Consider the following 227,944-nt stretch of genomic DNA (forward strand, 5'->3'; position numbering starts at 1 on the left):
CAATGGCACCAAGCAGACGAGCTTCATGATGATGAGTCTGCACAGCGGCGGTATGGGTGCGCGTTCGAGCTGCGACGGTTTGTCGGCGACGCCGTTTCCGAGCGGTGTGAAAAACATTCCCGTCGAAGTGACCGAGGCAATCACGCCGCTCGTGATCTGGAAAAAGGAACTCCGTCAGGATTCGGGCGGCGTCGGCAAATTCCGCGGTGGCCTGGGCCAGACCATGGTGGTCGGCAGCCGCGAGGACGCGCCGTTCGCCATTCTCGCCACCTTCGATCGCATTCATAACGCGCCACGCGGACGTTCGGGCGGCAGCGGCGGCGCGAACGGCATCCTGCGCCTGGAATCGGGCGAGCTTCTCAAACCGAAGGGGCGTCAGGTGATTCCGGCCGGCGCGCGTGTCGTGCTCGACATGCCGGGCGGCGGCGGCTTCGGCAAACCGGAAGAGCGGCCGCTCGAATTGATCGAAGCGGACCTGCAGCGCTATCTGATCAGCTGGGAAGCGGCCGTTGCTGCTTATGGCGTCTCCCGCGACGCGAATGGCAAGCTCGTGCGCGCCGTCTGACTCTCAAAGGAACCTGAACGCTATGCGTCTCTGCCAATACGACACGCCGGATTCACCGTGCATTCACGTTGGTGCGCATCTTACGAGTGGATTGATCGTCGATGTCGCGAGACTGATTGACCAGCCGTTGAAATCGATGATCGAGTTCATCGAGCTTGCCAACAACGGTGATATCGATCTCCATCTGCTGCGCGCGAAACTGGGAAAGCTCGACGAAAAGGAAGCGCTGAAACTGGGGGCACTCACGCTGGACAAGTTGCATCTCCGCGCACCCGTCACGGAACCGCCCAAGTTCTTCGCGATCGCGATCAACGGTCGCTCGAATTGGGAACGCTCGATCAAACCGGAGAATCCGCGCCCGCAATACTTCATCAAGCTGCGCACCTGCATCACCGGTCCGTTCGATCCGATCGAGCTGCCCGACATCGGCTGTGTCGGACCGGAAGTGGAACTTGCACTGATCATCGGAAAAGGGGGCAAGGACATCGCTGCCGCCGACGCGTCCAGGCACATCTTCGGCTACACGGTGCACAACGATCTGACCGCGCATCACCTGCGCGCGACGTCCGAGTGGATCCGTCTGCGCCGCAAGGACGGCAGCGAGGAGCAATTGACCTATCCTGGCCGCTGGAAAAATTTCGATACGTTTTCTCCGATGGGGCCGTTCCTCGTTACGCCGGACGAAGTGCCCGACCCGCACGCACTCGCAATGGACGCGCATCTGAACGGCGAACTCGTGCAGCAGGGACATTCGTCCGATGTCGTGTACCGGATTCCGGAGCTGATCGAATATCTGTCGGCCGCGCACACGCTCGAAACGGGCGACATCGTCTCGATCGGCACGGTGCCCGCAGTCGAGCCATGGAAGATGGCGACCATCGATCTGCGCAAGTACGGCGGCACGATCGACGTGTCGATCGAAGGTGTCGGGCGATTGAGCAACCCGATTCGGGCGGTTTAACGGGAAGGGTACAGTGAACATGTCGAACGCATTTACACGTTCCGCCGCGCTGTCGCGCATCAGTCCGTCCGCGACGATCGCGATCACGCAGAAGGCGCGAGATCTTCGCGCGGCGGGACGCAAGGACATCCTGTCGCTGTCGATCGGCGAGCCGGACTTCGATACGCCCGGCCACGTGTGCGAAGCAGCGCGCGCCGCGATTGCCGCGGGCAGCACACGCTATCCGCCGGTGTCAGGCGTGCCGGTGCTGAAGGAAGCAGTCGCCGCGAAGTTCGCGCGCGATAACGGCTTGCATTACACGGTGAATCAGATCGTCGTGAGCGCGGGCGCGAAACAGGTGATCGCCAATGCGATGCTCGCGACGCTGAATGCTGGCGACGAAGTGCTGATTCCTGCGCCGTACTGGGTGTCTTATCCGCAGCTCACGCAGTTGTGCGGGGCGACGCCGGTGTTCGTGCCGACGTCGGCCGCTGACGGTTTTCTGCCGCAACCCGAAGCGCTCGATGCCGCAATCACGCCTAAAACGCGCTGGCTGATCCTGAACTCGCCGAACAATCCGTCGGGTGCGGTGCTCGATCGCGCATCGATCACCGCGCTCGGCGAGGTGTTGCGCCGCCATCCGCATGTGTGGATTCTCACCGACGACATCTACGAGCATCTTATCTACACCGACGATCCGTACACGACGATGGCGCAGGTTTGTCCCGATCTCGCCGATCGCACGCTGACGGTCAACGGCGTGTCGAAGGCCTATGCGATGACTGGTTGGCGTATTGGGTTCGCGGGTGGCCCGGCGCCACTGATCAAGGCGATGGAGCTCGTGCAAAGCCAACTGACGGGAGGCGCTTCGTCGATCGCGCAGTTCGCTGCGGCCGCGGCGCTGGACGGACCGCAGGATTTCGTCTCGGAATCTCGCACGTCGTTCCGTACGCGGCGCGACAAGTTGATCGACGCATTGCGGGCGATTCCGGGAATCGAATGTGCGACACCCGACGGCGCGTTCTATGCATTTCCGTCGTGCACGGCATTTTTGGGGCGCTCGACGGCGAGCGGCACGGTCCTGCACACTGACGAAGACTTCGTGCGCGAACTGTTGGAAACAGCGGGCGTCGCGGCCGTGCACGGTTCGGCATTCGGCAGTCCCGGCCAGTTCCGCGTGTCGTACGCCGCGTCGCAGGACGTGCTCGGAGAAGCGTGCCGCCGACTTCAACAGTTCTGCGCCAGCCTCCGATGAAACCGCTTCCCGATACGATTCACGATGCCGTTTCGTACGATGCGTCGCCCGACGATTCTTCGGACACATCGGGCGATGCGATGGCGTTGCGTCCGTACTGGGCCGACGCGCGTCCGCACGACGCGACCTTCGATGCGCGCGCGCCGTTGCCTAAGAAGTGCGATGTCGTGATCGTCGGCGCGGGGTTGACGGGCATTGAAGCAGCGCGGGTGCTTGCTGAAGCGGGCCGCGATGTGCTCGCGCTCGATTCGGGCCGCCCGGGCGCAGGCGCGAGTACGCGCAACGGCGGTCAGATCGGGCGCAATTTCAAGCACGCGTTCGGTGAATTGTGCGACACGCTCGGCGAAGCGAAGGCGATCGGCTATTTCGGCGAACTGCGTGCGGCCTACGACGCCCTCGCGGCGCTCGGCGAGCAAGCGGGCGACGCGATCGGCTGGCGCAAATGCAGCCGCGTAATCGGTGCGATGAGCGGTGCCCATCTCACGCGCCTCACCCGCGAATACGAGCGACGCGCGCGGCTGCTCGGTGAAGAGATCGACGTACTCGATCGCACTCGCATTGCCGATGAACTTGGCTCGCCGCTCTATCTCGGTGGCGTGCGCGTGATCGAAAATGGTGCGATTCATCCAGGCCTGTACACCGAGTTCATGTTGCAACGCGCGATCTCGGCAGGCGCGCGCGTCGTTGGTCATACTCCCGTCACGCGGATGGAACGTACGCGCAATGGCTTCGACGTGCACGCCGCGCGTAGCGTGATTTCCTGTCGCGACGTCCTGATCGCCACGAACGGCTACACCGACGTTTGCAAGTGCGACGCGCTCGACTGGTTCCAGCAGCGACTCGCACCGATCAATTCGTACATGATCGCGACCGAACCGCTCGACGACGCGACGTGGCATGACGTGCTTCCGCAACGTCGCACATATCACGACAATCGCCGCCGCTCGCATTTCATGACGTTTTCGCCCGACGGCGCTCGTTTGCTGTTCGGCGGACGCACCGGCAACGACCCTTCGATGTCGCGACGCACGCTCGCCGCACTCGCCGACGACCTGCGCTTCATTTTTCCAAAGCTCGCCGACGTGCGCATCACGCATGGGTGGACGGGCCGTTGCGCCGGTACACGCGATCTGTTCCCGCACGTCGGCGTGAATCCGCAAGGCATGCACTACGCGCTCGGCTACTGTTTTTCCGGCAACGCAATGGGACCGTATCTCGCGCGCAAGGCGGTCGCACGCATTCTTGATCGGCACGACGAAGCGCAAACGCTGTTCGACAGCACGAGCTTTCCGGCGTTGCCATTACTTGCACGCAATCGCTGGACGATGCCTGTGTTGCTGAACTACTACGCTTGGGCCGACCGGCCGAAAGGATTGGCTCGCGCGATCTAGCGTGAACTCTGTTTCGAGAGGTATTGCAATGAACGTCAACACCGCATACCGGCAAAGCCGCATCGCGAGCTGGACGCTGCAGATCGGTGTCGTGGCCGTGCTGATCGCGTTGATTGGCTGGTCGATGGTGACAGCGTGGCAGCGAATGCACGCGCAAGGCATCGCGTACGGTTTTGGTGTGCTCGGTCGCACGACCGGCTGGCAGATCAGTTCGCCTTTCCTCGATCAAACCGCCGACGATCCGTACTGGTGGACGCTGGTTGTCGCGTTCGTCAATACGCTTGGCGCGAGCGTGATGAGCATCATGTTCGCGTGCTTCATCGGCGTGGTGATCGGCATCGGACTGCTCGCGCCGAATCGAGTCGTCGCGCAGATGTTTCGCACGTACGTCGAGATTTTCCGCAATGTGCCGCTCGTGTTGCAGGCGCTGTTCTGGTACGCGACGCTTACGACCTTGCCCGCGCCGCGCGCCAATCCACCATCGCTGTTCGAGATGTTTTACGTCTCGAATCAGGGGCTCTTCTTACCATCGATCGAACTCAAGGAAAGTCGTTTCGCCTGGGCCTGGATCGTCGTTCTCGTTGCGTTGTGTGCTTGTTTCATGTGGCGGCGGGCGTCGACCCGAAGACGTTTGTTAGCAACAAATGCAATGGTGGTAAGCACCCTCGCGCTCGCCATATTCACGGTCGCTCTGCTGAGCGCCGGGTCGATCACCGTAGACGTGCCGCGAATGACCGGCTTCAGTTTTCGCGGTGGCTGGAACGTACCGCTCGAACTGATTGCATTGGTGCTCTCAACCGTGCTGTTTTCCGCCGCCTATATCGGTGAAATCGTGCGCGGTGGTTTGCAGTCCGTACCGCGCGGGATGATCGAAGCGGCGCAGGCGCTCGGGCTCCCCGCGCGTACGGTATTCGGTGCGGTGCGCTTTCCGATCGCATTGCGATCGATGGTGCCGGCGCTCGGCAACATCTTCCTGTTCATCGTGAAAGCGACGGCGATCGGTAGTGCGATCGGTTATGCGGACGTGTATTCGGTGTCGGTCGTTAGCATCAGTCAGACCGGTCAGGCGGTCGAGTTTCTGGTCGCGATGATGGTCATGTACTTCGTGCTGAATTATTCGCTGACGATCGTGATGAACGCGCTGAATCGCGCAATCTCCTTCAAGGGGAATCGTTAATGAACAGGATCGACTCGTTTTCGCTTTCGGGCAACATGGCTTCGTCCGCGAACGGCGGGCCGCCATCAATGAAGAGGGCGTCGCTCCAGCCCGGTGATCTCATACTCTCGACCGTCGGCACGCTCGTATTCGCTTTCGTGCTGTGGCGCGTGTTGTCGTGGGCTGTCGTGCATGGCGTATTCGGCATGACACCACAAAGCTGCAACGACGCAACCGGCGCGTGTTGGTCGGTGATTCGCGCGCGCTGGCGCATCATCCTGTTCGGCCTCTATCCGATCGACGAGCAGTGGCGCTCCGCGCTTGCATCGGTTATTGCGATCGGCACGCTCGCGCTCGCGTGCGTGCCGCGCATGTGGAGCGCTGCGCGGATGATGCCGATCCTGCTAGGCGGATACGCGCTGTTTCTGCTGATTATCCACGGTGGCGTGTTCGGTCTAGACGTCGTGCCGTCGTCGCGCTGGGGCGGTCTCACGCTCACGCTTTTTATCTATATCACGGTGATCTCTTTCGGCTTGCCGATATCAATCGGACTCGCGTTGCTGCGTCAAAGCCGTTATCCGGTGTTCCGTCACCTGACCGCGTTCGTCGTCGACGTCACGCGCTCGCTGCCGCTGCTGACGATTCTTTTCTCCGCAACCGTGATCATTCCGCTGATGCTGCCGCACGTATTACAGGGCGACAAGCTCGTGCGATCGCTGGTCGGCTTCACGTTCTTCTTCGCGTGCTATCAGTCGGAGATCGTGCGCGGCGGGTTGCAGGCAGTCGGACGAGGACAGGTGGAAGCATCGCAGGCGCTCGGCATGAGCTACTGGAGCACGACGGCGCTGATCACATTGCCGCAGGCCTTTCGCATCGCGATGCCCGCGACGATCAACCAGTTCGTGATCACGTTCAAGGAAACGTCGCTCGTGATTATCGTCGGCCTGTTTGATCTGATGGCGTCTGCGCAGGCGGCGTATCACAGCGGCGAGTGGAGTGCGTATCACACCGAGGTCTACGTGTTCGTCGCGCTGATCTATTTCATCGGATCGTTCAGCTTGTCGAGGTACGGAAAGTACGTCGAGCGGCATTTTCAAACTCCTCGCTAGAAAGGCGCTTTCATGTCCCAAGTCAATACATTGCCGCCAGCCTGTCCGGATGGTAACGAGGCGGTTGTCCAGTTGCGCGGCGTTAACAAGTGGTACGGCCGTTTTCACGTGTTGCAGAACGTCGATCTCTCCGTGCGCTGCGGCGAACGCATCGTGATCTGCGGGCCATCCGGTTCCGGGAAATCGACGATGATTCGCTGCATCAACGCGCTCGAAGAACATCAGGAAGGGGCGATCGTCGTAAATGGCGTCGAGCTTTCGGGGGCGACGAAAAGCATCGAGAAAGTGCGGCGCGAAGTTGGCATGGTATTCCAGAGCTTCAATCTGTTTCCGCACATGTCCGTGCTCGAAAACTGCATGCTCGCGCCGGTGCGCACGCGTCGTCTGACGAAAGCACAAGCCCGCGAGCGTGCGATGCATTATCTCGAACGCGTGAAGATTCCACATCAGGCGAGCAAGTATCCGGGGCAATTGTCGGGCGGACAGCAGCAGCGTGTCGCGATCGCGCGCGCGCTATGCATGAACCCGAAAGTGATGCTCTTCGACGAGCCGACTTCGGCGCTCGATCCCGAGATGATCAAGGAAGTGCTCGACACGATGGTCACCCTTGCCGAGGAGGGAATGACGATGCTGTGCGTTACCCACGAGATGAACTTCGCTCGTCGCGTCGCGGACCGGATCATCTTCATGGACGCTGGCGCGATCGTCGAGGATCAGCCGCCCGAATCCTTCTTCTCGAATCCGCTTCACGAACGTACCCGGGACTTTCTCGGGCAACTGATGCATTGATTTTTAAAAGGAATTTCACCATGAGCGACATTCAACGCTTCGACTTCCGAAAACGCATTCACATGAGCGTCGTCCACGGCGGTACCGTTTATCTGACCGGACAGGTCGGCACGGCGAACCGGCCGGCCGCGGAACAGATGCAAGAGATTCTGGAAAAGGTCGAAATGCTGCTCGCGCAGGCTGGCAGCAGCAAGTCGCGCATTCTGAACACGACGCTGATTCTTGCCGACGTTGCCGACTACGACGCGGTTAATGAAGTATGGGACGCGTGGGTTGACAAGGACAACGCACCGTCGCGCTCAACCTTGCAGGCGCAGCTCGCGTCGAAGGGGCTGCTGGTCGAGCTTATCGTGATTGCGGCGGCGTAATCGGGCGAGGGGCTCGTTTCCATAGGAGATATCCGATGAAAAAGCAGTTCATCGTGCCGCAGGGCATACATGCAACGCCGACATATTCATACGCGGTGAAGGCGGATAACACGGTCTATCTCGCGGGCCACGTCGGCCGCGACGCGCAAGGCAAGGTCGTCGAGGGCGGGATCGAGGCGCAAACCGTACAAGCATTCGAGAATCTGAAACGCACGCTCGACGCAGCCGGCGCGACGCTGGCCGACATCGTCAAGCTGACGATTCACATTACCGATATCGAAGCGATGGCGACCGTACGCGATGTGCGTGCGCGCTATCTGAAACCACCGATGCCGGCGAGCACGGCGGTCGAGGTCGCGAAACTTGCACCCGGTGTGCTGATCGAGATCGACGGCACGGCCGTGATCGACGACGCATGATGTCCGCGCAACCGACCGTACCGCGGATTTTCTATTCTCCGGAAGCGTGCTCGCTCGCTGCGCACATCGCGCTCGAAGAAACGGGTGAGGCATTCGAGCCGGTGCGCATTGCGCTGGCCGATGGCGAGCAGCGCTCGGCCGGCTATCTCGCGATCAACCCGAAAGGGCGTGTACCCACCGTGGTCGACAATGGGTTCGTCGTGACGGAGTTGCCTGCGGTGCTGCTGTATATCGCGCGGCGGTTTCCGCACGCGAAGTTATGGCCCGACGATCCGCAAGGCGAGGCGCGTTGCGCCGAATGGGTCGCATGGTGTGCGTCGGGTTTGCATGAAACGTTCGGCCATTTGCGGCGTCCCGAGCGTTTCGCCGATAGCGATGCAGCCCGCCGTGAAGTCGCGGACAAGGGGCGTGTGTCGTCGCGTGCCGTGTGGGAGATGGTGGAACGGAAGCTCGCGGCGTCGAGCGATCCATGGGCTGCCGGTTCGCGCTATTCGGTCGCCGACGGATGTCTGCTCACGTTCTGGATATGGGGTCGCGCGAAGACGCTTCGGTACGACATGCACCGCGACTTCCCTGCATGGACGGCGCTTGCGGAACGTGTCGCGCGACGTGATGCGGTACAACGCGCACTAGAACGCGAAGGCCTACTGCCACCCTGATTTTCGTGACCTTATTGGATCGTTGTCCGAATGAAGGTGTGGTTTTCCAAAAAAGAGGGAACAGCGCTGTTTGCCGGTGCAGACTGCGCTTTCTTTGTCTGCAGCAAACGAAAGCAAAACGGAGATGGAGATGAAGAGTGGATTGAAGGTACTATGCGGCGCCGTAACGCTCGCATCAGGAGTGGTTGCGACGGGTGTGCATGCGCAGACCGTCGTGAAGATCGGGAGTGCTGCACCTCTAACGGGCGGCATGGCGCACGTTGGCAAGGACAACGAGAACGGCGCGCGTCTCGCGATCGAAGAGATCAACGCGCAAGGACTGGTGATCGGCGGACAGAAGATCACGCTGCAGCTTGACGCTCAGGACGATGGGGGTGATCCGCGCCAGGCGACCCAGGTAGCGCAGAAACTTGTCGACGACAAGGTTGTGGCGGTCGTCGGGCATCTGAATTCGGGTACTACCATTCCCGCGTCGAAGATATACAGCGACGCCGGCATCGTGCAGATTTCGCCGTCGGCGACGAACCCCGCATACACGCAACAAGGATTCAGGACAACGTACCGGATGGTTGGAACCGATGCGCAGCAAGGTCCCGCGCTGGCGAAATATGCGGCGGGGCCGTTGAAGGTGAAGACGCTCGCGGTCGTTGATGATTCGACCGCATACGGCCAGGGCCTCGCAGACCAATTCCAGAAGGCAGCCGAAGCGCTCGGCATAAAAGTACTGTCGCATGACGCGACCAACGACAAGGCCATCGATTTCCGTGCGATCCTGACCAAGATCAAAGGGGAGAATCCCGACGCGATCATGGTCGGTGGCATGGATCCGACCGGCGGTCCGTTCGCACGTCAGGCCCGGCAACTCGGCCTACGCGCAAGAATTCTCGGTGGCGATGGCATGTGCACGGAAAAAATGCCGTCGCTTGCTGGTGATGCAGCCGGCAATGTCGTGTGTTCGGAAGCCGGTAAGGCGCTCGAGAAAATGCCGCAAGGTGCCGCGTTTGCTGTGAAGTATGAAAAGCGTTTCGGCGAGCCTATCCAGATCTACGCGCCGTTCTCGTACGACGCGGTCTATATTGTCGTCGACGCTATGAAGCGTGCGAATTCGTGTGACCCCGCGAAGATCCTCGCTGCGATGCCGGGCACAAATTTCGGCGGTGTCACGGGGCAAACAAGCTTTGACGCTCACGGCGATCTCTCGCACGGCGTCATCACTCTCTACACTTACAAGAACGGGAAGAAGACAATTCTCGATATGGTGACGCTATGACTACTTCCGGTTCGTGGATTGAAATCGAAGCGCACGATGGCGGGTTGTTCCAGGGATATCTCGCACTGCCGCCCGCGAAGCGCGGCCCGGGGCTGCTCGTGCTGCAGGAGATCTTTGGTGTGAACGCGCATATTCGTGGCGTTGCCGAGCAATACGCGGCGCAAGGTTTCGTCGTGCTTGCGCCGGACATGTTCTGGCGGATCGCGCCGCGTATGGAGATCGGCTATCACGGAGAGGATCGCGTGCGCGCGAATCGTCTGTACGACGAGCAGCTTGACAAGACGTTGGCGCTTGCCGACGTCGGCGCGGCGGCTGAGCGTTTGCGCGCGCTGCCCGAAGTGACCGGCAAAGTCGGAGCGGTCGGATTCTGCTTCGGTGGCTGGCTGACTTTCGCGGCTGCCGTTGAGCGGATGATTGACATCGGCGTGTCGTATTACGGGGGCGGCATCCAGCATCAGCTCGAAGACTGCGAGCGTATCGTCGCACCGATGCAGTTCCATTTCGGCGAAAGCGATGAGCACGTGCCGATTTCACTTGCCGATGCGCTGCGAGAGCGTTTTGCAGGACGCGATGGAGAGGTGCATACCTACGCAGGTGCGGATCATGGCTTTAACTGCTGGGAACGCGAAACGTATAATCCGGGCGCGGCCGAACTTGCTCATGAGCGCGCGTTGCAGTTTCTGCGTAAACACCGCTGAGATATTCGCATCTTGCGAATGAGTCCATCTCCAGACGGTGATCATTTCTTTTCTTAGACTGGTCACTGGCTTCTCCAACCTGGATAGAGCAACGACAGCGACATCGTGTCATCTTATTACCAGGGGTTCTGAGCGGCGGTCGTCCGATGCTATCGAGGGACGACCCGGAGATGGCGGCATGGCGTTCCTCCTGACAATGCTCTCGGGTAACGGCGAGGAAGGTTCGTGGTTCGTGGTGCGCGGATGGGCGATGCCATAGTCCGGAACTGCGTGCGGTTGGATCTATGCTGCGCATGACGTGTCAATTCAGTGTTACGCCATCCTGAAGAAGACAGATGCAGCAGACTGCTGCGACGAATTGCCGAATCGCGAATGGTTCCGCAGCCGGGCCGAGGCCGAGGTACTCATCGAACGCTGACGACAGTTCTACAACGAGCGTCGGCCCCATAGTGCTCATCGCTATCAATCTCCTGCCACGGTCCGTCGAGCGTGGCAGGATTCCGATAATATCGACGCGAGACGCGCTGCCCGATTGGTCACAAAATTCCGTCCCAGGTCAACTGCGCGCGTGCAGGCCGTCGATCACAGCGTCGCACCGTATAAATGGTGCGCATCGGTCAATGCATCGGCGACGAGTTGCAAGCCGTCCCGGCATTGCTCCCGGTCCTGCGGCCCACCCAGGCAGATGCGGATCGCGGCCGGCGGGTTACCGTCCGTCGAGAACGCAGCGCTTGCCACGGCAGCGACGCCCTGACTCCGCAGATGCTGGGCCAGCTCGGACGCGCTCCACAAGCTCTCGTGCGGAATCGGCAGCCAGAGATGGAAACCGTCGGGATGCGCATCGAACGGCCACGCGCCGAGAACCCGAGCGGCAATCGCCTGGCGGGCATGGGCCTCCGATCGGATCGCTGTCAACATCTCGCTCGCCGTTCCGTCGTTGATCCATTCGGTGGATAGCAGCATCGTGAACGGACTCGGCATTACCGTCGTGGCGCGCAGCGCGCCGGCGATACGCTGCGCCTCGCGCGCCGTCGGCGCCAGTAGGTAGGCGATACGCAGCCCGGCGCCGAGATTCTTTGACATGCCTGTCACGTAGTAGGTCAGTTCCGGTGCAAGCAACGCCAGTGGAGGCGGTGCGCTCCGCGGTAGCATCGCGTAGGCGTCGTCCTCAATGATGGGTACGTTGTAGCGCATCGCGACATCTGCCAGTGCTTCACGGCGTCTGTACGGTATCGTGACCGTGCTCGGGTTCTGAAGGGTGGGGTTGCAATAAAGCGCAGCAGGCCGTCCGGTTCTGCAAAGCGATTCGAATGCATGAGGCAACGGCCCGTCGTCGTCACGTGGCAGCGGCTGCAACTGCACGCCCAATTGCGATGCAATCGCCTTGATGCCGGGGTAGGCGAGCGCGTCCAGGCAGATAGTATCGCCGCGGCGTGCCAGTCGAGAGATGAGCGCGACGAGGGCGCTGTGGATTCCCGGGCAGACAAGCACGGCATCGCCGCTGCAGCCGGGAAGTCGATTCGCCAGCCACATGCGGCCGGCGGCGCGATCTGCGGGCGTGCCGCCGAAATCCTGATATCGCATCAATTGATACGGATCGGCCGCGTTGAGCAAGGCGGCTGCCGATTCCTGCAGCCGCCTGGCCATCTCGGGCGGCTCCGGCGGCATGTTCATCGACATCTCGACGCTGCTCCCACCCGACAGCGGGATTGTACGGGTCGGGCCGCGCACGAACGTACCGCTTCCTGCCCGCGTATCGAGCAAGCCGCGTCTGCGGGCTTCCGCATAGGCGCGTGCCACCGTCGTGTAGTTCAGGCTCAGCGCACCGGCGAGATCGCGCAGTCCGGGCAGGCGATCGCGCGGTTTCAGGCGGCCCGCCGCCAGATCTTCCTCGATGAGATCGGGGATCAGCAGATACGCCGGTTTCCTGCTTGCCGACAGTCGCTTCGACCAATGATGGATTGCGTCATCCATACCTGTTTCCATTTGATGATTCATCAAAACGTTAGCATGGCGGATTATTCGAAAATATTTATATCGCCAGTCTGAAGCGGGCTGATTGCATTGATCGCATCGTGTATCGGATTGATGCACCGATGCACGCTCGACGGGCACGCATTCATGCCAGGTGCATCAGTCAGGTGCGCGCCATCGCCCGGACAGGCCGGTCCCTATCCGAACCGCATTCGGTCACGCAAGGATCGGACCGGCTGCAACGGCATTTATCGACTGAATGATTGGATAGTGATTGCATCAGGTCTGCGCCTGGTTGGCATATGCGTTGCGTTAATGAGATCGCCCGGACTCGAAAGCGTTCGGGACCATCACTCAACGCATTTTCAAACGGAGCGTGCCATGCCTGCAGTGAATCAGCCTCTGCACAAGAAGGGAGATTTCCTCGTCGACTACGAGGAGAAGGTGTTCGAAGACGTCAAGGCGGAACCGGGCGAGAAGGCGCTCGTGACGTTCCACACGGTCGCGTTCGAGGGATCGATCGGCTTCGTGAACCTCCTGCAGGCGACGCGCCTGCAACGCAAGGGGTTCGAGACGTCGGTGCTGCTCTACGGCCCCGGCGTGACGCTCGGTCTGCAGCGCGGGTTTCCGACGCTCGGCGACGAGGCGTTTCCCGGTCACCTGAACTTCAACAAGCAACTCGTCAAGTTCATGGAAGAGGGCGGGAAGGTCTACGCGTGCCGCTTTGCTCTGCAAGCACTTTACGGCCATGGCGAAGCGTCGCTGATCGAGGGTATTCGGCCGATCAATCCGCTCGACGTGCTGGATATCCAGTTGCTTCACCGCAAGGAGAACGCGCTGGTCATCCATACCTGGACCGTTTGATCGAATGACGGGTGCCATCATGTCCGACAAACGCATCGTCCGGGCGGCAGCCGTCCAGATCGCTCCCGATCTGGAACGGGCCGGCGGTACGCTCGACAAAGTCTGCGCGGCGATCGACGAGGCCGCCGGCAAGGGCGTCCAGCTGATCGTTTTCCCCGAAACATTCGTGCCGTACTACCCGTACTTCTCGTTTGTGCGGTCGCCGGTCGCATCCGGCGCCGATCACATGCGGCTCTACGAGCAGGCCGTGGTGGTGCCTGGTCCCGTGACGCATGCGGTCGCCGAGCGCGCGCGCCTGCACGGGATGGTCGTCGTGCTCGGCGTGAACGAGCGCGACCACGGCAGCCTGTACAACACGCAGTTGATCTTCGACGTCGACGGACGCCTCGTGGTGAAGCGCCGCAAGATTACGCCGACGTTTCACGAGCGGATGATCTGGGGGCAGGGCGACGCGGCCGGACTCAAGGTTGCGCAGACCGGTGTCGGACGGGTCGGTGCGCTCGCATGCTGGGAGCACTACAACCCGCTCGCCCGTTATGCGCTGATGACGCAGCACGAGGAAATTCATTGCAGTCAGTTCCCCGGTTCGCTGGTGGGCCCGATCTTCGCGGAACAAATCGAGGTCACGATCCGCCACCACGCGCTGGAGTCGGGCTGCTTTGTCGTCAATGCGACCGGCTGGCTGACGGACGCGCAGATCGCGTCGGTTACGAGCGATCCGACGCTGCAGAAGGCCCTGCGGGGCGGCTGCAATACCGCGATCGTGTCCCCGGAGGGCCAGCATCTGGCCGAGCCGTTGCGCTCGGGAGAAGGGATGGTGATCGCCGATCTGGACATGTCGCTGATCACCAAGCGCAAGCGAATGATGGATTCGGTCGGCCACTATGCGCGACCGGAACTGCTGAGCCTTGCCATCAACGATCGGCCGGCGACGACGGTGACCCCGATGGGGATCAGCGGGTCGGCCGCACGCGACTTCGAGGGAAACTGCCATGAGCGCGAACGCGAAACCGTCGGTGCAGAGCCGGCAATTGATGACTGAATTGCAATCGGTCGGACTGCGTCTCGCGGATCCGCGCGCCGGCGCCGCGAGCCGGCGCGGCGGCGCCGGGCCGTCCGATCACAAGGCCGTGACGGTCGACGGCGTGACCATCATGGTGCCCGTGCACACGAGCACCGCGTGGGAATCGCCGTTCGTCGCGGGGGAGCCCGATGCGGCCGGTGTCAGCCTGCTGTCGCGCGGCACGATCCCGATTGCGAGCATCAGTTTTCCGTCGAACCCGCGATTCTATGCGTTGCAGACCCTCGAGGGCGTGCCGTACTCGCACATCGCGACCCTGCACGGCGCCGATGTGCTTGCGACTACGGTGTTGCAGACTTGCATTCGCTACGAGAGCCGGCGCAAGACCTGCCAGTTCTGCTCGATCGGCCAGTCACTCGCGGCCGGCCGGACGATCGCGCGCAAGACGCCTGAACAGCTCGCCGAGGTCGCGCGTGCGGCGGTCCTGCTCGACGGCGTCAAGCACATGGTGTTGACCACCGGTACGCCGCCGACGCCGGATCGTGGCGCCCGCGTGCTGTGCGAAAGCGCGTTCGCGATCAAGGCGGCCGTCGATCTGCCGATCCAGGCGCAATGCGAACCGCCCGACGACGACGGCTGGTTCGGCCGGATGAAGGCAAGCGGGATCGATACGCTGGGCATGCATCTGGAAGCCGTGACGCCGGCCGTGCGCGAACGGATCATGCCGGGTAAGGCGAGCGTGCCGTTATCCCGGTATATGGCGGCATTCCGTGCGGCCGTTGCCGTGTTCGGCCGCGGACAGGTCAGCACCTACATCCTCGCCGGGCTGGGGGACAGCGAGGATGCGATTCTGGACATGTCGAACGAACTGATCGGCCTGGGCGTGTATCCGTTTGTCGTGCCGTTCGTTCCGATCAGCGGCACGCCGCTGGAGAGCCATCCCGCGCCGTCGCCGGACTTCATGCGGGCGGTGCTCGCGCCGCTCGGCGCCATGTTGCGCGACGCCGGCATGCGTTCCGCCGACATCAAGGCCGGGTGCGGAAAGTGCGGCGCGTGCTCGTCGCTGTCGACCTATGAGGCGTGACCATGTACTGCGCAGAGATGGGACTGGCCGACAGCCGCGACACGTACCGGCCTTCCGAATACCGGATCAAATGGGCGGAGCTTCCCTGGGAAATCGACGAAGCGTACAAGCTGCGCCGGGCCGTATTCTGCATCGAGCAGGGGATCTTCGTCGGCGACGATCGCGACGATATCGATCGCCACGCGCAATTGCTGGTCGCGGTGAGCTGCTGCGCGGGGTTGCCGGAGCAGGTGGTCGGCACGGTACGGATTCATGAAACCGTGCCCGGAACCTGGATGGGTTCGCGGCTCGCGGTGCATCCCGCGTTTCGCCGGCAGGGCAGGATCGGCTCGATGCTGATCGCGCTGGCCGTCAGCAGTGCGCATGCCAAAGGGTGCCGGACCTTCGTCGCACACGTGCAATCGCAGAACGTGCCGTTGTTTCGTCGGCTTCACTGGGATGCGCTCGGCGAGGAAACGTTGTTTGGCCGCTCCCATCAACTGATGCAAGCGCAACTGGCGCACTATCCGCCGTGCGGCACGCCGTTCGCCGGATTCGTCGTGCGCTCGGAGGTACAGCAATGAGCATCGAAAAGCGTGTCGCAATGCTTCGCGCAAGCCGCGGCTTCCAGCACAAGCACGATATCTCCGGCGTGGCCGCGTCGCTGGCGGCGGCATCGCCGAACGGTGAACGGGATCTCGCGCAGGCTGTGGCACTCGGCGACGACTGCGCCGCGATCGTGGACGCGGACGGCTACCTGTTGTTCGCGATTGAAGGCATGGTCGGCGATTTCGTCGAGTCGATGCCGTGGTTTGCCGGGTACAGCGGCGTGATGGCGAATGTCAGCGACATCTATGCGATGGGCGGGCGACCGATCGCCGTTGTCGATGCGTTGTGGAGCGACGGGATCGACGCCGCGCAGCCGGTGCTCGCCGGGATGGCCGCGGCTGCGTCGGCATATGGCGTACCGATCGTCGGCGGCCACAGCAACATGCGCGGCGCACAGGGGCAACTGGCGGTATCGATCCTGGGCCGGGCCCGCGCGCTGCTGTCGAGCTTCAGCGCACGGCCGGGCGATCGCCTGATGATGGCGGTCGACCTGCGCGGCGCATTCGAGGAGCCGTATCCGTTCTGGAATGCGTCGGTCGGTGCGCCGCCGGCCCGGCTGCGCGCGGATCTCGAGATCCTGCCGGCGCTGGCCGAAACCGGGCTATGCGATGCCGCGAAGGATATCTCGATGGCGGGCGTGCTCGGCACGGCGCTGATGCTCGTCGAATGCTCGCGCGTCGGTGCGCGGATCGCGCTCGACGCGATCCCGCGTCCTCCAGGTGTCGACTTCGATCGCTGGCTGACAGCCTTTCCGAGCTACGGGTTCCTGATGGCGGTGCGGCCGGCGCATGCCGACACGGTCATGGAGCGCTTCGCCACGCGCGGGCTCGCGTGCGCGGTGATTGGCGATATCGATGCCACGCGCGAGGTCGTCGTCGAGGAGGCGCGTGAAACGGCGGTGCTGTGGGATTTCCGGATCGCCCCGTTCATTGCCGGTGCAAGCGGAGGTGCCCGATGAGTCGCGATGCATTGCGCATAGCGCTGCTTACCCACTCGGTCAATCCACGCGGCGGTGTCGTGCATACACTCGAACTGGCCAGCGCGTTGCACGAAGCGGGAAGCGACGTCACCGTGTTTGCGCCGGCAGCGCCGGGGGAGGCGATGTTCCGCGATGTCCCGTGCCGCGTCGTTCTGGCCCGCGTCGATGTCCGTCCGCGCAGCATCGCCGAAATGGTGGCCGGCCGGATTGCCGCGGTCGGGAACACGTTGCTGCAGCACGACCTCGGCCGGTTCGACATCCTGCATGCGCAGGACAGCATTACGGGGAATGCGCTGGCCGAGCTGAAGCAGGCAGGGGCGATAGACGGATTCGTGCGGACCGTGCATCACCTCGATGTATTCGACGACCCGCAGCTCGAAAGCTGGCAGGAACGAGCGTGGCGAGCGGCGGACCAGGTGCTGTGCGTGAGCGCCGTCTGGGCGGCCACGATGCGCGAATCGTTCGGGATCCGGGCGAGCGTGGTGTCCAACGGCGTCGACGTCGCCCGGTTCGGTCATGTAGACCATGGCGGCATGCAGGCGGTGCGGAGCCGGTTCGGCTTGCACGACGGGCCCGTCGTCCTGGCGATCGGCGGGATCGAGGCGCGGAAAAACGCCATCGCGTTGCTCGACGCGTTCGCACGGCTGCGCAGCACGATGCCCGATGCACGGCTCGTGATCGGCGGCGGTGCCAGCCTGCTGGACCACGACGCGTACGCGCGCCGCTTCGTCGCGCGTGCCGCCGCGCTCAGACTCGGTATCGGCGTTGGCGAGCCTGTCGTGACCACGGGGCCGCTCGACGACACGACGCTGGTCGCGCTGATGCACTGCGCCGATGTGGTGTCGATGGTATCGACCCGTGAGGGATTTGGTCTGGTCGTGCTCGAGGGGCTCGCATGCGGAAAACCCGTCGTCGTATCTCGCATCGAGCCTTTTACCAAGTATCTGGACGAGCATACGTGCGTATGGGCCGATCCCGGCGACGTCGATTCGATCGCCGACGCGTTGCACGATGCGCTGTCGGGACGACGTTCTCCCGATTTCGCGCATGCGGTCCCCGCACTGCTGAACCGTTTCACATGGGAAGCGAGCGCGCGCAAGCATCTGGACATCTACCGGGACAGGCTGGCGCAGCGTGCGCAAGTCGTGTCCATCGAATGAGGAAGAATCATGCCGGTCATGCATTTTCGGGTCCGTTGGCCCGACCAGTCGGAATCCAACTGCTATTCGCCTTCGACCGTGGTGTCGGAATTCTTTACACCTGGCACGCAATACGCGCTCGACGATTTCGTCGAACGCGCACGCCGCGCACTGGGTATCGCGTCCGATCGCGTACGCGAGAAATACGGGTTTGCGTGCTCGGCCGCCATGGACGAACTGGCACGGATCGAGGCGCGCGCGGAACGATTTTCGCTGCACGGTGATGCGACCGTGACCGTCATCGAACTCATCTGAGGCGCTCGGCGCACGATCTACTTGCTGTCATCACCACACATTCAGGAATGCATGATGTCAACCGAACCCATTGTTTCTTCGACCCTTCCGGACGTCGATTCCCATCTCGGCGTAGCCGTCATCGGTGGCGGCCAGGCGGGATTGTCGGTCAGCTACTACCTGAAGCAGGCCGGCATCGATCATCTCGTCTTCGAAAAGGAGACCGTGACACACACGTGGCGCAAGCAGCGTTGGGACGCGTTCTGTCTCGTGACGCCGAACTGGCAGTGTGCGCTGCCGGGCTACCCGTATCGTGGTGCCGATCCGCACGGCTTCATGACGAAGGACGAGATCGTCGACTATCTTGACGGATTCATCCGGAGCGTCGAAGCTCCGGTGCTCGAACATACCGGTGTCGAGCGTGTGACGCGCGACGCGGACGGACGCTATCGCATCGCGACGTCGCGTGGCGCATACACGGCGGACCAGGTCGTCGTGGCGTCGGGCGGCTACCATCGGCCGATCGTGCCGCGGATGGCCGAGCGGTTTCCGGCATCGATCGTGCAGATCCAGTCGTCGGCGTACCGGAATCCTGCCGCATTGCCGGATGGACCGGTGCTCGTGGTCGGATCGGGGCAGTCGGGTGCGCAGATCGCGGAAGATCTTCATCTCGCCGGGCGGAAGGTGTACCTCGCGGTGGGCGATGCGCCCCGCTGTGCCCGCTTTTACCGAGGCCGGGATGTCGTCGACTGGCTTGCCGACATGCAGTACTACGATATGCCGGTCGATGCGCATCCGCTGCGTGAAGGCGTCCGTGACAACACCAACCACTATGTGACCGGCCGCGACGGCGGTCGCGACATCGATCTGCGCCGCTTTGCCGCCGAAGGGATGGAACTGTATGGCAGGCTCGAGGACTTCGTCGACGGGCGATTGCAATTCTCCGCAGATCTAGCGGCTCAACTCGACAGCGCCGACGATACGTACAACCGGATCAATGCCGGCATCGATGCCTACATCGAGAAGAATGGGATAACGGCGCCACCTGCCACACGCTATGAACCCGTGTGGCGGCCGTCCGGCGATCGCACGGCGCTTAATCTGGCGGCTAGCGGCATCATGTCGGTCATCTGGTGCATTGGCTTCACCCCCGATTTCAGCTGGCTCGACGCGCCCGTATTCAACGGTCGCGGCTATCCCGCGCACCAGCGCGGCGTGACGCCGGTTCCGGGGCTGTACTTCGTCGGGTTGCCCTGGCTTCATACATGGGGTTCGGGACGGTTTTCCGGAATCGCGCGCGATGCCGCCCACATCGTCGAGCACGTCGAGGTTGCCCGGACGGCCGCACGACGCTCGGCAGAGAGCCTGCCCGCCTGACACGATGCAATCGGCCATCCATCGCTTTCGGACGGGCATGCAGCAACTCGTGCACACGGGGCTCGCGGAAAACCGGCTGCTCAAGGCGTGCGGGCAGCGTCACCGGGACGTGCTGGCCGCGCATGCCGATCGCGGCGCTCCCGAGTTTTTCAACGACGCGGGGAGGCGTGGCTATCCATCGTGCGTCGCGGTACGGGGCGACATGGATTCGCGTCACGTGATTCGCGAGAACGAGATGTTTGAGCTCCATCTCGTGCTGCAACCGGTCGAGCCGATTCGCCATTTCAGCGAACAGCGGATCCGGACGTGGCGGAACGAAGCACTGTCGAAGATAGGCGCGAAGTTCTTGGCGATGTACGAAGTCGACGTAAAGGGAGGGGGCGACCGAGCATCGCACCTGAGAAGCTGATGCGGGCGATGCTGTAGCAGATTCTGTACAGCATCGGCTGCGATGCAGAAACTGGTCGAACGTATATCGTATAACCTGCTGTTCCAGCGGTTCGTAATCCTGTCAATAGAGAATGCGTTGTGGAACCACTCGGTGTTCAGCAAGAACCGGGGCGGCTACTGGAGTTCGACACGGTGATGGATCTGTTCAACGCGACGTTGCCACCGAGATGTTGCGGGATGTCGCGCGACCAGATCGACGCATCACGATCGGGGCCGACAAGGGTTACGACACGCGCGGGCTCAGCAAGGCTTGACGGGACGCGAACGTAACGCTGCATGTGGCGCGGAATACAAATCGCAGCGGCGGCAGCGCGATCGACAAACGTACGACGCGGCATTTGGGTTACGCGCTGAGCCAGCACAAACGAAATGTATCGGGCAGTGCTTCGGCTGGAGTAAGACGATAGCTCGCTACGACAGGTCATGGTTCGTGGTCTCGAGAACGTGGACCAACTGCTGCCCCTGACGATGGCAGCCTATAACTTGACGCGGTTGAGATCGTTGGCCGCGTTGCGCCCGCAGAGCGCTTTAGGTATCGGAGTGGGCGCCGGGAAGTCCACGACGTTGATCTATTCGTATTGAAATCGGGCGAATGAGTCGAAATCGAACGCTTCGCGGCGATCGCCGCGAACGGTGGAAGGGAAAATACGTCCGCCCGGACAGGAATTTAACGACCTGCTAGCGAGATGTCCCATGATGAATTTCGGGCCCGTTTAGTAACGACTGCGTCTCTTCCGACGGCGCCGCGACGAGCATACCTTCAAAGGTGTCCACCAAGTTCGATATGGCAAAATCCGGAGCCCAAAGCCGCCCGAGTTCACCGCTGTCCCGGCTTGCCTCCCACGCGGCCAGCGCGGCATTCCCGTAGATTCCGACGAGCGAAAGCCGATGATCGACGAGCGCGTGATCGATACCCAATAGCAGGTCTCGCAGCAGAGCGTTGCAGCGCTGATAGCCGACGTTCCATTTGTTCCCCAGCGCCTCGCGGAGGAACGCACGATTGTTCAACTGCAAGTTGGCGATCATGCGAATGTAGGTTGCCTGACCAGTTCGATTAGCGAGTTCGAGCATCGGAAAGAGCAGCGCCCCCAATACCGCGCGCACACTCAGCGCGCCTTCCGCCTCCAGCCTATCTACCCGCGCTTGACGGTCCTCGTCGATAAGGCGCGCGCCGTCCACGATCAGTTCGCGCGCGAGCTCGAGTTTGTTCCCGAAGTAGTAGCGCAGCGAGGCGCTGTTGCGCTGACCTGCTGCGGAAATGATGTCCTGCACGGACACCCCATCCAGCCCGCGTAGCGCGAACAACCGCTGCGCTTCCTCTTTCAGGCGTGTACGGGTCTCGGCGCCGTCTGATCTAAGGGGTTTTCCTGATGTCATCATTACTTTACCGTGTCGAGTTAATTAACTAAACTGTATTAACTAACCTGGATGGAGAAAATTTACCATGAAAGTCGTAGTTGTTGGAGGCGGCATCGGGGGCCTCACCACGGCGCTGGCCTTGCTGCATCATGGGATCGAGCCAATTGTACTGGAGCGTGCTCCGCAGTTGACCGAGGTCGGAGCAGGCGTGCAGATTGCCGCCAACGGCACGATCGTGCTGCGGGAACTGGGGCTCGAACCGGCTGTAGCGAGCGTCGCGACGGTGCCGGCCGGCTTTGACTATCTTGAGTTGTCGACGGGGCGGCGTCTTTACTATGCCCCGCTCGGCAAGGAGGCCGAGGCGCGCTACGGGGCTCTGCTCTACAACATTCATCGAGCCGATCTGATCGATCTGCTGGCGAAGGCGTTGCCGCCCGGCGTGGTGCGGCTTGGCGCGGAGTGTGAATCGGTCTCGCAGGACGAGAAGAGTGCCTGGGTCACGCTGAAGAACGGCGAGGTGATTCGCGGTGACGTTGTGATCGGAGCGGATGGTATTCATTCGGCCGTGCGTACGGCGCTGCGTGGGCCGGAGGAGAAGCAGTTCGCCAATATCCTCATGTGGCGGTCGCTGATCCCGGCCGACCGGCTCGAAGGGCTGAACCTCCCGGTGGCGGGCAACAACTGGTTTGGCATTGGCCGTAATATCGTTTCCTACTGGGTTCGCAAGGATCTCTACAGCATTCTCGCGTCGGTACCGGCAACTGAGGTGAGCCGTGAGTCGTGGACGCAGTCGGGCGATGTCGAGCAGCTGCGGCGCTCGTTCGAGGACTGCGAGCCGACGGTGCAGAAGATGCTGGCGCAGGTGGACGATGCATTCATCACGGGCATGTACCATCGCGATCCGATCGAAAGCTGGACTGCGGGCCGCATCGCGCTGCTCGGCGACGCTGCGCATGCGATGGTGCCGTATCTTGCGCAAGGTGCTTGCCAGTCGATCGAAGACGCGTGGGTGCTCGCGACCTGTCTCAAGGGCCACGGCCCGGATGGCGTGCAGGAGGGGCTTCTCGAATACGAACAGCGCCGCCAGCCGCGCACGAAGCGCATCCAGGCTGGAGCGCGCTACGTGGTCGATTGGGCGCACGAGCCCGACGCGGCACGCGTGCGTCAGCGCAACGGCCGGCTGAAGGGGCTGTCGCGCATCGATCCGCTGGGCGAGATTTCGTGGTCATTCGCCTGGGGGCATGACATCATCGCGGCGGCCAAGTTGCCGCAGGGCGAGGTGGTGGGCCTGAGCGCGGCGCGCGAAGGCAAGCGCATGAAGCGCACCGAAAGTCAGCGCGCGTTCGATCTCTGGAAAGGCGTGTTCACACCCGACGATGTGGCGCGCGGCGATCGCGGCCAGCATGCCGCTTACGAGCGGTTCCTGCTGGGGCAATTCCCCGCACCGGAAAGCACACAGGTAAAGGAAGTCGATCTCGATGGTGTGCGCTCGCTTCGCGTGGCAGCCGAAGGCGCGGGGCATAAAGTTACGGTACTGCACTTTCACGGCGGTGGCTATGTGCTTGGTTCTGCTAATAGTTCAGTGGAATACGCAAGCCGCCTTTCGCATGCGCTGAACGGCCCGTGCTACACGGTGGACTATCGTCTCGCACCCGAGCATCCGTACCCGGCGGCCATCGACGATGCATTCAGTGCCTACCGTGCCTTGCTCGCCACGGGCGTTGATCCCGCTACGCTCTTCCTGAGCGGCGAGTCTTCCGGCGGCGGACTCGCGCTGGCGCTGGCGGCCGCGTTGCGCCGCGCTGGACTGCCGTTACCGGCCGGCGTGGTCGCCATTTGCCCGATGACGGATCTCACGCTGAGCGGTCCCTCCGTGCAGGCGAATTCGGGCGATGATCCTGCCGCGAATCGCGAGACGCTGACCAATCTCGTCGCAGGCTACTTCCAGGGCCACGAGCCGACCGATCCGATGGTGTCTCCGCTATTCGCCGATCTTGCAGACCTTCCGCCTGTCTATCTTGCAGCCGTACATGGCGAAGTGCTTGAAAGCGATACGACGCGCTTTGCAGAGCGTGCGAAAGCCGCTGGTGCAGATGTGACGCTGAAGATGGTGGACGACTCCGTTCACGTATTCACACTGTTTCCATTCCTGCCGGAGACGGCCGAGACGCTCCGCGCGATCGGCCAGTGGAGCCGCAATCTGAAGCAGTAAAGAAAGACCTCCGCGCACAGCGCGGAGGTCTCCCGTTTCAAAGTGCAACGCTTAAAGTATGAGCGTCGCGTTTCGTGTCTGGAGTTTTCATGACGGCAACATCATTGCGTCAACTCACTGTGCCACAGACTTCGCTATATACGAATCTCGAAGTTTGCGCGAATCGTCATCCTGGGAAAGTCGCCATCAATTATTACGGTTCTCTTCTGAGCTATGCGCGCTTGCGCGACGAAGTGGATGCGATGGCGGGATTTCTGCAACAGCATTGCGGAATCGGTCGGGGCGCGCGCGTCGTACTCTTTATGCAGAACAGTCCACAGTTCGTCATTGCGTTCTATGCGGTTCTACGTGCGGATGCGGTCGTCGTACCCGTCAATCCAATGAACAGGACTACAGAGTTACAACACATCTTTGAGGACAGTGGTGCGCGCGCGGCGCTTGTTGGCGAAGAACTCATACAGTACGTGCAACCGCTTATGGAGCGTCATGTCGATCATGTCGTTACGGCGCGCTATGCGGATTATTTGGATACCCAGTCGGATCTGCCTTTACCCGATATCCTCACGGCTTCCCAGCAACAGCAAGATGTGCAGTTCTGCGAAAGCGATGAAAGGATCACGCGCTGGTCCGATGCGCTATCACATGCGTACGTTGCGCGGCAGCTCGAAGCGGGGCCCGCGGACCTTGCGGTGATTCCGTACACATCTGGCACGACGGGGCTTCCGAAGGGATGCATTCATACACACCGTAGCGTGATGCATTCGACAGTCTCTTGTGGCGCCTGGCCGGATCTGCATGGCGAGAGTGTGATGCTGTGCTCCGTGCCGTTTTTCCATGTGACCGGGATGCAGAACTGCATGAACATGCCGATCTTTATCGGCGCGACGATGGTTGTCATGACCCGCTGGGACGCAAGATGCGCAGCTTCCCTGATCGAACGCTATCGCGTGAACACATGGGTCACGGTGCCGACTATGGTGCTCGATCTGCTGAGTCTTGCGAACATTGAGAGCTTCGACCTCAGCGCGATCACGTACCTGAGCGGAGGTGGTGCGGCCATGCCGCAGGCCGTTGCGCGGGAGATCGAGAAGCGCTGGGGCATCGCCTACGTGGAAGGCTACGGACTCACCGAGACGATGGCGGCAACGCACATCAATCCGCGTATGCGGAGCAAACCCCAATGCATGGGCGTTCCCATTTTCAACACGTCCGCCCTTGTCGTCGATCCGGACTCGCTTCGGCCTCTTGGTCAAGGCGAGGTCGGAGAGATCCTCGTAAGCGGGCCACAGATGTTCGACGGGTACTGGAACGCGGCCCACGCGTCAATCGACGCGTTCGCCTCGATCGACGGACGACGCTATCTGCGCACGGGGGATCTCGGATACGTTGATAGCGAGGGCTACTTCTTCCTCGTTGACCGGCTCAAGCGCATGATCAATGCGTCTGGATACAAAGTGTGGCCAGCTGAGGTCGAGGCAACGCTGTTCGAACATCCTGCAGTACAGGAAGCGTGCGTAATCGCGGCTCACGATGCGCGCCGAGGGGAAACCGTAAAGGCGGTGATTGTTTTGCGCAGCGGCGCATTTGCGACTCAAGACGAAATTGTCGCTTGGGCGAAAGAGCACATGGCGACGTACAAAGTTCCGCGCGTAATTGAGTTTGCAGACAGTTTGCCTCGCACGGCTAGTGGAAAGGTTCAGTGGCGCGTGTTGCAGGATGCAGAAAATCGGCGATAAAAATTACCGGCCATATCAAGATTAAATCAGAAAGGTTTATGGCAATTGAGGTGCGCCGGAAAATATAACGTATCCGATGATTTGGTGATTCCATCTTGGACTGCACATCGGAAGTTGGCGAGCAGCTAGGCAGAGTGATCGAGAGCACTCCAGGATATATCTGCATTCGTGCGTCGCGAAACAAAATGCTGTCTCGAAAATTGGTGCTATCGGGCCGTCGAATTAATTCGTGGTGAAACATAAACACAAGATTGGAGACTTGAAATGAGAAAGGTAAGGAGACTGTTCGACAAGGCTGTTCGGGTGGGGGGCAGCCGGACGGGACGGAAAGCGAGCTTGCGAACGGCGGGATTGCTGGGAGGTATCATTCCCGCTGCGATGTTGTGTTCCATTCCCGCGGCTGCGCAATCGTCCGTGACCCTCTACGGCCTGGTAGATGCCGGCGTTCGCTATACGACAAAAGCCAACCCGGCAGGAGACTCTCAGTTCCAGATGCTGAGCGGCGCGAGCGAGAGCCACTTCGGCATTAAGGGCACGGAAGACATCGGTGGTGGGACGAAGATCATCTTCAACTTGGAGAATCGCTTCTTTCCGAATTCCGGGAAAATGGATCCGGCCTATCCGCTCTTCAATACGGCATTTGTCGGCCTGCAGTCGACCACCTTCGGCAAGCTGACGATGGGGCGCCAGTTAAATCCGTTGGCGGACGCTGCGATGAGTTCATTCATATCGAACCGCTGGTTGCCAACGTTCTACCAATTCCGGCCCGAAGTCCTGATGGCTCAGGGCGTATGGACGAGCAACATGATCAAGTACGCGGCGCGATATCGGGACCTGACTACCGAGGTTTCGTACTCGTTCGGCGGCCAGGCAGGCCAGTTCGGTGCTGGTAGCCAGATCGGTGCGTCCATTCTATATCTGCCTTCTGCTCCGATAACCCTTTCCGCCGCGTACCTCGACTCCCGCGATGCAGCGAATACTTCCGCGCACCTGAAGACGTGGGCGGCAGGTGGCTCATACACTTTCGCCTCGACGACTGTAAATGCGGGCTGGATGGTCAACCGGCAGGACTCCGGCTTTGTCGGTAACTTTCCTAATGGCCCGTTTTCAGAATCCGAATTGACCGCGCTGAAATTCAATACGTTCAGTGTGCGAAAGATGTTCTTTGGCGGCGTGACGCAGCAGATTGGCGCCGCAATGCATTTGTCTGCCAACGTATGGCGCACGATCCAGACCGGGAAGTCACAGTCCGGGAACGGCAACGCAACGCAATTCCAACTGTTTGCGGACTATAACTGGTCCAAGCGCACGGATACTTACGTCGAGGTGGATTATTCGCTATACCGAGGTGGCATGATCGGGGCGCAGTTCCAAGGAGTCAACGCACTGAGTGCGGCTTACGGTAGCACGCAACTTGGCGTGACAGCAGGCTTGCGACATCTGTTCTAGCTTGACCTGCCCCGGGAATCTTCGGGCCAGTGACAACTTGGGAGAATGGCCTCCTGGCCGCTCAAGAATTCCTGGGCGCAAGCGAGTCTTGGTGTTTCGGAGGCAATTCCCCAGCAGCAGTGATCCGTTGGCGATGAAGCGCAAGCAATACTCGCTGGAGCAAGGCGTCACAGCGCTGAAACAGGTCGAACAGGATCCGCCACTGGTAGATCCTGTTCGACGATTCCTGAGTTGGATCTACGATTTTCAGTTTCCAGACTCGGCGCCGCAAAACTGAAGAAGTTCAATGAAATTCCCCTCGGGGTCTTGCACATAGGCGAAACGAACACCGGGTCGACCGGCATCTCTTGGCGTAGATACCGCAATAGCCCCAGCTGCGACCACCATCTCGAACGCTCGCTCAAGATCGCTCACCGTTAGTGCCCAGGAAAAGTACCCCTGACGACGAGCAACCTCACTCAATCCAACACGCGGTGATGCGATTGACTCTGCGTATTCGACGAGTTCGATTTCCACGCCAGCGGGGTTGCGGAGGATGAGCAAGCGAGTCTGCATCTCGGGAATTTCGATGCGAGCGAGTTCCTCGGCAAAGCCCAGTGCCGATGCATAAAAGTCTCGCTGCCGGTCAAGATCGCCGACGGATAGCGCAATATGTTTGAATTGAAAATCCGTCATTTCTCTATGGCCTGACTCGCTGATCGATGCCAGCCATCATGACCAGCGGGAATGATTAGTTCGGCTCCGCGCGAGGTCTGCTCAACGTGCGGTATAGCCCCCGTCCACAGGAAGCGCCGTTCCTGTGACGAAGCTTGACTTGTCGGAGCAAAGCCAAACGACTGCTTCAGCCATTTCGTCTGGTTGAGCAATACGGCCAAGCGGGTGTGCGGCAATGCGCGCTGCCATCACTTCGGGCGATCGACCGGTCGCAACAAGCGGCGTTGCCACCAGTCCAGCAGCGATTGCGTTGACCCGGATGCCAACCGATCCGTAATCAAGCGCAGCCGTCTTGGTCAGTCCAATGACGCCATGCTTGGCTGCGGTATAGCCCGAGAAGCCCGGCACGCCAACCAAACCCGCACCGGATGCCAGATTGACGATAGAGCCAAAGCCCTGACGTGCCATCTGTTCGAGTTCATATTTCATGGACAAGAATGTGCCGCGCAAATCGATGGCAACGATCCGGTCGAACGTCTCGGTTGCATAGTTCGCTGTGGAACGAAGATCCTCTCCGCCACTCACGCCAGCACTGTTTACTCCAAAATCAAGACGTCCGGCATCGCCGATCGCAACGGCCACCGCATTGCGGACTGAATCTTCGTCGGAAACGTCGCAGACAACTGCCCGTGCATTACCGCCTGACGCTTCAATCATCGCAACAACTTCATTGAGCGTTTCCACGGTTCGACCTGCAACCGTAACCGTGCATCCTCGTTCGGCCAACATGATCGCCGAAGCACGCCCAATTCCGGTGCCGCCGCCTGTTACGAGCGCTGTTTTACCAGTAAATTCTTTCGTCATAACCTGCTCATCAAAATTCTAGCTGAATCATTTTTTTGACCGAAATTTGCCGCGATTAGATTGATTTTCGGAATAAACAGCATAGGCCGCCACGATTCGTCCTCCTGGCGGCTACGGGTTCTCTTCGCTGTAGTCGAATAGGCGTCGCGCTTTCATCTCTATTTCTCCGTGAATAGCGAGGTAGAGAGGTAGCACGACGCCATCACATCGCGCCTGGCTTTAGAGGGAGATATTTGCGATTTCTTCGCTTCTGCGCCAAAGCTCCTCGGCCGCGTCCGGGTCAACCGCATAGGCTTCGACGCCGGTGCCGCGATTGGCACGATCTTCAGTCAGATCGCGGGAACCGCCCGCCGGCAGTACGGGAGTGATATCGGAATCGGCGCAGAACACTCCGCCTTTGCCGTCGAGTTGCGGACTGACCGCGCACCAGACGTGGGTAGCCGCCCCTTGGGGCACCGATTTCAGGTCACGGGCAAGATCAATGATCGGCCTGCCGTTCTCATCGACGAACCCGGTCTTTTTCAGCATTTCCACCCCGACATGCGTGCCGAGATTCGTTCCCGCGATCCCGCCTGGATGGAGTGCGAACGCACGAATACCATCCTCCTTGCCTCGCCGGTCGAGGCCAACCGCGAAGAGAATGTTGGCCGTCTTTGACTGACCATAGGCCTTGAAAGCATCATAGTCACGACGCTCGAAATTGATGTCGTCAAAAACGACTGGCGAGAAGCGGTGTCCGGCGGACGAGACCGATACAACGCGCGCGCCGCCGGCCCGCTTGAGCGCGGGCCAGAGTCGCAGAGCCAGCCTAAAATGGCCGAGATGGTTGGTGGAAAACTGTAGCTCGTTGCCTTGCGCATCGCGTTTCAGCTCGGGCAGCGCCATGATGCCGGCGTTATTGATGAGCATATGAAGCGGCAGGCCTGTTTCGACGAAGTCGCGTGAGAAGTCGTCGATCGAGCGGGGATCGGTGAGATCCATCGACTGAACCTCTATGCCGCCGCCTACTTCGGCGATGGCTTTGCGTGCCCGCTCGATATCGCGTGCCGGAACGATGACTCGCGCGCCCGCCGAGGCGAGCGTGCGCGCAGCTTCAAGTCCGAGGCCCGAGTAGCCCCCCGTGACGATTGCCACCTTGCCGACAAGATTGATACCCCTAATGATGTCGGTGGTCGTGGACGCGCGGCTAAAACCTGAACCGATTGGTGCTTGGACTGTGCTCATTTCTATATCTCCTTTTCCTAAATCAGAGTGAGTTCGTGGTCATTTGATATTCAACTGTCTGTTGTTTTCATCTAAAAAGCCAAGTAGTGCGGCATTCGTTTGCTCCGCGGCCTCAAGTTGAGGCCAGTGACCAACGTTCGGCAGCTCGATAAATCCTCGTAGATCTGTAAGGACATGCCGCAGAACTTCTGGCGTAACGGGGTGTAGCTCGTTCAGGCCGTCCGCGTCGCCAACCAGAAAGAAAGATGGAATCTGAATCCTGCAGCCGGCGAAAGCCGGCGTCATACTGAGATAGGACTCAAGCGCACGGTAGTAGTTGAGTGGGCGGTGAAAGCCGTTACGCTCAAATTGACCGACCATGACGGTGAAATCGGCAGAATCAACGAAGCTCGGCAATCTGGATGGTGCTGGCCGAAGCAAGCCGCGGTTGATATCCATCGGATGCCAACGTCCTTCTTTCGGAGCCTCCGCAGACGTCCAGTAGAAGGCTGCTGGAAGCGTTTTTTTTGCATTAGTCCACTCGTTGTCGGCTTCCGGACGCATCTGCTGAAACATGTAGAAATCGCGCTGTCCATTTTTCCGCAAGTCGGCCAGAAAGTTTTCACCTCCAAATTCAAACGGCGGCACACTCATACCAAAGACAGCGCTGAATCGGTCGGGTCTTATCAGGGCTGCGGTCCACGCCGCGACTGCACCGAAATCATGGCCAACGAGTGTCGCCGTTTCGCAATTCAACGCGTCCAGAACGGCGACAAGGTCGCCTACGATATGAAACGCCGTATATTCGGATGCATCGTCTGGCCCAGAGCTTTCACCATACCCCCGGGTATCCAATGCGATCGCGCGATAGCCGGCATTAGAGACGGCATCCATTTGGCGACGCCAGCTACGCCATGTGTCAGGAAACCCGTGACAGAACAGCACTGCGGGACCCTCACCACACTCGACAACATGCAGCGATACGCCATGTGTGACGATATGGTGGTGCTTCATGTTTCCTCCTGTCAGTCACAGAGCCGAGGAAATAACGGCACGGTTCGGCCATCAACCGTCATGCCGGGGAAGGCCAGCATCGGCGCCAAGGTTTCGTTGTTCTCGGCCGGAAAATTTAGCTTCGGTTTAGAAACGGCACTGAGCTTGCCAAGCTGCTCGGCAGACAGGGTTACTTCGAGGGAATCGAGATTGGCTTTGAGCTGATCGAGTCGCCTGGCGCCAATCAGCGTGGACGTAACGCCGGCCTGAGCACGAACCCAGGCCAGCGCCACGGATGCGGGGCTGATGCCGAGTTCCGACGCAACTTCCACGACTGCTTCGATTACGTCGTAGTCTGTCTCGCTCGGAACACCGACCATGCTGGTGCGCGTGGTATCGACTTTGCCTTTGCCACCGCGTCGGAATTTCCCGCTGAGGAAGCCGCTCTTGAGCGGCGACCAAGGCATAACGCCCATCCCCATCGCCTGTGCCAGCGGAAATAATTCGCCCTCGCTCGTCCGCTCCAGCAGCGAATATTCGAGTTGGAGCGCGATGATCGGCGCCCATCCTCGGAACAGGGCAATCGTCTGCGCCTCGGCCGTTTTCCAGGCAGGGATGTCGGAAAAACCGACATAGCGAATCTTGCCGGCGGTGACGAGATCATCGAGGCCGCGCAGCGTTTCCTCGATCGGTGCCGTCCGATCCCAGTTGTGCAGCCAATAGATGTCGATGTAGTCGGTCTGGAGTCGGCTCAACGAGGCTTCGCATTGCTGGATGAGCGCCTTGCGGCCGGCTCCGCCGCCGTTCGGATCGCCGGGAAACAGATTGCAGTAGAACTTCGTGCTGAGCACGAGTTCGTCTCGTCGGACCTGTTTCTGTTTGAGATAGTCGCCGACAATCCGTTCCGAATGGCCGAAGGTGTAGACGTTGGCCGTGTCCACGAAGTTTCCACCGCGGCTTCGATACTCATCGAACATGGCGAACGATTCTTCGGGACTTGCCCCCCAGCCGAAATCTTCACCAAACGTCATGGTGCCTAGGCAATAAGGGCTAACGCGCAACCCGGAACGCCCGAGCGTGACATAGTGATTGAGAGGCATGGATTTTTCCTTTCCGGGTTGGAAAATTCAGTGGATGCGAGTGCTAGTGAGCTGTTCGCTTAGTTGTCTTACCTTGGCGCCGACCGATCGAAATTCCTTGGCGGTTTCAAGGCTTCCCCTCGAATAGCTTCCGGTCACGATGGCGCATGTGCCAGTAATGTCGATACCGCGAATGGCCTCCGCGGCGGTGGAAGTGACGCCGATGCCTGCGCTGACGGAGGATTGGAGGGGAGGCATGCAGGATCTCCAAAGACGAATTGCTTCTACGCATGGTAGGCTGTCAGCAATGTACGAAGAAGACGCGTCCGTTCAATTTTTATGCGCGAGAGTTCAATTTTGTTAGCTGACCCTCTATCAGATCTGCTGGATTTCCTTCAAGTACGGTGCGACTTGTCTGGGCGGGTTGTCGCTGGCGGCACTTGGGCACGCCGCTTCGCCAATCTGGACGCGATCAAATTCTGTGCAGTCACAGAGGGGAGTTGCTGGTATTCGATTGATGGCATGTCCGAACCGGCCGAAGTGGACACGGGCGATGTCTTGATTACCAACGGCACGCGTACTCTGACGCTGGCTAGCGCCGCTCCCCTGATTCATGGAGCGACGACCACGCCCATCGTTCGAGATAGCGACGATCAGTTTCAGCTTGGGCAAGGCTGCGATTTCTCCATGCTGGGCGGCACGGTACAAATCGATGCTGATCGTCAACCGTTACTCTTGAATGGCTTGCCGCCACTCATTCATGTGCGCGGAACCACGGACGAAGCCGAGCCGCTTTCTTGGTTGCTTAAACAACTGGTGATGGAAATGAAAGGCGGCCACCCCGGCAGAGCAATCGTAATAGCAGGGCTAACGCAACTATTATTCATTCAGACATTGCGAGTCTATTTGGCTCATGCGTCGATCGGTGATGGTGGCTGGCTGAAAGGCTTTGGCGACCAACGGTTAGCCATTGTTCTTAGCAGCATTCATAGCGAACCGTCCCGTAACTGGGGCCTAGAGGAACTTGCAAAAAAGGCCGGGATGTCGAGAACATCACTTGCAGTTCGATTCCGCGAAATAATGGGGGTTCCGCCTCTCGCTTATTTGACCCAATGGCGAATGTATCTGGCGAGGCGCGAACTTCGAGCGGGCGCTTCGATTTCCGAGGCTGCGGCGACAGTCGGGTATTCTTCCGAAAGTGCCTTCAGCAGCGCGTTCAAGCGCGTGATGGCTGTTGCGCCGGGCCGGTACAGGCGAGCCACGCAAGGAGAAGACGAGGTGCCGCAAGCTAATAGCAAGGCAGACACGCTTAAATTTTAAAAGATTCGGCGATCATTGACAAAGAGGGGGCGGAGCCGAACATCTAACCAAATCATCCGTTATTCATTACATTAACTAGGTAGGCTTACGCTGGCAGTTTGAAATAATCATGCTATCCATTGCGGTCGATGTCGATAGGATCACTTGGACCTTCAGGCCGGTATTCTCTATTAAACGGAAAATGGATTAATTTCATGGGACAACTTACGACACAGGCATCACCAGGGCTTCGCGAATGGGAGTCAGTCGTGCGTTATGGTGCATTCGGATCAGGGCAGTCAGTCCACCAGCGATGACTGGCAGTCATTCCTGAGGGCTCACCATATGGTGCCGAGCATGGGTCGTCGCGGCCATTGCCACGATAACGCCGTTGCCGAAAGCTTCTTCAGCGCGTTGAAGAAGGAGCGAATCAAGCGGCGTATCTACCCGAACAGGGCTACTGCCGCCCGGGACGTATCGATTACATCGAGATGTTCTACAACTCGATTCGCCGGCATGGTTCCGCCGGTGACCTGTCACCTGTGGAGTTGCGGCGCTACGCGCTAAACGGCTCGTGAGTGTCTATGTAATTCTGGCCGGTCCAGTTAGCCGCCGAGGCAGGATGTTAATAGGGTGTCGGGTAGCGGCTCTTCGACGACTGGATTCCATGCTAGACTTCCCGAACGGAGATGGCATTCCTCCCACCCAACCGCCGCGCAAGCCGGCTAATGATGCCTACGTGATCCTGGGTTCAGGGCGTCGTGGGCTCCTTCGAGCGTTCTGCTCCCCAGGTTTGAATCGTTTTCGGATCTGGGTCATGGCATCTTCTTTCAGCATCGACGTTTCCGCGCGCCGCCTGCCGAAGTACAGGCGTCGCGGCGGTACGGTCGATACTGGCCATGCGTCCGTTGGTCCGGCTGACGGAGCACCTCTCACATGGAAGTCCAAGTCTCTATCGCTCATGTAACGGCCGACGAGGTGCTTGATTCGCGCGGCAACCCCACTGTAGAGGCAACGGTGATTCTAAGCGACGGATCTCGTGCCAGCGCGACGGTGCCTTCCGGCGCGTCGACGGGGCAGGCCGAGGCGCGGGAGTTACGCGATTGCGATACATCGCGATATGGTGGAAGAGGCGTTCAACAGGTTGTGCGGAACGTCTGCGGACCGGTCGCGAACGTATTGCGCGGCATCGTCGCCGACGATCAGTGGCGCATTGACGCCATGCTGGCGGGGCTGGACGGAACGGAGTTCAAATCGAACCTCGGTGCGAATACGCTATTGGGCGTGTCGATCGCGTGCGCCAGAGTGGCGGCAAAGTCCTGCGGGCTCCCGCTTTTCCGCTATCTCGGGGGCGAGAGCGCGCATGTCTTGCCGGTACCCATGCTCAATATCCTGAACGGCGGCCTGCATGCCCGCGGCGGCCCGGATATCCAGGAGTTCATGATCGTACCGCTCGGCGCTCCGACAGTCAGGGAGGCGTTGCGGGCGGCGGTCGAGACTTACCATGCGTTGCGTGCAGTCCTGACCGACTGGAACGCGTCGACCAACTTGGGCGACGAAGGCGGTTACGTGCCCCGGCTTGCGTCCAACGAGTTCGCGCTGGACGCGATCACGACGGCGATCGAACGAGCGGGATACAAGCCGGGATACGACATCGCCCTGGCGCTCGATTTCGCTGCAAGTTCGCTTCGTCGCGATGGCGTATATCACTTGCCGCTCGACGGCCTCGCGCTCACGTCGGCCGACATGATCGACTACTGCAGCCGACTATTGGACCGCTATCCGATCGTCTCGATCGAAGATCCGTTGGCCGACGATGACTGGCACGGCTATCAGGCCTTGACGGCTCGCCTGGGTCATCGTGTTCAAATCGTCGGAGACGACCTGTTCGTCAGCAATCGTGCCTTTCTGTTGCGCGGCATGCGGGAGCACTGTTGCAACGGTGTGTTGATCAAACCCAACCAGGTCGGGACGATCACCGAGACGCTGGACACCGCGAGGATGGCGATCATGTCCGGATACGCAACGCCCGTTTCACATCGTTCGGGTGAAACCGAAGACACGAGCATTGCGGACCTGGCAGTTGCATTGAATTGCGGGCAGATCAAGGCTGGGGCGCCTGCCCGCGGCGAGCGCGTGGCGAAGTACAACCGGTTGCTGGAGATCGAACGAATGCTGGGGTCCCGTGCCGCTTATAGGGGAAAGGATGCGTTTCCGCGCTGGCGCGATGGCAGGCAGCGGGAGGCCGATGGTGTCGCGGATCTCGCCTGAGTTGCCGGCCGGCGTGCCGGAAGGGTCGGCCGCTGCCGGCATGGCGGGCGGTGAATCGATGCCGGGCGCCGTGCCGAGGCGGGAAACGCGGCGAACGTAACGTTGTCCGTAATGTGATGCCGACAGCCATGGACTCGATTTCAACCAGTGTGGCGCGAGCGGTTGCGTCTCATGTGCTTTATCTCGACGACTTGCTCGAACGAATCGCTACCCTTTGCAACGCGCCGAACGGCACGCGGCAGTACCCGCTTTATCGCGAGGATGTGTCGTGCGGGAGGCTGGAGTCGGCGCTTGCCGATGTCCGTCGATGCCGGGAGCTTGTCCATGAGTTCGACAGGCGTTGGAACGTCGGCCCGCACGAGCGCGAGGTGACGCTGTCGAAAGCCCTGATCGTCGAGTTGCAATTCCTCGATATCGCGCTGGACGAGATGGCCCCGGAGCGCCTCGCCGGATATGGACCGGTGACGGGAGATTGGCGAGGCGATTACGTTCGGCTGGTCGCGGACTGCAAGGCGGTTGTGGCCGGCATGCAAAGCGGCCTGCTGATGCGTGCGTGACTGGTCGAATCGATATCGTGCATGCTAGACTGCCCGGAACGGAGATGGCATTCCTCCGAAACCGCCGGTATCTCCGGCTGATGATGCCTACGGATTCCTGGTGCGGGAAGCCGTGGGTTCATTCTCCCAAGCGTCCTGCTGCCCGGATTTGAAATACGTTCGAATCTGCGGTTTTCATGCTTCATTCCTTACCTCAAGATCGAACGGCGTTGTCATCGCGTGCGTCGTGGCGTTCCCGCGTCGGGAAGCCGGTGCACGGATCGACGCCGTCGTCGCATTCGTTAAACGGGAGCATCCATGAAAGGCAGTCAGCTGACGGTATATGCGGCCAACCAGAGTCACCGGTACGAACACAAGACGATCGTCGAGTGGTTGCTTGACGAGACCGAGGCAGCCGGTATCCATGGCGCGACGGTGACGGAAGTCAGCGAGAGCGTCGATGCGCACGGCCGATATCATGCGGCGCGCTTTTTCGAACTGGTCGACCAGCCGATCGCGGTGACCGTCGCTGCCGAGGACGACAAGATCGATGCGCTGCTCGGGAGCCTGCGGAAATCGGGCGTTCGCCTGTTCTATACCCGCTGCCCGGTCGAATACGGCGTACTGGGCGACCAGTGAGGAGAATGCCATGGACTTCAACCTGATTCCCGCCGGAGCGGAGCCGCCGAAGGAAGTCAATGCGGTCATCGAGATTCCGGCACAGAGCTCGCCGGTGAAATACGAAGCGGACAAGCAGCTGGGGTTGCTGCGCGTCGACCGGATCATGAGCGCCGGGCTCCGGTATCCGCAGAACTACGGCTTCATTCCGCAAACGCTCGCGCGCGACGGCGACCCGCTCGACATCATCGTGATCGCGCCGTTCGAACTGGATCGGCTGGCGCTGGTCGCGTGCCGGCCGGTGGGGCTGCTCGACATGACCGACCAGGCGGGCCCGGACGAGAAGGTGATCGCGGTGCCGATCGACAGCGTGTGCCCGGCGACGTCGCATATCCGCACGCTCGAGGACGTCGGCACGTACCTGCTGAATCAGCTTCAGTTCTTCTTCGAACACTACAAGCTGCTCGAGCCCGGGAAGTGGGTGAAGTTCGAGGGATGGGGCGGCGTGGCGGAGGCCGAGCGCGCGATCGACGCGGCGATTCGCGCCTACGCCGCCGGCCATGACCGGCAGCATGTCTGAGCACGGGCTCGCGGGTCGCTTTCGCTCGCGGGCTCATCGATCGAGGGAGTCGTCATGACGGAATCAGTCCGAATCGCGGCGGTTGTCGCCGATGAAATCCTGGATTCACGCGGCAATCCGACGATCGCCGTTCGCGTCACGCTGACCGATGGCAGTGTCGGGGAAACGGCCGTGCCGTCCGGCGCATCGACGGGGGCGTACGAGGCGGTCGAGTTGCGCGACGGAGACCCGCAGCGGTATGGCGGGAAAGGCGTGCTCCGTGCGGTGCATCACGTCAATGCGTCGATCGCGCCGGCGCTCGCCGGCCACGACGCGTTCGCACAGCAGGACATCGATCGCACGCTGATCGAACTGGACGGGACGGCGTTCAAGAGCCGTCTCGGCGCCAATGCGGTGCTCGGCGCTTCGCTTGCATGCGCGCGGGCCGCCGCCGCGGCACGGAATATCCCGCTGTTCGAGTATCTGGGCGGCCCGCAGGCCAGCGTGTTGCCGGTACCGATGTTCAACGTGCTGAACGGCGGAAAGCACGCAGCGGACGGACCCGATATCCAGGAGTTCAAGCTCGTGCCGTTCGGGGCGCCGTCGTTTCGCGAGGCGCTGCGTTACGGCGTCGAGACCTATCACGCGCTGCGGGAGGTGCTCGCCGAAATGGGCGTGTCGACGAACGTCGGCGACGAGGGCGGATTCGCGCCGCGCCTGCCGTCCAACGCGGCCGCGATGGACGCGATCATGGTTGCGATCGAGCGTGCCGGATATCGGCCGGGCGAGCAGATCGCGATCGGGCTGGACCCGGCGGCGACGTCGTTCCACGTCGACGGCCGCTACGTGCTCGCCCGCGACGGCCTGAGCCTGTCGAGCGACGAGATGACCGCCTATTGGGAATCCTGGCTGAGCGCTTACCCGATCGTCTCGCTGGAAGACCCGCTGGCCGACAGCGACTGGGCGGGTTTCGCATCGTTGACTGCCAGGCTGGGTTCCGACGTCCAGATCGTCGGCGACGACATCTTCGTCACCAACGTCGAGTTCCTGCAGCGGGGCATCGACGAAGGATGCTGCAACAGCATCCTGATCAAGCCCAATCAGGTCGGGACGATCAGCGAGACACTGGCGACCGCGAGGCTGGCCTCGTCGGCCGGCTATACGTGCCTCGTGTCGCACCGGTCGGGCGAGACGCTCGACACGAGCATTGCCGATCTCGCGGTGGCGCTCGACTGCGGACAGATCAAGTCCGGTGCGCCGGCGCGCGGCGAGCGCGTGGCGAAATACAACCGTCTGCTGCAGATCGAGAAGGCGCTCGGATCGAAGGCGCGGTTCGCAGGCAAGCACGCCTTTCCTCGCGCGATCAAGTGGCAGTGCTGATCGTCTGACGCTCCGGAATCGGAAAACGATGCGATGTATTGCGTGAAATGCGGGCAGTCGACGAGCCGCCGGACGCCGGACGGCGACAGTCGCGAGCGCGATGTCTGCGACGGGTGCGGGTTCATTCATTACGAAAACCCGCGCAGCGTCGTCGGCACCGTGCCGCTGCTGGGCGAGCGCATCATTCTGTGCCGCCGGGCCATCGCCCCGCGGCGCGGCTACTGGACGCTGCCCGCCGGCTTTCTCGAGACCGGCGAGACGACCGAGGAGGGCGCGGCGCGCGAGACGCGCGAGGAAGCCGGCGTGGACGTGCAGGTCGGCGAGTTGTTTTCGGTCGTGAACGTCGTCCATGTCCACCACGTGTATCTGTTTTATCTCGGCATTGCACAATCGCATCGGCTGGTGCCGGGTATCGAGAGTCTCGACGCGCGGATCGTATCGGCATCCGAAGTACCGTGGGACGAGATCGCTTTCCCGGCCGTGACGTATACGCTGAAACGATTCTTCGCGGATCGGGATGCCGGCTGCATCGCGTCCGGTCGATTCAGGGTTCATTCGACCAGCCTGTCGACGTCGTTCGTCGACTGACGCATCGACTTGCCACGCAGGAGCCACCGGCCTAGACTTGAACCCAGGAGATGGCATTCCTCCCGACAACCGCCCTTCGGGGCTAATGATGCCTACAGGCCTGGGAACGGGCACTGTGGGCGGGCGCACGGATCACGCGCGCCTTACCTGTGTCTGGCCACGCTGGTGGCGCTTCCCGGTTCGTTATCCAGTCGCAATGCGTTCGCGCGGGGTTCGCCGCGCTCGCGAACGACGAGCGGAAGGGGCGACCATGGCTTTTCACAGCATCCTCTTCGAGACCCCCGAGGATGGACCGCCGCCGGTCCAGCCGGGCGAACCGGAATTCTTTCAAGACCTGAACCTGAATCAGTTCGTCAAGGACGCGACGACAGGATTCGAGGAGTACGATCTCGGGCCGTTCTTTTGCGTCGAACTGCATCGGGAGAGCGCGGTCGCCTATCGTCAGGCGGTCATGCGCGATCTCGACGACGACGACGTACTGCTCTGCGTCCAGGCATTCGCTGCCGCCATGCGCAAGGTGCGTGCGTGCGTCGGCGAAGCGGAGCGGCTCTACTACGTCCGACAGAAGCAGTGGTGGTTTCATGCGGCGACCGCCGTCTATTGCCAGGCCGTGAAGGTGTTTGCCGCAGGGCTGCTGGACGGGCGTCCGCGCTCGGGCGGGTTGACCGCCTTCAGCGCGTGGCTGGCCGACTACGTCGCATCCGACGCGTTCGCGATGCTCGAGCTGGATATCGATGCCGTTCGCACGGCGCTGGAATCGGTCCGCTACTGCTACCGTGTTCACGGCAACGCCGTCACCGTGTTCAACTTCGACGGCGAGAGCGACTACGGCGCCTATATTCTCGAGATCTTCGATCGATTCAAACAGGGCGCCGTCAAGGATCACAGCGTCGAATTCCGCGATTGGCCCGAGATGAATCATGTCGAGGCGCAGGTGCTGGACTGCGTCGCGGAACTGCAACCCGATCCGTTCGCGCGCTTGACCGCATTCCGGACACGCCACGAACACTTTCTCGACGAGACGATCGCGGCATTCGACCGGGAGATCGAGTTCTATCTCGCATTCCGCCGGTATATGCAGCCGTGCCGCGATGCGGGCCTGCCGTTCAGCTATCCGTCGGTATCCGCGACCAGCAAGACGATTCGCTGCGAGAGCACGTATGACATCGTGCTGGCGCACAAGCTCAGTGCCGACAAGATCGGCGTCGTCTGCAACGACCTCCGGCTCGACGGGCCGGAGCGTATCTTCGTCGTGTCCGGGCCGAACAACGGCGGCAAGACGACGTTCGCGCGGACGTTCGGGCAGTTGCACTATCTCGCGAAGCTGGGGCTTCCCGTGCCCGGCAAGCAAGCGCAGTTGTTTCTGTGCGATCGGATCTTCACGCATTTCGAGCGCGAGGAGAATACGCTGGACCTGCGCGGCAAGCTTCAGGACGACCTGATGCGCATCCATGCCATTCTCGCGAAAGCGACGTCGAAGAGCATCGTGCTGGTCAACGAGATCTTCAGTTCGACCACGCTGTCGGATTCGCTGTTCCTGTGCCGTCGAATCATCGGCGAGCTGATCGAGCGCGACAGCCTTGGCGTGTGCGTGACCTTCATCGAGGAGCTGGCGCGGCTCGGGCCGCAGACGGTCAGCATGGTCAGCGAGATCAGCGCGAACAATCCGTCGGCCCGCACGTTCCGGGTCCGGCGCCGGCCGGCCGACGGCCGCGCCTATGCCGTGTCGGTCGCCGAGCAATACGGACTCACCTACGAGCGCATCAAGGAGCGGCTTGCATCATGAAAGCACACCTGCTCAACGCATCGAACGACTTCCGGTGGGATCGGGAAACGTTCTGGAACGAAGAGACGCTGGTTCAGGATCTCGAACTCGACACGCTGTACCGCGCGATGGCGGCCGGCGACGAATATGTCTACGGCGTCGTCAGGAAGGTGCTGCCGGTCAGCCTCGTCGACCTCGACGAAGTCCTGTACCGGCAGGCGGTGCTGGGCGATTGCATCGAGCACGAGGAGGTCGTGCGCGCACTGTACGACCTGGCGGTCGAAGCGATCGAGCTCGAACGCAAGAACTTCTACTGGGGGCTTTCCGGCTCGGCCAGCAGCGTGTTGCATGGCGCGCGGAACATCGTCCAGGCGTATCTCGGCGTGCTCGGCCAGCTGCGGCGCATGGCAGACAGCCAGACCGGGCAATTCCGGTCCGAAGGATTCCGGCAATTCTTCTCGACCGTCCGCGACGCGCTGACCGACGATTACTTCGTCACGATCGCGCGTTGCCTGAAGGCGCTGAAATTCAACGATGGCGCGCTGATCAGCGCGCGGCCGGGGAAAGGCAACAAGGGGGAGCGCTATGTCCTGCGCAAGCCGCACGAGAAGGAATCGAACCTCGTCAGGCGATGGCTGGCCCCGCGCCCGCCGTCCCGCACGTTCCGCATCGCCGATCGGGACGAGAACGGCGCGCGTGCGCTGACCGATCTCGAAGCGCGGGGGATCAATCACGTGGCGAACGCCCTCGCGCAGTCGGCGGACCATATCAAGAGCTTCTTCCTGATGCTGCGCGCCGAGCTGGCGTTCTATCTCGGCTGCGTGAACCTGCGTACCGAACTGGTTCGTCGCGAAATCCCGATCTGCATGCCCGTTCCGCATACCGTCGGCGAACGCCGGCACCGGTTCGTTCAACTGCATGACGCCAGTCTGGCGCTGCGCATGGATCGACCGCCGGTCGCCAACGATGTCGACGCCAACGGGCGCGACCTGATCGTCGTCACGGGTGCGAATCAGGGCGGCAAATCGACGTTCCTCCGCAGCCTGGGCATCGCGCAGATCCTGTTGCAGGCCGGTGCGTTCGTCGCCGCGGATGCGTTCGAGGCGAATCTCGCATCGATGATCGTGACGCACTACAAGCGGGAGGAAGATGCGTCGATGCGCGGCGGCAAGTTCGACGAGGAGCTGCGCCGCATGAGCGTCGCCGTCGATCATCTGGCCGCGCATGCGATCTTCCTGTCGAACGAATCGTTTGCATCGACGAACGAGCGGGAGGGATCGGACATCGGGCGGCAGATCGTCGATGCGCTGCTGGAAAGCCGCGTAAAGATCGCGCTCGTCACGCATCTCTTTACGCTCGCCAGGGGACTGCACGACACCGAGACGGCCCCGGCGACGTTCCTGCGGGCCGAGCGCAGGGACGACGGCACGCGCACGTTCAGGCTGACCGAAGGCGAGCCGCTGCAAACGAGCTTCGGACAGGATCTGTATCGCCAGATTTTCGTCGAGCCTTCCGCCACCGTCGAGGAGCGCGCTTCGCAGTCGGAAACACCTTCGAGCGCATGACGTGACGTGACGCGCGCCGCGCTCGACATCCGTGCGTCCGCCGATCAGGTCGATGCGCGATCGCCCGGCGTGCCGTTCACCTCGAAGGACCGCAGACGGGAAATGTCGTCCCGCAATTGCTCGGCGGTCGATCGTGCGGGAATATCGCTTCCGTTTCGTACGCGTTGCAGTCGCGCAATCTGTTCGTCCAGCGTATTCACGAGCGCGGCGAGTTCGCTGCGTTTCCAGTCCGACAACACGTCGAGATGGGCCGCCAGCGAACGCTGCACGATCTGCACGGCGGCGCTCTCCGGAAGCAGCTTGCGCACCGACCGCTGAAATCCCCACCGACCGAACCAGCGGCCCATGGCGCGCGGAAACAGGGTGGTCGGCAGCGCGCGTTCCCACGTGAAGGCGGGGGCGGCACACGGCACCGGGATGGTCGGCAGGAGCCGCGGCAGGCCGAGCGATTCTGCCGCGCGATGCAGTGCGATGTCGGCGCAGGCGTGGAGGGACTCGACCATTCGCATGGCCGCGCCGGCAAGCGAGCGCGCATGCGCCTGCGCGGCGAGTTCGATCAGGCGCGTCGCATCGAAGGAGGCGTCGCGGGTTTCAGACCATAGCGCTGCCGCATTGTGTGCGATTTCGGCCAGCAGCGCCGCCATCGTGAGGCCGAGGCGCGGGCGGGCGTTGTCGATCGAATCGATCGCGACGGCGATCAGGTTGCGGCTGGCCGTCAGTTCGTCGATCGCTTCGCCTATTCGCGAGTCCGATTGGGCGGATGGCGACTGCCAAAGCAGCCGGATCTGCAGCGCATCGAGGATGTCGCGCCTCAGGGTGCAGAGCTGGCGAAGGCGCTGCGCCGCACGTTGTTCGCGGCACTGGGCGAGCGCGTCGGCCAGCGGCCCGTCGACCCACGCGCGCCGCCACGGCGGATCCTCTTCCCGGATGCTGACCAGGTAGACCGGGACTTCGAGATTCGTGCTTCGCCAGAGACCGGACACGACGTGGTCGTAGATGCGCCAGCGGTCGTCCGTATCGATGAGGTCGATTTTGGTGACGAGCACGATCACGCGGGCGCCGCGGCCGCTGAGCTCACGGACGAGCGTGGCTTCTCGCAGGGTGAGCGGCGCACTCGCCGAGATCAGGACGATCGCGATGTCGCACCAGGGAAGAGCCCAGGCGTCGGCGAGCAGGGCGTCCGACGTCTCCCCGTCGAGACCGGGCGTATCGATCAACGTGACGCCCTTCGCGAGCAGCGTCGACGGGGACTGAAGGGCGATCCGCGTGACGCCGCGATAGTTGTCCGCATTGAAATGCGCATCGACGAATTCCGCCACGCGCGCCCGATCGATGGCTTCCGGTTGTTCGGTCGCGAACGCGACCCATCCCCGCGTGGTTGCGCCATGACGGATCTCGACCGGTACGGCGGTCGTCGGGAGCGCCGCGACCGGTAGCAGGGCGTCGCCGAGCAGGCTATTGACGAGCGACGATTTTCCGGTGCTGACCGCGCCGAACAACCCGACGACGGCGTCCGCACACGCGTGGTGCCGCGCGAAATCGAGGGTGCGGCGATGCAGGTCGCCGAGGCCGTGCGAGACGGTCACGCGCTCCAGTTCGCGCAGAAGCGGATCCCGGTCATCCGGCGGGGCGGTCGACTGCGGTGCATGCGCGTCGTCGGCTGCCGCCGGCGCGCGAGGGGCTGCGTCGTCGGCATCGTCGGCCAGCGCAGACAGAAGCACCGAGAGCGACTGCATCATGTGATCGACGAGCCGGCAGGCGTCGTCTTCGAGGTCGTCCGACAGGGGTTGGGCGGTCGAGGCCGGAATACCGGTCTCGATGCGCGGGTCGAGTTGCGAGATCGCGACCATCGCTTCGCTGATGCGAAGCCGGCAACACGCGACCGCGCTTGCGGTCGGCGCCGACGGCGAGATGCCATGCCGGTCGGCGATCGTGCGCATCACCGCGCGAAGCTGGTCGAATTCCGCGACGAGGCGCTGATACTGGACCGGCACGCCGTCGGCGATTCGTGCGGGAAACGGCGACGCGCGCGACAGCGGGTCGAGATAGTGCAATGCATCGCTGACACAGGCGTCCACGCGCGAGAATGCGTCGGCGATCCGCTGCGTATAGGCGGGTGGAAAGGCGCCATGCTTGTCGTTCCGTGCCATGATCTTGTCGCCTCTTCTTCAATCGACGCCGAATGCCTGCGAGATGTCCTGCCAGCCGCTGCACCAGCCGATCGCGGCGACGAGCGCGCCCCGATCCTCGTCGGTGTCGGTATCCCGGCTGTCCCAGCGGAACGCATGTTCGAAGCGGCCGAGATGCGTGGCGATGTCGATGACGGTCTGACGATGCGCGCGAAGTTCGGGGCCGTGGTTGTGTGCGATCGATTCGATCAGATGGAGGCGGCAAAGCGACGGGTTGCCGGTGCCGGCGCAGCGGCCGCAGACATGGGGAACCCAGCCGGCGCGGTTTGCATCGGCGAATGCGCGCGCATTCGCGAGATCCCGGCCCTGGGCGAGGCGCTGCGCCGGCGCATTGCCCGGCGAGTCGGCGTGATAGCCCAGGCTGCACATGTGGCACGGCCCGCCCGGTTGCAGCCGCCGGCGCATGATCGCCGCCGGCGCGAATCCGTACCGGCCGCCGCCCAGTATGCGCACGGCGCGCGCCATCAATTCGGAGTACAGAATCGTGCTGCCGTGAATCAGGTGCGGCCGGAAGGCCGCTTCGACGGTGAAGAAACCCAGTGCGTGGCGCGGACACATTCCCCAGTGAGCATCGAGGCGCGAACGGACGTCCGCATCCATGATGCTGCCCTGGATGAACCACCACAGGAAGTCGACTTCTCCGTCCGAAAGCGGGCGGCTGCAAGACGGAGGGGGCGAAGCGCTTGAGGGAAGCACGTTATGCCGTCCAGGAGGCTGAAATGCGCATACACCTGGACAGAGGCATCGAAATGACCCTGCAGCCCCTGACCAGGAACCGTAGGCATCATCAGCCGCACCGATCGGGCGGCGGTTCGTGGAGGCATGCCATCTCCCGTAACGACATCTTCATTCTAATGAGTGCGCCGGGGGTTGGCAACGCGAGCCGCCGCCGCGCATCGATGATGCGAAAAGCGCTTACCGGGCGGTCTCCCTCGATGCGCGAAACGCCGCGATCGCACCGAGCAATTCGTCGTGCGCGTCGTTCACCGAGCTCCAATGCTCGAAGCGCGACCATCGGCCGGACTCGAACACCTTGTAGTTGACGAAGAAATGACGGAACTCGTGCAACACCAGGAGCGGGAGATCGTCGAGGGTCCGGATCTGCGCGCTGAGCGGGCAGACGCTGTCGACCGGCACCGCGATGATCTTCGCGTCGGGGCCGCGTTCGTTGGTCAGGTGCATCGTCCCGAGCGCGCGCGCTTCGACGACGGCGCCCGGCACGATCGGAAACGGGGCGACCACGAGCGCGTCGAGCGGCCGCCCGTCGGGTGCGAGCGTTTCAGGAACGAAACCGTAGTTGGCGGGATAGCGCATGCTGGTCATCATGAACGTTTCGACGCGCAGCCGGCCGGACCGGGGATCGGCCTCGTACTTGACCGGGTCGCCGAGCGCGGACATTTCGACGATCACGTTGAAGCTGGCAGGGACGTTATTGCCCGCGCCGATGTTGTCGTCATTCATCGCGGTTTCTCCGGCTAGCGACGCAGCGAAGCGATCAGGCGCGTCGGGAACAGCATCAGCCCCAGCGCATCGACGGCATGACGCACGACGACGTCGGCCGCTTCCAGCGCGTCGGCGGCGAGCCCTTCCGTGCCCAGCACGGCAATGCCGAGGGCGGCCTGTTCGAGCATCAATGCATCGTTACGGCCGTTGCCGATCGCCGCAACGCGGCCGGCGCCGAGGCGCACGACGTAGTCGCGCTTGGCTTCGGCCTGTGCGGCCGGGGGCAGGCAGACCACTTCGGCGCGGCAGCCGCGCATCTGCATGCGGGCGTCTCCGTAGGTATTGCCGGTCACGACGTGAACGTCGAGTCGTTCGGCAAGCTGGGCGATGCGCGGCGCGATGCCCTCCAGCAGCTTGCCGTCGACGGCAAGCGTTCCGTTGAAGTCGAGCACGAGATGCTCGAGATTCAGCACATGACAACCCGGGATGTCGATCGAGATCATCCGCTTCTCCTTGCGCACCGTGCGGGCGTGAAGCCGCGACGGCACATTGGCCGATTCAGCGAGTCGTCCGGGCCATGCGGAAAAGCGGGCGATGCAACAGCGTACCGATGGCCGGACAGCTGCAGGCATCATCAGCCGGGCAGGAAAGCGCGGCGGTTGGCGGAGAATGCCATCTCCGTAGATCGAACCAGTCTTTTAGACAATGTAGGCAATGCCGCGGCGGGACGCAATCGGGAGCGACGCGGCCTGCCGCTTCCGATTGCGTCCCGCCGGCGATTTAATGGGGGTTGATCATGTCGCCGCATGGTACTGCCCGATATTGCAATGCGGCGGCATCCGCAGGACATCCATGAACTAGAATGATTGGCAGGGCCCTGTGTCCATGAGTGCCGTCGCGCGCGCGACGGTGTGTTCTGGTGTCGTTTGACGGAGGCAGACATGAACGGCTACCAGCTTACTTTCTACACCGAACAGAATCGTCGGCACGGCCATCACACGATCACGGAGTGGTTGCTGCACGAGGCGAAGCATCTCGGCATTCACGGGGCCACGGTGATCAGCTGTGCAGAGGGAACCGGGCACGCCGGCGCGCATCATGCCGCGCACATGCTGCGGCTCGACGATCAGCCCGTACAGATCATCCTCGCGGTCACGGAAGACGAAGCCGACCGTCTGCTGGACGCGGTGAAGGCCGAGCACGTGCACGTGTTCTATACGCGCTCGCCGATCGAATTCGGTGTGCTCGGCGACGACGCCCCTGCAGCCGGGAAAAAGCGGTTTACGCTCTTCGGCCGTCGAATGCATTAGGGGCAGGTCCCCTTGCATGTATCGACGCGTTTCCTATACTCGGTACTGAACCAAGCGGAGATGGCATTCTCCCTGAACCGCCGCGCTGTCCTGCTCGGCTGATGATGCCTACCAGTCCCCGGGGTCCGGGGCCGGTAGGCATTCTTGGGCCGGCTCGCATTCACGAGCATCCCGGGCATATCGATGCCTGAATAAAGCGAACAAAAAAATGGGATGCCCCGGCGAGACGTCATGGCGTAGCTTCGTCAGTTTCCTTCCATGTTGCGCACCGCGACGGTCGAACCCGTCGCGCGGCATCGCCTGCGCGGGCGCTCGCCGCGATGGCGATGCCGCAGCCGAAGCGGGAGCGCGGTCGTGAGCGCGCGCGACATCCTGCTTCAGGTCGCGCAGGTCGTCACGGTCCTCGCGCTGTCGCCGCTGCTGCAGGGCGTGATCCTGCAATGGGAAGAGCGGCTCCAGCGCGGGCAGGGCCCCGGCATCTTCCAGCCGTACCGCGATCTGCGCAAGCTGTTCCGCAAGCAGCTGGTCGTTCCGCATACGGCGTCGTGGATCTACTGGTGCGCGCCCGTCGTCGCGTTCACGTGCATGCTGACGGTGCCGATCCTGATTCCCGTGCTGACCGACTTTCCGCTGCCGCTGTCCGACATGGGGGACATCCTGGGCGGCGGGCTGATCCTCACGCTCGGGTCGTTCGCGATCGTGCTGGCCGGCCTCGATTCCGGCAGCGCATACGGCGGGATCGGCGCGAGCCGCGCGGTGATGCTCGGCATCCTGGCCGAGCCGACGCTGATTCTCGTGCTGGTCGGCATCACGCTGCTCGCGAAGTCGATGCTGCCGTTCGTTGTCAATCACTTGCTGGTCCGGCAGCCGTCCGTCTACTGGAGCCCCGCGCATCTCTTTCTGGTTTTCGCGTTCTTCGTGCTGCTGCTCGTCGAGACGGATCGCCTGCCGATTCATTCCAGCACGCACATCGAGGTCTACATGATCGAGGAGGCACGCATCCTCGAGTATTCCGGCCCGCTGCTGGCGCTGCTCAAGTGGGCGTCGACGATGAAGCAGTTCATCCTCTACACGATCTTCTGCAATGTGCTGACCTTGCCCTGGGGGCTGTCCCAGCGCGGCACGGCGCTCGGCGCGCTGGGCGCGGCGGCGGGACTGTTCGCGAGAATGCTCGTCGTGGTGCTCGTTGTCGTGCTGGTCGAGACCGCGCAGTCCCGGCTGCGCTTCTTCCGCTATCAGGAGCCGCTCGCGGCGTCGTTCATGCTCGCGATCCTGGCGATCGCGGCCAACCAGCTACGGTGACGATCTCATGCTCCTCGCCCATCTCGACCCGCTCGCCGCATCGTTGTTCAGCCTGCTTGCGATCGGCAGCCTGCTGCTCGCGTTCGTCATGCTCGGTTCGAGATGGCTCAAGGACTACCTGCTCGCGTTCACCGCGGAATCGTGGCTGATCGCCGCGTTGTCGGGCGCGGTCGGCTATTACGGGAATTACCACGAGCTGTACCTCGTCGCGGTGTTGACCGCATTTTTCCGCGGACTGGTATTGCCGTACCTGATCTGGCGGATCATCGCGCGCCTGGCCGTCGAACGGGAGCTGCACGTGATCCTGCAGCCGAGCTCGTGCCTCGTTCTCGGCGCGCTGCTCGTGCTGTTTGCGTTCGTCGTGTCGAATCATCTCGGCAATGCGCTCGGCCTCGGCGGCACGGTGGTCGTGCTGGCGCTGACCGTGATGCTGTCGATGAAGCTGATCGGCTTCCTGATGCTGGCCGTCCGACAGGAGGCGATCAGCCAGGTGCTCGGGCTGCTGATTCTCGAGAACGGCATCTTCCTCGGCTCGCAGATCCTGGTGCCCGGCATGCCGCTGCTGATCGAACTGGTGCTGCTGTTCGACCTGCTGGTCATCGTCGTGAGCTTCGGGGTGCTCGTTCGCTACCTCGTCGCGCACGTGGGCAGCACGAGCAGCCGTGAACTCAGACGCCTCGTGGGGTGATCATGATCCAGTGCTGGCTCGTGGCAATCGCCGTCGCACCGCTGCTGGCCGCCGTTGCCGCCATGGCGGCGCGGCGCGGCCGCGTGGCGGAGTTCGCGAATCTGGCGGCGTCCGTCGTCTGCGCGGTCTGCGCGCTGTGGCTCGTCGCGCACGTGGCCGGGCCGCGCACGTTCCTGGCCGACTACGTGATCTTCGACGCGCTCGCGGCGTGGACGCTGGTCTGCACCTGCGCGGTCTACTGCCTCGCGTCCGTCTACGCAATCGGCTACATGCGGCTGCTCAAGGACGAGGCGGCGCGGCTGCCGGGCTTCTACGCGCTGTTCGCGCTGTTCGCCGCGACGATGATCTGCGGCCCGCTGATGAACAACGTCGGCGTCTACTGGATCGCGATCGAGCTGACGACGCTCGTCAGCACGTTTCTCGTCGGATTCGAGCATGGGCAGGAAGCGATCGAGGCGGCATGGAAATACATCATCGTCGTGTCGGCAGGCATCAGTCTCGCGCTGCTTGGCACCGTGCTGTTCTATTGGGCCGGCAGCCTCGTGCTCGGCCCGACCTACGACATGACGTGGACGGCCCTGCGCCACGCCGCGCCGAGGATGAGTCCGGCGCTGACGCAGACGGCGTTCCTGCTGGTGCTGGTCGGCTACGGCACGAAGGCGGGGCTCGCGCCGATGCATACGTGGCTTCCGGACGCGCATAGCGAAGGGCCGGCCCCCGTGTCGGCGATGCTCTCCGGTGCGTTGCTGAACACGGCGATGCTGGGTGTCGCGCGCTTCCTGACGGTCACCGACGCGTCGGGATCTTCGCGGCTGCCCCGCACCGTGCTGGTGGCGTTCGGCGTGTGCTCGCTGGTCGTCGCGGCGCTGTTCATCGTCCGGCAACAGGGCATCAAGCGGCTGATGGCGTACTCGAGCGTGGAGCACATGGGCGTGCTGGCGCTCGGATTCGGGTTCGGCGGCCCGCTGGCGATTGCCGCGGTGCTCTATCACATGCTCAATCATTCGCTGAACAAGTCGCTGATGTTCTTCGGCGCCGGCAACATGATGCGCATCTACGGCACGAAGAACATCGACGAAATCCGCGGCGTGTGGGCGCGCTTTCCCGTGACGGGCGCGCTGTGGCTGGCCGGCGCGGTGGCGATCACCGGGGCGCCGCCATTCGGGCTGTTCCTGAGCGAGGTGACGCTGATGCGCGCGGGCTTCGCGACGTCGCACGCGTGGGCCGTCATCGTGCTCCTCGTGCTGCTGATCGTCATCTTCATCGGCTTCCTGAACCACTTCCGCACGATGTATCTCGACCCGCGATCGACCGCAGATGCATCGGCCGACACGAGCGGGCCGGTCGCCGCGAGCGCGTGGATGACCGTGCCGATGTGGCTCGCGATCGTGCCCGTGTTCGTACTGGGCATCTGGTGGCCCGATACCTTGTGGCGCTTTTTTCAGACGGTCGCGGCCGACCTGGGCGGAGGCGCGCAATGAAGAACTGCGAAATCGCCACGCTGACGATCGACGAACTGCAGCCGGCCGCGCGGCAACTGCTCGCGAACGGCGGGAGAATGCAGGGCGTCTATGCGTGGTATCCGACGCCCCGGCAGCCCCGGCTTCGATATGTCGCGACGCGTCCCGGACACGAGACGTGCGTGGGCTGGTCGGTGGACGTCGGTGCCGATCCCGTGCCGAGCCTCGCGGCGATCTGCCCGCTGCTCGGCTGGCACGAGCGGGAGATCATGGAAATGAGCGGGATCGGGTTTTCCGGCCATCCGGAGCCCGAGCGGCTCGTGACTGCCCATCTGCCGGACCTGTCGACCGCGCCGCTTGCGCCGGCGGCCGCGAGTGCGGGCCGGGCCACTGTCGTGCTGGCCGCGCCCGGGTTGCCGGCCGTGTCGGGCAAGCATGTGCAGCTTCTGCCGTTCGGGCCCGTGCGTGCCGACGTGCTCGAATCCGCGCAGTTCATCTTCTACTACGTCGGCGAGGGGATTCTCTACTATCACCCGAACCTGTTTCTCAAGCATCGCGGGATCGAGAAGCAGTTCGAAGGCATGGCGTGCGGCGCGGCCACGCTGCTGGCCGAACGGGTGTCGGGCGTCGACAGCTTCGCGCAGGCGCTGGCGTATGTGCAGGCGGTGGAGGATGCGGCGGGATGCGACGTCCCCCGGCGGGCCGAGTGGTTCAGGGTCATCGCGGCCGAGCTTGAGCGCATCTACAATCATCTGCACTACCTCGGCCACCTGTGCCATACGACGACGCTCAAGGTCGGCGAATCTCAGGGGAAGCTGCTCGAAGAGCTGGCCAAGCAAATCAATGCACGGGCGTGCGGAAGCCGGTTCCTGCGCAACGTGCTCTGGCCGGGCGGGGTCCGGCGCGAACTCGACGTCTATGCGGTGGCGAAAGGGCTTGCGGGCCTGAAGCCGCAGATCGAAACCTACGTCGGCCTGATCGAGCGTACGACGAGCCACCTGGACCGGCTGATCTCGACCGCGCCGCTCAGCCAGAAGCTCGCGTTCGACCAGGGCGCGACAGGCCCGGTCGAACGCGCGTCCGGCGTCGATCGGGACCTGCGCCGGGATCACCCGTATGCGATGTACCGCACGCTGCGGCCGGCCATTGCGCTCGAGGCCGGCGGCGACGCCTGCGCGCGGATGCGCGTGCGCATCGCCGAACTGCGCGCGAGCATCGACCTCGTCGAGCGCGCGATCGACGGCGTGGCCCCGGACGGCCCGACGCTCGCGGCGTGTCGCGTGCCTGCTGCCGCAGAAGGGCTGGGATGGGCCGAATCGTCGCGCGGAACGGTCATGTACGCGGTTCACTTCGACGATGCCGGCTGCCTGTCGCGCGTGAAGATCAAGTCGCCGTCGTTTGCGAACTGGCGTGTCTTTCCGTCGACGGTGTATGACAGCAACATGATGGACTACGCGATCAACGAGGCCAGCTTCGGGCTCACGATCGCCGGATGTGCGCGTTAGCGCCGATCACTTTGCGGGAGGCATGCCTCTTATGTCGCTCTGGACCTGGTTCGGATTGAAGGAAGGCCGCGCAAGCACCGGCTGGCCATTGGCGGACGATGCGGACGGCCAGGACGGCGTGCTCGGCATGCCGCGTTTCGATCCGGCGAAGTGCGCGCCAGGGTGCGACGCGTGCACGCGCGCGTGCGAGACGCATGCGATTACGCTCGATCCGTCTCTGGCGGCGCCGGTCGTCGACTGGGGGCGCTGCATCGTGTGCCAGCGCTGCACGGAGGCGTGTCCCACTGGCGCTTTCATGCCTTCGGAAGACTGGGCCGTGGGTGTGCACGAGCGCGCGGACCTGAAGTGGGACGTCGCGATGAGCCAGCGTGTCGTCCGGGAGGTGGTCGACGGCACCCGGCGCGCGTTCGGCCGGAGCCTGCATATCCGTCACGTGGATGCCGGCTCGTGCAACGGTTGCGAATCGGAATTGCAGGCGCTCGACAACCCGTTCTACAACCTGCATCGGCTCGGCATCTTCTTCACGCCGTCGCCGCGTTTTGCGGACGTGCTGCTGGTCACGGGGCCGGTCACGAAGGCCATGCGCCAGCCGCTGCTGGAGACCTGGGAGGCGATGCCGTCGCCGCGCTGGGTCGTCGCGACGGGCACCTGCGCGGTGTCGGGCGGCATGACGGGCGGGAATTATGCGTGCGGCACCGGGCTGGACGACGTGCTGCCCGTCGACATCTATTTGCCCGGCTGCCCGCCCAATCCCGCGGCGCTGCTTCATGCGCTGTTGATGCTCGTCGGGCGGAGCAGGCAACGGATGCGGGGAGGCGAGATTGAACGCTAACGATCTGTTCGGCGTCGCGGTCGCGGCATGGGGGCTGGCGGCGCTCCTTTCGCCGGTACGGGCGCTGCTGCGCGGCGTGCGCGTGCTGCTCGGCGCGGGCTGCGCATTCGGCGTGCTGGCCTGCATCGTGGCGCTGCCCGACGGGACGGCGCCGGTGTCGCTTCATGTCGCGCTCGCCGGGCAGTGGACGCGCTTCGCGATGGATCCGGCGGGCGTCTGGTTGCTCGGCTTCGGCCTGGTGCCGGCGATGTTCGCGTGCTGGACCGGCTCCGCGCTCGGGAGCCGGTCCGGGCGCTGGCACGCCGGCGCCGCATTCAGCCTGCTCGGCGCGCTCGGCGTCGTCGGCATGCAGGACGGGATCTCGCTGCTCGTCGCATGGGAAACGATGAGCCTGGGCGGCGCGCTGATGCTGACCGGCGAGCGCGCGGAGCAGGACGAGGGGAAATCGGTGCTGCTGATGCTGGCGCTGCTCGAGGTCGGCGCGGTCGCCCTGATGTTCGCGATCGTCGTGCTCGGCAACGCGGCGGGCGGCGTCGGATACGACGGATTCCTCGCGCGCGCGGGCCTGACCGGCAACGTGGTCTCGTGGTTTGCCGGCGTCGCGTTGTTGATCGGGTTCGGGGCGAAGCTGGGTCTCGTGCCGTTTTACGAATGGTTCCCGCGCGCGTATTCGTCGGGCAGCGGCGCAACCGGCGCGCTGTTTTCCGGCGTTGTGCTGAATGCCGCGTATTTCGCGTTGAGTCGGTCGTGGAATAGCTGGCTCAACGTGGGCACCGACGGCGGGGCGGTGTTCGGCCTCGGCGTGATCGCGATCGCGGCCGGCGTGGCAAGCGCGATACTCGCCGTCCTGTTTGCGTTCCAGCAGGACGACTGGCGCGCGCTGCTCAGCTATTCGTCCGCGGAGAATGCGTCGGTTGCCGTGGTGATGCTCGGCGTCACGCAGCTGTTTCGCGCGGACGGGCTGCCGGCGCTGGCCGGCCTGGCATGGACCGTCGCGCTGCTTCATCTGGCCGGCCACGCGCTCGCGAAAGGCGCGCTGTTCCTGGCGGCGGATGGCGTATTCGCGGCATCCGGCAGCTTCGATATCGTGTCGCGCGGCTGGCTGCGACGAAGCGGCTTTCTGCTCGGCATCGGCGCGCTGTTCGCGGCGATGAGCCTCGCGTCGGTGCCGCCGCAGGCCGGCTTCGTCAGCGAATGGTATGTTTTCCAGTCGGTGTTCCAGGGGTTTCACCTGTCGTCGTTCATCGGCCGGCTGGTGCTCGTGCTGGCCGGTGCCGGCCTCGCGCTGGCCGCGGCGGTTGCGCTGGCAACCTTCGTGAAGGTGTTCGGCCTCGGTTTGCTCGGGCCGTCGGACGACGACCCCGGAAGGCGGGTGCCGACGGGCTGCGCGGTGTCGGTCGGCATCCTCGGAACAGGCGTGCTGGCCGTCGCTGTCGGTGCGCCGCTCTGGCTGAATGCGCTGGCCAGCGGCGCGCGGTCGCTGTTCGATGCGAACGCGCCGCAGGCGATGGTTTCGGGCTGGCTGCTGGTGCCGCTGACGGACACGTTCGCATTCATCTCGCCGTCGAAGCTCATCATCGTGATGCCGTTGCTGTCGCTGCTGCCGATCGCGCTGCTGTGGCTCACGAAGCGGGCGGCGGTGCGCCGCGCGCCGGTCTGGTTCGGCGGGATGACGTCGAATCCGCGCGACGCGATGACCACGGCGCTGACGTTTTCGAATGCGATGCGCACGTTCTACAGTTTCGTGTATCAGCCGACCGCGACGACGACACGCGAGCACGAGCAGCGCGAGTATTTCATCAAGCGGCTGGTGTTCTCCGCCGACGTTACCGACCTGTTCGAACGCCATCTGTTCGATCCGGCGATTCGTGCCGTCAGCTATTGCGCGGAAAAGCTCCGGGCGCTGCAGTCGGGCAATCTCAACTTCTACCTCGCGCTGATCGGTGCGCTGCTGGTCGCGATCCTTCTGTTGACGCTCGTTTAGCGTCGTCAACCCGATACGCATTCGCGCGCGTCGGTGGCGGGGCGCAGGATGCTACCGAGTGCGCCGCGCAGCCGCTGCTCGATGCGCGGCTCCGACGCATAGATGAACGCTTCGGCGAAATGCTTGAGGCAGACGCCTTCCACGGCAAGCGCGAGCGCGTCGTCGTGCTCGGCGCGCGACACGCCGCGAATCAGGCGGGCGATGCTTTTCCTTGCGGCGATTTCCTCCGCATCGCAGCCGGGACAGCTTTCCCGCGGCTGTGTTCCGTCGCGTTGCGCATCGCGCTCGTTCCGCGCGTCATGGCGCGAGTCGAACCAGCGCGCGTGCCTGCGCCGCCGGCGTTTGGGCGGGGGCGGCGCGGCCGGGTCCGCCATGGGCTTGCCGGGCAGCGCGACTTCGAAGTAGCGGGCAAGCGCCGCGTGCTGAAGCGCGCGGTCCGGTTGCCGGATGCACTGTAGAAGGTGGCGGTGGCAAGTCGGCAGCGCAATCCAGCCGGGCTGCCGGAGGCGGACGTTGTCGATCGCGGTGCCGAGCCATCGGCGTTGCGCGAGGGCGATGTCCTCGCATATCGGACATGCGCAGCGCGCCGCGTGCACGCTCATGCTGTTTGCGAGTTCGAGCGGATAAAGCTGGAGACACGCTTGCGCGATGCCTGCGTCCGGAAACGCGCCGGGACGATCGATCGCGCCGAGCACGCCGCGCGACCGGGCGCGCAGCAGGCGTTTGATCCGGCCGAGGAGCGGGGGCTCGACGCGCTGCTTCAGCGATTGCAGGTGGACGAAGCACACGGGCGGTGGCGAGAACGGCTTCTGCTGCTCGAGCTCGTGCTGTATCCGCGCCAGCACCCGCCCTTCGACACGATGGAAATACGCGCAGGCCGGGCAGCGGCCGCGCGCGCCGAACACGATGTCCTGTATCAGTTCGTCCTGGAGCGCGGTTCGATCGAGCAGGTCGCACAAAAGGCGTCCGGCATCGCGGATCGAGTCCTGTACCGCCGCAGCGGCCGGCCCATGCAGTTCCGTCGCCAGGGCTGCGTGCGCGCGGCAGAATCCCATGCCGAGTGCGAGGGTCTGCGCCAGCGCGATGCGCGCGCGGCCGTTGCGAAGCACGCGCCCGAAGTACTGCGTATCGGCGTCGCGAAGCTGCTCGCACACGACGCAGCGGCACGCGTCATTGCCGGGCGGGGGCGAGTGTTCGGCGGAGTCGGCCGGGCCGTGCACGGAACGCGGCGAGCGATCCGGCGATCCGGCGGGAGGAGACGGGTGGGAGCGAGCAGCATCATGCTTGATATGCATCACGGCGACGTCCGTTGCTGGGTTACGCGATCCGACGAAGCGGGACCCAACACGATGCCCGCACCCCGTCAGGGTCCGTAGGCATCATCAGCCGTGAGGCGGTTCAATGGAGAATGCCATCTCCTCGATGCAAGTCTAGCGCGGTGGCCTGCATCGCACCATGCATCGATTCCGACGCAACGCAATCAGCTGTGTGCGGGATCGGGATCGCGATTCGAGCGGACGGGTATTGACGGCCGGCAGTAGCCGCCTTCGAGCCCGCGCCTGGAAAAAACCCACTGCCACAGCTGAGTCTCGCGAGAACGGAACAGCCCCGCGCACGACAGCAGGTAGTAGCGCCACATCCGGTGGAAGCGCTCGCCGAGTCGCGGCTCGAAGCGCGGCCACGCCACGTCGAAGTTCGCGTGCCATGCCATCAGCGTCCTGTCGTAGTCGGCGCCGAAATTCTGCAGGTCTTCCGTCACGAACAGTCCACCGGCGGCATCGCCGATTTCAGCGAGCGCGGGCAATTCCCCGTTCGGGAAGATATAGCGGTCGATCCACGGATCCGGTGTCGTTCCGCGACGATTCTTCCCGATCGTATGGAGGAGAAACAGGCCGTCGTCCGTCAGGCAGCGATGGGCGACCTCCATGTAGGTCCGGTAGTTTTTCGAGCCGACATGCTCGAACATGCCGACGCTGGCGATCCTGTCGAAGCGTTCGTCAATGGCGCGATAGTCCTGCAGCCTGAATTCGAGCGGCAGCTTCCGGTATCGCTCGCTGGCCCACTGAGCCTGCTCTTTCGAGATCGTGACGCCCACGCATGTCACGCCATAATGTTCGGCGGCGAAACCCATCAGGCTGCCCCAGCCGCAGCCGATGTCGAGAAGCCGCATGCCGGGCGTCAATTGAAGCTTGCGGCATATCAGATCGAGCTTGTCTTCCTGGGCTTCGTCGAGCGTCCGGGCGCCGCCGGACCAGAACCCGCAGGTGTACGTCATTCTGCGGTCGAGCATCGCCGCATAGAAGTCGTTGCCGATGTCGTAGTGCCGCTCCCCGACTTGCCACGCACGGCGAATCGTTTGCCGATTCATGATCCGCGCATGCAACGCATGCAGGCCGAGGTGGACGGGATGAATCTTCTCGTCGAGTTTCGCCCTGAGTATCCTCGCGAAGAACTGGTCGAGATGGTCGCAGTCCCAGCGGCCATCCATATACGCTTCGCCCAGGCCGAGATTGCCGTGGGCGAGGATGTCGGTGGGTACGTCGTCGTCGTGGAGGCGAATGTCCCACGGACGGGCTCCGCCGATCTTGACATCGGCATGCGTGAGTAACGCTTCGATGAAGCGATACGCCTTGCTGTTGCGGTGCGAATCGGTTCGACCTTCCGAACGAGCTGTCGACATGACTCATCTCCTCTCATCGGCCTGTCGGGCTTTCCTGTAGCGTGAGCCGGGCGGAAGCGGTGACGGACCGATCGATGAAGTTCCAGGCTGGGCGCGCCGGTGCACGACGCGAGTCCTACCGTACTTGAAGACGCAACCAGAAATTCAAACATGCATGAAACGTCGTGGCCGTTCCGGCATGACGCATGATGCAGTTCGATAATGGCCTTTCGGATTTGCTCAGGCGACGGCAACCCGCGCTACGGCGCTGACGGTGGCGATACCCAGTATCGTCATGATCAGCGACGAGGAGACGTGGATGGCGATCTCGCCGGCAGCCCAGCCCAGTCGCCCTTCTTGCAGATGAGCAACGACTTCGGCGGAGAAGGTCGAGAAAGTCGACAGGCCGCCCATCAGGCCGGTGATGACGAACAACCGCCATTCGCTGGGGATCTCGGGGAGTCGCGAGAAGAACGCGATGGCTACGCCGATGACGTAGCCGGCGATGACGTTCGCTGCAAGCGTACCGAGCGGGAGCTCGGGGAACAGACCGTTGAGTCTCAGGCCGAGGACCCAGCGCAGCAAAGAACCCAACGCACCGCCGATCGCAACCGCAAGAACCGATTGAAACATATCGAATGCCCCATTTTTGATTAGACCTCGACGCACGCCGGAAGCAATGGCGCTCTCGTCTGCCGGGTTGTAGGCATCATCGGCTCATCAATCTTGAGCGGTTTTGGAGAATGCCATCTCCATGGCGAGAGTTTATCATCGGCCCTTGCAGCGTCAAGGGAGGCCGGACACTTGCAGTCGATGGCGGTGAATGCGCGGAAGCTTCGCCCGGGGCAAGTGGTGTGGATCGCGAGGTTTCACCGTTCCGTGTCGGGGCGTCGAGGACGCAAGGCTTGCGAGGTGCGGGGCCCGGCAGTATTCTTTGCATCAGGAGATGGCATTCTCCATAACCGCCGAAACACCGGCTGATGATGCCTACTGCGTTTGCGGATGTGACAACACCCTCAATCAACGACAGCAGGATCATCATGAACGCTACCCTCGTACGCTTCCTCCTTCGCCCGTTTCGACTTCTTTGGGCGCCGCACTTCCGATACAGCCTTCCAGTTCGTGGTGAGCGCCGGCTATGCCCCGTTTGCATCCGGGCGACCGAACGTCGTCGGGACAGCTCCGGCCGCGCGCCTTGGTAAGCCGCTCGGAGACGCATCCCCGCGAGAACGGCGCCGGGGCATTGCAATCATCGTCGTATTCCCAAGGTTTGCCGACCTGACGAGAGGAGGCAGCATGCCATTCGACATGAACGCGCATCCGTGCGATGCGGTTTCACTCGATTCGTTTGATTCACCTATTCCCGAGCCGGCTGGCGGAACGAGCGCCGATCGCCTCGATGCGGGGCCCGGTGGACGTCCGGCGGCGAAAGCCGACGGCGAGCTGGCGCGCTGCGAAGCGACGTTGCGACAACTCGGTTACGTCAACATATTTTCCTTTGCCACCGGCGAGTTCCTGATCGTTGCCCGTAATGGCGAACGCGTCCGCGGGAGTTCGCTCGGCGACGCGTTGCAGGAAATGTCGAATCGACTGGGATTGAAGGTCCGGTGACCCGGCGCAGCGTGCTTGCGCAAGGCGAGCGGGCGGGAGCGAGCATGGAGAGCAGCCGCGATGCCGGCCGGGACGATGAGCCGTCGCTTTTTCTGGTTCTGGTTCGGCACGGCGAGTCCGAATGGAACCGGGACGGTCGATTTACGGGATGGACGGACATCGACCTGACTATCGGGGGCGAAGGGCAGGCGCGCGAGGCCGGGCGAATGCTCGCACGCGACCGATGGCAGTTCGACCTTGCCTATACGTCGGTGCTCAAGCGGTCGATCCGGACACTGTGGCTCATGCTGGAGGAACTCGATCAATCGTGGGTTCCGGTCGTGCACGACTGGCGGTTGAACGAGCGCCACTATGGAAGCCTGACGGGCATGCGCAAGACGGAGGCCGTCGAGCGTTTCGGGGAGCAGGCCGTGCAGCATTGGCGACGCTCGTACCATGGGCGCCCGCCGCCGATGTCGGTGACGATGGACGATCGGCGCTATCGCCGATTGCCGCCCGGCGAGATCCCTCGTGCCGAGTCCCTGTGCGATACCGAACGTCGAGTCGCGGCTTTCTGGCGCGACACGCTCGCGCCAGCCATCGAATCGGGGTGCCGCGTCATCGTTTGCGGGCACGGGAACGGGCTGCGTGCGCTGGTCAAGATTCTGGACGCGTTGTCCGAGGCCGACGTCATGAGCCTGGATATACCGAACGGCATGCCGCTGGTTTATCGGTTCGACCTCGACATGACCGTGATCGACAGGTTCTATATCGAGGCGCCGGCGATGCGGGAGTCGAACATCCTTTGATTTTTCGCGAACGGCATCGGTTGCGAGAGGCTGGACGCGACGCGCGCTCGCGCATTCTTTGGGAGCATGGCCATGCGAATTGTTTTGACTCGCCACGGGCAAGTGGAAGGCATCGATCCACCGCGCTTTCGTGGCCGCGCCGAGCTGGAGCTCACGCCGCTTGGCTGGCGACAGGCGGCGTTGCTGGCCGATACCGTTGCGGCCCGTTTCAAGCCGGTTGCCGTCTATACGAGCCCGATGAAGCGGTGTCGGGACACGGGCCATGCGATCGCGACCGCATGCGCGGTTCCGGAGCACGTTCAACCCGGGATCGACGATTTCGACTATGGGGCGTGGCAGTGGAAGAGCCATGCGGATGCCCGCGCGCAGTTTCCCGACCAGTACGCGTTGTGGAAGACGGCGCCGCAGTGGATGCAGTTCCCGGGCGGAGAGTCGTTGCAGGCTGTCGCACTCCGAACGGCTGACGCGTTGCGCGAGCTGTTGGCCGCCCATGCCGACGAGACCGTCGTCCTGGTCGCCCACGATAGCATCAATCGGGTTCTTCTCCTACATGCGCTCGACATGCCGCTGTCCGCGTACTGGCGAGTGGCGCAGGATCCGTGCTGCCTGAACGTCATCGACATCGACCGGGCCGGAAGCGCGAAAATCCTTCAGATCAATGACACGGCGCATCTGGCACGTGAGGATTGAAACGGGGCTGCATCAAAGTCGAGCGCGCTAGCCGCCCTGCACAATGTCTGGCAGCCCGGTCGGGCCGGGGGGCAGTGCGGCAGGGCGCTCAACGACATTGCACCGCGGAAGATTTCTCGCGTACAATTTCGCGCTGGAGATGGCATTCCTCCTCATAACCGCTGGTCAGCCAGCTGATGATGCCTACGCGTTCCTGGGTACAGGAGGTCGTAGGCCGTCCGTATAGCGGCGTTCTGTCGCCCAGGTTTGATGTCCTGTCAAATCTGGTAAAAATGAAGCGAATCAAAACAATCGAGCAAGTGGCGATGGTGTCCTACCTTTGCCGATGGCTCGTCATTTCTTGCGGCATGGGCGCGTTGGCGGGTTCGGCGTCCGCGCTCTTTCTTGCCGCCCTCGATCTTGCAACCGAGACGCGCCTGGGTCATCCCTGGCTGCTCGCGCTGTTGCCCATTGCCGGTTTCGCGACCGGCTGGGTGTATCACCGCGTCGGGAAGTCCGTCGAAGGCGGGAACAATCTGTTGATCGACGAGATTCACGATCCGCAGAAGATCGTGCCGAAGCGCATGGCGCCGCTCGTTCTCATAGCAACGGTCGTCACGCATCTGTTCGGCGGATCGGCCGGGCGCGAAGGCACCGCCGTGCAGATGGGCGGCGCCATCGCGGATCAGATCACGCGTGCGCTGAAGCTCGATCGCGACGATCGGCGCATTCTGCTGATGGGCGGAATCGCGGCCGGTTTCTCGTCGGTATTCGGCACGCCGCTCGCAGGCGCCATTTTCGGGCTGGAAGTACTGGCGATCGGCCGAATCCGATACGACGCACTCCTGACTTGCGTGATCTCCAGCGTGGTCGCCGACGAAGCCTGCCGGATGTGGGGCATCCATCACACCGTCTACGCGATCCCGTTCGTGCCGCATCTGAATGCGCTGGGACTGGGCTCCGTGCTGATCGCCGGCGTGGCATTCGGTGTCGTCGGCATGTTGTTTGCCGACTCGACTCATGCACTGTCCGCATTCCTGAAGCGCAGGATCGGCTATGCGCCCATGCGTGCGTTCACCGGCGGCGTCATTGTCGTTGTCGCGGCAACCGTGCTGAACGTGCCACAGTATCTCGGACTGGGGATCCCGACCATCGAGGCGTCGTTTCATGGTTCGCTTCCGTTCTATGACTTCGCGGGCAAGTTCGGCTTTACCGTCGTGACGCTCGCATCCGGCTTCAAGGGCGGAGAGGTCACGCCGCTTTTCTATATCGGCGCGACCCTCGGGAATGCGTTGGGGCATGTGCTGGCGCTGCCTGTCCCGGTTCTCGCCGGCCTCGGGTTTGTCGCGGTGTTTGCCGGCGCGGCCAATACACCCATCGCGTCGACCGTCATGGCGATCGAATTGTTCGGCGCCGATATCGGGGTATATGCGGCGATCGCGTGCGTCGTCGCGTACCTGTTTTCCGGTCACACGGGTATTTATCGCGCACAGCGTGTCGACCATGCGAAGCACCCGCTCCTGCCGAACGGCATGCGGCTGGCCGACATTCCCGCGCTACGACGCGTCCGCCGCAGCGCGCCGGCGGTTTCACCCGAAGCATGACCGATCACTCTTTCTTGATAGCGCTGAAATGACCAAACTCACGGCACTTCGCTTGTATTTTCACCACTCCGCCAAAGCGCATCCGACACGCCTGTGGCATCGCATCTCGCGCCCGAGTCTTGCGCATCATCTCCTGCGTCATGCGAAACGCGCGGGCATCGAGCAGGCCGTTCTGCATCGCGTCCATGCCGGCTATCTCGGCGGCGATCGGCTTCACCACGGTCACGCCGAACATGTTCATCACAGGTTTCCTCACTGCATCGAACTGATCGATCGGGAGCACAAGCTGAGGGACTTCTGGCAAGCGCACGGGAGCGGTCTGCAAAACGTCAGGGCCATTTTCATGCCATGCGAAGCGGCAGGAAATCATGACCAGTCGTCGTTGATCGCATGAGACCGATACCGGCAGCGGCAGGGGGAACATGCCGCGCCCGGTCGATTCCAGACTGCATGGAGGGGCGCTTGAAAAAAGGAGTTGCAGTCCGCACCAAACTGCAAGCCGAGGCGATCGTGGCACTCATCGCAATCCTGGTTGCCGAGCTGCTGACGATGCTCGTCATGTCGATCATTCCGCGAAGCTATTCACCTTTGGAACTGGCGTCGCTTGCGGCTTTTGGCCTGGTCACCGCCGTCCTGTTTCTCGTCTGGTTCCGAGCCGACATAGCGCGCGCGTACAGGTACGCTGTCGAGCATGAATATCTCAAGTTCGCCGGTCAGCCACCGCGAATCGTCGCGATTCTCGATAGCTGTCCGCGACGCTGGATGGTCATGCTGCACATCAGGATGCATCCGGCTCTGGTGGGCGTGGAGTAGGGCATGGGCGCGCGGCCGACCGTTTCGGGCAAGGGGACGTCTGCGCGGCAGGCCATGCGCTTTGTCGTTCTCATCGGTATCCTGAGTTTCTTTGCGGACTGCACGTACGAGGGCGCGAGGGGGATACTCGGCCCGTTTCTCGCACAGGCCGGCGCAACCGCCACGATCATCGGCGTGGTCATGGGGCTCGGCGAGCTGCTCGGCTACGGCCTGCGCCTGGTGTCAGGCACGTTGGCCGATGCGTCGCGCCGGTTCTGGACCATCACGATCGTCGGTTATCTGTTGCAGATGTCGGTCGTGCCTGCGCTGGCCTTGACGCACACCTGGCAGCAGGCCGCGGTTCTCGTGGTGCTCGAGCGGGTCGGCAAGGCCATCAGGAACCCGCCGCGGGACGTCATGCTTTCCAATGCGGCTCGGCACGTGGGGGGATACGGTTGGGTATTCGGTGTACACGAGGCCTTCGACCAGTGTGGCGCGATGATCGGTCCGCTCGTCGTGGCTGCCATGATGGCGCGCGGCGGGAGCTATCGCGAGGCTTTCGCGGTGCTGGCGATCCCGGCGGCCTGCAACCTCGGTTTTCTGGCCGTTGCGAGAGTCGTTTTTCCTGGTTCCGGCGCGCCGGTTGCAGACGCAGCGGATGCGATCGCGACGACCGCCTTTCCGCGCCGCTTCTGGATCTATCTGGCGGGGGCGGGGCTGGTTGCGGCGGGCTTTGCCGACTACCCGCTGATTGCCTACCACTTTGCACGGCACGGGACGTTGCCCGTCAACTGGATTCCTGCGTTCTATGCCGTGGCGATGGGTGTGAGCGGCGGTGCGTCGCTCGTACTGGGACGGCTGTTCGATCGATATGGCATGCGCGTCCTGATCGGCTTGACGATGCTATGCGCGGCGTTTTCCCCTTGCGCATTTCTGGCCGATAACTTCGAGCTCGCGCTGGTTGGCGTGGTCCTTTGGGGAATGGGGATGGGGGTGCATGAATCCATCATCCCGGCTGCGGTTGCGCCGATGGTTTCCGCGGCGCGCAGGGCGTCGGCGTTCGGTCTCTTCACGTCGATATACGGCGTCTGCTGGTTCGTCGGCAGCGCGGCAATCGGCTGGCTGTACGATCGCTCGGTGACGTCCACGGTCGTCTTTTGCGTCGCGACGCAGTTGCTCGCGATCCCTTTCCTTGTCGGCGCGTCGAGCAAGGAACCGAAAGCCTGATCGTGGCCGACGGTCGTGCGTGGAAGGTTGTTGGAAGCGGACGCCGGCACTAGAATGAAACGCAGGGAGATGGCATCCTCCCAAACCGCCCGATCGGGCTGATGACGCCTGCATACACTGGAGTGCGTGCTGTAGCGCCGGCTCGTCAGCTTTCCGGCCGCCGTTCCGCGGCCGGGCCATTCCAGTCGAACCTGTACGAACGGCAAGCGAAGCCGCGACGGGTTGTCGCGCGCGTCCGTGGATCGGGAGGCAAGATGGCGGATGTCAGTGTCTTGTACGATGGGCCGGGTGTCGAGGTCGACAGCGGCGAGGCCATGCAACCGGATTGCTTCCGAGACCTGAACCTCGACCAGGTCGTGGCCGCCGTGATCGCCGGCAGGGAAGCCTATGATCTCGAGGCGTTCTTCTATCGGAACGCTCGGGACGAGCGGACGATCCGCTATCGTCAGGACGTGATGCGCGATCTGGAGCGGCCGGCCGTACTGGACCGCGTCAACCGATTTGCGCTGAACATGCGTAGCATGCGTGCCTGCCTGCAAAGCGCGGGGAAGCTGTTCCACACCTGGCAAAAGCGGCGCTGGCAACTCGAGGCCGCGCATCTCTACTGCGACGCCGTCCGGGCGCTCTCCGCCGATCTCGAAATTGTTGATCTCCGTTCAACGGGACTGCGACGCGTCCGTGACCACGTGCGCCACTATGTGTTGACGGATGCATTCCTGTTGCTTGCAACGAGTGAGGCACGCGTTCGCGCGCTGCTGGACCAGGTGCACTACACGATACATATCGACGGTGACAGCGTGGTCGTCAGTCGATACGACGGCGAACCCGACTACAGCGCCGACGTGCTGAGCGCCTTCGAGAAATTCAGGCAGCGCGAGTTGGTGGAGCGCCGCTTTCGCGCCGACGACTATCCCAGCATGAACCATGTGGAAGCGCAGATACTCGATTGCGTCGTCCGCCTGAATACCGACGCCTTCGACGCGCTCACTCGCTTCTGCGACGAGCATGCGTCATTCTTCGATTCCGCCGTGGTCGCGTTCGATCGCGAGGTTCAGTTCTACATTGCCTATCTCGAGCATATGCGGCGCATCACGGAGCAGGGTGTCACGTTCTGCTATCCGGTGGTGTCGGAAGACAACAAGACCGAATCGGTAGCAGGATCGTTCGACCTGGCGCTCGCCGAAAAGCTCAGGCGCGAAAGGCGTTCGATCGTATGCAACGACTACCGGCTGGAAGGCGCCGAACGCATCATGGTGGTCACGGGCCCGAATCAGGGCGGCAAGACGACCTTCGCCAGGATGTTCGGTCAGTTGCATTTCCTTGCCAGCCTCGGCTTGCCGGTGCCAGGCAGCCATGCGCGGCTCTTCCTGCAAGACCAGGTATATGCCCATTTCGAGCGGGAAGAGGACATGAAGAACCTGCGCGGCAAGCTTCATGACGATCTGCTGAGAATCAGGCGGATCCTGGACGAAGCGACGCCGCGCAGTGTGATCGTCATGAACGAGATATTCAGCTCGACGTCCCTCAAGGACGCGATCTTCCTCAGCAAGAAGGTCATGACGAAGATCATGTCGCTCGACGCGCTGGCCGTGTACGTCACATTCATAGAAGAACTGTCGCGGCTGAGCGGACAGACGCTCAGCATGTTGAGCGAAATAAATGCCGACGACGATACGTCGCGGACTTTCAGGATCCGTCGCCGGCCGGCCGACGGAAAGGCGTATGCCGTTTCGCTGGCACATAGATATCGGCTGACCTACGAGCAGATCGCGGAGCGGCTGGGCCTATGAAAGTCCATCTCATGTATCGCGAGGCGGACTTCCTCGTCGGGAAGGACCGCGATGCCTGCGCCGACGCGATTTTCCGCGATCTTGAATTGCGCACGCTTTGTTCCGCGATGTCGGACGGCGACGCGTATCTGTTCGACGTGGCGCAGGCGGCGCTCGGCAATCCGCTTGCGGATCAGGATGCCATCGGCTTTCGGCAGGACGTGCTGCGCGACTGTCTGTCCGGTCACACGGTGGTCCGATCGCTCTACGGCCATGCCGTCGAGGCTATCGAGCTCGGCAAGAAGAGCTATTTCGGTTTCTACTCGAAGTATCCATCGGCGATGCTCGGCAGTGCGCGCGAGTTGATGGAATCGTTCGTCGAGACGTTGCGAAAGATGCGCGAAATCGCCGACAGGCATTCGGCGGATTTCCGGTCGGCCGGGTTTGTCCGGTTCTTCGAGATGATCGAAGCCGAGCTGACGGACGACTACTTCGAGCTGGTCGCTCGACATCTGAAGACGCTGAAGTTCCGCAGGGGACTGCTGATCAGCGCTCGCCTCGGGCCGGGAAACAAGGGCCGGGCCTACACGCTCAGGAAGTCGGCCGATGACGATCTGGGTTTTACCCGGCGCATGTTCAGGCAACGTCGGGAATCGTATGGCTTCCAGATCCCGGAGCGCGACGAGGCCGGCGCACAGGCGCTGTCGGAACTGGAAGCAAAGGGCATGGATCTGGTTGCGCGCGCATTGAATCAATCGGCGGAGCACGTGCTCGACTTCTTCAACATGCTGCGTTGCGAGCTGGCGTTTTACATCGGGTGCATCAACCTGCACGACCAGTTGCTGGAGCGGGGGTATTCGATGTGCATGCCGGACGTGGCGCCGGCCGATACGCATCGTCTCGACGCCCGGGGATTGCGTGAGGTGTGCCTGGCGCTGCGGACCGGCCGCGATGTCGTTCCCAATGACCTGCACGCAAACGATCGCGACCTGGTGGTTGTCACGGGCGCAAACGAAGGCGGAAAGTCGACGTTCCTGCGCAGTATCGCGACGGCGCAGTTGATGATGCAGGCGGGGATGATGGTGCTCGCCGAACAATTCTCGTCCAGCGTTGCCGGACGCGTCTTCACGCATTTCAAACGCGAGGAGGACGAGTCGATGACGAGCGGGAAATTCGACGAGGAACTGCGCAGGATCAGCGCGATTATCGATCAGGTGGAGACGGGCAGCATCGTGTTTTTCAACGAATCCTTTGCCTCCACGAACGAGCGCGAGGGGGCGGAAGTTGCTGGGCAGATTGTCGGAGCACTGCTCGATAAGCGCGTCAGGGTGCTGTTCGTCACGCATATGTACGCGCTATCGAACGGGCTGTATGAATCGCGCGGCGCACGTGCATTATTTTTACGTGCGGAACGGACTGACGAGGGCGGTCGGACCTATCGCATCGTTGACGGCGAACCGCTTGATACAAGCTTTGGCGAGGACCTGTACCGGATTGTGTTTCCGAGCGGCTGACGCGAGGTTTGGGGTCTGCTCGAAACCTTGTGTTTGAAGCATACGCTGATAGCCAAGGAACCAGGTTCGTTCGCGATTCTTCGTAGCGTTGCCCGGCGACCGGCGCTGCTACGGGCTGGGCATCCGGGCAACGGTTCCTGTTCCCGCTGCCCGTACTGTCCTCGCGCTGCGGTCGGTGTATTCCGGTCAGTAGCTGCTGCGTGCGCGGCGGCGTGGGCGTGCTGCGGTGCAGAACGCGGTTCGCGACGCGACCCGGGACAAGAAGCGTGTTCTCGGTCTTGGACGATGGGACGCACTGTCCGGAGAGCGAGACGGACGGGCGCGAGGCTGATCGCCCACCCCCGAATCCCCCCGACCGGACGACAAACCTGAATTCGTCTGATAATGCGATCGGCGATCCACGCGAACGCGCCGCGCAATCTGCCGGCATTGCGCCGAACCGTTGCACCGGCAACCGGATGGCGGAATCCGTTCACGGCATCGCCCCGATCGGGTCGTCAGCCTTCACGATCGAGAAACGAAACGGCGTCAGGCCCCCCTGGTCGTTCGGAATGTGCCCGGCGCCGTTCAAATCCCCACCCGACGCCCGCGCGACGCGGCGCCGCAAACAGGAGGTGAACGATGATCACGCTGACCGTCAACGGTAGCGAACAGCATTTCGACGGCAATCCCGACATGCCGTTGCTCTGGTATCTGCGCGACGTGCTCGGCCACACGGGCACCAAGTTCGGCTGCGGGATGGCGCTGTGCGGCGCGTGCACGGTGCACCTCGACGGCGTGGCGATCCGCTCGTGCATCACGCCGGTCGCGGCCGCGTCCGGCAAGCGCGTGACGACGATCGAAGGATTGTCGACCGATCTCACCCATCCGGTGCAGCAAGCGTGGCAGGAACTGAACGTCGCGCAATGCGGCTACTGTCAGTCCGGCCAGATCATGCAGGCCGCGTCGCTGCTGAAAGCGAATCCTCATCCGAGCGACGCCGACATCGACGACGCGATGTCCGGCAACATCTGCCGCTGCGGCACCTATACGCGGATCCGCGCGGCGATCCGGCTGGCGGTGCGCCGTGGAGGTGCCGCATGAACGCGCCGGAACTCTCGGTTCACAACGAAAGCCGCCGCGCGTTGCTGCTCGGCTTCGCATCCGGCGGGCTGCTGCTCGCATTCGGCGTGCCGTCGCTCGCGCATGCGGCCGCGCCGGTTCAGCCGCCGGTCAGCCCGAATCCGCAGTACGGCGGCGCGGGCATGCCGCACGGATTGCGCGACGATCCGCACTTGTTCGTTGCGATCGCACCGGACGGCACGGTGACGGTGACCTGCATCCGCTCCGAGATGGGGCAGGGCGTGCGCACGAGCGTCGCGCTCGTGGTCGCCGATGAACTGGGTGCCGACTGGGCGCGCGTGAAGGTCGCGCAGGCAGTCGGCGACGAGCCGCGCTACGGCAATCAGAACACCGACGGTTCGCGCAGCCTGCGTCAGAGTTTCGCCGCGCTGCGCCGCGCGGGCGCGGCGGCGCGTGCGATGCTCGAGCAGGCTGCCGCGGCGACGTGGGGCGTCGACGCGCGTCAGGTGAAGGCGACGGTGCACGAGGTCGTCGATACGAAGAGCGGGCGCAAACTGGGTTTCGGCGAACTGGCCGCGAAAGCCGCCGCGCTGCCGGTGCCCGATCCGAAAATCGTGCCGTTGAAGGCACCGGCCGAATTCCGCTACATCGGCAAGGGCGAGACGGCATTGATCGACGGCCGCGACATCGTCGGCGGCCGCGCGCACTACGGCATCGACACGCGGCTCGACGGCATGCTGTACGCGGTCGTTGCGCGCCCGCCGGCGTATGGCGATACGGTTGCGTCGTTCGATGCGTCGGCCGCCGAGAAGCTGCCGGGCGTCGTCAAGGTCGTGCAGCTCGCGTCGACGCCGCTGCCGTCCGGCTTCCAGCCGCTCGGCGGCGTGGCCGTGGTCGCGCGCGACACGTGGACGGCCATTCAGGCGCGCGCGCAACTGAAGATCGACTGGAAGCGCGGCCCGAACGCGGGCTACGACTCGGCCGCATACCGCAAGACGCTCGAAGCGGCCGCCGCGCAGCCGGGCGACGTGATCCGCAACGACGGCGATGCCGCCACGGCGCTCGCGGGCGCTGCAAAACGGATACGCGCGACGTACTACATTCCGCATCTCGCCCACGCGACGATGGAGCCGCCGGCCGCCGTCGCGCGCGCGGCCGACGGGCGCTGCGAAGTGTGGACCTGCACGCAGGCGCCGCAGACCACACGCGACGAGATCGCGAAGGCGCTCGGCCTGTCGACCGAGCACGTGACGGTCAACGTGACGCTGCTCGGCGGCGGCTTCGGTCGCAAGTCGAAGCCGGACTACGTGGTGGAAGCGGCGTTGCTGTCGAAGGCGGCGGGCGCGCCGGTCAAGCTGACGTTCACGCGCGAGGACGATATCGCGCACGACTATTTCCATGCTGTGTCGCTGGAGGCGTTCGACGGCGGCCTCGATGCGGCGGGGAAGGTGGTCGCGTGGCAGCATCGCACGGTCGCGCCGTCGATCCAGTCGACGTTCAAGGCCGGCGTCGTGCACGAGCAGCCGGGCGAACTCGCGCAAGGCATCGCGGATCTGCCGTTTGCCATCCCGAACGTGCGGATCGAGAACCCGGCCGCGCAAGCGCATACGCGGATCGGCTGGTTTCGTTCGGTGTACAACATTCCGCACGCATTCGGGATTCAGAGCTTCGTATCGGAGCTCGCGCACGCGGCCGGTCGCGATCCGAAGGATTTTCTGCTCGAGCTGATCGGCCCCGCACGACGTTTCGAGCCGCACATCACGGTGAAGAACGTGAACTACGGCGAGGACCCGGCGCTGTATCCGGTCGACACCGGGCGGTTGCGGCGCGTGGTCGAGACGGTCGCGCGCGAAGCCGGCTGGGGACGCAAGTTGCCCAAAGGGCACGGGCTCGGGATCGCCGCGCACCGCAGCTTCGTGTCGTACACGGCGGCCGTGTGCGAAGTGCAGGTCGGCGCGGACGGCGCGATTGTCGTGCCGCGCGTCGACATCGCGATCGATTGCGGGCCGCAAGTCAACCCGGAACGCGTGCGCTCGCAGCTCGAAGGTGCGGTGGTGATGGGGCTCGGCCTCGCGCTGCATGGCGAGATCACGTTCAAGGACGGGCAGCCGGAGCAGAGCAATTTCAACGGCTTCCAGGTGCTCCGGATGAACGAGGCGCCGCGTGAAATACGCGTGCACCTGGTCGCGCCCGACGACTACGCCACGCCGCTCGGCGGCGTGGGCGAGCCGGGCCTGCCGCCGATCGCGCCGGCACTGACCAACGCGATCTTCGCGGCGACCGGCACGCGCATCCGCAGCCTGCCGGTCGCGGACCAGCTTTCGAAGTCGAAAGCGGGTTGAGGCGCGAGCGTGCGCCGGACGGCAACGGTCCGGCGCGCGCAACGGATTCCGGCGCTCGCGCGCGGCGCGCCGGTCGATGCGCGGGTTCACGCATTGTTGTTTTAGAACGACCGTGCTAAATTCCTGCCAGCACTTGCAGTCACCGACCCAATCATCCGGTTCCGGCAACCGGAGCCAACGGGGGCGCCGGCGCGCCGCCCGAGCGCGAAGCATGGGACCAGAGTAAGCGCTAAAGCGCCAACTCTGGTCGACAGGAGACAGACGTGATGGAGCATGTATCGATCGAGCGCACGCGGATCGACCGGGCGGCGCATGGGTGGCCGCTGGCGACGCGGGCGATGCGGGTTACGCGGAGGGCGTCGCGATGAGCCTGTTGATGTCGCGACGCGATCTCGCGTTCCTGCTGTACGACTGGCTCGATGCCGGCGCGCTCGCCGCGCTGCCGCGCTATGCGGAACACAGCCGCGAGACGTTCGATGCGGTGCTCGACACGAGCGAGCGAATCGCCGCCGACCTGTTCGCGCCGCATGCGGCGCGCGGCGATCGCGAGGAGCCGCGGTTCGACGGCGAGCGCGTGACCCTGATTCCCGAAGTCGCGCCGGCCGTGCGGGCCTTCGCGGATGCCGGCCTGATCGCGGCCGGCCAGGACGAAGCGTTCGGCGGGATGCGCTTGCCGAAGCTCGTCGAAGCCGCGTCGTTCCTGTTCTTCCAGGCCGCGAACATCGCGACCGCCGCGTATCCGTTTCTCACCGTCGCGAACGCGAACCTGCTGCTCGCGCACGGCAGCCCCGAGCAGATCGATGCGTTCGCGCGTCCCGAGCTGGAAGGGCGCTTCTTCGGCACGATGTGCCTGTCCGAACCGCAAGCCGGCTCGTCGCTGTCCGACATCGTCACGCGCGCGGATTTCGAATGCGACGCGCCGCTCGGCCCACGCTACCGGATCACCGGCAACAAGATGTGGATTTCCGGCGGCGAGCATGAACTGGCGGAGAACATCGTTCACCTCGTGCTCGCGAAGATTCCCGACGAGCACGGCAAACTGCAGCCCGGCACGCGCGGCATTTCGCTGTTCATCGTCCCGAAGTATCTGCCGGGCGACGACGGCGCCGCTCGTGGCGAGCACAACGACGTGGTGCTCGCCGGGTTGAACCACAAGATGGGTTATCGCGGCACGACCAACTGTCTGCTGAACTTCGGCGAAGGCACGCGCCATCGTCCGCAGGGGCGCGCCGGTGCGATCGGCTATCTGGTCGGCCAGCCGAATCACGGTCTCGCCTACATGTTCCACATGATGAACGAGGCGCGCATCGGCGTCGGCGCGGGCGCGGTGGCGCTCGGCTACACCGGCTACCTGCACGCGCTCGACTATGCGCGCAACCGGCCGCAGGGCCGTCCGCTCGGGCCGTCGGGCAAGGACGCGGCCGCGCCGCAGGCGCCGATCGTCGCGCATCCGGACGTGCGGCGCATGCTGCTCGCGCAGAAGGCGTACGTCGAGGGCGGGCTCGCGCTGATCCTGTACTGCGCGCGACTGGTCGACGAAGCGCGTGCACACGGCGATGCGGCCGTGCGTGCCGAGGCTGCGCAACTGCTCGACATCCTGACGCCGATCGCGAAAAGCTGGCCGTCGCAGTGGTGTCTTGCTGCCAACGATCTCGCGATCCAGGTGCATGGCGGCTACGGCTACACGCGCGACTATCCGGTCGAGCGGCTCTATCGCGACAATCGTCTCAACCCGATCCACGAAGGCACGCACGGCATCCAGGCGCTCGACCTGCTGGGCCGCAAGGTCGTGCAGGACGACGGGGCGCTGTTGCATGCGCTTGGCGCGCGCATCGGCACGACCGTCGAACGCGCGCGGGCAACGGGCGGCGAGATGCGGACGCATGCCGACGCGCTCGCGCAGCGCTGGGCGCGGCTCGTCGACGGCACGCGTGCATTGGCCGCGCTCGGCGATCCGCAGGTGCGGCTGGCGAACGCGAGCGTCTATCTCGAGGCGTTCGGTCATCTCGTCGTCGCGTGGCTGTGGCTCGACGTGACGCTTGTCGCGCACGGGCACGATGACGATTTCCACGACGGCAAGCGAGCGGCCGCACGCTATTTCTTTCGCTGGGAGCTGCCGAAGGTGGATGCGCAGCTCGATCTGCTGGCGAGTGTCGATACGACGACGCTCGACATGCGCGACGCGTGGTTCTGAGCGTCGCGATGCATGGATGACGGTGCCGCGATGCAGGCCGCTGTGTCCGCGTCGCGCGCCGATCGCGCGGGCGCGTCCCGCTGCCGTATCGATGCGCGGCTACGCCGCGCGAGGAGAGACGAGAACATGAAAGCCCTGTTGTGTAGCGCATTCGGCCCGATCGACCACCTGCGTATCGACGATGTCGCGATGCCCGAACCGGCCGCGGGCCAGGTGCGGATTCGCGTGAAGGCGGCGTCGCTGAATTTTCCCGATGCGCTGATCGTGCAGGGGCTGTATCAGGTGAAGCCGGCGCTGCCGTTTTCGCCCGGTGCGGAATTCGCGGGCGTGATCGACGCGGTCGGCGACGGTGTGAGCCAGTGGCGGCCCGGCGACGAAGTGGTTGCATTCACGGGCCACGGCGGCTTCGCCGAGCAATGCGTGGCCGACGTGCATCAGATCGCGGCACTGCCGCCGGGGATGACGTTCGAGCAGGGCGCGGCACTCGTGCTGGCTTACGGCACGTCGCTGCATGCGCTGCAGCAGCGTGCGCGCCTGCAGCAGGGCGAGACGCTGCTCGTGCTGGGCGCGGCGGGCGGCGTCGGGCTGGCCGCGATCGAGATCGCGAAGGCGCTGGGTGCGCGCGTGATCGCGGCCGCGTCGAGCGCGGAGAAACGCGCGCTGTGCCGCGAAGCCGGCGCCGACGACACGATCGACTATGCGACCGAAGACTTGCGGCGCCGCGTCGACGAACTGACCGGCGGACGCGGCGCGGATGTCGTCTACGACCCGGTCGGCGGCGCGTACAGCGAGGCGGCGCTGCGCGCGACCGCATGGCGCGGCCGGTTCCTCGTGGTCGGCTTTGCTGCCGGCGAGATTCCGAAGATCGCGCTGAACCTCGCACTGCTCAAGGAGCGCGACATTCTCGGCGTGTTCTGGGGCGACGCGGTGCGGCGCGACCCGGCGCAGCACGCGGCGAACATGCGGCAGCTCGCGCAATGGTTCGCGGCCGGCAAGGTACGGCCCGCGATCACCGAGCGCGTGCCGCTCGACGGCGCGGCCGACGCGATCGCGCGGATCGCGAACCGGCAGGTCAAGGGCAAGGTGGTGATCCTGCCGGACGCGTGATTCGCGCCGGATCAGGCGCGCGGCGGCACGCTGATGGCGTGCCGCCGTCATTCGATATTTTTTTGCGTGACGTTACCGGAGTCGTTGAGCATGCAACCCCCATCGCATCTGCAACCCGCTGTCGCGAAATCGCTCGATGCGTGGCACGCGATGATCGAACACAAGGACTTCGGCGCGCTGCACACGATCGTTCATCCGGACGCCGTGTTCCGCTCGCCGATGGCATTCAAGCCGTATGGGCCGGCGCCCGCGCTGCTGTTGGCGCTGCGCACGGTGATCACGATCCTCGAGAACTTCGAATACCACCGCCAGTTCGCCGCCGACGACGGCACGAGCGTCGTGCTCGAATTCAGCGCGACGGTCGGCGACAGGCGACTGAAGGGCATCGACATGATCCGCTTCGACGACGACGGCCGGATCGTCGAGTTCGAGGTGATGATTCGCCCGTTCAATGCGCTGCAGGCGCTTGGCGCCGAAATGGGCGCGCGGCTCGGGCAGCAGCTTCCGGCGTTCAAGGGCGGCGAGTGAGTGCCGGTTGCCGGCATGCGTTCATGCCGGCCCGTGCGCGTCAGTGATTTTTGATCCTGACGCTGTAGCCTGCGTCCTCGAACGCGACGACGAATTCCTCGGGGAACAGCCACGATTCGACCTTCACGTGCGACGTGGCGCGATCGATCTCGACCTTTGCGTCAGGGTCGACGCGCCAGATTTCATGTTCGACCGCGCGGGCGGTCTCGTCGTCGAGCGAGTGGTCCAGTACGAATTCCATGATCGGTTTCCTTTTGGGGCGGCGGCGATCGTGACAGCACGAACGGCCGGTTGATACGCGATGCCGATGAAGCCGCCGGGATCGGACAGCATGTGTTGAAGATACCCGCGATTGCACCGGATGATAAGCCGGCGCGCGCGTGACGGACTGTCGCCTGCCGGATGACGAATCCGGTGACGATGCGTGCGGACTACGAACGACCTGTCGGAGGGCGCCGGGTGTTCGTCGTGCAAACGGGTTCATGAAGCAAGCGCCGTTCCGCCAGGCCGAACCCGCGCCGCACGTCACGCATCGAGAGCCGCGATCGCATCGGCCGCGATCATCGCGAGGTGGTTCGCGGGCCGCGGGCGCCCGGTCGGCCGAAACACGGCTTCGCCCTGAACGATTGTGCGACCCGAATAAGCGCAGCGGCCGTCGCGCCGCGCGAGCGTACGCCGCCATTTCTGTTCGCCGTAGTGCAGACGGCCGCTTTCGACCCAGCGTACGAGCAGCGACCGGCATCGGCGGCACGCTCGGCGGGATCGCGATGCCCGCGCTGTCCGACCGGATCGGACGTCGGCCCGTGATGGTGCTGTCGGTGATCGGCGCATTCGTGTCGTTGTGGGCGTTCTCGCGCACGGGCGCCGATCCGGTCGCGCTGTTCGCGGGGCTGCTGGCGACGATCTTCTTCGTGTTCGCGATGATCACGCTGACGGTCGGCCCGATCAGCGCGGAAGCCGTGCCCGCGCAGTGGATGACCACCGCGTCAGGTCTCGTGATCGGCGTCGGCGAGATCTTCGGCGGCGGTATCGCGCCGTCGGTTGCAGGCTACGTCGCGAAGCATTTCGGCATCCAGTACATCATGCAGCTCGGCATGGGAGCGCTGGTGCCCGGCCTGATCGTCGCGCTGTCGCTGAAGGAAACCGCGCCGGCGCGACTCGCGCGCACGGTCGCGCTGGCGGATTCGTGAGCGTCGGCCGTTACTGCTGGTATGGCTGATACGGCCGCTGCGGCGGGCCGTAGCGATCGTCCGTGCGTGCGAAGGTCACGATCTCGACGCGGCGATCGGGCTGCAGGCACGCAACGAGACTGTCGTGCGACTGGTTGTCGCTGCACTGCGTGATCGGATCCTGCTCGCCGAGCCCGCGTGCGTCGATGCGATCGGCGGGGATGCCGTGCTGCACCAGCAGCGCTTTCACCGCGTTCGCGCGACGCTGCGACAGTTGCTGGTTGTACGAAGCCGAACCGAGCCGGTCCGTATAGCCGCGCACTTCGATGCGGGCGAAGCGCGATGCGCTCAGCTTTGCCGCGATGTTGCGGATGTCGGCGCGGCCGCCGGGCAGGATGTCGGCGAGGTCGCCGCGATCGAAGGCGAACAGCGCGTCGGCCGACACGCGCATCACCTGCGCGACGGGCGGGGCCGGCGGTGCGACCGCCATGCGCCGTTCGACTTCGGTCCAGTGGCCGGGCACCCATACGTAGCGGCCGTACTGCCAGGCCCAGTAGCCACGCTCCCACGCATAGCCGACGCGCGGCGCCGGCGCGGCTTCATAGACCGGCGCCGGCGGCGCCAGCACCATGACCTGCGCGGAAGCCGGCGCGATGTTGCCGAACCAGGCGGCGGCGAGTACGCCGCAGGCCGCGGCGGCGGTGGCGATGCGGCGGTGGTGGCCGGCGGCGGGGTGGAGAGCGGGCTGTTTCATGATGAGCGTCCGGCGTATCGAAGGTTGAACGGGTCGCATGCCAATGCGGGTACGAGCGGTGATCCAAGGCTAACGGGTTGGATCATGAAAAGCCTTTGCGGTGTGTAAGCAAACCTCGCGGACGGCAGGGACGGCAGACGGGCACATTCGTCGCGCGAACCAAGGCACGCGGTGCGGGTAGCGGCATGTCGACGCGTTCGGCGGGGTAACGATACGTAATGGCTCGCGCATGCCGGGCAGGTGCCGGCACATCGCGCATCGCTGCGAAATCACTCGTCGGGACGGTTGCGCCTGCATCGAGCCTGATGCAATCGTGAGCTATTGCAGCGGGTCAGCCGCGGACGGGCTTGACCATATTCAGGATAGGTGTGCTGGAGTACTGAGCGATCTGCTCGGATCTGATCGATCGTGCGATGCATCACGGCTGGATGCAGGCTGCTGCCGCCCGCGCGGCCGGCACGCCTGGTTGAAATCCGGATATCGTCTGACCTTTTCGCCGGGAGGCCGTACCGGGTGCGCCGGCCGGCCGCATGCGGCGAAGCGGCCAGACGATCGATACGACGTGACGAGAACCGGGATCAGACCGGTGCGACGCGAGCGGCGCTATCCGGCATCGGGTCGCGACGACGGGCGTTACCGCGTATGGGCCGCGCGGGGCGGCGGTGCGTCGCCCAGGAACGCCGGCAAGGTCCGCGCCGGCAGCGTGATCACGAAGCGCGCGCCACCCAGCGGCGAATCCTCGAGCCGCACGTCGCCGCCGTGCACGAGCGCGACGCGCCGCACGATCGCGAGGCCGAGACCGAACCCGCCCGTCTGACGGTCGCGGCTCGAATCGAGTCGCTGGAACGGTTCGAACACGCGTGCGCGATCGGCAACCGGAATGCCGGGGCCGTCGTCGTCGACGCTCAGGATCAGCGCACCGGACGCATCGCTCGCCGCGGACAGCCGCACCGTGCGCGACGCGTAGCGCGCGCCGTTGCGGATCAGGTTCAGCAGCGCGCGCGCGACGAGCTTCGGATCGCACACGTGGGCGGCAGGCGTGCCCGCGGTCGACACGTCGAGCACGAGGCCGCGATCGGCGACATCGTTCGCGACATTGCCGGCGACGCTGTCGATCAGTGCATCGACGACGACTTCCATCGGCGCGAGTTCGCTCGCGCCTTGTTCCAGCCGTCCGATCGTGAGCAACTCGGTGACGAGCTCGTCGAGCTCGCGCACGTCGCGTCGCAGTTCGTTGCGGCGCTCGCGCGTGCGGCCGTCCTCGTCCGTCTCGGCAAGCAGCGCGAGCCCGAATTCGAGGCGTGCGAGCGGCGTCTTCAGCTCGTGCGAGATCCCGTGCATCATCTCGCGCTGCTGTTTGATCGATGCCTCGATGCGCTGGGCCATGTCGTTGAACTGCTGCGACAGCTCGTAGATGTTCGACCGGCCCGACAGCTTCACGCGCGTGGACAGGTAGCCCGCGCCGAACGCGTGTGCGGCCTCCTGCAGCTTGCGCAGGTCGCGCCAGTGATACGAAATCCACAGCACGACCGCCAGCAGTGCGGCGAGCGCGAGCAGCAGGTACGCGTAGATCTTGATGTCGAGATCGAACGGCTGGATCGGGCGCGCGTGCAGCACGGAGCCGTCCGCGAGCGGCATGTAGTAATCCTTGCCGTCGTAGCTGATGGTGATCCTGCCGCCATCGAGGTCGCGCAGCGGCGCGCCGCTCAGTTGAGCGCGCGCGTCGGCCATCGTCATGAAGTCGAATCCATCGGTGCCGTGCATCGCGAGTTCGCGCAGCGCGAGCATCCGCTGCGCACCGGGATGGCGTTCCAGATAATCGTTCAGCACGAACGCGTAGGTCGTCAGCGAGTCGCGCTGCGCCTGCGCCGCGCGTTCGTAGAAAATCCGGTCGAACGAGATCTGAATGAACGCGATCGATACGGCGCCGCACAGGATCACGATGAGGTACAGCCTGATCAACGGGCGCAGCATTTATTCGTCCCACGCGGAAGGGCTGAACAGGTAGCCGCGTCCCCAGATCGTCTTGATCTTGTGCGGCTCCGACGATGCATCCTCGAAGCGGCGGCGCAGCTTCGAGATGCCCGAGTCGACCGAGCGGTCGAGCCCGTCGAATTCGATCCCGCGCAACTGCTTCAGGATGTCGTCGCGGCTCAGCACGGTGCCGGCCGCACGCGCGAGGATCAGCAGCAGGTTGAATTCGGCCGTCTTCAGGTCGACGGGTTCGCCGTGCCACGTGACTGTGCGGTTCGGCGGCGAGATCGTCAGTTCGCCGAACACGAGCGCTTCGGGCGCGGCGGCCGGCGTGTCGGCGACGGGCGGCTGCGCGCGGCGCAGCAGCGCGCGGGCGCGCGCCACCAGCACGCGCGGCTCGATCGGCTTCGTCACGTAGTCGTCGGCGCCGGTTTCGAGGCCCGCGACCTGGTCGTAGACGTCCGCGCGCGCTGTGAGGATCAGCACCGGCACGTTGGTGAACGCGCGAATGCGCCGGCACACTTCCATCCCGTCGAGATTCGGCAGCATCAGGTCGAGTATCACCAGCGCCGGCTGGTGCTCGCGCACGGCGGCGACGGCCAGGTCGCCGCGCCGCACGACCGTCACCGAGAATTCATAGCCGTCGAGGTACTCGCGCACGAGTTGCGCGAGACGGTCGTCGTCCTCGATCAGCAGCACACGGTATTTGAGCGGATTGTCGTTCATGGTCTCCTCGAAACGCGCGTCGTCCCACACCCGGGTCGCGGCACGCGAATTCTATCCGGCGCTCCGGCACCCGGGGCCGCGACACGACAATCGCGAACAATCCGACACAATTGAGCACAGATTCCCCGCAGATTCCGGACAGTTCGGGCGCACGGCGGCACCTAGACTTCGGGCTCCGTCACTTTCATCTGAATATTGTGCGCCCACCCCTTCGACGCTACCGCTATTGCATGCCGCTGGCCGGCCTGACCCTTGCCGCCGCCGCCCACGCGGAAAACCAGTATTCGCTCTCGCTCGGCGGCGGCGCCGCGCCGCGCTACGCGGGGAGCAACCAGTATCGCGGCGTCGTCGCGCCGTCGTTTTCGGCGAGGTTCGGCAACGGCTTCTTCATCGACAGCACGTCGGGCGCCGGCTACCGGCTGGACCTGCCGCACGGCGCGTTCGTGTCGGCGGCGGTGAACTACGATCCGGGCCGGGCGGACGAGAATCGCTTCGACCTGCCGGGGTCGGACTACCTGAAGGGGATGGGGCGGATTCCGGGCTCGGTGCTCGTCGGCGTGCGGGCAGGCGTGACGCTGTTCAACGCGGCCGAACTGAGCGTGACGGTCGACACGCCCGTCACGCACACGTCGCGCGGCGTGTCGGGGCACGTCGATCTTGCGGTGCCGGTGTTGAAGACCGCGCAGCACCAGATCATCGTGACGGGCAGCGTGCATGCCGGCACCGGACGCTATACGCAGACGTTCTACGGCGTGACCGATGCGCAGTCGATGACGAGCCGGTTCAGGCCGTATTCGACGAGCGGCGGGATCGACAGCGCGACGATGTCGGTTGCGTGGAACTGGGACGTGTCGCGGCACTGGTCGATACTCGCGACCGGCGGCGTGACGCGACTGCTCGGCCGCTACGGCGGCAGCCCGATCGTCCAGTCGCGCAGCAACTACTACGGTATCGCCGGCGCGACGTACAAGTTCTGAACGGGTTGCCGGGGTGCTTCGCTGCGGGCACGGATGCGCGCGGGGCGGTCACGCGCGATGTGTCGGCGCCGCGCCGTCGCTGCGAATCGCGTGCGGTAACATGCAGGCGAGCCCGGCGCGCCGAATCGACTCGTCCGCGCAACGCCGCACGCCGCTTTGCCGGCATCCGTGAGGAGACGGCCTGCGGTGTGCGGAACCGGTCACGCATGCAAGGCCCGGCCGCACACGCTTGCCGCACAGATTCCGCCGGGCTGCGACACGGAGAAGAATCGATGAAGAACACGATCGCGATGATCGTTGCACTCGTTGCGAGCGCAACATTTGCGGGATGTGCGGACATGAACACGACCCATGCCGATACGAACGCCGGACAGCCGGGCACCGCGCACGCGTGCAAGGCGGATGCCGCGCCGGACGACGCGCTGATCGGCAAGACCGAGGCCGATGCGGCCGCGCTGCTCGACGGTTGCCTGTGGCGCGTGCTCGAGCGCGACGGCAAGTCGTTGCCCAGCACGATGGATTATCGGCAGGAACGCCGCGATCTCGGCATTCGCGACGGGAAGGTGATCTGGGTGCGGCGCGGGTAACGGACGGCATTGTCGACGGCGCCGGACGGTGCCGCCGGGCGGTAGCGGGGCGACGACATGAACGCGCCGGAACTCGAGCCGACGCAGGCGAAGTGAACGTCGTCGCCGAACCAGTCCTGAACGGCGCGACGGTGGTCGTCCGGTAGTCTGCGCCGGCATGATGCATGCCGGTTGCGCCCGTTACTTCGAGATATACCAGAGCGCGTCGGTACTGACGCGTGCGGCCGGCGCTTTCGGCGTTGCAGCAGGCGTCGCAACCGGTGTGGCAACCGGTGTGGCAACCGGTGTGGCAACCGTCGGCGGCGTGCTCGACGTCACCGCGGTGGGCCACGTCGCCGGCGTAGTCGACGGCGTCGATGCCGTCGGGGTGTTCGCCGTGCTGGCGGTCGCTGTCGAACCCGACGTCGACGCCGTGTCGATATACCAGAGCGCATCGGACGACGCGGCGCGCTTGGCTGCGGCACCGGCGGCGTGTTTCGACGCGGGCGGCGTGGCAGCCGCGGCCGCCGCCGCGCCCGGACGCGGCGTTGCCGCACCTGCCTGCGTGGTCGCACCGGCCCCGCCGCGCTGCGCGCGCGCCTCGAACGGCCCGAGCTGGAAGATTAACGTTTGCGCGGGACGCGTCAAAACGGCATACGGGAATTGCAGCTCCCACGACATCAGTACGCGGCCCGACGACGTTTCGGTGAAGATCGCCGGCACGTGCTTCATGTCGCTGAACTGCACGTAGATCCGCGACCCGTCGTCGAACACCTGGGTCGGCTTGGCCTGGTCGGCGCCCGTGACGGTCCAGCCGAAGTTGTACGTGCCGGCCGGGCCGGCGGGCCCGCCTTGCGGCTGCGGCGGCGGGGCGGCCGGCGCGAGCGTGCGCGGCCGCGTGACCGCCGGCGCCGACACGCTCAGGCTCGCGAACGGGTTGTACGGCTGCACCTGTTGCGGCGGCGTAAAGGACGGTGGAAGGATGGGCATGGGAGTATCCGGCGAATCCGGCATGGTCCGGATTGCATCATAGACCTTGCGCGCATACGCGAGGCGCTTGTCGGGCGACGCGGCGTTGTACGCGCCGATCGCGTTCCAGTTCGCACCGAGCTGGCGAATGTTCTGCGACAGGATCCATGCGCCGACATACGCATTGGTGCACGCATCGAACAGGCTCTGCTGCGTGATGCCCTCACGCGCGAGGGTCGGCAGCCATGTGCTGTTGATCTGCATCAGGCCGATGTCGAGGGTGCCGTTCGTGTTGGTGTTGACGGCGCTCGGATTCATCCCCGATTCGACTTGCGCGATGCCGCGCAGCAGGCTCACGCTCACGTGCTGGAACGTGGCCGCGTCGTCGAGGCAGTCGGCGCGCGCGATGCCGTGCAGCGCGCACGACATCGCGATCGTCGCGGCGATCTTCGGCGTGGCGTGGCTGATCGAACGGGCAGTCTGACGCGGCATGGCAGGATGGGGCGGAATCCGGCCGCCCGGTGCAAGGAAATTACGCAGACGCGAAGTGTGCCATAGCGAGCAGGCAAATGGCTCGCATCACACTTTCCTTTGCATTTGGCGGCCATCTGGCGCGTGTTTTCAAGGCTGCCGGCATCGGTGCGGCCCGGTGCAACCGGTAAAAAGGACGTCTTGCCGGGCGCAAGTCGATCCACGCGATGGTCGTCACGAAGATGACGCCGTGCGTCAGTTTTGCCGTGAGCCCAGCCACGGGCGACGCGCATCGAGCGCCGAGGGCCTATCGATGCGCGGGCCGGAAACGACGACGGCGGCCGAAGCCGCCGTGTCGGTCGATCGTCGATCGGGTGCCGGCGGCCGTGCTGTGCGCAGCCGGCCGCCGTCGATCAGAAGCGGTGACGCAGCCCGAGGTTGACGAGGGTCTGCGAACTCGTGCCCGCATAGCCGTACGACCCGATCGACGCCTGGGCGGCCATCGACCCGCCGTTGCCGTCGCCCGTGCGGCCGCTCGCGTGCTGGTACGCGGCGGTCAGGTACACGTCGGTGCGCTTCGACAGGTTGTAGTCCGCGCCGGCCGACACCTGGTGATAGGTCGCCGACGTGTCGCCGCCCGAGCGCGTGTAGCTGTAGCCGACGCCCACGAGCAGCGCATTCGTCGCCTGGTAGTTCACGAAGCCTTGCCCGGTGTTGTAGTGCTCGTTCGAGTTGAACACGGAGCTCGCGTCGCGGCGGTATTGCGCGTTGCTGTAGCCGAGACCGAACGTGAACGGGCCGGCGACGTACTGGCCCGCGATCCGCGCGATGCCGATCGAGTGCGCGCTCGCATAGCCGCTGTTGATCGGGCCGTCGAACGTGCCGTCCGACGAGCTGTTCCAGCCGTCGCGGATCGTGTTCGATGCGGGGCTGTTGGTCGCGTGGAAGTAGCCGCCCGCGACGCTGAACGGCCCGTTGTTGTACGACACGGCGGCCGAATACGACTGCGCGGCGCTGGTGCTGCCGGCGATCCCGCCGAACGAATACATCGCCGAGAACTGCAGGCCCGAATACACGGCGGACGTGTACTTCACGGCGTTGTCGACGCGGAAGCTGTTGTCGTAGTTGTCGACGTCGCCCGCCGTCGCGAACACGCTGCCGAGATAGTTGTCGGCGGTGATGCCCTGCACGAGGTCGACGAGCGGATCGTACTGGCGGCCGAACGTGAGCGTGCCGTAACGGTCGCTCGTCAGGCCGACGAACGCCTGCCGGCCGAACAGGCGGCCGCCCTGGCCCAGTCGGCCGTTGCTCGGGTCGAAGCCGTTCTCGAGCTGGAACAGCGCCTTCAGCCCGCCGCCGAGATCCTCGGTGCCTTTCACGCCCCAGCGGCTGCCGGCGAGGTTGCCCGCGCTGCTGTTGCCCAGCATCCACGCGCTGTCCTTGCCCTGCGCATGATTCACGTACGTGATCGACGTGTCGATCACGCCGTACAGCGTGACGCTCGTCTGTGCATGCGCGGCGGGTATTGCCGCGAACGACGCGATCGAAAGCAGCGAGAGGGTCGTGCGTTTCATTTCATCTCCTTGCGTATTGATTTGCATCGGTCACCGGAATGCCTGGAGACTACAGAGCCGCACGCGAACGACAAAAATGAAATTCTCCAATGTGACCTAAAGCAGACAGATGCATTCTGCGGAATGGTCTATTGAGGGATTGACATTATTGATGAATATGCATCAATCGATTTGGCATTCGAGATTGCTGGATGGGCGTATTGCCGGATTCGTGATAATTCCGCACGATTTTCGGCCGAATTTCGGAGGCGCGGCATTCGCCGTCAATTGATCAATTGATTATTTAATGAATCGAATCGCGCGATACGGGGCCGGCATGTTATCGCGCGCGTCGCGCAAGTCACGCCGGCGTGGGCGAGCGGGTTCCGACAGCATCGCGGCTCGTCGATAGCGCGGGTTGCGTGCCCAGTTTTGTATATAATAATCATTCTCATTTACAGAATTGCCGCCTGCGCGCCCCGGAACCCGGCCATGTCCGCTGACAAGCTGTCCCTCCATCGAGAAATCGACGCCCTCTATGCCGGCCATCATGCGTGGCTGCGCGGCTGGCTGAGCCGGAAGCTCGGTTGCGCGCATCGCGCGGCCGATCTGGCGCACGACACCTTCGTGCGGCTGCTAGCTCGCGACGAGCCGATCGGCGCCGACGAGCCGCGCGCGTTCCTGACGACGGTCGCGCAGCGCGTGCTGTCGAATCACTGGCGGCGCGAGCAGATCGAGCGCGCGTATCTCGACGTGCTCGCGCAACGCCCCGAAGCGTATGCGCCGTCGCCGGAGGAGCGGGCGGTCGTACTCGAGACGCTCGTCGAGATCGACCGGTTGCTCGACGGGCTGCCGATCGCCGCGAAGCGCGCGTTCCTGCTCGCGCAGCTCGACGGGCTCACACAGGTGGAGATCGCGCGCGAACTCGGCGTGTCGCTCGCGACGGTGAAGCGTTATCTCGTGAAGGCCGGCACGCAGTGCTTCTTCGCGATGGCGGCCTGACCGATGGCCGCCCCAGGAGCGCCGGCAGTGCCGCCGCAGGTCGCGCGTCGCGCGGTCGAATGGTGGGTCGAGCGGCAGGCCGGCCGCACCGACGACACGTTCGCGCGCGCACTCGCGCGCTGGCGCGCCGAGGATCCGGCGCATGACGCGGCGTGGCGTCATATCGAAACGATGGAAGCGCGCATCGGCCGGCTCGCGGCCGGGCTCGACTCACAGGCCGCGCATGCGGCGCTGCTGCCGCGTCGCTCGGCGCGCCGTCGCGCGGCGGTGAAGGCGCTGGCCGTGCTGCTGTTCGCGGGCGGCGCCGCATGGATGGCCGATCCCGCGCGGCGCGCGGCGATCTGGCCGGCGGACCTGCGCACCGCGGTCGGCGAGCGGCGCACGGTGACGCTCGCGGATCGCACGGTCGTCGTGCTCGATACCGATACCGCGCTCGACGTGCACTTCGACGCCACGACCCGCCGCCTGCATCTGCTGCGCGGCACGATCATGGTGACGAGCGGCCACGACGATCGCACGCCGGCACGGCCGCTGGCGGTCGCGACCGCGCAAGGCGAGCTGCGGCCGCTGGGCACGCGCTTCGCGGTGCGGCAGCGCGACGGCGCGACGCGCATCGAGGTATTCGCGGGCGCCGTGCGCGTGCAGCCCGCCGACGCGACGGCCGGTACGCGCGTGATCGCGGCGGGCGAGGGCGCCGATTTCACGCGCGACGCGATCGGCGCGCCGGCGCCGCTCGATGCGTTTGCATCGGCATGGACGACCGGGATGCTCGTCGCGTCGCGCATGCGGCTCGCGGATCTCGTCGCCGAACTCGACCGCTACCGGCGCGGCACGCTGCGTTGCGATGCGGCCGTGGCCGACCTGCGCGTGTCGGGCACCTATCCGCTCGACGATTCCGCGCGCGTGCTCGATACGCTGAAGGCGACGTTGCCGATCGACGTCGAGTACGTGACGCGCTACTGGGCGACGGTCGTGCCGGCCCGTTCGTGAGCGCTTCACGCATTTTTTTCGTTTCCCTGAGCTGTTTCCGGATGTTCGCGTGACATGGGTAGTGAAAGCAGCACTGGCCCATCGTCCACCGACACCTCGATCATGGTTTCCATTCGTCTCACGCATCGGCGCCGCCCGGCGCCTGCCCGTCATCTGCCGTGCGCGCCGCGCGCGGCCGAACCTGCCACGCCGCGCCACCTGGCTCGCCGCCTGGCCGGTGCCGTCCTGTTGTCGGCGCTGTTGCCGCTGCCCGCGCTGGCGGACACCGATACCGACGCAGACACGGCGCCAGCCGCGCAACGCGCATCGCGCCGCGTGTTCGACATTCCGGCCGGCCCGCTCGAAGCGACGTTGAACCGGTTCGGCCGCGAGGCCGGCATCCTGCTCGCGTTTCCCGCCGAACTGGCCGCCGGCCGCACGAGCGGCGGCGTACATGGCCGGTTCGACATCGACGGCGCATTCGATCGCGTGCTGGCGGGCACGGGGCTCGTCGCGCTGCGCCAGCCGGGCGGCGGCTATACGCTGATGCGCGCGAACGGTTCGGGCGTGCCGGCCGCGGCAGCCGGCGCCGAGGCGGCCACCGAGCTGCCGGCCATCACGGTGCGCGACAGCGCGCTGCGCGCGCAAAGCTACCGGCCGCCGAAGGAAGCGGGCGTGCTGCGCACCGAGATTCCGCTGCTCGACACCGCGCAGGCCGTCAACGTGGTGCCGGCGCAGGTACTGCGCGACCAGCGCCCGCGCAACCTCGACGACGCGCTCGGCAACGTGAGCGGCATCACGCAGGGCAACACGCTCGCGGGCACGCAGGACACGATCATGAAGCGCGGCTTCGGCGACAACCGCGACGGCTCGATCATGCACAACGGGATGCCGATCGTGCAGGGGCGTTCGTTCAACGCGGCGGTCGATACCGTGGAGGTGCTGAAGGGGCCGACGTCGCTGCTGTACGGGCTGATGGATCCGGGCGGGGTGGTGAACGTCGTCGGCAAGCAGCCGCAGATGACGCGCTACAACGCGATCTCGCTCGGCGCGTCGACCTTCGGGCACGGCCGGAACGGCGGCAGCGCGACCTTCGACTCGACCGGCCGGATCGGCGATTCGCGGCTTGCGTACCGGCTGATCGTCGACCAGTCGAACGAGCAGTACTGGCGCAACTTCGGCGAATACCGGCAGACCTTCGTCGCGCCGTCGCTCGCGTGGTACGGCCGCGACACGCAGGTCGTCGTGTCCTACGAATACCGCAAGTTCCATTCGCCGTTCGATCGCGGCACCGCGCTCGATCCGCGCACCAACGCGCCGCTCGACATTCCGGCGCGCCGGCGCATCGACGAGCCGTTCAACAACATGGACGGCGAATCGCACCTCGCGCAACTGAGCGTCGATCACCAGTTCAACGCGGACTGGAGCGCGCATGTCGGCTACAGCTACAACCGCGAGACCTACGACGCGAACCAGCTGCGCACGACCGGCGTCGATCCGGTGACGGGCACGCTGTCGCGCAGCAACGACGCGACGCACGGCTCGCTCAGCACCGACAGCTACGGCATCGGCTACGTGAACGGCAAGCTGACGCTCGCGGGGATGCGTCACGACGTGCAACTCGGCGTCGACACCGAGTATCGCCGCATCTATCGCAAGGATCTGCTGCGCCAGGCCGTGAAGACGCCGTTCAGCTACATCGATCCGGTGTACGGGCTGCTGCCGCCGTCGAGCACGGTATCCGCGAGCGACAGCGACCAGACCGATACGCTGCACGTTACGTCGGTGTTCTTCCAGGACAGCATCCATCTGACCGACAAGTGGATCGTTTCCGGCGGGCTGCGCTACATCACGTACAACCAGGTCGCCGGGCGTGGCCGGCCGTTCAAGGCGAACACCGATCTCAGCGGCTCGAAGTGGCTGCCGCGCGCGGGCGTCGTCTACAAGTGGACCGATGCGTTCTCGCTGTACGGCAGCTATTCGCAGTCGCTGAAACCGTCGTCGTCGATCGCGCCGATGACGTCGGGCTACGTGATCGATGCCGCGACGCCGCCGGAGGAAGCGACCGCATGGGAAGTCGGCGGCAAGCTCGACCTGCCGGGCGGGATGACCGGCACGCTGGCGCTGTTCAACATCGACAAGAAGAACGTGCTCGTGTCGCAGTTCAACGACACGACGAAGCTGACCGACTGGCGCACGTCGGGCAAGGCGCGTTCGCGCGGCGTCGAGCTCGACCTGTCGGGCAGGATCGGCGAGCGCGTGAACGTGATCGCGAGCTATGCGTACATCGACGCGAAGACGGTCGAGGATCCGCAGTACGCGGGCAACCGGCTGTGGAACGTCGCGCGCCACACGGCGTCGCTCGCGGCCGTCTACGACGTCGGCACGCTGGCCGGCGGCGACGACCTGCGCATCGGCGCGGCCGCGCGCTACGTCGGCGCGCGGCCCGGCGATTCGGCGAACAGCTTCACGCTGCCGTCGTACGTGCTCGCCGATGCGTTCGCGACGTACGACACGCGGCTCGGCAAGCAGAAGCTGTCGTTCCAGCTGAACGTGAAGAACCTGTTCAACCGCACGTACTACCCGTCGAGCGCGAACCGCTATTTCGTCGCGGTCGGCGATGCGCGGCAGGTGTCGTTGCTGACCACGCTGCAGTTCTGAGCGGGCGTTCACGCTGACTCGCACAATTGCCGCGCGTCGCGCATCACGGCGCGCGGCTTCGGAGAACAACGAGATGAACCGGAACATGAACATGAAGACCGGCGCCGCGCGCGCCGTGGCCGCCGGCACGCGGCGTCGCGCATTGCGCTCGCTTGCCGGCGCGGCGCTCGCGTTGTGCGCGGGCCTGTCCCTGTCGGCAAGCGTCCCGGCCTTCGCCGCCGATGCCACCATTGCAGCGCCGGCCGTCACGCGCGTCGCGATGCTCGTGCAGTTGCACGGCCCGAACCTGAAGGTCGACGAACGGATCGGCCGGCATCTCGGCGAGCGCGGTTACGCGGTGCGCCTGATCGACGAGAGCGCGACGCCCGACGCGGCGCGCGATGCCGACCTCGTCGTGATCTCGTCGACGGTATCGTCGAAGAACGTGCGGCCCGGCTGGCGCACGCTCGACAAGCCGCTCGTCACGTGGGAGAACGACCTGCTCGACGATCTCGCGATGACGGGCAAGCGTCACGACGTCGATTTCGGCGAAACGGGCAAGGAACGCTATCTGTGGCTCGTCAACGCGCCGCATCCGGTCTCGGCCGGACTGCCGGCGGGCGCGGCCGACGTGTACGGCAAGCAGGCGCCGATGAGCTGGGGCAAGCCGGGGCTCGGCGCGATCACGATCGCGACCGTGTACGGGCAGCCGGACAAGGCCGCGATCTTCGCGTACGAGAAGGGCGCGACGATGGACTACGAAGCGCTCGCGCCGGCGCGCCGCGTGATGTTCTTCCTCGACAACGACACGTTCGCGAACCTGTCGCCGGCCGGCATCGCGTTGTTCGATGCGGCGATCGACTGGGCGGCGGGGCGGCGCTGACGGTGCGCGGCACGCGCTTGCGTGCACGGCCAGCGAAGACCAGCGTTGAATGCGAGAATGCGGCCTTCGACCGGCGCGCTTTGCGCCGCTTCTTCGCGCCGCTTTCCAGGGAATTCGTATGGACAGTCATATCGCTCCGGTGGAGCTGAAGAAAGCCTACCGCCTCCTCAACCACGGCCCGACCGTGCTCGTGTCGGCCCGCCACGACGGCGTCGACAACGTGATGGCCGCCGCGTGGGCATGCGCGCTCGATTTCCTGCCGCCGAAGCTCACCGTCGTGCTCGACAAGTCCGCGAAGACGCGCGAGCTCGTCGAGCGCAGCGGCACGTTCGTGATCCAGGTGCCGACGGCCGCGCAACTGAAGCTCACGCACGCGGTCGGCAGCCACAGCCTCGCCGAGCGGCCCGACAAGCTGCGTGAAGCGGGCGTCACGCTGTTCGACGTCGAGGGCCACGACCTGCCGTTCGTTGCCGGCTGCTCGGGCTGGCTCGCGTGCAGGCTGATTCCGGAGCCGCACAACCAGCAGACCTACGACCTGTTCATCGGCGAAGTGGTGGGGGCGTGGTCGGACACGCGCGTGTTCCGCGACGGCCACTGGTATTTCGAATCGGCCGATCCGGCATTGCGCAGCTTGCACTACATCGCGGGCGGCAATTTCTATGCGATCGGCGAATCGCTGCACGTCGATCCGGACCAGACGGATCTGCCGGACCCGCAGTAAGCGTCGCGGCAGTACCGTTCCGTCTCCGAAGCGCGCGGTTCACGCGCGCTTTTTCAATTCCGCCAGCATGACTTCCGCGAACGCCTGCGCGACGCGCGGCAGCGTGCGCCCGCGCTTCGCGACGAGCGCGATCGGCCGCACGAACGCCGGGTCGTCGATCGGCTTCACGACGAGGTCGGGTTCGGCCCGCACTTCGCGCGCGGTCGCCGGCAGGATCGTCACGCCGAGGCCGCCGCGCACCATCGCGACGGCCGTCATCATGTAGGTCGGCTCGCACGCGATGTCGGGCGTGCAGCCGGCCGCGTCCAGCGCGGCATCGACGACGCTGCGCACGCTCGTGCCCTGCGCGGTCAGCACGAGCGGCACGGCGGCGACGTCGGCGGTGCGCACGCGCCGCTTGCGCGCGAGCGGATGATCCTTCGGGCACACGGCGACGAGCTGGTCGGCGCCCGCATACAGCACGTCGAGCGATGCGTCGAACGCATCGCCGCCCGTCAACCCGAGATCGGCTCCCTCGTTGCGTACCAGCGCGGTGACGAGGCTCGCGACGCCGTCGCGGATCTCGAAGCCCGCGCGCGGCACGTCGCGCCGGAACGACTGGATCAGCTCCGGCAGCAGGCTCGACGCGAACGTCGGCAGGCAGGCGAGCCGCACCGTGCCGCTCGCGCCTTCGCCGAGCGCGCGCGCGTCGCGCAGCACGCGCTCCATGTCGTCGAGCGAGCGTTGCAGCAGCGGCAGCAGTTCGCGCCCGGTCTGCGTGAGCGCGACGCTGCGGCTGTTGCGGTCGAACAGCCGCGCGCCGACGATTTCCTCGAGCCGCCTGATCTGCACGGTCAGCGCCGGCTGCGACAGATGCAGCCGCGCGGCCGCGCGCGTGAAGTTGCCGGCGTGCGCGACGGTGACGAAGGCGCGGATGTCGCGAAGGTTCAGATCCATAACGATTCGTGATTACTGCGATCAAATCATTTCAATTGTGCTATCGCTGCGCCGACCTTACGCTCGTCTCCAACAAAAGACAAGGTAGGAGACACCGATGCTGCCGTTACTCGGGCTGGGCACGATCGTCGTGCTGCTGGCCGCGATTCTGTCCAGACGCATGTCGCCGCTCGTCGCGCTGATCGTCGTGCCGATCGCGGCGTCGCTCATCGGCGGCTTCGGGCTGCATACGAGCAAGTTCGTGATCGACGGGCTGAAGGGTCTCGCGCCCGTCGTCGGGATGTTCGTGTTCGCAATCCTTTATTTCGGGACGATCACCGACGCCGGCACGCTCGACCCGATCATCGACCGCATCCTGCGCGCGGTCGGCACGCGGCCCACGCGCATCGTGATGGGGACGACGCTGCTCGCGCTGCTGATTCACCTCGACGGCTCGGGCGCCGTCTGCTTTCTCGTGACGATTCCGGCGGTGCTGCCGCTGTACGACCGGCTGAAGATGGACCGCCGCGTGCTGGCCGCCGCCGTGTCGATGGCCGCGGGGATCAACTTCCTGCCGTGGACGGGGCCGATGATCCGCGCGTCGGCGTCGCTGCACCTGCCGGTGTCGGCGCTGTTCAATCCGCTGATTCCGGTGCAGGCGATCGGGCTCGCGTTCGTGTTCGGCGTCGCGTACTGGCTCGGGCGGCGCGAGGAGAAGCGGCTCGGCCTGTCGCGCAACGACGCGTCGATTCCGCTGCCGAAACGCGAGCTGACGCCCGACGAGCAGGCGCTGCGCCGCCCGCGCCTGTTCTGGTTCAACCTGGTGCTGACGCTCGTCGTGCTCGGCACGATGGTCGTGATGGGCGAGAAGATTCCGCCGGCGATCATGTTCATGGTCGGGCTGTGCGTCGCGCTGATGGTGAACTACCCGGACGTCGACATGCAGCGCAAGCGCATTGACGCGCATGCGCGGGCGGCGCTGATGATGGCCGGCATCCTGCTCGCGGCCGGCGTGTTTACCGGGATCATGCAGGGCAGCGGAATGCTGAAGGCGATGGCGCAGGCGGCGGTCGGCTTCGTGCCGCCGTCGATGGCGGGCCACATTCCGGTCGCGCTCGGTTTCGCGTCGATGCCGCTCAGCATGCTGTTCGATCCGGACTCGTTCTATTTCGGTGTGCTGCCGGTGATCGCCGAAGTGGCCGGCCAGCTCGGCGTGCCGGCCGTGCATGTCGGGCAGGCCGCGCTGCTTGGCCAGATGACGACCGGGTTTCCGGTCAGCCCGCTGACGCCCGCGACGTTCCTCGTCGTCGGCCTGTGCGGGATCGAGCTGGCCGAGCACCAGAAGTTCACGTTCCCGCTGCTGTTCGGCGCCTCGATCGTGATGACGATCGCGTGCGTCGTGCTGGGCATCTTTTGATTTTTGCCGGCGCGTGTGCGCCGGACGACGGTACGAACATGACAGCAAAGCCTTCACCTCAACCGTGCGTGCGCATCGGCGCGGGCGCCGGCTACTCGGGCGACCGGATCGAGCCCGCAATCGAACTGGCCGAACACGGTCGGCTCGACTACCTCGTCTTCGAATGCCTGGCCGAGCGCACGATCGCGATCGCGCAGCAGGCGCGCCGCAAGGACCCGGCGCTCGGCTACGACCCGCTGCTCGACGCGCGCATGCGCGCCGTGCTGCCGGTGGCCGTGACCAGGGGCGTGCGCATCGTGTCGAACATGGGCGCGGCGAATCCGCGCGCGGCGGCGCGGCGCACCGCGCAGATCGCGCAGTCGCTCGGCCTCGCGGGGCTGAAGGTCGCGGCGGTCGAGGGCGACGACGTGCTCGACGTCGTGCTGCGCGGCGCGTTCCGTTTCGAGGAGTCGGGCGACGAGGTTGCCGCGTATCGCGAGCGCATCGTGTCCGCGAACGCGTATCTCGGCGCGGCGCCGATCGTCGACGCGCTCGCGGCCGGCGCGGACATCGTGCTGACCGGGCGCGTCGCCGATCCGTCGCTGTTCGTCGCGCCGCTGATCCACGCGTTCGGATGGCGAATGGACGACTGGGACACGCTCGGACAGGCGACGGTCGTCGGCCATCTGCTCGAATGCGCGGGGCAGGTGACGGGCGGCTATTTCGCGGACCCCGGTTACAAGGACGTGCCGAATCTCGCGCGCCTCGGGTTTCCGATCGGCGAGGTCGAGGCCGACGGCTCGGTCACGATCACGAAGGTGCCGCACGCGGGCGGCCGCGTGAGCGCGGCGACCTGCAAGGAGCAGTTGCTGTACGAGATCCACGATCCGGCGCGCTACCTGCAGCCCGACGTGGTCGCGGATTTCACGCGGGTGGCCGTCGAGGAGGCGGCGGTCGACCGCGTACGCGTGACGGGCGGACGTGGCACGGCGCGCACCGACACGCTGAAGGTATCGGTCGCGTACGTCGACGGTCATATCGGTGAAGGGCAGATCTCGTACGGCGGGCCCGGTGCGCTGGCACGCGCGCGTCTCGCGCTCGAGATCGTGCGCGAACGGCTCGCGCTGACCGGCGTGGCCGCGACCGAATTGCGTTTCGACCTGATCGGCGTCGATTCGCTGTACGGCACGGCGACGCCTGCGGTGCGCGGCGAGCCGGCCGAGGTTCGCATCCGGGTGGCCGGCCGCGCGGAGAGTGCGGCGGAGGCCGCACGGATCGGCAACGAAGTCGAGACGCTTTATACGAACGGGCCGGCCGGCGGCGGCGGCGCGTTCAAGTCGACGCGCGAGGTGATCGCCGTCCAGTCGGTGCTGTTGCCGCGCGCGGCCGTGACGCCGTCGTTTTCATTCGTGGAGGCATGATGCAACTGCGTGAACTCGCGCATGCGCGCACTGGCGACAAGGGCAATACGCTGAACGTGTCGATCATCTGCCACGATCCGCGTCATTACGACCATCTGCGCGCGCATCTCGATGCGCAGGCCGTGAAGGCGTGGCTCGCGGGCATCGTGCATGGCGAGGTCGTGCGCCATGAGTTGCCGGCGCTCGCCGCCTTCAATTTCGTGCTGCGCGATGCGCTCGGCGGCGGCGTCACGCGTTCGCTCGCGCTCGATGCGCACGGCAAGTCGGTCAGCTCGGCGCTGCTGGCGATCGACGTGCCGGCGCCGGTGTGACGATGCGGCGCGGCCGTGCCGGCGTTCACGGAATCAACAGCTCACGCCGCCCGTCCGCGTGCTCGATGCGCTCGCCGCCGATGTGCAGGCGCTGGTCGGCGCGATAGTCATACACGGCGCGCGACGCGGCGACCTGCTCGAGATCGAGTTCGACCGTGTGGCGCGATTCGCCGTTGCCGGCTTCGAAAATCAGGTTTCCGAACGGATCGGCCGCGAGGCTGCCGCCCGCGAACACGACGTCGTGCGCGCTGCCGCCGACGCGGTTCGCGACGACCGCGAACACCTGGTTTTCCATCGCGCGCGCCGAGACCGACGTGCGGTGGACCTGGCGATACGGCTCCATGTTGCCGTCGGTGACGAGGATCAACTGCGCGCCGAGCGCCGCGAGCGCGCGGCCGCTTTCCGGGAATTCGCTGTCATAGCAGATCAGCAGGCCGATCCGCGCGCCGCGCCATTCGACGGTCGCGTAGCGGTCGCCGGGCAGGACGACGCCGCGCTCCGACACCCACAGATGCGTCTTGCGATAGTGCAGCGCGATGCCGTCCGGCGTGACGAACACGGTCGTGTTGTAGAAGCGCCCGCCGTCGTTCTCGATCAGCCCGACCACCACCGCGACGTCGCGCGCCCGCGCGGCCGCGATCACCGCGCCGACGCTCGGGCCGTCGAGCGGCTCGGCCACGCGCTCGAGCTCCGATGGATCGAGAAAGCCGGTGAGCTGCGCTTCCGGAAACATCACGATGTCGGTGCCGCTCGCGCAGGTCGCGATCGCTTCGAGCGTGCGTTGCAGGTTGTAGCGCGTGTCGCCGTCGCGGCCGGCGAGCTGGACGATGTCGAGCTTCAGTTTCATGGGCGGGTTCGGTAGCGGTGGTCCGTCGCGATGGCGGCGGAACGGATGGGAATGAGCGCCAGTATGCGCCGAACGCGCCGGGTTCCCCATCCCGACGACGCGTTAACCCGTCAGGGGTATTGATCTCTGCACCGGCCGCCGGTCGTGCGCCGGGGGCGCCCGGCTTCGCGATGTCCCGCTGCGGGGATCAACGGCAAGGTCGGGAAAAGCGCCGGCCCCTCTGCAAGGGCCGGCGAAGAGGTTCTGATGGACGAGGATAGTGCTATCAGAACCCAGGCCACCCTCTACCGCCCGTGTCGAACGGACGGACAGCATCGAACGACGCAAGGATAGAGAGGATGGCGGCGCTTGCACAGACGATGCATCCGATAGCGCGTATCGGCTGGACGGCGTGTGACGGGGCGGGCCGCTGCGGTCGCTGCGCCGAGCGTCACGTCCCGGCCTGCGCGTGCAGGAACAACGAGAACAGCTCCGACTGCGAATTGATGCCGAGCTTCGCGTAGATGTTGCGCCGGTGCACCTTGACCGTTTCGGCCGAAATCGCCAGCTTGTTGGCGACTTCCTTGTTCGAGCGGCCGCTCAGGATCAGCCGGATCACGTCGAGTTCGCGCGCGGTGAGCGGCGTGCCGAGCCGCGCCATCGCGTGCTCGAAGCCCCCGTGCACGGCGCTGCCGGCCCGGCGCGGCGCAGCGGGCTCGATGGGCTCGGCGGGTGCCGGTTCGAATGCGAGCCGTTGACGCATCAGGCCGGCGACCCACGGGCGGATCAGGTCGAGCAGCGCGACCTGCTCGGGGCTGAAGCGCCGCTTGCTGCCGAGCGACACGCACAGCGTGCGCGTGTCGTCGAGCACGACGTTGAACTGCACCTCGTCCTCGACGACGTTGTGCGTGAAATACAGCGTGTAGTACTCGGTATCGCGAAAACACTCGGGCGCGACGTCGGACAGCCGGAACAGGCCGCTTGTCGGGGCATCGCGGTTCGCGATGTAGAACGGATCGAGCTGGTACAGCCCCTGCACGTAGTCGCGAAAGAGCGGGTCGGGGCCGCCGCCTTCGTACGGACATTCGGCGAACACCTGCGGGCGGTCGTCGCCGAACATCAGCACGACCCAGCTGTCGATCGCGACGTATTCCTCGATCAGCCGGATCAGCGCGAGCCAGAAACCCGGCTGGTCGAGCGACTCGACGAGTCGGCCGACCGACCGGTGCCAGGCGACGTCCTGCAAGCTCAGGTTCATGCGTGTGTCCATGTCGGGCCGGACCGGCGCGCCGTGCGCTTGCGATGCCGCGCCGAGCGTGTACGCTACGGGCTCGCGGGCGGCACGGGCCGCGCGCATCGACCGGATCCTGGAATGAAGAACGAGATCGTAACGCCGGCCGGCGCGAATGGCGAGGCCGTGCGCGGCCGCCGGTTCGCGGCGCTCGTCGTGCGCGTCGCGCTGGCGGGTGTCGGGGTGGCCGCCGTGCACGCGGCTCTTGCGGCATCGCCCGCGTCGTGCGACGAACGGCTCACGCAACTGGTCGTGCCGGCGCTGCGGCACACCGCGTTCGAACGGCGGGCGATCCATGCCGAGCCCGCGGCGCTGACCGGTCAACCGGAAGGCGTGCAGGGCGTCCGGCTGTTCGTGACGCCCGACCATCCGGGCACGCCAAACCGCGACGCGACGATCGGCTGGGTCACGCTCGACACGCATGCGCTGCGCGCGCTCGACATCACGCGCGATCCTGAACAGCCGGACGTGCTGAAGATCGACCGGCACGCGCTGTCGCGCTACGTGTCGACGTGCGTCGCGCCGCCGGCCGCACCCGCCAATGCCGACGCGGCCACGCCCGGCGCCGTCGATTGCGACGCGCTGAACCGCCGCGCGCGGGCGCAGGGCGACTACGTGACGGGCAGCGACGCCGGGCGCGTCGTCACGGGCAAGGGCCGGCTGCCGTTCTTTTCCGCGCCGGACGACGCGTGCCGGATCGACGGCCTGTTCATCGTCGAGCACGATCACGTCGACGCGCGGGCCGAGTACGGCCGCTTCACGTCGGTCACGTATCTGAATCCGCGCACGCACGGCACGGCGGACGGTTGGGTGCGGAGCGCGCGGCTGAAACCCGACGGCACCGGCATCGCGCCGCGGCAACCCTGATCGCTCGCCCGCATCGACCTTTTCCCTCGAATCGAACGCCTTCATGAACGTCCAGAACCCGAAAACACGCGTCAGGCCATTCGCGGCCACGCTCGCCGTGCTGTCCGCGCTCGCGGTGTTCACTGCGCTCGCCGCGGTGTCGCCTGTCCATGCGGTCGAGCCGGTCCATCCCGAGCGTCAGCTGCAACAATTCATCCGCGACACGTACGGCACGTGGCGCGCCGATCGCAAGGGCTGGCAGTCGGACGCGGGCGACTTCATCCATGCGTCGTGCGGCTCGCTGCGCGTCGCGACGGCCGACGGCCCGCGCACGCTGCTCGCGATGTGCGGCGAGACCGAGGCGGCCGTCCAGCACGGGATGCCGGGCATGGATTCGGACGGCACGACGGGCACGATCGACCTGTACGTGCTGAAACCGACCGAGGACGGCGCCACGCTCGAGCCCGTCGTGAAGAAGACGGACATCGCGTCCGGCAAGGGCGGCGAGCCCGGCACCGTGCGCATCGAGCGGCTCGGTCCTCACCTGTTCGGCTTCGTGATCGCCGACGGCATCACGCTGCAGGGCTATACGCAGGCGAGCCGGTCGATCTGGCTGCCGCTCGGCAATGCGATCGTCGAAGCCGCGCCGCGCATCAACGAAACGATGGACAACAGCGGGTCGCTCGATTGCGGCAACGCGAAGTCGCATTGCGAGAGCCGCACGTTCGCGATCGTGCCGGACACGACGGGCACGACGGGCACGGGCGACGTCTATCCGCTGACGGTCACGGAGACGGGCGTGCGCGGCGGCAAGGATATCCATGCGCGCTACACGGTGAAGTTCGACGCGGCGCGCGGGCGTTACGGGGTGCCGAAGGCGCTGCGGGAAGGGTATTGAGCGGGGCGTGCACGCAATGGGCTGCAGGCGCTGCCCGCGGCACTCGCCCGCGCATCACACGTACAGATAGCGCACGAGGTGGAAGAACACCGGCGCGGCGAAGCAGATCGAGTCGACGCGATCGAGCATTCCGCCGTGGCCCGCGATCATCGAACCCCAGTCCTTGGTGCCGAGCGAGCGCTTCACGGCCGACAGCACGAGCCCGCCGACGAAGCCCGCGATCACGATCGCGAGCGAGATCCCGAACGCCGCGCCGAAGCTGAACGGCGTCACGCGATACAGCGATGCGCCGCACAGCGTCGCGAGCAGGCCGCCGCCGATGAAGCCCTCGACCGTCTTCGACGGCGACAGGCGCGGCGCGATCTTGCGCCGTCCGAACAGTTTGCCGACCACGTACTGCAGCACGTCGCTGATCTGCACGACGAACAGGAAGAAGAACAGCAGCAGCGCGTTCTGCCCGGCGTAGTGCGGGATGTCGAGGATCAGCACGGCCGGCGCGTGGCTCAGCCCGTACACGCACACCATCAGCGCCCAGTTGATCTTCGCGTTGCGGCTCAGGAATTCGCGCGTGTCCTGCGTGAGCGCCGACACCAGCGACATCGCGAAGAACAGGTGCACCGGCACGAAGATCGAGTACATCCCGTACCAGTTGATCCCGAGCAGCAGATACTGCACCGGAATCGCGATGAAGAATGCGATGAAGAGCGTCGTATGGTCGCTCGCGGTGGTCGGCGTGAGCGTGATGAATTCGCGTAGCGTCAGGTACGACAGCAGCGCGAACACCAGATAGGTGACGTTGTTGCCGAGGCCGATCGCGATGACCATGATCGCGATCATCGCCCACCACGCGCGGATGCGCTGATTCAGGTTGACGATCGTCGCGCTGGTGCCGCCGCTGCGCGCGCCGAGGATCGCGCCGATCAGGGTCGCGATCACCAGCACGCCGGTGACGCCCGCGACCAGTTCCCAGAAGAGCGTTCGCATGGGGATATCCGGAAAAAGAGGGGAGGAGGGCGCGCGTTCAGCCGGCCGGCCGCTGCGGCGGCGCGAGCGCGACGATCGCGTCGTGCATGCGGGCGAGGAAGGTCGGCTTGTCTTCGTCGGCACCGAGCGCGTCGTTCGCGCCGAAGTGCACCTTGCAGATCAGCGGCACGGGCCAGATCGCGCCCTTCGGCATGATGCGCTGCAGGTTCTCGAGATAGACGGGTGCCAGCGCAACGTTCGGAAACTCGGTCGCGAGATGGAACAGCCCGCTCTTGAACGGCTGCGGCAACACGTCGGCGCCGCGCGTGCCTTCCGGAAAGATGATGATCGAGTGCCCTTGCCGCAGCGCATCGCGCACCGGCTCCAGTGGGTCGCCGCCGTTTTCGCGGTGACGGTCGATCAGCACGACGTTCAGCAGCTTTTGTGCGATATGGCGCTTCAGATCGCTGCTGTCCCAGTAGTCGCGCGCCGCGACGGGCCGCACGACGGCGCGCACGTCGCGCGGCAGCGCGGCGAGGATCGCGAGCGTGTCGATGTGGCTCGTATGGTTCGAGAAGTAGATCTTCTGCGTCGGCGACGGCGGCGCCTGGTGCCAGATCGGATACGCGCCGGCGACGAGTCGCACGATGGACAGCAGGAAATCGCGCTGCCAGACGTTCAGGATGTTCATCGGCGCGGCGCCTCCTGCGTGCATGCCTGCGCGGCCGCGCAGGCGCGGCAGGCGGAATCCCGGAATGCCGGCGCGGCAGGATGCGCGCCGGACGGCCATTGTTTACGTTTTTTCAAATTCGTGGCTGCCTGTCGCAGGGCCGCGACGATCGGACGATTCGCGCGACGTTGCTTCGCGGCGAATGCGCCGGTCGACGGCGTGAAAATCGGCTGTTGCACGAGCGCCCGTCTGCAGTTCGAACGGATGACTGCGCTCACGGGCCAGCGGATTATCGCGAGTTTCCGCCGAAAACGCCAGATTGCCCGGCGCGGCACGGCCGGCGTGCGGCTTGACGCGTCGGGGCCGCTCGGCGACGATACGGCCACCTGTCGACAGCCGCCGCCGGCGGTTGCGCCGCCCGGGGCAGGGCGGTTGCAAACGTGTCCGGCGTGCAGAACCAATAAAACGATGAGCCTCTACGCACTCAAACCGAAATTCCAGAATCGTCTTCGTCCGTTCGCGGATTCGCTCGCCGAGCGCGGCGTCACCGCCAACCAGGTCACGCTGTTCGCGGCCGGCGGCTCGATCGTCGTCGGTGCGCTGGCCGGGCTCGGCGTGTTCGCGCGCGTGCTGTTCCTGCTGATTCCGGTCTGGCTGTTCGCACGGATGGCGCTGAACGCGATCGACGGCATGCTCGCGCGCGAACACGGACAGAAGAGCACGCTGGGCGCGTACCTGAACGAGCTCGGCGACATCGTGTCCGATATCGCGCTCGTGCTGCCGTTCCTCGCGATTCCCGCGTTCGCTCCGGCGGACGTCTGGCTGTTCGCGCTGATGGCGGTCATCGTCGAATGCGCGGGCCTGATCGGGCCGCTCGTCGGCGCGACGCGCCGCTACGACGGCCCGTTCGGCAAGAGCGACCGCGCGCTGGCTCTCGGCGCATTCGCGCTGTGGATCGGTCTCGGTTTGCCGGTCGGCAGCGTCGCCGCGTGGCTGTGGCGGCTGCTGATCGTGCTGTCGATCGTGACGGCGGTGCGGCGCGTGCGGGCCGGCATCGCCGAAGCGGGCGGCTGACGGCAGCAGGTTGGCCGGCACCGGAGGGCGGCGCCGCATGATTCGAATAACGAAACGAGAGAGAAACGCATGAGCGCACGCATGGCCCGCGAGGCCGACTTCATCACGCACGACGGCGAAACGCTGTTCTATCGTCACTGGCCCGCGACGGGCCCGCGCTGCCGCGGCGCGATCGTGCTGCTGCATCGCGGCCACGAACATTCGGCGCGCGTCGCGCACCTCGTCGACGAGCTCGACCTGCCGGATTTCGCTTTCTTCGCATGGGATGCGCGCGGCCACGGCCGCTCGCCCGGCGCGCGCGGCTACAGCCCGAGCGCGGCCGCATCGGTGCGCGACCTGCAGACCTTCGTCGAACATATCCGCGACACGCACGGCATCGCGATCGAAAACACGGCCGTGATCGGCCAGAGCGTCGGCGCGGTGCTCGCGGCCACCTGGGTGCACGATTACGCACCGCCGATCCGCTGCCTCGTCGTCGCATCGCCGGCATTCCACATCAAGCTGTACGTACCGTTCGCGCGGCCGGGGCTGCGGCTGATGCACAAGCTGCGCGGGCTCTTCTACGTGAACAGCTACGTGAAGCCGAAATTCCTCACGCACGACCCGGAACGGATCGCGAGCTATGCGGCCGATCCGCTGATCACGCGGCCGATCGCCGTGAACATGCTGCTCGACCTGCACGACACCGCGCGGCGGATCGTCGCCGATGCGGCCGCGATCACCGTGCCGACGCAGTTGCTGATCTCGGGCGCCGACTGGGTCGTGCATCGCGGCCCGCAGGACCGTTTCTTCGAGCGGCTCGGTGCCGCCCGAAAGGAGCGCATCGTGCTGCCGGGCTTCTATCACGACACGCTGGGCGAGCGCGATCGCGCGCAGGCGCTCGCGCCGCTGCGCACCTTCGTGCTGCGCGAGTTCGATACGCCGAGCCCGCGCGTGTCGCTCGCCGATGCCGACCGGCGCGGCGCGTTCCACGACGAATACGCGACGCTCGGCCGGCCGCCCGCGAACCCGTTCGCGCGTGCGTACTGGGCGATCACGCGGGCGGGGCTGAAGCTCGGCGGCGCGCTGTCCGACGGCATCGCGCTCGGGCTGCGGCTCGGCTTCGATTCGGGCTCGACGCTCGATTACGTGTACCGCAACCGCGCGCAGGGGCGGCTCGGCGTCGGCGCGCTGATCGACCGCACGTATCTCGATTCGCCGGGCTGGGTCGGCATCCGCCAGCGCAAGGTGCATCTGCAGGAGCTGATCGGCGCGGCGATCGGCCGGCTGCGCGGCCAGGGCGAGCCGGTGCGGATCGTCGACATCGCGGCCGGCCACGGGCGCTACGTGCTGGACGCGATCGCGACGGCTGCCGAGCGCGACGGCGCGGCGCCCGACGACATCACGCTGCGCGACTACAGCCCGCCGAACGTCGAGGCCGGACGCGTGCTGATCGCGCAGCGCGGCCTCGATCCGATCGCGCGTTTCGAGCGCGGCGACGCATTCGACGAAGCGTCGCTCGCAACACTTGAGCCGCGCCCGACGCTCGCGATCGTGTCCGGGCTGTATGAACTGTTCGGCGAGAACGCGCTGATCGAGCGCTCGCTGCGCGGGCTCGCGCACGCGGTGCCGCCCGGCGGCTATCTCGTCTATACCGGGCAGCCGTGGCATCCGCAGCTCGAATTCATCGCGCGGGCGCTGAACAACCACCGCGGCGACGCGACGTGGGTGATGCGCCGCCGGTCGCAGGCCGAGATGGACGAACTCGTCGCGCGCGCCGGGTTCCGCAAGCTCGACCAGCGGATCGACGAGATGGGCATTTTCACGGTGAGCCTCGCGCAGCGGGTCGACGCAGCATGAGCGCGCTCGGCGGCGGTGCGGGTGGCGCGGGCGGCGCGGGCAGCGGTCTGGCCGAGCCGGCGACCGGCCCGCGCGACGCGCCGCTCGCGCTGCGCGTCGGCTGGCTCGCGGCGATGGGCGCGGTGTTCTTCTCCACGTACGGCTTCGCGAACTGGCTCGCCGCGCACCGCGCCGCGGTGCCGACGTTCGCATTCGGCTGGGAGCATGCGATTCCGTTCGTGCCGTGGACCATCGTGCCGTACTGGTCGATCGATCTGCTGTACGCGCTGTCGTTCCTGTTCTGGACGCGACGCGACGATCTGCTCGATCACGTGAAGCGGCTGCTGACCGTGCAGCTCGTGTCGGTCGCGTGCTTCATCGCGTGGCCGTTGCGCTTCGGCTTCGAGCGGCCCGACGCGGGCGGTGTGGCCGGTGCGCTGTTCACGCTGCTGATGGGCTTCGACAAGCCGTACAACCAGGCGCCGTCGCTGCATATCGGGCTGCTCGTCGTGCTGTGGGCCGTCTACGCGAAGCATCTGCGCGGCACGGCCGCGCGCGCCGTGCTGCATCTGTGGTTCGCGGCGATCGGCGTGTCGGTGCTCACGACCTATCAGCATCATGCGATCGACGTGCCGACCGGCGCGGCCGTCGGCTGCTTCGCGCTGTTCCTGTTCCCGTTGCGCGATGCCGCGGGCCGTCTGCCAGGCGCGGAAGGCTCGCCGTCCGGCGCCGCTCGCGCGCTCGCGCGCCGCTATGCGCTCGGTGCGGCACTGGCCGCGCTCGTCGCGCTTTACTGCGTGTCGCATGCGCCGGGCTGGGCGCTGGCGGCGGGATGGGGCGCGCTGGCGCTCGCATGTGTCGCGTGGATCTACCGGCGCGGGGCGCCCGGTGCGTTCCAGAAGGACGACGCCGGCCGCTTCCCGGTGTTCATCCGCTGGCTGTTGGCGCCGACGATTGCGGGCGCGTTCGTCAATTCGCGGCTGTGGACGTTCCGGCAGCCGGCGCCGGTGCGGATCGACGAGCGCGTGTCGATCGGCCGTACGCCGACGACGCGCGACATGCGGCGCTACGGTTTCACCGCGCTCGTCGACCTCACGGCGGAGATGCCGCGCCGGGTCGTGGCCGACGCGTCGCTGGCGTACGCGACCGTGCCGCAACTCGACCTCGTCGCGCCGAGCGCGGCGCAGCTCGCGGCGGCCGTCGCGGCGCTCGAACGGCTGCATCGCGAAGGGCGCGACGTGCTGGTCTGCTGCGCGCTCGGCTACGGGCGCAGCGTGCTGTGTGCGGCCGCGTGGCTCGCGGCACGGCGCGGGTTCGGCGACGCGCGCGAAGCGCTTGCGGCGGTGCGCGCGGTGCGGCCGCATGCGGTCTGGTCGGACGACGGCGTGGCCGTGCTGCAGGACTGGATCGATCGCCGCCGCGTCACGGGAGGCGCGTGATGCGCGATCCGTCCGCACCCTTCAGGATTGCCGCTGCGCGCGGCGCGCTCGATGCGGGCGCGTGGGCGATCGCGGCCGCGCTGGCCGCGGCGGGCGCCGGCTGGTGGATCGCGTCGGGCTGGGCGCCGGCGACGATCGCGCGCGTGTTGCTGGCCGTGATCAGTACCGGGTCGGGGGTTGCCGCGCTGTGGTACGCGGTGCGCATCGAGATCGACCGGCGGCTGTTCGCCGCGCTGGCACGCGCGGCGTCGGGCGACGCGCCGGTCGACGACGGGCTGGCCGCGCTCGACCGTGCGCTCGCCGATCTCGGCTGGATCGACGAAGGGAAGGTCGGGCGGGCGCTGGACGCGCGCGTGCGCGGCGCGGTCGGGTTGTGCCGCGCCGGCGTGCTGGTCGCGATCGTGCAGTGGATCGTGGTCGGGATCGCGATCGCGCTGCCGCAAGTCGGTTAGCGGTGCAGGCACGGGGCGCGCGGCTGCGGCGCCGGGCCGCTATCCGCGTGTCGTGCGTCTGCGTCATCGGTCATGGGTCATGCGCGACCCGCGCGCGGCCCCCGCATCCGCTTCGCCTCGTACATCGCCTGGTCCGCATGCTCGATCAGCGCGTTCATGTCGGTGCCGTCGTCGGGCAGCAGCGCGGCGCCGACACTGACGCCGAGCGCAAGCGGACGTCCTTCGAATTCGAACGGTTCGCCGACCTGCTGCGCGAGCCGCACGCGCTGCGCGTCGACATCGTCGCGGCCGCCGACGTTCGGCAGGATTACCGCGAATTCGTCGCCGCCGACGCGCGCGACCGTGTCGGAGCGCCGCACGGCACCCAGCATCCGCGTGGCGATCTCGCGCAGCGCGGCGTCGCCCGCGCGGTGGCCGTAACCGTCGTTGATCGGCTTGAGCCCGTCCATGTCGATGTTGAGGATGCCGAGCCGGCCGTTCGCGCGCAGCGCGGTGTGCATCGACTGGCGCAGACGATCGTAGAACAGCGCGCGGTTCGGCAGGCCGGTGAGCGCGTCGTGGGTCGCGCGCAGATAGAGTTCGTTGGCCTCGTTGCGTGCCGCGTGGAACATCGCGGCGGCGATCAGCTCGGCCGTGAGCCGCAGCGCGCCGGCATCGGCGGCCGAGAACCCGTCGACGTCCGGCGACATCACCTTCAGCACGCCGACCGTCGTATCGGCGTGCATGAGCGGCATCACGAGCATCGAGCGCAGCCCGACGCGGCGGCACGCGTCGCGGTCGACGCGCGGGTCGGTTTCCGAATCCGTGCAGTGCAGCAATTCGCCGCGCGTCACGCACAGGCCCGACAGGCTGCCCGAGCGGCGCAACCGTAGCCCGAGCATCCCCGCGGCGGAGCCCGACGCGGCGCGGTACACCATGTCGTCGCCTTCGGCGAACTCGACCACCGCACCGCTCGCGCCCGTCAGGTGCGGCACCTGCTCCGTCACATAGGCCATCACGCTGCCGAGGTCGAGGCCGAGTTTCGCGATCTCCGTCTGCGTGGCGATGATGCGCAGCAGCGTGGCGGGGGACGGAGTGACGGTATCGACGAATTGATCCAAGTCAGTTTTCCATGAATAAAGGACGGCGCGATGCGTGCGCTTGCGGTAGCATACGCGCCGCTCACGCGGCAGCGCGTTTCGGGCAGCCCGCAACGGGCCGCCGGTGCCCCGCCAGCCCCGTCCGCGCCGGCAGTATGCCGGCCGGTCCGGCCGCCAGCAACGACGCAATTCTTGCCACTCATTCGTGGTGTTCAGTATTTCCGACCGGGCTGGTTTTTTTTCGCTTCGTCGTTGTGAATCGGGGCAAGTTTCGTCCTATTTTTGAGATAGTGTGACGAATGAGCGAGCGCCAGTGCCAGGCGCACCACGTAGAGCGAATCGGCAATCGAACAATTCGCCGCGTCGTTTCGATAAATGCATTCAGGCCAGACAATTGAGGGGAAGCAGTGGGGATCTGCATTCAGGGGCATGGCTGCTTTGCGCGCGCGGGTTGCGACGCGCTTGATGACCGGATGATCGAGACGATGGGGAGCGGCGCATGAAACTCGCCGCGTCGTTGTTCGTCCTGTCGGCCGCCACGTTTGGCGCGTTCCATGCGGCTGCGTTGTCGGCCGCGCCGATGCCGGCGGTGCCTGCCGCCGGGGCGTCTGCCGTCGCAGCGGATACACCGGTGCGCGTGGCCGCGCCGGCGGCGGCCGGTGCAGCCGGTGCGGCCAGTGCCGCGTCGACCGGCTTGCCGGCGACGACCGTGCATCTGCCGTTCGCGTCGCTCGGCGCATTCGATCCGTTGCGCCTGCGCGGCGCCGACGACGCGCGCACGATCAACGCCGGCGTGCGGCTCGATCGCGTGGTCACCGGCGCGCGGCTGCGCCTGACCTACGCATACTCGCCGTCGCTCGTGTTCCCGATGTCGCATCTGAAGGTGTCGGTGAACGGCGAGGTGGTCGCGACCGTGCCGTTCGACGCGCCGCACGCGGGCCGCACGGTCACCCAGGACATCCCGATCGATCCGCGCTACTTCTCCGATTTCAACCAGATCGGCCTGCGCCTGATCGCGCATTACACGCTCGATCATTGCGAGGATCCGTCGAACTCGGCGTTGTGGGCCGATGTGAGCCCGACGAGCGAACTGCTGCTCGACGAATCGCCGGTGCGTCTGCCGAACGATCTCGCGCTGCTGCCCGCGCCGTTTTTCGACCGGCGCGACAACGGGTTGTTGCGGCTGCCGTTCGTGCTGCCGGCGTCGCCCGACTCGGCGACGCTGCGCAGCGCCGGCGTGCTCGCGTCGTGGTTCGGCGCGCAGGCCGACTACCGGCAGGCGCGCTTCCCGGTCGGATCGACGCTGCCGGCCGACGACCAGGCGGTGGTGGTCGGCACGGCCGCGACGTTGCCGGCCGGCCTCGCGCTGCCGCCCGTCAACGGCCCGATGCTCGCCGTCGCCGACAACCCGGCCGCGCCGGGCCGCAAGCTGCTGGTGCTGACGGGCCGCACGGCGGCCGAAGTCGACGATGCGGTCGCGACGCTCGTGCTCGGCCGCGCGGCGCTGTCGGGGCCGTCGGCGACGGTCGCGCACGTCGATCTCGGCGCGCCGCGCAAGCCGTACGACGCGCCGCGCTGGCTGCCGGTGAACCGGCCGATCACGTTCCGCGAGCTCGTGTCGGACCCGCGCGACCTCGAAGTGCGCGGCACGACGCCCGACGCGATCCGCCTGAACCTGCGCGTGCCGGCCGATCTCCATTCGTGGAACGGCTCGGGCGTGCCGATTACGCTGCGTTACCGCTATACGGCGCCGACCGTGCAGGACGACTCGACGCTCGCCGTCGAGATCAACGATCAGCTCGTGAAGTCGTACCGGCTCGGGCCGGCCCATGCGGAAGATGCGCGCGGGCGCATGCAGCTGCCGCTGCTGTCGGTGCCGGAAGGGCGCGTGACGAGCGATGTCGACATCCCGGCGTTCCGCGTCGGCAGCGGCAACCAGCTGCAGTTCCGCTTCACGCTCGATTCGCAGAAGACGGGGCTTTGCTCGAGCTCCGCGAGCGAGCCGCAGCGCGCGGCGATCGATCCCGATTCGACGATCGACTTCTCGCACTTCGTCCATTACGCGCAATTGCCGAACCTCGCGTTCTTCGCGAACAGCGGCTTTCCGTTCACGCGCTTCGCCGACCTGTCGCAGACGGCCGTCGTGATACCGGAGCGCCCGTCGCCGCAGGAGCTCGAAGCCTATCTGACGATGCTCGGCCACATGGGGCAGTGGACGGGCTTCCCGGCGCTGCGCGTGCAGGTCGCGCGACCCGGCGACGTCGCCGCGCTGGCCGGCCGCAAGGATCTGCTCGTGATCGACGGCTCGCCCGCGTCGCCGCTGTTGTCGCAGTGGCGCGCGTCGCTGCCGCTCGCGATCGACGCGCAGGCCGGGGCGGGCGCGACGCGTGTCGCATTCTCGGTGAAGGAGCGCTGGCGCAACGGTGTCGGCCTGGCCGACGGCGGCGCGCACATCGAGCAGTCGGGCCCGCTCGCGGCGCTCGCCGGTTTCGAACTGCCGGGCAGCCACGGCCGCAGCGTCGTCGCGTTGACGGCGACGGACCAGTCGCACCTGGGCGATCTGCTCGACGTGTTCCAGAAACCCGGCCTCGTGTCGCAGCTGCAGGGCGACCTCGCGCTGGTGCGACCGGGGCAGGTCGACAGCCTGCGCGTCGGCGAACCGTACGTGGTCGGCTTCGTGCCGTGGTATGCACGCGTCTGGACGCAGGCGGCGCGGCACCCGGTCGTGCTCGGCGCGGTCGGCGTCGTCGCGGGGCTGCTGCTCGCGCTCGGCGTGTTCAGCGTGCTGCAGAGAATCGCCGCGCGTCGACGGGGGATGTAACGGATGGCGCGGGCAATCGCAAGGCGACGGGCCGCGCAGCCGGCGCGCCGCGTCGGCACGGCGTTCCTGCTGGCCGTCGCGGCCGCCTGCGCGTCCGGTGACGCGCGGGCGGCGCAAAGCGTCGCGGCCGACGCGCAATGCAGCGCGGCGTGGCCGCGCTGGGATGCGTTCAAGCGCGACTTCGTGTCGACCGACGGCCGCGTGATCGACGTCGGCTCGGCCGATTCGCGCACGGTATCGGAGGGGCAGGCGTATGGACTCTTCTTCGCGCTCGTCGCGAACGACCGGCGCGCGTTCGACACGATCCTCGCATGGACCGAGAACAACCTCGCGCAAGGCGACCTGAGCGCCCGCCTGCCGGCGTGGCTGTGGGGTCGCGCGCCGGACGGCACGTGGCGCGTGCTCGACGCGAACGCGGCGTCGGATGCCGACCTGTGGATCGCGTATACGCTCCTGGAAGCCGGGCGGCTGTGGCACGAGCGCAGCTACACCGCGCGCGGCGCGCTGCTGGCGAAGCGGGTGCTCGACGACGAGACGGCGAGCGTGCCGGGCCTCGGTCTCACGCTGCTGCCCGGGCCGGTCGGCTTCAGGCTGGCCGGCGGCCAGTACCGCGTGAACCCGAGCTATTCGCCGCCGCAAGTGATCCGCGGGCTTGCCGCGCGGCTGCCCGACGACCGCCGCTGGGCGGCGCTCGCGACCAGCACCGGGCGCGTGCTGCTCGACACCGCGCCGAAGGGTTTTTCGCCGGACTGGGCGCTGTATCGGCCGGGTACGGGCTTCGGGCCCGATCCGCAGACGCATGCGGAAAGCGCGTACAACGCGATCCGCGTGTACCTGTGGGCCGGCATGCTCGACCGCGCCGATCCGCTCGCCGCGCCGATGCTCGCGCGGTTCGCGCCGTTCGCCGATTACATCGCCGCCCATGGCGCGCCGCCCGAGAAGGTCGACACGACGACCGGCGCCGCGGGGCCGAACGACGGCAACGGCGGGTTCTCCGCGGCGGCCGTGCCGTTCCTCGACGCCCGCGGCCAGCATGCGCTCGCCGATGCGCAAGCCGCCCGGGTCGATACGCTCGCGCGCCAGACGGCGCCCGGCTACTACACGAGCGTGCTGACGCTGTTCGGCCTCGGCTGGCGCGACGGCCGCTACCGGTTCGACGCGGACGGTTCGCTCGAGGCGCGCTGGGAGGGCCGTTCATGCGCGGCCCGATGAAGCGCGCCGCGCCGTGCGTCGCCGGATCCGCATGGCTCGCGTTGTCGGTCTGCGTGGCCGCGCCGGCCGCGGCCGCCGTCGCGGTGGCGCCGAAAGCCGTTGCGCCGAATGCCGCACCGGCGCCGGTGCCGGCCACGGCCGGTCTAACCGACGCGCAGCGCGAGCTCGCGACCGCCCGCATGTGGGGCGTCAAGCATCGCGACGACCTCGCGCGCGATGCGGTGCACAAGGGGCTGCTGATCGCGCCGAACGATCCCGATCTGCTCGCGGAGCAGATGCGCGTGCTGTTGCGGCTCGGCGATGCGAAAGGCGCGCAGGCCGCGCTGGCGCGGCTGCAGGCGAATGCGCCGGGCGCGCCGGACACGCGGCGCGCGGCCGACGAGTACCGCGTCGCGACGAGCGGTCGTGGCGAGATGGCGCAGATCCGCCTGCTCGCGCGTAGCGGCCGCTCGGACGAAGCCGCGAAGCGCATCGTTGCGCTGTTTCCGAACGGTGCGCCGTCCGGCGCGCTCGGCGCCGAGTACTACCAGATCGTCGCGAATGCGCCGGGCGGGCGCGAGCCCGCGATCGCCGCGCTGCACCGTGCGGTCGCGGCCGACCCGCAGGACACCAGCGCGGCGCTGGCGCTTGCGCGGCTCCTGAACCAGCGCGACGACACGCGCGGGGAGGCGAACCGGATCGCGTGGTCGCTCGCGAAGCGCGCCGACGCCGACCACACCGAAGCGATGGCCGTGTGGCGGCACGTGCTGCAGTCCGCCGGCACCGATCCCGCCTATGCCGACGCATTGCATGCGTACCTCGCGCGGGTGCCGGACGACACCGAGTTTCGCGACCGCATCGCCGAACTCGACCGGCAGCGCGACGCACAGCGCCGGCTCGAACGCGATCCCGACTACATCGCGCAGCAGCGCGGGCTGCAGGCGCTCGCGCGCGGCGATCTGGCCGCGGCCGACCCGCTGCTCACGCGCGCCGCGCGGGCGCGCGCCGACGACGCGGATGCGGTGGGCGGCCTCGGCATGCTGCGTCTGCGCGAAGGCCGGCACGACGAAGCGCGTGCGCTGTTCGCGCGGGCGGCGACGCTCGCGACCGACCAGCGCGGCAAATGGCAGAGCCTCGCGCGCACTGCGCAGTTCTGGGGGCTGCTTGCGCAAGGCCGCGCGGCGGCGTCGGCAGGGCGTGCGCAGGATGCCGAGCAGGCGGCGCGCGCCGCGCTCGCGATGCGGCCCGACAGCCCGGACGCGAAGCTGCAGCTCGCCGATGCGCTGCTCGCGCAGCGCGACTGGGCGCGTGCGGAGCCGTTGCTGCGCGAATTGCTGGCCGCGCGCTCGCCGAGCCTGTCGGCCGTGCGCGGGACCGCGACGCTGTATGAAAACACCGGCCGCGCCGATCGCATCGGCCCGCTGCTCGATGCGCTGCAAGGCCGCGTGACGGGCCGCGACGATCGCCGCGCGCTCGACGGCCTGCGCGCCGATCTGCTCGCGAGCCAGGCGAAGGCACTGGCGGACAAGGGCGAACGCGGGCCGGCCGCGCAGCGCTACGAAGCGGCGGTGCGCGCGGCGCCCGACGCGGCGTGGACGCGCTTCGCGCTCGCGCGGCTCTACCGCGACATGGGGCTGCCGCAGCTCGGCCGCACGGTGATGGACGACGGGCTCGCGCAAGGCGACACGCCCGAGATGCGCTATGCGAGCGCGTTGTATCGCAATTCGATCGACGACATCGCCGGCGCACAGGCGGCGCTTGCCGGCGTCGACGACGCGCACCGCACGGACGGCATGCGTGCGCTCGCGCGCAAGCTCGACGCCGAAAGCGCGCTGGCCGACGCGCGCGGCGCGCTCGGTCGCGGCGATCGCGCGGCGTTCGCCGCGTCGCTCGCGCATGCGCAGGCGAGCGCGCCGGACGATCCCGACATGCTCGCCGCGATCGGCGCGCAGTGGATCGACGCGGGCGAACCCGGGCGCGGCGTTGCGCTGCTGCACGACTGGATCGTCGCGCATCCGCAGGAGGCCGATGTGGATGTGCGGCTGCGCTACGGCGACCTGCTCGGCGGCGCGGGGCGCGACGATGCGCTCGCCGCGTGGCTCGACACGCTGCGCCGCGAACCCGGGCTGACGCCCGCGCAGACCGCGCGGATCGAGGATCAGTCGCTGCGGCTGGTGCTGCGGCAGACCGACGACGCGATCGCGCAACAGGACGATGCGCGCGCCCGCACGCTGCTTTCCCGAGCGAGCCCGGCGGGCCGCGAGGACAAGCGCTACGCGCTCGAGCTGGCCGATCTCGAACGCGCGCAGGGGCACTACGATGCGGCGCGCGACGCGCTCGCGCCGGTCGTCGCGCGCACGCCGGACGATGCCGATACGCAGCTCGCGCTCGCGCGGATCGACGAGGACAGCGGCCATCGCGCGGCCGCGCTCGCACGCGTGCAGGCCGTGCTTGCCCGCACGCCGGACGACGACGTCGACACGCGGCTGTCGGTTGTACGGCGCCTGAACGCGCTGCGCCGCCCGGACGAAGCCGCGCAGGTGACCGACCGGCTGCAGGCCGCCTACCCGGCGCGCGCCGACGTGACGGTCGCGGCCGGGCGCGTGGCCGAAGCGCAGGGCCGCTACGACGATGCCGCGTCGCTGTACCGGCTGTCGCGGTCGCAGGAGCGCACGAGCGGCGTGAGCCCGGGCCGCGACGGCCGCACGCCCGCGCAGGCCGCGTTCGCGGATCTCGAACAGCGGCGCAACCCGGAGATCGAGACCGGCTGGCTGCCCGCGTACAAGTCCGGCGACGAAGGGATTTCCGCGTACCGCGCGCAGCAGGTGCCGGTCTACATGCAGATGCCGGTGCGTTACGACGGGCACGCGTTCCTGCAGCTCGATACCGTGCATCTGGACGCCGGCACGCTCGATACGAGCGACCCGAATGCGTATTCGCTGAAGACCTTCGGGACCTACGCGGCGCTCAAGGCGCTGAACGGGCTGCCGCCGCCGTTCCACCTGACCCGGTCGGCCGATGCGTTGATCGCGAACCCGCCGGGTGCGCTGCATCAGTCGATGACGGGCGTCGCGCTCGGCGCCGGTTATCGCACGGATGCATGGCGCGTCGATCTCGGCACGTCGCCGCTCGGCTTCCCGGTGCATTACCTGGTCGGCGGCGTGCGCTACCGCTTCGACGCGGGGCCGGCGAGCTTCACCGTGAACGCGTCGCGCCGGCCGGAAACGAGCAGCGTGCTGTCGTACGCGGGGATGCGCGACCCGTGGTCGGGCGCGGTATGGGGCGGCGTGCGTCGCGACGGCGTGAACCTGCGCGGGTCGGTCGACGTCGGCCGCGTGAACCTGTTCGCCGAACTCGGCGCGGGCGTGCTGTCCGGCAAAAACGTCGAGCGCAATGCGGAAGTCACGCTGCGCTCGGGCTTTACGGTGCCGGTGTACGAACGCGCGACGATGAAGGTCAGCACCGGGCTGGTCGGTAATGCGTGGCACTACGCGCAGAACCTGCGTTACTACACGTACGGACAGGGCGGCTATTACAGTCCGCAGCGCTACCTGTCGCTGGGCGTGCCGATCGAATGGGCAGGGCGGCGCGACGCGCTGTCGTGGGACCTGACCGTCACGGCCGGGATCTCGAACAGCTACGAGAAGGACTCGCTGTTCTATCCGACCTTCGCGGACCGGCGCGCCGATCAGGAAGCGGCCGGGATGGTCTATGCGGGCAGCTCGACGACCGGCGTGTCGTTCTCGTACGGCGTGAACGGCATCGTCGAGTATCGCGTGAATTCGCACCTGAGCGTCGGCGCACAACTGCACGTCGATCGTTCGCATGACTATGCGCCGAGCTCGGCGCTTGTTTACCTGCGCTACGCATTCGATGCGCGCGCCGAGCGCAACTGGCTCGTCACGCCGACGCCAGTGCAGCTTTATTCGGATTACTAGGGGAACGCGTGAATACCGAAATCGATGCGACTCGTCCCGCGCTCGGCGCCGCCGGCCTGCTGGGCCGCCTGCGCGCGCTGCTGCGCACGGGGCCGGCCGGCGGTCGCGCCGGCCCGCTGAGCCGGCTCGCGATCGACGGGCTGCCCGATGCATGGACGCCGCTGGAAGCGGGCGGCCTGTATGCCGTTTATGCGGCCGCCGGCACGCCGGCCTGCGACGCGCTCGTCTGGGAAAGCGCGCGGCAGTCGCGCACGCGCGACGTGACGGTGGTGCTCGCACGGGACGCCGCGCGCGTCGCCGCACAGATGCAGGCGCGCGGTTTCGCGGGCGGCGCGCATCCGGCCGGCTGGCCGCGCAACCTGAACGTGCTGGCGATGCCGCCGGCCATCGCGCCGGCAGACGGCGACGCCGCGATGGAACCGGACGCGTCGCGCCGCGCGGCGCCCGGGCCGTTCGCGCGGCTCACCGGCGGCTTGCGCGCGATGAAGCGCTACGGTTTTCGTGCGCGCTCGGTGTATTTCATCGAAGGCGCGCAGCGCTGGTTCAGCTGGGACGATCCGGCCGCGCTCGCGGAAGAGGGGCACGCGCTCGCCGACTGGTGCCGCACGCACCGGATCGCGCTCGTGTTGCTGCTCGATCCGGAGATCGCCCGCACCGGTGCCGATTCGACCACCGACGATGCGCCGCTCGTGCGCGACGCGAGCCGCGCGCCGCGCGCCGAATTCCACGGCGTGTGCGCCGGCGTCGCGCAGTTGCAGCGCACCCACGGCGAGCTGCTGTGGGTCGTCGACTTCTGGCGCGCGGGCGACATGCTCGCGGCCGGCGAGGTGCGGCCGCTGCGCTTTGCGCCGAGCGGCCGGCTCGCCGCGATCGCCGACGGCGACGTGACGGAGCCCGCGCGCAGGATGAAGCTCGCGACCGACGAGGACCGTGTCGTCGTCAGCCGCGCGATACTCGACGACGCGAGCCGCGTGCCCGCCGACTGGGAAATCGTCGACGACAACGCGGCGGTCGTCGTCGCCTGCGCACACGCACAGGCCGCGACCGCGGTGCTGGCATTCCGCTCGCATGCGCAGCTCGAAGCGCTGTGCGCGGCGGTTCACGCGCTGCGCCGGCAATGCGGCGGCGCGCTCAAGATCGCCGTCGTCGAACGCGACGAGGTGCTGCGCCAGCAGTTCGAGATGCTGCTGCTGAGCGTCGGCGCGAATCGCGTCGTCGCGCGCGACCTGCCGGTGTCGCGCATGCAGGCTGCCGTGCACGCGCTGCGCGGGCAGCTCTATGCGCGGCCCGTCGCGCCCGACTATCGTGCGGCGCTCGCGGCCGCACTCGGCGATTCGGTGCTCGGCTACCTGCCGGTCGGCGCGTTCTGCCTGCGCATCCGCGCGGTGCTCGATCGCGGCGCGGTGCTGTCGCTGCCGCACACGCTCGCGAAGATCGCGCTGCTGCCCGGCGTGTCGCACGTCGATGCGCTGCGGCGCTGCCGGCCGCGCCGCGCGGGCGACGTCGTGACGGCCGATGCCGGACACCTGTACGTGTTCCTGTTCGCGTGCGAGCCGGCCGATGCGGACGACGCACTCGCGCGGATCTTCGACGTGCCGGTCGATACGCTGTCGGATCGCGTCGTGTGTCTCGGACACGAAAGCATCGACAAGGAACTCGATGCGCTGAAGACCGAGAACCGGCGTGCGCCGATCGCCGACTACAGCGACCTGTTCGCGGTGGCGCGACCGGCTGCCGCGCCGCAGGTGCCGGCCGGATGCGCGGGCGAGGTCGCGCGGCGCGCGGCGCCGGGCGGTGCGAGCGATACGCCGGGCGCGGCCGACAGGCCGACCGATGCGGCGCCGCAGCCCGCGCCGGCCGATGCCGACGCCGTGCCGGCCGCCCATGCGCCGGTGCCGGTTCCCGTATTTCCCGCCGCGCGTGCGCGCGGCGCCATTCGCAGTGCGATGCCGCTGCGCAAGCCGGAGGGCGCATGATTGCCGAACTCGTCATCGGTTTCATCATTGGCCTCGCGATCGCGGTGCCGGTGTGGATCGTCGCCCAGCACCTGGGCATCGGCCGCGGTTTCCATGCGCCGCGCGGGATCAACCGGCGCGACGCGGTGCCGTGCGAACTCGTGCCGGTGGCGCTGCGCGGGCGCCTGCTGCCCGATGCGGGCCGCACCGGCGAGGCGTCGCGATGAAGACGATCGCTATTACGTCGACGACGGGCGGCGCGGGCCGCACGACGCTTGCGGCCGCGCTCGCGGTGCTGCTCGCGCGCCGCGGCCGGCCGGTCGTCGCCGTCGAATTCGACGCGCAGAACCTGATGGGCGCGACGCTGGGGCTCGACACGCTGGCCGAACACGGCCTCGCGCACAGCCTGCTCGGCGACGCCGCGCCGTGGCACGCGCAGACATGGCGCAATGCCGACGGCGTGCTGTTCGTGCCGTACGGGCAGGTCGACGCGGCGGGCGCCGCCGCGTGCGATGCGCGGCTCGCGGCCGATCCCGCCTGGCTGTCGCGCGCGCTCGACGAGATCGCGCTGCCGGCCGACGGCGTCGTGCTGGTCGATACCGCCCGCTATCCGTCGCCGCAGGCCGAGCAGGCGATTCGCCGCGCGGACCTGACGCTCGTCGTCGTGCCGCCCGAACCGGCGGCATGCGCGACGGTCGCCGCGCGTCTGGACGCGTTGCGCGCAGGCGGCGGCGAACTGCAGATCGTCGTGAACCGGCTGAACCCGGCGCGCGACATGCAGCGCGACGCGCTCGGGATGCTGCGCGCGGTCGCGGGGCCGGCGGCGATGCTCGAACAGCGCATCCACGTCGATGCAGCCGTGCCCGAAACGCTCGCGCGCGGCAGCTGGATCTTCGACGACGCGCCGTATTCGCAGGCGTCGCACGACCTGAACGGCGTTGCGAACTGGGTCGATGCGTGGCTCTCGGCGGCGGCGGCCGGCCGCGCGGGAGCGTCGCGATGAAGGGCGCATTCGCGTCGCGCTGGCGCGCGGCCCGCCGCGGCGTGACGGACTGGTGCGCGCGCGGCATCGGGCTGCCGGTGCAGCGCACGCTGCTCGACTGGCTCGTGCGGCTGTTCTTCCATGCGCCGCCGCCCGGGCGGCCCGACCCCGTGCGCCGCTGGGCGCGCACCGGCTTCCTGCGGCTCGCGCGCGACTGGGGCGTGCTGCAGCCGTTGAGCCCGCGCGAATGGCTGTGGCGCGCGATCGTGCGCGCGCCGCGCGGCGACGACGGCCGGCCCGCGCGCGATCCGCTCGCGTGGTTCGACACGTTCGTCGTGCCCGTCTACGTCGCGGCCCGCGCGCTCGCGAAGCGTGTCAATACGCAGCTCGAGCGCCTGCCGTGGGCGCGCTGGGGCGGCTGGCTCGATGCGCGCGCGAACGGTGTCGGCCGGCGCCGCTGGCTGGCGCCGCTGCTGCTGATCGCCGGCGCGGTGCTGTGGGCCGCGGCCGGCATGTCGCCGCTGATGCCCAACGCGCAGTTCGCGTTCTTCGCGATCGTCGCGGTGCTCGCGCTCGCGCTGCGCCGCCTGCCCGGACATCTGCCGACCCTCGCGCTCGCCTCGCTCGCGCTGCTCGCGACGGTGCGCTACGTGTGGTGGCGCACGACGCAGACGCTCGACTTCCGCGGCCCCGTCGAGGCCGTCGCCGGCTATCTGCTGTACGGCGCGGAAGCCTATACGTGGATGATCCTGCTGCTCGGCTTCGTGCAGACCGCGTGGCCGCTCGATCGCCCGATCGTGCCGCTGCCCGGCGATCCCGACGAATGGCCGAGCGTCGACGTCTACATCCCGACCTACAACGAACCGCTGTCGGTCGTGAAGCCGACCGCGTTCGCCGCGCAGAGCATCGACTGGCCGACCGACAAGCTGCGCGTGTACCTGCTCGACGACGGCCGGCGCCCCGAGTTCGAGGCGTTCGCGAAAGAGGCGGGCATCGGCTACCTGACGCGCGACGACAACCGTCACGCGAAGGCCGGCAACATCAACCGCGCGCTGCCGAAGACACACGGCGAATACATCGCGATCTTCGACTGCGATCACGTGCCCACGCGCTCGTTCCTGCAGACCACGATGGGCGTGTTCCTGCGCGACCCGAAGTGCGCGCTGGTGCAGACGCCGCACCATTTCTTCTCGCCCGATCCGTTCGAGCGCAACCTCGGCACGTTCCGCGAGATCCCGAACGAGGGCAACCTGTTCTACGGGCTCGTGCAGTCGGGCAACGACCTGTGGAACGCGACGTTCTTCTGCGGCTCGTGCGCGGTGCTCAAGCGCAGCGCGCTGGAGGAGGTGGGCGGCGTCGCGGTCGAAACCGTGACCGAGGACGCGCACACGGCGCTCAAGCTGCATCGCCGCGGCTACACGTCGGCGTACCTGCCGACCGTGCAGGCGGCCGGCCTCGCGACGGAAAGCCTCGCGGGCCACGTGAAGCAGCGCACGCGCTGGGCGCGCGGAATGGCGCAGATCTTCCGCATCGACAACCCGTTCCTCGGGCGCGGGCTCGGCTTCGTGCAGCGGATCTGCTACGGCAACGCGATGCTGCACTTCTTCTACGGGATTCCGCGGCTCGTGTTCCTGACGATCCCGCTCGCGTACCTGTTCTTCCATCTGTACTTCATCAATGCGTCGTCGGTCGCGCTCGCGAGCTACGTGATTCCGTACCTGGTGCTCGCGAACGTCGCGAACTCGCGGATGCAGGGGCGATACCGCCATTCGTTCTGGGCCGAGGTCTACGAATCGGTGCTGGCGTGGTACATCGCACTGCCGACCACCGTCGCGTTCTTCAGCCCGAAGCACGGCAAGTTCAACGTGACCGACAAGGGCGGCAAGATCGACGAAGGCTACGTCGACTGGTCGACGTCGAAGCCATACCTCGTGCTGTTCGCACTGAACGTGCTCGCGATCGCCGCGGGGCTCTGGCGGCTCGTGACCGAGCAGGGCGACGAGGCGGCGACGATCCTGATCACGCTCGGCTGGACCGCGTACAACCTCGCGATGCTCGGCGCGGCGCTGGCGGTTGCGCGCGAGACGAAGCAGGTGCGCGTCACGCACCGGATCGCGATGCGCGTGCCGGCGACGCTGCTGCTCGCCGACGGCTCGACGGCCGCCTGCTTCACGAGCGACTACTCGACGGGCGGGCTCGGCCTCGAAGCGGTGCCGGGGCTGCCGCTCGCGGTCGGCGACACGCTGACGGTGTGCGTGACGCGCGGCGACCGGCCGTTCCCGTTCCCGGTGCGCGTGAGCCGCGTGACGCCGACCCACGTCGGCGTGAGCTTCGAGGCGCTCACGCTCGAACAGGAGCGCCAGCTCGTGCAGTGCACGTTCGGCCGCGCGGATGCGTGGCTCGACTGGCACGCGGGCGCGCGCCCCGACACGCCGCTGCGCGGGCTGAAGGAAGTGCTGCAGGTGGGCGTGGACGGGTACGTACGGATGTGGAAGGGCGCGGCGCGCAGCGTGCAGACCATGCTGGCGCCGAAGCTCGATCGGGCGCGCGACTGACGCGGCGCTCATGACGGAGTGGTTTAGATGACGTTCTGGAATCTGTATTTCATCCTGAAGTTCGCGCTGTTCGCGACCGGCCACCTGCAGCCGATGTGGCTCGCGAACCTCGGGTTCGCGCTGGTGCTCGCCGCGAGCGCGCCGATCCGGCAGCGCGCGTGGCGCATCGTGCGGCAGCTCGTGGCGATCGCGATCGCGGTGCCGCTGCTCGCGCGCGAGCTGCATGCGCCGCCGCTCGCGCGTCTCGCCGAAGCCGCGCGCGAGGTCAGCACGTTCCGCCTCGACTACTGGATGGAACTGCTGCCGCGCCTGTTGCCACCGATGCTGGTGCTGACGGTGGCGGGCGCGCTGATCGTCTATTTCATCGTGAACCGCTGGCTGCGCGTCGCGACCTTCGTGCTCGCCGTGCTGATCGCGATGCCGTTGTGGCAGGCCGGCAACGGACTGATGGCGCGCGTCGTCGCACCGCCCGCGCAGCAGCTCGCCGACGGCAACGGCGGGCGTTCCGACCAGCCCGAGGATCACAACGCGGCGCTCGCGACGTTCCGCACGCAGGAGTCGCAGCGGCAGGTCGCGTTCGGCCATCTCGGCAACGATCCGTCCACGCAGTTCGACGTGATCGTGCTGCACATCTGTTCGCTGTCGTGGGACGACCTCGACGCCGCGAAGGTGCGCAACCATCCGATGCTGAGCCGCTTCGACTACCTGTTCAACAACTTCAGCACGGCCGCGAGCTACAGCGGCCCGGCCGCGATTCGCGTGCTGCGCGCGAGCTGCGGCCAGGAAGCGCACGCGGATCTGTACAAGCCCGCGCCGCAGCAGTGCTACCTGTTTTCGCAGCTGGCCGCCGCCGGCTACACGGTGCAGTCGCTGCTGAACCACGACGGCCACTTCGACAACTTCCTGCAGGTCGTGCACGACAACCTCGGCGTGCCGGACGCGCCGATGATCTCGAACGCGGCCGCACCGGTCGCGATGCACGCGTTCGACGGCTCGGCGATCAAGGACGACTACCAGACGCTCGCGAACTGGTACGCGCAGCGCGCGTCGGTGCCGGGGCCGGTCGCGCTGTACTACAACACGATCAGCATGCACGACGGCAACCGCGTGGCCGGCAGCTCGCTGAACAGCATCGACTCGTATCCGCAGCGCGCGACCAAGCTGATGGACGACTTCGACCGGCTCGCCGATCTGGTCGCACAGTCGGGCCGGCGCGCGGTGATCGTGTTCGTGCCCGAGCACGGCGCCGCGCTGCGCGGCGACAAGAACCAGGTCGCGGGCCTGCGCGAGATTCCGACGCCGCGCATCATTCACGGGCCGGTCGGCGTGCGGCTCGTCGGCTTCACCGGCAATCACGGCACGACCACCGTGATCGACCAGCCGACGAGCTTCCTCGCGCTCGCGCAACTGCTGTCGAACCTCGTATCGAACAGCCCGTTCAAGCCTGGCGTGACGCTCGCGCAATACGCGGCCGATCTGCCGCGCACGCGGATGGTCGGCGAGAACGAGGGCACGGTGACGATGCAGACGCCCGCGGGCTATGCGGTCAAGACTCCGGATGGCGTATGGATCGACGAACAATAAACATCGGCGAGGGCGACGAAGGCCGCCTGTCGCAACCGAACGACGTGCTCGGCCTCGCGCGGCATCTGCCCGCGCTGGACCCGGCCCGCTATGTCGACGAGCAGGCGCGGCGCGCGTTCGTCGAGTCGCTCGAGCGCTGGCCGGTGCTCGCGAAGCTGATGGGATTGACGCGGTAAACGCAACGCGGCCGGCGTGAGTGCCGGCCGCGTTGCGTCGATCGACCGATGGTGTGTCAGTGCGCGTTGCGTTCCGGCTGGCGCGTCCACTGGTCTTCTTCGCCCGGCACCTTGCCGAAGGTCTGCGCGGCCCACGCGTTGCGGGCCGCTTCGATCTTCGCGCGCGCGCTCGACACGAAATTCCATTCGATGAACCGCTCGCCCGGCAGGTGGGCGCCGCCGAGCAGCATCACGCGCGCGCCGTTCGCGCTTGCGAGCGCGACGCCCGCGCCGGGTTCGAGCACGGCCATCGTCGCGGGGGCGAGCGGCGTGCCGTCGATCGTGAGGTCGCCGTCGACGAGATACACGCCGCGCTCGTCGTGTTCCGCGTCGAGCGCAAGGGTGCCGCCCGCCGTGAATGCCGCGTACGCATAGAGCGTCGGCGAGAACACCTCGACTGGCGACGTGAGCCCGAACGCCGTGCCCGCGATCACGCGCACGCTCGTGCCGTCGCGCGTGAACGACGGCAGCGTGTCGGCCGCGTGATGCACGAATGCGGGCTCGGTGTCCTCGTGTTCAACCGGCAGCGCAACCCAGGTCTGGATCCCGTGCACCGGCTGCGCGAGCGGCCGGTCTTCTTCGGGCGAACGCTCCGAGTGCACGATGCCGCGCCCGGCCGTCATCCAGTTCACGTCGCCGGGCACGATCTTCTGCCGGAAGCCGAGGCTGTCGTGATGCATCAGCGTGCCGTCGAACAGGTAGGTGACGGTCGCGAGGCCGATGTGCGGATGCGGCAGCACGTCGATGCCGCTGCCGGCCGGCAGCACGGCCGGCCCCATCTCGTCGAAGAAGATGAACGGGCCGACGAGGCGCGCGGCGCGCGCGGGCAGCACGCGGCGCACGACGAGGTTGCCGATGTCGCTCTCGCGCGGCGTGAGCAGGGTCTTGATCGATGCGGACATGGTGAAACGCTCGGGTTCAAAGGGGGCGATACGTCAGGCGATTGCCGTGTCGATCGTGATCGGGTTCGACAGGATCTTGTGCACCGGGCACGCATTCGCGATCTGCAGCAGGCGCTCGCGCTGCTCGTCGGACAGGTCGCCGTCGAGCGTGATGCGGCGCGCGATCGTGCTGCCCTTGCTGCCCGATTCGTGCGCGAGCTTCACGTGCACTTCGGCGAGCGGCCAGCCCTTGCGCTGCGCATACATCTTCAGCGTGATCGCGGTGCATGCGCCGAGGCTCGACAGCAGCAGCGCGACGGGCGTCGGGGCCGCGTCGTCGCCGCCGAGCGACGCCGGTTCGTCGGCGCGCCACTGATGGACGCCGTCGGTGAAATGGACCAGATAATCGACCGAGCCGATGCTCGCTTCGACGGACAGTTCGCTCATTGCAATTCCAGGTGGGGAAGGGGTGGGCTGGCGGCCGGCCGCATCAGGCCGGACGTTACGGTTCGAGCAGGCGCTGCAGCCGCAGTTCCTCGAAGTCCAGTTCGGATTCTATGCGGTGCAGCACCGTATCGTCGACCCGGCCGTCGCGATGCAGCGCGAGCAGCGCATCGCGCGACACGCCGACCAGTTCGAGCTCCATGCGCAGCATCCGCGCGCGCACGTCCGCCGGTTCGGCGCCGTCGCGGTGCGCGCGCTCGTTGAACGCGACGCGGCCGCGGTATTCGGTCTGCAGCCGGTCGAGCGATGCGCGTTCGAGGCCGGCGCCGCGCTGCTCGCGTGCGTCGAGCTCGGCGAGCGCCGCGCCGAACGTGTGCGCGCGCACCGCATGCTCGGACATCGTATGCCGCGCGGCCGGCTGCAGCTTCAGCACGCGGATCAGCGGCGCGAGCGTGCCGCCCTGCACGACGAGCGTCGCGATGATCAGCAGGAACGTGCTGAACAGGATCAGGTCACGGCCGGGGAAGTTGCCCGGCAGCGCGATCGCGGCGGCGAGGCTCACCACGCCGCGCATGCCGGACCAGCCGAGCACGACCGCCTCGCGCCACGACCACGACGGACGGCCCGCACGCGCCGCGCGCAGGCGGCCCGGCAGCCACATCGCGACGAACACCCACACGACGCGCGCGGCGATCGCGGCGGCGGTGGCCGGCAGCGCCACCCGCAGCCCGTCCATCAGCACCGCGCCTTCGTGGTTCACGCGCGCGAGGATCGCGTGCAGCGCGAGGCCGATCAGGATGAACACGAGCGCGTCGAGCACGAACACGATCGCTTCCCACGTCGCCTTCGCCTTGATCCGCATGTCGGCGCCGAACACGCGATGCTGGCGCACGCCGAGCACGAGGCCGCAGGTGACGACCGACAGCACGCCCGAGCCGTGCACGGCTTCCGCGATCCCGTAGCTGCCCCACGCCATCGCGAAGGTCACGACGATGCCGAGCATCGGCTCGCGCAGGCGCTGCAGCACCCAGCACATGGCATGGCCGCACGCGAGGCCGACGGCGATGCCGATCAGCGTGAGCGAGAAGAACAGGCCGGTGGCGCCGGCCGTCGTGATCGTGACCGCGAGCGCGGCCGACACGGCCATCTGATAGAGCAGCAGGCCCGACGCATCGTTGACGAGGCTTTCGCCTTCGAGCACCGCGACGAGCCGCGCGGGCAGCGGATGACGTTTCAGGATCGCCTCCGCGGCGACCGCATCGGGCGGCGACACGATTGCGCCGAGCGTGAAGCAGGCGGCCCACGGCAGCGCGGGATTCGCCGCATGCGCGGCGAGCGCGACCGCGACGGTCGTGAATGCCACCGCGCCGAGCGCGAGCGATGCGATCGACGCGAGCTCGTGCCGGAATTCCTTCCATGCCGTGTAGAAGCCGCTCGACATCAGCAGCGGCGGCAGCACGGCCGCGAGCAGCAGCGCCGGGTCCATGTCCGGCACGCGCTTGCCGGCGACGGCCACCACGCAGCCGCCGAGCAGCAGCACGACGGCCGGCGGAATCGAGATCCGCTCGGCGAGCCACGTGAGCGCACCCGCGCCGCAGATCAACAGCAGCAGGTAATGGAACAGCTCGACATTGCTCATGCGCGGCGGATCGCGACGCGCCGCATCACGACGGTTTGCGCTCGTTCGTGCTGCCGCCCGGCAGCGGGCCGAACATATGCTGGCTGCACTTCGCCTCGCGCCATGCGGTATTCAGCCGGTGCCCCTTGAGCATGCGCCGCGCCACGGGCAGGATCTGTTCGCCGGCCAGCATGCCGAGCAGGCCGGTGAGCGCGATGATCGGCGGCGCGGGCGAATTCACGCCGATCGCGCCGTAGATGACGCCGGCGAGGATGCCGGCGAGCAGCGAAAAGACATACGGTTTCATGGTCGAGCGCCTCGTGATGGCCGGGCGGCACCGCAACGGCGCCGTCAGAGTCTTGAAAGACTATCGGGTTTGCGTGAAGAAAAAAAGAGCGGACAGCCCCGAACGGACATCGTTTTAGGAATTGCATCGATTCCATTTCTTGGGTGTTCGCGCCGCGCATTTACGGATTAAATATTTCGAGCCGGATGACGATCCGGCGCGACGTACCTCCGGCTCCTCCCGTTTTCACGGTCGAGGCAGGCCCCCTTTTTTTCGTTCACAGGACTCGATGCGCCATGAGCAATCCGAAGCTTGAAGTACTTACTCCGCAGAACAGCCAGCTGATCTTCATCGACCAGCAGCCGCAGATGGCATTCGGTGTGCAGTCGATCGATCGTCAGACGCTGAAGAACAACGTCGTCGGTCTCGCGAAAGCCGCGAAGGCGTTCAACATCCCGACCACGATCACGACGGTCGAGTCCGAGAGTTTCTCGGGTTATAGCTATCCGGAACTGCTCGACGTGTTCCCGAACCAGAAGACGCTCGAACGCACGTCGATGAACTCGTGGGACGACCAGAAGGTGCGCGACGCGCTGGCCGCGAACGGCCGCAAGAAGGTGGTTGTGTCGGGGCTGTGGACCGAGGTCTGCAATACGACGTTCGCACTGTGCGCGATGCTCGAAGGCGATTACGAGATTTACATGGTCGCCGACGCGTCGGGCGGCACGTCGAAGGACGCGCACGACTTCGCGATGCAGCGCATGGTCCAGGCCGGCGCGGTACCCGTTACGTGGCAGCAGGTCCTGCTCGAATGGCAGCGCGACTGGGCGCGCCGCGATACGTACGACGCGGTGATGGCGATCGCGAAGGAACATTCGGGCGCGTACGGGATGGGTGTCGACTACGCGTACACGATGGTCCACAAGGCCGCGCAGCGTACCGCGACGCCGCACGAGTCGATCGCGGCCGTTCCGGCGAAGTAACGACCGATCCGATCGATGCCCGCGGCGGCCTGCGGAATCCACCGGCCGCCGCCCGCTCAGGTCGCGGGCAGGGCCCACGGCGCATGCGCGAAATGTTCGGCGAGGAAATCGAGCAGCACCGTCACGCGCGCGGCGCGCAGCATGCCGGGCGGTGTGACGAGGTTGACGTTGATGTCGGCGATCTTCCAGTCGCACATCACTTCCTCGAGCTCGCCGCGCTGCAGCTCGTCCCACACCAGGAACTCGGGCTGCAGCGCGAGGCCGTGACCGGCGACCAGCGCGGGGCCGATCACGTCGGCGTTGTTGGTGCGGATGCGTCCGTGCACGTTCACGCCGAAGTCCTCGCCCGAGGCCGGGTGGCGAAAGCGCCAGTGTTCGGGCGTCGGCAGGTTCGTGTAGGTGAGGCACACGTGCTGCTCGATGTCGCGCGGATGCGTGGGCCGGCCGTGCCGGTCGAGATACGCGGGCGATGCGACGAGCGGACGGCGCACCGCGCACAGCCTGCGCGAGCGCAGCGACGAATCGCTGAGCTCGGCGATGCGGATCGCGACGTCGAAGCCGCCGGACACGATGTCGACGATGTGATCGGTCAGCACGAGGTCGATGTCGACGCGTGGATAGCGTTCGAGAAACGCGGGCAGCAGCGGCGACAGATGGCGCAGCCCGAACGACATCGGCGCGTTCACGCGCACGAGGCCGTGCGGTTCGAGTGCTTGCGCGGTTGCTTCGCTCTCGATCAGCTCGGCATCGGCGAGCAAGCGGATCGCGCGGTCGCGCAGCAGTTCGCCGGTCGGCGTGAGCGAGATCTTGCGCGACGTGCGGTACAGCAGCATCGCGCCGAGGCGCTTTTCGAGGCGCGCGATCGCCTTCGACACGGTCGGTTGCGATATGCCGAGCAGTTCCGCGGCTTTCGCGAACGAGCCCGTCTCCGCGACGCGCGCAAAGATGGCCCAGGCTTCGAGGTCAGGAAGGGTTTGCATGGTCGGACAGCGTGACAGGAATGCGAAGTGAATGCGGCGGCAGCGAATCGAGCGGCCGTTGCGATGCGGATCATTCTAATCCGGCCGGGAGGAAAAATCGTTATGGAATCTTATCTATTGTCGCTGGCCGCCGGCGTGCTGATCGGCGTCGTGTACAGCGTGATCAAGGTGCGCTCTCCTGCGCCGCCGCTGATCGCGCTGATCGGCCTCGCCGGCATGTTGATCGGCGCACAGGCCATCGGCCCCGTCCGTCACTGGCTCGGCTTCTGACTACATCGAGGACATACCATGAGCGCAACCGATACTCAACCGGATCTCATCCTGCACAACGGGCGCATCACGACGCTCGACCGTGCGAACCCCGTCGCGACTGCCGTCGCGATCAAGGACGGCCGCTTCGTCGCGGTCGGCAGCAACACGGACATCATGCCGCTCGCCGGCCGTGCGACGAAGGTGGTCGATCTCGACGGGCGCCCGGTGCTGCCGGGCCTGATCGACAACCACACGCACGTGATTCGCGGCGGGCTGAACTACAACCTCGAGCTGCGCTGGGACGGCGTGCGCTCGCTCGCCGTCGCGATGGAGATGCTCAAGCAGCAGGTCGCGATCACGCCGGCGCCGCAATGGGTGCGCGTGGTCGGCGGCTTCACCGAGCATCAGTTCGCGGAGAAGCGCCTGCCGACGATCGACGAACTCAATGCGGTCGCGCCCGATACGCCGGTGTTCATCCTGCACCTGTATGACCGTGCGCTGCTGAACGCGGCCGCGCTGCGCGTCGTCGGCTATACGAAGGACACGCCGGAGCCGCCGGGCGGCACGATCCTGCGCGACGAAGCGGGCAACCCGACGGGCCTGCTGCTCGCGAACCCGAACGCGTCGATCCTCTATGCGACGCTCGCGAAGGGGCCGAAGCTGCCGTTCGACTATCAGTACAACTCGACGCGTCACTTCATGCGCGAGCTGAACCGGCTCGGCGTGACCGGCGTGATCGACGCGGGCGGCGGCTCGCAGAATTATCCCGACGATTACGAAGTCATCCGCAAGCTGCACGATGCGGGCGAGATGACGGTGCGCATCGCGTACAACCTGTTCACGCAGAAGCCGAACGCGGAGAAGGAAGACTTCGTGAACTGGACGAAGAGCGTCAAATATCACGACGGCACCGACTATTTCCGCAACAACGGCGCGGGCGAGATGCTGGTGTTTTCCGCGGCCGATTTCGAGGACTTCCGCGTCGCGCGTCCGGATCTGCCCGCGCAGATGGAAGACGATCTCGAAGGCGTCGTGCGCGTGCTCGCGCAGAACCGCTGGCCGTGGCGCATGCATGCCACCTACGACGAAACGATCAGCCGCGCGCTCGACGTGTTCGAGAAGGTGAACCGCGATATTCCGCTCGACGGGCTGAACTGGTTCTTCGATCATGCGGAAACGATCTCGGAGAAGTCGATGGACCGGATCGCGGCGCTCGGCGGCGGCGTTGCGGTGCAGCATCGGATGGCGTACCAGGGCGAGTACTTCGTCGAGCGCTACGGCGCGCAGGCGGCGGAAGCGACGCCGCCTGTCGCGAAGATGCTCGGCAAGGGGCTCAAGGTATCGGCCGGCACCGACGCGACCCGCGTCGCGTCGTACAACCCGTGGGTGTCGCTCGCATGGCTCGTGACGGGCAAGACGGTCGGCGGGATGCGCATATATCCGCAGCGCAACCTGCTCGATCGCGAAACCGCGTTGCGCATGTGGACCGAGTACGTGACGTGGTTCTCGAACGAGGAAGGCAAGAAAGGGCGTATCGCGGTCGGGCAGCTCGCCGACCTGGTCGTCCCGGATCGCGATTTCTTCACATGTGCGGAGGACGATATCGTCGACACGACTGCATTGCTGACGATCGTGGGCGGCCGGATCGTGTGGGGCGCCGGGCCGTTTTCGTCGCACGACGCGCCGATTCCGCCCGCGATGCCGGACTGGTCGCCGGTGCGCGCATACGGCGGTTACGGCGGCTGGGGCGCGACGCAACGCGACGGCGCACCGCTGCAACGGGCCGCCGCCGCCGCGATGTGCGGCTGCGCGAGCGCGTGCAACGTGCACGGCCATGCACACGCGGGCGCGTGGGGCCGCGCGTTGCCGACCTCGGACGCGAAGGGCTTCTGGGGTGCGTTCGGCTGTTCGTGCTGGGCGGTCTGACATGACGACGCGCACCGTCTACGGCAACCCGGCATGGGTCCGTGCGCTGCTGTCGCAGCCATGGGCCTTGCCGCTCGCGCGTCTCGCGCTGGTGTCCGCCTTTCTGATCGGCGGCATTGCGAAGGCGCTCGATTTCGACGGCGCGGTCGCGGAGCAGGCGCACTTCGGCCTGCATCCGGCCGCGCTGTGGGCGGTGCTCGCGATCGCGGTCGAGATCGGCGGTTCGCTGTGCATAGTGTTTCGCCGCTTCACGTGGCTCGGCGCCGGCAGCCTCGGCATGCTGACGCTCGTCGCGATGGTCGTGGCAAACGATTTCTGGAATCGCTCGGGCGCCGAACATTTCATGGCGCTCAACAGCTTTTTCGAGCATCTCGGGCTGATCGCGGCACTCGTGCTGGCGACCGTGCTCGACGATGCGCAGTACGCGGCCGACGACGGCCGCTCCATTCGATGACGATGCAACAACCAGGGAATCCCGTGATGAAATCCATTCGTTCAGTGCTGCTTGCCGCGATGATCGCGGGCGGCCTCGCCGTCGCGCCGGTAGCCTTCGCGAAGACGCCGGTCGGGAAGGCCGTCGCGACGCCCGCGATCGCGGTCGGCCCGCAGTACGACACGACGCACGTGTGCGTCGCGCCGGAAGATTTCGACCGCTTCACCGACAGCTTCGTCGCGACCTTCGGCGGCAAGAAGTCGAAGCAGGGCGTGTTCCAGGTCACGCCGACGCCGAGCCAGACGATGTCGCAGCTCGTGCTCACGCCGGTCGGCACGGTGTCGGTGTTCGGCTTCAAGACGCCGATTCCGTATCCGTTCTGCTCGGAGCGCACCGGCTACCTCGTCACCGATCTCGACGTCGCGATGAAGTCGGCGCGTGCGCACGGCGCGGACGTGGTCGTCGATACGTTCCCCGATCCGATCGGCCGCGACGCGATCATCCGCTGGCCGGGCGGCGTGAACATGCAGCTCTACTGGCATACGCAGGCGCCGAACTACGACGCGCTGCAGACGGTGCCGGAGAACCGCGTGTACGTGTCGCCGGAACGCGCGGACGTGCTGGTGCGCGACTTCGTCGCGTTCTCGCACGGCAAGGTCGTGTCGGACGTGCGCAAGGCGCCCGGCGTCGAAATCGGCCGGCCCGACGATACGTATCGCCGCATCCGCGTCGAGTCGGGCTTCGGCAAGCTGACGGTGCTCGTGACCGACGGCCATCTGCCTTACCCGTTCGGCCGCGAGATGACGGGCTACGAAGTGACCGATCTTGCCGCGACGCTGAAGCAGGCCGAAGCCGCGGGCGTGACCGTGCTCGTGCCGCCGTTCGCATCGGACGGCCGCGAAGCGGCGCTCGTGCAGTTTCCGGGCGGCTACGTCGCCGAGATCCACGCGAGCGCGGCACGATGAAGCATGAGGACACGATCCTTGCCGCGGTGGCCGGCTTCGTCGACACGCTGAGCTTCGTCGCGCTGTTCGGGCTGTTCACCGCGCACGTGACGGGCAACTTCGTGTTGATCGGCGCGGGCATCGCGGGGTTCGGCCAGGGCGTCGTGCTGAAGCTGAGCGTGTTTCCGGCGTTCGTGTGCGGCGTGATCGCGAGCAGCCTGATCGCGCGCTCGATGGCCGCGCGGCCGGCGTGGCAGGGCACGCGCGCGCTGCACGCGGTGCAGGCCGTGCTGCTGCTCGGCTTCTGCGCGGCCGGCGTGTGGGCGTCGCCCGTCACGCAGCCCGACAGCCTGCCGGCGCTCGTGGCCGGCATCGTCGGCACGTTCGCGATGGGCGTGCAGAACGCGCACCCGCGCGTGATCCCGCGTGCCGGCGTGCCGAACACCGTGATGACCGGCAACGTGACGCAGGCGATCCTCGACGTCGTCGACATGCTGTCGGGCAGCACGGCCGACAGCGCGCGTGCGGCGGCGCGGGCGCGCTTCGGCAAGATGCTGCCGGCGATCGTCGCGTTCGCGCTCGGCGCGGCAGGTGGTGCGCTCGGGTTTCGTCAGGTCGGATTTTGGGCGCTGCTCGTGCCCGTCGGCGCGCTCGCGATGCTCGCGGCGTGCGCGGCGCAAGCGGTCGGCACCGTCAAGCAGGAGCATGCATGATCCCGGTGACACAGGGGAGATACCGCAACCGCCGCACCGATCGGGCCGCGCGCCTGTCGATCGTCGCGGGGCTGCTGTTCGCGGGCGCCGATGCGGCGTTCGCACAAGCAACGTCGACATCGACATCGACACCCGTGGCCGACGGCACGGCTTCGGCCTGCACCGCCAAGCGGCCGGCCGTGCTGTTCAACCGCTGGCAGGAAGACTGGTCGGTGCTCGCGAATCCGTGCGTGCCGCGCCAGCCGCTCGACGGGCTGAAATACATTCCGCTCGGCAACGATCCGGCGTCCTATCTGTCGCTCGGCGTGAACCTGCGCGAGCGGCTGGAGACCAACAACGCGCAGCTGTTCGGGATCGGCTCCGCGCAATCGGATACGTACCTGATCCAGCGCGTCGAAGTGCATGCCGATGCGCATCTCGGCCAGCACTGGCAGTTCTTCGCGCAGTTGCAGGATGCGCGTGCGTACGGCAAGAACGTGGTGTCGCCGGTCGACCAGAACCCGCTCGATCTCGAACAGGCGTTCGCGACCTACACGGGCGCGCTCGGCGGCGGCGTGTTCAAGCTCCGTGTCGGCCGGCAGGAGATGGCGTTCGACTTGCAGCGCTTCATTGCCACGCGCGACGGTCCGAACGTGCGGCAGGCGTTCGATGCGGTCTGGGCCGCCTACGAATACGGGAAGTGGCGCTTCATCGGCTACGCGACGCAGCCGGTGCAGAACCGCAACGCGTCCGATTTCGACGACGTGTCGAATCGCGATCTCACGTTCAGCGGCGTGCGCTTCGAGCGGCAGTCGGTCGGACCCGGCGACCTGTCCGGCTACTGGTCGCGCTACAACCGTACCAATTCGCGTTACCTCGATGCGAGCGGCCCCGAACGTCGCGACGTGTGGGACCTGCGCTACAGCGGCACGCAAGGGCGCTTCGACTGGGATGTCGAAACGATGCTGCAGTCCGGCACCGTCGGCAACAGCACGATCGGCGCGTGGGCCGTCGGTTCGATCGCGGGCTACAAGCTCGATGCGCCGTGGTCGCCGCGCATCGCGCTGCAGGTCGACGCGGCGTCGGGCGACCGGCACCCGGGCGACGGCCGCGTCGGCACGTTCAACCCGCTGTTCCCGAACGGCTATTACTTCACGCTCGCCGGCTATACGAGCTACGCGAACCTGATTCACGTGAAGCCGTCCGTGACGCTGAAACCGTCGGCGAACCTGTCGCTGCTCGGCGCGCTGGGCTTCCAGTGGCGCGAGACGACCGGGGACGCCGTCTATCAGCAGCCGAGCATACCGGTGCCGGGCACGGCGGGCAAGGGCAGCCGGTGGACGGGCATGTACGTGCAGTTGCGCGCGGACTGGACGATCGCCGCGAACCTGATCGGATCGATCGAGGCCGTGCATTTCCAGGTTGGCAACACGATCCGGCAGGCGGGCGGGCACAACGCCGACTATGCGGGCGTCGAGCTGAAGTATGGGTGGTAGCGTGCGTGCCGCGGCGCGTGCGGCGTCGAATGCGTGCACGATGCAGGGTGTCGAATGAATGCGCGCGTGCAGGTGCTCGCTTATTCGGACGAGGTGCTGATCGTGCGCTGGCTGGCGTCGGGCGGCGCGGAACAGCGCTGGACGCCCGGGCGGGCATGCCGCTCGGGCCGTTGCGCGCTGTCCGGCGAGAAGATCGTGTGCGGCGACGCCGTCTTCAGCCCGCGCGGGCATGCACCGGCCGATCCGAATGCGATGATCCTGGCCGCGGCGCTCGGCAGTCCGCAAGCGTCGGCGGGGCGGCCGCAGGTGCAGGTGCTCGAGCGCTCGGCGCAGTTGCTGGTCGTGCGCTGGGTCGAACCGGGGCGTGCGCACTTCGGCGAGCAGCACTGGAAGCCCGGGCGCGCACGGCATGCGGGTGTCTGCGCGCTGACGGGCGCGCGGATTGCGTGCGGGGATGACGTGTTCCGCCCGACCGGACGGCCGGTGCCGCCGAATTCCCGCGCGATGATTCTGGCCATCGCGCTCGATGACGCCGACTTCGCGCAGGCATGAGCGAGGAGCGGGCATGACGCCGGACCTGCCGGAGCGAGGCGCGCGGGCAGAACGAACAAAGGGCGGCCTAAGCCGCCCTTCGTCATGCGCGGCCGGCATCGCGCCGGCCGTTCCTGGTCGTACCGTTACAGGTTCGGCGACAGCGTGAGCGCGTTCGTCAGGTCGCCCATCGGCTGCGCGCCGTTCGCCTTCAGCGCGTCGTCGCGCTGCTGCAGGCCCGTGAGGCGCGGCAGCGAGAAGCGGCGCGTGATGAAGCGCAGGATCGACGCCGTGTCGTATTGCGTGTGGTCGACGAAACCCTTCTTCGCGTACGGCGACACGATCAGCGCCGGGATCCGCGTGCCCGGGCCCCAGCGATCGCCCTTCGGCGGCGACACGTGATCCCAGAAGCCGCCGTTTTCGTCGTACGTGACGACCACGACCATGTTCTTCCACTGCGGGCTTGCCTGCAGGTGCGCGATCACGTTCGCGATGTGCTGGTCGCCGCTCGACACGTCCGTGTAGCCCGCGTGTTCGTTCAGGTTGCCCTGCGGCTTGTAGAACGACACTTGCGGCAGCGTGCCCGCGTCGATCGCCTTGATGAACTCGCTGCCGTCGGTGCCGCCGTCGAGCAAGTGTTGCGCGCGGCTCGTGCTGCCCGGCGCCTGGTTCGCGTAGTAGTTGAACGGCTGGTGGTGCGGCTGGAAGTTCGGCGCCGTCATGTTCGGGCCGTAGATCACGTCCGCCGTGCCGCTTTGCGCCGCCTGCAGCGCCTGGTTCCATGCGCCGCCGTACCATGCCCACGACACGCCGGCATTGGTCATCAGGTCGCCGATGTTCTGCTGCGTCTGCGCCGGCAGCGTCGTCGCGGCCGACGGGTCGGCGAGGTTCGGGTCGCCGCCCGATGCGGCCTTGTTGCCGCTCGGCTGATACGGCGGCTGCATCGTGTTGATCGCGTAGAAGTCGGGTGTCAGGTTGCCCGAGTTCACGAACTTCGGAATGCCGTCGAGCGCGGACGCCGGCGAGTTGCTCGCGAGCTGTAGCGACTTGCCGTCTGCCGCGACGGCCGAGATCGAGCCGGATGCCGGGCTCTTGTCGGCGTTCGCGTAGAACGGCGCGCACGCGCAGATCAGGTACTGGTGGTTCAGGAACGAGCCGCCGAACGCGCCCATGAAGAAGTTGTCGGCGAGCGTGTATTGCTGCGCGATCTTCCACAGCGGCAGCTTCGTCGCGTCGGGCGTGTAGTGGCCCATCACGAGGCCGCCGGAGTCGGCCCATGCGGCGAACATGTCGTTCTTGCCGCCGTTGATCTGCATCTGGTTCTCGTAGAAGCGGTGATACAGGTCGCGCGTCGTCACGCTCATCGACGTGTTGAACCCGTTCGGGTCGTCGATCGCGAACGGCGCGTTCGGCAGGTTGGCCGTCATCGCTTCGGTCACGGCGGGCGTCACGCCCTTCGCGGTCAGGCCGCCCCAGACTTTCGGCAGCGTCGCGAGCGGCTGGCCGTTGCGGTCCTTCTGCTGCGCGCTGGCCGCCGTCACGTTCTGCAGGCCGTTCGCGCCCGGGAAGTTACCGTACAGGTTGTCGAAGCTGCGGTTTTCCGCATAGATCACGACGACGTTCTTCACCGTCGACAGACCTTGCGGCTGCACGTCGTCGCCGCCGCAGGCGGTGAGGGCGGCCGCCGCGGCAACGGCGATCGGCGTAAAGCGAATCCAGGCGTGGTTTTTCATGCGTTGTACTCTCATCTCTCTTGTCGCGTGGGGGACCGGAGCATCGGTTTGCGGCCGGTTCTCGAAGATGACCGTCGCGTGTCCGGCTGTCAGTATTTTGAGGGTGCGATTTGACAGGCAAGTGTAGGCGTCCTTTCGATTGGCTGTCGGTGGGGCGTCATGGAGCGGTCATGCGGCTGACATAAACTCCGGCCGCTCATGAACCCACTTTCCTCCGAATCGATGAAGCCTCGCCAACCGGCAGCCGGCGCATTTGCGCGCTCGCGGCTGCATCTGACCAGCGCATTCGCGCTGGCTACCGCGCTTGCAACGCTTGCCGGCTGTGACGCGCAGCCGGGTGCCGGCACGCCGTCCGCACAGGTTGCGAGCGCATCCAGTGCATCGGGTGCCGTACAACCGGTTGCGTCCGCAACGATTGCCGCGAGCGGCCCGGTGGTCGCCGCGAACCAGCCGCAGACCCGCGCGCAAGTTTACGAAGGCGTGCGCCGGATGACGGCGCTCGGCAAGCAACTTTTCTTCGACCCTACACTGTCAGGTTCCGGCAAGCTTGCGTGCGCGTCGTGCCACAGCCCCGAGCACGCGTTCGGGCCGCCGAATGCGCTGGCGGTGCAGCTGGGCGGCGACGACATGAAGCGTCCGGGCTTTCGCGCGGTGCCGTCGCTCAAGTACCTGCAGGGCGTGCCGCAATTCACCGAGCACTTCCACGACTCCGACGACGAAGGCGACGAGAGCGTCGACGCCGGCCCGACCGGCGGCCTCACGTGGGACGGCCGTGTCGACACGGGCGCCGAGCAGGCGCGCATTCCGCTCACGTCGCCGTTCGAGATGAACAGCACGCCCGCGAAGGTCGCGCAGGCCGTGAAGGCCGCGCCGTATGCGGACGAGTTTCGCGCGGTGTTCGGCGTGAAGGTGCTCGACGACGACGCGGGCACGTTCAAGGCCGTGCTGCGCGCGCTCGAGACGTTCGAGCAGACGCCCGAGCTGTTCTCGCCCTATACGAGCAAGTACGACGCGTACCTCGCGGGCCGTGCGCCGCTCACGCCGGCCGAATTGCACGGGCTGCAGCTTTTCAACGACGAGAAGAAGGGCAATTGCGCGAGCTGCCACATCAGCCAGCGCGCGCTCGACGGCACGCCGCCGCAGTTCAGCGATTTCGGCCTGATCGCGATCGCGGTGCCGCGCAACCGCGCGCTGCCGGTCAATCGCGATCCGCGCTTCCACGATCTCGGCGCATGCGGCCCCGAGCGCACCGACCTGAAGGGCCGCGACGAATTCTGCGGGCTGTTCCGCACGCCGTCGCTGCGCAACGTCGCGTTGCGCAAGACGTTCTTCCACAACGGCGTGTACCACTCGCTCGAGGACGTGATGCGCTTCTACGTCGAGCGCGACATCCATCCGGAGAAGTTCTATCCGGTGGTGCACGGCAAGGTGCAGATCTACGACGACCTGCCGAAGCGCTACTGGCCGAACATCAACCGCGAGCCGCCGTTCGACCGCAAGCGCGGCGACGCACCGGCGCTGAACGCGGCCGAGATCAAGGACGTGATCGCGTTCCTGAACACGCTGACTGACGGATATCAGCCGGCGGCGACGTCGGCGGTGCACTAGAACACGGCCTTTGCGGCACGCATGCTATGCTCGCTCGCTGACAGGCGTGGCGCGTGCCGGAGGGCCGGCTCCCGGTTCGCCGGCCGCGTGCCGCGCCGTTCGATCGAACATCCAAGGAGAACAACACATGTCGATGCGTGCATCCGTTTCCGTCGTTACGCGCGTGCTGGCCGGCGCCGCGTGTGCAGCCGCGATGCTGCCCGCCCATGCGCAAAGCAACCTGGGCTTCCTGAACGACACGCCGCTGACCTACTTCAGCAAGACCGACCGTGCGTCGCTGACCCAGGCTGTCGCGCAGGTGCGCGACGAGGGCAAGGACGGCGAGACCACGACGTGGCAGAGCAGCGGTCGCGGCACGCAGATCGATGCCAGGCTCACGCCGTCGACGTCCGAGAGCGACGGCAAGACCTGCCGCGAGATCGCCACCGAAATCACCGCGAAGGGCCAGACGATGACGCTCAAGCCGGTCTTCTGCAAGACCGGCGCGGGCAAGTGGCAGTTGCAGAAGCGCTGAGCGCGCGTGCCATGAAGCGCAGCGGTGCGCCGCGCACGCCGCGTACGGTATCGTGCGGCGTCGTGATTCTCGATGCGGCCGGACGCGTGTTCCTCGCGCATGCGACGGACACGACGCACTGGGACATTCCGAAGGGGCAGGGCGAGCCCGGCGAGACGCCGGTCGACGCCGCGCTGCGGGAGCTGCGCGAGGAAACCGGCATCGAATTCGCGCCCGCGCGGCTGCGCGATCTCGGCCGCTTCGCCTATCGTCACGACAAGGATCTGCACCTGTTCGCGGTGCAGGTCGCGGATGACGAGATCGACCCTGCGCACTGCACGTGCACGTCGCTGTTTCCGAGCCGTCGCGACGGCTCGCTGATTCCGGAGATGGACGCGTATCGCTGGACCGTGCCGGGCGACGTCGACGCGTATGCGAGCCGCAGCCTTGCGCGGCTGTTTCGTACGACGCTGTCGCTCGCGGAATTGCATCGGCAGTTGACCGGCGCGTGAGCGCGGGGTGCCCGCTGCCGCCGCGATCGTCGGCACGCAATGAAAAACCGGCCCGCAGGCCGGTTTTTTTATCGTCGCGCGCCGGGAGCCTGACGGCTCGCGGCGCGCGCGGAGCAGGCCGTCAGGCCGGCTTGCCCCAGCTGTCGCGCAGCCCGACGATCCGGTTGAACACCGGCTTGCCCGGCTTCGAATCGACGCGGTCGGCGACGAAATAGCCGTGACGCTCGAACTGCAGGCGCGTTTCCGGTGCGACGTCGCCGGCGCCCGGTTCGACGTAGGCCTGCGTGATCTTCTTCGAGTTCGGGTTCAGCGCATCGAGGAAGTTCGCGCCGCCCGCGTCCGGATGCGGCTCCTTGAACAGCCGGTCGTAGATGCGCACTTCGGCCGCCTGCGCATGCTTCGCGCTGACCCAGTGGATGTTGCCCTTGACCTTGTAGTTGTTCGCGCCTTCGGTGCCCGACTTGCTGTCCGGGAAGTAGTTGCAGTGCACGGCCGTCACGTTGCCGTCGGCGTCCTTGTCGAAGCCCGTGCATTCGATCACGTAGCCGTAGCGCAGACGCACCTTGTTGCCCGGGAACAGGCGGAAATAGCCCTTCGGCGGATTCTCGACGAAGTCCTCGCGCTCGATCCACAGCTCGCGCGAGATCGGGAACGTGCGCACGCCGCGCTCCGGATGGTGCGGATGCACGGGGGCCGTGCACGCTTCCTCGAGGTCTGCCGGATAGTTGTCGATCACGAGCTTCAGCGGTTCGAGCACGGCGACCGAGCGCGGCGCCTTGTCGTCGAGGTCGTCGCGCAGCGCGCCTTCGAACACGCTCATGTCGATCCACGAATCGACCTTCGTCACGCCGATGCGCTCGCAGAACAGATGGATGCTCTCCGGCGTGAAGCCGCGGCGGCGGATCCCGACGATCGTCGGCATGCGCGGGTCGTCCCAGCCTTCGACGTGGCCTTCGGTCACGAGCTGCAGCAGCTTGCGCTTGCTGGTGATCGCGTACGTGAGGTTCAGTCGCGAGAATTCGATCTGTTGCGGCAGCGGACGCGTGAACATGCCGGCTTCCGCGAGTTCGTTCAGCACCCAGTCGTACAGCGGGCGGTGATCCTCGAACTCGAGCGTGCACAGCGAATGCGTGATGCCTTCGAGCGCATCCGAGATGCAGTGCGTGTAGTCGTACATCGGATACACGCACCATGCGTCGCCGGTGCGGTAGTGGTGCGCGTAGCGGATCCGGTAGATCACCGGGTCGCGCATGTTCATGTTCGGCGAAGCCATGTCGATCTTCGCGCGCAGCACGTGCTCGCCTTCCTTGAATTCGCCTGCCTTCATCCGGCGGAACAGGTCGAGGTTTTCCTCGGGCGAGCGCTCGCGGAACGGCGACGGCTTGCCGCCATCGATCAGCGAGCCGCGGTTCGCGCGCATTTCGTCGGCGCTCTGGCTGTCGACGTACGCACGGCCGCGCTGGATCAGCAACTCGGCGAACGCGTACAGCTTGTCGTAGTAGTCGCTCGCGAAATACTGGTGATCGACCGCGTCCTTGCGCCAGTCGAAGCCGAGCCAGCGCACCGCGTCGACGATCGAGTCGACGTATTCGACGCTTTCCTTTTCCGGATTCGTGTCGTCGAAGCGCAGGTGGCACACGCCGCCGTAGTCGCGCGCGACGCTGAAGTTCAGGCAGATGCTCTTCGCGTGGCCGATGTGCAGATAGCCGTTCGGCTCGGGCGGAAAGCGCGTCTCGACGCGCCCGCTCCATTTACCGGTGCGGTTGTCGTCGTCGATGATGTTGCGGATGAAATTGGAAGCCGCGGGGGCGTCGTTGCGTTCGGTGCTCATGCGGATGGCGTCAGGTTGTGTCGGCGCGTCGCGCCGGTTTAATCCTGCAATTCTACCTGACCGGGGTCCGTCCCGCGCGGGTTGCGGCATGACAGGGGACGGTTCGGGATGTGTCGCGCAATATCTCGATAGTGTGTCGGCTGTAACACGAGGTAAATCGGATTGCCGGCGCCGTTGGGGTTTTCCTATGATGGCTTTACCGATTCAATGCCGCCATCCGTAATTTTTTCCTGGCGGGAGGAAGCCAACAATCATGATGAAGAAGACCACTTTTCTCGTTCGTACCGCAGTCATCGTCGCGGCTCTGTCGCAACTCGGCGCATGCGCGATGACGCATACGCAGCGTAATGCCGGTATCGGCGCGGCCGCGGGCGGCGCGCTCGGCTACCTGATCACGGGCGGCCCGGTCGGCACGGTCGCCGGCGCAGCGGCAGGCGGCCTGGTCGGCGCCGGCGTGCGCTGACCGAAGCCGGCGCGCATGAGCGCCGGTTGGTCCTGATGGCGTCTGCGGCGCGTCACGACCCGTTCATTCTCCGCACACCCACTGCGCGATTCGACAGGCAGCCTCAGGGAGGGGCGGGTGTGCGACACTTCGTCGACGTCACATAACGACACCCTGCGTCGACGAATCTTCCATGAGCGATTCTCTCGTTTTCGTGCTGCCGGGCTACGGCAACTCCGGTCCACTCCACTGGCAAAGCCGCTGGGAGCGCGCCGACGCGCGTTTCGTGCGCGTCGCGATGCCCGACTGGGACCGTGCGTCGCGCAACGGCTGGTGTCTCGCGCTCGACCGCGCGGTCCAAGCCGCACCGGGCCCGGTGACGATCGCCGCGCACAGCCTCGGCACGCTGACCACCGCGTGGTGGGCAACCCGCTACGCGCGGCCGGCCGCGCTCGCGAAGGTGCGCGGCGCGCTGCTCGTCGCGTTGCCCGATCCGGCGGGGCCGGCGTTTCCGGCCGACGCGCACGGCTTCGGGCCGGTGCCGCACGAACGACTGCCGTTTCCGACCTGCGTCGTTGCGAGCAGCGACGATCCGTACGGTTCGATCGCGTTCGCGCGCGGCTGCGCGCACGCCTGGGGCAGCACCTTCCGCGATCTCGGCCCGCGCGGCCACATCAACGCGGACAGCGGGCTCGGCGACTGGCCGGCCGCGCGCGGCTGGCTCGACGTGCTTGCGCGTTAGCTTGCGGAAGTGGCGTTGGCGGGTGTTAGCCGGCCCAAGCAGTACCAGGCGGCACCAGGCGGCACCAGCGGGCCGGCGCGAGTGCGCGTCGACCGGTCAGCCAACCGGTTCGTTCGTCGCCCGGCGGCATCCCTGTACTTCGCCGCGCGTGCCCGAAGGGGCGCCGCGCGGCTGCCGTGCCGGTGCGATCAGATTGCCTGCTTCGCCTTCAGCGCGGCGATCCGCGCATCGTCGTAGCCGAGCATGTCGCGCAGCACGTCTTCCGTCTGCGCGCCGAGCAGCGGCGGGGCGGTGCGCGCATCGGGCGGCGTCGCGCTCATCCGGATCGGATTGCGCACGAGCTTCACGTCCGCGCCGCACGGGTGCGGCAACGATACCTGCATCCCGCGCGCGATCACCTGTTCGTTGTCGAACACCTCGTCGAGCGCGTTGATCGGCCCGCACGGCACGCCGGCCGCTTCGAGCGCGGCGATCCAGTGCGCCTTGCCGAGCGTCTTCACCATCTCCGCGAGCATCGGCACCAGCGTGTCGCGGTGACGCACGCGCGCCGGGTTCGTCGCGAACCGCTCGTCGTCCGCCAGCTCGGGGCGCCCGCCGGCTTCGACGAACTTGCGGAACTGCCCGTCGTTGCCGACCGCGACGATGATCCACCCGTCGCTCGTCTGGAACGTCTGGTACGGCACGATGTTCGGATGCGCGTTGCCCCAGCGCACCGGCGCCTTGCCGCTCGCGAGGAAGTTGGTGTTCATGTTCGCGAGCAGCGCGACCTGCACGTCGAGCAGCGCCATGTCGATGTACTGGCCTTCGCCCGTGCGATCGCGGTGCGCGAGCGCCGCGAGCACGGCGATCGTCGAATAGAGGCCCGTCGCGAGATCGGCGATCGCGACGCCGGCCTTCTGCGGGCCGCCGCCCGGCTCGCCGTCGCGCTCGCCGGTGATGCTCATGAAGCCGCCGATCCCCTGCACGATGAAGTCGTAGCCCGCGCGGTGCGCGTACGGGCCGGTCTGGCCGAAACCCGTGACCGAGCAGTAGACGAGATCGGGCTTCACCGTGCGCAGCGATTCGTAATCGAGCCCGTACTTCTTCAGTTGCCCGACCTTGTAGTTCTCGAGCACGACGTCGCTCTGCGCGGCGAGCTCGCGCACGATCTGCTGGCCCTCGGGCGTCGCGATGTCGACCGTCACCGAGCGCTTGTTGCGGTTCGCCGCGAGGTAGTACGCGGCCTCGGCCGTATCGGCGCCGGCCGCGTCCTTCAGGTACGGCGGCCCCCAGTGGCGCGTGTCGTCGCCGGCGCCGGGGCGCTCGACCTTGATCACGTCCGCGCCGAAATCGGCAAGCGTCTGCGCGCACCACGGGCCCGCGAGCACGCGGGTGAGGTCCAGCACGCGGATATGGCTCAGGGCACCCATCGTCGAATCGTCTCCTTTCGTGGCTCGCCTTGCAGGACAAGGCGGATTGGCATGCCGGACATCTTAAGGCGAATCGGCCGCACCGGTGGCCCAGGCCGCTCGTCCGGCCGGGCGGGCCGCTGCCGTTTGGGGCGGCAGTCTCTATCGTATAATCGAGCGTTTACGATATTTGCCCGCCGTGCGTCCGCGAGGACGGCCGGCGTTTGAAGCCGCTCAGCCAGACATTCCCCGCACGCCATGAAAGCTGCCGAAATCCGCGAGAAATTCCTCAAATTCTTCGAATCGAAGGGCCACACGATCGTCCGCTCGTCGAGCCTCGTGCCCGGTAACGACCCCACGCTGATGTTCACGAACTCGGGCATGGTCCAGTTCAAGGACGTGTTCCTCGGCACGGACCCGCGTCCGTACTCGCGCGCCACCACGGCGCAGCGCAGCGTGCGCGCGGGCGGCAAGCACAACGACCTCGAGAACGTCGGCTATACGGCGCGCCACCACACGTTCTTCGAGATGCTCGGCAACTTCTCGTTCGGCGACTACTTCAAGCACGACGCGATCCGCTTCGCGTGGGAGCTGCTGACCACGGTCTACCAGCTGCCGAAGGAAAAGCTGTGGGTCACCGTCTACCAGGAAGACGACGAAGCGTACGACATCTGGGCGAAGGAAGTCGGCGTGCCGACCGAGCGGATCATCCGGATCGGCGACAACAAGGGCGCGCGCTACGCGTCGGACAACTTCTGGACGATGGGCGACACCGGCCCGTGCGGCCCGTGTACCGAAATCTTCTACGACCACGGCCCGGAAGTGTGGGGCGGCCCGCCGGGATCCGCCGAAGAAGACGGCGATCGCTACATCGAGATCTGGAACCTCGTGTTCATGCAGTTCAACCGCGACGCGCAGGGCAACATGACGCGCCTGCCGAAGCAGTCGGTCGACACCGGCATGGGCCTCGAGCGCCTGGCCGCGGTGCTGCAGCACGTGCACAGCAACTACGAGATCGACCTGTTCCAGAACCTGATCAAGGCCGCCGCGCGCGTGACCGAGATCAGCGACCTCACGAACAACTCGCTGAAGGTGATCGCCGATCATATCCGCGCGTGCTCGTTTCTGATCGTCGACGGCGTGATTCCCGGCAACGAAGGCCGCGGCTACGTGCTGCGCCGCATCGTGCGCCGTGCGATCCGCCACGGCTACAAGCTCGGCCGCAAGGGTTCGTTCTTCCACAAGCTGGTGGCCGACCTCGTCGTGGAGATGGGCGCGGCGTACCCGGAACTGAAGGAAGCCGAACAGCGCGTGACCGACGTGCTGCGCCAGGAAGAAGAGCGCTTCTTCGAGACGATCGAGCACGGGATGTCGATCCTCGACGCCGCGCTGGCCGACGTCGAGGCGAAGGGCGGCAAGGTGCTCGACGGCGAACTCGCGTTCAAGCTGCACGACACGTACGGCTTCCCGCTGGATCTGACGGCCGACGTGTGCCGCGAGCGCGGGATGACGGTCGACGAGCCGGCGTTCGACGACGCGATGGCGCGTCAGCGCGAGCAGGCGCGCGCGGCCGGCAAGTTCAAGGCCGCGCAGGGCCTCGAATACACGGGCGCGAAGACCACGTTCCACGGTTACGAGGAAATCGCGTTCGACGATGCGAAGGTCGTCGCGTTGTACGTCGACGGCGCGTCGGTCAACGAAGTGAAGACCGGCCAGGATGCGGTCGTCGTGCTCGATCACACGCCGTTCTATGCGGAATCGGGCGGCCAGGTCGGCGACCAGGGCGTGCTCGCGAACGCCGCGACGCGCTTCGCGGTGGCCGATACCCTGAAGGTGCAGGCCGACGTGATCGGCCATCACGGCACGCTCGAACAGGGCACGCTCAAGGTCGGCGACGTGCTGCGCGCGGAAATCGACGCGCACCGCCGTGCCCGCACGCAGCGCAACCACTCGGCGACCCACCTGATGCACAAGGCGCTGCGCGAGGTGCTGGGCGCGCACGTGCAGCAGAAGGGCTCGCTCGTCGACGCGGAGAAAACCCGCTTCGACTTCGCGCACAACGCACCGATGACCGACGACGAAATCCGTCGCGTCGAGCAGATCGTCAACAACGAAATCCTCGCGAACGCGCCGGGCATCGTGCGCGTGCTGCCGTACGACGAAGCGGTGAAGGGCGGCGCGATGGCGCTGTTCGGCGAGAAGTACGGCGACGAAGTGCGCGTGCTCGATCTCGGCTTCTCGCGCGAGCTGTGCGGCGGCACGCACGTGAGCCGCACCGGCGACATCGGCTTCTTCAAGATCGTCGTCGAAGGCGGCGTCGCGGCCGGCATCCGCCGCGTCGAGGCGATCACCGGCGACAACGCGGTGCGTTTCGTGCAGGATCTCGACGCCCGCGTGAACGAAGCGGCCGCCGCGCTGAAGGCGCAGCCGTCGGAACTCACGCAGCGTATCGCGCAGGTGCAGGACCAGGTGAAGTCGCTCGAGAAGGAGCTGGGCGCGCTGAAGTCGAAGCTCGCATCGAGCCAGGGTGATGAGCTCGCACAGCAGGCCGTCGAAGTCGGCGGCGTGTACGTGCTGGCCGCGACGCTCGACGGCGCGGATGCGAAGACGCTGCGCGAAACGGTCGACAAGCTGAAGGACAAGCTGAAGCGCGCGGCGATCGTGCTCGCGGCCGTCGAAGGCGGCAAGGTCAGCCTGATCGCGGGCGTCACGCCCGACGCGAGCAAGAAGGTCAAGGCCGGCGAGCTCGTGAACTTCGTCGCGCAGCAGGTCGGCGGCAAGGGCGGCGGCCGTCCGGACATGGCGCAGGCAGGCGGCACGGAACCGGCGAACCTGCCGGACGCGCTCGCAGGCGTCAAGGGCTGGGTCGAAGCGCGTCTTTGATCGTCACGGCCGATGCGATGCGGTCTCGCTGACCGCATCGCGTTCGATGAAAAACGACCCGATCGGCGTTGGCCGGTCGGGTCGTTTCGTTTTGGGGGCGGGGCGCGGTGAACGCGCACCGCTTGCCAGAACCGCCGCCTCAGGCCGGCGCCACCGCCGGCGCGCTGGCCGGATCGGCTGCCTGCCGCGCGGCGTGCGTGGCATGCGCGGCGTCGCCAAGCGCATCGCGCAGCGCGGCGAGCGCCGCCGACGCGTAACCGTGCCGCCACGCGAGCAGCGTGTCGATCCCTTCGAGTTCGGCGATCGTGTGCGCGGCGACGTTGCCGGTCTCGGGCTGCAGGTCGAGCACCGAGCGCGGCGCGACCGCGATTCCCGCGCCGGCCGCGACGCACGCGACGATCGCGTGATACGAGCCGAGTTCGAGCACCCGCGCGGGTTTCATCCCGTATTGCGCATACCATTGCTCGACGTATTTCCGGTACGTGCAGCCGCGCTCGAACGCGATCAGCGTCGGCAGGATCACGTCGCGCGGCGTGCGCACCGGCGGATGGCCGCGCGGGGTCAGCAGCACCAGGTCTTCACGGTAGACCGGCACGGTCTCGAACGTGTCGGGCAGCGTGTCCGGCGCGGGCGGCCGCGCGAACAGCGCCGCATCGATCTCGAAATCGCGCACCTTGTCGATCAGCCAGCCGGTCGTGCCGGTGACGAGCTCCAGCGACACGTCGGGCCACGCATGGTGATAGCGCGCGAGCACGGTCGGCAGGCGGCTCGCGGCGGTGCTTTCCATCGTGCCGAGCCGCAGCCGCCCGCGCGGCGTGTCCTCGCGCACCGCGTCGCGCGCCTCGTCGGCCAGCGCGAGCAGCCGTTCCGCATACGGCAGCAGCGTGTGGCCGGCCGGCGTGAGCACGAGCCGGCGGCCGTCGCGCACGAACAGCGCCGCGCCCAGCTCCTCTTCGAGCTGCTTGATGCGTGTCGTCACGTTCGACTGCACGCGATTGAGCTTCGCCGCCGCGCGCGTCACGCCGTTCTCGCGCACGACGGCCCGGAAAATCGCCAGCGCCGCCAGATCCATAATTCTCTCCGGGAGATAGTTGAATTCTTGATTATTCATTTTTCAAGAACGTTTGGTCAAGCTACGATACACGCATTCCGATTCCCGTTCCGGCCGGCGCGCGCTGCGCGCGGCCCATGCCGCCATGTCCCGTTCCGATGCTCCGAGCGCCGCTCCCGGCGCGCACCTGTCCGACGCTGCCGACCGCCGCGCGCGCACGGCCGCGCTTGCCTGCATGATCGGGCTGGCGGTCGCGCTCGGCGTCGGCCGCTTCGCGTTCACGCCGCTGCTGCCGCTGATGCTCGCCGACGGCTCGATCGGCCTGAAGGCCGGCAGCTGGCTCGCGTCGGCGAACTACGCCGGCTATTTCGTCGGCGCGGTCAGCTGCGCGGCGCTGAAGATCGCGCCCGCGCGGATGGTGCGCGTCGGGCTTGCCGCCACGGTGCTGCTGACCGCCGCGATGGGCGTCGGTCATCTGCTGTCCGTCTGGCTCGTCGTGCGCTTCGTCGCGGGCGTCGTCAGTGCGTGGACGTTCGTATTCGTGTCGCAATGGGGGCTGCGGCGTCTGGCGGAGCTGCACGCGCCCGAGTGGAGCGGGGTGATCTACGCGGGGCCGGGCGTCGGGATCGTGCTCACCGGGCTGATCGGCAGCGCGCTGGCCGGACACCGCGCGGCGCCCGGCTGGCTGGGCTTCGCGGCGTTGTCGGCGGTGCTGTCCGTCGCGATCTGGCGCATCTTCGGCGATGCGCCGGCCGTCGCCGGGCAGCCGGCCGCACCCGCTCGGCATGCGGTCGCCGCAGCCGCGCCGGCCGACGCGCGGCGCCACCGGGCCGATGCCGCGTGGCTCGTCGTGCTGTACGGGATGCCGGGCTTCGGCTACATCATCACCGCGACGTTCCTGCCGGTGATCGCGCGCGCCGCGCTGCCGGCCGGCTCGCCGTGGCCGGACCTGTTCTGGCCGATGTTCGGCGCGGCGCTGATCGTCGGCGCGATCGCCGCCGCGCGGCTGCCCGGCCACTGGGACAACCGGCTGCTGCTCGCGGCCGGCTGCGCGACGCAGGCGCTCGGCATCGCGGCGGGCATCGTGTGGCCGAACGCGGCCGGCTTCTCGGTCGGCAGCGCGCTGCTCGGGCTGCCGTTCACCGCGATCACGCTGTTCGCGATGCGCGAAGCGCGCCGGCTGCATGGCGAGCGTGCGGCCGGGCTGATGGGTTATGCGACCGCGTCGTACGGGGTCGGGCAGATTCTCGGCCCGCTCGTCGCGGCGCCGCTCACCGCGCGCTTCGGGTCGTTCTCGCCCGCGCTGTGGGTCGCGGCGGGTGCGCTGCTGGTCGGCGCGGCCGGTTTCGCGGCGACCGCCGCAAGCGGACGCGCGCGACCCTGACGGCGTCGGGGCCGGATCATCTGCGGCGCGGCAAACTCGCTAGAATGAAGCCTTTCCAGCGCCGAGCGGGCGCGCCACGCGGCCTGCACACGGCCGCCGGACGCTCGCCAGATCCCTTTCGATGACCACTGCCGACTACCGCTTTTGCCCGCGCTGCGCGCGCTCGCTGACCGAGCGCGCCGATCCCGAACACGAGGGCGGCCGCATCCGCCAGGCTTGCCCGGACGACGTGTGCGGCTACGTGCACTGGAACAATCCGCTGCCGGTGGTGGCCGCGATCGTTGAACTCGACGGCAAGATCCTGCTCGCGCGCAACGCGGCCTGGCCGGAAGGGATGTTCGCGCTGATCACCGGCTTCCTCGAGAACGGCGAAACGCCCGAGGACGGCATCGCGCGCGAGCTGCTCGAGGAAACCGCGCTGAAGGCCGAGCAGGTCACGCTGGTCGGCGTCTATGAATTCATCCGCAAGAACGAACTGATCATCGCGTACCACGTGCGCGCATCGGGCACCGTCGCGCTGTCGCCGGAGCTGCTCGAATACCGGCTCGTCGATCCGCCGCTGCTGCGCCCGTGGCGCGCCGGCACCGGCTATGCGCTCGCCGACTGGATGCGCGCGCGCGGCCTCGATTTCGAATTCGTCGACCGAGCGGGGCAGTGACCGCCCGCCCGGCTTGCGCCATTTCATCCGCGGCGCCGCGGCAGCCTGCCGTTCGCCGGCCCGCGTCGCCATCCTCGTCCTGACCGCCATCGCCATGTCCGACAAGCCGCAGCCGCGTCCGCGCGACGCCTATCCCCACTTCCTGCCGATCACGACCCGCTGGATGGACAACGACGTCTACGGGCACGTGAACAACGTCGTCTACTACAGCTACTTCGACACCGTCGTGAACGAATACCTGATCCGCGCGGGCGTGCTCGATGTCGAGCACGGACAGACGATCGGGCTGGTGGTCGAGACGCAGTGCAACTACTTCGCGCCGCTCGTGTTTCCGCAGTCGGTCGACGCCGGGCTGCGCGTCGCGAAGCTCGGCACGTCGAGCGTGCGCTACGAGATCGGGCTGTTCGCGGCCGGGCAGCCGTCGCCGGCCGCGCAGGGGCATTTCGTGCACGTGTACGTCGATCGCGGCACGCGCCGCCCGGTGCCGCTGCCCGACGCGCTGCGCGCGGCGCTCGAACCGCTCGCCCGCTGACGGGCGCGCGGCGGTGCACGCGTTCGCGCTCCAGGCCTTCAACGGCCTCAGTTACGGGTTGCTGCTGTTCATGCTGTCGGCCGGCCTCACGCTGATCTTCAGCGTGCAGGGCGTGCTCAACTTCGCGCATGCGAGCTTCTACATGCTCGGCGCATACGTCGGCTACAGCATCGCGGCGCGCGCGGGCTTCTGGCCGGCGCTCGTGCTCGCGCCGCTCGCCGTGGGGCTGCTGGGCGCCGGCTGCGAGCGCACGCTGCTGCGCCGTGTCCAGGCGCGCGGGCACACGAGCGAGTTGCTGCTGACCTTCGGGCTCGCGTACCTGGTCGGCGAAGGCGCGAAACTGCTGTGGGGCCTCGCGCCGCTGCCGGCGCCGGTGCCGCCGTTCTTCGACGGCGCGCCCGTGACCGTGCTCGGTCTCGCGCTGCCGCGCTACCGGTTGTTCATGATGGGCATGTCCACGGCGATGCTGATCGCGCTCGGCGCGTTGCTGCGCGCGTCGCGCATCGGGCTCGTCGTGCGCGCCGCGCTCACGCATCGCGACGCCGTCGAAGCGCTCGGCTACGACGTGCCGCGCGTGATGACGGGCCTGTTCGGCGCCGGCACCGCGCTCGCGGCGCTGGCCGGCGTGATCGGCGCGCCGCTCGCGGTGATCGAGCCGGCGCTGGCCGAGACGGTCGGATCGGTGGTGTTCGCGGTCGTCGTGATCGGCGGGCTCGGTTCGCTCGGCGGCGCGTTCGTCGCATCGCTCGCGGTCGGTTTCGCGCAGACCTTCGCGGCGTCCAGCGACACGTCGCTGCGCGCGCTCGCGCAATGGGCGGGCGTCGCGCTGCCCGACAGCGTGGCCGCCGTGTCGATCGCACAGCTCGCGCCGCTAGTGCCGTATCTGCTGCTCGTCGCGGTGCTGGTCGCGCGTCCGCGCGGATTGTTCGGCGAGCGGGTCGATGGATAGCCGCGCGCTTGCCGGCGCGCTGCGCTGGGTGACGTTCGCCGCGTGCGTCATGCTGCCCGCGTGGCTGTGGCCGCATGGCGCGCTGCTCGGCTATCTCGCGCAGACGGCCGCACTCGTCGTGCTCGCGCTGTCGTACAACCTGCAGCTCGGCACGACCGGGCTGCTGTCGTTCGGCCATGCGGCGTTCGCCGGCCTCGGCGCGTTCGCGGCGGCGCACTGGTTCAATCGTTTCGGCGGCCCGTTGCCGCTGCTGCCGCTCGTCGGCGGCGTGGCCGGCGCGGGCTTCGGGTTCGTCGCGGGGCTGCTCGCGACCCGCCGCGCGGGCACCGTGTTCGCGATGATCACGCTCGGCCTCGGCGAATGCGTCGCGGCGGCCGCGTGGAGCGTGCCCGCGTGGTTCGGCGGTCTCGGCGGCGTGCCGATCGACCGCGCGAGCGGCACGCCGTGGGGCAACTGGAATTTCGGCGCGCCGCTGCAGGCGTATACGGTGATCGGCGCGTGGTGCATCGCGTCGGCAATCGCGATGCATGCGCTGACGCGCACGCCGCTCGCGCGGCTCGCGAACGCGGTGCGCGACAACCCCGCGCGCGTCGCCGCGCTCGGCACCGAGCCGCGCCGCGTGCGGCTCGCGATGGTCACCTGCGCGTCGTTCTTCGCGGGCATCGCCGGCACGCTGACGCTGATCGACGTCGAAATCGCGACGCAGGACAGCGTGTCGATGGCGCGTTCGGCGACCGTGCTGATCGCCGCGGTGATCGGCGGCACCGGCGCGTTCTTCGGGCCGGCAGCCGGCGCGGCCGTGCTGACCGCGCTGAGCGTCGTCGTCGCGGGCGTATCGCGTGCGTGGGCGCTGTATCTCGGCGTGCTGTTCGTCGCGGTCGTCGTCGCCGCGCCGCGCGGGATCGCGGGCCTCGCGCAGGATGTCGCGCACGCGTTGCGCCGCGACGCGCCGGCCGTCGAGCGCTGGCGCATGTTGTGCGGTGTCGGCGCGTGCGTGTTCTGGGGCGTCGCGATCGTTTGCGCGGCCGAGCTCGGTTATGCGTGGCGCTTCGCGCAGGACGATGGCGCCGCCGGCATCGCGTTCGGCGCGTGGGGCATCGATGCCGACGCGCCGGCCGGCTGGGCGGTCGCGTGCTCGGCGGCGGGCATCGGCATGCTGCTGTGGGGCTGGCGCGCACGGCTCGCGAACGGCGGCGCCGGCGCGCGGGGCGGCCAGCGGGAGGAGCGGCGATGAACGGCAACGCGATCGCGCTCCACGGCATCGTGCAGCGCTTCGGTGCGCAGACGGTGCTCGACGGCGTCGAACTGAGCGTCTCCGCCGGCGAGCGTCATGCGCTGATCGGACCGAACGGCGCGGGCAAGTCGACGCTGTTCGGCGTGATCGCCGGCGCGACGCGGCCGACGCGCGGGCGCGTCGTGCTGCATGGCGTCGAGCTGCGCGGACGCGGGCCGGTCACGGCCAGCCGCCTCGGCATCGGCCGCAGTTTCCAGCAGACGAGCGCGTTCGCGCGGCTGAGCGTGTTCGACAACCTGCGCTGCGCCGCGCTGCATGCGCCGGCCGAGCGGCGGCGCTGGTGGAACCGGCTGCGCGAATCGGCGTCGGTCGATCTCGCGGCCGCGCGCGTGCTGCACGACATCGGTCTCGATGCGCGGCGCGACACGCTCGCCGGCGAGCTCGGCTATGCGGAGCAACGCGCGCTCGATCTCGGCATCGCGCTCGCGAGCGGCGCGCGCACGCTGCTGCTCGACGAACCGACGGCCGGCATGAACCGCGAACAGGCGGCGCGGATGATCGCGCTGATCCGCGCGACGACGCAGGGCCGCACGGTGCTGATGATCGAGCACGACATGGACGCGGTGTTCGGCTTCGCCGAGCGCATCACGGTGCTCGTGCGCGGCACGGTGGTCGCGACCGGCGCGCCCGACGCGATCCGCGCCGATCCGGCCGTGCGTCGCGCGTATCTCGGGGAGCACGCATGAGCGCGCTGCTCGATATTCGTGGCTTGCGTGCGTGGTACGGGATGCAACCCGTACTCGACGGTGTCGATCTCGCGCTCGCGCCCGGCGAAACGCTCGCGCTGCTCGGCCGCAACGGCTCCGGGCGCTCGACGCTCGCGAAGGCCGTGATGGGGCTCGTGCGGACGGCGGGCTCGGTGCATATCGCCGGGGTCGAATGCGCGGGCGCGCGCACCTTCGAGATTGCGCGGCGCGGCGTCGCTTATGTGGCCGAAAGCCGCGACGTCTTTCCGCTGCTGAGCGTGCGCGACAACCTGCGGCTCGGCTTGCGCGGCGCGAGCGGCGCGGCGGGGCGTGACGCGCTCGAACGGCTGCTCGCGCGGTTTCCGCTGCTGGCCGCGCGTGCTGACGTGAAGGCCGGCCGCCTGTCGGGCGGCGAACAGCAGGTGCTCGCGCTGGTGCGCGCGCTCGCGGGCCGCCCGCGCGTGCTGATCGTCGACGAGCCGGCCGAAGGGCTCGCACCGCTCGCGGTCGACGAGGTCGGCGCGTGCCTCGCCGCGCTGCAGGCCGACGGTGTCGCGATCCTGCTGATCGAGCAGCGGTTGCAGCTTGCGCCGCGGCTTGCGCGGCGCGTCGCCGTGATGGGGCGCGGCCGGATCGTCTACGACGGCGCGCTCGACGGGCTTGGCAGCGATGTCGTCGGCGCCTGGTTGAGCGCTGGTTGAGCGCAGGCGGAGCCCGCCCCGCCGATTGTTCGGTAGATCCCGCCAGTCAATTCGTGTCGAGCCGCTTTATCGCCGCGGCATGAATCGCCAACATGGCCAGCATGGCCGGTGCGTCGCGAAGGCGGCAACCGGTGACCATCCATCGAAGGTCTTCCGACTGAGGAAAGAAATCATGAGCAAGTTGGCAAACAAGGTAGCGATCGTCACGGGCGCATCGAAGGGGATCGGCGCCGCGATCGCCAGGGCGTTGGCCGCGGAAGGCGCGTCGGTCGTCGTCAACTACGCGAGCAGCAAGGCCGGTGCGGAGGCGGTCGTGAGCGCGATCGTCGAGGCGGGCGGCCGCGCGGTCGCAGTCGGCGGCGACGTGTCGAAGGCGGCGGACGCCCAGCGCATCGTCGATACCGCGATCGACACCTATGGCCGTCTGGACGTGCTGGTCAACAATTCCGGTGTGTACGAATTCGCGCCGATCGAAGCGATCACCGAAGAACACTATCGCCGGCAGTTCGACACGAACGTGTTCGGCGTGCTGCTGACGACGCAGGCGGCCGTCAAGCATCTCGGCGAAGGGGCGAGCATCATCAACATCAGCTCGGTGGTGACGAGCGTCACGCCGCCCGCGAGCGCCGTGTACAGCGGCACCAAGGGCGCCGTCGATGCGATCACCGGCGTGCTCGCGCTCGAGCTCGGCCCGCGCAAGATTCGCGTGAACGCGATCAACCCGGGCATGGTCGTGACCGAAGGTACGCACAGCGCGGGCATCATCGGTTCGGATCTCGACAAGCAGGTGCGCAGCGAGACGCCGCTCGGCCGCCTCGGTGAACCGGACGACATCGCGTCGATCGCCGTGTTCCTCGCCTCGGACGATGCGCGCTGGCTGACCGGCGAGCGCATCGTCGCGAGCGGCGGGCTGCGCTGATCCGGCGAGCCGGCGTGTGCGCCTACGCGATCATCGCGAGCGCGTTCGCGCCGACGTGCCATCGCAGGCTTTCGACGACGAGCGCATGATCGCGTGCGTCGTCGAGCCCCGCGAGCGTCATCGCGCCGACGATTCCGCCTCCGGTAATCCGCAGCGGCACGCCGCCGCCGTCGAGCGCATAGTCGTCGTCCGACAATCCCTGCGACTGCAGCGACCAGCCGGCGCGGTGAAACCGCACGCCGACTTCGAGCGAACTGAGACCGAAACGGAACACCGTGTTCTGCCGGCGGCGGATCGCGTCGCTGTCGCCTGCGCGGCTGCCGTCGAGCGCGCAGTAGAAGAGCGGTAATGCTTCGCCGACGATGCCGACCGCGATCGGCAGCCCGCGTCGCGACGCCAGGTTGATCGCGATGTCGCCGAGCCGGCGCGCGACGTCGGCATCGAAGCGCGGCAGCTTCGGGGCCGACGGACCGTCGCCGGAAGTCCGGGGCGGGATGTGCGGGAAGGGCGTTGCCATGTCAGCTCCGGGTCGTCGCAACAGCGGCTTGCGCGCGTGTGCTGCGTCGCGCGCCGGCCGTCGATCGTTCAGCGTTTCAGCACAACTCGGCATGCCGATGCTTCAGCGCCCGGGTGCCGCATCGAGCATCCATTCATGCGCGGGATCGTTCCTGAACGCCCATGCGCGGCTCGGCCCGGCCATCACGTTCAGGTAGTACAGGTTGTAGCCGTGCGGCGCGACCACCGGGTGATAGCCGCGCGGCACCATCACGACGTCGCGGTTCTCGACCGCGCACGCTTCGTCGAGGCTGCGATCGTCCGTGTACACGCGCTGGAACGCGAAGCCCTGCGGCGGATCGATCCGGTGGTAATAGGTTTCCTCGAGCGACGTTTCGTCGGGCGCCGCGTCGCGATCGTGCTTGTGCGGCGGATAGCTGCTCGAATGGCTCGCGGGCGTCACCACTTCGACGACGAGCAGCCGGTCGGCCGCCGGGTTGTCGCCCATCAGGATGTCGCATACGTAGCGCGTGTTGGTGCCTTGCCCGCGCACCGCGCGGCGCATCCGCTCGCCGTCGAGGCGTTGCACGCGCTTGTCGCCGCTCACGTAAGGCGCGGTGCACAGCGCGACTTCCGCATCGCGCGTCGCAATCAGCGTGACGGTCTTGCCGCCCGGCACGTACAGCGCGTCGGGCGACACCTCTTCGAATACGCTGTCGCGCTTGCCGAGCGCATCGTGGGTCTCGCCGTCGACCTCGGCGCGCACCGTGCCGGTGAGCACGACGACGCACAGCTCGCGCGTGCCGGTATCGACCGTTTCGGTGTCGCCGGCCGCGAGGCGCAGCGCGCGAAAGCCGACATGCTTCCAGCCGGCCGATTCCGGCGTGACGTTGCAGATTTCGCGCTCAGGCGACGCTTTGACCAGCAGGGGAGAAATCGTCATGGAGTGGGGCTCCGCAATGGGGTGACAGCGGGGGGGACGGGGCTCACGCGCTCAACCGGTCGACGATCGTGCGCAGCGACTCGTAACCCTTCTTCGCATATTGATAGCTCGGCGCGACGGCCGGGTCCTGCTCGGCCTCGACGACGAGCCAGCCTTCGTAGCCGGCGTCCTTCAGCGTGCGCAGCGTCGCTTCGTAGTCGAGCGCGCCGTCGCCCGGCACCGTGAAGGTGCCGTTGATCACGCCGTTCAGGAAGCTCCAGCCGCCGTTGCGCGCCTGCGTGACGACCTGCGGACGCACGTCCTTGCAGTGCACGTGCACGACGCGCGACACGTGCTTCTTCAGCAGCGCGACCGGATCGGCCGCGCCGCCGAAATACGCGTGGCCCGTGTCGAACAGCAGGAACACCTTCGCGGGGTCGGTCAGCGCCATCAGCCGGTCGACGTCGTCAGGCGATTCGACATACGCGCCCATGTGATGATGGTAGGCGAGCTTGATGCCGTACGTATCGAGCAGATGCGCGCCGAACGCGTTCAGGCGTGCCGCGTAGCGCCGCCACGTGTCGTCGTCGACGAAGCGCGGCCGCTTCGCGACCGGCGTATCGATGCTGCCCTGGATCGTGCCCGCGCATTCGCCGTACACGACCACCTTCACGTCGTTGTACTGCAGCTTCGTCATGTGCGCGCGGCAGCGTTCGATCTCGGCGGCGAGCGCATCGTCGTCGCTCATCCCCGGCCCGACTTCCGCCAGGAATCCGGAATACCAGCCCGACACGCATACGAGCCCGAATTCCGCGAGCTTCGCCTTCAGCTCGGGGCCCGTCTTCGGAAACTTGTTGCCGAGCTCGAAGCCCGCATAGCCGATTTCGGCGCCTTCCTTCAGCGCCGTCTCGAGCGGCGTCTCGCCGCCGAGCGACGGCAGGTCGTCGTTCATCCACGACAGGGGATTGATACCGATGCGAACGTTCCAGCTCATGACGCGCTTCCTTGGGTCGAATGGTGTGGTGGCGAGGCGGGCAGGGCGGCGCGATACGGGTCAGCGCCGCTGCCGGGTCTTTTCGTCGAGATACGTCCGGTGCGCGCGTTCGACGCCGGCGCGCGCGGACACCTGCGGCACCGCGACTTCCCACCACGCGCCGCCGTCTTCGGTCGTGCGCGCGTGCGTCGTGTCGATCACGAGTACCTGGCTCGTCTTCGCCGCGCGTGCGCGCTTCATCTCGCTGCGCAGTTCGGCGACGTCGCGCACGTGCACGGCTTCGGCGCCCATCGCGCGCGCGTGCATCGCGAAGTCGATCGTCGAACGTTCGCCGCCTTCCGGCACGCAGTCGTCGAGCATGTTGTTGAAGCTCGCGCCGCCGCAATTCAGCTGCAGCCGCTCGATGCAGCCGTAGCCGCGGTTGTCGAGGATCACGACGATGATCTTGCGGCCGAGCATCACGGAGGTCGCAAGTTCGGCGTTGAGCATCATGTACGAGCCGTCGCCGACGATCACGATCACCTCGCGCTCGGGCCGCGCGAGTTTTGCGCCGAGGCCGCCCGCGACTTCGTAGCCCATGCACGAATACGCGTAGTCCATGTGATAGTTGCCCGGCACGCCGCTGCGCCACAGCTTGTGCAGTTCGGCCGGCAGCGTGCCGGCCGCGCACACGACGAGATCGTCGTGCGCGCTGTCGCGTCCTGCGTCGGCAGCCGAGTCGCGCACCGCGCCGATCACTTCCGCGTCGTACGGCAGCGTGTCCGTCGGGATGCGTGTCGTCAGGTCGGTCACGCGCGCGTTCCACGCGGCGGCCTGGTCGCGGTTCGCGGCCGTCCACGCCGGTTCCGCCTGCCAGCCGGCGAGGGCGGCCGACAGCTGGCCAAGGCCCGTGCGCGCATCGGCGATCAATTGCCGGCCGCGCTTCTTGCCCGCATCGAACGGCTGCACGTTCAGGCTCAGCAGCGTCGCGCGGCCGAACAGCGCGTGCGAGCCGGTCGTGAAGTCCTGCAGGCGCGTGCCGACCGCGAACACCACGTCGGCCTGCGCGGCCGCGCGGTTCGCGGCGGGCGAGCCCGTCACGCCGATCGACCCGAGGTTCAGCGGGTGATCCCACGCGAGGCTGCCCTTGCCGGCCTGCGATTCGGCGACCGGCACGCCGTGCGTGTCGGCGAACGCGCGCAGCGCGTCCCACGCGTGGCTGTACAGCACGCCGCCGCCGGCGACGATCAGCGGCTGCTTCGCGGTCTTCAGCACGTCGACGGCAGCGGCGAGTTCGAGCGCGTCGGCCGGCGGCCGGCGCATCCGGATCACCGGCGGCGCGAAGAAGTCCTCGGGCCAGTCGTAGGCGAAGGTCTGCACGTCCTGCGGCAGCGCGAGACACACCGGGCCGCACTGCGCGGGATCGGTCATCACCTGGATCGCGCGCGGCAGCGCGACGAGCAACTGCTCGGGCGACGTGATCCGGTCGAAGTAGCGCGTGACGGGCCGGAAGCAGTCGTTCGCGCTGACGTCGCCCTGTTCGAAATCCTCGACCTGCTGCAGCACCGGGTCGGGCAGCCGCGACACGAACACGTCGCCGGGCAGCAGCAACAGCGGCAGCCGGCCGACGTGCGCGAGCGCGGCGGAAGTCAGCATGTTGGTCGCGCCGGGGCCGATGCTCGACGTCGCGGCCATCATCCGCTGGCGGAAGTTGGCCTTCGCGAACGCGACGGCCGCGTTCGCCATCCCTTGCTCGTTGTGCGCGCGGAACGTCGGCAGCCGGTCCTGTTCGGCCTGCAGCGCTTCGCCGAGCCCGGCCACGTTGCCGTGGCCGAAGATCGCGAACACGCCGCCGCAGTACGGCAGGATCTCGGTGCGGCCGTCGGGCTGGACGACTTCGGCGCGCAGGGCGGCCAGGTAGCGCACGAGGGCCTGGCTGACGGTCAGTCTTACGGTGGTGGTCATCGTCTGTCGATCAGGAAGAGTCGGTGGGTCATCACGGGCGCGGGCATCAGGCTGCTGCGGCCGCGCGCGCGGCGGCGCGGCGGCCGAGCCACGCATCGACAAGCTGCGCGAAATTGCCGGCGACTTCGTCGATCAGCGCCTGGTCGTCGATCTGGCCGGCGAGCCATTGGAGCGACGCGTCGGCCCACAGCGTGCGCCCGACCATGAAGCCCTTGACGATCGGGTCGGTCGCCGAACGGAAGCTGTCGACGAGATACTGCAGCGGCTGGTTCAGCCCGAGGATCACCGCGCCGCGGCAGTGCGGGTCGCGCTCGGCCACCAGCGCGGCGAGCCGCGCCCAGCCGTCGGCGCTCATCGGCGCGAGCTTCCACCATTCGGGCTTTACGCCGAGGTTGTAGAAGCGCGCGACCGTGCGCAGCACCGCGTCGTCCTCGGTGCCGGCCGGCGTGACCGCGCGCGGCGGAATGATTTCCAGCAGCAACTCGTTGCCGCTCGCGCGCGTCGCTTCCCACAGCTCCATCACACGCTGCTCCTGCGCGACGCGCAGGTCGACGTCGTCGTCGGGGTGGTAGTGGACGAGGCACTTCACGACCTGCTCGGTCGGCCAGTGCGTGAGCGCCGAGCCGACCGAGCGCGTATCGTCGAAACACAGCGGCCGCGAGCCGGGCAGCTCGACCGGGCGGCCGACCCACCAGCCGCGCCCGGTCGCCGACGCGAGCGCGTCGCTGCCGTAGGCGCCGCCGTCGATCAGCACGCCGACGTGGCCTTCGATATGACGATCGCGTTCGACCTGTTCGGCCGCGCGCACGAGCAGGCGCTTGAGCGTCTTGATCCGCGCTTCGTCCGCGCCGGCCTGCACCGCGAGCGCGTAGAACTGGCTGCGATGGTCGAACGCCATCACGCACAGGTCGTCCCATTCGCGGCGCGGCACCGTCACGCGATGCAGGTGCGCGAGCGTGCGATCGGCGTCCACCTGCGGATTGCGGCTGCCGCCGAACCAGTGGGCGAGCTCGTCCGGCGTCGGCATCGCGGCCGAGCATGCGTGACGCGACACGACGATCGCGCCGCATGCATTCGCGATGCGTGTCGATTCGGCCCAGTCGCGCCCGCGCAGCAGCCCGGACAACAGGCCCGACAGGAACGCATCGCCCGCGCCGAGCACGTTCAGCACGTCGACGCGTTCGCCGTGGAAGGTCGGCGCGTCGTCGATGCGCGCCGGGATGTCGCCCTCGATCACGCAGCAGCCGAGCGCGCCGCGCTTGACCACCAGCACCGCGCTGCTCGCGCGGCGCACCGCCTGCAGCGATGCGATCAGATCGTGCGGCACGCCGCCCGCGATCAGGAACTCCTCTTCGGTGCCGACCAGCAGGTCGAATTCGCCGAGCACCTGCTGCAATTGCCGCGTGACCTGCGCATCCGGCACATAGCGGTTCTCGCCGGCGCCGCGCGCGGTCAGCCCCCACAGCACGGGCCGGTAGTCGATGTCGAGGATCCGCACGACGCCGTGGCGGCGCGCATACGCCAATGCCGTCAGCGACGCCTCGCGCGTGGCCGGCGTCGACAGATGGGTGCCGGTGATCGCGAGCGCGCGGCAGCCGGCGATGAAGTCCTCGCGGATCTCGTCGGCGCGCACGGCCATGTCCGCGCAGTTCTCGCGCACGAACAGCAGCGGGAACGTGTCGCGATCCTTCAGCCCGAGCAGCACCAGCGCGGTGAGGCGTTCCGGATCGGTCTGCAACTGGCTCGTGTCGCAGCCTTCGCGCTCGAGCGTCTCGCGCACGAAGCGGCCCATCTGCTCGTCGCCGACGCGCGAAATCATCGCGGTCTTCAACCCGAGCCGGGCGACGCCGAACGCGACGTTGCCCGACGAGCCGCCGAGATACATCTGGAAGCTGCGCGCGTCCTCCAGGCGGCTGCCGTACTGCTGCGCGTAAAGATCCACGGCGACGCGGCCGAGGCAGGCGAGATCGATGGGGCGGTCAGGCGGAAAGTTCAACGGGCTCATATCACGTATCACGCTCGCGGCCGGCACGTCGACCCTGCCGGCAGATTAGGGGACCGATCCAGTGACGGTGCTGCGTCACCTGTGCGGCGCGACGCGGGATCGCCTGCCGCAAGGAGTCGGGCTACGGAACGGAGTCTAGACTTTTTGGAAATCCAGTTCCCTAGGTGAAATCACGTAGAAATAAATTTCCAAATTCTCGAGGAAGTGATCTACAGTTTCATCCGGATGCTTCAGTCCGTATCGGACTCGGCCCGGCGGCGCGCAACGCGCCGCTTTCCGCCCCCCGGAGATGAGGAGACAGAGTGATCATGAAGACCAAGCTGATGGCCGCCGCGGCCGCCACGATCCTGGCGATGCCGCTCGCGCATGCCGAGAAGATCGGCGTGACGATGGCATCGTTCGACGACACGTTCCTGACGATCCTGCGCAACAGCATCAGCGATGCCGCGAAGAAGGACGGCGCGACCGTGCAGATCGAGGACGGCGGCAACGACGTCGGCAAGCAGTTGAGCCAGGTCCAGAACATGATCGCGCAGAAGGTCGACGCGATCATCGTGAACGCGGTCGACACCGACGCGACGCCGAAGATCACGAAGATGGTGACCGCGGCGAAGATTCCGCTCGTCTACGTGAACCGCAAGCCGGTCGATTTCGACAAGCTGCCGGCCGGCGTCGCGGTGGTCGCGTCCGACGAAAAGCAGTCGGGCACGCTGCAGGCGCGCCAGGTGTGCAAGCTGCTCGGCGGCAAGGGCGGCATCCTCGTGCTGATGGGCGAGCTGTCCAACGAGTCGGCGCGTGCGCGCACCAAGGACATCGAGGACGTGATCGCGACGAAGGACTGCTCCGGCATGACGATCGTCGACAAGCGCGAAGGCAAGTGGAGCCGCACGCAGGGCCAGGACATCACGATGAACTGGCTGAGCTCCGGGATGAAGTTCGACGCGATCGTGTCGAACAACGACGAGATGGCGATCGGCGCGATCAACGCGTTGAAGGCGGCGCGCAAGTGGACGCCGAAGACGGTCGTTGCCGGCATCGACGCGACGCCGGACGGGCTCGCGTCGATGAAGAGCGGCGACCTGAAGGTGTCCGTGTACCAGAACGCGGCCGGGCAGGGTGAGCAGGCCGTCGCGGCCGCGCTCAAGCTCGCGAAGAAGCAGCCCGTCGACCGTTACGTGAACGTGCCGTTCGAGCTCGTCACGCCCGAGAACATGAACCAGTACGCCAAGCACTGACCGGCTTTTCCGCTGAACTGCGCGGCCCGGCGCGTCCGGGTTCGCGTGTGACTTTCGAGGAACGTCCATGTTTACAGCCAGGATGGCGCGCTCGATGGCCAGCGATGACGCGCCGGCCGCGTCGTTCGCCGCGCCCGGTGCGTCCGTTTCCGATTGCCTGCTCGAGGTGCGCGGCGTCGGCAAGTCGTTTCCCGGCGTCGTCGCGCTCGACGGCGTGCAGTTCCGTGTGCGCCGCGGCACCGTTCACGCGCTGATGGGCGAGAACGGCGCGGGCAAGTCGACGCTGATGAAGATCATCGCGGGCGTCTATACGCCCGACAAGGGCGAGATCCTGATCAAGGGCGCGCCCGTCACGCTGAACGGGCCGCTCGACGCGCTCGATCGCGGCATCGCGATGATCCACCAGGAACTCAACCTGATGCCGTACATGACGGTCGCGGAGAACATCTGGATCCGCCGCGAGCCGAAGAACCGTTTCGGCCTGATCGATCACGCCGAACTGCGCCGCCGCACCGCCGCGCTGTTCGAGCGGCTGTCGATCGACATCGACCCGGAAGCCGACGTGCGCACGCTGACGGTCGCGAGCCGCCAGATGGTCGAGATCGCGAAGGCCGTGTCGTTCGACTCGGACGTGCTGATCATGGACGAGCCGACTTCCGCGCTGACCGACAAGGAGGTCACGCACCTGTTCCGGATCATTCGCCAGCTGCGCGAGCAGGGCAAGGGCATCGTCTACATCACGCACAAGATGAACGAGCTGTTCGAGATCGCCGACGAGTTCTCGGTGTTCCGCGACGGCAAGTACATCGGCACGCACGCATCGACCGACGTCACGCGCGACGACATCATCCGGATGATGGTCGGCCGCGAGATCACGCAGATGTTCCCGAAGGAGGCGGTGCCGATCGGCGAGGTCGTGCTGGCGGTGAAGAGCCTCGGCGTCGACGGCGTGTTCCGCGACGTGAGCTTCGAGCTGCGCGCGGGCGAGATCCTCGGCGTCGCGGGCCTCGTCGGCTCGGGGCGCTCGAACGTCGCCGAGGCGCTGTTCGGTGTCGTGCCGGCCACGTCCGGCGAGATCCTGATCGACGGCAAGCCGGTGCGGATCGCCACGCCCGCGCAGGCGATGAAGCACGGGATGGCGTTCCTGACCGAAGACCGCAAGGACACCGGCTGCTTCCTGAATCTCGACCTGCTCGCGAACATGGAAGCGGCGGTGCTCAGCAACCGCTACGTGAAGTTCAACTTCGTGCAGCAGGCGCAGCTCAGGCGCGACTGCGAGGCAATGAGCCGGATGCTGCGCGTGAAGACGCCGGGGCTGCACGAGGAAATCCAGAACCTGTCGGGCGGCAACCAGCAGAAGGTGCTGATCGGCCGCTGGCTGTTGACGCAGCCGCGCATCCTGATCCTCGACGAACCGACGCGCGGCATCGACGTCGGCGCGAAAGCCGAGATTCACCGGCTCGTCAGCGCGCTCGCCGGCAAGGGTGTCGCAGTCCTGATGATCTCGTCGGAGATGCCGGAGGTGCTCGGCATGAGCGACCGCGTGATGGTGATGCACGAAGGCCGCATGACCGGGATCGTCGAGCGCAAGGACGCCGACCAGGTCCGCATCATGGATCTCGCGTCGCGTTGAGCCGAAACAAGCATGGAGACAACTGAAATGGGCAATCTGAATCCGGTCGCGGACGCGCAGTCCATGACGATCAAGACGCGGCACGCCAAATGGCCGCCCGAACTGAGCATCTTTCTCGTGCTGGTGGGCATCAGCCTGTTCTTCGAGGTGATCGGCTGGGTCGTGGTCGGCCAGAGCTTCCTGTTCAACGCGGAGCGGCTCGAAATCATCGTGCTGCAGATGGCCGTGATCGGCATCATCGCGGTCGGCGTGAACCTCGTGATCATCACGAGCGGGATCGACCTGTCGTCGGGGTCGGTCGTCGCGGCCGCCGCCGTCGTGTCGGCCAGCCTCGCGCAGGTGTCTGATTTTCCGCGCGCGGTGTTTCCGCACCTGACCGACCTGCCGATCATCTGGCCGGTGCTGGCCGGCGTGTGCGTCGGGCTGCTGGTGGGCCTGCTGAACGGGTCGCTGATCGCGCTGACTGGCATCCCGCCGTTCATCGCGACGCTCGGCACGATGGTCGCCGCGCGCGGCTTCGCGAAGTGGTTCACCAACGGGATGCCGGTGTCGATGCTGACCGACCAGTTCGCGGCGATCGGCGCGGGCGCGAACCCGGTGATCATCTTCCTGGTGGTGGCGGCGATCTTCCACGTCGTGCTGCGCTACACGCGCTTCGGCAAGTACACGTATGCGATCGGCGCGAACCGCCATGCGGCCGTCGTGTCGGGCATCAACGTCACGCGTCATCTGGTGTTCGTCTACGCGATCGCCGGCCTCCTGAGCGGGATCGCGGGCACCGTGACGGCCGCGCGCGCGATCTCCGGCCAGTCGGGCATGGGCGTGATGTACGAGCTCGATGCGATCGCGGCGGTCGTGATCGGCGGCACGTCGCTGTCGGGCGGCCTCGGGCGCGTGACGGGCACCGTGATCGGCGTGCTGATCCTCGGCGTGATGACGTCGGGCTTCACCTTCATCCGGATCGACGCGTACTACCAGGAGATGGTCAAGGGCGCGATCATCGTCGCGGCCGTGATCGCCGACCAGTACCGCAACAAGAAGACGCGTCGCTGAGCGCCGGCTGCCGGTTTCGCGATCGGCGGCGGTGCACGGACGCATGACTGACGAGCGCGGCACGGGCCGCGCCGCTGATGAACGAAAGACTGGAGATATCCGGATGACCTTGCAAATCGGCGTGATCGGCTGCGGCGCGATCGGCCAGGACCATATTCGCAGGCTGACGCGCACGCTGTCCGGCGCGCGCGTGGTGGCCGTCACCGACATCGACGCACAGCAGGCGCGCGATGCGGTGACGAAATACGGGCTCGACGCGGAAATCCATGGCGACGGCCATGAAGTGGTCGCGGCGGCCGGCGTGCAGGCCGTGCTCGTCACGTCGTGGGGGCCGACCCACGAAGCGTTCGTGCTCGATGCGATCGCGCACGGCAAGCCGGTGTTCTGCGAGAAACCGCTCGCGGTGACGGCCGACGGCTGCATGCGGATCGTCGAGGCCGAGCGCGCGCACGGCAAGCGGCTGGTGCAGGTCGGCTTCATGCGTCCGTACGACGAAGGCTATCGCGCGCTCAAGCGCGTGATCGACAGCGGCGAGATCGGCGCGCCGCTGATGCTGCATTGCGCGCACCGCAACCAGTCGGTCGGCGAGCGCTACACCACCGACATGGCGATCACTGATACGCTGATCCACGAACTCGACGTGCTGCGCTGGCTGCTCGGCGAGGACTATGCGAGCGCGCAGGTCGTCTACCCGAAGAAGACGCGCCACGCGAGCGCGCATCTCGCCGATCCGCAGATCGTGCTGCTCGAAACCGCGAGCGGCGTGCGCATCGACGTGGAGATCTTCGTCAACTGCCAGTACGGCTACGACATCCAGTGCGAGGTGGTCGGCGAGAACGGCATCGCCAAGCTGCCCGATCCACCGGCCGTCGGCCTCAAGCATGCGGCGCGGCGATCGGTCGAGATCATGACCGACTGGAAGGAGCGCTTCATCGCATCGTACGACATCGAGCTGCAGGCGTTCATCGACGGCGTGCGGCAGGGCGCGCTCACCGGTCCGTCCGCGTGGGACGGCTACGCGGCGGCGGTCGCGGCCGACGCCTGCGTGCGCGCCCAGCAGAGCGGGGCGGTCGAGCCGGTCGCGATGGCCGAACGTCCCGCGTTCTATCGCGGCTGAATCGTGGCCGCGTCGCCATGCCCGCGGCCGCGTGCCACCTTCCCGCCGGACTGACCGACATGACGATGAAGATTGGCTGCACGCCCTGCTGCTGGGGCGTCGACGACGTGAACAACCCGCACCTGCCGCCGTGGCGGCACGTGCTCGCCGAAGCCGCGCAGGCCGGCTACTCGGGCATCGAGCTCGGGTCGTACGGCTATATCCCGCTCGCGCGCGGCGTGATGTGCCCGATCGGCACCGGCGCGCTCGACTACCCGTCGATCCGCCGCGCGCGCGACGATATCGGCTATGCCGGCTACATCACGATCGAACAGGCGCGCGATCCGCGCAACGCCGGCACGAGCCTGCGCGACGTGGCGGCGAGCCGCGCGTTTCTCGCGTCGGCCGGCTTTTCCCGAGCGACGGACAGTACGGATACCTGAACACATGAAGACGAACCGGGAACACGAACAATCATGATCGACGGACAGATTCTGCTGGGACATTCGATTCCCTGGGGCATGGTCGGCGGTGGCCTCGGCAGCCAGATCGGCTACAGCCACCGGTCGGCCGCGCTGCGCGACGGCAGCTTCCGGCTGGTCGCCGGCGCGTTCGACATCGATGCCGAACGCGGCCGCCAGTTCGGCGTGAAGCTCGGCGTCGACGCCGCGCGCTGCTATGCCGACTACCGGACGATGTTCGAGGCCGAGGCGAGCCGCGCGGACGGCATCCGCGCGGTATCGATCGCGACGCCGAACAACACGCACTTCGAGATCTGCCGCGCCGCGCTGAACGCCGGGCTGCACGTGGTCTGCGAGAAGCCGCTGTGCTTCACGACCGAGGAGGCCGAAACGCTGCAGCGTCTGTCGGTCGAGAAGAACCGGATCGTCGGCGTCGCGTACGGCTATTCCGGCCACCAGATGATCGAGCAGGCGCGCGAGATGATCGCGCGCGGCGATCTCGGCGAGATCCGCATCGTGCAGATGCAGTTCGCGCACGGCTTTCACAGCGAAGGCGTCGAGGCCGCGAGCGCGGCCGCGCGCTGGCGCGTCGATCCGAAATTCGCGGGGCCGAGCTATGTGCTCGGCGACATCGGCACGCATCCGCTGTACATCTCGGAAGTGATGGTGCCGGCGCTGAAGATCCGCCGGCTGATGTGTTCGCGGCAGAGCTTCGTGAAAAGCCGCGCGCCGCTCGAGGACAACGCGTTCACGATCATGGAATACGACACCGGCGCGATCGGCTACGTCTGGTCGAGCGCGGTGAACGCGGGCTCGATGCACGGGCAGAAGGTGCGCGTGATCGGCTCGAAGGCGAGCGTCGAATGGTGGGACGAGCATCCGAACCAGTTGCGCTACGAGATCCAGGGGCAGCCCGCGCAGGTGCTCGATCGCGGGATGGGGTATCTGCATCCGGATGCGTTGCGCGAGGATCGCATCGGCGCCGGGCATCCGGAAGGGCTGTTCGAAGCGTGGTCGAACCTCTATGCACGCTTCGCGCTCGCGATGGATGCGGCCGATCGCGGCGACGCCGATGCGCTGAAGCACATCCGCTATCCGGACGTCCATGCGGGCGTCGAGGGCGTGCGCTGGGTCGAGCACTGCGTGCGCTCGGCCGACGCGGGCGGCGTGTGGGTCGACTATCGTTGAGCACCGCAGGCCGGCGCGTCGCAGCGCGTCGGGCGCCGGCCTCGGTACACGCCCTAATCTTTACGGCGTTGCAAGGCCGTTGGAAAATTGTTTCCGGCATTGCAGTGGAGCGTCGGCAGGTGATGATCGAGCGCGTGGGAGCGAGCGTGCGGCACGGGCCGTGCCGTAAACGTGATTAAATTCGCCCTTCATGCATGTTTCCAGGTGAGTCCCGGGCCGCGTCGGTCAGTATCGCGCGCGCACCGGGGCCGTCAACTTCGCGCTATCCGATGAGTTCATCCGAGAAACCTCCCGCCACCGTCGAGCAATTCCTGCAGCATCTGACGCAGGAGTACGACGGTCTCAGCAATCGCCTGAAGGTGATTGCGCGTCACGTGGAAACGCATCGGGACCAGCTGGGGCTGGAAGGCATCCAGTCGCTCGCGGAGGCGTGCGGCGTCCAGCCGTCGGCCGTCGTGCGGTTTGCGAAGCATTTCGGCTTCTCCGGCTTCTCCGAAATGCAGCGGCTGTTCCGCGAAGGGCTCGCGCAGCAGATCGCACCGGGCCGCGCGTACAACCTGCGGCTGCGCGACGTGATCGAATCGGGCTCGTCGAGCCTGCAGCCCGAGCAGATCGCCGACGAATTCATCAAGGGCAGCATTGCCGGGATGCAGCAGTTGCGGCAGACGCTCGACCCGCAGGCGCTCGCGCAGGCCGTCGACCTGCTCGCCGACACGCAGGCGATCTGGATCGCAGGCTCGCGCCGCGCCTTTCCGATCGCCGTCTATCTCGACTACGCGCTGCAGCACACCGACAAGCGCATCGGGCTGTTCAGCGCGCTCGGCAGCATGCATCTCGGGCAGATCCGCTCGGTGCGCGAGGGCGACGTGATGATCGTGATCTCGTTCATGCCGTATGCGGAAGAGACCGTGCAGGTCGCGCAGCAGGCCGTGCAGCGCGGCGCGCGCCTGATCGCGATCACGGACAGCCGGATGAGCCCGCTCGCGCGCGAGGCCGAGGTGACGCTGATGGTGCAGGAGAGCGCGACGTTCGGATTCCGTGCGCTGACCGCGACGATGGGCCTCGCGCAGAGCCTGTTCGTCGCGCTCGCGTACCGGCTCGAGCTGTCGTACCTGCCGACGGCCGACGGCGCGCACGGCACGAAGACCGGCTGACGCCGGTCTTTCGTTTGCCTTCCGCCCGCGCGGGCAGGCGTGCCCGCGCTGCGGTAAAATCGCCGCTTCCTCCCGCGCCTCGTGTGGCGCGTCATTCGAAGGTCGACAGCCGATGCAGATTCACAAGGAAGTGGACGCGCGCGGGCTCAATTGCCCGTTGCCGATCCTGCGCGCCAAGAAAGCGCTCGCCGATATGGAGAGCGGGCAGATCCTCAAGGTGCTCGCGACCGATCCCGGCTCGCAGCGCGATTTCGCCGCGTTCGCGAAGCAGACGGGCAACGAGATCGTCGAAGTGACGACCCAGGACAAGACCTTCGTATTCCTGATGCGCCGCCGCTGACGGCTCGCATCACGCGCCCCGTGCGGCACCCGGCCGGCCGCGATGCCCGGCCGTACCCCGGAAGCCCCGGCCGCCTCTGACAATTCTTAAACCTCGTTGCGCAACCTGCTGCGTATACTGACCCGGCCGGTCGTCCGCACTCGACGGATGCGCCGGCCACGGTACGTCATACGGGGCGGGCTCGGGGGCCATGCCTGACGCTGCCGTCGTACAAACGGGGAGAGGACATGTCCTTCAGACCAGGGACCATTCGAAGTCCGTCCGCGGCGGAATGCATTGCGCCCGCACGCGCGGCGGGGTTGAGCCGGATCGAGCTCGACCCGCAACGGGATCGCCACGCGCGTGCCGCGCTGGAGGCGTATGCCGATTCGGCGGCAGCCGAGATGCCGTGGCTGGCCGAATCGCTCGACGAGCGGTTGCGCGACGCCGCGCAGCATGACGGCTCGGGCTTCACGTATTGCAATGCGACGGTCGAGCGGGTGTTCGATCTCGCGCAGGCATGGGCGGCCAGCCAGCCCGACTATGCGGCGACGGCGTGGGAGCGCGTGCGTACCCAGTTGGCGCGCATGCTGACGCAGCCGGCACCGCGCCAGCCGGCGTTGCGGCGGCGCGCGGCGGCCGGCGATCTGGCCGAGCCGGTGGCCGGCATGGCCGGTGCGGACTAGGCGAGCGACCGCGCAACGGAAGGATTATTCGAAGGAAGTGCCGTAGTGCGCGCAATTTCTTGGCGGATTTCATACTACTATGATGAAATCGCCGGTTCGTCCATGCCCCGTTTTTGAGATATTTTGCCGGGGGTGCCGTATCGCGCCCGTTGCGCGGCGGCAAACGACGGCTCCCGGCCGATGTCGGAGGCCGCGCGCGTGCCGCGCGGCGAGTGGAGTGCACGGGGCTGTTACAGGACGAATCGATTTCGATTTGCGGGGTGCTATGAGAATTGCTGTACTGGATGACGATCCGGCCCAGACGGATTTCGTCAGTCAAACGCTGACGGCCGTCGGCCATACGTGCTATGCGTTCAAGGAAGGCAAGGCCCTGAAGAAGCGTCTGCAGCGCGAGACGTTCGATCTGCTGGTGCTCGACTGGAACGTGCCGGACATGTCCGGCGAGGAAGTGCTCAAGTGGGTGCGTGCCAACCAGACCGAGCACAGCCTGCCGATCATCTTCATGACGAGCCGTGACGACGAGGCGGGGATCACGCAGATCCTGAACGCCGGCGCCGACGATTACGTGGTCAAGCCCGTGTCGGGCCCGATCCTGCGCGCGCGCATCGGCTCGTTGCTGCGCCGTGCGTATCCGGTCAACGCCGAGGCGACGGTGCGCGAATTCGACCAGTTCCGCTTCGACGTGAACCTGAAGCAGGCCTACGTCGGCGACAAGGCCGTGAGCCTGACGCAGAAGGAATTCGAGCTCGCGCTGCTGCTGTTCCAGCACCTCGACCGGCCGCTGTCGCGCGCGCACATCCTCGACCTCGTCTGGAAGCAGGCGACCGACATCCCGTCGCGCACGATGGATACGCACATCTCGATGCTGCGCACGAAGCTCGGCCTGCGCCCGGAGAACGGCTATCGCCTCGCGCCGATCTACGGCTACGGCTACCGGCTCGAACGGGTCGGCCAGGGGGAACCGGAGTGACCACGCGAATCACGCAGCGCACGGCCACCGTGCGCACGGCGGCGCTGCGCGCGGCTTGCGCGGTCGCGTTTGTGTTCGCGGCACAGCACGCCGGCGCGCAGCCGCCGGCTGCCGCGGGCAAGATGGTCGTCTACCGCACGCATGCCGGCGACACGCTGTACGACGTCGCCGCGCGCTACCTGCAGGGTCCGGACGACTGGCAACTGCTGCAGCGGATCAACGGCGTGCCCGCGCCGAAGCACCTGCAGCCCGGCGTCGCGCTGAAGCTGCCCGCGGCCCGGCTGCGCAAGGAAAAGCTGACCGCGCGTGTCGTCGCGGTGCAGGGCACGGCCGAACGCGCGTCCGGCGACACCTACGCGCCGCTCGCCGACGATGCAACGCTCGCCGAAGGCGACCGCGTGCGCACGGGCCCGAACGGGTTTCTGACGCTCGAACTGGCCGACGGCACCCACATGAGCCTGCCGCCCGACAGCCAGCTCGACCTGAAGACGCTGCGCCGCACCGTGCTGACCGGCACGCTCGACCGCGAGTTCGAGCTCACGCGCGGCTCGGTCGACAGCGAAGTCACGCATTTGAAAAAACGCGACGACCGCTTCCAGATCCGGTCGCCGTCGGTCGTGGCCGGCGTGCGCGGCACGCGGTTCCGCGTGAACTACGACGCGTCCGGCAACGAGTCGACGCGCGTCGAAGTGCTCGACGGCACCGTCGGCGTCGCGGGCAAGCGGCAGCCGGACCCGACGCTCGTGCATGCGAACTTCGGCAGCGTCGCGACGGCGTCCGGTGCGGTCGGCGCGCCGGTCCAGCTGCTGCCGGCGCCGGCGCTCGCGCATCCCGACAAGGTGCAGGACGAGCCCGACGTATCGTTCGAGATCGAGCCGCAGGCCGATGCGCACGCGTATCGGCTGCAGCTCGCGCACGACGCGGGGATGCTCGACTTGTTCCGCGAAACGCGCACCGATTCGCCGCGCGCGGTGTTCCGCGACGTGCCGAACGGCACGTATTTCGTGCGGGTCGCCGCGATCGACGCCAACGGCCTCGAAGGCGTGCCGCGCACCTACGCGTTCGAACGGCGCCAGATGGGGCTCGACGCGAGCGCGTCGCCCGGCGCCGCCGGCTACGAATTCCGCTGGTCGCCGAACGGTTCGGGCAAGGATGCGCGCTACCGGTTCGTGCTGTCGCGCGCGAAGGACCTGAGCGCGCCGGTCGTCGACCAGGTCGGCTTGCAGGCACGCACGATCACGATCGCGCACCTGCCGCCCGGCGACTACTACTGGGCGGTGACGGTCGAGGAGTTCGAGGGCGGCAAGTTCTATCAGAAGACGAGTCCGGTCGGCGCGTTCACGTTGTCGCGCTGATCCGCGACGCATGAAACCCGACTCCGTTTCTCCGCGGCGGCGCCTCGGCCGCCGCTTTCTGATCGAGTGGATCGCGATCGGCTGCCTCGGCGTCGCGGTGATTCTCGGGTGCGCGCTCGACCGGATGTCGTCGAGCGTCGACGGGCTGATCTACGACCGGCTGCTGATGCTGCGCAGCCTGCCGCTGTCGCCCGACGTCGTCGTGGTCGATATCGACAACCAGAGCGTGTCGGCGCTCGGCCGCTGGCCGTGGCCGCGCAGCATTCATGCGCGGCTGCTCGATACGCTGGCGCGCGCGCAGCCCGCGGCCGTCGTCTACGACGTGCTGTTTACCGAGCCGTCGGCCGAAGACCGCACGTTCGCGGACGCGATGTCCCGCGTGCCGACCTTCCTGCCCGTGCTGCTGAGCCCCGAGCAGGCCGACGGCACGCGCACGGTCGATCCGCCGGTGGCGGAGCTCGCGGCGCGTGCGATGGGGCTCGGCCACATCAATCTCGAAGTCGATCCCGACGGCATCGTGCGCAGCGTCGCGCTGTTCGAAAGCGACGGCCGCGCGCGCTGGCCGCAACTGATGGTGCCCGTGTACCGCGCGATCCAGGCCGGCCGGCTGCATCCGGCTGGCGGCGCGCCGGGCCCGAGCGCGCACGACCTGTCGCGCGATGCGGCGGGCGAAGGCCGTTACCTGATCCCGTTCAGCCGCAATACGCCGGCGTATCCGACGCTGTCGTTCGACGACGTGCTCGAAGGGCGCGTGAAACCCGACGCGCTGCGCGGCAAGATCGTCGTCGTCGGCGTGACGGCGTCCGGGCTCTACGACCGCTTCGCGACGCCGGTGTCCGGCGATTTCGGCCCGCTCGCCGGCGTGTACATCCATGCCAACGTGCTCGACATGCTGACGACCGGCAGCGCGATCTCGCCCGCGTCGCGCGCGGGGATCTTTGCCGCGTCGCTGTTGCCGCTCGCCGTGCTGCTGGGCGGTTTCCTGATGCTGTCGCCCTGGCGCGCGCTGCTGCTGACGCTCAGCCTGGCCGTGCTGGCCGTGGTCGCGAGCATGGCGTTGCTGTTCGAGGCGCGCGTGTGGCTGTCGCCCGCGCCCGCGATCTTCGGGCTGATCGCCGTGTACCCGATCTGGAACTGGCGGCGCCTCGAAATGACGATGTCGTACCTGCGCCGCGAACTGCAGCGGCTCGCCGACGAGCCGCACCTGCTGCCCGAGGCGCCGCGCACGCGCAGCGTCGGCGGCGACGTGCTCGAACGCCAGATGGCGCTGATGGCGCAGGCCGCGCAGCGCGTGCAGGACATGAAGCGCTTCGTGTGGGACAGCCTCGACAGCATGCCCGAGCCGATCTTCGTCACCGATCTGGCCGGTACCGTGCTGATCGCGAACCACGCGGCGAAGCGCTACGGGTCGCGGCTCTCGCTGCCGTTGCCGGAAGGGCGGCCGCTGCGCGCGGCGCTCGGCGAGCTGATCTTCATGAAGACCGTCGACGGCAACCCCGAGCACGATGTCGCGATCCGCGAGCACTGGCCGGCGGCGCTCGACCCGACGCTCGAGGCCGAACACGACGCGATGGCGCGCGGCATCGAGGTGCGCGATCGCGACGGACTCGACCATCTGTTACGCTACGCCGCGTGTACGAACGCGCAGGGCCGCGTGACGGGCTGGATCGCCGGCCTCGTCGACGTGACGGAACTGCACGCGGCCGAGCGTCAGCGCGAGGAGGCGCTGCATCTGCTGTCGCACGACATGCGCTCGCCGCAGTCGTCGATCCTCGCGCTGGTCGAGATCGAGCGCGACCGCGTCGAATCGGACACGATGCGCGAGCTGCTCGCGCGGATCGAGCGCTATGCGCATCGCGCGCTGTCGCTTGCCGACGAGTTCGTGCAGCTGGCGCGCGCGGAGTCGCAGGTGTACCAGCTCGAAGCGACGAGCCTCGTGGACGTGCTGATCGACGCGAGCGACGAGGTCTGGCCGCAGGCGCAGGCCAAGCGCATCCGCATCGATACCGACGTCGGCACCGACATGTGCTGGATGCGCGCGGACCGCTCGCTGATCACGCGCGCGTTCGTCAACGTGTTGAACAATGCGGTCAAATACAGTCCGTCCGACACGGTGATCACGTGTACGCTGACGGTTGAGCACGCATCGAAGCGGATGTTCTGTACGATTCGCGATCAGGGGTACGGCATTGCGCCGGAAGATCAGCGGCATCTGTTCGAGCGTTTCAAGCGGTTCCATGCCGGCGAGCGGCCCGAGATTTCGGGTTCCGGGCTCGGCATGGCGTTCGTGAAGACGGTCGTGACGCGCCACGGCGGCAGCGTGACGGTCGACAGCGAAGTGGGGGTGGGCACCGCGGTGACGGTGTCGCTGCCCGCGATCGACGAGCCGTCCGCCTGACAGGGCCGGGCACGACGGCAGCATTTGGGGAAAGTCATGAGAAAGGAATGGGCAGCGACCGCGCTGGCGGCGTCGCTGTTGACGGGTTGCGCTGGCGTCACGACCGGCGTGAGCGCGCTTGGGCAGCCGAACGCGTTCGCATCCGGTGCGCACGGTTACGATTTCGTCCGCACGGCCGCTCAGGCCGGCGATCCCGAATACGGGCGGATCGAGACGCTCGTGCGCGATGAGCTCGCGCGCCGCGGCTTCGACGCGCAGTCGACGAAGGACGCGCGCTACCGGCTGTCGATCGCCTACGCCACGCAGCCGGCGTCGGTCGCGGCCACCGCCGAGCGCTGCGGCGCCGCGAGCAGTGCGTGCGTGACTGTCGACGGGCCGGCGCCGTTCGCGCTGCCGTTCGTGGGCAAGGTGTATCGCCACGTGCTGACGCTGCGTTTCGTCGATGCGAAGTCGGGGGCCGACGTCTATCGCGTGTCGGCGTCGCTGCGCGACCGCGAACCGGGCACGCAGGAGGCCGCGCCGGCGCTCGTGACGAGCGCGCTCGCGAAGGTGCCGTTCGAGCCGGGCAACGGCTGGCTGGTCAAGACGAAAAAAGACGACGCGGGCGCAATGCCGGGCGTCGTCTCGGTGAAGCCGGCCGCCGCGCACTGACGCGGCGGCCGTAACAGGAACGAGGGCAGGCCCGCCGCGCAGGCGAGGCCGGCCCGTGCCGCGTTCAGGCGGCCGGTTGCCCGTTGCCGCGCGTGCGCAGGTACGCGTCGAACTCGGTGCCGACTTCCGGGTGGCGCAGCGCGAATTCGACCGTCGCCTTCAGGTAGCCCAGCTTGCTGCCGCAGTCGTAGCGCGTGCCCTGATACTTGTAGGCCAGCACCTGCTCGTCGGCGAGCAGCGCCTGGATCGCGTCGGTGAGCTGCAACTCGCCGCCCGCGCCCGGTTTCAGCGCGCGCAGGTGCTCGAAGATCCGCGGCTTGAGCACGTAGCGGCCGACCACGCCGAGATTCGACGGCGCGACTTCCGGCGCGGGCTTTTCGATGATCGCCGACATCTTGACGATCGACTCTTCCCACTCCTTGCCGTCGACGATCCCGTACGACTTCGTTTCCGACGGCGGGATCTCTTCCACGCCGATCACCGAGCTGTGATAGTGGTCGAACACGTCGACCATCTGCTTCATCACGGGCGGATTGCCGTCGAGCAGGTCGTCGGCGAGGATCACCGCGAACGGGTTGTCGGCCACGAGCTTTTCCGCGCACAGCACCGCATGGCCGAGGCCCAGCGCTTCGGGCTGACGGACGTAGAAGCAGTCGACGTGGCTCGGCTTGATGCTGCGCACGAGCTCGAGCAGCTTCTCCTTGCCGCGTGCCTCGAGTTCAGCCTCGACCTCGTACGACTTGTCGAAGTGATCCTCGATCGCGCGCTTGCTGCGCCCGGTCACGAAGATCATCTCGGTGATGCCCGCGGCGATCGCTTCCTCGACCGCGTACTGGATCAGCGGCTTATCGACGACCGGCAGCATTTCCTTCGGGCTCGCCTTCGTTGCCGGCAGGAACCGCGTGCCGAGGCCGGCAACGGGGAATACCGCCTTGGTGACTTTCAACATGATCGAACCTTTATTCCTGTAATCGGCTTGTCAGACAGTCCATGTTCACGTCCCCATTATAGTGAACGCAAATGACCTTACCGTTTGTTACGCAGGCAACCGATCGAGCTGCGCGCGCAGCTTGTCCAGCGTGCTCTGGAAATCGGCGACGCGCTTTTGCTCCTGTTCGACCACGGCCGGCGGCGCTTTCGCGACGAAAGCCTCGTTGCCGAGCTTCGCATTGCACTTCGCGATCTCGCCCGTCAGACGCGCGATTTCCTTCGACAGGCGCTCGCGTTCGGCCGCGACGTCGATTTCGACCTTCAGCACCAGCTTGTTCGGGCCGACGATCGCGATCGGTGCGCCATGCGCTTCCTTGTCGAGCGTCGCTTCGTCCGCGAGGATCTGCACTTCCGACAGGCGGGCGAGGGCCTGGACGTACGGCGCGAACGAGCGCAGGCGTTCGCCATCGCCGGCCGCGAGCAGCGGCACCTTGGTCGCCGGCGACAGGTTCATCTCGCCGCGCAGGTTGCGGCATGCGTCGACGATCGCCTTCAGGTCGGCCGCCCACTGCTCGGACGCCTCGTCGATCTTCTGCAGGTTCGCGACCGGATACGCCTGCGTCATCAGCGACGCTTCGCCTTCTGCCTTGCCTTGCGGATAACGGCCGGCGAGCGGCGCGACCTTCTGCCAGAGCGCTTCGGTGATGAACGGGATGATCGGGTGCGCGAGGCGCAGCACCGTTTCCAGCACGCGCAGCAGCGTGCGGCGCGTGGCGCGCTGCTGTTCCGGCGTGCCGTTCTGGATCTGCACCTTCGCGAGTTCGAGGTACCAGTCGCAGTACTCGTCCCACACGAACTTGTAGATGCTGGTCGCGATGTTGTCGAAGCGGTAATCGGCGAAACCCTTCGCGACGTCGGCTTCCGTGCGCTGCAGCAGCGACACGATCCAGCGATCGGCCGCCGAGAAGTCGAGGTAGCCGCCCGGGCCGCAGTCGCCCGCGCCGCACACTTCCGGCTTGTCGCTGCCGCAGTCGTGGCCTTCGCAGTTCATCAGCACGAAGCGCGTCGCGTTCCACAGCTTGTTGCAGAAGTTGCGATAGCCTTCGCAGCGCGCGAGGTCGAAGTTCACGTTGCGGCCGAGCGTCGCCATCGACGCCATCGTGAAGCGCAGCGCGTCGGCGCCGAACGCGGGAATGCCGTCCGGGAATTCCTTGCGCGTCTTCTTCTCGATGGTGGCCGCCTGCTTCGGGTTCATCAGGCCGGTGGTGCGCTTCGCGACCAGCGTCTCGAGGTCGACGCCGTCGACGATGTCGATCGGATCGAGCGTGTTGCCCTTGCTCTTCGACATCTTCTGGCCTTCGGCATCGCGCACGAGGCCGTGCATGTACACGGTGTGGAACGGCACCTTGCCCGTGAAGTGCGTCGTCATCATCACCATCCGGGCGACCCAGAAGAAGATGATGTCGAAGCCGGTGACGAGCACCGACGACGGCAGGAAGTGCTTCAGTTCGGGCGTTTCGTTCGGCCAGCCGAGCGACGAGAACGGCACGAGCGCCGACGAGAACCACGTGTCGAGCACGTCTTCGTCACGCTTGAGCGCGCCCGTGTAGCCTTGCGCGTCGGCCTTCGCACGAGCGTCTTCTTCGCTGCGCGCGACGAACACCTCGCCGTTCTCGCCGTACCACGCGGGAATCTGGTGGCCCCACCACAGCTGGCGCGAGATGCACCAGTCCTGGATGTTCTCGAGCCACTGGTAGTAGGTGGTCGTCCAGTTCTCCGGCACGAACTTGATCTGGCCGTCGCGCACGACGTCGAGCGATACCTCGGTGATCGACTTGCCCGGATGGAACGTGCCTTCCGGCGCCGGCTTCGTCATCGCGACGAACCACTGGTCGGTCAGGAGCGGCTCGATCACGACGCCCGTGCGGTCGCCGCGCGGCACCATCAGCTTGTGCGGCTTCACGGAGTCGAGGAAGCCCTGCGCATCGAGGTCGGCGACGATCGCACGGCGCGCGTCGAAGCGGTCGAGGCCGCGATACTGCTCGGGGCCGTTGTCGTTGATCTTCGCGTCGAGCGTCAGGATCTCGATCGGCGCGAGTTTGTGGCGCAGGCCGACCTGGTAGTCGTTGAAGTCGTGCGCGGGCGTGACCTTCACGACGCCCGTGCCGAACTCGCGGTCGACGTAGTCGTCGGCGATCACCGGGATCTCGCGGCCCGTCAGCGGCAGCGTGACGAGCTTGCCGATCAGGTGCGCGTAGCGCTCGTCTTCCGGGTGGACCATCAGCGCGACGTCGCCGAGCATCGTCTCCGGGCGGGTGGTCGCGACCGTCAGCGAGCCCGAACCGTCGACGAGCGGGTAGCGGATGTGCCACAGGTGGCCGTTTTCCTCTTCGCTCACCACTTCGAGGTCCGACACCGCGGTGAGCAGCACCGGATCCCAGTTCACGAGGCGCTTGCCGCGGTAGATCAGCCCCTGTTCATGGAGCGTGACGAACACGTCGCGCACGGCGGCCGACATCTTGTCGTCCATCGTGAAATATTCGCGCGACCAGTCGGTCGACGCGCCGAGACGGCGCACCTGGCCGGTGATCGTCGAGCCGGACTTCTGCTTCCACTCCCACACGCGTTCGACGAACTTCTCGCGGCCGAGGTCGTGGCGCGACACGCCCTGCGCATCGAGCTGGCGCTCGACGACGATCTGCGTCGCGATCCCCGCGTGGTCGGTGCCGGGCACCCACAGCGTGTTCTCGCCGAGCATCCGGTGGTAGCGGGCGAGGCCGTCCATGATCGTCTGGTTGAACGCGTGGCCCATGTGCAGCGTGCCGGTGACGTTCGGCGGCGGCAGCTGGATCGCGAAATCGGGGCGCGCCGGATCGAATGCCGGGGCGGCATGGCCGCGTTTTTCCCACTCCGGCCCCCATTGGGACTCGATGGTGTGGGGTTCGAAACTCTTCGCAAGCGTGCTGTCGCTCATGGTTGGGAATCTGCCGAAAAATGCGTGAATTGGATGCCGAATCCGACAATTATAAATGGATGCACATCGACCAGCCATCGCCCGGCCCGTGCGGGCCCGCCGCGATGCGGTCCGAGCGCGGCGGGCGCACGGTCGCGGCGCCGGCCGAACGGATCGGAAACGACAGCGCGCGGCCGACTTATAATGGCGGATCCGCATTTTTTCTCGCCCGCCCGCCGCCGCTCCATGCCCGATCTGCTCGCCAATCTGAACCCTGAACAATACGCCGCCGTCACGTTGCCGAACGAACCGGCGCTGATCCTTGCGGGGGCGGGCAGCGGCAAGACCCGCGTGCTGATCACGCGCATCGCGTGGCTGATCCAGCAGGGCTATGCGTCGCCGCCCACCGTGCTCGCCGTCACCTTCACGAACAAGGCCGCGCGCGAGATGATGGCGCGCCTGTCGGCGATGATGCCGATCGACACGCGCGGGATGTGGATCGGCACGTTCCACGGGCTGTGCAACCGGATGCTGCGCGCGCACTACCGCGACGCCGGCCTGCCGCAAACCTTCCAGATCCTCGACACGGCCGATCAGTTGTCCGCGATCAAGCGGCTGATGAAGGCGGCGAACGTCGACGACGAGAAGTATCCGCCGAAGAACGTCCAGTACTTCATCAACAACGCGAAGGAGCAGGGGCTGCGTCCCGACAAGGTCGACGCGTCCGACAACTTCAACCGCAAGTTCGTCGAGCTGTACCAGGCGTACGACCAGCAGTGCCAGCGCGAGGGCGTCGTCGACTTCCCCGAGCTGCTGCTGCGCTGCTACGAGCTGCTCGCGTACAACGCGCCGCTGCGCGCGCACTACCAGGCGCGCTTCAAGCACATCCTCGTCGACGAGTTCCAGGACACCAACAAGCTGCAGTACGCGTGGCTCAAGATGCTCGCGGGCGGCCAGAACGCGATTTTCGCGGTCGGCGACGACGACCAGTCGATCTACGCGTTCCGCGGGGCGAACGTCGGCAACATGCGCGACTTCGAAGACGAATTCCGCGTGCGCAACCTGATCAAGCTCGAGCAGAACTACCGGTCGCACGGCAACATCCTCGACGCGGCGAACCAGCTGATCTCGAACAACGCGCACCGCCTCGGCAAGAACCTGCGCACCGACGCGGGCCACGGCGAGCCCGTGCGCGTATACGAGGCGAGCACCGATTCGCAGGAAGCCGGCTGGATCGTCGAGGAGATCCGCTCGCTGATCAACACCGGGATGTCGCGCAGCGAAGTCGCCGTCCTGTATCGCAGCAACGCGCAGTCGCGCGCGATCGAGCACACGCTGATGACGTCGGGCATTCCGTACCGCGTGTACGGCGGCCTGCGCTTCTTCGAGCGCCAGGAAGTGAAGCATGCGCTCGCGTACCTGCGCCTGATCGACAACCCGAACGACGACACCGCGTTCGTGCGCGTCGTGAACTTCCCGACGCGCGGGATCGGCGCGCGCTCGATCGAGCAGCTCGCGGATGCCGCGCGGCTGTACGACTGCGCGATGGCCGCCGCGATTCCGTACGTGACGGGCAAGGCCGGCTCGAGCCTCGGCGCGTTCGCGACGCTGATCGCGAAGATGCGCGCCGAGACGCAGCAGATGAGCCTGCCCGAGACGGTCGAATACGTGGTGCGCGCGAGCGGCCTCGCCGATTTCTACCAGGGCGAGCGCGAAGGCCAGGACCGTCTCGAGAACTTGCAGGAACTCGTGAACGCGGCCACCGCGTTCGTCAGCGAGCAAGGTTACGGGCTCGACGCGCCGGCCCGCTCGATTCCGCTGCACGCGGGCGCGATTGCGGCGCCGGAGCTGGGCGTCGACGCGAACGATCCGACGGTCGACGTGCTCGATGCGGCGCCGCTCGGCGACCCCGCGCAGAACCCCGATACGATGACGCCGCTCGCGGGCTTCCTGTCGCACGCATCGCTGGAAGCGGGCGACAACCAGGCGCAGGCCGGCCAGGACGCCGTGCAGTTGATGACGGTGCACGCGGCGAAGGGTCTCGAATTCTCGGCCGTGTTCATCACCGGTCTGGAAGAGGGCTTGTTCCCGCACGAGAACAGCGTGCTCGAATCGGACGGCCTCGAGGAAGAGCGCCGGCTGATGTACGTCGCGATCACGCGCGCGAAGGAGCGGCTCTACCTGTCGTTCGCGCAGAGCCGGATGCTGCACGGCCAGACGCGCTACAACGTGCGCTCGCGCTTCTTCGACGAATTGCCGGAGCACGTGCTGAAGTGGCTGACGCCGAAGGTCGAGGCCGGCTCGCGCTGGGGCGGCCGCTCGGACAACGCCGGCTGGGGGCGCGACTGGTTCTCGCGGCCGGGCGGCGGCAATCGCGAGCAGATCGTCGACGCGGCGGTGTCCGCGCCGCTGCCGGCGTTCGCGAACAAGCAGCGTGCGGCCGACACCGGTTTCCGGGTTGGCCAGCAGGTGTTCCATACCAAGTTCGGCGAAGGCACCGTCACCGCGCTCGAAGGCAACGGCACCGATGCGAAGGCGCAGGTGAAGTTCAAGCGGCACGGCGAGAAGTGGCTCGCGCTCGCGGTCGCGAAACTGCAGGCGGTGGAATGACGGGCCTCGACAGGGTTGAAACGGTTGCGACGCGCCCGCTCGGCATTCTGGCCGCGCTGCCCGAGGAACTCGGCGACCTGATCGCCGCGATGCGCGCCGAGGGCGCGATGCGGACGGTCACGCTCGGCCGCCGCGATTACCACGTCGGCACCGTGCACGGCGCGGCCTGCATCGTCACGCTCGCACGGGTCGGCAAGGTCGCGGCCGCCGCGACGGTCAGCGCGCTGATCCACGTATTCGGCGTGTCGGGCGTCGTGTTCACCGGCGTGGCCGGCGGCGTGTCGCGCACGGTGCGCGTCGGCGACGTCGTCGTGGCCGATACGCTGCTGCAGCACGATCTCGACGCGTCGCCGCTGTTTCCGCGCTACGAAGTGCCGCTGCTCGGCATCACGCGGTTCGCGACCGACGCGGCACTCACGGCTCGCCTGAAGGCCGCGTGCACGCTGTTCGTCGCGGAAGAGGGCGCGCAGTTCGCCGAGCGTTTCGGTCTGGCCGGCGCGACGCTGCACGGCGGGCTGATCATCAGCGGCGACCGCTTCGTGTCGAGCGAGCACGAGGTCGTCACGCTGCGCGACGCGCTGCCGGACGCGCTCGCGGTCGAGATGGAAGGCGCGGCGATCGCACAGGTGTGCGCCGAGCACGACGTGCCGTTCGCGCTGGTGCGCGCGATTTCCGATACGGCCGACGATCACGCGACGCAGTCGTTCTCGCACTTCCTGTCGGCGATCGCGAGCCGCTATTCGTCCGGCATCCTCAAGCGGTTCCTGACGCTGCATGCGACGACGGCGGCCTGAAGCCGCCGTCGTACTTTCCCTTCGAGACGATCGACCGGCCGCGGCGCGCACGCCGCGGCCGCGTCGTCACGCCTGCTTGCGCCGGCTGCTTTCGAGGTTCGGCAGGAGCACCGTCAGCACGCCGATCAGCGGCAGGAACGAGCACACCTTGTAGACGAACGTGATGCTCGTCGCGTCCGCGAGCTGGCCGAGCACGGCCGCACCGACGCCGCCCAGTCCGAACGCGAAGCCGAAGAACAGGCCCGCGACCATCCCGACCTTGCCGGGCATCAGCTCCGTCGCATAGACGAGGATCGCGGCGAACGCCGACGCCAGCACGACGCCGATGATCACGGAGAGCACGCTCGTCCAGAACAGGTTCGCATACGGCAGCAGCATCGTGAACGGCGCGACGCCGAGGATCGACACCCAGATCACGTACTTGCGGCCGATCCGGTCGCCGACCGGGCCGCCGATCAGCGTGCCGGCCGCCACGGCCGCGAGAAACACGAACAGGTGGATCTGCGCGGCCTGCACCGACAGGTGGAACTTGTCGATCAGATAGAACGTGAAATAGCTGTTGATGCTCGCGAGGTAGAAGTACTTCGAGAACACCAGCAGCACCAGCACGCCGATCGCGGCGAGCACGCGGCCCTGCGACAGCGTCGGATGGCCGGCCGGCGCGGCCTTCTTCTTCATCGACGGGTGCTTCTTGTACCAGTGGCCGATCTGCGTGAGCACGACCATCGCGACCAGCGCCGCCGCCGAGAACCACGCGATGCTGTGCTGGCCGTGCGGAATGATCACCAGCGCGGCGAGCAGCGGCCCGAGCGCGGAGCCGGCGTTGCCGCCGACCTGGAACAGCGACTGCGCGAGCCCGTGCTGGCCGCCCGACGCCATCCGCGCGACCCGCGACGACTCCGGATGGAACACCGACGAGCCGCAGCCGACGAGCGCTGCCGCCACCAGCAGCGTCGGGAAGTTCTGCGCGGCCGACATCAGCAGCAGCCCCGCGAGCGTGAAGCCCATCCCGACCGGCAGCGAATACGGCTTCGGGCGCTTGTCGGTATAGAGGCCGATGAGCGGCTGCAGCAGCGACGCGGTGATCTGGTAGGTCAGCGTGATCAGGCCGATCTGCGCGAACGACAGCGCGAACTGGCTCTTGAGCATCGGATAGATCGCGAGGATCAACGACTGGATCATGTCGTTGAGCATGTGCGAGAAGCTGATCGCGCCGAGCACCGGATAAACGGTGCGCGGGGCGGGTGGAGCAGACGGCTGGGCCGCGGCGGCAGCGCCGGCGGTGCCCGTATCGAGGCTGGTTTCCATGTGAGCTGAGCGAGTTGAGGTGGCGGGACGCGCTCTGATGGGGATCGGCGCGTTTGAATCGTTGTTGCGTCAAAGAAGTGTAATGTGGCGCATCGTGAATGTCAGGCCAACTTTTATCGCAATTCGGACATTGCTCGCGGGCAGAAGCATGGCGGATCGGCCATCGTTCCCTTTTTTGTCAGGGTATAACGCCGGCGGCGCGTCCTGTCGGCCGGCCGCGAGGCGTCATCACGGGCGAATGGGTGTTTGCCCGGACTCAAGGAACACCGACGGCGGCCGTAGAACGACACAACGACAACACGGGCGCGCCGCGCCGGGATCGGCCACGAGCCGGACCGGCGCAGGATGCGTGGCATGGCGGGCCGTCGCCGGACCGCCGGCCGCCGGGTCGCCGGCCGCCGGAACCAACCTTTCCGGCGGCGTGATCAATACGGGGATATATCGATGAAAGCAGCATCATTGCAGCCACAGCCAGGTGCGGCCGGCGTCGCAGCCGACGCAACCGCGAAGCCCGCCACACGACGTGCGCGCGCGGCGCGGCGTGAACGCCGGCCGTGGACCGTCAAGGCGACGTTGCGCGCCGCGTTCGCGATCCTGCTGGCCGGCACGCTCGCGATCGGCGTGTTTTCGCTGTGGCAGATCAGCCGGCTGAACGCATCGATCGCGTCGGTCTACGAGCAGGGGCATGTCGCGAGCCGTGCGGCGGAGGAGGTGCGCGCCGAGATGCTGCGCGCGAGCCGTGCACAGAAGATGCTGCTGACCGCGACGACCGCGCGCGAGCGCGACGAACTGGGCGCCGAAGTCGGCGCGGGGCTGACGTCGATCGGCAGCGCGCTCGGCACGCTGCAGCGTTATGCGGATCCGGCCGACGCGGGCGATTCCGCGCGCTTGCGCGCATTCTCGACGGCGGTCGGCACGTGGAGCGGCCATCTGCGCGATTTCGTCGCGCTCGTGCAGGCGCAGCCGCTCGACCTGTCGCAGATGAACTGGCAGGTCGGCACGCAGGACGTGTCGCTGCTGGTCGAAACCGGCAAGCTCGAAAAGCTCGTCGCCGAGCTCGTGAAGACGCGCGGCGCGAAGTCGAAGGCGACGCTCGATGCGTCCGCGACGATCTTCTCGTCGTCGTTCGCGATGATCGCGGCGATGACGGCCGCGCTGATCGTGCTCGCGATCGCGATCGCCGAACGGGTCGTGCGCCGCCTCGCGTCGCAGCTCGGCGGCGAGCCCGCGTACGCGAAGGCGATTGCCGCCGACATCGCGCGCGGCGACCTCACGCGATCGATCGCGCTCGGCCGGCGCGACCGCGACAGCATGGTGCGCGCGCTGGCCGACATGCAGACCGGGCTGGCCGCGACCGTGCGCGAGATCGCCGTCAGCGCCGAGGCGATCGCGGCGGCGTCCGGCGAGATTTCGACCGGCAACCTCGACCTGTCGCGACGCACCGAGCAGCAGGCCGTCGCGCTCGAGCGCACCGCGGCCAGCATGGAGGCGCTCACGTCGACCGTGCGTCAGAACGCCGAGAACGCGCGGCAGGCGAGTGCGCTCGCGGCCAATGCGTCGGCCGTCGCGGAGGCGGGCGGCGCAGTCGTCGGGCGCGTGGTCGCGACGATGAGCGAGATCGACGACAGCGCGAAGAACATTCGCGACATCATCGGTACGATCGAAGGGATCGCGTTCCAGACCAACATTCTCGCGTTGAACGCGGCGGTCGAGGCGGCGCGGGCGGGCGAACAGGGGCGCGGGTTTTCGGTGGTCGCGGGCGAGGTGCGGCTGCTCGCGCAGCGCGCGGCCACCGCGGCGAAGGAGATCCGCTCGCTGATCGGCGCGTCGGTCGAGCGCGTCGCGAACGGCGCGACGCTCGCGCACGATGCGGGCCGCACGATGGGCGACGTGGTGCGCGCGGTCAAGCGCGTGACCGACATCATCGGCGAGATTTCCGCGGCGTCGGACGAGCAGCGCGCCGGGATCGAAGAGATCGGCCGCGCGGTCACGCAGATGGACGCCGGCACGCAGCAGAACGCGGCACTCGTCGAGCAGGCTGCCGCCGCCGCGAACGCGCTCGACGAGCAGGCGCAGGCGCTCAAGTCGCTGGTCGGGCGCTTTCACGTCGCGGCCTGAGTTTCACCCCGTCGCGGCCGGGCCGGCTGCGACCCGTGCAGGCTGTCGGGTTGTTGTCGATTGGTGACAAACCCGGCTGCCGGTCCGCACGCAATCCCTTACAATTCGCCTTCATACGATTGGGGGCCAGAACTCGCCGCGCGTGCGCACCGGCACGTCGAGCGGGTCATAACAATGACAACGACGATTTACTTCATCGGGTATCTGGGCATGCTCGCGTCCGCCGCGATCGGCATGCGCGCGCGCGTCGCCGCGTGGCGGTGGCTTGCGGCCGGCATTGCACCGGCCGCCACGTTTGCCGTGCTGCGCGGCCGCACCGGTACCGACACCGCGATCTACCAGGACATCATCGCCGGCATCTGGAGCGGCAACCTGAAGGTCGTGCCGCGCACGCTCGAACCGGGCTTCGTCTGGCTCATGCGCGCACTCGAATGGCTCGGTCACGATCCGCGCGTCGCGACGGCGATCCTGTCGCTGCTGATCGTGATCGCGTGCGTCGCCGCGTTCGGTCGCAGTACCGAGGACGCTTGCGTATTCGCCACGCTGATCTTTCCGCTGTTCTTCTACGACATGGCGATGAGCGGCCTGCGCTATGGGGTCGCGTTCTGCGCGGCGAAGCTCGCGTCGGACGCGTGGTCGCGCCGGCGGCGCGGCGAATCGATCGCGTTCGCGGTGGCGGCGGCCGGCATGCATGTGTCGGCGGCGCTGCTGGTCGTGCTGCTGCAGGTCGGGCGACTGCGCCTGCTGCGCTATGCGGGGCTGGCCGTTGCGATCGGCGGCGTGCTGTTCGCGATGCATCACGACGCGCTGCTCGCGAAGGTCGGTCTCTACGCGGCGTTCACGCCGCCCGCGCAGATGTCGGGCAGCGCGCCGCTCGTGCTGGCGTTGCTGACGCTCGCGGCCGGCTGGATGCTGCTCGCGCGCATGCCGCGCACGCTCGTGTTCCTGTTCGTCTGCGAGATCGCGAGCTTCGCGCTCGCGCGCATGAGCTACGCGGGGCTGCGTTTCCAGTGGCTCGTGCTGTTTGCGATGGGCTGCCAGTTCGTGCCGCTGCAGCGCATGCCGGGCGTGCGGCGCGGCCACGTGATCGTCTCGCTGGCCGTGATCGGCGCAATCGGCTTCGCGATGCGATTGCGCAACATGCTCGGCGAATACGGGCTCGGCCCGTCGCCGTTCCTGCCTTACCGGTTCTTCTGGGAATGATGCGGCCGGGCGGGGCGCCGCCCGGCGCGAAACGCCATTACGACTTCTTCTGCTTGTCCGGATCGATGATGACCGTGCAGGTCGTGCCCGCCGACAGCACCACGTCGGCCGGCACTTCGTCGATCTTGATGCGCACCGGCACGCGCTGCGCGAGGCGCACCCAGTTGAAGGTCGGGTTCACGTCGGCGACGAGGTCGCGGCTTTGCGGGTTGTCGCGATCGTAGATGCCGCGCGAGATGCTCTCGACGTGGCCCTTCATCACGCCGCCGCTCATCAGCCGCATTTCGGCCGGTGCGCCGACCTTCACGCGCGGCAGCTTGGTTTCCTCGAAGTAGCCGTAGACCCAGAACGAATGGCTGTCGACGATCGCGAGCTTCGCCTGGCCGGCCACCGCGTAGTTGCCCTTGAACGTCTGCAGGTTCGTGATGTAGCCGTCGACCGGCGCGACCACGCGCGTGCGTTCGAGATTGAGCTTCGCGGCGTCGAGCGCGGCGATGGCCTGCTGGTACTGCGCATCCGCGCTCGATGCGCTGTGCGCCGCGTTCTCGCGGTTTTCCTTCGACACGACGAGGGCATCGAGGTCCGCGCGGCGGGCCGCGTCGTCGCGGCGCATCTGCAGTTCCGCGCGGCGGGCGGCAACCGCCGCCTGCGCCTGCTCGACCGCGATCTGGTAGTGCGACGGGTCGATCTGCATGATCAGGTCGCCTTTTTTCACGAGCTGGTTGTCATGCACGGGCAGGTCGACGATCGCGCCCGACACGTCCGGCGCGACGTTGACGATCTCGGCACGGACGCGCCCGTCGCGCGTCCACGGATCGTCCATGTAGTGCACCCACAGCGAGCGCCCGATCAGGATCGCGACGAGAAGGATGACGGCGGTCGCGACGAAGCCGAAGAGTTTTCTGAGAATCATGGTGGTTCGGAATCAACGGTAAACGGCAAGACTCAGTCCGCCGCAAATGCAGACGAGAAGGCACGCGCGAAACAGCGACGGGTGCCAGACGAGACGATAGAGGCCCGTATAGGCGAGCAGGCGGTCGACGGCCCAGGTCGCGAGCGCGCCCAGGACGAACATCAGCACCACCGTGGGCATGTAGGCATCGAGAATGGCGATTTCACGCGGCATCATGACGAGGCTCCTGGTTGGGGACGCACGGGGCGGTTGCGGTTGAGCGGCTCGAGCGGCGATTCCGGATCGAGCAGCGCCGTGCGCACGAAATGCAGATTGCTCAGGATGCGCTGCAGCCGGTGGCGCTCCTCGCGCGCCGGCGTGAACGCGTCGAGCGTCTGCCGGGTTGCATCGATCGCGGCATTGACGGCGGCGAGCGTCGCGTCGAAGCGCTCGGCGTTCGGCTTGCCGAACAGCTCGGACAGCGCGGTGCGCAGCGTCTCGATCGCGCGTCGCCACGGCGTCGCCGGCGCATAGCGCGGGTCGGACGGCAGCGTCGCCAGTTCGTGACGCAGATCGAGTGCCGCGTTGCCCGTTTCGAGCACCGCGAACATCCAGCGCAGCGCGTCGCGCTGCACGTCGGGCTGGTCGGCCGACAGCGTGTGCGCCTGATACATCAGGTCGCGCGCGCCGCTCTCGAAGCGCGTACGCAAGCCGGCCAGCCGCACGTGGCAGGCCGCGACCACCTGGTGGCGCAGGTCGGCGAACAGGCGCTTCTTCAGCCACGGCGCGGTCGGCGGGAACAGCACCGCGAACGCGATCGCCGACACCAGCATCGACAGCACCAGCGCGAGCGCATCGTTCATGAAGCTCGTCGGATCGTAGTGCGTGATGCTGTCCGGGCCCGCGAGGAAACAGAAGAAGATCAGGTAGCCCATCCCGTAGCCCGCGAGCTTCGGCTTCAGCGTCATGAAGATGCCGATCGCGAGCAGCGGCGCCAGCGCCACGCACAGCAGCGGAAAGCCGTCGATGTGCGGGTAGATGCCGAACGTCAGCAGGAAGCCCGTGCAGACGGCCAGCGCCGTGCCCATGCCCATCTGCGCGGACATCGCGGTCGGGCGCGGCGTCGACGACGCGAGCGCGCAGGTGGCCGCCGCCGTCAGCGTCAGCGTGACGCCGCTCGGCCACGCGGTCTCGATCCAGAACCAGCCGAGCACGAGGATCACGGTCGCGGTGCGAATCGCCGCGATCACCATCGCCGTCACGTTGGTGCGCGGCTCGTAGCGCTCGATCCAGCGTTCGCGCTCGTGCGTCGCGGTCGACAGCGACGCGTAGGTCGCCGCGTATTCGTGCAGGTCGGTGATGAAGCGGTACAGCAGCTCCGACGCCGTGTCGAAATCGAGCAGCGGGAAATCCGGCTGCGTTTCGAGCGTGGCGCGCGTCGCACGGATGCGGCGCGGCAGTGCGTCGCGCCAGGCGAGCAGCTGCTCGGCCGCGAGTGCCGCGTCGGCCGACGTACGCACGGGTTCGCCGTGGCGCGTGAGCAGCGGCGCGATCTCGCGGAAGTACGGCTCGATCGCGTCGATCGCGGCCTGGGCGCCGGCCGCGCGCAACCGGTTCATCAACTGGTGCAGCGCATGGAAGCGGCTCGATACGCTCATGAACTCGCTGTTCAGCCGCGCGAGGCGGCCGCCTCGCATGCGCGTGTCCGGATCCTCGAACACGGCCATGCTGCGCGCCGCTTCGAAGCCGACCACGTCCGCGACGAAGCGCGTGTGGATGGATTCGATGTGCGCGCGGTCGAGCTTGCCCGACAGTGCCGCCGCGACGTAGTCGACGAAGCTGACGAAGCGCTTGCGCACCGTCGTGCGCATCTGCTCGCCGGTGTACTGCGGAAACACCAGCGCGCTGACCACGCCCGCCGACACGATCCCGACCATGATTTCGGCGACCCGCGTCATCGCGCTCATGAAGGCGCCGTCCGGATGCTGCGATGCCGGCAGGCCGATCAGCGCGGTCGTGTAGCCCGCGAGCAGGAATCCGTAGCTGCGGAAATTGCGGTTGCGCGCGGCGCCGGCCGTGCAGAGTGCGACCCACAGCGCGACCGCGAGCAGGAACAGCTGCGGCTGTTGCGGAAACAGGCCGACGAACGTCAGGGTCGCGATGAGCCCGAAGATCGTGCCGGCGACCCGGTAGAAGCTTTTCGCGAGCACGGCGCCGCTTTGCGGCTGCATCACGATGAATACCGTGGTCATCGCCGTCTTCGGCGCCGGCAGGTCGAGCCGCATCGACACGCCGATCGAGATGAACGCGGCGAGCAGCGCCTTGAACAGATAGAGCCACGCGGCGCCGTCGGTGCGGGCCCAGTCGTCGAACGCGGCGTACCAGGCCGCGAGGCCGCCGGCGTGCGTGGAAGCGGGGGAGGAGGCTGACATGGCGGTCGCTCCGGGTTACCGTGCGGCCGGCGTGTCGGACGCACCGGCCGTCGCCACCTGTGCGGGCCGGGCGACGGCCGCGACGGGCTTGGCCCCCGACGCGGCGGCCGGCGCCGCGGCGGATGCGTCGTGCGGCGGACGGCCGCCTCGCACGTCGGTGTCCGTTTCGACACCGCCGCCGAGCGCGGCCATCAGCTGCGCGTGCGCGGCGAGGCGTTCCGCATCGATGCGGGCGGCCGTCTCCTGCGCGCGCAGCAGTTGCTGTTGCGCGATCAGCACGTTCACGTAATCGGTCAGGCCACGGCGGAAGCCTTCGCGCGACAGCTGGTAGCTGCGATCGTTGGCGGCGACCGAGCGCGCGGCGTCCTTCTTCTGCGTATCGAGCGAGCGGATCCGCACGACCTGGTCGGCGATGTCCTTGAGCGCGCCGACGACCGTCTGGTTGTAGCGCTCGACCGCCTGGTCGTAGCCGGCGTCGGCCGCGCCGAGTTGCGCACGCAGGCGACCGCCGTCGAAGATGGGCAGCGACAGCGCCGGGCCGGCCGTCCAGCCGCCGTTCATCGCGCGCAGGAAGTCGGTGAACGGCGCGGTCACGCCGAAGCCGCCAACCGTCGCGAGCAGGTCGATGTTCGGGTAGAACGCGGCTTTCGCGACGTCGATGCCGCGTGCCTGCGCGTCGACCGTCCAGCGGGCCGCGACCACGTCGGGGCGGCGGCCGAGCAGGTCGGCCGGCATCGCGGACGGCAGGCCGGCCGGCGCGTCGAGCGACAGGCTCGGCCGCTTGATCGTGTCGCCGGCGCCCGGGCCCTTGCCCGCGAGCGCGGCGAGCTGGTGGCGGGCGAGCTGGATCGCTTCTTCATAGCTGTCGATCTGGCGTTCGTAGTCGGGCAGCGTCGATTCCGCCTGGCTGACTTCGAGCTGCGTGCCGAGTCCGGCCTGCAGGCGCTTGCGCGCGAGATCGGCCAGCGCGTGCTGGCGTTCGTACGTTTCGTGGGCGAGGTCGAGCAGCGCGTAGTTCATCGACATGCCGACATACGCGCGCACGACGTTGACCTCGAGTTCGAGCTTCGCGGCCCGTGCGTCGGCGGCGCTCGCGTGCGCGGTGTCGAGCGCGCGCTCGGTCGCGTTCTTGTCCTTGCCCCACAGGTCGAGGTGGTACGACAGGCCGAGCGAGCCGGTGTTGTTCCAGGTATCGGTGTCGGCGAGCGGGCCGGGGCCGTAGTAGACGTTGTCGGGCCAGTGCTGGCGCATCAGCGACAGGTTGCCGTTGATTTGCGGCAGTTCGGCCGAACGTGCCACGCGTGCCATCGCCTGCGCCTCGCGCACGCGGGCCTCGGCGGCCGCGAGCGTCGGGTTGCCGGCCTGCGCGGCGGCGATCCACGTGTCGAGCTGCTGATCGTTGTACGCGCGCCACCAGTCCGACGCGGGCCAGCCGGCATCGCGGTTGGCGGCACGGATCGCAGCGCCGGCATCGAGCGCGTTCGCTTCGACACGCGTGGACTGCGGTTTGTTGTCGCCCATGCTCGCGCATCCGGCCATTATTAATGAGACTGCAAGAACCGCCAGTGCCAGCGTCCCTTTTGTTGCCGGAAACTGCACGATTTTCTCCCTTTCGGATATAGATGAGTCGGATGCGATTATATTTTTCAGTGATTCCTGAATAAATGGACAACGGTGCAAGTCATTTTTACGAATCCTGAGATAATATTGGTTGGCCTGTGTGCAACAATCCCTCCGGATTCAAACGGGTAATGGGATGGATACGTTACAAAACATGCGGGTATTCGTCCGCGTGGTCGACGCGGGAAGCTTCACCGCGGCGGCCCAGCAGATGAATTCGACCACCGCCTACGCATCGCGCGCCGTGTCGGACCTCGAAGCGCACCTGCGCACGCGCCTGCTCAACCGGACGACACGCCGGATCGCACTGACCGAAGCGGGCGAGCGCTATCTGCAGCGCTGCGAGCAGATCCTCGCGTACGTCGACCAGGCCGAAGCCGAAGCGGGCGACGCGCACGCGCGCCCGTCGGGCAAGCTGAAGGTCCACTGCTTCACGAGCCTGGGGCAGCACTACCTGGTGCCGGCCATCGCGCGCTACCGGCAGCGCTACCCCGAGGTGCACGTCGAACTGACGCTCGCGCAGCGGATGCCGGATCTCCTCGACGAGGGCTACGACGTCGCGATCGTCGTCGGCCGCGACCTGCCCGATTCGGGGCTCGTGTCGCAGCGGCTCGGCGAGAGCTACAGCGTCGTGTGCGCGTCGCCCGGCTACGTCGACGCCCACGGCGCGCCGCACACGCCGGCCGATCTCGAACAGCACGTGTGTCTCGGGATGGTCGCGCCGGGCTTTCACTTCGACGAGTGGTCGCTGTCGGGGCCGCGCGGCGACGAGGTGATTCCGATCACGGCGCCGCCGTTCCGCGTCAACGTCGCCGAGGCGCTCGCGGTGGCCGTGCGCGAAGGGATGGGGATCGGCGGGCTGCCGCTCTATTCGGCGATCGGCGGGCTGCGCAGCGGGCAGATCGTGCGCGTGATGCCGGAATACCGGTCGCACGTGATGAACATCTACGCGCTGTATCCGTCGCGCCAGTACCTCGACGCGAAAATTCGCACCTGGGTCGATTTCCTGCGCGACGAGCTGCCGGCGACGCTGGAAGCCGACGAAGCCGCGCTCGCGCAGTTCGCGGCTGCGACATGACAGCGCGCTCGCGCGCAATCTGACGGGATTTGTCGTTCGCGCAACATTTTTTTACCAACGGGCCGCTGACAGTTTGGTACTGTTTCAATTATCGAGATATGTCCTGCCCCCGGAGTCGTTAATGGATACGCAACTGATGATCGGCCTTGGAGTTCTGCTTGGTGCGGCTGCCGCCGCCGCGGCGACGCGCGATCTGCTGCGCGCGATGAAGGCACGGATGAAGCCGGTGCCGGTGCGGGTGCGCGCGTCGTCGGGCGCATCGCGCCGCGCCGATCGCTGATCCGGTTCGGGTGGAGAGAGGGGCCGCATCGCGCGGCCGCGCGGGCCGGCCCTCAGCCGAACTCGACCACTCTGTCCCACGCGAACGCGGGATTTTCCAGTTCGCCGGTGCGCCGATGGACATAGCCGCGCGGGTTGCATACCACGTGCGTGCCGCTGTCGGTCACGTAATCGAATGAAGTATGCGTGTGGCCGTGGATCCACAGGTCCACGGGCGGCCGCACGAGTTCCGCCATGTCCGTGACGAATCCCGCCGACGCGAGGTCTTCCGCATAGCGCTCCGCCAGCGAGCGCAGATGCGGCGCGTGATGGGTGACGACGATCGTCTTGCCCGCGAACGGCGTCGCGAGCCGCGCTTCCAGCCACGCTCGGCTTTGCCGGTGCAGTGCGATCGCGTCGGCCGGCGTGAAATCCCGCTCGGGTTCGCCTCCCGCATGCAGCGCCGCATTGTGCGGCCAGGTCACCTGGATCAATCCCTTGAAATCGAGCATCACGCGCTCGCCGGCCTCGATCGAGCGCGCGATGCTCGCGGCGTCGGCGCCGAACAGCGAGAAATCGGTCCACAGCGTCGTGCCGAGCACGCGAAAGCGCTCCTGCGGATCGACGTACACGCCGTTGTTCAGATAATGCACGTGGTCGATCGTGTGCGCGGCGTCGCGCATCGCCGTTTCGAGCGCGCCGAATTCCCCGTCGTAGTACTCGTGGTTGCCCGGCACGTACACCACCGGCACGCCGGGATCGAACGTCTCGGCGGCCCAGCGCAGGCCTTCCGCGTGATTGTGGATGTCGCCGGCCAGCACGACGAGATCCGCGTCGGCATGCACGATCGTATCGGGCTGGTTGCTTTCGAGATGCAGGTCGGACAGGACGCGGATTTTCACGGGCATCGCTCCGGGGTGAGGGGCTTCAGCGCAGGACCTTGCCGGGATTCATCAGGCCGCGCGGATCAAGCGCGGTCTTCAGCGTACGCATGAGCGTCGTTTCGACCGGCGACTTGTAGCGTTGCGCATCGTCGATCTTCAACTGACCGATCCCGTGCTCCGCGCTGATCGTGCCGTGGTGACGGTGCACGTTGTCGTAGACGACGCGGTTGATCGGCGCCTGGAATTCGGCGAGGAACGCCTTCGGGTCGCCGCCTTCGGGCGTCTGCACGTTGTAGTGCAGGTTGCCGTCGCCGAGGTGGCCGAACGTGACCATCCGCGCGCCCGGCGCGGCCTGCTGGATCGCCGCGTCGGTTTCGTCGATGAAGCGCGCGATCGACGAGATCGGCACCGCGATGTCGTGCTTGATGTTGAGCCCTTCGTCGGCCTGCGCGAGCGGGATGTGCTCGCGCAGATCCCAGAACGCGCGCGACTGCGCGAGGTTTTCCGCGACTACCGCATCGACCACGAGCCCCGCCTCGAATGCTTCTTCCATCAGCTTTTCGAACAGTGCGCGCGCATGCGTTTCGCTTTCGTTGTCCGACAGTTCGAGCAGCACCGTCTGCGCATGCGTGCGGTCGAACGGGTAGCGCAGTTGCGGATAGTGCTTGCCGACGAGCTGCATGCAGAAATCCGACATCAGCTCGAAGCCCGTCAGCAGCGGCCCGGCCGCGCGCTGCGCGAGCGAGAGGAAATCGAGCGCCGCGTGCGGCGACTCGAGCGCGGCCAGCGCCGTGACCTGCGCGGCCGGTAGCGGATGCAGCTTCATCACGGCGGCCGTGATGATCCCGAGCGTGCCTTCCGCGCCGATGAACAGGTCGCGCAGGTCGTAGCCCGTGTTGTCCTTGCGCAGGCCGCGCAGCCCGTCCCAGATTTCGCCCTGCGGCGTCACGACCTCGAGCCCGAGGCACAGCTCGCGCGCATTGCCGTAGCGCAGCACCGCCGTGCCGCCCGCGTTGGTCGACAGGTTGCCGCCGATCGTGCAACTGCCTTCGGCCGCGAGGCTCAGTGCGAACAGCCGGCCGCCTTCGCGGGCGCGCGCCTGTACGTCGGCGAGGATCACGCCGGCCTCGACGGTGATCGTGTTGTTGTGCGGATCGAGCGCGCGCACGCGGTTCAGCCGCGACAGGTTCAGCACGGCCTGGCTGCCGCTCGCGTCGGGCGTTGCGCCGCCGGCGAGGCCCGTGTTGCCGCCCTGCGGCACGAGCGCGACGCCATGCGTGTTCGCGAGTGTCACGAGCGCGGCGACTTCGGCCGTATCGGCCGGCTTCAGCACCGCGCATGCGGCGCCCTTGTAGCGGCGGCGCCAGTCGGTCAGGAACGGTTCGGTGTCGTGCGGATCGGTCAGCACGTATGCGGCGCCGATCGCGTCGCGGCAGGCGGAAACGAAAGCTTCGGGAGAATTCATCACGGTCGGTCGCGTAGGTCGCGTAAGGGTCAGGACGCCGCGCGCTGCTGCTTCGCCGCGCGCTTGAACGGTGCGACGTAGGCAAGCGCCGCCACGAAGAAGCCGACGGCGAGCGCGGTCTCGCACCAGCCGAGCGTCGCGGACAGCCCGCGGTCGGACATGCCGCGCACGATGCCTTCGGCGAAATAGACGAGGATCAGCATGCTCGCCCACTGCATCGTATAGATGTTACGCCGCCAGACGCCGGGCAGCGCGAGCGCGAGCGGCACGGCCTTGAGCATCAGCGCCGAGCCGCCCGGGCGCAGCGGCGCGAGCCACAGCTCCCACGCGAGCGACAGCGCGATCAGTGCGGCCAGGCACGCGGCGGCGGCCAGCGCGTAGCGCGGCCGGGCGGCGACAGCGGGGCGGGCGGGCGCGTTCATGCGGCTTCGGCGGCCTGGGCGGCGAGGGCCGCCGCCGCACGTGCGAGCCGCACGCCGAGCGCGGCCGCGAGTGCTTTCTCGTCCGCGGACAGCCCTTCGGGCGCGCTGCGATCGTGCTGCGACACGTGCGACGCGCCGTAAGGCGTGCCGCCGGTGCGTGTCGTGCTGAGCGCCGATTCCGTGTACGGGATGCCGACGATCATCATCCCGTGATGCAGCAGCGGCAGCATCATCGACAGCAGCGTCGATTCCTGGCCGCCGTGCAGGCTGCCGGTCGACGTGAACACGCTGGCCGGCTTGCCGGTCAGCGCGCCCGACAGCCATTGCGGCGTCGTGCCGTCGAGGAAATACTTGAGCGATGCGGCCATGTTGCCGAAGCGGGTCGGCGAGCCGAGCGCGAGGCCCGCGCATTCTTCGAGATCGCGCAGCTCCGCATACGGCGGGCCGTCGGCCGGGATGTCGGAGGCGGTGGCTTCGCAGACCGCCGACACGGGCGGCACGGTGCGGATGCGCGCCTGCATGCCCGGCACGCTGTCGATGCCGTTCGCGATCGCGAGCGCGAGGTCGCGCGTGGCGCCGTGACGGCTGTAATAGAGGACGAGGATGTCTTTCATGGGCGACGGGGCCGCGTGCGGCCGCGCGCATGCCCGGTGCAGTCGGCCCCTGCTGGATCGAGCGGCTATTATAGGGGCTGAAGCCGTCGCGCAGCGCGGCGGCGGCGCGCCGTCGAGCGCGCTGCATCAAGAAGGAGAAGCCGTTTGCCGAAGTTGAGCGTCGATCTCGACACCATCAAGCGCCTCGCGCAGTTCGCGGCCCGGCGCAGCGCCGAGGATCGCATCCCGCAAGTGGCGGGCAGCCTCACGTTCACGACGATGCTGGCCCTCGTGCCGCTCGTGACGGTCGCGTTTGCGTTGTTCACCGCATTCCCGATGTTCGCGTCGTTCCAGATCTCGCTGCAGGGGTTCCTCGCGGATCACCTGATGCCCGCGCAGTTCAACGTCCAGATATTCAAGTACCTGAACCAGTTCGCGTCGAAGGCCAAGGGGCTGACGACGGCCGGCCTGATCGTGCTCGTCGTCACGTCGGTGATGACGATGATGACGATCGAATCCGCGTTCAACCTGATCTGGCGCGTGCGCAAGCCGCGGCCGTTCGCGCAGCGCGTGCTCGCGTACTGGGCGCTGATCACGCTCGGCCCGCTGCTGTTCGGCGTGAGCCTGTCGATCTCGTCGTACCTGTTTACGCAGTCGCTGGCGTTCACCGGCGCCGCGTCGTCGACGACGCTCGTCGAGTGGCTGCTCACGCTCGCATCGCTGCCGCTGACCGTGCTCGCGTTCACGCTGCTCTACGTGTACCTGCCGAACTGCACGGTCGCATGGCGCGACGCGGTGATCGGCGGGCTGTTCGCGGCCATCGCGTTCGAGCTCGCGAAGCGCGGTTTCGGCTATTACGTGCGGCGCATTCCGACCTACACGGCCGTCTACGGCGCGTTCGCGGCGCTGCCGGTGTTTCTGCTGTGGGTGTACCTGAGCTGGTTCATCGCGCTGCTCGGCGCGATGGTCGCATCCGCGCTGCCCGCGATCCGGGTCGGCCAGTTCCATCGCATCCACTATCCGGGCAGCGACCTGCTCGACGCGCTCGAATTGCTCGCGCGGCTGGCCGAGGCGCGCGCGGTCGGCAAGGCCGGCTATACGGCGATACGGCTCGCGACCATGTTGCGCTGCGACATGGAAACCGCGCAGCGGCTGTTGCTGACGATGGAGGAGCGGGAATGGATCGCGCGGCTGGACGGCGGCGAGCTCGCGCCGCGCTACATCCTGCTGGCGAACCCGGAGCACCTGACCCTGGCGCAGTTGTTCGACGTGCTGGTGATCGACCGTACCGAGCTGACCTACCAGCTGCAGCGGCGCCGCAGCCACGTCGACGGCGCGGCGCTGCTCGAGGTGCTGTCGAACGACCGGTTCGACGTGTCGCTCGCGTCGCTGATCGCCGCGCACCGGCTGGCAGGGGTGCCGCCGGAGGCGTCCGCGCCGGGGCCGGCGGCCGACGGGGCGCCCGACGCGCCCGACACCCGCGCGCGGCCGCCGAAAACGGCGTGACGCGGTGCCGGGCGGGCGTTACAGCGGAATCTTGCCGGTGCAGATGTCCTTGAACATCACCCAGTCGCCCATCAGGCTGTAGACCGGATGCCGGAACGTGGCGGGGCGGTTCTTCTCGAAGAAGAAGTGCCCGACCCACGCGAAGCCGTAGCCGCACACGACGGCCGCCGGCAGCCACGGCCAGTAGCCTGTCGCGATCGCCATCGCGACGCAGCCGATCACGCCGAGCGAACCGATGAAGTGCAGCCGCCGCGACGTCAGGTTCTGATGTTCGTTCAGGTAGTACGGGTAGAAATCAGCGAAGCTGGCGAAATGCTCCGAATGCGTGTGCGCCATGGCCGTCTCCTCGGGCCGCCGTCCATGGCTCATTGTGCGGCGGGCGGCCCGCGTCCGCAAGCGAGGCGGTCGCGGCGCGCCGGCCTGCGCTTTCCTTTTGACAGGCTTTCCGATAGGATCGAAAGCGGATTTGCATTCAAGCATGAGGGGACTACGATGCGCGTCAGCGATATTCTGAAAGTGAAGGGCAACACGCTGTTTACGGTGACGCCCGATAAGCCGCTGCGCGAAGCGGTCGACACGATGGCCGAGCACGACATCGGTTCGCTCGTCGTGATGGAGTACGGCGATCTCGTCGGGATGCTGACGTTCCGCGAGATCATCCTGCGCCTGCACGTGAACGGCGGCGCGATCGGCGACGTCCAGGTGCGCAAGGTGATGGACGAGCCGCTCACCTGCACGCCGGAAACCGACGTCAACGAAGTACGCCGGATGATGCTCGAGCGCCACGCGCGCTATATGCCGGTGCTCGACAAGAAGGTGCTGATGGGCGTCATTTCGTTCTACGACGTCGCGAAGACGGTCGTCGAAGCACAAAGCTTCGAGAACCGGATGCTGAAGGCGTACATCCGCGACTGGCCGGAATCCGAATCGGAAACCGAAACGCACAAGCCGTGAAATTCGTCGCGCCCGTTGCCATGATGCGCGGGCGCTGCCATCCGGCGCACGGCGGTGCAGGTTCAGCCTGCGCCGCCGTTTTTTCAACAACAACACAAGGCCCGCGCAGCCTCGCCCAGACGATGCGCGCGTATTCCGAATGAGCGATCACACGCAAGTCTCCTCCGGCTCGCGCGGCGAACGCCGCGAGCACGCGTCCCAGTTCGACCTGCTGCGCCAGCGTCGTTTCGCGCCGTTCTTCACGACCCAGTTCCTCGGCGCGCTGAACGACAACGTATTCAAGATCGGCTTCACGTCGCTCGTCACGTATCACACCGCGCGGTTCTCCGGCGTCGACGCGAAGACGGCCGCGTTCCTGATTTCCGCGATCTTCATCCTGCCGTTCGTGCTGTTCTCGGCCACGTCCGGGCAGATCGCCGACAAATACGACAAGGCGATGCTCACGCGCTTCGTGAAGACGTTCGAGATCGCGCTGATGCTGGTCGGCGCAGCGGGCTTCGTCACGCACAGCGCAACCTTGCTGTATCTGTGCACGTTCATGATGGGGATGCACTCGACGCTGTTCGGCCCCGTCAAGTACTCGTATCTGCCGCAGCATCTCGGCGACCATGAACTGGTCGGCGGCAACGGCCTCGTCGAGATGGGCACGTTCATCGCGATCCTGATCGGTACGATCATCGGCGGCGCGGCCGCGGGCATCGAGGGCAGCGGCGAGCGCGTGCTGGCGGTCAGCGTCGTCGTGATCGCGCTCGCGGGGCGGCTCGTCGCGCAGCGCGTGCCGACGACGCCCGCGCCGCAGCCCGATCTCGCGATCAACTGGAACCCGTTCAGCGAGACCTGGCGCAATCTCGGCCTCGCGCGGCAGAACCGCACCGTGTTCCTGAGCCTGCTCGGCATTTCGTGGCTGTGGTTCGTCGGCGCGACGTTCCTCACGTCGTTCTTCAATTTCGCGAAGGACGTGCTGTCCGCGAGCCCCGACGTCGTCACGATCCTGCTCGCGACGTTCTCGGTCGGGATCGGCCTCGGCTCGCTGCTGTGCGAGCGGCTGTCGCAGCGGCGCGTCGAGATCGGCCTCGTGCCGCTCGGCTCGATCGGCATCAGCGTGTTCGCGATCGAGCTGTATTTCGCGAGCCACGCGCTGCCGTCGCCGGGCCATCTGCTGTCGGTCGGCGAATTCCTGGCCGGTGCGCGCCACTGGCGCATCCTGGCCGACCTGTTCCTGCTCGCGATGTTCGGCGGCTTCTACAGCGTGCCGCTGTATGCGCTGATCCAGAGCCGCAGCGCGCCGACCCACCGTGCGCGGATCATCGCCGCGAACAACATCCTGAACGCGCTGTTCATGATCCTGTCCGCGTTGATGGCGATGGGGCTGACCAAGGCCGGCGTCGACATCCCGGGCCTGTTTCTCGTCACCGCGTTGCTCAACGTCGTCGTCGCGACGTATATCTATCTGCTCGTTCCGGAATTCCTGCTGCGCTTCGTCGCGTGGGTGCTCGTGCACACGTTCTACCGGATTCGCCTCGTGCATGGGGAGCGGATCCCGGAAGAGGGCGCGGCCGTGCTCGTGTGCAATCACGTGAGCTACGTCGATGCGCTTGTGCTGGCCGCCGCGAGCCCGCGGCCGATCCGCTTCGTGATGGATCACCGGATCTTCAAGACGCGCTTTGCGAGCTGGGTGTTCCGCCATGCGAAGGCGATTCCGATCGCGCCGCGCCACGAGGATCCCGAGATGCTCGCGCGCGCGTACGACGCGTGCGAGGCCGCGCTGAAGGACGGCGAACTCGTGTGCATCTTCCCCGAGGGCAAGCTGACCAAGACGGGCGACATCAACACCTTCCATCACGGCATTACCGAGATCCTGACCCGCACGCCGGCGCCCGTCATCCCGATGGCGCTGCGCGGGCTCTGGGGCAGCTATTTCTCCCGTCATGCCGACGCGCGCGTGCCGCGGCCCGTCAAGCGCGGCGTGATGAGCCGGCTGACGCTCGCGGTCGGCGAGCCGATTCCCGCATCGGTCGCGACGCCCGAGGTGCTGCAGGCCGCGGTGACCGAACTGCGCGGCGCGCGCAAGTAAGCGGGGCGGCCGGGCGCGGCGTCGTCGTTCCCGGTGCGGATGGCGGCCACGACGGCCACGAGCAGCGCGGCGCCGGCGCATCGACGCCGCCCGCCGGCGGCCCATGGCGCGCCCGCATCGGCACCGCCGGTGGTCTGAACGGTTCACGCGGCCCGCCGGGCCGGGACGGCTGGCATAATAGCGGCTTACCTCTTTTTTCGACCGGCAAACGATCGACTGCCAGCCGCCCGGGCAGCGCATCGGTTTGTCCATTTCTCTTTGGGCGGTTCCATCATGTCCGGCAATACCCTCGGCACGCTTTTCACTGTCACGACCTTCGGCGAATCGCACGGTCCCGCGATCGGCTGCGTGATCGACGGCTGCCCGCCGGGAATGGGGCTGACCGAAGCCGACATCCAGCTCGAGCTCGACCGCCGCAAGCCCGGCACGTCGCGGCACGTGACGCAGCGCCAGGAGGCCGACGAGGTCGAGATCCTGTCCGGCGTGTTCGAAGGCGTGACGACCGGCACGCCGATCGCGCTGCTGATTCGCAACACCGACCAGCGCAGCAAGGATTACGGCAACATCGTCGAGACGTTCCGTCCCGGCCACGCCGACTACACGTACTGGCAGAAGTACGGCATCCGCGACTACCGCGGCGGCGGCCGCTCGTCCGCGCGCCTGACGGCACCGATCGTCGGCGCGGGTGCGGTCGCGAAGAAATGGCTGCGCGAGCGCTTCGGCGTCGAGGTGCGCGGCTACATGAGCGGCCTCGGCGATGTCGACGTGCCGTTCGTCGACTGGTCGCACGTGCACGAGAACCCGTTCTTCTCGCCGAACGCGGCGATCGTCCCGGAACTCGAGGCGTACATGGACGCGCTGCGCAAGGACGGCGATTCGATCGGCGCACGCATCGACGTCGTCGCATCGGGCGTGCCGGTCGGCTGGGGCGAACCGGTGTTCGACCGGCTCGACGCGGACATCGCGAAGGCGATGATGAGCATCAACGCGGTGAAGGGCGTCGAGATCGGCGCGGGCTTCGACAGCGTCGCGCAACGCGGCTCGATGCACGGCGACGAACTGACGCCGGGCGGCTTCGTCGGCAACCACGCGGGCGGCGTACTCGGCGGGATTTCGACCGGGCAGGACATCACCGTGTCGATCGCGATCAAGCCGACGTCGAGCATCCGCACGCCGCGCCGCTCGATCACGAAATCCGGCGACGAGGCGACGGTGGAAACCTTCGGCCGCCATGATCCGTGCGTGGGCATTCGCGCCACGCCGATCGCCGAATCGATGCTCGCGCTGGTGCTGATCGACCATGCGCTGCGTCATCGTGCGCAGTGCGGCGACGTCGAGACGCCGACGCCGAAGATCGCGGGCAGCGCGACCTGATAAACGGCGCCGGCGCTTGCCGGCTCGACCGATCCGATGCGAAACGGGGCGCTTGCGGCGCCCCGTTTTCATTGTGCCGCCGCGTATCGGCGGGCCGCTTACTCGCGGGCGCTGCTGGCCGGCGCCGGCGGCGCGGCCGATTCCCGCACGCGCAACTCGGGCTGCACCGCGCAGCCGGGCCCCGCTTCGCCATTCTCGAGCGCGTCGAGCAATGCGTGCGCGGCTTTGCGCCCGATCGCATCGGTGTCGACCCACATGGTCGTCAGCGACGGCCGGATCTCGCGAGCCAGCGCGACGTCGTCGAACCCGGTGATCGACAATTGCGACGGCACGTCGAGGCCCAGCGTCTGCGCTTCGAGCAGCGCGCCGAGCGCGAGCGCATCGTTGCCGCAGATCACCGCCGTCGGCCGCGTCGCCGCGCCGTGCACGATCGCCCGCAGGCTCTCCCGCCCGAACGCGATCGTGGCCGCGCCTTCGTGCAGATGCACCGGACGCACCGCGAGTCCGTGCGCGGCAAGCGTGTCGTGAATGCCGCGCAGGCGAGCCTGCACGCGGTCGTTGTCCGCCGACGGCTGCATGATGATCGCAAAATCGCGATGTCCGAGGTCGATCAGGTGCGTGGTCAGGCGCGCGAATGCCGCGCGATTGTCGAAGCCGATGCAGCAGTGCGGGCTGTCGTCTCGATACGCGTACGTAACGACATACGGCACCCGGTGCAGGTCGAGCAGTTCGAATACTTCCGGCGGATACGCTTCGCCGACCAGCGACACGGCTTCCACGCCGCGCGACAGCATCGCGCGCACCTGCGCGAGCGCCTGCGCCGGATCGTAATTTGAGCAGCCCAGGAACAGGGTGATGCCGCGTTCGGCCATCACCGTCTGCATGCCCGCGACCTGCGATGCGAACACCTGATCGTCGAGCGTTGGGATGATCGCGCCGGTGATATGCGTCCGGGTGGACGCGAGCGCGCGGCCCGCCGCATTCGGAATCCAGTTCAGCGCGCGAGCCGCGTCGCGCACGCGTTGCTGGACGTCGGCCGAAACCTTGCCCGGATCGTTGTAGACGCGCGAAACGGTCGCGGTCGACACGCCGGCGAGCTTCGCCACGTCACCCAGCACCGAGCGGCCGTTGCCGCGTCGCGCGCGCGCCGAGCCGCCGCGGGGCGGGGGCGTGCTCATCGAACATCTCCGTGTGCGGTTGCCCCGTGCGGGCTGCCTGTCGTCAAAAATGCCATCGTTTACCCTCGGTCATCGTGGTTCCGCTTGCATTTTTATTGTCGCTTATGCGAATGTAAGCGCTATCTTAATGCCGTTCTGCATTATGTCAGACTCACGGTCCCCACGTATCATGAAATTTTCGTCGTCGTCGATGGCCGGTTCGGCCATTTTGCTCGTCGCAAATGTAAGCGATTACATTGGTAAATGAACGAAGCAAAGTCACCCCGGATCGCTGTCGTCGGCAGCGTCAACGTCGATCTCGTCACGCACGCACCGAGGCTGCCCGTGCCGGGCGAAACGCTGCTCGGCACCACGTTCCAGACGGTCCACGGCGGCAAGGGCGCGAACCAGGCCGTGGCGGCTGCACGCCTTGGCGCGTCGGTCGCGATGATCGGTTGCGTCGGCGACGATGCGTTCGGGGCGCGCCTGCATGGCGCGCTCGCCGCGGAACGCATCGACGTGACGCATCTGCACCGGATCGAAGGAGAGGCGACCGGGGTCGCGACGATCACGGTCGACGCGCACGGCGCGAACAGCATCGTCGTCGTGCCCGGCGCGAACGACCGCCTCGATACCGAGCGGATCGACGCGGCCCGCGACACGATCGCGACGGCCGCGCTGATGGTGTGCCAGCTCGAAGTGCCGGTCGCGACCGTTGCGCACGCCATTGCCCGGGCGATCGCGCATCGCACGCCGGTGCTGCTCAATCCTGCGCCGGCGCAGCCGCTGTTCGACGCATTGCTCGCCCGGATCGACTACCTCGTCGTCAACGAAACGGAAGCGGAGTCATTGACCGGCATCGCCGTCGGCGACGATGCGTCGGCGGTGCGCGCGGCCGACGCGCTGTGCGCGAAGGGTGTCGGCAACGTGCTGGTCACGCTCGGTGCGCGCGGGGTCTGCTGGCGCGGCAGCGCGGGCAGCGGCCGTCATGACGCGATGGCGGTGGTTGCGGTCGATACGACGGCGGCCGGCGACACGTTCGTCGGCGGGTTCGCGACGGCCCGCGCGGGCGGCGCGTCGATGGACGACGCAATCGGATTCGGCCAGCGTGCCGCCGCGATCAGCGTGACGCGCCGAGGCGCGCAGACGTCGATTCCGACGCGTGAAGAAGTGGAGCGCATGGCCCGCTAGAGGCCGCGCACGACGGACAGGATGCGGCCCGCACCTGTCGATGACATGGAGACAAACGCAATGAACGAAAACCAGGCTGTTCCGAGTGCGCCGCCCCGTATCCGGCGCGGCCAACGTATCGCGCTCGCGTTGCTGATGGCGAGCGGGATCGTCAACTATCTCGATCGCGGTACGCTGGCCGTCGCGAGTTCGGCCATCCGGAACGATCTCGGCTTGTCGCTCGCGCAGATGGGGCTGCTGCTGTCGGCGTTCTCGTGGAGCTATGCGCTGTGCCAGTTCCCGGTCGGCGGCCTGGTCGATCGGATCGGGCCGCGCCGGCTGCTCGGCATCGGCCTCATCGTCTGGTCGTTCGCGCAGGCGGCGGGCGGCATCGTGGGCACCTTCGGCTGGTTCATCGTGGCGCGCATCGTGCTCGGCATCGGCGAGGCGCCGCAATTTCCGTCGGCGGCACGGGTGGTGAGCAACTGGTTTCCGTTGCGCGCGCGCGGTACGCCGACCGGGATCTTCAACGCGGCATCGCCGCTCGGAACCGCGCTCGCGCCGTTGCTGCTGTCGATTCTCGTCGCGTCGTTCGACTGGCGCTGGGCCTTCATCGCGACCGGCGCGCTCGGTCTCGTCGTCGCGGCCGTGTGGTTCGCGCTGTACCGCGATCCGGCGCGTGCGCAATTGAGCGCAGCCGAACGCGATTATCTCGATGCCGATGCGCAGACTGCCGTTGCGGCGCCCAAACTGACCTTCGCCGAATGGCGCAGCCTGTTTTCGCACGGCACGACCTGGGGCATGCTGATCGGCTTCTTCGGTTCCGTGTATCTGAACTGGGTCTATCTGACCTGGCTGCCCGGATACCTGACGATGGAGCGGCACATGAGCCTCATTCGCACCGGGTTCGCGGCGTCCGTGCCGTTCCTGTGCGGGTTCGTCGGCTCGCTGGTTGCGGGCTGGCTGTCGGATCTGGTGACGCGGCACAGCCGCTCGCCCGTCGTGAGCCGGCGCAATGCGGTGGTCGTCGCGATGCTCGGGATGGTCGCGTTCACGATTCCGGCCGCGCTCGTGCAAAGCAATACGGTCGCGCTGGCGTGCATTTCGGTCGTGATCTTTCTGGCCAATGCGGCTTCGGCATGTTCGTGGGCGCTCGCAACGGCGGCGGCACCGCCGAGCCGCATCGCCTCGCTCGGCGCGATCCAGAATTTCGGCGGCTTTATCGGCGGTGCACTCGCCCCGATCCTGACGGGCGTCATTGCGCAGAAGTGGTCGTTCGTGCCCGCGCTGCTGACGGCCGCAGCGATCGCTTTCGCCGGTGCGATCGCCTACCTGCTGCTGGTGCGCAAGCCGATTCCGGAGCAATCCGCGAGCGCGGCGCCCGGCGCGTTGCCGGCCTGAGCATGCGGCGTGGCCGCAGCCTTTACCCAAGCAAGGAGAAACAGATGCAGATCCAACCCCATCAGCGTTCGGGCACGACGATCGAGGGCATCGTGCCGGTGATGCTGACGCCGTTCGACGACGCCGGCGCGATCGACTACGACGGGCTTGAGCGGCTGATCGAATGGTATCTGGCGCACGGCTCGGACGCGTTGTTCGCGGTCGCGCAATCGAGCGAGATGCAATTCCTGAGCCTCGCCGAACGGGCGGAACTCGCGCGCTTCGTGGTCGAGCGGGTGGCCGGGCGGGTGCCGGTCGTCGCGTCCGGGCACATCAGCGAAGATATCGACGCGCAGGCCGCCGAGCTTCGTGCGGCGGCCGAATCCGGTGCGCAGGGCGTCGTGCTCGTGACCAACCGGCTCGACCCGCAGCGCAAGGGCACCGCCGCGTTTCTCGACAATCTCCACGCGCTGCTGGCCCGGTTGCCGTCGGATTTGCCGCTCGGCCTGTACGAATGTCCGGCGCCTCACCGGCGACTGCTGTCCGACGATGAGCTGCGCGCGTGCATCGACACCGGTCGCTTCGTGATGTTGAAGGACGTGAGCTGCGATCTGGAGACGGTGAAGCGTCGCGTCGCGCTCGCCGCGGGTTCGCCGCTGAAGATCCTGAACGCCAACGCGGCGATTGCATGGGATGCGATGAAGGCGGGTTCCGCCGGCTTCAACGGCGTGTTCACCAACTTCCATCCGGATCTGTATCAGTGGTTGCGCACGCAGGGCGATTCGGATCCGGCGCTGGCCGACGAGTTGTCGACGTTCCTGGTGGTCTCCGCGGTGTCGGAAGCGCTCGGCTACCCCGCGCTCGCGAAGATTTATCACCAACGGATCGGCACGTTCGGATCGATCCGTTGTCGCGCGATCGACTACGACGTGCGCGAGCGGTTCTGGGCGCTCGACGCGGTGCTCGACAAGATCGTGTCCGGGACCGAGCACTTTCGTCGGCGGATCGCGGCGCGCTAGTGCGGGCGGCGCCCATCGTTGCGCGCGAACGCGGGCAGGGCGGTGCGCAACGCCGAACGGACGAAAAAAACGCCGCGCGAAGCGGCGTTTTTCCGGCAGGTCACATGTTCGGGTAATTCGGCCCGCCACCGCCTTCCGGCGTGACCCACACGATGTTCTGCGTCGGGTCCTTGATGTCGCAGGTCTTGCAGTGCACGCAGTTCTGCGCGTTGATCACCAGCCGGTCGCTGCCGTCGTCGTTCTTCACGAACTCGTACACCGCCGCCGGGCAGAAGCGCCCCTCCGGCCCCGCGTACGTGCGCAGGTTCACGTTCACCGGCACGCTCGCATCCTTCAGCGTCAGGTGCGCCGGCTGGTTCTCCTCGTGGTTCGTGTTCGAGATGAACACCGACGACAACCGGTCGAACGTCAGCTTGCCGTCCGGCTTCGGATACTCGATCGGCGTGCATTGCGACGCCGGCTTCAGCATCTCGTGGTCCGCGTGCTGGTGATGCAGCGTCCACGGCACGTTGCCGCCCATCACCTTCTGCTCGAGCCCCACCATCAGCGTGCCGAGGTACAGCCCCTTGGCCATCCACTGCTTGAAGTTGCGCGCGCGGTACAGCTCCGTGTGCAGCCACGATTGCTTGAAGGCATCCGGGTACGCGTTCAGCTCGTCCGACTGGCGGCCGGCCTGCAGCGCGTCGAACGCGGCGTCCGCCGCCAGCATGCCGGTCTTGATCGCCGCGTGGCTGCCCTTGATCCGCGACGCGTTCAGGAAGCCCGCGTCGTCGCCGATCAGCGCGCCGCCCGGGAACACCGTCTTCGGCAGCGACAGCAGCCCGCCGGCGGTGATCGCCCGCGCGCCGTACGACACGCGCTTGCCGCCTTCGAGAAACGCGCGGATCGACGGGTGCGTCTTGTAGCGCTGGAATTCCTCGAACGGCGACAGGTACGGGTTCGTGTAGCCCAGGCCCACCACGAAGCCGACCACGACCTGGTTGTTGTCCATGTGATACAGGAACGAGCCGCCGTACGTATCGGACTTCAGCGGCCAGCCGGCCGTGTGGATCACGAGGCCCGGCTTGTGCTGCGCGGGATCGATTTCCCACAGCTCCTTGATGCCGATCCCGTATGCCTGCGGATCGGCGTTCGCGTCGAGCTTGAACTTCGAGATCAACTGACGGCCGAGGTTGCCGCGGCAGCCCTCGGCGAACAGCGTGTACTTCGCGTGCAGCTCCATGCCGAGCTGGAAGTTCTCGGTCGGCTCGCCGTCCTTGCCCACGCCCATGTTGCCGGTGGCGACGCCCTTCACCGAGCCGTCGTCGTTGTAGAGAATCTCCGCGGCCGGAAAGCCCGGGAAGATCTCCACGCCGAGCGCCTCGGCCTGTGCCCCAAGCCAGCGGGTCACGTTGCCCAGCGAGATCACGTAGTTGCCGTGGTTCTGGAAGTTGGCGGGCAGCGCCCAGTTCGGCGTGGTGATCGCGCTCTTTTCAGACAGGAACAGGAAGCGGTCTTCCGTCACCTCGACGTCGAGCGGGGCGCCGCGTTCCTTCCAGTCGGGGAACAGTTCGGTGATCGCGCGCGGGTCCATCACCGCGCCCGACAGGATGTGCGCGCCGATCTCGGAACCCTTCTCGAGCACGCACACGCCGATCTCGGCGCCTTTCTCGGCGGCCAGCTGCTTGAGCCGGATCGCCGCAGACAGCCCGGCGGGGCCGCCGCCGACGATCACGACGTCGTATTCCATCGATTCGCGCGGGCCGTACTGCTCGATGAGGCTTGCGGGGGTCATTGGCGTTCCTCTAACCGTTAGAATGCTTTTATTCGGGACCGTATTGTCTGCGAAACGAAACGCTTGCCGCAACAGCATGCGAATAGATTAGCACGATCGTTCTATTTTTTGTGCTAGGGTTATGCTGCACGGGACAGGGCGCCCGCCGTGGCAAAACGACATCGAAAGGGGATGTGCAATGGGTCGATCGATCAATCTGGAAGGCAAGGTTGCGCTGGTCACGGGCGCGTCGAGCGGCCTCGGGCAACGCTTCGCGCAGGTGCTGTCGCAGGCCGGCGCAAAGGTCGTGCTCGCGAGCCGCCGTGTCGAGCGCCTGAAGGAACTGCGTGCGGAGATCGAAGCGGCGGGCGGCGCCGCGCATGTCGTGTCGCTCGACGTCACCGACGTGCAGAGCATCAAGGCGGCCGTCGCGCATGCGGAGACGGAAGCCGGCACGATCGACATCCTCGTGAACAATTCGGGCGTGTCGACGATGCAAAAGCTCGTCGACGTGACGCCGGCCGATTTCGAGTTCGTGTTCGATACGAACACGCGCGGCGCATTTTTCGTCGCGCAGGAAGTCGCGAAGCGGATGATCATGCGCTCGAACGGCACCGGCAAGCCGCCGTACCGGATCATCAACATCGCGTCGGTGGCCGGCCTGCGCGCGTTTCCGCAGATCGGGCTGTATGCGATGAGCAAGGCCGCGGTGGTGCAGATGACGCGTGCGATGGCACTCGAATGGGGGCGCCACGGGATCAACGTCAACGCGATCTGCCCGGGCTATATCGATACCGAAATCAATCACTACCTGTGGGAAACCGAGCAGGGCCAGAAGCTGCAGTCGATGCTGCCGCGCCGGCGCGTCGGCAAGCCGCAGGATCTCGACGGGCTGTTGTTGCTGCTCGCGGCCGACGAGTCGCAGTTCATCAATGGCTCGATTATCTCCGCCGACGACGGCTTCGGCGTCGCGTGAGCGGATGACATTCAGCAACAAAGAAGGCAGCAATGAGCGATTACTCCCCCGTTTTTGAAATGTCGATGCCGATCCGCTGGGGCGACATGGATGCGTTCGGCCACGTGAACAACACGGTCTATTTCCGCTACATGGAGCAGGCCCGCATCTCGTGGTTCGAGGCGCTCGGCATCGCGGGCGGCAACGGCGAGGGGCAGGGGCCTGTCATCGTCACCGCGTCGATGGAATTCCTGAAGCAACTGCATTATCCGGGCGACGTGATCGCGAGGATGTCGGCCGCGAAGCCCGGCCGCAGCAGCTTCGACACGGGTTTCGAGCTCACGCGCGCGGACGATCCACACCACGTTTATGCGCGCGGCAACGCACGCTGCGTGTGGGTCGACTACGCGCTCGGCAAGTCGGTGCCGCTGCCGCAACTGCTGCGCGACACGATCGAGCGCGCGCTGGCGGCGAAGGTCGACTGAACGCGGCAGCGATGAATCCGGCGCGGGCGCGCCGGTGTGTCGCCATGTCAGGATGTTCCCCGAATCGGCCGCGTCTGGCGGCCGATTGTCATTGCGGCCCCGCTTTCATTGGCCGAGCAGGCGCTGCAGCAGTTCCGGCGTATTGTTCGTTCCGTATTTGCGCATCAGCCGCGCGCGGTAGATGTCGACGGTGCGCGAACTGATGTCGAGCACGCGGCCGATCTGCTTGCTGGTTTTGCCTGTGGCGAGTTGCGCGGCGATCTCGCGTTCGCGCGGCGTCAGTTCGACGGCGACCCGGCGCGTCGCGCTCAGATCCTCGAAGGTCCACACGCCGGCCGCGAGCGGCGCGGTGCGGTCGAGCGCGCGGCCCGTCACGTGGCACCAGAACAGCTCGCCGTCCGCCCGTTTCATGATTCTGTCATCGGAGTAGACGCCGTTCGCGACCATCACGCGAGAGATGCGCTCGCCGATCCGCTGGAATTCGTCCGGCGACGGATAGAGCACTTCATAGGATTTTCCGATCAGATCGGCCCGCGCGCAGCGGAAGATCGACGCCAGCGCGTCGTTGCAGTCCTCGATCACGCGGTCGCGCGACAGCACGAGGCCGAGCGGCGCGAGGTGGAAGGCAGTCTGGTAATCGAGAGCGGGCATGGCGCAGGCAAGCGGAGGCAAACGCTTATGTATTTTTGCGTATTGTGCCGCATCCGCGCCGCATCGTACCCTTTCAGGCATCTCGCGGCGGTTTGCTGCGATATAAAAACAGCGCGTTTCGACGCACGCATTGCCGCGCATGCATAGAATGATGCGGCAGGCTTGCGGGCCGTGTAGGCGCGTGAACCGGTTTGACTGGTTTCCATAGAGGAAGGGACATACAGATGAACAAAGTCTATCCCAGCGCGGCTGCCGCGCTGGAAGGGATCGTCCGCGACGGACAGACCTTCGCGGTGGGCGGCTTCGGCCTGTGCGGGATTCCCGAGGCGCTGATCGCCGCGCTGCGCGATTCCGCCGTCAAGGGCATCACCTGCATCAGCAACAATGCGGGCGTCGACGGCTTCGGTCTCGGCCTGTTGCTGGAAACGCGCCAGATCAAGAAGATGATCTCGTCGTACGTCGGCGAGAACAAGGAGTTCGAGCGCCAGTACCTGGCCGGCGAACTCGAGCTCGAATTCACGCCGCAGGGCACGCTCGCCGAGAAGCTGCGCGCCGGCGGCGCGGGCATCCCGGCGTTCTTCACGAATACGGGCTACGGCACCGTGATCGCGGAAGGCAAGGAAACGCGCCAGTTCGGCGATCGCCACTACGTGCTCGAGCCGTCGCTGACGGCCGACGTCGCGCTCGTGAAGGCATGGAAGGCCGACAAGTCTGGCAACCTGATCTATCGCCGTACCGCGCGCAACTTCAACCCGATGTGCGCGATGGCGGGCAAGATCACCGTGGTCGAAGTCGAGGAGATCGTCGAGAACGGCGCACTCGATCCGGACCAGGTTCATACGCCCGGGATCTTCGTGCAGCGCATCGTGCTGAACGCGACGCCTGAAAAACGCATCGAACAACGCGTCGTACGCGCGAAAGGAGACTGACATGGCCTGGAATCGTGACCAGATGGCCGCGCGCGCGGCGAAGGAACTGCAGGACGGCTTCTACGTGAACCTCGGCATCGGCTTGCCGACGCTCGTCGCGAACCACGTGCCGGAAGGCGTCGAGGTGTGGCTGCAGTCGGAGAACGGCTTGCTCGGCATCGGCCCGTCGCCGACCGAAGACGAAGTCGACGCCGACCTGATCAATGCCGGCAAGCAGACCGTCACGACGCTGCCGGGCTCGTCGATCTTCTCGTCGGCCGATTCGTTCGCGATGATCCGCGGCGGCCACATCAATCTCGCGATCCTCGGCGCGATGCAGGTCAGCAAGAGCGGCGACCTCGCGAACTGGATGATCCCCGGCAAGATGATCAAGGGGATGGGCGGCGCGATGGACCTCGTCGCGGGTGTGGGGCGTGTGGTCGTGCTGATGGAGCATGTCGCCAAGGGCGACCAGCACAAGATTCTCGACGCGTGCAACCTGCCGCTGACGGGCGTCGGCGTGGTCGACCTGATCATCACCGATCTCGGCGTGATCGAAGTGACGCCGAACGGCCTGAAGGTGCTGGAACTCGCCGACGGCGTGAGCGCCGACGAGATCCAGACGAAGACGGGCGCGCCGCTCGACGTGAGCGCGGTCGCATAAGTTCGCCGCGCGTGAGCGCGGTCGCGACGCCCCGCATGCCGGACGACGGCATGCGGGGCGTTTGTCATTGGCGGCGGGCGCATGCCGATGCTTCCCGCGCGTGCCTACCCGCGCGGGCGAAGCGGTTTACAATCGTTTGCATCGGGCAATGCATGCGTTGCCCGATGCGCCGCCCACGTTCGACAGGATGCCAACGATGCCAACAACCTCAGCGAATCCTCCGGTTCCCCGTCTGCGACGCGTGCAATGTGCAAGCGCCGCCGGCCTTCATCATGTCGCCTATACGGAATGGGGCGACCCCGCCAATCCGCGCGTGCTGCTGTGCGTGCACGGCCTGACCCGCTCGGGGCGCGATTTCGACCGGCTTGCCGCGGCGTTGTCCGACACGTATCGCGTCGTCTGTCCCGACGTCGTCGGGCGCGGCCGGTCCGACTGGCTTTCCGATCCGCGACTTTACGCGATTCCGCAATATGCGGCCGACATGGTGACGCTGATCGCGCGGCTCGATGTCGAATCGGTCGACTGGTTCGGCACGTCGATGGGCGGGCTGATCGGCATGGCGCTCGCGGGGTTGCCCGGCTCGCCGCTGCGCCGGATGATCGTCAACGACGTCGGTCCGCGCATCGAGCCCGATTCGTTCACGCGCATTGGCGAATATCTCGGCGTGCAGCCGAGCTTTGCGACCGAGCAGGAAGGCGTCGACTACCTGACGTCGCTGTCGCTGCCGTTCGGCGCGCTGAGCGGCGACGAGTGGCGCGAGATCAACGGGCCGTTGCTGCGCGAGCTGCCCGACGGCCGCTGGACGATGCGCTACGATCCGCGCATCGCCGAACCGTTCAAGGCGACGACACCGGAGCTGGCCGCGCTCGGCGAAGCCGCGCTGTGGCGAGCGATCGAGACGACGGACGCATCGCTGCTCGTCGTGCGCGGCGAAAGCTCCGACCTGCTGTCGCGCGAGACGGCGGCCGAGATGGTGCGTCGCGGCCGGCATGTGAAGCAGGTCGAGATTGCGGGTGCCGGCCATGCGCCGGCGTTCATCGGCGCCGACCAGATTGCGCTTGCCCGCCGGTTTTTCGTCGAAAGCGACGCATAATCGCGTCATAATATGCGGTTCGGCGGCACGCGGGCTGCGTTGTCGCCAACTCTTCACTCATTCAGACCGGAACATTCCATGGCAGTCATTCGTCACCACGTCGGGGCCCGTCTCTCCGAAACCGCGATCCACAACGGTACCGTGTATCTGGCCGGCCAGATCGCCGAAGACACCACCCAGGACATCCGCGGCCAGACGCGCGAAGTGCTCGGCCACATCGATCGCCTGCTCGCGGAAGCGAACAGCGACAAGGCACATCTGCTGTCGGTACAGATCTACATTTCCGATCTCGCGAACTTCGAAGGCATGAACGCGGAGTGGGACGCGTGGGTCGCGCAGGGCAACGCGCCGCCGCGCGCCACCGTCGAGGCGAAGCTCGCGGATCCCGCGCTGCTTGTCGAGATCGTCGTCGTCGCCGCGCAACGGAGCTGAGCGAAGCACCGACGATGACCGCATTGCACCAGGCCGTACGATGACCGAGCCCGCTTCCGCTGCTTCCGTCGCGACGCCACCGTTCGACGACGTGCTCGCGTTCGTGCGCGAGCGGGCCGGCGACGCGCGCCTGTCGTCGGGTGAACTGCTCGCCGATCACTCGGCCGGCACGGCGTCGATCATGCGCACGCTGAACGTCGATCCGCACGCGATGCAGGCGGCGGCGTTGTTCGTGCTGACGCCGCATTTGAGCGACCCCGAGCGAGAACTGACCGAGCGCTTCGGCGAAGAGGTCGCGCGGCTCGTGGCCGATGTGCGCAAGCTGCTGCGGCTCGGCACCGTCAGCCTGCGCGCCGCGCAGAACGCGATGCCCGACACCGGGCGCGACGCGGCGGAAGAGCGGCGCACGCAGATCGAAGCGCTGCGCAAGATGCTGCTCGCGTTCGCGCAGGACATCCGCGTGGTGTTGATCCGGCTCGCGTCGCGCTTGCAGTCGCTGCGCTACTACGCGGCGGCGAAGATCGATCCGCCGCCCGACGTCGCGCGCGAGACGCTCGAGATCTATGCGCCGCTCGCGAATCGGCTCGGCATCTGGCAATTGAAGTGGGAGCTCGAGGATCTCGCGTTTCGCTTCGAGGATCCGGTCACCTACAAGCGTATCGCGAAGCTGCTGGACGAGAAGCGCATCGAGCGCGAAGCGTACGTCGCGCAGGCGATCGAGCGGCTGCAGCACGAACTGGCGGAAGCGCATATTCCGGCCGACGTGAGCGGGCGGCCGAAGCATATCTACAGTATCTGGCGCAAGATGCGCGGCAAGGAGCTCGATTTCTCCGAGCTGTACGACGTGCGCGCATTCCGCGTGATCGTGCCGGACATCAAGGATTGCTACGCGGTGCTCGGCATCGTGCATCACCTGTGGCAGCCGGTGCCGAAGGAATTCGACGACTATATCTCGCGGCCGAAGCCGAACGGCTACAAGTCGCTGCATACGGTCGTGATCGGCGACGACGGCCGCGCGTTCGAGGTGCAGATCCGCACGCAGGACATGCACCGCTTCGCCGAGTACGGCGTCGCCGCGCACTGGCGTTACAAGGAAGCCGGCACGCGCGGCTACGGCGGCCAGTTCTCCGCGAGCGACAAGTACGACGAGAAGATCGCGTGGCTGCGTCAGTTGCTCGCATGGAAGGACGACGTCGAGGACGGCACCGAGGTGTCGGGCGACCAGGCGTGGGCGCAACTGCGCGAGACGTCCCTCGACGACGACCACATCTACGTGCTTACGCCGCAGGCGCGCGTGATCGCGCTGCCGCAGGGCGCGACGCCGGTCGATTTCGCGTATCACCTGCACAGCGAGCTGGGTCATCGCTGCCGCGGCGCGCGCGTCGACGGCGTGATGGTGCCGCTGAACACGTCGCTCGCGAACGGCCAGACGGTCGAGATCGTCGCGGTGAAGGAGGGCGGCCCGTCGCGCGACTGGCTGAACCTGCAGCTCGGCTACCTGAAGAGCCCGCGCGCGCGCCAGAAGGTGCGTGCGTGGTTCAATTCGATCGAGCAGGAAGAGAACATCGCGCACGGCCGCGCGCTCGTCGAAAAGACGCTGCAGCGCGAGGGCAAGACGTCGGTCAACCTCGACAATCTCGCCGCGAAGCTCGGCTTCAAGTCGCCCGACGAGTTGTTCTCGGTGGTCGGCAAGGAAGAGTTCAGCCTGCGCAACGTCGAGCAGGCGCTGTCCGATGCGCCGCCGCCGGAGCATGCGCCCGAGGCGCCCGCCGATTTCGAGAAGCGCAGCAGCGGGGCGAGCGTTGCGCACGGCGCGTCGACCGGCGTGCTGGTGGTCGGCGTCGATGCGCTGCTGACGCAGCTCGCGCGCTGCTGCCGTCCGGCGCCGCCCGATCCGATCAGCGGTTTCGTGACGCGCGGCAAGGGGATGTCGATCCACCGCAGTGACTGCCCGACTTTCCAGCGAATGGCCGACCGCGCGCCGGAGCGCGTGCTGCAGACGACCTGGTCGGCCGACGTGCTCGGCGGGCGCGGCGCGTCCGTCTATCCGGTCGACCTGATGATCGAGGCGAGCGATCGCCAGGGATTGCTGCGCGATATTTCCGAAGTGTTCGCGCGGGAGAAGATAAACGTGGTCGGCGTGAAGACGCAGAGCCGCCGCAATGCGGCATTCATGCAGTTCACGGTCGAGGTGTCGAACTCGGCGCAGGTGCAGCGCGCCTGTACGCTGCTCGGCGAAGTGCCGGGCGTCGTGCGGGCGGGGCGGAAGGCGTGACGGCCGTTTGATGGGGTTGGAGCACCGTTATTTTGCTGCGACCGCATAAAAACACTTGCCAAGTTAGCGAGCGCTCCATATAATCTTAGCTTCACTAGGCTCGTAGCTCAGCTGGTTAGAGCACCACCTTGACATGGTGGGGGTCGTTGGTTCGAGTCCAATCGAGCCTACCAACGAATTGAGAATGCCCGGCTTCCGGGTGTTCGATGCAGTAATAACTCAACGCGAACAAGGCGAATACGGTTATGACACCGCGAACGTTGACCGAAACCTTTTCGGAACGACGCTAGTCGAGGAACGTTTTCGCCCTTTCAGCCTGAGTGAAGTATCGAATGCGGCCCCTCGAAAGCGGGGCCGCATTTTTTTTGTCGCGAAATTTCGCGCGTGACTTTTATATCGCGTGCCTGGTTTGCCGCCCACTGTTGGTATCACGGAGATTGCTATGGTTTCGATACGCTTGCCTGACGGCTCAGTTCGACAATACGAGCATCCGGTGACAGTTGCCGAGGTTGCTGCCTCGATCGGTCCCGGCCTTGCGAAAGCTGCGCTTGGCGGCAAGCTCGACGGCGAGCTCGTCGACACGTCCACGGTCATCGATCGCGACGCATCGCTCGCGATCGTCACGGACAAGGATGCCGACGGTCTCGACATCATCCGTCACTCGACCGCGCACTTGCTCGCGTATGCCGTGAAGGAGCTGTATCCGGACGCGCAGGTGACGATCGGCCCGGTGATCGACAACGGCTTCTACTACGACTTCTCGTACAACCGCCCGTTTACGCCCGAAGATCTGGAAAAGATCGAAAAGCGCATGCAGGAGCTCGTGAAGAAGGACGAGCCGGTCACGCGCCGTGTCGTGTCGCGTGACGAGGCGGCCGGCTATTTCCGCAGCATCGGCGAGAAGTACAAGGCCGAGATCATCGAGTCGATTCCGCAAAGCGACGAAATCAAGCTGTACTCGCACGGTGGCTTCACCGACCTGTGCCGCGGCCCGCACGTGCCGTCGACCGGCAAGCTGAAGGTCTTCAAGCTGATGAAGGTCGCGGGCGCGTACTGGCGCGGCGACTCGAAGAACGAGCAGCTGCAGCGCATCTACGGGACGGCCTGGACCAGGAAGGAGGACCAGGATCAATACCTGCACATGCTCGAGGAAGCGGAGAAGCGCGACCACCGCAAGCTCGGCAAGCAGCTCGACCTGTTCCACATGCAGGAAGAGTCGCCGGGCATGGTGTTCTGGCATCCGAAGGGCTGGGCGCTGTGGCAGCAGGTCGAGCAGTACATGCGCCGCCGCGTGAACGATGCCGGCTATCTCGAGATCAAGACGCCGATGATCATGGACCGCTCGCTGTGGGAAGCGTCGGGCCACTGGCAGAACTACCGCGAGAACATGTTCACGACGGAGTCGGAGAAGCGCGACTACGCGATCAAGCCGATGAACTGCCCGGGTCACGTCCAGGTGTTCAAGCACGGCCTGCGTTCGTATCGCGACCTGCCGCTGCGCTACGCGGAATTCGGTTCGTGCCATCGCAACGAGGCATCGGGCGCGCTACACGGCCTGATGCGCGTGCGCGGCTTCGTGCAGGACGATGCGCACATCTTCTGTACGGAAGAGCAGTTCATTGCCGAGTCGATCGCGTTCAATACGCTGGCGATGAGCGTGTACAAGGATTTCGGGTTCGAGCACATCGACATCAAGCTGTCGCTGCGCCCTGAACAGCGTGCGGGCACCGATGAAACGTGGGATCGCGCCGAGCAGGGCCTGCGCGACGCGTTGACGGCGTGCGGCCTGTCGTGGGAAGAGCTGTCGGGAGAGGGTGCGTTCTACGGCCCGAAGATCGAATACCACATCAAGGATGCGCTCGGCCGCTCGTGGCAGTGCGGCACGCTGCAGCTCGACATGGTGCTGCCGGAGCGCCTTGGCGCCGAGTACGTCGCGGAAGACAACAGCCGTCGCCGGCCCGTGATGCTGCACCGTGCGATCGTCGGTTCGATGGAGCGATTCCTCGGCATTCTGATCGAGCACCATGCCGGTGCGATGCCGGTCTGGCTCGCGCCGTTCCAGGCAGTTGTGCTCAATATCGCCGAAAGTCAGGCGGAATATGCACAATCTCTGGCCCAAACGTTGCAAAAACAAGGGGTTAGAGTGGCGGCCGATTTGCGCAACGAGAAGATTAGCTATAAAATACGCGAGCACACGCTGGAAAAGGTGCCTTATCTCCTCGTCGTGGGCGATAAGGAGCGTGATGCGCAAACGGTAGCCGTGCGTGCCCGTGGCGGCGTCGATCTTGGCGTTATGCCGATCGAAGCCTTCGTTGAGCGTCTGCAGGAAGACCTGCGCTCGTTCAAGTAACCGCCCTGGCAGCGCGGCTCGTTTTTTTAATTTTTAGAGGAAACGTAACATCGCTACTGATAAGTCGTCGCATCGCATCAACGGTGAAATCACTGCGCCGGAAGTGCGTCTGGTCGGGCTCGAGAACGAACCGCTCGGTATCGTGAAACTCGCTGATGCTTTCCGTAAATCGGAAGAACTGGATGTCGATCTGGTGGAAATCGCGCCGCAAGCGGTTCCGCCGGTCTGCCGTCTGATGGACTACGGCAAGTTCAAGTATCAGGAGTCCAAGAAGCAGCACGAAGCGAAGCTGAAGCAGAAGGTCATCCAGGTGAAGGAAGTCAAATTCCGCCCGGGTACCGATGACGGGGATTACAACGTCAAGCTTCGCAACCTCGTGCGCTTCCTCGAAGAGGGCGACAAGACGAAGATCACGTTGCGTTTCCGCGGCCGTGAAATGGCTCACCAGGAGATCGGTATGCGGATGCTTGAGCGTCTGCGCACGGATCTCGAGGAAGTCGGCCAGGTTGAGCAGATGCCGAAGATGGAAGGGCGCCAGATGATCATGGTGCTCTCGCCGAAGAAAAAGAAGTAACGGGCCCGCGCGATGCGCGCAGGTTCGTAAGTGGTTCGGTGCGTGGCCCGGTCAGGGCGGCGCACCAGCAATGACGGCGGCTGCGCAAGCGGGTCGCCGTACACAAGTGGACTGGGTTTCGAAGGGCGGGTCAAGGGCGCAAGCCAACCGCACACCCATCGCCATCTAATAAACTGGAGTTGTTCGTCATGCCTAAGATGAAGACCAAGAAGAGTGCTGCAAAGCGCTTCGTGGTGCGTCCGGGCGGTACCGTCAAGCGCGGTCAAGCCTTCAAGCGTCACATCCTGACCAAGAAAACCACGAAGAACAAGCGTCACCTGCGCGGCGCAACGGCAGTTCATGATTCCGATCTGAACTCCGTCCGCGCGATGCTGCCGTTCGCGTAACCCCTCAACTGATACTCTAAGGAGAGAAACATGCCTCGAGTCAAACGTGGGGTAACCGCACGGGCCCGCCACAAGAAGATCATCAACCTGGCCAAGGGTTATCGCGGCCGTCGCAATAACGTCTATCGCATCGCCAAGCAAGCGGTGATGCGCGCTGGTCAGTACGCGTACCGCGATCGCCGCAACAAGAAGCGTGTGTTCCGCGCACTGTGGATCACGCGTATCAACGCGGCAGTTCGCCAGCACGACATGACCTACAGCGTGTTCATCAACGGCCTGAAGAAGGCGTCGATCGAACTCGACCGTAAGGTCCTGGCCGACATGGCGGTGTTCGACAAGGCTGCTTTTGCTGCGATCGTCAAGCAGGTGAAAGCCGCCGTTGCAGCCTAATTGAGAAATTAGCACTGCGTGGTTAGTTGCAGCGATGTTCCGGTAGTCTCGGCCGCTGCAGCGAAAACGGGGCTCTTCCGAGCCCCTTTTTTATCGGCCCTCGCCGGGCCGCCCCAAGAGGGTCGATCGCCCCCTCGGGGGGGCAGCGAACGAAGCGAGCGTGGGGGCTTTTTATTTGGCGGGGCGATTTCGCACGCCAAGATCGAATGACGTTGGAAATGATGGGATCTATGGATCTGGACCAGATTGTCGCCGACGCGCAGCAGTCCTTCGAACAGGCTGCCGACATCACCACGCTCGAAAACGAGAAAGCACGATTCCTCGGCAAGTCGGGTGCGCTGACCGAGTTGCTCAAGGGCCTCGGCAAGCTCGATCCCGAAGCACGCAAGACCGAAGGCGCACGCATCAACGTCGCGAAGCAGCAGGTTGAAGCCGCGCTGACCGCACGTCGCCAGGCGCTCGCCGACGCACTCCTGAACCAGCGCCTCGCCGCCGAGGCGATCGACGTCACGCTGCCGGGTCGCGGTGCCGGTGCAGGCAGCCTGCACCCCGTGATGCGCACGTGGGAACGCGTCGAACAGATTTTCCGCTCGATCGGCTTCGACGTGGCCGACGGTCCCGAAATCGAGACCGACTGGTACAACTTCACGTCGCTGAACAGCCCGGAGAACCATCCGGCGCGTTCGATGCAGGACACCTTCTACGTCGAAGGCAAGGATGCCGACGGCCGCCAGCTGCTGCTGCGCACGCACACGAGCCCGATGCAGGTGCGTTACGCGCGCATGAACCGTCCGCCGATCAAGGTCATCGCGCCGGGCCGCACGTATCGCGTCGACAGCGATGCGACCCACTCGCCGATGTTCAATCAGGTCGAGGGGCTGTGGATCGACGAGAACATCAGCTTTGCCGACCTCAAGGGCGTCTATACCGATTTCCTGAAGAAATTCTTCGAGCGCGACGACATCCTCGTGCGCTTCCGTCCGTCGTATTTCCCGTTCACGGAACCGTCGGCCGAGATCGACATGATGTTCGAGCACGGCAAGAATGCCGGCAAGTGGCTCGAGATCTCCGGCTCGGGGCAGGTGCATCCGACCGTGATCCGCAACATGGGCCTCGATCCCGAGCGCTACATCGGCTTCGCGTTCGGCAGCGGCCTCGAGCGCCTGACGATGCTGCGCTACGGCGTCCAGGATCTCCGGCTGTTCTTCGAGAACGACCTGCGTTTCCTGCGCCAGTTCGCATAACGCACGCGCCGTGCCGACATGTGCCCGCGCATGCCCCGCCGGACGTTTCCGCGGGGCCCGGGCGTCGATCTAACCTGTTTCGAACGTAGACATCCATGCAATTCCCTGAATCCTGGTTGAGAACCTTTGTCGACCCGCAGCTGACGACCGACGCACTGTCGCACGCGCTGACGATGGCGGGGCTCGAAGTCGAATCGCTGAGCAAGGCCGCGCCGCCGACGTCGAAGATCGTCGTCGGCCGCGTGCTCGAAGTCGTCAAGCATCCGGATGCGGACAAGCTCAATGTCTGCCAGGTCGACGCCGGCACCGGCGCGACGCTGAACATCGTGTGCGGCGCGCCGAACGTGGCGCCCGGCATCAAGGTGCCGGTCGCGCTGGTCGGCGCGGAACTGCCGCCGGCAGAAGAGGGCGGCAAGCCGTTCGCGATCAAGCTGTCGAAGCTGCGCGGCGTGGAGAGCCAGGGGATGCTGTGCTCGGCGCGCGAGCTGAAACTGTCCGAAGACCACAGCGGCCTGCTGATCCTGCCGGAAGACACGCCGGTCGGCCAGGACATCCGCGATACGCTCAATCTCGACGACACGGTCTTCGAAATCAAGCTGACGCCGAACAAGGCCGACTGCCTGTCGGTGTTCGGCATCGCACGTGAGACGGCCGCGATCACCGGCGCGCCGCTGACGCCGGTCGACATCCGCCCGGTGCGCGCCGAACTCGACGAGACGCTGCCGGTGCGCATTGCCGCGCCCGATCTGTGCGGCCGTTTCTCCGGGCGCGTGATCCGTGGCGTGAATGCGCGCGCGAAGACGCCGCAGTGGATGGTCGAGCGCCTCGAGCGTTCGGGCCAGCGCAGCGTGTCGGCGCTCGTCGACATTTCGAACTATGTGATGTTCGAGCTTGGCCGTCCGTCGCACGTGTTCGATCTGGACAAGATCCACGGCGGCATCGAGGTGCGCTGGGGCAAGCGCGGCGAGTCGCTGAAGCTGCTGAACGGCAACACCGTCGAACTCGACGAAACGGTCGGCGTGATCGCTGACGATCATCAGGTCGAGAGCCTCGCGGGCATCATGGGCGGCGACAGCACGGCCGTCACGCTCGATACGGCCAACATCTACCTGGAAGCGGCGTTCTGGTGGCCGGACAGCATTCGCGGCCGTGCGCGCAAGTACAACTTCTCGACCGATGCGGCCCATCGCTTCGAGCGCGGCGTCGACTACGCGACGACCGTCGAGCACGTCGAGCGCATCACGCAGCTGATTCTCGACATCTGCGGCGGCAAGGCCGGCCCGGTCGACGATCAGGCGGTGAACCTGCCGCAGCGCGCGCCGGTAAAGATGCGCGTGTCGCGCGCGAACCGCATCATCGGCGTGAAGATCGACGCCGACGAGATCGCGAACATCTTCACGCGCCTCGGCCTGCCGTTCGAGCGCGACGACGACGCGTTCCTGGTCACGCCGCCGTCGCACCGCTTCGACATCGAGATCGAGGAAGACCTGATCGAGGAAGTGGCGCGCATCTACGGTTTCGAGAAGATCCCGGCGCGTCCGCCGGTCGCGACGAGCGAGATGCGTGCGACCAACGAGACGCAACGCTCGATCCACGACATCCGTCATGCGCTCGCGGCGCGCGACTACGCGGAAACGGTCAACTTCAGCTTCGTCGATGCGGAGTGGGAGCACGATTTCGCCGGCAACGACAACCCGATCCGCCTGCTGAACCCGATCGCGAGCCAGCTTTCGGTGATGCGCACGACGCTGTTCGGCAGCCTGATCTCGGTGCTGCGCCACAACCTGAACCGTCGCGCGGATCGCGTGCGCGTGTTCGAGGCCGGCCGCGTGTTCCTCGCCGATCCGTCGGTGAAGGCGGGCGAGCTGACGGTCGAAGGCTACACGCAACCGAAGCGTGTCGGCGCACTGGCTTACGGGCCGGCGGTCGACGAGCAATGGGGCGTGGCTACCCGCGCGGTCGATTTCTTCGACGTGAAGGGCGATCTCGAGGCGCTGCTCGCGCCGGCGGCTGCGCGCTTCGTGAAGGCCGAACATCCGGCCCTCCATCCGGGCCGCAGTGCGCGTATCGAAATCGATGGTCGCGTGGTCGGCTGGATCGGCGAGCTGCACCCGCGCCTGATGCAGAAGTACGAGCTGCCGCACGCGCCGATGATGTTCGAAATCGACGCGGACGCGCTGATCGCGCGTGCGCTGCCGGCGCCGACCGACGTGTCGAAATTCCCGCCGGTTCGCCGCGATATCGCCGTTGTGGTCGATCAGGCAGTCGAGGTTCAGGCACTTTTCGACGAAATGAAGAAGGCGCTGGCCGAAGACGCCTGCCGATTCGTTCAGAAGGTTGTACTCTTCGACGAATTTCGTGCAAAATCAAATACTTCCGGTGGTCTTGCCGCGCACGAGAAGAGCCTTGCCTTCCGCGTGACGCTGCAGGACGCGGCTGGCACGCTACAGGACGAGGTCGTCGATCAGGCGATCCAGACGCTGGTCGAGCGGATGGCTCGTGCTGGTGCGCGTCTGCGCGGCTAAGGAGAGGAGCCGCCCGTTCGCGGGTGGCTTTTCCCCATCGTGAGTTTTGGTTTAACGCGCTGTATGGCAGATATGAACGACATGACCTCGAGTGAATTCGAAGCCCTCCTGACGGCGCAACGCAGCGCCATGAACCGCGACGCTTCGGCGCCGGCGTCCACCGAGACGCCGACGCTGACGAAAGCGGAACTGGCGGAGCTGCTGTTCGACAGCGTCGGGCTGAACAAGCGTGAAGCGAAGGACATGGTCGAGGCGTTCTTCGAAGTGATCCGCGACGCGCTCGAAAACGGTGAAAGCGTCAAGCTGTCGGGGTTCGGCAACTTCCAGCTGCGCGACAAGCCGCAGCGTCCAGGCCGCAATCCGAAGACGGGCGAGGCGATTCCGATCGCGGCCCGCCGGGTGGTAACCTTCCACGCAAGCCAGAAGCTGAAGGCGCTGGTCGAAAACGGCGCGGAGTAAAGCCCGCGCGCCGACGTCTCCGCGCGGCCGCCGCGCACCCTTTACCGACGGTTAACCGACGATGACCACTACGGTTGAGAAAGTCGTCTTGCCTCCGATTCCCGCGAAGCGCTACTTCACGATCGGTGAAGTCAGCGAACTATGCGGGGTCAAGCCGCACGTGCTGCGTTATTGGGAACAGGAATTCACGCAGTTGCGGCCGGTGAAGCGCCGCGGCAACCGCCGGTACTATCAGCACCACGAAGTGCTGCTGATCCGGCGGATTCGCGAGTTGCTGTACGAACAGGGGTTCACGATCAACGGGGCGCGCAACCGGCTCGATTCGCCCGGCGGCGAACGCGCTGCTGCGGCACTGGCCGACCCCGAAGCATCGGCCGCCGATGTGCGCGCGCCGGGCAAGCCGGGGACGACGGTCGACGTAGTCGCATTGCGGCAGGCGCTGCTCGACGTGATCGACGGACTGAAGCACGACTGAGCGAGATGCTCGAATCGGAACCCGGAAAGCCCGGTTGGCGAACGAAGCGCCACCGGGCTTTTTCACGCATGCGGGCCGCGCTCGTCAGCGCGACGCGAGCGGATTCGGCCGCCCCATGTCGACGACCAGCGTGCCGTCAGGCAGCATCCGCACCGACCCCTGCGCGACCTGGCTGCGATAGCCGTAGAGATCGAAGCGCATCGGGCCGGTCGCGGCCGAGTTCCGGATCAACGCGCGCACGTTGAGTTCGAGCACGTTGAACATCTTCATGTCGCCGCCTTCCATCCACATGTAGCTCGGCGCGTCGATCTGCGGCCGCTTCGGCGCCGGCGCGTCGGCGGCGCGCCGGAACGTGAGGCGCAGCCCGTCGCGTTCGACCGTCGCCTGACCGAGCTTGCCGTTGAGCATCGGCGGCGGAAACACGGTGTACTGGTCGAGCACGAGCGTGTCGCCGCGCAATTCGGCGCCGCGGCGCTGCAGCGGCGTCAGCGACGCGAGCTCGATGCCGAGCGAGCGCAACAGCTTTGCCTGCGGGACGCCTAGCACCGACACCTGTGACGGCTTGAATGCGAGGTGCCGGTCGTCCAGCACCGACAGGGAGCCCTGCATGTCGGTCGGCAGCCACACGCCCGGTACGTGATTCCACAGCTTGATGCCGCCCTGGACGCGCAGATCCTGGCCGTCCGCGCTCAATTGCAGGTCGTTCAGCGAGCGCGGCGAGTAGTCGAGCAGATAATTGTTGAAGAGCGCCGACATCGCCTTCCACGACTCGACGACCGTACCGCCGAGAATGTGGATGTCGTACTGGTTCGGATCGTCGAGGTCGACCGGTTCGCCGGGGCGTTTCGCAACGAGTAGCGCGTCGAGATCCTCGACATGGAAGCCGATGTCGCCGGACAGGTTGAAGTCGACGTTGTGCAGATGGATCGTCGGGTTGCGGTTCGACACGTGCCGTTCGTTGAACGGGGTCGTCGACGAACGCCGCATCGCGACTTTCTGCATGCCCGGCTGCGTGGCGCTGGCCGTGAGCGCAAACGCTTCCCAGTGCTGGCGCGAATCGTGTAGCGCGTTCTGTTGTGCGGTGAGGAAACTGTCGTTCAGGCGAGCGGCTGCATTGCCGAGCGGCGCGCCGCTTGCCGGGCCCGCGTACGACGGCATCCGGATCGTCATCGCGCCGTTTTCGTTGAAATTGAAATAGCCGGCCGACACCTGATCGCGGTAGTGGTACAGGTCGAACACGAAGTTCTGGTTACGCTGGGTCGGATCGACGGGGCCGATCAGGATATCGGCGTTCATCGGCATCGAGCGCATGAACTTCACGTCGCCGCCGCGAATGTACATCGCCTGTTGCGGTGCGTTCGCAGGCAGCGCGAAGCCGGCGTGCGTGCCGTCGTCGAGCGTCAGGTCGAGGCCGGCCGGCGTCACGCGCAGCGCGGTGATCCTGATCTTCAGCCGCGGCGGCGGCATCAGTTTGTCGACCGACATCACGAGGTCGTCGCCGGCGAGTCGCGCGATCGGCGTTTCCACCTTCAGCAGATCGGCCATCTTCACGTTGGCTGCGCGCATCACCGGCTGTGCGTTGATGCCCGATACGCGCACGCCGGTCGGGTGGAACACGAGCTGGCTGCCGTCGCGGATCGCGAGCGTGCCGGTCAGCGAGAACGGTACCCAGCCGTCGCGCTGCATCTCGCCTTGCAGATGGATCACGCCGTCGCCGGCCGATACGACGAGCTTGCGCAGCGGCGCGTTGCGATAACCGAAGATGTACGTATTGAACAGCGCCGTCAGTTTCGCGTTGTCGAGCGTGACGGCGCCCTCGTGCACGTCGATCTCGAAGCTCGTCGGATCGTCGAACACGATCGGCGCGCCGGCCTGCGTCGGCACGAGTGTTGCGGATAACTGATGGATGAAGAAGCCGAGGTTGTTGACGATGCGAAAATCGACGTCGCGCAGAAACGTCATCGCACCGCTCTGACCCGAGTCGCGCAGCGTAAGGGGGCGCGGCTGCGTGAGGCTGATCGATGCGAGCGACGGTACGGCGCGAGCGATCTGCTGTTCTTGCGCGAGACGTTCGGCTTTTGCGCGTTCGATCTTCGTCGACGCGCTCGATGCGTTGCCGTCGCGCTGCGCGGCAGGTTCCGCACACCCGGCGCAGAGCAGCGCGAGCGCAAGCGCGCTGCAGCCGAGCGCACGGGGCGCGCCATGTGAAATCGAAATGGCCGCGCGCCGCGGGCCGAACATCCAGTCGAAAATTGCCAACGGCGAGCGATGGCCGCGCCGGACCGCATTCCGCATCGTCTGTCTCCATGTCTTGTCGTGATCGACGAACGCGTGCGGCCGATGCACGGCGCGGACGTCGATGCCGTGCAGTGTGTCATAGCGCGCTAGAGCGGCGTTACCAAACAGCGGGAGCCGGAGCGGGACCGGCTCGCGCGCGGCAGGACAAAGGCTTCGCGGCTGCGGGGCGACGGGATCAAACGGTCGTTTGGTTTTTGTTTTCGAGGTGGCAACCCGCCCGGCGCCGGATCGGCGAACCTGGCGTCAACACACTGTTGGCCGGTGCCGGGTTACGCATCGGCCGAACCTTGCGACCGATTCGGGGGCGGCAATGGGGCGATTTTGCTATTTCGCCGACGGGGGGGGCAATCAGACCAGCAGGCGCTGCCGGATCGCATTCTGCGTTGCCTGGTCGAGTTGCAGGCCGTTGTCGATGTACGACGCCATCGACCCGTACGACGTGGCGGCCTGATCGTATGCCGCTTGCAGGTAGGCCGTTTGCGCGCCCTGCAGCGCGGCCATCATATCGGCCGCATCCTCTCCGCCACTTTTCCGAGCCTGCGCGACATAGGCGGCGATTTCGGACGCGCTGTACATGTTGGTCAGCAGGTAATCCGCGAAAATCGTCTGCTGCGGGACGCCGACGATCGTTTGCAGAATGGCCGCTGCCCAGCCGGTGCGATCCTTGCCGGCCGTGCAGTGAAAGACGAGATTGCCGCCGGACGCGGCAAAACCGGCGAACAGCGCGTGGTAACTCGTCCGCGCCGTTTCCGTCGTCACGAACGCCCGGTACATGCCCTGCATGAAGGCTGTTGCGGTCGCACCGTTGGTCGGAAGCGGACCGATATCGGTGACGCCGAGCACGTTGAGGTTCTGCCATGTGGCGCCGGCCAGCGGCACATCCGGCTGCGCGTGGATTTCGGCTGTCGTGCGCAGGTCGCAGACCCGCGTGATGCCGAGCGTGCCGACCGTCGCAACGTCGGCAGCGGACAACGTGAGCACCGACGACCGGTAGATCACGCCCTTTTTCATCGCTGCGCCGCTTGTCGTCGCGTAGCCCGTTCCATCGGGGCCCGCGGCGTCACGAAAGTTCGCCGCCGAACCGAGTCTGGGCGTCGTGACCGGGGCGACCGAGATCGAGTCGCCGCCGCACGCGGACAGCAGCGACGTGCTTCCGAGCGCGAGGCCCAACGTGCCGGCACCCAGCCGAAGAAAATGTCTACGGGAAATTTCGTTTTTCTGGTTCATTCACTGGCCTTTGTCGGAGACTGTTACGGGAAGTCGCGATCGCGGTGGCGATCGGGACCGCTGCCGGCGCTTTCCGCACGATGCGGCGAAGCGCGGATGGGCCGCGTCGATCGACGTGCGGCCGGACGATCCGCCGTGCGCACCGCGCTCGCGCCGGGTAAGCGCACGGTAGCGATCCGTGGCGAAACGGCCATCGTCCTTTTTGATGAGGCGGGAATGGGAGAAGGGCTTCGCTGCGATGCGGTTTGAGCGTCGGTCATCGGCGCATTCGTCGAAAAATTTCACAAGAACGGCCACAAAATGCATATGACCCGTTCTAAACCGGACAACTGTCTGTTATAATTTTTTTCTTTCGGGGCGTAGCGCAGCCTGGTAGCGTACCTGCATGGGGTGCAGGTGGTCGGAGGTTCAAATCCTCTCGCCCCGACCAGACAAGAACCCGCGTCAGTTCAGGCTGACGCGGGTTTTTTCTTGCCCGTCGCTTTTTTGCACATCCCGGCGCGGCCCCGGTAAAATGCAAGGTTGATCCACGGAAAGCGCCGTGATTTAGCGGAAGAGGATTCCCCGAACATGACTGATCTTCGTCTTACCATGCGGTTCGCTGCAGTGCTCGCCACCGGCGCGCTCGTTGCCGGTTGCGGTACGTCGTCGCCCACGAAAGTGGACTACAAGAGCGATTCGAAATCGAAGGAAGCGTCGCTCGCAGTGCCGCCCAACATGCTCGACGAGACGGCCGATCAGCGCTCGCTGCCGCCGCAGGGCGGTGCGACTTCCCTGTCCGCGCTCCAGCAGGTTCAACAAGCGGCCCCCGCGACGGACACCGTCGCTCCCGCCGTTTCGGGCATGCATATCCAGCGTGACGGTACCGAGAGCTGGCTCGTGATCGACGGCAGGAAGCCTGCCGACATCTGGCCGCAGGTTCGCCGTTTCTGGCAGGAGCAAGGTTTCCTGCTGGTCGTCGACCAGCGCGACAAGGGCGTGATGGAAACCGACTGGAACGAAACCCATCCGCAGATCAACGACGGCCTGATTCGCGGCGTGATTTCGAAAGCGATGGGCAACTCGTACGTGACGGCCGAGCGCAACAAGTACCGCACGCGTCTCGATTCGGCGCCCGACGGCGGCACCTACGTGTTCATCAGCCAGAAGGGTATGCGCGAGGCGCTCACCGGCGCGAACAACGATTCGAGCAAGTGGGAAGCGAAGCCGAACGATCCTGCGCTCGAGACGGAATACCTGAAGCGGTTGATGGCGGTGCTCGCGCAGAACGAGCAGCGTGCGAAGAACGGCGAACCGCCGATCGCCAACATCAACGACAACGCGGTGTCGAAGGACAAGAAGGCCGACACGGACGCATCGAAGGCTGCCGCCGCGGCGATTGCCGCGCAGAACGTTGCGCGTGCGTCGTCGCAAGGAAACGATGTCGACTCGTCCGGCTCGGTTCCGTCCGAAGTCACGCTCGGCGAGCCGTACGACCGGTCGTGGCTGCACGTCGGCCTCGCACTCGACCGCGCGAACTTCACGGTCGACGATCGCGATCGCACGAAGGGCCTGTATTTCGTGCGCTACGTCGATCCGAAGGATCTGAGTGCGGCCGAGCAGGGTTTCTGGAGCCAGCTGTTCCACGGCAAGAAGGAAAAGCAGGCGAAGCAATATCGCGTGA

204 protein-coding genes, 2 tRNA genes, 4 pseudogenes and 11 riboswitches (2 of these 221 cut by a window edge) are annotated in these 227,944 nt (G+C 66.5%); of the genes and pseudogenes, 149 read left to right on the forward strand and 61 right to left on the reverse strand.

All coding sequences use genetic code 11. The features are described from left to right. The 13 genes and pseudogenes from DCN14_RS21220 to DCN14_RS21280 all read left to right on the forward strand — a co-directional run. On the forward strand, positions 1–565 hold the end of the coding sequence (locus DCN14_RS21220; RefSeq protein WP_096502680.1) for a hydantoinase B/oxoprolinase family protein. 1,127 nt of this gene lie to the left of the window's left edge; the window shows 565 of its 1,692 coding nt (coding positions 1,128–1,692); its start codon lies beyond the left edge, outside the window; it ends in the stop codon at positions 563–565. Next, positions 540–1,526, forward strand: a complete 987-nt coding sequence (locus DCN14_RS21225) for a fumarylacetoacetate hydrolase family protein (protein ID WP_162826229.1) — start codon at positions 540–542, stop codon at positions 1,524–1,526. The genes DCN14_RS21220 and DCN14_RS21225 overlap by 26 nt, the downstream gene beginning before the upstream one ends. A gap of 19 nt (positions 1,527–1,545) precedes the next feature. Then, the gene (locus tag DCN14_RS21230) at positions 1,546–2,760 is read left to right on the forward strand and encodes a pyridoxal phosphate-dependent aminotransferase (RefSeq protein WP_096502676.1); all 1,215 of its coding nucleotides are present in this window, start codon (positions 1,546–1,548) and stop codon (positions 2,758–2,760) included. Next, complete coding sequence (locus tag DCN14_RS21235; protein ID WP_096502674.1) at positions 2,757–4,151, forward strand: FAD-binding oxidoreductase; 1,395 nt, start codon at positions 2,757–2,759, stop codon at positions 4,149–4,151. Before DCN14_RS21230 ends, DCN14_RS21235 begins: the two co-directional genes overlap by 4 nt. 28 nt (positions 4,152–4,179) lie before the next feature. After that, a complete protein-coding gene (locus DCN14_RS21240) occupies positions 4,180–5,328 on the forward strand; it encodes an ABC transporter permease subunit (RefSeq protein ID WP_096502672.1) in 1,149 nt (382 codons plus the stop codon). A gap of 185 nt (positions 5,329–5,513) precedes the next feature. Further along, positions 5,514–6,416 carry an amino acid ABC transporter permease gene (locus tag DCN14_RS21245; protein ID WP_162826230.1) on the forward strand — a complete coding sequence of 301 codons (903 nt, stop codon included), beginning with the start codon at positions 5,514–5,516 and terminating at the stop codon, positions 6,414–6,416. A 12-nt stretch (positions 6,417–6,428) separates the two neighbouring features. Then, positions 6,429–7,205, forward strand: a complete 777-nt coding sequence (locus tag DCN14_RS21250) for an amino acid ABC transporter ATP-binding protein (protein ID WP_096502668.1) — start codon at positions 6,429–6,431, stop codon at positions 7,203–7,205. A gap of 62 nt (positions 7,206–7,267) precedes the next feature. Continuing rightward, positions 7,268–7,573 carry a RidA family protein gene (locus tag DCN14_RS21255; RefSeq protein ID WP_240327417.1) on the forward strand — a complete coding sequence of 102 codons (306 nt, stop codon included), beginning with the start codon at positions 7,268–7,270 and terminating at the stop codon, positions 7,571–7,573. A gap of 35 nt (positions 7,574–7,608) precedes the next feature. Beyond that, positions 7,609–7,992 carry a RidA family protein gene (locus DCN14_RS21260; protein WP_096502664.1) on the forward strand — a complete coding sequence of 128 codons (384 nt, stop codon included), beginning with the start codon at positions 7,609–7,611 and terminating at the stop codon, positions 7,990–7,992. Continuing rightward, positions 7,989–8,651: a glutathione binding-like protein gene (locus tag DCN14_RS21265; protein ID WP_205212610.1), complete on the forward strand. Its 663-nt coding sequence runs from the start codon at positions 7,989–7,991 to the stop codon at positions 8,649–8,651. The genes DCN14_RS21260 and DCN14_RS21265 overlap by 4 nt, the downstream gene beginning before the upstream one ends. 124 nt (positions 8,652–8,775) lie before the next feature. Further along, positions 8,776–9,921, forward strand: a complete 1,146-nt coding sequence (locus DCN14_RS21270) for a branched-chain amino acid ABC transporter substrate-binding protein (RefSeq protein ID WP_096502662.1) — start codon at positions 8,776–8,778, stop codon at positions 9,919–9,921. Further along, on the forward strand, positions 9,918–10,619 hold the full coding sequence (locus DCN14_RS21275) for a dienelactone hydrolase family protein (RefSeq protein WP_096502660.1): 702 nt from the start codon (positions 9,918–9,920) through the stop codon (positions 10,617–10,619). Before DCN14_RS21270 ends, DCN14_RS21275 begins: the two co-directional genes overlap by 4 nt. A 352-nt stretch (positions 10,620–10,971) precedes the next feature. Beyond that, positions 10,972–11,148: pseudogene (locus tag DCN14_RS21280) on the forward strand (integrase core domain-containing protein); the annotation flags it as partial. Between the two features lie 53 nt (positions 11,149–11,201). Here DCN14_RS21280 and DCN14_RS21285 read toward each other — a convergent pair. Beyond that, complete coding sequence (locus tag DCN14_RS21285) at positions 11,202–12,593, reverse strand: PLP-dependent aminotransferase family protein (RefSeq protein ID WP_096502658.1); 1,392 nt, start codon at positions 12,591–12,593, stop codon at positions 11,202–11,204. 381 nt (positions 12,594–12,974) lie between these two features. On the opposite strand from DCN14_RS21285, the gene DCN14_RS21290 reads away from it, so the two are divergent. The 9 genes and pseudogenes from DCN14_RS21290 to DCN14_RS21330 all read left to right on the forward strand — a co-directional run bounded on the left by DCN14_RS21290 (position 12,975) and on the right by DCN14_RS21330 (position 20,971). Next, positions 12,975–13,457, forward strand: a complete 483-nt coding sequence (locus DCN14_RS21290) for an MSMEG_0572/Sll0783 family nitrogen starvation response protein (RefSeq protein ID WP_006405208.1) — start codon at positions 12,975–12,977, stop codon at positions 13,455–13,457. A gap of 19 nt (positions 13,458–13,476) precedes the next feature. Beyond that, the gene (locus DCN14_RS21295) at positions 13,477–14,499 is read left to right on the forward strand and encodes a Nit6803 family nitrilase (protein ID WP_096502656.1); all 1,023 of its coding nucleotides are present in this window, start codon (positions 13,477–13,479) and stop codon (positions 14,497–14,499) included. Next, positions 14,492–15,562, forward strand: a complete 1,071-nt coding sequence (locus tag DCN14_RS21300) for an MSMEG_0568 family radical SAM protein (protein ID WP_096502962.1) — start codon at positions 14,492–14,494, stop codon at positions 15,560–15,562. Before DCN14_RS21295 ends, DCN14_RS21300 begins: the two co-directional genes overlap by 8 nt. 2 nt (positions 15,563–15,564) lie before the next feature. Next, positions 15,565–16,125, forward strand: coding sequence for an MSMEG_0567/Sll0786 family nitrogen starvation N-acetyltransferase (locus DCN14_RS21305; RefSeq protein WP_096502654.1), 561 nt, complete (start codon positions 15,565–15,567; stop codon positions 16,123–16,125). Further along, positions 16,122–17,108 (forward strand): sll0787 family AIR synthase-like protein, encoded by a 987-nt coding sequence (locus tag DCN14_RS21310; RefSeq protein WP_096502652.1) that lies wholly within the window; start codon positions 16,122–16,124, stop codon positions 17,106–17,108. The genes DCN14_RS21305 and DCN14_RS21310 overlap by 4 nt, the downstream gene beginning before the upstream one ends. Then, positions 17,105–18,289 (forward strand): MSMEG_0565 family glycosyltransferase, encoded by a 1,185-nt coding sequence (locus tag DCN14_RS21315; protein ID WP_096502650.1) that lies wholly within the window; start codon positions 17,105–17,107, stop codon positions 18,287–18,289. Before DCN14_RS21310 ends, DCN14_RS21315 begins: the two co-directional genes overlap by 4 nt. Positions 18,290–18,298: 9 nt before the next feature. Beyond that, on the forward strand, positions 18,299–18,583 hold the full coding sequence (locus DCN14_RS21320) for an MSMEG_0570 family nitrogen starvation response protein (RefSeq protein WP_096502648.1): 285 nt from the start codon (positions 18,299–18,301) through the stop codon (positions 18,581–18,583). 54 nt (positions 18,584–18,637) lie between these two features. Continuing rightward, positions 18,638–19,939, forward strand: coding sequence for an MSMEG_0569 family flavin-dependent oxidoreductase (locus DCN14_RS21325; protein ID WP_239007723.1), 1,302 nt, complete (start codon positions 18,638–18,640; stop codon positions 19,937–19,939). 235 nt (positions 19,940–20,174) lie between these two features. Then, positions 20,175–20,971: pseudogene (locus tag DCN14_RS21330) on the forward strand (transposase). A 96-nt stretch (positions 20,972–21,067) separates the two neighbouring features. Here the strand turns inward: DCN14_RS21330 and DCN14_RS21335 are convergent. Continuing rightward, positions 21,068–21,769: a TetR/AcrR family transcriptional regulator gene (locus DCN14_RS21335; protein ID WP_096502647.1), complete on the reverse strand. Its 702-nt coding sequence runs from the start codon at positions 21,767–21,769 to the stop codon at positions 21,068–21,070. Between the two features lie 64 nt (positions 21,770–21,833). Here DCN14_RS21335 and DCN14_RS21340 point away from each other — a divergent pair, with 64 nt between their 5' ends. From DCN14_RS21340 to DCN14_RS21350, 3 genes are all read left to right on the forward strand, one after another. Beyond that, a complete protein-coding gene (locus DCN14_RS21340) occupies positions 21,834–23,960 on the forward strand; it encodes an alpha/beta hydrolase fold domain-containing protein (RefSeq protein ID WP_096502645.1) in 2,127 nt (708 codons plus the stop codon). Positions 23,961–24,049: 89 nt separating this feature from the next. Next, entirely contained in the window at positions 24,050–25,696 is a 1,647-nt protein-coding gene (locus DCN14_RS21345; protein ID WP_096502643.1) for a long-chain-fatty-acid--CoA ligase, read from the forward strand. A gap of 264 nt (positions 25,697–25,960) precedes the next feature. Then, on the forward strand, positions 25,961–27,145 hold the full coding sequence (locus DCN14_RS21350) for a porin (RefSeq protein WP_096502641.1): 1,185 nt from the start codon (positions 25,961–25,963) through the stop codon (positions 27,143–27,145). A 246-nt stretch (positions 27,146–27,391) separates the two neighbouring features. Here the strand turns inward: DCN14_RS21350 and DCN14_RS21355 are convergent, their stop codons facing one another. From DCN14_RS21355 to DCN14_RS38065, 6 genes are all read right to left on the reverse strand, one after another. Continuing rightward, positions 27,392–27,820: a VOC family protein gene (locus DCN14_RS21355; RefSeq protein ID WP_096502639.1), complete on the reverse strand. Its 429-nt coding sequence runs from the start codon at positions 27,818–27,820 to the stop codon at positions 27,392–27,394. Positions 27,821–27,901: 81 nt separating this feature from the next. Beyond that, entirely contained in the window at positions 27,902–28,663 is a 762-nt protein-coding gene (locus DCN14_RS21360; RefSeq protein WP_096502637.1) for an SDR family oxidoreductase, read from the reverse strand. Positions 28,664–28,882: 219 nt separating this feature from the next. Further along, entirely contained in the window at positions 28,883–29,887 is a 1,005-nt protein-coding gene (locus DCN14_RS21365) for an SDR family NAD(P)-dependent oxidoreductase (protein ID WP_096502635.1), read from the reverse strand. Between the two features lie 39 nt (positions 29,888–29,926). Next, positions 29,927–30,880, reverse strand: a complete 954-nt coding sequence (locus DCN14_RS21370; protein WP_096502633.1) for an alpha/beta hydrolase — start codon at positions 30,878–30,880, stop codon at positions 29,927–29,929. Positions 30,881–30,891: 11 nt separating this feature from the next. After that, positions 30,892–31,959: an aldo/keto reductase gene (locus tag DCN14_RS21375; RefSeq protein WP_096502631.1), complete on the reverse strand. Its 1,068-nt coding sequence runs from the start codon at positions 31,957–31,959 to the stop codon at positions 30,892–30,894. A gap of 27 nt (positions 31,960–31,986) precedes the next feature. Beyond that, complete coding sequence (locus tag DCN14_RS38065; RefSeq protein WP_143331656.1) at positions 31,987–32,196, reverse strand: hypothetical protein; 210 nt, start codon at positions 32,194–32,196, stop codon at positions 31,987–31,989. A gap of 81 nt (positions 32,197–32,277) precedes the next feature. On the opposite strand from DCN14_RS38065, the gene DCN14_RS21380 reads away from it, so the two are divergent. The 10 genes and pseudogenes from DCN14_RS21380 (at position 32,278) to DCN14_RS21425 (ending at position 42,519) form a co-directional block, all read left to right on the forward strand. Next, positions 32,278–33,258 carry an AraC family transcriptional regulator gene (locus tag DCN14_RS21380; RefSeq protein WP_203368143.1) on the forward strand — a complete coding sequence of 327 codons (981 nt, stop codon included), beginning with the start codon at positions 32,278–32,280 and terminating at the stop codon, positions 33,256–33,258. A gap of 252 nt (positions 33,259–33,510) precedes the next feature. Beyond that, positions 33,511–33,815: pseudogene (locus DCN14_RS21385) on the forward strand (integrase core domain-containing protein); the annotation flags it as partial. A 98-nt stretch (positions 33,816–33,913) separates the two neighbouring features. Next, positions 33,914–33,982: riboswitch (Fluoride riboswitch) on the forward strand. A gap of 191 nt (positions 33,983–34,173) precedes the next feature. Further along, positions 34,174–35,508: a phosphopyruvate hydratase gene (gene eno, locus DCN14_RS21390; protein ID WP_096502629.1), complete on the forward strand. Its 1,335-nt coding sequence runs from the start codon at positions 34,174–34,176 to the stop codon at positions 35,506–35,508. Positions 35,509–35,636: 128 nt separating this feature from the next. Beyond that, a complete protein-coding gene (locus DCN14_RS21395; RefSeq protein ID WP_143331655.1) occupies positions 35,637–36,065 on the forward strand; it encodes a hypothetical protein in 429 nt (142 codons plus the stop codon). A gap of 31 nt (positions 36,066–36,096) precedes the next feature. Further along, a riboswitch (Fluoride riboswitch) is annotated at positions 36,097–36,162 on the forward strand. A gap of 200 nt (positions 36,163–36,362) precedes the next feature. Next, positions 36,363–36,683 (forward strand): DUF190 domain-containing protein, encoded by a 321-nt coding sequence (locus DCN14_RS21400; RefSeq protein WP_096502625.1) that lies wholly within the window; start codon positions 36,363–36,365, stop codon positions 36,681–36,683. 10 nt (positions 36,684–36,693) lie between these two features. After that, a complete protein-coding gene (gene ppa, locus DCN14_RS21405; RefSeq protein ID WP_096502623.1) occupies positions 36,694–37,242 on the forward strand; it encodes an inorganic diphosphatase in 549 nt (182 codons plus the stop codon). A gap of 54 nt (positions 37,243–37,296) precedes the next feature. Then, on the forward strand, positions 37,297–38,601 hold the full coding sequence (gene eno, locus DCN14_RS21410; protein ID WP_096502621.1) for a phosphopyruvate hydratase: 1,305 nt from the start codon (positions 37,297–37,299) through the stop codon (positions 38,599–38,601). A 33-nt stretch (positions 38,602–38,634) separates the two neighbouring features. After that, complete coding sequence (locus tag DCN14_RS21415; protein ID WP_096502619.1) at positions 38,635–39,189, forward strand: NUDIX hydrolase; 555 nt, start codon at positions 38,635–38,637, stop codon at positions 39,187–39,189. Positions 39,190–39,226: 37 nt separating this feature from the next. Next, positions 39,227–39,291, forward strand: a riboswitch (Fluoride riboswitch). Positions 39,292–39,439: 148 nt separating this feature from the next. Next, positions 39,440–40,975 carry a DNA mismatch repair protein MutS gene (locus DCN14_RS21420; RefSeq protein ID WP_096502617.1) on the forward strand — a complete coding sequence of 512 codons (1,536 nt, stop codon included), beginning with the start codon at positions 39,440–39,442 and terminating at the stop codon, positions 40,973–40,975. Next, a complete protein-coding gene (locus tag DCN14_RS21425) occupies positions 40,972–42,519 on the forward strand; it encodes a DNA mismatch repair protein MutS (RefSeq protein WP_096502615.1) in 1,548 nt (515 codons plus the stop codon). The genes DCN14_RS21420 and DCN14_RS21425 overlap by 4 nt, the downstream gene beginning before the upstream one ends. Positions 42,520–42,563: 44 nt before the next feature. Here DCN14_RS21425 and DCN14_RS21430 read toward each other — a convergent pair whose 3' ends face one another. From DCN14_RS21430 to DCN14_RS21445, 4 genes are all read right to left on the reverse strand, one after another. Continuing rightward, a complete protein-coding gene (locus DCN14_RS21430; protein ID WP_096502613.1) occupies positions 42,564–44,669 on the reverse strand; it encodes a dynamin family protein in 2,106 nt (701 codons plus the stop codon). An 18-nt stretch (positions 44,670–44,687) separates the two neighbouring features. Continuing rightward, a complete protein-coding gene (locus DCN14_RS21435) occupies positions 44,688–45,308 on the reverse strand; it encodes a hypothetical protein (RefSeq protein WP_115531433.1) in 621 nt (206 codons plus the stop codon). 171 nt (positions 45,309–45,479) lie between these two features. Next, positions 45,480–45,550, reverse strand: a riboswitch (Fluoride riboswitch). Between the two features lie 73 nt (positions 45,551–45,623). Next, positions 45,624–46,169, reverse strand: a complete 546-nt coding sequence (locus DCN14_RS21440) for an inorganic diphosphatase (protein WP_096502609.1) — start codon at positions 46,167–46,169, stop codon at positions 45,624–45,626. 14 nt (positions 46,170–46,183) lie between these two features. Next, complete coding sequence (locus DCN14_RS21445) at positions 46,184–46,654, reverse strand: HAD family hydrolase (RefSeq protein ID WP_096502607.1); 471 nt, start codon at positions 46,652–46,654, stop codon at positions 46,184–46,186. A 115-nt stretch (positions 46,655–46,769) separates the two neighbouring features. After that, positions 46,770–46,840, reverse strand: a riboswitch (Fluoride riboswitch). A 252-nt stretch (positions 46,841–47,092) separates the two neighbouring features. On the opposite strand from DCN14_RS21445, the gene DCN14_RS21450 reads away from it, so the two are divergent. From DCN14_RS21450 to DCN14_RS21480, 7 genes are all read left to right on the forward strand, one after another. Further along, the gene (locus DCN14_RS21450; protein WP_096502605.1) at positions 47,093–47,461 is read left to right on the forward strand and encodes a DUF190 domain-containing protein; all 369 of its coding nucleotides are present in this window, start codon (positions 47,093–47,095) and stop codon (positions 47,459–47,461) included. A gap of 47 nt (positions 47,462–47,508) precedes the next feature. Beyond that, a riboswitch (Fluoride riboswitch) is annotated at positions 47,509–47,579 on the forward strand. Between the two features lie 236 nt (positions 47,580–47,815). Continuing rightward, a complete protein-coding gene (locus DCN14_RS21455) occupies positions 47,816–48,763 on the forward strand; it encodes an NADH-quinone oxidoreductase subunit H (protein ID WP_240327418.1) in 948 nt (315 codons plus the stop codon). Positions 48,764–48,770: 7 nt separating this feature from the next. Continuing rightward, positions 48,771–49,451: a hydrogenase gene (locus DCN14_RS21460; protein ID WP_096502601.1), complete on the forward strand. Its 681-nt coding sequence runs from the start codon at positions 48,771–48,773 to the stop codon at positions 49,449–49,451. Between the two features lie 2 nt (positions 49,452–49,453). Beyond that, positions 49,454–50,932 carry a proton-conducting transporter membrane subunit gene (locus tag DCN14_RS21465; RefSeq protein WP_096502599.1) on the forward strand — a complete coding sequence of 493 codons (1,479 nt, stop codon included), beginning with the start codon at positions 49,454–49,456 and terminating at the stop codon, positions 50,930–50,932. Then, on the forward strand, positions 50,929–52,416 hold the full coding sequence (locus DCN14_RS21470; RefSeq protein WP_096502597.1) for an NADH-quinone oxidoreductase subunit C: 1,488 nt from the start codon (positions 50,929–50,931) through the stop codon (positions 52,414–52,416). Before DCN14_RS21465 ends, DCN14_RS21470 begins: the two co-directional genes overlap by 4 nt. A gap of 31 nt (positions 52,417–52,447) precedes the next feature. Continuing rightward, complete coding sequence (nuoB, locus tag DCN14_RS21475) at positions 52,448–53,248, forward strand: NADH-quinone oxidoreductase subunit NuoB (RefSeq protein ID WP_096502595.1); 801 nt, start codon at positions 52,448–52,450, stop codon at positions 53,246–53,248. Further along, positions 53,238–55,232, forward strand: coding sequence for a proton-conducting transporter membrane subunit (locus tag DCN14_RS21480; protein ID WP_096502593.1), 1,995 nt, complete (start codon positions 53,238–53,240; stop codon positions 55,230–55,232). The genes nuoB and DCN14_RS21480 overlap by 11 nt, the downstream gene beginning before the upstream one ends. Before the next feature lie 5 nt (positions 55,233–55,237). Here DCN14_RS21480 and DCN14_RS38070 read toward each other — a convergent pair whose 3' ends face one another. Beyond that, the gene (locus DCN14_RS38070; RefSeq protein ID WP_143331654.1) at positions 55,238–55,828 is read right to left on the reverse strand and encodes a hypothetical protein; all 591 of its coding nucleotides are present in this window, start codon (positions 55,826–55,828) and stop codon (positions 55,238–55,240) included. Positions 55,829–55,873: 45 nt separating this feature from the next. Here DCN14_RS38070 and DCN14_RS38075 point away from each other — a divergent pair, with 45 nt between their 5' ends. Next, positions 55,874–56,608 carry a hypothetical protein gene (locus DCN14_RS38075; RefSeq protein WP_143331653.1) on the forward strand — a complete coding sequence of 245 codons (735 nt, stop codon included), beginning with the start codon at positions 55,874–55,876 and terminating at the stop codon, positions 56,606–56,608. Beyond that, a riboswitch (Fluoride riboswitch) is annotated at positions 56,599–56,660 on the reverse strand. (Overlaps the previous gene by 10 nt.) A 52-nt stretch (positions 56,661–56,712) precedes the next feature. Here the strand turns inward: DCN14_RS38075 and cfa are convergent. Further along, on the reverse strand, positions 56,713–57,912 hold the full coding sequence (cfa, locus tag DCN14_RS21490) for a cyclopropane fatty acyl phospholipid synthase (RefSeq protein WP_096502589.1): 1,200 nt from the start codon (positions 57,910–57,912) through the stop codon (positions 56,713–56,715). Between the two features lie 219 nt (positions 57,913–58,131). Further along, positions 58,132–58,524 carry a fluoride efflux transporter CrcB gene (crcB, locus tag DCN14_RS21495; protein ID WP_096502587.1) on the reverse strand — a complete coding sequence of 131 codons (393 nt, stop codon included), beginning with the start codon at positions 58,522–58,524 and terminating at the stop codon, positions 58,132–58,134. Positions 58,525–58,587: 63 nt separating this feature from the next. Further along, positions 58,588–58,654, reverse strand: a riboswitch (Fluoride riboswitch). A gap of 170 nt (positions 58,655–58,824) precedes the next feature. Then, positions 58,825–58,888, forward strand: a riboswitch (Fluoride riboswitch). A 299-nt stretch (positions 58,889–59,187) separates the two neighbouring features. On the opposite strand from crcB, the gene DCN14_RS21500 reads away from it, so the two are divergent. The 4 genes from DCN14_RS21500 to DCN14_RS21515 all read left to right on the forward strand — a co-directional run bounded on the left by DCN14_RS21500 (position 59,188) and on the right by DCN14_RS21515 (position 62,563). Then, on the forward strand, positions 59,188–59,502 hold the full coding sequence (locus DCN14_RS21500) for a hypothetical protein (protein WP_096502585.1): 315 nt from the start codon (positions 59,188–59,190) through the stop codon (positions 59,500–59,502). A gap of 44 nt (positions 59,503–59,546) precedes the next feature. Next, the gene (locus DCN14_RS21505; protein ID WP_096502956.1) at positions 59,547–60,290 is read left to right on the forward strand and encodes a 2,3-bisphosphoglycerate-dependent phosphoglycerate mutase; all 744 of its coding nucleotides are present in this window, start codon (positions 59,547–59,549) and stop codon (positions 60,288–60,290) included. A gap of 72 nt (positions 60,291–60,362) precedes the next feature. After that, entirely contained in the window at positions 60,363–60,980 is a 618-nt protein-coding gene (locus DCN14_RS21510; protein WP_096502954.1) for a histidine phosphatase family protein, read from the forward strand. A gap of 126 nt (positions 60,981–61,106) precedes the next feature. Continuing rightward, a riboswitch (Fluoride riboswitch) is annotated at positions 61,107–61,173 on the forward strand. A 79-nt stretch (positions 61,174–61,252) separates the two neighbouring features. Next, positions 61,253–62,563 (forward strand): voltage-gated chloride channel family protein, encoded by a 1,311-nt coding sequence (locus tag DCN14_RS21515; protein ID WP_096502583.1) that lies wholly within the window; start codon positions 61,253–61,255, stop codon positions 62,561–62,563. Positions 62,564–62,567: 4 nt separating this feature from the next. Here DCN14_RS21515 and DCN14_RS38740 read toward each other — a convergent pair whose 3' ends face one another. Further along, entirely contained in the window at positions 62,568–62,987 is a 420-nt protein-coding gene (locus DCN14_RS38740) for a hypothetical protein (RefSeq protein WP_240327419.1), read from the reverse strand. A gap of 38 nt (positions 62,988–63,025) precedes the next feature. Between DCN14_RS38740 and DCN14_RS21525 the strand changes: the two genes are divergently transcribed. The 9 genes from DCN14_RS21525 (at position 63,026) to DCN14_RS21565 (ending at position 75,098) form a co-directional block, all read left to right on the forward strand. Beyond that, positions 63,026–63,376 carry a hypothetical protein gene (locus DCN14_RS21525; RefSeq protein WP_143331652.1) on the forward strand — a complete coding sequence of 117 codons (351 nt, stop codon included), beginning with the start codon at positions 63,026–63,028 and terminating at the stop codon, positions 63,374–63,376. Between the two features lie 3 nt (positions 63,377–63,379). Continuing rightward, positions 63,380–64,582: an MFS transporter gene (locus DCN14_RS21530; protein WP_096502577.1), complete on the forward strand. Its 1,203-nt coding sequence runs from the start codon at positions 63,380–63,382 to the stop codon at positions 64,580–64,582. Positions 64,583–64,638: 56 nt separating this feature from the next. After that, positions 64,639–64,700: riboswitch (Fluoride riboswitch) on the forward strand. Then, the gene (locus DCN14_RS21535) at positions 64,684–66,372 is read left to right on the forward strand and encodes a hypothetical protein (RefSeq protein ID WP_205212612.1); all 1,689 of its coding nucleotides are present in this window, start codon (positions 64,684–64,686) and stop codon (positions 66,370–66,372) included. It overlaps the preceding riboswitch by 17 nt. Further along, positions 66,369–67,865, forward strand: a complete 1,497-nt coding sequence (locus DCN14_RS21540) for a DNA mismatch repair protein MutS (protein ID WP_096502573.1) — start codon at positions 66,369–66,371, stop codon at positions 67,863–67,865. The genes DCN14_RS21535 and DCN14_RS21540 overlap by 4 nt, the downstream gene beginning before the upstream one ends. Positions 67,866–68,486: 621 nt before the next feature. Then, on the forward strand, positions 68,487–68,948 hold the full coding sequence (locus DCN14_RS21545; RefSeq protein ID WP_096502571.1) for a (2Fe-2S)-binding protein: 462 nt from the start codon (positions 68,487–68,489) through the stop codon (positions 68,946–68,948). Then, a complete protein-coding gene (locus tag DCN14_RS21550) occupies positions 68,945–71,269 on the forward strand; it encodes a xanthine dehydrogenase family protein molybdopterin-binding subunit (protein WP_096502569.1) in 2,325 nt (774 codons plus the stop codon). The genes DCN14_RS21545 and DCN14_RS21550 overlap by 4 nt, the downstream gene beginning before the upstream one ends. 364 nt (positions 71,270–71,633) lie before the next feature. Beyond that, on the forward strand, positions 71,634–73,463 hold the full coding sequence (locus tag DCN14_RS21555; RefSeq protein WP_096502952.1) for an acyl-CoA dehydrogenase: 1,830 nt from the start codon (positions 71,634–71,636) through the stop codon (positions 73,461–73,463). A 126-nt stretch (positions 73,464–73,589) separates the two neighbouring features. Beyond that, entirely contained in the window at positions 73,590–74,570 is a 981-nt protein-coding gene (locus tag DCN14_RS21560) for an NADPH:quinone oxidoreductase family protein (RefSeq protein WP_096502950.1), read from the forward strand. A gap of 90 nt (positions 74,571–74,660) precedes the next feature. Continuing rightward, positions 74,661–75,098, forward strand: coding sequence for a nuclear transport factor 2 family protein (locus DCN14_RS21565; RefSeq protein ID WP_096502567.1), 438 nt, complete (start codon positions 74,661–74,663; stop codon positions 75,096–75,098). A gap of 40 nt (positions 75,099–75,138) precedes the next feature. Here DCN14_RS21565 and DCN14_RS21570 read toward each other — a convergent pair whose 3' ends face one another. Together DCN14_RS21570 and DCN14_RS21575 are read right to left on the reverse strand one after the other, a co-directional pair. Further along, positions 75,139–75,339 (reverse strand): hypothetical protein, encoded by a 201-nt coding sequence (locus DCN14_RS21570; RefSeq protein WP_096502565.1) that lies wholly within the window; start codon positions 75,337–75,339, stop codon positions 75,139–75,141. 284 nt (positions 75,340–75,623) lie between these two features. Further along, complete coding sequence (locus tag DCN14_RS21575) at positions 75,624–75,929, reverse strand: DUF3331 domain-containing protein (RefSeq protein ID WP_096502563.1); 306 nt, start codon at positions 75,927–75,929, stop codon at positions 75,624–75,626. On the opposite strand from DCN14_RS21575, the gene DCN14_RS21580 reads away from it, so the two are divergent. Further along, positions 75,866–76,288 carry an MFS transporter gene (locus DCN14_RS21580; protein ID WP_240327434.1) on the forward strand — a complete coding sequence of 141 codons (423 nt, stop codon included), beginning with the start codon at positions 75,866–75,868 and terminating at the stop codon, positions 76,286–76,288. The genes DCN14_RS21575 and DCN14_RS21580 overlap by 64 nt on opposite strands. Positions 76,289–76,298: 10 nt before the next feature. On the opposite strand, the gene DCN14_RS21585 is transcribed toward DCN14_RS21580, so the two are convergent. The 3 genes from DCN14_RS21585 to DCN14_RS21595 all read right to left on the reverse strand — a co-directional run bounded on the left by DCN14_RS21585 (position 76,299) and on the right by DCN14_RS21595 (position 79,721). Beyond that, positions 76,299–77,021 (reverse strand): OmpA family protein, encoded by a 723-nt coding sequence (locus DCN14_RS21585; protein WP_162826232.1) that lies wholly within the window; start codon positions 77,019–77,021, stop codon positions 76,299–76,301. A gap of 633 nt (positions 77,022–77,654) precedes the next feature. Beyond that, a complete protein-coding gene (locus tag DCN14_RS21590) occupies positions 77,655–78,995 on the reverse strand; it encodes an ATP-binding protein (RefSeq protein ID WP_096502559.1) in 1,341 nt (446 codons plus the stop codon). Continuing rightward, positions 78,996–79,721: a response regulator gene (locus DCN14_RS21595; protein WP_096502948.1), complete on the reverse strand. Its 726-nt coding sequence runs from the start codon at positions 79,719–79,721 to the stop codon at positions 78,996–78,998. 230 nt (positions 79,722–79,951) lie between these two features. On the opposite strand from DCN14_RS21595, the gene DCN14_RS21600 reads away from it, so the two are divergent. Further along, positions 79,952–80,698, forward strand: coding sequence for a MipA/OmpV family protein (locus DCN14_RS21600; protein ID WP_096502557.1), 747 nt, complete (start codon positions 79,952–79,954; stop codon positions 80,696–80,698). Positions 80,699–80,970: 272 nt separating this feature from the next. After that, positions 80,971–81,285 (forward strand): hypothetical protein, encoded by a 315-nt coding sequence (locus DCN14_RS21605; RefSeq protein WP_096502555.1) that lies wholly within the window; start codon positions 80,971–80,973, stop codon positions 81,283–81,285. 180 nt (positions 81,286–81,465) lie between these two features. On the opposite strand, the gene DCN14_RS21610 is transcribed toward DCN14_RS21605, so the two are convergent. Next, a complete protein-coding gene (locus tag DCN14_RS21610) occupies positions 81,466–82,725 on the reverse strand; it encodes a transglycosylase SLT domain-containing protein (protein ID WP_096502553.1) in 1,260 nt (419 codons plus the stop codon). A 392-nt stretch (positions 82,726–83,117) separates the two neighbouring features. Further along, positions 83,118–84,278, reverse strand: coding sequence for a porin (locus DCN14_RS21615; RefSeq protein WP_096502551.1), 1,161 nt, complete (start codon positions 84,276–84,278; stop codon positions 83,118–83,120). A 471-nt stretch (positions 84,279–84,749) separates the two neighbouring features. On the opposite strand from DCN14_RS21615, the gene DCN14_RS21620 reads away from it, so the two are divergent. The 5 genes from DCN14_RS21620 (at position 84,750) to DCN14_RS21640 (ending at position 90,472) form a co-directional block, all read left to right on the forward strand. Further along, positions 84,750–85,259, forward strand: a complete 510-nt coding sequence (locus DCN14_RS21620) for a sigma-70 family RNA polymerase sigma factor (protein WP_096502549.1) — start codon at positions 84,750–84,752, stop codon at positions 85,257–85,259. Between the two features lie 3 nt (positions 85,260–85,262). Beyond that, positions 85,263–86,249: a FecR domain-containing protein gene (locus tag DCN14_RS21625; RefSeq protein WP_096502547.1), complete on the forward strand. Its 987-nt coding sequence runs from the start codon at positions 85,263–85,265 to the stop codon at positions 86,247–86,249. Between the two features lie 54 nt (positions 86,250–86,303). Continuing rightward, positions 86,304–88,889 carry a TonB-dependent receptor gene (locus tag DCN14_RS21630; protein WP_096502545.1) on the forward strand — a complete coding sequence of 862 codons (2,586 nt, stop codon included), beginning with the start codon at positions 86,304–86,306 and terminating at the stop codon, positions 88,887–88,889. Between the two features lie 85 nt (positions 88,890–88,974). Next, positions 88,975–89,751, forward strand: a complete 777-nt coding sequence (locus DCN14_RS21635) for a hypothetical protein (protein WP_240327420.1) — start codon at positions 88,975–88,977, stop codon at positions 89,749–89,751. Positions 89,752–89,869: 118 nt separating this feature from the next. After that, positions 89,870–90,472, forward strand: coding sequence for a flavin reductase family protein (locus DCN14_RS21640; RefSeq protein ID WP_096502541.1), 603 nt, complete (start codon positions 89,870–89,872; stop codon positions 90,470–90,472). Positions 90,473–90,511: 39 nt separating this feature from the next. On the opposite strand, the gene DCN14_RS21645 is transcribed toward DCN14_RS21640, so the two are convergent. Next, the gene (locus DCN14_RS21645; protein ID WP_096502539.1) at positions 90,512–91,408 is read right to left on the reverse strand and encodes a LysR family transcriptional regulator; all 897 of its coding nucleotides are present in this window, start codon (positions 91,406–91,408) and stop codon (positions 90,512–90,514) included. 97 nt (positions 91,409–91,505) lie between these two features. Here DCN14_RS21645 and DCN14_RS21650 point away from each other — a divergent pair, with 97 nt between their 5' ends. The 3 genes from DCN14_RS21650 to DCN14_RS21660 are packed head-to-tail and all read left to right on the forward strand — an operon-like array spanning position 91,506 to position 94,515. Next, complete coding sequence (locus DCN14_RS21650; RefSeq protein WP_096502537.1) at positions 91,506–92,804, forward strand: citrate:proton symporter; 1,299 nt, start codon at positions 91,506–91,508, stop codon at positions 92,802–92,804. A gap of 38 nt (positions 92,805–92,842) precedes the next feature. After that, positions 92,843–94,204, forward strand: a complete 1,362-nt coding sequence (locus DCN14_RS21655; RefSeq protein WP_096502946.1) for an acyclic terpene utilization AtuA family protein — start codon at positions 92,843–92,845, stop codon at positions 94,202–94,204. Then, positions 94,204–94,515: a hypothetical protein gene (locus DCN14_RS21660; RefSeq protein ID WP_096502535.1), complete on the forward strand. Its 312-nt coding sequence runs from the start codon at positions 94,204–94,206 to the stop codon at positions 94,513–94,515. The genes DCN14_RS21655 and DCN14_RS21660 overlap by 1 nt, the downstream gene beginning before the upstream one ends. A 25-nt stretch (positions 94,516–94,540) precedes the next feature. Here DCN14_RS21660 and DCN14_RS21665 read toward each other — a convergent pair whose 3' ends face one another. Both DCN14_RS21665 and DCN14_RS21670 read right to left on the reverse strand, forming a co-directional pair. Next, positions 94,541–95,362, reverse strand: coding sequence for a carbon-nitrogen hydrolase family protein (locus tag DCN14_RS21665; protein ID WP_096502533.1), 822 nt, complete (start codon positions 95,360–95,362; stop codon positions 94,541–94,543). A gap of 430 nt (positions 95,363–95,792) precedes the next feature. After that, on the reverse strand, positions 95,793–96,698 hold the full coding sequence (locus DCN14_RS21670; protein ID WP_240327421.1) for a helix-turn-helix transcriptional regulator: 906 nt from the start codon (positions 96,696–96,698) through the stop codon (positions 95,793–95,795). A 15-nt stretch (positions 96,699–96,713) separates the two neighbouring features. Here DCN14_RS21670 and DCN14_RS21675 point away from each other — a divergent pair, with 15 nt between their 5' ends. Both DCN14_RS21675 and DCN14_RS21680 read left to right on the forward strand, forming a co-directional pair. Beyond that, positions 96,714–97,499, forward strand: a complete 786-nt coding sequence (locus DCN14_RS21675; protein WP_239007728.1) for a hypothetical protein — start codon at positions 96,714–96,716, stop codon at positions 97,497–97,499. A gap of 43 nt (positions 97,500–97,542) precedes the next feature. Further along, positions 97,543–98,376 (forward strand): topoisomerase IV, encoded by an 834-nt coding sequence (locus DCN14_RS21680; RefSeq protein ID WP_096502531.1) that lies wholly within the window; start codon positions 97,543–97,545, stop codon positions 98,374–98,376. 54 nt (positions 98,377–98,430) lie between these two features. On the opposite strand, the gene DCN14_RS21685 is transcribed toward DCN14_RS21680, so the two are convergent. The 3 genes from DCN14_RS21685 to DCN14_RS21695 are packed head-to-tail and all read right to left on the reverse strand — an operon-like array spanning position 98,431 to position 100,287. Then, on the reverse strand, positions 98,431–99,360 hold the full coding sequence (locus tag DCN14_RS21685; RefSeq protein ID WP_096502529.1) for a phosphatidate cytidylyltransferase: 930 nt from the start codon (positions 99,358–99,360) through the stop codon (positions 98,431–98,433). A gap of 37 nt (positions 99,361–99,397) precedes the next feature. Then, positions 99,398–100,030, reverse strand: a complete 633-nt coding sequence (locus tag DCN14_RS21690; RefSeq protein ID WP_096502940.1) for a lysophospholipid acyltransferase family protein — start codon at positions 100,028–100,030, stop codon at positions 99,398–99,400. Next, entirely contained in the window at positions 100,027–100,287 is a 261-nt protein-coding gene (locus DCN14_RS21695) for a hypothetical protein (protein WP_240327422.1), read from the reverse strand. Before DCN14_RS21695 ends, DCN14_RS21690 begins: the two co-directional genes overlap by 4 nt. Before the next feature lie 190 nt (positions 100,288–100,477). Between DCN14_RS21695 and DCN14_RS21700 the strand changes: the two genes are divergently transcribed. From DCN14_RS21700 to DCN14_RS21715, 4 genes are all read left to right on the forward strand, one after another. Beyond that, positions 100,478–101,083, forward strand: coding sequence for a CDP-alcohol phosphatidyltransferase family protein (locus DCN14_RS21700; RefSeq protein WP_096502527.1), 606 nt, complete (start codon positions 100,478–100,480; stop codon positions 101,081–101,083). 69 nt (positions 101,084–101,152) lie between these two features. Further along, a complete protein-coding gene (locus tag DCN14_RS21705) occupies positions 101,153–102,922 on the forward strand; it encodes a bifunctional alpha/beta hydrolase/class I SAM-dependent methyltransferase (protein ID WP_096502525.1) in 1,770 nt (589 codons plus the stop codon). Next, positions 102,919–104,340 carry a phosphatase PAP2/dual specificity phosphatase family protein gene (locus DCN14_RS21710; protein ID WP_115531435.1) on the forward strand — a complete coding sequence of 474 codons (1,422 nt, stop codon included), beginning with the start codon at positions 102,919–102,921 and terminating at the stop codon, positions 104,338–104,340. The genes DCN14_RS21705 and DCN14_RS21710 overlap by 4 nt, the downstream gene beginning before the upstream one ends. Next, positions 104,340–104,792 (forward strand): hypothetical protein, encoded by a 453-nt coding sequence (locus DCN14_RS21715; RefSeq protein WP_096509021.1) that lies wholly within the window; start codon positions 104,340–104,342, stop codon positions 104,790–104,792. Before DCN14_RS21710 ends, DCN14_RS21715 begins: the two co-directional genes overlap by 1 nt. A 77-nt stretch (positions 104,793–104,869) precedes the next feature. Here DCN14_RS21715 and DCN14_RS21720 read toward each other — a convergent pair whose 3' ends face one another. After that, positions 104,870–105,892 carry a sensor domain-containing diguanylate cyclase gene (locus tag DCN14_RS21720; RefSeq protein ID WP_096509020.1) on the reverse strand — a complete coding sequence of 341 codons (1,023 nt, stop codon included), beginning with the start codon at positions 105,890–105,892 and terminating at the stop codon, positions 104,870–104,872. Positions 105,893–106,370: 478 nt separating this feature from the next. On the opposite strand from DCN14_RS21720, the gene bcsB reads away from it, so the two are divergent. The 9 genes from bcsB to DCN14_RS21765 are packed head-to-tail and all read left to right on the forward strand — an operon-like array spanning position 106,371 to position 121,073. Next, positions 106,371–108,692 carry a cellulose biosynthesis cyclic di-GMP-binding regulatory protein BcsB gene (gene bcsB, locus DCN14_RS21725; protein ID WP_096509019.1) on the forward strand — a complete coding sequence of 774 codons (2,322 nt, stop codon included), beginning with the start codon at positions 106,371–106,373 and terminating at the stop codon, positions 108,690–108,692. A gap of 3 nt (positions 108,693–108,695) precedes the next feature. Continuing rightward, on the forward strand, positions 108,696–109,904 hold the full coding sequence (gene bcsZ / locus DCN14_RS21730; RefSeq protein ID WP_096509018.1) for a cellulose synthase complex periplasmic endoglucanase BcsZ: 1,209 nt from the start codon (positions 108,696–108,698) through the stop codon (positions 109,902–109,904). Beyond that, complete coding sequence (locus DCN14_RS21735) at positions 109,889–113,821, forward strand: cellulose synthase subunit BcsC-related outer membrane protein (RefSeq protein ID WP_096509017.1); 3,933 nt, start codon at positions 109,889–109,891, stop codon at positions 113,819–113,821. The genes bcsZ and DCN14_RS21735 overlap by 16 nt, the downstream gene beginning before the upstream one ends. Before the next feature lie 8 nt (positions 113,822–113,829). Continuing rightward, the gene (bcsE, locus tag DCN14_RS21740; RefSeq protein ID WP_115531436.1) at positions 113,830–115,797 is read left to right on the forward strand and encodes a cellulose biosynthesis protein BcsE; all 1,968 of its coding nucleotides are present in this window, start codon (positions 113,830–113,832) and stop codon (positions 115,795–115,797) included. Continuing rightward, entirely contained in the window at positions 115,794–116,003 is a 210-nt protein-coding gene (locus tag DCN14_RS21745) for a hypothetical protein (protein ID WP_096506919.1), read from the forward strand. Before bcsE ends, DCN14_RS21745 begins: the two co-directional genes overlap by 4 nt. Then, positions 116,000–116,779 carry a cellulose biosynthesis protein BcsQ gene (gene bcsQ / locus DCN14_RS21750; protein ID WP_096506918.1) on the forward strand — a complete coding sequence of 260 codons (780 nt, stop codon included), beginning with the start codon at positions 116,000–116,002 and terminating at the stop codon, positions 116,777–116,779. The genes DCN14_RS21745 and bcsQ overlap by 4 nt, the downstream gene beginning before the upstream one ends. Further along, positions 116,776–119,313: a UDP-forming cellulose synthase catalytic subunit gene (gene bcsA, locus DCN14_RS21755; protein WP_096506929.1), complete on the forward strand. Its 2,538-nt coding sequence runs from the start codon at positions 116,776–116,778 to the stop codon at positions 119,311–119,313. The genes bcsQ and bcsA overlap by 4 nt, the downstream gene beginning before the upstream one ends. A 27-nt stretch (positions 119,314–119,340) precedes the next feature. After that, a complete protein-coding gene (gene bcsG, locus DCN14_RS21760; protein WP_096506917.1) occupies positions 119,341–120,897 on the forward strand; it encodes a cellulose biosynthesis protein BcsG in 1,557 nt (518 codons plus the stop codon). Beyond that, a complete protein-coding gene (locus tag DCN14_RS21765) occupies positions 120,879–121,073 on the forward strand; it encodes a hypothetical protein (protein WP_096506916.1) in 195 nt (64 codons plus the stop codon). The genes bcsG and DCN14_RS21765 overlap by 19 nt, the downstream gene beginning before the upstream one ends. 56 nt (positions 121,074–121,129) lie before the next feature. Here the strand turns inward: DCN14_RS21765 and DCN14_RS21770 are convergent, their stop codons facing one another. The 4 genes from DCN14_RS21770 to DCN14_RS21785 are packed head-to-tail and all read right to left on the reverse strand — an operon-like array spanning position 121,130 to position 124,362. Continuing rightward, positions 121,130–122,014 (reverse strand): pirin family protein, encoded by an 885-nt coding sequence (locus DCN14_RS21770; RefSeq protein WP_096506915.1) that lies wholly within the window; start codon positions 122,012–122,014, stop codon positions 121,130–121,132. A 33-nt stretch (positions 122,015–122,047) separates the two neighbouring features. Further along, positions 122,048–122,440, reverse strand: a complete 393-nt coding sequence (locus DCN14_RS21775) for an OsmC family protein (protein WP_096506914.1) — start codon at positions 122,438–122,440, stop codon at positions 122,048–122,050. Positions 122,441–122,495: 55 nt separating this feature from the next. Continuing rightward, a complete protein-coding gene (locus DCN14_RS21780; RefSeq protein WP_096506913.1) occupies positions 122,496–124,076 on the reverse strand; it encodes a sodium:proton antiporter in 1,581 nt (526 codons plus the stop codon). A 25-nt stretch (positions 124,077–124,101) separates the two neighbouring features. Then, entirely contained in the window at positions 124,102–124,362 is a 261-nt protein-coding gene (locus tag DCN14_RS21785; protein ID WP_096506912.1) for a XapX domain-containing protein, read from the reverse strand. A gap of 275 nt (positions 124,363–124,637) precedes the next feature. Between DCN14_RS21785 and DCN14_RS21790 the strand changes: the two genes are divergently transcribed. After that, positions 124,638–125,324 carry a hydrolase gene (locus DCN14_RS21790; protein ID WP_096506911.1) on the forward strand — a complete coding sequence of 229 codons (687 nt, stop codon included), beginning with the start codon at positions 124,638–124,640 and terminating at the stop codon, positions 125,322–125,324. Positions 125,325–125,380: 56 nt separating this feature from the next. Here the strand turns inward: DCN14_RS21790 and DCN14_RS21795 are convergent, their stop codons facing one another. Beyond that, on the reverse strand, positions 125,381–126,304 hold the full coding sequence (locus tag DCN14_RS21795; protein ID WP_096506910.1) for a LysR family transcriptional regulator: 924 nt from the start codon (positions 126,302–126,304) through the stop codon (positions 125,381–125,383). A 102-nt stretch (positions 126,305–126,406) separates the two neighbouring features. Between DCN14_RS21795 and DCN14_RS21800 the strand changes: the two genes are divergently transcribed. The 8 genes and pseudogenes from DCN14_RS21800 to DCN14_RS38750 all read left to right on the forward strand — a co-directional run bounded on the left by DCN14_RS21800 (position 126,407) and on the right by DCN14_RS38750 (position 132,599). Further along, positions 126,407–126,574 carry a DUF1427 family protein gene (locus DCN14_RS21800; protein WP_096506909.1) on the forward strand — a complete coding sequence of 56 codons (168 nt, stop codon included), beginning with the start codon at positions 126,407–126,409 and terminating at the stop codon, positions 126,572–126,574. Between the two features lie 18 nt (positions 126,575–126,592). After that, entirely contained in the window at positions 126,593–128,482 is a 1,890-nt protein-coding gene (locus DCN14_RS21805; RefSeq protein ID WP_096506908.1) for an amidohydrolase, read from the forward strand. A 1-nt stretch (position 128,483) separates the two neighbouring features. Next, positions 128,484–128,936 (forward strand): DoxX family protein, encoded by a 453-nt coding sequence (locus DCN14_RS21810; protein WP_096506907.1) that lies wholly within the window; start codon positions 128,484–128,486, stop codon positions 128,934–128,936. A gap of 26 nt (positions 128,937–128,962) precedes the next feature. Beyond that, positions 128,963–129,880, forward strand: a complete 918-nt coding sequence (locus tag DCN14_RS21815; RefSeq protein WP_096506906.1) for a glyoxalase — start codon at positions 128,963–128,965, stop codon at positions 129,878–129,880. Further along, complete coding sequence (locus tag DCN14_RS21820; protein WP_096506905.1) at positions 129,877–130,572, forward strand: YoaK family protein; 696 nt, start codon at positions 129,877–129,879, stop codon at positions 130,570–130,572. The genes DCN14_RS21815 and DCN14_RS21820 overlap by 4 nt, the downstream gene beginning before the upstream one ends. After that, positions 130,569–132,047: an alginate export family protein gene (locus DCN14_RS21825; RefSeq protein WP_096506904.1), complete on the forward strand. Its 1,479-nt coding sequence runs from the start codon at positions 130,569–130,571 to the stop codon at positions 132,045–132,047. Before DCN14_RS21820 ends, DCN14_RS21825 begins: the two co-directional genes overlap by 4 nt. Positions 132,048–132,101: 54 nt before the next feature. After that, positions 132,102–132,260 (forward strand): annotated as a pseudogene (locus tag DCN14_RS38745) (DUF3331 domain-containing protein); the annotation flags it as partial. 39 nt (positions 132,261–132,299) lie between these two features. Continuing rightward, positions 132,300–132,599 carry a DUF3331 domain-containing protein gene (locus DCN14_RS38750; protein WP_239007748.1) on the forward strand — a complete coding sequence of 100 codons (300 nt, stop codon included), beginning with the start codon at positions 132,300–132,302 and terminating at the stop codon, positions 132,597–132,599. Between the two features lie 125 nt (positions 132,600–132,724). On the opposite strand, the gene DCN14_RS21835 is transcribed toward DCN14_RS38750, so the two are convergent. Further along, positions 132,725–134,326 carry an acid phosphatase gene (locus tag DCN14_RS21835; RefSeq protein WP_346265278.1) on the reverse strand — a complete coding sequence of 534 codons (1,602 nt, stop codon included), beginning with the start codon at positions 134,324–134,326 and terminating at the stop codon, positions 132,725–132,727. A 207-nt stretch (positions 134,327–134,533) separates the two neighbouring features. On the opposite strand from DCN14_RS21835, the gene DCN14_RS21840 reads away from it, so the two are divergent. The 3 genes from DCN14_RS21840 to DCN14_RS21850 all read left to right on the forward strand — a co-directional run bounded on the left by DCN14_RS21840 (position 134,534) and on the right by DCN14_RS21850 (position 136,924). Beyond that, entirely contained in the window at positions 134,534–135,919 is a 1,386-nt protein-coding gene (locus DCN14_RS21840; RefSeq protein ID WP_096506901.1) for a cytochrome c peroxidase, read from the forward strand. Between the two features lie 127 nt (positions 135,920–136,046). Then, complete coding sequence (locus DCN14_RS21845) at positions 136,047–136,433, forward strand: hypothetical protein (RefSeq protein ID WP_096506900.1); 387 nt, start codon at positions 136,047–136,049, stop codon at positions 136,431–136,433. 11 nt (positions 136,434–136,444) lie between these two features. Then, positions 136,445–136,924 carry an NUDIX hydrolase gene (locus DCN14_RS21850; protein ID WP_096506899.1) on the forward strand — a complete coding sequence of 160 codons (480 nt, stop codon included), beginning with the start codon at positions 136,445–136,447 and terminating at the stop codon, positions 136,922–136,924. 121 nt (positions 136,925–137,045) lie between these two features. Here the strand turns inward: DCN14_RS21850 and DCN14_RS21855 are convergent, their stop codons facing one another. Further along, positions 137,046–138,755, reverse strand: a complete 1,710-nt coding sequence (locus tag DCN14_RS21855) for a glutamine--tRNA ligase/YqeY domain fusion protein (RefSeq protein ID WP_096506898.1) — start codon at positions 138,753–138,755, stop codon at positions 137,046–137,048. Between the two features lie 253 nt (positions 138,756–139,008). Here DCN14_RS21855 and DCN14_RS21860 point away from each other — a divergent pair, with 253 nt between their 5' ends. Next, positions 139,009–139,218, forward strand: a complete 210-nt coding sequence (locus tag DCN14_RS21860; RefSeq protein WP_006497729.1) for an ornithine acetyltransferase — start codon at positions 139,009–139,011, stop codon at positions 139,216–139,218. A 172-nt stretch (positions 139,219–139,390) separates the two neighbouring features. Continuing rightward, entirely contained in the window at positions 139,391–139,939 is a 549-nt protein-coding gene (locus DCN14_RS21865) for an alpha/beta hydrolase (protein WP_096506897.1), read from the forward strand. A 188-nt stretch (positions 139,940–140,127) separates the two neighbouring features. Here DCN14_RS21865 and DCN14_RS21870 read toward each other — a convergent pair whose 3' ends face one another. Next, positions 140,128–141,348, reverse strand: coding sequence for a CaiB/BaiF CoA-transferase family protein (locus DCN14_RS21870; RefSeq protein WP_096506896.1), 1,221 nt, complete (start codon positions 141,346–141,348; stop codon positions 140,128–140,130). A 237-nt stretch (positions 141,349–141,585) separates the two neighbouring features. Here DCN14_RS21870 and alaS point away from each other — a divergent pair, with 237 nt between their 5' ends. Next, a complete protein-coding gene (gene alaS, locus DCN14_RS21880; RefSeq protein ID WP_096506895.1) occupies positions 141,586–144,210 on the forward strand; it encodes an alanine--tRNA ligase in 2,625 nt (874 codons plus the stop codon). Between the two features lie 139 nt (positions 144,211–144,349). On the opposite strand, the gene DCN14_RS21885 is transcribed toward alaS, so the two are convergent. Then, positions 144,350–145,282 (reverse strand): LysR family transcriptional regulator, encoded by a 933-nt coding sequence (locus tag DCN14_RS21885; protein ID WP_096506894.1) that lies wholly within the window; start codon positions 145,280–145,282, stop codon positions 144,350–144,352. A 124-nt stretch (positions 145,283–145,406) separates the two neighbouring features. On the opposite strand from DCN14_RS21885, the gene DCN14_RS21890 reads away from it, so the two are divergent. The 8 genes from DCN14_RS21890 (at position 145,407) to DCN14_RS21925 (ending at position 152,384) form a co-directional block, all read left to right on the forward strand. After that, entirely contained in the window at positions 145,407–146,645 is a 1,239-nt protein-coding gene (locus DCN14_RS21890) for a YbfB/YjiJ family MFS transporter (RefSeq protein WP_096506928.1), read from the forward strand. Between the two features lie 121 nt (positions 146,646–146,766). Beyond that, entirely contained in the window at positions 146,767–147,303 is a 537-nt protein-coding gene (locus tag DCN14_RS21895) for an NUDIX domain-containing protein (RefSeq protein ID WP_096506893.1), read from the forward strand. A gap of 94 nt (positions 147,304–147,397) precedes the next feature. Beyond that, positions 147,398–147,835, forward strand: a complete 438-nt coding sequence (locus DCN14_RS21900; protein ID WP_096506927.1) for a thioesterase family protein — start codon at positions 147,398–147,400, stop codon at positions 147,833–147,835. A 13-nt stretch (positions 147,836–147,848) separates the two neighbouring features. Next, positions 147,849–148,784, forward strand: a complete 936-nt coding sequence (locus DCN14_RS21905) for a branched-chain amino acid ABC transporter permease (RefSeq protein ID WP_096506892.1) — start codon at positions 147,849–147,851, stop codon at positions 148,782–148,784. Next, on the forward strand, positions 148,777–150,018 hold the full coding sequence (locus DCN14_RS21910) for a branched-chain amino acid ABC transporter permease (protein ID WP_096506891.1): 1,242 nt from the start codon (positions 148,777–148,779) through the stop codon (positions 150,016–150,018). Before DCN14_RS21905 ends, DCN14_RS21910 begins: the two co-directional genes overlap by 8 nt. Then, positions 150,015–150,764 carry an ABC transporter ATP-binding protein gene (locus DCN14_RS21915; RefSeq protein ID WP_096506890.1) on the forward strand — a complete coding sequence of 250 codons (750 nt, stop codon included), beginning with the start codon at positions 150,015–150,017 and terminating at the stop codon, positions 150,762–150,764. The genes DCN14_RS21910 and DCN14_RS21915 overlap by 4 nt, the downstream gene beginning before the upstream one ends. Next, positions 150,761–151,465 carry an ABC transporter ATP-binding protein gene (locus DCN14_RS21920; RefSeq protein WP_096506889.1) on the forward strand — a complete coding sequence of 235 codons (705 nt, stop codon included), beginning with the start codon at positions 150,761–150,763 and terminating at the stop codon, positions 151,463–151,465. The genes DCN14_RS21915 and DCN14_RS21920 overlap by 4 nt, the downstream gene beginning before the upstream one ends. A gap of 172 nt (positions 151,466–151,637) precedes the next feature. After that, positions 151,638–152,384 (forward strand): glucose 1-dehydrogenase, encoded by a 747-nt coding sequence (locus tag DCN14_RS21925; protein WP_096506888.1) that lies wholly within the window; start codon positions 151,638–151,640, stop codon positions 152,382–152,384. Between the two features lie 22 nt (positions 152,385–152,406). On the opposite strand, the gene DCN14_RS21930 is transcribed toward DCN14_RS21925, so the two are convergent. The 5 genes from DCN14_RS21930 to iolC all read right to left on the reverse strand — a co-directional run bounded on the left by DCN14_RS21930 (position 152,407) and on the right by iolC (position 158,744). Beyond that, positions 152,407–152,901 carry a heme-degrading domain-containing protein gene (locus tag DCN14_RS21930; RefSeq protein ID WP_096506887.1) on the reverse strand — a complete coding sequence of 165 codons (495 nt, stop codon included), beginning with the start codon at positions 152,899–152,901 and terminating at the stop codon, positions 152,407–152,409. A gap of 102 nt (positions 152,902–153,003) precedes the next feature. Then, positions 153,004–153,822 carry a 5-deoxy-glucuronate isomerase gene (gene iolB, locus DCN14_RS21935; RefSeq protein ID WP_096506886.1) on the reverse strand — a complete coding sequence of 273 codons (819 nt, stop codon included), beginning with the start codon at positions 153,820–153,822 and terminating at the stop codon, positions 153,004–153,006. Between the two features lie 43 nt (positions 153,823–153,865). Beyond that, positions 153,866–154,795 (reverse strand): myo-inosose-2 dehydratase, encoded by a 930-nt coding sequence (gene iolE / locus DCN14_RS21940; protein WP_096506885.1) that lies wholly within the window; start codon positions 154,793–154,795, stop codon positions 153,866–153,868. A gap of 60 nt (positions 154,796–154,855) precedes the next feature. Continuing rightward, complete coding sequence (gene iolD / locus DCN14_RS21945) at positions 154,856–156,739, reverse strand: 3D-(3,5/4)-trihydroxycyclohexane-1,2-dione acylhydrolase (decyclizing) (protein ID WP_096506884.1); 1,884 nt, start codon at positions 156,737–156,739, stop codon at positions 154,856–154,858. Positions 156,740–156,785: 46 nt separating this feature from the next. Further along, positions 156,786–158,744, reverse strand: coding sequence for a 5-dehydro-2-deoxygluconokinase (gene iolC / locus DCN14_RS21950; RefSeq protein WP_096506883.1), 1,959 nt, complete (start codon positions 158,742–158,744; stop codon positions 156,786–156,788). 308 nt (positions 158,745–159,052) lie between these two features. Between iolC and DCN14_RS21955 the strand changes: the two genes are divergently transcribed. The 13 genes from DCN14_RS21955 (at position 159,053) to DCN14_RS22015 (ending at position 172,943) form a co-directional block, all read left to right on the forward strand. After that, the gene (locus DCN14_RS21955) at positions 159,053–159,979 is read left to right on the forward strand and encodes a sugar ABC transporter substrate-binding protein (protein ID WP_096506882.1); all 927 of its coding nucleotides are present in this window, start codon (positions 159,053–159,055) and stop codon (positions 159,977–159,979) included. 67 nt (positions 159,980–160,046) lie between these two features. Then, the gene (locus DCN14_RS21960; protein WP_096506881.1) at positions 160,047–161,612 is read left to right on the forward strand and encodes a sugar ABC transporter ATP-binding protein; all 1,566 of its coding nucleotides are present in this window, start codon (positions 160,047–160,049) and stop codon (positions 161,610–161,612) included. Positions 161,613–161,639: 27 nt separating this feature from the next. Then, positions 161,640–162,665: an ABC transporter permease gene (locus DCN14_RS21965; protein WP_096506880.1), complete on the forward strand. Its 1,026-nt coding sequence runs from the start codon at positions 161,640–161,642 to the stop codon at positions 162,663–162,665. A 103-nt stretch (positions 162,666–162,768) separates the two neighbouring features. After that, positions 162,769–163,782, forward strand: coding sequence for a Gfo/Idh/MocA family oxidoreductase (locus DCN14_RS21970; RefSeq protein ID WP_096506879.1), 1,014 nt, complete (start codon positions 162,769–162,771; stop codon positions 163,780–163,782). A gap of 59 nt (positions 163,783–163,841) precedes the next feature. Continuing rightward, on the forward strand, positions 163,842–164,204 hold the full coding sequence (locus tag DCN14_RS21975) for a hypothetical protein (protein WP_096506926.1): 363 nt from the start codon (positions 163,842–163,844) through the stop codon (positions 164,202–164,204). Between the two features lie 33 nt (positions 164,205–164,237). Further along, positions 164,238–165,410 (forward strand): Gfo/Idh/MocA family oxidoreductase, encoded by a 1,173-nt coding sequence (locus DCN14_RS21980; protein WP_096506878.1) that lies wholly within the window; start codon positions 164,238–164,240, stop codon positions 165,408–165,410. A gap of 269 nt (positions 165,411–165,679) precedes the next feature. Continuing rightward, complete coding sequence (locus tag DCN14_RS21985) at positions 165,680–166,564, forward strand: MurR/RpiR family transcriptional regulator (protein WP_096506877.1); 885 nt, start codon at positions 165,680–165,682, stop codon at positions 166,562–166,564. Between the two features lie 112 nt (positions 166,565–166,676). Beyond that, positions 166,677–166,904 (forward strand): sulfurtransferase TusA family protein, encoded by a 228-nt coding sequence (locus tag DCN14_RS21990; RefSeq protein ID WP_006753156.1) that lies wholly within the window; start codon positions 166,677–166,679, stop codon positions 166,902–166,904. A gap of 227 nt (positions 166,905–167,131) precedes the next feature. Then, positions 167,132–167,569, forward strand: coding sequence for a peptidase (locus DCN14_RS21995; protein WP_096506876.1), 438 nt, complete (start codon positions 167,132–167,134; stop codon positions 167,567–167,569). Positions 167,570–167,834: 265 nt separating this feature from the next. Continuing rightward, positions 167,835–168,539, forward strand: coding sequence for a response regulator transcription factor (locus DCN14_RS22000; protein WP_006490421.1), 705 nt, complete (start codon positions 167,835–167,837; stop codon positions 168,537–168,539). Then, positions 168,536–169,894 carry a FecR domain-containing protein gene (locus DCN14_RS22005; protein WP_096506875.1) on the forward strand — a complete coding sequence of 453 codons (1,359 nt, stop codon included), beginning with the start codon at positions 168,536–168,538 and terminating at the stop codon, positions 169,892–169,894. The genes DCN14_RS22000 and DCN14_RS22005 overlap by 4 nt, the downstream gene beginning before the upstream one ends. A 10-nt stretch (positions 169,895–169,904) precedes the next feature. Further along, positions 169,905–172,292, forward strand: coding sequence for a CHASE2 domain-containing protein (locus DCN14_RS22010; protein WP_096506874.1), 2,388 nt, complete (start codon positions 169,905–169,907; stop codon positions 172,290–172,292). A 36-nt stretch (positions 172,293–172,328) separates the two neighbouring features. Then, positions 172,329–172,943 (forward strand): DUF4136 domain-containing protein, encoded by a 615-nt coding sequence (locus tag DCN14_RS22015; RefSeq protein ID WP_096506873.1) that lies wholly within the window; start codon positions 172,329–172,331, stop codon positions 172,941–172,943. Between the two features lie 64 nt (positions 172,944–173,007). Here the strand turns inward: DCN14_RS22015 and galU are convergent, their stop codons facing one another. Beyond that, a complete protein-coding gene (gene galU / locus DCN14_RS22020; RefSeq protein WP_096506872.1) occupies positions 173,008–173,892 on the reverse strand; it encodes a UTP--glucose-1-phosphate uridylyltransferase GalU in 885 nt (294 codons plus the stop codon). Positions 173,893–173,979: 87 nt separating this feature from the next. Beyond that, positions 173,980–176,847 (reverse strand): valine--tRNA ligase, encoded by a 2,868-nt coding sequence (locus DCN14_RS22025; RefSeq protein ID WP_096506925.1) that lies wholly within the window; start codon positions 176,845–176,847, stop codon positions 173,980–173,982. A 225-nt stretch (positions 176,848–177,072) separates the two neighbouring features. On the opposite strand from DCN14_RS22025, the gene DCN14_RS22035 reads away from it, so the two are divergent. Together DCN14_RS22035 and DCN14_RS22040 are read left to right on the forward strand one after the other, a co-directional pair. Next, complete coding sequence (locus DCN14_RS22035; protein WP_096506871.1) at positions 177,073–179,436, forward strand: UvrD-helicase domain-containing protein; 2,364 nt, start codon at positions 177,073–177,075, stop codon at positions 179,434–179,436. After that, positions 179,433–180,230 (forward strand): 5'-methylthioadenosine/adenosylhomocysteine nucleosidase, encoded by a 798-nt coding sequence (locus DCN14_RS22040; RefSeq protein WP_096506870.1) that lies wholly within the window; start codon positions 179,433–179,435, stop codon positions 180,228–180,230. The genes DCN14_RS22035 and DCN14_RS22040 overlap by 4 nt, the downstream gene beginning before the upstream one ends. A 66-nt stretch (positions 180,231–180,296) precedes the next feature. On the opposite strand, the gene DCN14_RS22045 is transcribed toward DCN14_RS22040, so the two are convergent. After that, on the reverse strand, positions 180,297–181,538 hold the full coding sequence (locus DCN14_RS22045; RefSeq protein ID WP_096506869.1) for an MFS transporter: 1,242 nt from the start codon (positions 181,536–181,538) through the stop codon (positions 180,297–180,299). A gap of 444 nt (positions 181,539–181,982) precedes the next feature. Between DCN14_RS22045 and DCN14_RS22050 the strand changes: the two genes are divergently transcribed. Then, positions 181,983–183,656, forward strand: a complete 1,674-nt coding sequence (locus DCN14_RS22050) for a methyl-accepting chemotaxis protein (RefSeq protein ID WP_096506868.1) — start codon at positions 181,983–181,985, stop codon at positions 183,654–183,656. A gap of 174 nt (positions 183,657–183,830) precedes the next feature. Further along, on the forward strand, positions 183,831–184,859 hold the full coding sequence (locus DCN14_RS22055) for an EpsG family protein (protein WP_096506867.1): 1,029 nt from the start codon (positions 183,831–183,833) through the stop codon (positions 184,857–184,859). 37 nt (positions 184,860–184,896) lie between these two features. On the opposite strand, the gene DCN14_RS22060 is transcribed toward DCN14_RS22055, so the two are convergent. Genes DCN14_RS22060 through DCN14_RS22075 form a run of 4 tightly spaced genes read right to left on the reverse strand, consistent with a single transcriptional unit; the run spans position 184,897 to position 189,782 of the window. Beyond that, positions 184,897–185,772: an HlyD family secretion protein gene (locus tag DCN14_RS22060; protein WP_096506866.1), complete on the reverse strand. Its 876-nt coding sequence runs from the start codon at positions 185,770–185,772 to the stop codon at positions 184,897–184,899. A gap of 12 nt (positions 185,773–185,784) precedes the next feature. Continuing rightward, positions 185,785–185,988: a DUF1656 domain-containing protein gene (locus tag DCN14_RS22065; protein WP_011351756.1), complete on the reverse strand. Its 204-nt coding sequence runs from the start codon at positions 185,986–185,988 to the stop codon at positions 185,785–185,787. After that, a complete protein-coding gene (locus DCN14_RS22070) occupies positions 185,985–188,183 on the reverse strand; it encodes an FUSC family protein (RefSeq protein ID WP_096506865.1) in 2,199 nt (732 codons plus the stop codon). The genes DCN14_RS22065 and DCN14_RS22070 overlap by 4 nt, the downstream gene beginning before the upstream one ends. Before the next feature lie 15 nt (positions 188,184–188,198). Then, a complete protein-coding gene (locus tag DCN14_RS22075; RefSeq protein WP_096506864.1) occupies positions 188,199–189,782 on the reverse strand; it encodes an efflux transporter outer membrane subunit in 1,584 nt (527 codons plus the stop codon). Between the two features lie 157 nt (positions 189,783–189,939). Here DCN14_RS22075 and DCN14_RS22085 point away from each other — a divergent pair, with 157 nt between their 5' ends. Next, positions 189,940–190,881, forward strand: coding sequence for a LysR family transcriptional regulator (locus DCN14_RS22085; RefSeq protein ID WP_096506863.1), 942 nt, complete (start codon positions 189,940–189,942; stop codon positions 190,879–190,881). A gap of 121 nt (positions 190,882–191,002) precedes the next feature. Next, positions 191,003–191,161, forward strand: a complete 159-nt coding sequence (locus DCN14_RS38460; RefSeq protein WP_172441927.1) for a hypothetical protein — start codon at positions 191,003–191,005, stop codon at positions 191,159–191,161. A gap of 52 nt (positions 191,162–191,213) precedes the next feature. On the opposite strand, the gene DCN14_RS22090 is transcribed toward DCN14_RS38460, so the two are convergent. Genes DCN14_RS22090 through wrbA form a run of 4 tightly spaced genes read right to left on the reverse strand, consistent with a single transcriptional unit; the run spans position 191,214 to position 194,524 of the window. Continuing rightward, the gene (locus DCN14_RS22090) at positions 191,214–192,041 is read right to left on the reverse strand and encodes a metallophosphoesterase (protein ID WP_096506924.1); all 828 of its coding nucleotides are present in this window, start codon (positions 192,039–192,041) and stop codon (positions 191,214–191,216) included. A 25-nt stretch (positions 192,042–192,066) separates the two neighbouring features. Next, positions 192,067–193,488, reverse strand: coding sequence for an FAD-binding oxidoreductase (locus DCN14_RS22095; protein ID WP_096506862.1), 1,422 nt, complete (start codon positions 193,486–193,488; stop codon positions 192,067–192,069). A gap of 29 nt (positions 193,489–193,517) precedes the next feature. After that, positions 193,518–193,910, reverse strand: coding sequence for a DUF2069 domain-containing protein (locus DCN14_RS22100; RefSeq protein ID WP_096506861.1), 393 nt, complete (start codon positions 193,908–193,910; stop codon positions 193,518–193,520). After that, the gene (gene wrbA / locus DCN14_RS22105) at positions 193,907–194,524 is read right to left on the reverse strand and encodes an NAD(P)H:quinone oxidoreductase (RefSeq protein WP_096506860.1); all 618 of its coding nucleotides are present in this window, start codon (positions 194,522–194,524) and stop codon (positions 193,907–193,909) included. Before wrbA ends, DCN14_RS22100 begins: the two co-directional genes overlap by 4 nt. Positions 194,525–194,668: 144 nt before the next feature. On the opposite strand from wrbA, the gene DCN14_RS22110 reads away from it, so the two are divergent. Next, complete coding sequence (locus tag DCN14_RS22110) at positions 194,669–196,009, forward strand: YihY family inner membrane protein (RefSeq protein WP_096506859.1); 1,341 nt, start codon at positions 194,669–194,671, stop codon at positions 196,007–196,009. A gap of 18 nt (positions 196,010–196,027) precedes the next feature. Here the strand turns inward: DCN14_RS22110 and DCN14_RS22115 are convergent, their stop codons facing one another. Continuing rightward, the gene (locus DCN14_RS22115) at positions 196,028–196,345 is read right to left on the reverse strand and encodes an Mpo1-like protein (protein WP_096506858.1); all 318 of its coding nucleotides are present in this window, start codon (positions 196,343–196,345) and stop codon (positions 196,028–196,030) included. Positions 196,346–196,501: 156 nt separating this feature from the next. Between DCN14_RS22115 and DCN14_RS22120 the strand changes: the two genes are divergently transcribed. The 3 genes from DCN14_RS22120 to aroC all read left to right on the forward strand — a co-directional run bounded on the left by DCN14_RS22120 (position 196,502) and on the right by aroC (position 200,411). Beyond that, positions 196,502–196,963: a CBS domain-containing protein gene (locus DCN14_RS22120; RefSeq protein ID WP_096506857.1), complete on the forward strand. Its 462-nt coding sequence runs from the start codon at positions 196,502–196,504 to the stop codon at positions 196,961–196,963. 139 nt (positions 196,964–197,102) lie between these two features. Next, positions 197,103–199,037 carry an MFS transporter gene (locus tag DCN14_RS22125; protein ID WP_096506856.1) on the forward strand — a complete coding sequence of 645 codons (1,935 nt, stop codon included), beginning with the start codon at positions 197,103–197,105 and terminating at the stop codon, positions 199,035–199,037. Positions 199,038–199,310: 273 nt separating this feature from the next. After that, positions 199,311–200,411, forward strand: a complete 1,101-nt coding sequence (aroC, locus tag DCN14_RS22130) for a chorismate synthase (RefSeq protein ID WP_096506855.1) — start codon at positions 199,311–199,313, stop codon at positions 200,409–200,411. Between the two features lie 98 nt (positions 200,412–200,509). Here aroC and DCN14_RS22135 read toward each other — a convergent pair whose 3' ends face one another. Then, positions 200,510–201,589 (reverse strand): LacI family DNA-binding transcriptional regulator, encoded by a 1,080-nt coding sequence (locus DCN14_RS22135; protein ID WP_096506854.1) that lies wholly within the window; start codon positions 201,587–201,589, stop codon positions 200,510–200,512. Between the two features lie 243 nt (positions 201,590–201,832). Between DCN14_RS22135 and rbsK the strand changes: the two genes are divergently transcribed. From rbsK to DCN14_RS22150, 3 genes are read left to right on the forward strand one after another with little or no spacing between them, the layout of a single operon-like run. Then, on the forward strand, positions 201,833–202,759 hold the full coding sequence (gene rbsK, locus DCN14_RS22140) for a ribokinase (RefSeq protein WP_096506853.1): 927 nt from the start codon (positions 201,833–201,835) through the stop codon (positions 202,757–202,759). Positions 202,760–202,819: 60 nt separating this feature from the next. After that, complete coding sequence (locus tag DCN14_RS22145) at positions 202,820–204,139, forward strand: MFS transporter (protein WP_096506852.1); 1,320 nt, start codon at positions 202,820–202,822, stop codon at positions 204,137–204,139. A gap of 50 nt (positions 204,140–204,189) precedes the next feature. Then, positions 204,190–205,137, forward strand: a complete 948-nt coding sequence (locus DCN14_RS22150) for a dihydrodipicolinate synthase family protein (protein WP_096506923.1) — start codon at positions 204,190–204,192, stop codon at positions 205,135–205,137. 100 nt (positions 205,138–205,237) lie between these two features. On the opposite strand, the gene DCN14_RS22155 is transcribed toward DCN14_RS22150, so the two are convergent. Beyond that, a complete protein-coding gene (locus DCN14_RS22155) occupies positions 205,238–206,911 on the reverse strand; it encodes an electron transfer flavoprotein-ubiquinone oxidoreductase (RefSeq protein WP_096506851.1) in 1,674 nt (557 codons plus the stop codon). Between the two features lie 178 nt (positions 206,912–207,089). Here DCN14_RS22155 and DCN14_RS22160 point away from each other — a divergent pair, with 178 nt between their 5' ends. Together DCN14_RS22160 and DCN14_RS22165 are read left to right on the forward strand one after the other, a co-directional pair. Beyond that, entirely contained in the window at positions 207,090–207,866 is a 777-nt protein-coding gene (locus DCN14_RS22160) for an SDR family oxidoreductase (RefSeq protein WP_096506850.1), read from the forward strand. A gap of 32 nt (positions 207,867–207,898) precedes the next feature. Then, positions 207,899–208,330 carry a thioesterase family protein gene (locus DCN14_RS22165; RefSeq protein WP_096506849.1) on the forward strand — a complete coding sequence of 144 codons (432 nt, stop codon included), beginning with the start codon at positions 207,899–207,901 and terminating at the stop codon, positions 208,328–208,330. Between the two features lie 105 nt (positions 208,331–208,435). Here the strand turns inward: DCN14_RS22165 and DCN14_RS22170 are convergent, their stop codons facing one another. After that, positions 208,436–208,981, reverse strand: a complete 546-nt coding sequence (locus tag DCN14_RS22170) for a LuxR C-terminal-related transcriptional regulator (protein WP_096506848.1) — start codon at positions 208,979–208,981, stop codon at positions 208,436–208,438. Between the two features lie 224 nt (positions 208,982–209,205). On the opposite strand from DCN14_RS22170, the gene DCN14_RS22175 reads away from it, so the two are divergent. The 14 genes from DCN14_RS22175 (at position 209,206) to DCN14_RS22245 (ending at position 222,756) form a co-directional block, all read left to right on the forward strand. After that, positions 209,206–209,910, forward strand: a complete 705-nt coding sequence (locus DCN14_RS22175; protein WP_012328363.1) for a CoA transferase subunit A — start codon at positions 209,206–209,208, stop codon at positions 209,908–209,910. A 1-nt stretch (position 209,911) separates the two neighbouring features. Next, on the forward strand, positions 209,912–210,553 hold the full coding sequence (locus tag DCN14_RS22180) for a CoA transferase subunit B (RefSeq protein WP_096506847.1): 642 nt from the start codon (positions 209,912–209,914) through the stop codon (positions 210,551–210,553). A gap of 196 nt (positions 210,554–210,749) precedes the next feature. Beyond that, positions 210,750–211,646, forward strand: a complete 897-nt coding sequence (locus DCN14_RS22185) for an alpha/beta hydrolase (RefSeq protein WP_096506846.1) — start codon at positions 210,750–210,752, stop codon at positions 211,644–211,646. Positions 211,647–211,724: 78 nt separating this feature from the next. Next, positions 211,725–212,078 carry a RidA family protein gene (locus DCN14_RS22190; RefSeq protein WP_096506845.1) on the forward strand — a complete coding sequence of 118 codons (354 nt, stop codon included), beginning with the start codon at positions 211,725–211,727 and terminating at the stop codon, positions 212,076–212,078. Positions 212,079–212,118: 40 nt separating this feature from the next. Beyond that, entirely contained in the window at positions 212,119–214,353 is a 2,235-nt protein-coding gene (locus DCN14_RS22195; RefSeq protein WP_096506844.1) for a bifunctional (p)ppGpp synthetase/guanosine-3',5'-bis(diphosphate) 3'-pyrophosphohydrolase, read from the forward strand. Between the two features lie 96 nt (positions 214,354–214,449). After that, positions 214,450–214,526 (forward strand) — tRNA-Val (locus DCN14_RS22200). 269 nt (positions 214,527–214,795) lie between these two features. Next, positions 214,796–216,703, forward strand: a complete 1,908-nt coding sequence (gene thrS / locus DCN14_RS22210) for a threonine--tRNA ligase (RefSeq protein WP_096506843.1) — start codon at positions 214,796–214,798, stop codon at positions 216,701–216,703. Positions 216,704–216,752: 49 nt separating this feature from the next. Further along, on the forward strand, positions 216,753–217,277 hold the full coding sequence (infC, locus tag DCN14_RS22215; RefSeq protein ID WP_080599380.1) for a translation initiation factor IF-3: 525 nt from the start codon (positions 216,753–216,755) through the stop codon (positions 217,275–217,277). Positions 217,278–217,465: 188 nt separating this feature from the next. After that, on the forward strand, positions 217,466–217,663 hold the full coding sequence (rpmI, locus tag DCN14_RS22220; RefSeq protein WP_004191477.1) for a 50S ribosomal protein L35: 198 nt from the start codon (positions 217,466–217,468) through the stop codon (positions 217,661–217,663). Positions 217,664–217,693: 30 nt separating this feature from the next. Beyond that, entirely contained in the window at positions 217,694–218,053 is a 360-nt protein-coding gene (rplT, locus tag DCN14_RS22225; RefSeq protein WP_004192938.1) for a 50S ribosomal protein L20, read from the forward strand. A 230-nt stretch (positions 218,054–218,283) separates the two neighbouring features. Then, a complete protein-coding gene (pheS, locus tag DCN14_RS22230) occupies positions 218,284–219,297 on the forward strand; it encodes a phenylalanine--tRNA ligase subunit alpha (protein ID WP_006753318.1) in 1,014 nt (337 codons plus the stop codon). A gap of 95 nt (positions 219,298–219,392) precedes the next feature. After that, the gene (pheT, locus tag DCN14_RS22235; RefSeq protein WP_096506842.1) at positions 219,393–221,822 is read left to right on the forward strand and encodes a phenylalanine--tRNA ligase subunit beta; all 2,430 of its coding nucleotides are present in this window, start codon (positions 219,393–219,395) and stop codon (positions 221,820–221,822) included. 72 nt (positions 221,823–221,894) lie between these two features. Beyond that, complete coding sequence (locus DCN14_RS22240; RefSeq protein WP_006486093.1) at positions 221,895–222,281, forward strand: integration host factor subunit alpha; 387 nt, start codon at positions 221,895–221,897, stop codon at positions 222,279–222,281. A gap of 61 nt (positions 222,282–222,342) precedes the next feature. Next, a complete protein-coding gene (locus DCN14_RS22245) occupies positions 222,343–222,756 on the forward strand; it encodes a MerR family transcriptional regulator (RefSeq protein WP_096506841.1) in 414 nt (137 codons plus the stop codon). 84 nt (positions 222,757–222,840) lie between these two features. On the opposite strand, the gene DCN14_RS22250 is transcribed toward DCN14_RS22245, so the two are convergent. Both DCN14_RS22250 and DCN14_RS22255 read right to left on the reverse strand, forming a co-directional pair. Further along, a complete protein-coding gene (locus tag DCN14_RS22250; RefSeq protein ID WP_096506922.1) occupies positions 222,841–225,051 on the reverse strand; it encodes a hypothetical protein in 2,211 nt (736 codons plus the stop codon). A 351-nt stretch (positions 225,052–225,402) separates the two neighbouring features. Next, complete coding sequence (locus DCN14_RS22255) at positions 225,403–226,281, reverse strand: tyrosine-protein phosphatase (RefSeq protein WP_096506840.1); 879 nt, start codon at positions 226,279–226,281, stop codon at positions 225,403–225,405. A gap of 353 nt (positions 226,282–226,634) precedes the next feature. On the opposite strand from DCN14_RS22255, the gene DCN14_RS22260 reads away from it, so the two are divergent. Both DCN14_RS22260 and bamC read left to right on the forward strand, forming a co-directional pair. Next, positions 226,635–226,711, forward strand: a tRNA-Pro gene (locus DCN14_RS22260). 140 nt (positions 226,712–226,851) lie between these two features. Next, positions 226,852–227,944, forward strand: the 5' portion of a protein-coding gene (gene bamC, locus DCN14_RS22265; RefSeq protein WP_096506839.1) for an outer membrane protein assembly factor BamC. Its footprint extends 119 nt past the window's final position; only the first 1,093 of its 1,212 coding nucleotides appear in the window; it begins with the start codon at positions 226,852–226,854; its stop codon lies beyond the right edge, outside the window.

This window comes from Burkholderia sp. IDO3 (assembly GCF_003366075.1).
Lineage (GTDB): Bacteria > Pseudomonadota > Gammaproteobacteria > Burkholderiales > Burkholderiaceae > Burkholderia > Burkholderia anthina.

Coding starts and splice junctions, on each gene's coding strand:
- DCN14_RS21225 (WP_162826229.1), top strand. CDS start 540: ATGGCAAGCTCGTGCGCGCCGTCTGACTCTCAAAGGAACCTGAACGCT.
- DCN14_RS21230 (WP_096502676.1), top strand. CDS start 1,546: ATGTCGAACGCATTTACACGTTCCGCCGCGCTGTCGCGCATCAGTCCG.
- DCN14_RS21235 (WP_096502674.1), top strand. CDS start 2,757: ATGAAACCGCTTCCCGATACGATTCACGATGCCGTTTCGTACGATGCG.
- DCN14_RS21240 (WP_096502672.1), top strand. CDS start 4,180: ATGAACGTCAACACCGCATACCGGCAAAGCCGCATCGCGAGCTGGACG.
- DCN14_RS21245 (WP_162826230.1), top strand. CDS start 5,514: ATGACACCACAAAGCTGCAACGACGCAACCGGCGCGTGTTGGTCGGTG.
- DCN14_RS21250 (WP_096502668.1), top strand. CDS start 6,429: ATGTCCCAAGTCAATACATTGCCGCCAGCCTGTCCGGATGGTAACGAG.
- DCN14_RS21255 (WP_240327417.1), top strand. CDS start 7,268: ATGAGCGTCGTCCACGGCGGTACCGTTTATCTGACCGGACAGGTCGGC.
- DCN14_RS21260 (WP_096502664.1), top strand. CDS start 7,609: ATGAAAAAGCAGTTCATCGTGCCGCAGGGCATACATGCAACGCCGACA.
- DCN14_RS21265 (WP_205212610.1), top strand. CDS start 7,989: ATGATGTCCGCGCAACCGACCGTACCGCGGATTTTCTATTCTCCGGAA.
- DCN14_RS21270 (WP_096502662.1), top strand. CDS start 8,776: ATGGAGATGAAGAGTGGATTGAAGGTACTATGCGGCGCCGTAACGCTC.
- DCN14_RS21275 (WP_096502660.1), top strand. CDS start 9,918: ATGACTACTTCCGGTTCGTGGATTGAAATCGAAGCGCACGATGGCGGG.
- DCN14_RS21285 (WP_096502658.1), bottom strand. CDS start 12,593: ATGGATGACGCAATCCATCATTGGTCGAAGCGACTGTCGGCAAGCAGG.
- DCN14_RS21290 (WP_006405208.1), top strand. CDS start 12,975: ATGCCTGCAGTGAATCAGCCTCTGCACAAGAAGGGAGATTTCCTCGTC.
- DCN14_RS21295 (WP_096502656.1), top strand. CDS start 13,477: ATGTCCGACAAACGCATCGTCCGGGCGGCAGCCGTCCAGATCGCTCCC.
- DCN14_RS21300 (WP_096502962.1), top strand. CDS start 14,492: ATGACTGAATTGCAATCGGTCGGACTGCGTCTCGCGGATCCGCGCGCC.
- DCN14_RS21305 (WP_096502654.1), top strand. CDS start 15,565: ATGTACTGCGCAGAGATGGGACTGGCCGACAGCCGCGACACGTACCGG.
- DCN14_RS21310 (WP_096502652.1), top strand. CDS start 16,122: ATGAGCATCGAAAAGCGTGTCGCAATGCTTCGCGCAAGCCGCGGCTTC.
- DCN14_RS21315 (WP_096502650.1), top strand. CDS start 17,105: ATGAGTCGCGATGCATTGCGCATAGCGCTGCTTACCCACTCGGTCAAT.
- DCN14_RS21320 (WP_096502648.1), top strand. CDS start 18,299: ATGCCGGTCATGCATTTTCGGGTCCGTTGGCCCGACCAGTCGGAATCC.
- DCN14_RS21325 (WP_239007723.1), top strand. CDS start 18,638: ATGTCAACCGAACCCATTGTTTCTTCGACCCTTCCGGACGTCGATTCC.
- DCN14_RS21335 (WP_096502647.1), bottom strand. CDS start 21,769: ATGATGACATCAGGAAAACCCCTTAGATCAGACGGCGCCGAGACCCGT.
- DCN14_RS21340 (WP_096502645.1), top strand. CDS start 21,834: ATGAAAGTCGTAGTTGTTGGAGGCGGCATCGGGGGCCTCACCACGGCG.
- DCN14_RS21345 (WP_096502643.1), top strand. CDS start 24,050: ATGACGGCAACATCATTGCGTCAACTCACTGTGCCACAGACTTCGCTA.
- DCN14_RS21350 (WP_096502641.1), top strand. CDS start 25,961: ATGAGAAAGGTAAGGAGACTGTTCGACAAGGCTGTTCGGGTGGGGGGC.
- DCN14_RS21355 (WP_096502639.1), bottom strand. CDS start 27,820: ATGACGGATTTTCAATTCAAACATATTGCGCTATCCGTCGGCGATCTT.
- DCN14_RS21360 (WP_096502637.1), bottom strand. CDS start 28,663: ATGACGAAAGAATTTACTGGTAAAACAGCGCTCGTAACAGGCGGCGGC.
- DCN14_RS21365 (WP_096502635.1), bottom strand. CDS start 29,887: ATGAGCACAGTCCAAGCACCAATCGGTTCAGGTTTTAGCCGCGCGTCC.
- DCN14_RS21370 (WP_096502633.1), bottom strand. CDS start 30,880: ATGAAGCACCACCATATCGTCACACATGGCGTATCGCTGCATGTTGTC.
- DCN14_RS21375 (WP_096502631.1), bottom strand. CDS start 31,959: ATGCCTCTCAATCACTATGTCACGCTCGGGCGTTCCGGGTTGCGCGTT.
- DCN14_RS38065 (WP_143331656.1), bottom strand. CDS start 32,196: ATGCCTCCCCTCCAATCCTCCGTCAGCGCAGGCATCGGCGTCACTTCC.
- DCN14_RS21380 (WP_203368143.1), top strand. CDS start 32,278: ATGCGCGAGAGTTCAATTTTGTTAGCTGACCCTCTATCAGATCTGCTG.
- eno (WP_096502629.1), top strand. CDS start 34,174: ATGGAAGTCCAAGTCTCTATCGCTCATGTAACGGCCGACGAGGTGCTT.
- DCN14_RS21395 (WP_143331655.1), top strand. CDS start 35,637: ATGGACTCGATTTCAACCAGTGTGGCGCGAGCGGTTGCGTCTCATGTG.
- DCN14_RS21400 (WP_096502625.1), top strand. CDS start 36,363: ATGAAAGGCAGTCAGCTGACGGTATATGCGGCCAACCAGAGTCACCGG.
- ppa (WP_096502623.1), top strand. CDS start 36,694: ATGGACTTCAACCTGATTCCCGCCGGAGCGGAGCCGCCGAAGGAAGTC.
- eno (WP_096502621.1), top strand. CDS start 37,297: ATGACGGAATCAGTCCGAATCGCGGCGGTTGTCGCCGATGAAATCCTG.
- DCN14_RS21415 (WP_096502619.1), top strand. CDS start 38,635: ATGTATTGCGTGAAATGCGGGCAGTCGACGAGCCGCCGGACGCCGGAC.
- DCN14_RS21420 (WP_096502617.1), top strand. CDS start 39,440: ATGGCTTTTCACAGCATCCTCTTCGAGACCCCCGAGGATGGACCGCCG.
- DCN14_RS21425 (WP_096502615.1), top strand. CDS start 40,972: ATGAAAGCACACCTGCTCAACGCATCGAACGACTTCCGGTGGGATCGG.
- DCN14_RS21430 (WP_096502613.1), bottom strand. CDS start 44,669: ATGGCACGGAACGACAAGCATGGCGCCTTTCCACCCGCCTATACGCAG.
- DCN14_RS21435 (WP_115531433.1), bottom strand. CDS start 45,308: ATGGATGCGGACGTCCGTTCGCGCCTCGATGCTCACTGGGGAATGTGT.
- DCN14_RS21440 (WP_096502609.1), bottom strand. CDS start 46,169: ATGAATGACGACAACATCGGCGCGGGCAATAACGTCCCTGCCAGCTTC.
- DCN14_RS21445 (WP_096502607.1), bottom strand. CDS start 46,654: ATGATCTCGATCGACATCCCGGGTTGTCATGTGCTGAATCTCGAGCAT.
- DCN14_RS21450 (WP_096502605.1), top strand. CDS start 47,093: ATGAACGGCTACCAGCTTACTTTCTACACCGAACAGAATCGTCGGCAC.
- DCN14_RS21460 (WP_096502601.1), top strand. CDS start 48,771: ATGCTCCTCGCCCATCTCGACCCGCTCGCCGCATCGTTGTTCAGCCTG.
- DCN14_RS21465 (WP_096502599.1), top strand. CDS start 49,454: ATGATCCAGTGCTGGCTCGTGGCAATCGCCGTCGCACCGCTGCTGGCC.
- DCN14_RS21470 (WP_096502597.1), top strand. CDS start 50,929: ATGAAGAACTGCGAAATCGCCACGCTGACGATCGACGAACTGCAGCCG.
- nuoB (WP_096502595.1), top strand. CDS start 52,448: ATGTCGCTCTGGACCTGGTTCGGATTGAAGGAAGGCCGCGCAAGCACC.
- cfa (WP_096502589.1), bottom strand. CDS start 57,912: ATGTCGACAGCTCGTTCGGAAGGTCGAACCGATTCGCACCGCAACAGC.
- crcB (WP_096502587.1), bottom strand. CDS start 58,524: ATGTTTCAATCGGTTCTTGCGGTTGCGATCGGCGGTGCGTTGGGTTCT.
- DCN14_RS21500 (WP_096502585.1), top strand. CDS start 59,188: ATGCCATTCGACATGAACGCGCATCCGTGCGATGCGGTTTCACTCGAT.
- DCN14_RS21505 (WP_096502956.1), top strand. CDS start 59,547: ATGGAGAGCAGCCGCGATGCCGGCCGGGACGATGAGCCGTCGCTTTTT.
- DCN14_RS21510 (WP_096502954.1), top strand. CDS start 60,363: ATGCGAATTGTTTTGACTCGCCACGGGCAAGTGGAAGGCATCGATCCA.
- DCN14_RS21515 (WP_096502583.1), top strand. CDS start 61,253: ATGAAGCGAATCAAAACAATCGAGCAAGTGGCGATGGTGTCCTACCTT.
- DCN14_RS38740 (WP_240327419.1), bottom strand. CDS start 62,987: ATGTTCCCCCTGCCGCTGCCGGTATCGGTCTCATGCGATCAACGACGA.
- DCN14_RS21530 (WP_096502577.1), top strand. CDS start 63,380: ATGGGCGCGCGGCCGACCGTTTCGGGCAAGGGGACGTCTGCGCGGCAG.
- DCN14_RS21535 (WP_205212612.1), top strand. CDS start 64,684: ATGACGCCTGCATACACTGGAGTGCGTGCTGTAGCGCCGGCTCGTCAG.
- DCN14_RS21540 (WP_096502573.1), top strand. CDS start 66,369: ATGAAAGTCCATCTCATGTATCGCGAGGCGGACTTCCTCGTCGGGAAG.
- DCN14_RS21545 (WP_096502571.1), top strand. CDS start 68,487: ATGATCACGCTGACCGTCAACGGTAGCGAACAGCATTTCGACGGCAAT.
- DCN14_RS21550 (WP_096502569.1), top strand. CDS start 68,945: ATGAACGCGCCGGAACTCTCGGTTCACAACGAAAGCCGCCGCGCGTTG.
- DCN14_RS21555 (WP_096502952.1), top strand. CDS start 71,634: ATGAGCCTGTTGATGTCGCGACGCGATCTCGCGTTCCTGCTGTACGAC.
- DCN14_RS21560 (WP_096502950.1), top strand. CDS start 73,590: ATGAAAGCCCTGTTGTGTAGCGCATTCGGCCCGATCGACCACCTGCGT.
- DCN14_RS21565 (WP_096502567.1), top strand. CDS start 74,661: ATGCAACCCCCATCGCATCTGCAACCCGCTGTCGCGAAATCGCTCGAT.
- DCN14_RS21570 (WP_096502565.1), bottom strand. CDS start 75,339: ATGGAATTCGTACTGGACCACTCGCTCGACGACGAGACCGCCCGCGCG.
- DCN14_RS21580 (WP_240327434.1), top strand. CDS start 75,866: ATGCCCGCGCTGTCCGACCGGATCGGACGTCGGCCCGTGATGGTGCTG.
- DCN14_RS21575 (WP_096502563.1), bottom strand. CDS start 75,929: ATGCGCCGATCACCGACAGCACCATCACGGGCCGACGTCCGATCCGGT.
- DCN14_RS21585 (WP_162826232.1), bottom strand. CDS start 77,021: ATGAAACAGCCCGCTCTCCACCCCGCCGCCGGCCACCACCGCCGCATC.
- DCN14_RS21590 (WP_096502559.1), bottom strand. CDS start 78,995: ATGCTGCGCCCGTTGATCAGGCTGTACCTCATCGTGATCCTGTGCGGC.
- DCN14_RS21595 (WP_096502948.1), bottom strand. CDS start 79,721: ATGAACGACAATCCGCTCAAATACCGTGTGCTGCTGATCGAGGACGAC.
- DCN14_RS21600 (WP_096502557.1), top strand. CDS start 79,952: ATGCCGCTGGCCGGCCTGACCCTTGCCGCCGCCGCCCACGCGGAAAAC.
- DCN14_RS21605 (WP_096502555.1), top strand. CDS start 80,971: ATGAAGAACACGATCGCGATGATCGTTGCACTCGTTGCGAGCGCAACA.
- DCN14_RS21610 (WP_096502553.1), bottom strand. CDS start 82,725: ATGCCGCGTCAGACTGCCCGTTCGATCAGCCACGCCACGCCGAAGATC.
- DCN14_RS21615 (WP_096502551.1), bottom strand. CDS start 84,278: ATGAAACGCACGACCCTCTCGCTGCTTTCGATCGCGTCGTTCGCGGCA.
- DCN14_RS21620 (WP_096502549.1), top strand. CDS start 84,750: ATGTCCGCTGACAAGCTGTCCCTCCATCGAGAAATCGACGCCCTCTAT.
- DCN14_RS21625 (WP_096502547.1), top strand. CDS start 85,263: ATGGCCGCCCCAGGAGCGCCGGCAGTGCCGCCGCAGGTCGCGCGTCGC.
- DCN14_RS21630 (WP_096502545.1), top strand. CDS start 86,304: ATGGGTAGTGAAAGCAGCACTGGCCCATCGTCCACCGACACCTCGATC.
- DCN14_RS21635 (WP_240327420.1), top strand. CDS start 88,975: ATGAACATGAAGACCGGCGCCGCGCGCGCCGTGGCCGCCGGCACGCGG.
- DCN14_RS21640 (WP_096502541.1), top strand. CDS start 89,870: ATGGACAGTCATATCGCTCCGGTGGAGCTGAAGAAAGCCTACCGCCTC.
- DCN14_RS21645 (WP_096502539.1), bottom strand. CDS start 91,408: ATGGATCTGAACCTTCGCGACATCCGCGCCTTCGTCACCGTCGCGCAC.
- DCN14_RS21650 (WP_096502537.1), top strand. CDS start 91,506: ATGCTGCCGTTACTCGGGCTGGGCACGATCGTCGTGCTGCTGGCCGCG.
- DCN14_RS21655 (WP_096502946.1), top strand. CDS start 92,843: ATGACAGCAAAGCCTTCACCTCAACCGTGCGTGCGCATCGGCGCGGGC.
- DCN14_RS21660 (WP_096502535.1), top strand. CDS start 94,204: ATGCAACTGCGTGAACTCGCGCATGCGCGCACTGGCGACAAGGGCAAT.
- DCN14_RS21665 (WP_096502533.1), bottom strand. CDS start 95,362: ATGAAACTGAAGCTCGACATCGTCCAGCTCGCCGGCCGCGACGGCGAC.
- DCN14_RS21670 (WP_240327421.1), bottom strand. CDS start 96,698: ATGCGCGCGGCCCGTGCCGCCCGCGAGCCCGTAGCGTACACGCTCGGC.
- DCN14_RS21675 (WP_239007728.1), top strand. CDS start 96,714: ATGAAGAACGAGATCGTAACGCCGGCCGGCGCGAATGGCGAGGCCGTG.
- DCN14_RS21680 (WP_096502531.1), top strand. CDS start 97,543: ATGAACGTCCAGAACCCGAAAACACGCGTCAGGCCATTCGCGGCCACG.
- DCN14_RS21685 (WP_096502529.1), bottom strand. CDS start 99,360: ATGCGAACGCTCTTCTGGGAACTGGTCGCGGGCGTCACCGGCGTGCTG.
- DCN14_RS21690 (WP_096502940.1), bottom strand. CDS start 100,030: ATGAACATCCTGAACGTCTGGCAGCGCGATTTCCTGCTGTCCATCGTG.
- DCN14_RS21700 (WP_096502527.1), top strand. CDS start 100,478: ATGAGCCTCTACGCACTCAAACCGAAATTCCAGAATCGTCTTCGTCCG.
- DCN14_RS21705 (WP_096502525.1), top strand. CDS start 101,153: ATGAGCGCACGCATGGCCCGCGAGGCCGACTTCATCACGCACGACGGC.
- DCN14_RS21710 (WP_115531435.1), top strand. CDS start 102,919: ATGAGCGCGCTCGGCGGCGGTGCGGGTGGCGCGGGCGGCGCGGGCAGC.
- DCN14_RS21715 (WP_096509021.1), top strand. CDS start 104,340: ATGCGCGATCCGTCCGCACCCTTCAGGATTGCCGCTGCGCGCGGCGCG.
- bcsB (WP_096509019.1), top strand. CDS start 106,371: ATGAAACTCGCCGCGTCGTTGTTCGTCCTGTCGGCCGCCACGTTTGGC.
- bcsZ (WP_096509018.1), top strand. CDS start 108,696: ATGGCGCGGGCAATCGCAAGGCGACGGGCCGCGCAGCCGGCGCGCCGC.
- DCN14_RS21735 (WP_096509017.1), top strand. CDS start 109,889: ATGCGCGGCCCGATGAAGCGCGCCGCGCCGTGCGTCGCCGGATCCGCA.
- DCN14_RS21745 (WP_096506919.1), top strand. CDS start 115,794: ATGATTGCCGAACTCGTCATCGGTTTCATCATTGGCCTCGCGATCGCG.
- bcsQ (WP_096506918.1), top strand. CDS start 116,000: ATGAAGACGATCGCTATTACGTCGACGACGGGCGGCGCGGGCCGCACG.
- bcsA (WP_096506929.1), top strand. CDS start 116,776: ATGAAGGGCGCATTCGCGTCGCGCTGGCGCGCGGCCCGCCGCGGCGTG.
- bcsG (WP_096506917.1), top strand. CDS start 119,341: ATGACGTTCTGGAATCTGTATTTCATCCTGAAGTTCGCGCTGTTCGCG.
- DCN14_RS21765 (WP_096506916.1), top strand. CDS start 120,879: ATGGATCGACGAACAATAAACATCGGCGAGGGCGACGAAGGCCGCCTG.
- DCN14_RS21770 (WP_096506915.1), bottom strand. CDS start 122,014: ATGTCCGCATCGATCAAGACCCTGCTCACGCCGCGCGAGAGCGACATC.
- DCN14_RS21775 (WP_096506914.1), bottom strand. CDS start 122,440: ATGAGCGAACTGTCCGTCGAAGCGAGCATCGGCTCGGTCGATTATCTG.
- DCN14_RS21780 (WP_096506913.1), bottom strand. CDS start 124,076: ATGAGCAATGTCGAGCTGTTCCATTACCTGCTGCTGTTGATCTGCGGC.
- DCN14_RS21785 (WP_096506912.1), bottom strand. CDS start 124,362: ATGAAACCGTATGTCTTTTCGCTGCTCGCCGGCATCCTCGCCGGCGTC.
- DCN14_RS21790 (WP_096506911.1), top strand. CDS start 124,638: ATGAGCAATCCGAAGCTTGAAGTACTTACTCCGCAGAACAGCCAGCTG.
- DCN14_RS21795 (WP_096506910.1), bottom strand. CDS start 126,304: ATGCAAACCCTTCCTGACCTCGAAGCCTGGGCCATCTTTGCGCGCGTC.
- DCN14_RS21800 (WP_096506909.1), top strand. CDS start 126,407: ATGGAATCTTATCTATTGTCGCTGGCCGCCGGCGTGCTGATCGGCGTC.
- DCN14_RS21805 (WP_096506908.1), top strand. CDS start 126,593: ATGAGCGCAACCGATACTCAACCGGATCTCATCCTGCACAACGGGCGC.
- DCN14_RS21810 (WP_096506907.1), top strand. CDS start 128,484: ATGACGACGCGCACCGTCTACGGCAACCCGGCATGGGTCCGTGCGCTG.
- DCN14_RS21815 (WP_096506906.1), top strand. CDS start 128,963: ATGAAATCCATTCGTTCAGTGCTGCTTGCCGCGATGATCGCGGGCGGC.
- DCN14_RS21820 (WP_096506905.1), top strand. CDS start 129,877: ATGAAGCATGAGGACACGATCCTTGCCGCGGTGGCCGGCTTCGTCGAC.
- DCN14_RS21825 (WP_096506904.1), top strand. CDS start 130,569: ATGATCCCGGTGACACAGGGGAGATACCGCAACCGCCGCACCGATCGG.
- DCN14_RS38750 (WP_239007748.1), top strand. CDS start 132,300: ATGATCCTGGCCGCGGCGCTCGGCAGTCCGCAAGCGTCGGCGGGGCGG.
- DCN14_RS21835 (WP_346265278.1), bottom strand. CDS start 134,326: ATGAGAGTACAACGCATGAAAAACCACGCCTGGATTCGCTTTACGCCG.
- DCN14_RS21840 (WP_096506901.1), top strand. CDS start 134,534: ATGAAGCCTCGCCAACCGGCAGCCGGCGCATTTGCGCGCTCGCGGCTG.
- DCN14_RS21845 (WP_096506900.1), top strand. CDS start 136,047: ATGTCGATGCGTGCATCCGTTTCCGTCGTTACGCGCGTGCTGGCCGGC.
- DCN14_RS21850 (WP_096506899.1), top strand. CDS start 136,445: ATGAAGCGCAGCGGTGCGCCGCGCACGCCGCGTACGGTATCGTGCGGC.
- DCN14_RS21855 (WP_096506898.1), bottom strand. CDS start 138,755: ATGAGCACCGAACGCAACGACGCCCCCGCGGCTTCCAATTTCATCCGC.
- DCN14_RS21860 (WP_006497729.1), top strand. CDS start 139,009: ATGATGAAGAAGACCACTTTTCTCGTTCGTACCGCAGTCATCGTCGCG.
- DCN14_RS21865 (WP_096506897.1), top strand. CDS start 139,391: ATGAGCGATTCTCTCGTTTTCGTGCTGCCGGGCTACGGCAACTCCGGT.
- DCN14_RS21870 (WP_096506896.1), bottom strand. CDS start 141,348: ATGGGTGCCCTGAGCCATATCCGCGTGCTGGACCTCACCCGCGTGCTC.
- alaS (WP_096506895.1), top strand. CDS start 141,586: ATGAAAGCTGCCGAAATCCGCGAGAAATTCCTCAAATTCTTCGAATCG.
- DCN14_RS21885 (WP_096506894.1), bottom strand. CDS start 145,282: ATGGATCTGGCGGCGCTGGCGATTTTCCGGGCCGTCGTGCGCGAGAAC.
- DCN14_RS21890 (WP_096506928.1), top strand. CDS start 145,407: ATGTCCCGTTCCGATGCTCCGAGCGCCGCTCCCGGCGCGCACCTGTCC.
- DCN14_RS21895 (WP_096506893.1), top strand. CDS start 146,767: ATGACCACTGCCGACTACCGCTTTTGCCCGCGCTGCGCGCGCTCGCTG.
- DCN14_RS21900 (WP_096506927.1), top strand. CDS start 147,398: ATGTCCGACAAGCCGCAGCCGCGTCCGCGCGACGCCTATCCCCACTTC.
- DCN14_RS21910 (WP_096506891.1), top strand. CDS start 148,777: ATGGATAGCCGCGCGCTTGCCGGCGCGCTGCGCTGGGTGACGTTCGCC.
- DCN14_RS21915 (WP_096506890.1), top strand. CDS start 150,015: ATGAACGGCAACGCGATCGCGCTCCACGGCATCGTGCAGCGCTTCGGT.
- DCN14_RS21920 (WP_096506889.1), top strand. CDS start 150,761: ATGAGCGCGCTGCTCGATATTCGTGGCTTGCGTGCGTGGTACGGGATG.
- DCN14_RS21925 (WP_096506888.1), top strand. CDS start 151,638: ATGAGCAAGTTGGCAAACAAGGTAGCGATCGTCACGGGCGCATCGAAG.
- DCN14_RS21930 (WP_096506887.1), bottom strand. CDS start 152,901: ATGGCAACGCCCTTCCCGCACATCCCGCCCCGGACTTCCGGCGACGGT.
- iolB (WP_096506886.1), bottom strand. CDS start 153,822: ATGACGATTTCTCCCCTGCTGGTCAAAGCGTCGCCTGAGCGCGAAATC.
- iolE (WP_096506885.1), bottom strand. CDS start 154,795: ATGAGCTGGAACGTTCGCATCGGTATCAATCCCCTGTCGTGGATGAAC.
- iolD (WP_096506884.1), bottom strand. CDS start 156,739: ATGACCACCACCGTAAGACTGACCGTCAGCCAGGCCCTCGTGCGCTAC.
- iolC (WP_096506883.1), bottom strand. CDS start 158,744: ATGAGCCCGTTGAACTTTCCGCCTGACCGCCCCATCGATCTCGCCTGC.
- DCN14_RS21955 (WP_096506882.1), top strand. CDS start 159,053: ATGAAGACCAAGCTGATGGCCGCCGCGGCCGCCACGATCCTGGCGATG.
- DCN14_RS21960 (WP_096506881.1), top strand. CDS start 160,047: ATGTTTACAGCCAGGATGGCGCGCTCGATGGCCAGCGATGACGCGCCG.
- DCN14_RS21965 (WP_096506880.1), top strand. CDS start 161,640: ATGGGCAATCTGAATCCGGTCGCGGACGCGCAGTCCATGACGATCAAG.
- DCN14_RS21970 (WP_096506879.1), top strand. CDS start 162,769: ATGACCTTGCAAATCGGCGTGATCGGCTGCGGCGCGATCGGCCAGGAC.
- DCN14_RS21975 (WP_096506926.1), top strand. CDS start 163,842: ATGACGATGAAGATTGGCTGCACGCCCTGCTGCTGGGGCGTCGACGAC.
- DCN14_RS21980 (WP_096506878.1), top strand. CDS start 164,238: ATGATCGACGGACAGATTCTGCTGGGACATTCGATTCCCTGGGGCATG.
- DCN14_RS21985 (WP_096506877.1), top strand. CDS start 165,680: ATGAGTTCATCCGAGAAACCTCCCGCCACCGTCGAGCAATTCCTGCAG.
- DCN14_RS21990 (WP_006753156.1), top strand. CDS start 166,677: ATGCAGATTCACAAGGAAGTGGACGCGCGCGGGCTCAATTGCCCGTTG.
- DCN14_RS21995 (WP_096506876.1), top strand. CDS start 167,132: ATGTCCTTCAGACCAGGGACCATTCGAAGTCCGTCCGCGGCGGAATGC.
- DCN14_RS22000 (WP_006490421.1), top strand. CDS start 167,835: ATGAGAATTGCTGTACTGGATGACGATCCGGCCCAGACGGATTTCGTC.
- DCN14_RS22010 (WP_096506874.1), top strand. CDS start 169,905: ATGAAACCCGACTCCGTTTCTCCGCGGCGGCGCCTCGGCCGCCGCTTT.
- DCN14_RS22015 (WP_096506873.1), top strand. CDS start 172,329: ATGAGAAAGGAATGGGCAGCGACCGCGCTGGCGGCGTCGCTGTTGACG.
- galU (WP_096506872.1), bottom strand. CDS start 173,892: ATGTTGAAAGTCACCAAGGCGGTATTCCCCGTTGCCGGCCTCGGCACG.
- DCN14_RS22025 (WP_096506925.1), bottom strand. CDS start 176,847: ATGAGCGACAGCACGCTTGCGAAGAGTTTCGAACCCCACACCATCGAG.
- DCN14_RS22035 (WP_096506871.1), top strand. CDS start 177,073: ATGCCCGATCTGCTCGCCAATCTGAACCCTGAACAATACGCCGCCGTC.
- DCN14_RS22040 (WP_096506870.1), top strand. CDS start 179,433: ATGACGGGCCTCGACAGGGTTGAAACGGTTGCGACGCGCCCGCTCGGC.
- DCN14_RS22045 (WP_096506869.1), bottom strand. CDS start 181,538: ATGGAAACCAGCCTCGATACGGGCACCGCCGGCGCTGCCGCCGCGGCC.
- DCN14_RS22050 (WP_096506868.1), top strand. CDS start 181,983: ATGAAAGCAGCATCATTGCAGCCACAGCCAGGTGCGGCCGGCGTCGCA.
- DCN14_RS22055 (WP_096506867.1), top strand. CDS start 183,831: ATGACAACGACGATTTACTTCATCGGGTATCTGGGCATGCTCGCGTCC.
- DCN14_RS22060 (WP_096506866.1), bottom strand. CDS start 185,772: ATGATTCTCAGAAAACTCTTCGGCTTCGTCGCGACCGCCGTCATCCTT.
- DCN14_RS22065 (WP_011351756.1), bottom strand. CDS start 185,988: ATGATGCCGCGTGAAATCGCCATTCTCGATGCCTACATGCCCACGGTG.
- DCN14_RS22070 (WP_096506865.1), bottom strand. CDS start 188,183: ATGTCAGCCTCCTCCCCCGCTTCCACGCACGCCGGCGGCCTCGCGGCC.
- DCN14_RS22085 (WP_096506863.1), top strand. CDS start 189,940: ATGGATACGTTACAAAACATGCGGGTATTCGTCCGCGTGGTCGACGCG.
- DCN14_RS38460 (WP_172441927.1), top strand. CDS start 191,003: ATGGATACGCAACTGATGATCGGCCTTGGAGTTCTGCTTGGTGCGGCT.
- DCN14_RS22095 (WP_096506862.1), bottom strand. CDS start 193,488: ATGAATTCTCCCGAAGCTTTCGTTTCCGCCTGCCGCGACGCGATCGGC.
- DCN14_RS22100 (WP_096506861.1), bottom strand. CDS start 193,910: ATGAACGCGCCCGCCCGCCCCGCTGTCGCCGCCCGGCCGCGCTACGCG.
- wrbA (WP_096506860.1), bottom strand. CDS start 194,524: ATGAAAGACATCCTCGTCCTCTATTACAGCCGTCACGGCGCCACGCGC.
- DCN14_RS22115 (WP_096506858.1), bottom strand. CDS start 196,345: ATGGCGCACACGCATTCGGAGCATTTCGCCAGCTTCGCTGATTTCTAC.
- DCN14_RS22120 (WP_096506857.1), top strand. CDS start 196,502: ATGCGCGTCAGCGATATTCTGAAAGTGAAGGGCAACACGCTGTTTACG.
- DCN14_RS22125 (WP_096506856.1), top strand. CDS start 197,103: ATGAGCGATCACACGCAAGTCTCCTCCGGCTCGCGCGGCGAACGCCGC.
- aroC (WP_096506855.1), top strand. CDS start 199,311: ATGTCCGGCAATACCCTCGGCACGCTTTTCACTGTCACGACCTTCGGC.
- DCN14_RS22135 (WP_096506854.1), bottom strand. CDS start 201,589: ATGAGCACGCCCCCGCCCCGCGGCGGCTCGGCGCGCGCGCGACGCGGC.
- rbsK (WP_096506853.1), top strand. CDS start 201,833: ATGAACGAAGCAAAGTCACCCCGGATCGCTGTCGTCGGCAGCGTCAAC.
- DCN14_RS22145 (WP_096506852.1), top strand. CDS start 202,820: ATGAACGAAAACCAGGCTGTTCCGAGTGCGCCGCCCCGTATCCGGCGC.
- DCN14_RS22155 (WP_096506851.1), bottom strand. CDS start 206,911: ATGACCCCCGCAAGCCTCATCGAGCAGTACGGCCCGCGCGAATCGATG.
- DCN14_RS22160 (WP_096506850.1), top strand. CDS start 207,090: ATGGGTCGATCGATCAATCTGGAAGGCAAGGTTGCGCTGGTCACGGGC.
- DCN14_RS22165 (WP_096506849.1), top strand. CDS start 207,899: ATGAGCGATTACTCCCCCGTTTTTGAAATGTCGATGCCGATCCGCTGG.
- DCN14_RS22170 (WP_096506848.1), bottom strand. CDS start 208,981: ATGCCCGCTCTCGATTACCAGACTGCCTTCCACCTCGCGCCGCTCGGC.
- DCN14_RS22175 (WP_012328363.1), top strand. CDS start 209,206: ATGAACAAAGTCTATCCCAGCGCGGCTGCCGCGCTGGAAGGGATCGTC.
- DCN14_RS22180 (WP_096506847.1), top strand. CDS start 209,912: ATGGCCTGGAATCGTGACCAGATGGCCGCGCGCGCGGCGAAGGAACTG.
- DCN14_RS22185 (WP_096506846.1), top strand. CDS start 210,750: ATGCCAACAACCTCAGCGAATCCTCCGGTTCCCCGTCTGCGACGCGTG.
- DCN14_RS22190 (WP_096506845.1), top strand. CDS start 211,725: ATGGCAGTCATTCGTCACCACGTCGGGGCCCGTCTCTCCGAAACCGCG.
- DCN14_RS22195 (WP_096506844.1), top strand. CDS start 212,119: ATGACCGAGCCCGCTTCCGCTGCTTCCGTCGCGACGCCACCGTTCGAC.
- thrS (WP_096506843.1), top strand. CDS start 214,796: ATGGTTTCGATACGCTTGCCTGACGGCTCAGTTCGACAATACGAGCAT.
- rpmI (WP_004191477.1), top strand. CDS start 217,466: ATGCCTAAGATGAAGACCAAGAAGAGTGCTGCAAAGCGCTTCGTGGTG.
- rplT (WP_004192938.1), top strand. CDS start 217,694: ATGCCTCGAGTCAAACGTGGGGTAACCGCACGGGCCCGCCACAAGAAG.
- pheS (WP_006753318.1), top strand. CDS start 218,284: ATGGATCTGGACCAGATTGTCGCCGACGCGCAGCAGTCCTTCGAACAG.
- pheT (WP_096506842.1), top strand. CDS start 219,393: ATGCAATTCCCTGAATCCTGGTTGAGAACCTTTGTCGACCCGCAGCTG.
- DCN14_RS22240 (WP_006486093.1), top strand. CDS start 221,895: ATGAACGACATGACCTCGAGTGAATTCGAAGCCCTCCTGACGGCGCAA.
- DCN14_RS22245 (WP_096506841.1), top strand. CDS start 222,343: ATGACCACTACGGTTGAGAAAGTCGTCTTGCCTCCGATTCCCGCGAAG.
- DCN14_RS22250 (WP_096506922.1), bottom strand. CDS start 225,051: ATGCGGAATGCGGTCCGGCGCGGCCATCGCTCGCCGTTGGCAATTTTC.
- DCN14_RS22255 (WP_096506840.1), bottom strand. CDS start 226,281: ATGAACCAGAAAAACGAAATTTCCCGTAGACATTTTCTTCGGCTGGGT.